At 45.2% G+C, this 228,270-nt stretch carries 208 protein-coding genes, 3 pseudogenes and 2 riboswitches; of the genes and pseudogenes, 150 read left to right on the plus strand and 61 right to left on the minus strand.

Annotated elements, in window-relative coordinates; translation table 11 throughout:
• Positions 1-276 precede the first annotated feature (276 nt).
• The 10 genes from ACQCN2_RS18850 (at position 277) to ACQCN2_RS18895 (ending at position 14,571) form a co-directional block, all read left to right on the plus strand.
• A complete protein-coding gene (locus ACQCN2_RS18850) occupies positions 277-1,149 on the plus strand; it encodes an AAA family ATPase (RefSeq protein WP_426930497.1) in 873 nt (290 codons plus the stop codon).
• A gap of 3 nt (positions 1,150-1,152) precedes the next feature.
• The gene (locus ACQCN2_RS18855) at positions 1,153-3,027 is read left to right on the plus strand and encodes a vWA domain-containing protein (protein ID WP_426930498.1); all 1,875 of its coding nucleotides are present in this window, start codon (positions 1,153-1,155) and stop codon (positions 3,025-3,027) included.
• Between the two features lie 260 nt (positions 3,028-3,287).
• Complete coding sequence (locus tag ACQCN2_RS18860) at positions 3,288-3,569, plus strand: hypothetical protein (RefSeq protein ID WP_426930499.1); 282 nt, start codon at positions 3,288-3,290, stop codon at positions 3,567-3,569.
• 151 nt (positions 3,570-3,720) lie between these two features.
• Positions 3,721-4,275, plus strand: coding sequence for a TetR/AcrR family transcriptional regulator (locus ACQCN2_RS18865; protein ID WP_426930500.1), 555 nt, complete (start codon positions 3,721-3,723; stop codon positions 4,273-4,275).
• Between the two features lie 193 nt (positions 4,276-4,468).
• Positions 4,469-5,908 (plus strand): 6-phospho-beta-glucosidase, encoded by a 1,440-nt coding sequence (locus ACQCN2_RS18870; protein WP_426930501.1) that lies wholly within the window; start codon positions 4,469-4,471, stop codon positions 5,906-5,908.
• Positions 5,909-5,941: 33 nt separating this feature from the next.
• Positions 5,942-6,772, plus strand: a complete 831-nt coding sequence (licT, locus tag ACQCN2_RS18875) for a BglG family transcription antiterminator LicT (RefSeq protein ID WP_426930502.1) — start codon at positions 5,942-5,944, stop codon at positions 6,770-6,772.
• A 190-nt stretch (positions 6,773-6,962) separates the two neighbouring features.
• A complete protein-coding gene (locus ACQCN2_RS18880; RefSeq protein WP_426930503.1) occupies positions 6,963-8,819 on the plus strand; it encodes a beta-glucoside-specific PTS transporter subunit IIABC in 1,857 nt (618 codons plus the stop codon).
• Between the two features lie 124 nt (positions 8,820-8,943).
• Entirely contained in the window at positions 8,944-10,758 is a 1,815-nt protein-coding gene (locus tag ACQCN2_RS18885; RefSeq protein ID WP_426930504.1) for a PucR family transcriptional regulator, read from the plus strand.
• A 107-nt stretch (positions 10,759-10,865) separates the two neighbouring features.
• A complete protein-coding gene (locus ACQCN2_RS18890; RefSeq protein ID WP_426930505.1) occupies positions 10,866-12,611 on the plus strand; it encodes an amidohydrolase in 1,746 nt (581 codons plus the stop codon).
• A gap of 217 nt (positions 12,612-12,828) precedes the next feature.
• On the plus strand, positions 12,829-14,571 hold the full coding sequence (locus ACQCN2_RS18895; protein WP_426930506.1) for an amidohydrolase: 1,743 nt from the start codon (positions 12,829-12,831) through the stop codon (positions 14,569-14,571).
• A gap of 70 nt (positions 14,572-14,641) precedes the next feature.
• Here ACQCN2_RS18895 and ACQCN2_RS18900 read toward each other — a convergent pair whose 3' ends face one another.
• Positions 14,642-15,289 carry a YHYH domain-containing protein gene (locus ACQCN2_RS18900; RefSeq protein ID WP_426930507.1) on the minus strand — a complete coding sequence of 216 codons (648 nt, stop codon included), beginning with the start codon at positions 15,287-15,289 and terminating at the stop codon, positions 14,642-14,644.
• A gap of 237 nt (positions 15,290-15,526) precedes the next feature.
• Here ACQCN2_RS18900 and ACQCN2_RS18905 point away from each other — a divergent pair, with 237 nt between their 5' ends.
• The 6 genes from ACQCN2_RS18905 (at position 15,527) to ACQCN2_RS18930 (ending at position 21,780) form a co-directional block, all read left to right on the plus strand.
• Entirely contained in the window at positions 15,527-17,599 is a 2,073-nt protein-coding gene (locus ACQCN2_RS18905) for a BglG family transcription antiterminator (protein WP_426930508.1), read from the plus strand.
• Positions 17,600-17,602: 3 nt separating this feature from the next.
• Positions 17,603-17,875, plus strand: a complete 273-nt coding sequence (locus ACQCN2_RS18910) for a PTS sugar transporter subunit IIB (RefSeq protein WP_426930509.1) — start codon at positions 17,603-17,605, stop codon at positions 17,873-17,875.
• A 72-nt stretch (positions 17,876-17,947) separates the two neighbouring features.
• The gene (gene ulaA / locus ACQCN2_RS18915) at positions 17,948-19,210 is read left to right on the plus strand and encodes a PTS ascorbate transporter subunit IIC (RefSeq protein ID WP_426930510.1); all 1,263 of its coding nucleotides are present in this window, start codon (positions 17,948-17,950) and stop codon (positions 19,208-19,210) included.
• A gap of 94 nt (positions 19,211-19,304) precedes the next feature.
• The gene (locus tag ACQCN2_RS18920) at positions 19,305-20,192 is read left to right on the plus strand and encodes an HAD family hydrolase (RefSeq protein ID WP_426930511.1); all 888 of its coding nucleotides are present in this window, start codon (positions 19,305-19,307) and stop codon (positions 20,190-20,192) included.
• 110 nt (positions 20,193-20,302) lie between these two features.
• Positions 20,303-20,944 (plus strand): futalosine hydrolase, encoded by a 642-nt coding sequence (locus ACQCN2_RS18925; protein ID WP_426930512.1) that lies wholly within the window; start codon positions 20,303-20,305, stop codon positions 20,942-20,944.
• On the plus strand, positions 20,941-21,780 hold the full coding sequence (locus ACQCN2_RS18930; protein ID WP_426930513.1) for a 1,4-dihydroxy-6-naphtoate synthase: 840 nt from the start codon (positions 20,941-20,943) through the stop codon (positions 21,778-21,780). Before ACQCN2_RS18925 ends, ACQCN2_RS18930 begins: the two co-directional genes overlap by 4 nt.
• A gap of 93 nt (positions 21,781-21,873) precedes the next feature.
• On the opposite strand, the gene ACQCN2_RS18935 is transcribed toward ACQCN2_RS18930, so the two are convergent.
• The 3 genes from ACQCN2_RS18935 to ACQCN2_RS18945 all read right to left on the minus strand — a co-directional run bounded on the left by ACQCN2_RS18935 (position 21,874) and on the right by ACQCN2_RS18945 (position 24,178).
• Positions 21,874-22,974: a PQQ-dependent sugar dehydrogenase gene (locus ACQCN2_RS18935; RefSeq protein WP_426930514.1), complete on the minus strand. Its 1,101-nt coding sequence runs from the start codon at positions 22,972-22,974 to the stop codon at positions 21,874-21,876.
• Between the two features lie 162 nt (positions 22,975-23,136).
• Positions 23,137-23,310: a hypothetical protein gene (locus ACQCN2_RS18940; RefSeq protein WP_426930515.1), complete on the minus strand. Its 174-nt coding sequence runs from the start codon at positions 23,308-23,310 to the stop codon at positions 23,137-23,139.
• A 145-nt stretch (positions 23,311-23,455) separates the two neighbouring features.
• A complete protein-coding gene (locus tag ACQCN2_RS18945) occupies positions 23,456-24,178 on the minus strand; it encodes a DsbA family oxidoreductase (RefSeq protein ID WP_426930516.1) in 723 nt (240 codons plus the stop codon).
• Between the two features lie 163 nt (positions 24,179-24,341).
• Here ACQCN2_RS18945 and ACQCN2_RS18950 point away from each other — a divergent pair, with 163 nt between their 5' ends.
• From ACQCN2_RS18950 to ACQCN2_RS18995, 10 genes are all read left to right on the plus strand, one after another.
• Positions 24,342-25,295 (plus strand): helix-turn-helix transcriptional regulator, encoded by a 954-nt coding sequence (locus tag ACQCN2_RS18950; protein ID WP_426930517.1) that lies wholly within the window; start codon positions 24,342-24,344, stop codon positions 25,293-25,295.
• Between the two features lie 75 nt (positions 25,296-25,370).
• Positions 25,371-25,901, plus strand: a complete 531-nt coding sequence (locus tag ACQCN2_RS18955) for a DinB family protein (protein ID WP_426930518.1) — start codon at positions 25,371-25,373, stop codon at positions 25,899-25,901.
• 80 nt (positions 25,902-25,981) lie between these two features.
• Complete coding sequence (locus ACQCN2_RS18960) at positions 25,982-26,182, plus strand: cold-shock protein (protein ID WP_426930519.1); 201 nt, start codon at positions 25,982-25,984, stop codon at positions 26,180-26,182.
• A 149-nt stretch (positions 26,183-26,331) separates the two neighbouring features.
• Complete coding sequence (locus ACQCN2_RS18965) at positions 26,332-27,333, plus strand: ABC transporter substrate-binding protein (RefSeq protein ID WP_426930520.1); 1,002 nt, start codon at positions 26,332-26,334, stop codon at positions 27,331-27,333.
• The gene (locus tag ACQCN2_RS18970) at positions 27,330-29,507 is read left to right on the plus strand and encodes a sensor histidine kinase (protein ID WP_426930521.1); all 2,178 of its coding nucleotides are present in this window, start codon (positions 27,330-27,332) and stop codon (positions 29,505-29,507) included. Before ACQCN2_RS18965 ends, ACQCN2_RS18970 begins: the two co-directional genes overlap by 4 nt.
• A complete protein-coding gene (locus tag ACQCN2_RS18975; protein ID WP_426930522.1) occupies positions 29,497-30,861 on the plus strand; it encodes a sigma-54-dependent transcriptional regulator in 1,365 nt (454 codons plus the stop codon). Before ACQCN2_RS18970 ends, ACQCN2_RS18975 begins: the two co-directional genes overlap by 11 nt.
• 169 nt (positions 30,862-31,030) lie before the next feature.
• Complete coding sequence (locus ACQCN2_RS18980; RefSeq protein ID WP_426930523.1) at positions 31,031-31,957, plus strand: c-type cytochrome; 927 nt, start codon at positions 31,031-31,033, stop codon at positions 31,955-31,957.
• A 272-nt stretch (positions 31,958-32,229) separates the two neighbouring features.
• Complete coding sequence (locus ACQCN2_RS18985; RefSeq protein WP_426930524.1) at positions 32,230-33,003, plus strand: SDR family NAD(P)-dependent oxidoreductase; 774 nt, start codon at positions 32,230-32,232, stop codon at positions 33,001-33,003.
• 299 nt (positions 33,004-33,302) lie between these two features.
• Complete coding sequence (yunB, locus tag ACQCN2_RS18990) at positions 33,303-33,989, plus strand: sporulation protein YunB (protein WP_426930693.1); 687 nt, start codon at positions 33,303-33,305, stop codon at positions 33,987-33,989.
• 114 nt (positions 33,990-34,103) lie between these two features.
• A complete protein-coding gene (locus ACQCN2_RS18995; protein ID WP_426930525.1) occupies positions 34,104-34,199 on the plus strand; it encodes a YjcZ family sporulation protein in 96 nt (31 codons plus the stop codon).
• A 310-nt stretch (positions 34,200-34,509) separates the two neighbouring features.
• On the opposite strand, the gene pdxR is transcribed toward ACQCN2_RS18995, so the two are convergent.
• Genes pdxR through ACQCN2_RS19010 form a run of 3 tightly spaced genes read right to left on the minus strand, consistent with a single transcriptional unit; the run spans position 34,510 to position 38,686 of the window.
• The gene (pdxR, locus tag ACQCN2_RS19000; protein ID WP_426930526.1) at positions 34,510-35,967 is read right to left on the minus strand and encodes a MocR-like pyridoxine biosynthesis transcription factor PdxR; all 1,458 of its coding nucleotides are present in this window, start codon (positions 35,965-35,967) and stop codon (positions 34,510-34,512) included.
• A gap of 55 nt (positions 35,968-36,022) precedes the next feature.
• On the minus strand, positions 36,023-37,573 hold the full coding sequence (locus ACQCN2_RS19005; RefSeq protein ID WP_426930527.1) for an aldehyde dehydrogenase family protein: 1,551 nt from the start codon (positions 37,571-37,573) through the stop codon (positions 36,023-36,025).
• A gap of 15 nt (positions 37,574-37,588) precedes the next feature.
• Positions 37,589-38,686: an SDR family oxidoreductase gene (locus ACQCN2_RS19010; protein ID WP_426930528.1), complete on the minus strand. Its 1,098-nt coding sequence runs from the start codon at positions 38,684-38,686 to the stop codon at positions 37,589-37,591.
• A gap of 336 nt (positions 38,687-39,022) precedes the next feature.
• Between ACQCN2_RS19010 and ACQCN2_RS19015 the strand changes: the two genes are divergently transcribed.
• Positions 39,023-41,272, plus strand: a complete 2,250-nt coding sequence (locus tag ACQCN2_RS19015) for a PAS domain S-box protein (RefSeq protein WP_426930529.1) — start codon at positions 39,023-39,025, stop codon at positions 41,270-41,272.
• Positions 41,273-41,581: 309 nt separating this feature from the next.
• Here the strand turns inward: ACQCN2_RS19015 and ACQCN2_RS19020 are convergent, their stop codons facing one another.
• Positions 41,582-42,520, minus strand: a complete 939-nt coding sequence (locus tag ACQCN2_RS19020; RefSeq protein WP_426930694.1) for a M23 family metallopeptidase — start codon at positions 42,518-42,520, stop codon at positions 41,582-41,584.
• Positions 42,521-42,739: 219 nt separating this feature from the next.
• Here ACQCN2_RS19020 and larC2 point away from each other — a divergent pair, with 219 nt between their 5' ends.
• The gene (gene larC2, locus ACQCN2_RS19025) at positions 42,740-43,708 is read left to right on the plus strand and encodes a nickel pincer cofactor biosynthesis protein LarC2 (protein ID WP_426930530.1); all 969 of its coding nucleotides are present in this window, start codon (positions 42,740-42,742) and stop codon (positions 43,706-43,708) included.
• A gap of 319 nt (positions 43,709-44,027) precedes the next feature.
• Here larC2 and larC read toward each other — a convergent pair whose 3' ends face one another.
• Positions 44,028-44,957 carry a nickel pincer cofactor biosynthesis protein LarC gene (gene larC, locus ACQCN2_RS19030; RefSeq protein ID WP_426930531.1) on the minus strand — a complete coding sequence of 310 codons (930 nt, stop codon included), beginning with the start codon at positions 44,955-44,957 and terminating at the stop codon, positions 44,028-44,030.
• A gap of 422 nt (positions 44,958-45,379) precedes the next feature.
• Here larC and ACQCN2_RS19035 point away from each other — a divergent pair, with 422 nt between their 5' ends.
• Both ACQCN2_RS19035 and ACQCN2_RS19040 read left to right on the plus strand, forming a co-directional pair.
• Positions 45,380-46,504, plus strand: coding sequence for a metallophosphoesterase family protein (locus ACQCN2_RS19035; RefSeq protein WP_426930532.1), 1,125 nt, complete (start codon positions 45,380-45,382; stop codon positions 46,502-46,504).
• Entirely contained in the window at positions 46,501-49,143 is a 2,643-nt protein-coding gene (locus ACQCN2_RS19040) for an ATP-binding protein (protein ID WP_426930533.1), read from the plus strand. The genes ACQCN2_RS19035 and ACQCN2_RS19040 overlap by 4 nt, the downstream gene beginning before the upstream one ends.
• A 325-nt stretch (positions 49,144-49,468) precedes the next feature.
• Here the strand turns inward: ACQCN2_RS19040 and ACQCN2_RS19045 are convergent, their stop codons facing one another.
• Positions 49,469-50,668 (minus strand): ornithine cyclodeaminase, nickel-pincer nucleotide-dependent, encoded by a 1,200-nt coding sequence (locus tag ACQCN2_RS19045; protein ID WP_426930534.1) that lies wholly within the window; start codon positions 50,666-50,668, stop codon positions 49,469-49,471.
• Positions 50,669-50,864: 196 nt separating this feature from the next.
• Here ACQCN2_RS19045 and lipA point away from each other — a divergent pair, with 196 nt between their 5' ends.
• Positions 50,865-51,752: a lipoyl synthase gene (lipA, locus tag ACQCN2_RS19050; protein WP_426930535.1), complete on the plus strand. Its 888-nt coding sequence runs from the start codon at positions 50,865-50,867 to the stop codon at positions 51,750-51,752.
• Positions 51,753-51,853: 101 nt separating this feature from the next.
• Here the strand turns inward: lipA and ACQCN2_RS19055 are convergent, their stop codons facing one another.
• Positions 51,854-52,708 carry a YhcN/YlaJ family sporulation lipoprotein gene (locus tag ACQCN2_RS19055; RefSeq protein ID WP_426930536.1) on the minus strand — a complete coding sequence of 285 codons (855 nt, stop codon included), beginning with the start codon at positions 52,706-52,708 and terminating at the stop codon, positions 51,854-51,856.
• A gap of 126 nt (positions 52,709-52,834) precedes the next feature.
• Between ACQCN2_RS19055 and ACQCN2_RS19060 the strand changes: the two genes are divergently transcribed.
• On the plus strand, positions 52,835-53,482 hold the full coding sequence (locus ACQCN2_RS19060) for a YutD family protein (protein WP_426930537.1): 648 nt from the start codon (positions 52,835-52,837) through the stop codon (positions 53,480-53,482).
• Positions 53,483-53,809: 327 nt separating this feature from the next.
• Here ACQCN2_RS19060 and ACQCN2_RS19065 read toward each other — a convergent pair whose 3' ends face one another.
• The 4 genes from ACQCN2_RS19065 to glpX all read right to left on the minus strand — a co-directional run bounded on the left by ACQCN2_RS19065 (position 53,810) and on the right by glpX (position 57,390).
• Entirely contained in the window at positions 53,810-54,190 is a 381-nt protein-coding gene (locus ACQCN2_RS19065) for a hypothetical protein (protein WP_426930538.1), read from the minus strand.
• A gap of 109 nt (positions 54,191-54,299) precedes the next feature.
• Positions 54,300-55,874, minus strand: coding sequence for an MDR family MFS transporter (locus ACQCN2_RS19070; RefSeq protein WP_426930695.1), 1,575 nt, complete (start codon positions 55,872-55,874; stop codon positions 54,300-54,302).
• Between the two features lie 260 nt (positions 55,875-56,134).
• On the minus strand, positions 56,135-56,404 hold the full coding sequence (locus tag ACQCN2_RS19075) for a DUF3055 domain-containing protein (protein ID WP_426930539.1): 270 nt from the start codon (positions 56,402-56,404) through the stop codon (positions 56,135-56,137).
• Positions 56,405-56,415: 11 nt separating this feature from the next.
• Positions 56,416-57,390, minus strand: a complete 975-nt coding sequence (glpX, locus tag ACQCN2_RS19080; RefSeq protein WP_426930540.1) for a class II fructose-bisphosphatase — start codon at positions 57,388-57,390, stop codon at positions 56,416-56,418.
• A gap of 259 nt (positions 57,391-57,649) precedes the next feature.
• Here glpX and ACQCN2_RS19085 point away from each other — a divergent pair, with 259 nt between their 5' ends.
• The gene (locus tag ACQCN2_RS19085; protein ID WP_426930541.1) at positions 57,650-58,993 is read left to right on the plus strand and encodes an EAL domain-containing protein; all 1,344 of its coding nucleotides are present in this window, start codon (positions 57,650-57,652) and stop codon (positions 58,991-58,993) included.
• A gap of 52 nt (positions 58,994-59,045) precedes the next feature.
• Here the strand turns inward: ACQCN2_RS19085 and ACQCN2_RS19090 are convergent, their stop codons facing one another.
• Complete coding sequence (locus tag ACQCN2_RS19090; protein ID WP_426930542.1) at positions 59,046-60,002, minus strand: DUF4349 domain-containing protein; 957 nt, start codon at positions 60,000-60,002, stop codon at positions 59,046-59,048.
• Between the two features lie 248 nt (positions 60,003-60,250).
• Between ACQCN2_RS19090 and hepT the strand changes: the two genes are divergently transcribed.
• The 4 genes from hepT (at position 60,251) to ACQCN2_RS19110 (ending at position 63,029) form a co-directional block, all read left to right on the plus strand.
• Positions 60,251-60,685 carry a type VII toxin-antitoxin system HepT family RNase toxin gene (hepT, locus tag ACQCN2_RS19095; RefSeq protein ID WP_426930543.1) on the plus strand — a complete coding sequence of 145 codons (435 nt, stop codon included), beginning with the start codon at positions 60,251-60,253 and terminating at the stop codon, positions 60,683-60,685.
• Between the two features lie 96 nt (positions 60,686-60,781).
• Entirely contained in the window at positions 60,782-61,414 is a 633-nt protein-coding gene (locus ACQCN2_RS19100) for a helix-turn-helix transcriptional regulator (RefSeq protein ID WP_426930544.1), read from the plus strand.
• A 128-nt stretch (positions 61,415-61,542) separates the two neighbouring features.
• The gene (locus ACQCN2_RS19105; RefSeq protein WP_426930545.1) at positions 61,543-62,148 is read left to right on the plus strand and encodes a pentapeptide repeat-containing protein; all 606 of its coding nucleotides are present in this window, start codon (positions 61,543-61,545) and stop codon (positions 62,146-62,148) included.
• A gap of 95 nt (positions 62,149-62,243) precedes the next feature.
• Positions 62,244-63,029: a TIGR01457 family HAD-type hydrolase gene (locus tag ACQCN2_RS19110; RefSeq protein ID WP_426930546.1), complete on the plus strand. Its 786-nt coding sequence runs from the start codon at positions 62,244-62,246 to the stop codon at positions 63,027-63,029.
• Here the strand turns inward: ACQCN2_RS19110 and ACQCN2_RS19115 are convergent.
• Positions 63,026-63,550, minus strand: coding sequence for a phosphatidylglycerophosphatase A family protein (locus ACQCN2_RS19115; RefSeq protein ID WP_426930696.1), 525 nt, complete (start codon positions 63,548-63,550; stop codon positions 63,026-63,028). The two genes, ACQCN2_RS19110 and ACQCN2_RS19115, sit on opposite strands and share 4 nt — an antisense overlap.
• A 124-nt stretch (positions 63,551-63,674) precedes the next feature.
• On the opposite strand from ACQCN2_RS19115, the gene ACQCN2_RS19120 reads away from it, so the two are divergent.
• Both ACQCN2_RS19120 and ACQCN2_RS19125 read left to right on the plus strand, forming a co-directional pair.
• Positions 63,675-64,742, plus strand: a complete 1,068-nt coding sequence (locus tag ACQCN2_RS19120; protein ID WP_426930547.1) for a hypothetical protein — start codon at positions 63,675-63,677, stop codon at positions 64,740-64,742.
• A 31-nt stretch (positions 64,743-64,773) separates the two neighbouring features.
• Positions 64,774-65,703 carry an alpha/beta hydrolase gene (locus tag ACQCN2_RS19125; RefSeq protein WP_426930548.1) on the plus strand — a complete coding sequence of 310 codons (930 nt, stop codon included), beginning with the start codon at positions 64,774-64,776 and terminating at the stop codon, positions 65,701-65,703.
• Positions 65,704-65,739: 36 nt separating this feature from the next.
• On the opposite strand, the gene ACQCN2_RS19130 is transcribed toward ACQCN2_RS19125, so the two are convergent.
• Positions 65,740-65,967 carry a NifU family protein gene (locus tag ACQCN2_RS19130; protein ID WP_425653649.1) on the minus strand — a complete coding sequence of 76 codons (228 nt, stop codon included), beginning with the start codon at positions 65,965-65,967 and terminating at the stop codon, positions 65,740-65,742.
• A gap of 215 nt (positions 65,968-66,182) precedes the next feature.
• On the opposite strand from ACQCN2_RS19130, the gene cysK reads away from it, so the two are divergent.
• The 4 genes and pseudogenes from cysK to ACQCN2_RS19150 all read left to right on the plus strand — a co-directional run bounded on the left by cysK (position 66,183) and on the right by ACQCN2_RS19150 (position 69,204).
• A complete protein-coding gene (gene cysK, locus ACQCN2_RS19135) occupies positions 66,183-67,106 on the plus strand; it encodes a cysteine synthase A (RefSeq protein ID WP_426930549.1) in 924 nt (307 codons plus the stop codon).
• 1 nt (position 67,107) lies between these two features.
• The gene (locus ACQCN2_RS19140; protein WP_426930550.1) at positions 67,108-68,241 is read left to right on the plus strand and encodes a bifunctional cystathionine gamma-lyase/homocysteine desulfhydrase; all 1,134 of its coding nucleotides are present in this window, start codon (positions 67,108-67,110) and stop codon (positions 68,239-68,241) included.
• Positions 68,242-68,412: 171 nt separating this feature from the next.
• Positions 68,413-68,786: pseudogene (locus ACQCN2_RS19145) on the plus strand (GNAT family N-acetyltransferase).
• Between the two features lie 94 nt (positions 68,787-68,880).
• Complete coding sequence (locus tag ACQCN2_RS19150) at positions 68,881-69,204, plus strand: YuzD family protein (RefSeq protein ID WP_426930551.1); 324 nt, start codon at positions 68,881-68,883, stop codon at positions 69,202-69,204.
• Between the two features lie 313 nt (positions 69,205-69,517).
• Here ACQCN2_RS19150 and ACQCN2_RS19155 read toward each other — a convergent pair whose 3' ends face one another.
• Complete coding sequence (locus tag ACQCN2_RS19155) at positions 69,518-70,585, minus strand: NAD(P)/FAD-dependent oxidoreductase (RefSeq protein WP_426930552.1); 1,068 nt, start codon at positions 70,583-70,585, stop codon at positions 69,518-69,520.
• A gap of 171 nt (positions 70,586-70,756) precedes the next feature.
• On the opposite strand from ACQCN2_RS19155, the gene ACQCN2_RS19160 reads away from it, so the two are divergent.
• Positions 70,757-71,020, plus strand: coding sequence for a YuzB family protein (locus tag ACQCN2_RS19160; RefSeq protein WP_426930697.1), 264 nt, complete (start codon positions 70,757-70,759; stop codon positions 71,018-71,020).
• Positions 71,021-71,152: 132 nt separating this feature from the next.
• Complete coding sequence (locus ACQCN2_RS19165; protein WP_426930553.1) at positions 71,153-71,362, plus strand: hypothetical protein; 210 nt, start codon at positions 71,153-71,155, stop codon at positions 71,360-71,362.
• Positions 71,363-71,425: 63 nt separating this feature from the next.
• Here ACQCN2_RS19165 and mqnE read toward each other — a convergent pair whose 3' ends face one another.
• Positions 71,426-72,532 (minus strand): aminofutalosine synthase MqnE, encoded by a 1,107-nt coding sequence (gene mqnE, locus ACQCN2_RS19170; RefSeq protein ID WP_426930554.1) that lies wholly within the window; start codon positions 72,530-72,532, stop codon positions 71,426-71,428.
• A 346-nt stretch (positions 72,533-72,878) separates the two neighbouring features.
• Between mqnE and ACQCN2_RS19175 the strand changes: the two genes are divergently transcribed.
• The 4 genes from ACQCN2_RS19175 (at position 72,879) to ACQCN2_RS19190 (ending at position 75,240) form a co-directional block, all read left to right on the plus strand.
• Positions 72,879-73,103, plus strand: a complete 225-nt coding sequence (locus ACQCN2_RS19175; RefSeq protein ID WP_426930555.1) for a Spo0E family sporulation regulatory protein-aspartic acid phosphatase — start codon at positions 72,879-72,881, stop codon at positions 73,101-73,103.
• A gap of 263 nt (positions 73,104-73,366) precedes the next feature.
• Complete coding sequence (erpA, locus tag ACQCN2_RS19180; protein WP_426930556.1) at positions 73,367-73,723, plus strand: iron-sulfur cluster insertion protein ErpA; 357 nt, start codon at positions 73,367-73,369, stop codon at positions 73,721-73,723.
• 188 nt (positions 73,724-73,911) lie between these two features.
• Positions 73,912-74,580 (plus strand): hypothetical protein, encoded by a 669-nt coding sequence (locus tag ACQCN2_RS19185; protein ID WP_426930557.1) that lies wholly within the window; start codon positions 73,912-73,914, stop codon positions 74,578-74,580.
• 132 nt (positions 74,581-74,712) lie between these two features.
• A complete protein-coding gene (locus ACQCN2_RS19190) occupies positions 74,713-75,240 on the plus strand; it encodes a hypothetical protein (protein ID WP_426930558.1) in 528 nt (175 codons plus the stop codon).
• Here ACQCN2_RS19190 and ACQCN2_RS19195 read toward each other — a convergent pair.
• Positions 75,224-75,535: a hypothetical protein gene (locus tag ACQCN2_RS19195; RefSeq protein WP_426930559.1), complete on the minus strand. Its 312-nt coding sequence runs from the start codon at positions 75,533-75,535 to the stop codon at positions 75,224-75,226. The two genes, ACQCN2_RS19190 and ACQCN2_RS19195, sit on opposite strands and share 17 nt — an antisense overlap.
• 110 nt (positions 75,536-75,645) lie before the next feature.
• Positions 75,646-76,653 (minus strand): NAD(P)/FAD-dependent oxidoreductase, encoded by a 1,008-nt coding sequence (locus ACQCN2_RS19200; RefSeq protein ID WP_426930560.1) that lies wholly within the window; start codon positions 76,651-76,653, stop codon positions 75,646-75,648.
• Positions 76,654-77,091: 438 nt separating this feature from the next.
• Between ACQCN2_RS19200 and ACQCN2_RS19205 the strand changes: the two genes are divergently transcribed.
• The 4 genes from ACQCN2_RS19205 to ACQCN2_RS19220 all read left to right on the plus strand — a co-directional run bounded on the left by ACQCN2_RS19205 (position 77,092) and on the right by ACQCN2_RS19220 (position 79,576).
• Positions 77,092-78,282 carry an NAD(P)/FAD-dependent oxidoreductase gene (locus tag ACQCN2_RS19205; RefSeq protein ID WP_426930561.1) on the plus strand — a complete coding sequence of 397 codons (1,191 nt, stop codon included), beginning with the start codon at positions 77,092-77,094 and terminating at the stop codon, positions 78,280-78,282.
• A 15-nt stretch (positions 78,283-78,297) separates the two neighbouring features.
• A complete protein-coding gene (locus tag ACQCN2_RS19210) occupies positions 78,298-78,555 on the plus strand; it encodes a hypothetical protein (RefSeq protein WP_426930562.1) in 258 nt (85 codons plus the stop codon).
• Positions 78,556-78,688: 133 nt separating this feature from the next.
• The gene (locus tag ACQCN2_RS19215) at positions 78,689-79,189 is read left to right on the plus strand and encodes an NUDIX hydrolase (RefSeq protein ID WP_426930563.1); all 501 of its coding nucleotides are present in this window, start codon (positions 78,689-78,691) and stop codon (positions 79,187-79,189) included.
• Between the two features lie 231 nt (positions 79,190-79,420).
• On the plus strand, positions 79,421-79,576 hold the full coding sequence (locus ACQCN2_RS19220) for a YuiA family protein (protein ID WP_426930564.1): 156 nt from the start codon (positions 79,421-79,423) through the stop codon (positions 79,574-79,576).
• 171 nt (positions 79,577-79,747) lie between these two features.
• Here ACQCN2_RS19220 and hemQ read toward each other — a convergent pair whose 3' ends face one another.
• On the minus strand, positions 79,748-80,494 hold the full coding sequence (gene hemQ / locus ACQCN2_RS19225; protein ID WP_426930565.1) for a hydrogen peroxide-dependent heme synthase: 747 nt from the start codon (positions 80,492-80,494) through the stop codon (positions 79,748-79,750).
• A gap of 237 nt (positions 80,495-80,731) precedes the next feature.
• On the opposite strand from hemQ, the gene ACQCN2_RS19230 reads away from it, so the two are divergent.
• Both ACQCN2_RS19230 and ACQCN2_RS19235 read left to right on the plus strand, forming a co-directional pair.
• The gene (locus ACQCN2_RS19230) at positions 80,732-80,992 is read left to right on the plus strand and encodes a YuiB family protein (protein ID WP_426930566.1); all 261 of its coding nucleotides are present in this window, start codon (positions 80,732-80,734) and stop codon (positions 80,990-80,992) included.
• Between the two features lie 93 nt (positions 80,993-81,085).
• The gene (locus ACQCN2_RS19235) at positions 81,086-81,709 is read left to right on the plus strand and encodes a 3D domain-containing protein (protein WP_426930567.1); all 624 of its coding nucleotides are present in this window, start codon (positions 81,086-81,088) and stop codon (positions 81,707-81,709) included.
• Between the two features lie 49 nt (positions 81,710-81,758).
• Here ACQCN2_RS19235 and ACQCN2_RS19240 read toward each other — a convergent pair whose 3' ends face one another.
• From ACQCN2_RS19240 to ACQCN2_RS19250, 3 genes are read right to left on the minus strand one after another with little or no spacing between them, the layout of a single operon-like run.
• Entirely contained in the window at positions 81,759-82,250 is a 492-nt protein-coding gene (locus tag ACQCN2_RS19240) for a GNAT family N-acetyltransferase (protein ID WP_426930568.1), read from the minus strand.
• Positions 82,219-83,034, minus strand: a complete 816-nt coding sequence (locus ACQCN2_RS19245; RefSeq protein ID WP_426930569.1) for a cobalamin-binding protein — start codon at positions 83,032-83,034, stop codon at positions 82,219-82,221. The genes ACQCN2_RS19240 and ACQCN2_RS19245 overlap by 32 nt, the downstream gene beginning before the upstream one ends.
• 23 nt (positions 83,035-83,057) lie before the next feature.
• The gene (locus ACQCN2_RS19250) at positions 83,058-83,534 is read right to left on the minus strand and encodes a divergent PAP2 family protein (protein ID WP_426930570.1); all 477 of its coding nucleotides are present in this window, start codon (positions 83,532-83,534) and stop codon (positions 83,058-83,060) included.
• Positions 83,535-83,700: 166 nt separating this feature from the next.
• Between ACQCN2_RS19250 and ACQCN2_RS19255 the strand changes: the two genes are divergently transcribed.
• The 5 genes from ACQCN2_RS19255 to ACQCN2_RS19275 all read left to right on the plus strand — a co-directional run bounded on the left by ACQCN2_RS19255 (position 83,701) and on the right by ACQCN2_RS19275 (position 88,676).
• On the plus strand, positions 83,701-84,072 hold the full coding sequence (locus ACQCN2_RS19255) for a DUF309 domain-containing protein (protein WP_426930571.1): 372 nt from the start codon (positions 83,701-83,703) through the stop codon (positions 84,070-84,072).
• A gap of 41 nt (positions 84,073-84,113) precedes the next feature.
• Positions 84,114-85,607, plus strand: a complete 1,494-nt coding sequence (locus tag ACQCN2_RS19260) for a leucyl aminopeptidase (protein ID WP_426930572.1) — start codon at positions 84,114-84,116, stop codon at positions 85,605-85,607.
• 22 nt (positions 85,608-85,629) lie between these two features.
• Entirely contained in the window at positions 85,630-86,070 is a 441-nt protein-coding gene (locus tag ACQCN2_RS19265) for a CoA-binding protein (RefSeq protein WP_426930573.1), read from the plus strand.
• A 105-nt stretch (positions 86,071-86,175) separates the two neighbouring features.
• Positions 86,176-87,969, plus strand: coding sequence for a methyl-accepting chemotaxis protein (locus ACQCN2_RS19270; RefSeq protein ID WP_426930574.1), 1,794 nt, complete (start codon positions 86,176-86,178; stop codon positions 87,967-87,969).
• A 119-nt stretch (positions 87,970-88,088) separates the two neighbouring features.
• Positions 88,089-88,676, plus strand: a complete 588-nt coding sequence (locus ACQCN2_RS19275; RefSeq protein WP_426930698.1) for a sulfite oxidase-like oxidoreductase — start codon at positions 88,089-88,091, stop codon at positions 88,674-88,676.
• A gap of 119 nt (positions 88,677-88,795) precedes the next feature.
• Here the strand turns inward: ACQCN2_RS19275 and ACQCN2_RS19280 are convergent, their stop codons facing one another.
• Positions 88,796-90,064 carry a hypothetical protein gene (locus tag ACQCN2_RS19280; RefSeq protein WP_426930575.1) on the minus strand — a complete coding sequence of 423 codons (1,269 nt, stop codon included), beginning with the start codon at positions 90,062-90,064 and terminating at the stop codon, positions 88,796-88,798.
• A 569-nt stretch (positions 90,065-90,633) separates the two neighbouring features.
• On the opposite strand from ACQCN2_RS19280, the gene licT (ACQCN2_RS19285) reads away from it, so the two are divergent.
• The 5 genes from licT (ACQCN2_RS19285) to ACQCN2_RS19305 all read left to right on the plus strand — a co-directional run bounded on the left by licT (ACQCN2_RS19285) (position 90,634) and on the right by ACQCN2_RS19305 (position 97,822).
• The gene (licT, locus tag ACQCN2_RS19285) at positions 90,634-91,473 is read left to right on the plus strand and encodes a BglG family transcription antiterminator LicT (RefSeq protein ID WP_426930576.1); all 840 of its coding nucleotides are present in this window, start codon (positions 90,634-90,636) and stop codon (positions 91,471-91,473) included.
• Between the two features lie 107 nt (positions 91,474-91,580).
• A complete protein-coding gene (locus ACQCN2_RS19290; RefSeq protein ID WP_426930577.1) occupies positions 91,581-93,416 on the plus strand; it encodes a beta-glucoside-specific PTS transporter subunit IIABC in 1,836 nt (611 codons plus the stop codon).
• 97 nt (positions 93,417-93,513) lie between these two features.
• Positions 93,514-94,956, plus strand: coding sequence for a glycoside hydrolase family 1 protein (locus ACQCN2_RS19295; RefSeq protein ID WP_426930578.1), 1,443 nt, complete (start codon positions 93,514-93,516; stop codon positions 94,954-94,956).
• A gap of 193 nt (positions 94,957-95,149) precedes the next feature.
• The gene (locus tag ACQCN2_RS19300) at positions 95,150-95,737 is read left to right on the plus strand and encodes a hypothetical protein (RefSeq protein ID WP_426930579.1); all 588 of its coding nucleotides are present in this window, start codon (positions 95,150-95,152) and stop codon (positions 95,735-95,737) included.
• 291 nt (positions 95,738-96,028) lie between these two features.
• On the plus strand, positions 96,029-97,822 hold the full coding sequence (locus ACQCN2_RS19305; protein WP_426930699.1) for an acyltransferase family protein: 1,794 nt from the start codon (positions 96,029-96,031) through the stop codon (positions 97,820-97,822).
• On the opposite strand, the gene ACQCN2_RS19310 is transcribed toward ACQCN2_RS19305, so the two are convergent.
• The gene (locus ACQCN2_RS19310) at positions 97,819-98,775 is read right to left on the minus strand and encodes a DMT family transporter (protein ID WP_426930580.1); all 957 of its coding nucleotides are present in this window, start codon (positions 98,773-98,775) and stop codon (positions 97,819-97,821) included. The genes ACQCN2_RS19305 and ACQCN2_RS19310 overlap by 4 nt on opposite strands.
• 338 nt (positions 98,776-99,113) lie before the next feature.
• Here ACQCN2_RS19310 and ACQCN2_RS19315 point away from each other — a divergent pair, with 338 nt between their 5' ends.
• The 4 genes from ACQCN2_RS19315 (at position 99,114) to ACQCN2_RS19330 (ending at position 101,586) form a co-directional block, all read left to right on the plus strand.
• On the plus strand, positions 99,114-99,557 hold the full coding sequence (locus tag ACQCN2_RS19315; RefSeq protein ID WP_426930581.1) for an OsmC family protein: 444 nt from the start codon (positions 99,114-99,116) through the stop codon (positions 99,555-99,557).
• 306 nt (positions 99,558-99,863) lie between these two features.
• Positions 99,864-100,295 carry a helix-turn-helix domain-containing protein gene (locus tag ACQCN2_RS19320; protein WP_426930582.1) on the plus strand — a complete coding sequence of 144 codons (432 nt, stop codon included), beginning with the start codon at positions 99,864-99,866 and terminating at the stop codon, positions 100,293-100,295.
• A gap of 59 nt (positions 100,296-100,354) precedes the next feature.
• Positions 100,355-100,771: a cytochrome-c oxidase gene (locus ACQCN2_RS19325; RefSeq protein ID WP_426930583.1), complete on the plus strand. Its 417-nt coding sequence runs from the start codon at positions 100,355-100,357 to the stop codon at positions 100,769-100,771.
• A gap of 113 nt (positions 100,772-100,884) precedes the next feature.
• On the plus strand, positions 100,885-101,586 hold the full coding sequence (locus ACQCN2_RS19330) for a hypothetical protein (RefSeq protein ID WP_426930584.1): 702 nt from the start codon (positions 100,885-100,887) through the stop codon (positions 101,584-101,586).
• Between the two features lie 81 nt (positions 101,587-101,667).
• Here ACQCN2_RS19330 and ACQCN2_RS19335 read toward each other — a convergent pair whose 3' ends face one another.
• Positions 101,668-103,707: a LuxR C-terminal-related transcriptional regulator gene (locus ACQCN2_RS19335; RefSeq protein WP_426930585.1), complete on the minus strand. Its 2,040-nt coding sequence runs from the start codon at positions 103,705-103,707 to the stop codon at positions 101,668-101,670.
• A 401-nt stretch (positions 103,708-104,108) separates the two neighbouring features.
• Here ACQCN2_RS19335 and ACQCN2_RS19340 point away from each other — a divergent pair, with 401 nt between their 5' ends.
• The 8 genes from ACQCN2_RS19340 to sleB all read left to right on the plus strand — a co-directional run bounded on the left by ACQCN2_RS19340 (position 104,109) and on the right by sleB (position 112,932).
• A complete protein-coding gene (locus ACQCN2_RS19340; RefSeq protein ID WP_426930586.1) occupies positions 104,109-104,858 on the plus strand; it encodes a hypothetical protein in 750 nt (249 codons plus the stop codon).
• Positions 104,859-104,895: 37 nt separating this feature from the next.
• The gene (locus ACQCN2_RS19345) at positions 104,896-105,846 is read left to right on the plus strand and encodes a class I SAM-dependent methyltransferase (RefSeq protein ID WP_426930587.1); all 951 of its coding nucleotides are present in this window, start codon (positions 104,896-104,898) and stop codon (positions 105,844-105,846) included.
• Positions 105,847-105,905: 59 nt separating this feature from the next.
• Entirely contained in the window at positions 105,906-107,948 is a 2,043-nt protein-coding gene (locus tag ACQCN2_RS19350; protein ID WP_426930588.1) for an RCC1 domain-containing protein, read from the plus strand.
• 101 nt (positions 107,949-108,049) lie between these two features.
• Complete coding sequence (locus ACQCN2_RS19355; RefSeq protein WP_426930589.1) at positions 108,050-108,976, plus strand: GNAT family N-acetyltransferase; 927 nt, start codon at positions 108,050-108,052, stop codon at positions 108,974-108,976.
• Between the two features lie 159 nt (positions 108,977-109,135).
• Positions 109,136-110,035: a hypothetical protein gene (locus ACQCN2_RS19360; protein WP_426930590.1), complete on the plus strand. Its 900-nt coding sequence runs from the start codon at positions 109,136-109,138 to the stop codon at positions 110,033-110,035.
• Between the two features lie 514 nt (positions 110,036-110,549).
• Complete coding sequence (locus ACQCN2_RS19365) at positions 110,550-111,044, plus strand: DinB family protein (protein ID WP_426930591.1); 495 nt, start codon at positions 110,550-110,552, stop codon at positions 111,042-111,044.
• A gap of 89 nt (positions 111,045-111,133) precedes the next feature.
• Positions 111,134-112,198, plus strand: coding sequence for a hypothetical protein (locus ACQCN2_RS19370; RefSeq protein WP_426930592.1), 1,065 nt, complete (start codon positions 111,134-111,136; stop codon positions 112,196-112,198).
• 89 nt (positions 112,199-112,287) lie between these two features.
• A complete protein-coding gene (gene sleB, locus ACQCN2_RS19375) occupies positions 112,288-112,932 on the plus strand; it encodes a spore cortex-lytic enzyme (protein ID WP_426930593.1) in 645 nt (214 codons plus the stop codon).
• Here sleB and ACQCN2_RS19380 read toward each other — a convergent pair.
• Together ACQCN2_RS19380 and ACQCN2_RS19385 are read right to left on the minus strand one after the other, a co-directional pair.
• Positions 112,922-113,701, minus strand: coding sequence for a polysaccharide deacetylase family protein (locus ACQCN2_RS19380; protein WP_426930594.1), 780 nt, complete (start codon positions 113,699-113,701; stop codon positions 112,922-112,924). The two genes, sleB and ACQCN2_RS19380, sit on opposite strands and share 11 nt — an antisense overlap.
• Before the next feature lie 57 nt (positions 113,702-113,758).
• Complete coding sequence (locus tag ACQCN2_RS19385) at positions 113,759-114,502, minus strand: polysaccharide deacetylase family protein (protein ID WP_426930595.1); 744 nt, start codon at positions 114,500-114,502, stop codon at positions 113,759-113,761.
• Between the two features lie 179 nt (positions 114,503-114,681).
• Here ACQCN2_RS19385 and ACQCN2_RS19390 point away from each other — a divergent pair, with 179 nt between their 5' ends.
• A complete protein-coding gene (locus ACQCN2_RS19390; protein ID WP_426930596.1) occupies positions 114,682-115,797 on the plus strand; it encodes a hypothetical protein in 1,116 nt (371 codons plus the stop codon).
• Between the two features lie 802 nt (positions 115,798-116,599).
• Here the strand turns inward: ACQCN2_RS19390 and ACQCN2_RS19395 are convergent.
• Complete coding sequence (locus ACQCN2_RS19395) at positions 116,600-116,971, minus strand: Na-translocating system protein MpsC family protein (protein WP_426930597.1); 372 nt, start codon at positions 116,969-116,971, stop codon at positions 116,600-116,602.
• Positions 116,972-116,979: 8 nt separating this feature from the next.
• A riboswitch (cyclic di-AMP (ydaO/yuaA leader) is annotated at positions 116,980-117,132 on the minus strand.
• A 173-nt stretch (positions 117,133-117,305) separates the two neighbouring features.
• Between ACQCN2_RS19395 and ACQCN2_RS19400 the strand changes: the two genes are divergently transcribed.
• Positions 117,306-118,166 carry an MBL fold metallo-hydrolase gene (locus ACQCN2_RS19400; RefSeq protein WP_426930598.1) on the plus strand — a complete coding sequence of 287 codons (861 nt, stop codon included), beginning with the start codon at positions 117,306-117,308 and terminating at the stop codon, positions 118,164-118,166.
• 63 nt (positions 118,167-118,229) lie between these two features.
• Here ACQCN2_RS19400 and scpC read toward each other — a convergent pair whose 3' ends face one another.
• A complete protein-coding gene (scpC, locus tag ACQCN2_RS19405) occupies positions 118,230-119,750 on the minus strand; it encodes a succinyl-CoA:acetate CoA-transferase ScpC (protein WP_426930599.1) in 1,521 nt (506 codons plus the stop codon).
• Between the two features lie 124 nt (positions 119,751-119,874).
• Positions 119,875-120,519: a LytTR family DNA-binding domain-containing protein gene (locus tag ACQCN2_RS19410; RefSeq protein ID WP_426930600.1), complete on the minus strand. Its 645-nt coding sequence runs from the start codon at positions 120,517-120,519 to the stop codon at positions 119,875-119,877.
• 125 nt (positions 120,520-120,644) lie between these two features.
• On the opposite strand from ACQCN2_RS19410, the gene ACQCN2_RS19415 reads away from it, so the two are divergent.
• Together ACQCN2_RS19415 and ACQCN2_RS19420 are read left to right on the plus strand one after the other, a co-directional pair.
• Positions 120,645-121,403 carry a TrmB family transcriptional regulator gene (locus ACQCN2_RS19415; RefSeq protein WP_426930601.1) on the plus strand — a complete coding sequence of 253 codons (759 nt, stop codon included), beginning with the start codon at positions 120,645-120,647 and terminating at the stop codon, positions 121,401-121,403.
• 19 nt (positions 121,404-121,422) lie between these two features.
• Positions 121,423-121,983 (plus strand): DUF1697 domain-containing protein, encoded by a 561-nt coding sequence (locus ACQCN2_RS19420; protein WP_426930602.1) that lies wholly within the window; start codon positions 121,423-121,425, stop codon positions 121,981-121,983.
• A 360-nt stretch (positions 121,984-122,343) separates the two neighbouring features.
• On the opposite strand, the gene deoD is transcribed toward ACQCN2_RS19420, so the two are convergent.
• Both deoD and ACQCN2_RS19430 read right to left on the minus strand, forming a co-directional pair.
• On the minus strand, positions 122,344-123,051 hold the full coding sequence (deoD, locus tag ACQCN2_RS19425) for a purine-nucleoside phosphorylase (RefSeq protein ID WP_426930603.1): 708 nt from the start codon (positions 123,049-123,051) through the stop codon (positions 122,344-122,346).
• A 94-nt stretch (positions 123,052-123,145) separates the two neighbouring features.
• Positions 123,146-124,375 (minus strand): MFS transporter, encoded by a 1,230-nt coding sequence (locus ACQCN2_RS19430; protein WP_426930700.1) that lies wholly within the window; start codon positions 124,373-124,375, stop codon positions 123,146-123,148.
• A 190-nt stretch (positions 124,376-124,565) separates the two neighbouring features.
• On the opposite strand from ACQCN2_RS19430, the gene deoR reads away from it, so the two are divergent.
• The 10 genes from deoR to ACQCN2_RS19480 all read left to right on the plus strand — a co-directional run bounded on the left by deoR (position 124,566) and on the right by ACQCN2_RS19480 (position 145,233).
• Complete coding sequence (gene deoR / locus ACQCN2_RS19435) at positions 124,566-125,516, plus strand: DNA-binding transcriptional repressor DeoR (RefSeq protein WP_426930604.1); 951 nt, start codon at positions 124,566-124,568, stop codon at positions 125,514-125,516.
• Positions 125,517-125,951: 435 nt separating this feature from the next.
• The gene (locus ACQCN2_RS19440; RefSeq protein ID WP_426930605.1) at positions 125,952-127,253 is read left to right on the plus strand and encodes a pyrimidine-nucleoside phosphorylase; all 1,302 of its coding nucleotides are present in this window, start codon (positions 125,952-125,954) and stop codon (positions 127,251-127,253) included.
• Positions 127,254-127,284: 31 nt separating this feature from the next.
• Positions 127,285-127,959: a deoxyribose-phosphate aldolase gene (deoC, locus tag ACQCN2_RS19445; protein ID WP_426930606.1), complete on the plus strand. Its 675-nt coding sequence runs from the start codon at positions 127,285-127,287 to the stop codon at positions 127,957-127,959.
• Between the two features lie 93 nt (positions 127,960-128,052).
• Complete coding sequence (locus ACQCN2_RS19450; RefSeq protein ID WP_484479034.1) at positions 128,053-128,490, plus strand: cytidine deaminase; 438 nt, start codon at positions 128,053-128,055, stop codon at positions 128,488-128,490.
• A 91-nt stretch (positions 128,491-128,581) separates the two neighbouring features.
• Complete coding sequence (locus tag ACQCN2_RS19455; protein ID WP_426930607.1) at positions 128,582-129,754, plus strand: NupC/NupG family nucleoside CNT transporter; 1,173 nt, start codon at positions 128,582-128,584, stop codon at positions 129,752-129,754.
• 133 nt (positions 129,755-129,887) lie between these two features.
• On the plus strand, positions 129,888-130,514 hold the full coding sequence (locus ACQCN2_RS19460) for an AmiS/UreI family transporter (RefSeq protein WP_426930608.1): 627 nt from the start codon (positions 129,888-129,890) through the stop codon (positions 130,512-130,514).
• Positions 130,515-130,751: 237 nt separating this feature from the next.
• Complete coding sequence (locus tag ACQCN2_RS19465; protein WP_426930609.1) at positions 130,752-136,163, plus strand: beta strand repeat-containing protein; 5,412 nt, start codon at positions 130,752-130,754, stop codon at positions 136,161-136,163.
• Between the two features lie 235 nt (positions 136,164-136,398).
• Positions 136,399-141,234 carry a beta strand repeat-containing protein gene (locus ACQCN2_RS19470; protein ID WP_426930610.1) on the plus strand — a complete coding sequence of 1,612 codons (4,836 nt, stop codon included), beginning with the start codon at positions 136,399-136,401 and terminating at the stop codon, positions 141,232-141,234.
• Positions 141,235-141,342: 108 nt separating this feature from the next.
• Positions 141,343-142,032 carry a lysoplasmalogenase gene (locus ACQCN2_RS19475; RefSeq protein WP_426930611.1) on the plus strand — a complete coding sequence of 230 codons (690 nt, stop codon included), beginning with the start codon at positions 141,343-141,345 and terminating at the stop codon, positions 142,030-142,032.
• 162 nt (positions 142,033-142,194) lie between these two features.
• Positions 142,195-145,233 (plus strand): OmpL47-type beta-barrel domain-containing protein, encoded by a 3,039-nt coding sequence (locus ACQCN2_RS19480; protein WP_426930702.1) that lies wholly within the window; start codon positions 142,195-142,197, stop codon positions 145,231-145,233.
• Positions 145,234-145,346: 113 nt separating this feature from the next.
• On the opposite strand, the pseudogene ACQCN2_RS19485 reads toward ACQCN2_RS19480, so the two are convergent.
• Both ACQCN2_RS19485 and ACQCN2_RS19490 read right to left on the minus strand, forming a co-directional pair.
• A pseudogene (locus ACQCN2_RS19485) lies at positions 145,347-145,487 on the minus strand (DinB family protein); the annotation flags it as partial.
• Between the two features lie 125 nt (positions 145,488-145,612).
• Positions 145,613-146,185 (minus strand): GNAT family N-acetyltransferase, encoded by a 573-nt coding sequence (locus ACQCN2_RS19490; RefSeq protein WP_426930612.1) that lies wholly within the window; start codon positions 146,183-146,185, stop codon positions 145,613-145,615.
• A 104-nt stretch (positions 146,186-146,289) separates the two neighbouring features.
• Here ACQCN2_RS19490 and ACQCN2_RS19495 point away from each other — a divergent pair, with 104 nt between their 5' ends.
• From ACQCN2_RS19495 to ACQCN2_RS19510, 4 genes are all read left to right on the plus strand, one after another.
• A complete protein-coding gene (locus tag ACQCN2_RS19495) occupies positions 146,290-147,108 on the plus strand; it encodes a DUF2785 domain-containing protein (protein ID WP_426930613.1) in 819 nt (272 codons plus the stop codon).
• Positions 147,109-147,126: 18 nt separating this feature from the next.
• Positions 147,127-148,827: a WG repeat-containing protein gene (locus tag ACQCN2_RS19500; protein ID WP_426930614.1), complete on the plus strand. Its 1,701-nt coding sequence runs from the start codon at positions 147,127-147,129 to the stop codon at positions 148,825-148,827.
• Between the two features lie 207 nt (positions 148,828-149,034).
• Positions 149,035-150,042 (plus strand): phosphodiester glycosidase family protein, encoded by a 1,008-nt coding sequence (locus tag ACQCN2_RS19505; RefSeq protein ID WP_426930615.1) that lies wholly within the window; start codon positions 149,035-149,037, stop codon positions 150,040-150,042.
• Complete coding sequence (locus tag ACQCN2_RS19510) at positions 150,042-150,800, plus strand: hypothetical protein (RefSeq protein ID WP_426930616.1); 759 nt, start codon at positions 150,042-150,044, stop codon at positions 150,798-150,800. Before ACQCN2_RS19505 ends, ACQCN2_RS19510 begins: the two co-directional genes overlap by 1 nt.
• Positions 150,801-151,174: 374 nt before the next feature.
• Here ACQCN2_RS19510 and ACQCN2_RS19515 read toward each other — a convergent pair whose 3' ends face one another.
• On the minus strand, positions 151,175-151,624 hold the full coding sequence (locus ACQCN2_RS19515; RefSeq protein ID WP_426930617.1) for a hypothetical protein: 450 nt from the start codon (positions 151,622-151,624) through the stop codon (positions 151,175-151,177).
• Complete coding sequence (locus ACQCN2_RS19520; RefSeq protein WP_426930618.1) at positions 151,624-151,941, minus strand: hypothetical protein; 318 nt, start codon at positions 151,939-151,941, stop codon at positions 151,624-151,626. Before ACQCN2_RS19520 ends, ACQCN2_RS19515 begins: the two co-directional genes overlap by 1 nt.
• A gap of 490 nt (positions 151,942-152,431) precedes the next feature.
• Here ACQCN2_RS19520 and ACQCN2_RS19525 point away from each other — a divergent pair, with 490 nt between their 5' ends.
• From ACQCN2_RS19525 to ACQCN2_RS19580, 12 genes are all read left to right on the plus strand, one after another.
• A complete protein-coding gene (locus ACQCN2_RS19525; RefSeq protein ID WP_426930619.1) occupies positions 152,432-153,766 on the plus strand; it encodes a right-handed parallel beta-helix repeat-containing protein in 1,335 nt (444 codons plus the stop codon).
• Complete coding sequence (locus tag ACQCN2_RS19530; protein WP_426930620.1) at positions 153,763-154,296, plus strand: nitrous oxide reductase accessory protein NosL; 534 nt, start codon at positions 153,763-153,765, stop codon at positions 154,294-154,296. Before ACQCN2_RS19525 ends, ACQCN2_RS19530 begins: the two co-directional genes overlap by 4 nt.
• A gap of 21 nt (positions 154,297-154,317) precedes the next feature.
• A complete protein-coding gene (locus ACQCN2_RS19535) occupies positions 154,318-155,139 on the plus strand; it encodes an ABC transporter permease (RefSeq protein WP_426930621.1) in 822 nt (273 codons plus the stop codon).
• Positions 155,129-155,857 (plus strand): ABC transporter ATP-binding protein, encoded by a 729-nt coding sequence (locus tag ACQCN2_RS19540; protein ID WP_426930622.1) that lies wholly within the window; start codon positions 155,129-155,131, stop codon positions 155,855-155,857. Before ACQCN2_RS19535 ends, ACQCN2_RS19540 begins: the two co-directional genes overlap by 11 nt.
• Positions 155,858-155,876: 19 nt before the next feature.
• Positions 155,877-156,254: a hypothetical protein gene (locus tag ACQCN2_RS19545; RefSeq protein ID WP_426930623.1), complete on the plus strand. Its 378-nt coding sequence runs from the start codon at positions 155,877-155,879 to the stop codon at positions 156,252-156,254.
• 75 nt (positions 156,255-156,329) lie between these two features.
• Positions 156,330-158,372 (plus strand): molybdopterin oxidoreductase family protein, encoded by a 2,043-nt coding sequence (locus ACQCN2_RS19550; RefSeq protein ID WP_426930624.1) that lies wholly within the window; start codon positions 156,330-156,332, stop codon positions 158,370-158,372.
• Between the two features lie 114 nt (positions 158,373-158,486).
• Positions 158,487-159,686 carry a cytochrome P450 gene (locus ACQCN2_RS19555; protein ID WP_426930625.1) on the plus strand — a complete coding sequence of 400 codons (1,200 nt, stop codon included), beginning with the start codon at positions 158,487-158,489 and terminating at the stop codon, positions 159,684-159,686.
• A gap of 151 nt (positions 159,687-159,837) precedes the next feature.
• Positions 159,838-161,370: a long-chain-fatty-acid--CoA ligase gene (locus ACQCN2_RS19560; protein ID WP_426930626.1), complete on the plus strand. Its 1,533-nt coding sequence runs from the start codon at positions 159,838-159,840 to the stop codon at positions 161,368-161,370.
• A 163-nt stretch (positions 161,371-161,533) separates the two neighbouring features.
• Positions 161,534-161,971: a MarR family winged helix-turn-helix transcriptional regulator gene (locus tag ACQCN2_RS19565; RefSeq protein ID WP_426930627.1), complete on the plus strand. Its 438-nt coding sequence runs from the start codon at positions 161,534-161,536 to the stop codon at positions 161,969-161,971.
• Complete coding sequence (locus ACQCN2_RS19570; RefSeq protein WP_426930628.1) at positions 161,968-162,627, plus strand: efflux RND transporter periplasmic adaptor subunit; 660 nt, start codon at positions 161,968-161,970, stop codon at positions 162,625-162,627. Before ACQCN2_RS19565 ends, ACQCN2_RS19570 begins: the two co-directional genes overlap by 4 nt.
• 13 nt (positions 162,628-162,640) lie before the next feature.
• Positions 162,641-163,882, plus strand: a complete 1,242-nt coding sequence (locus tag ACQCN2_RS19575; RefSeq protein ID WP_426930629.1) for an efflux RND transporter periplasmic adaptor subunit — start codon at positions 162,641-162,643, stop codon at positions 163,880-163,882.
• A gap of 11 nt (positions 163,883-163,893) precedes the next feature.
• Positions 163,894-165,453: a DHA2 family efflux MFS transporter permease subunit gene (locus ACQCN2_RS19580; protein WP_426930630.1), complete on the plus strand. Its 1,560-nt coding sequence runs from the start codon at positions 163,894-163,896 to the stop codon at positions 165,451-165,453.
• Between the two features lie 265 nt (positions 165,454-165,718).
• On the opposite strand, the gene ACQCN2_RS19585 is transcribed toward ACQCN2_RS19580, so the two are convergent.
• Genes ACQCN2_RS19585 through ACQCN2_RS19595 form a run of 3 tightly spaced genes read right to left on the minus strand, consistent with a single transcriptional unit; the run spans position 165,719 to position 166,487 of the window.
• Positions 165,719-165,910 carry a hypothetical protein gene (locus tag ACQCN2_RS19585; protein WP_426930631.1) on the minus strand — a complete coding sequence of 64 codons (192 nt, stop codon included), beginning with the start codon at positions 165,908-165,910 and terminating at the stop codon, positions 165,719-165,721.
• Between the two features lie 13 nt (positions 165,911-165,923).
• Entirely contained in the window at positions 165,924-166,142 is a 219-nt protein-coding gene (locus tag ACQCN2_RS19590) for a helix-turn-helix domain-containing protein (protein WP_426930632.1), read from the minus strand.
• Between the two features lie 12 nt (positions 166,143-166,154).
• On the minus strand, positions 166,155-166,487 hold the full coding sequence (locus ACQCN2_RS19595) for an RNA polymerase sigma factor (RefSeq protein WP_426930633.1): 333 nt from the start codon (positions 166,485-166,487) through the stop codon (positions 166,155-166,157).
• Between the two features lie 327 nt (positions 166,488-166,814).
• Here ACQCN2_RS19595 and ACQCN2_RS19600 point away from each other — a divergent pair, with 327 nt between their 5' ends.
• Positions 166,815-167,477, plus strand: a complete 663-nt coding sequence (locus ACQCN2_RS19600; protein ID WP_426930634.1) for a hypothetical protein — start codon at positions 166,815-166,817, stop codon at positions 167,475-167,477.
• 49 nt (positions 167,478-167,526) lie between these two features.
• Here the strand turns inward: ACQCN2_RS19600 and ACQCN2_RS19605 are convergent, their stop codons facing one another.
• On the minus strand, positions 167,527-168,498 hold the full coding sequence (locus ACQCN2_RS19605; RefSeq protein ID WP_426930635.1) for a hypothetical protein: 972 nt from the start codon (positions 168,496-168,498) through the stop codon (positions 167,527-167,529).
• Between the two features lie 265 nt (positions 168,499-168,763).
• Between ACQCN2_RS19605 and ACQCN2_RS19610 the strand changes: the two genes are divergently transcribed.
• From ACQCN2_RS19610 to ACQCN2_RS19630, 5 genes are all read left to right on the plus strand, one after another.
• Entirely contained in the window at positions 168,764-169,567 is an 804-nt protein-coding gene (locus ACQCN2_RS19610; protein ID WP_426930636.1) for a hypothetical protein, read from the plus strand.
• A 147-nt stretch (positions 169,568-169,714) separates the two neighbouring features.
• A complete protein-coding gene (locus ACQCN2_RS19615) occupies positions 169,715-170,344 on the plus strand; it encodes a DUF3298 and DUF4163 domain-containing protein (RefSeq protein ID WP_426930637.1) in 630 nt (209 codons plus the stop codon).
• A 174-nt stretch (positions 170,345-170,518) separates the two neighbouring features.
• Entirely contained in the window at positions 170,519-171,493 is a 975-nt protein-coding gene (locus ACQCN2_RS19620) for an aromatic acid exporter family protein (protein WP_426930638.1), read from the plus strand.
• 126 nt (positions 171,494-171,619) lie between these two features.
• The gene (locus ACQCN2_RS19625) at positions 171,620-172,444 is read left to right on the plus strand and encodes a DUF2935 domain-containing protein (protein ID WP_426930639.1); all 825 of its coding nucleotides are present in this window, start codon (positions 171,620-171,622) and stop codon (positions 172,442-172,444) included.
• 152 nt (positions 172,445-172,596) lie between these two features.
• The gene (locus ACQCN2_RS19630; RefSeq protein ID WP_426930640.1) at positions 172,597-173,538 is read left to right on the plus strand and encodes a DUF1259 domain-containing protein; all 942 of its coding nucleotides are present in this window, start codon (positions 172,597-172,599) and stop codon (positions 173,536-173,538) included.
• 86 nt (positions 173,539-173,624) lie between these two features.
• Here the strand turns inward: ACQCN2_RS19630 and ACQCN2_RS19635 are convergent, their stop codons facing one another.
• Positions 173,625-174,014: a YmaF family protein gene (locus tag ACQCN2_RS19635; protein ID WP_426930641.1), complete on the minus strand. Its 390-nt coding sequence runs from the start codon at positions 174,012-174,014 to the stop codon at positions 173,625-173,627.
• A 164-nt stretch (positions 174,015-174,178) separates the two neighbouring features.
• Here ACQCN2_RS19635 and ACQCN2_RS19640 point away from each other — a divergent pair, with 164 nt between their 5' ends.
• The 6 genes from ACQCN2_RS19640 to cshA all read left to right on the plus strand — a co-directional run bounded on the left by ACQCN2_RS19640 (position 174,179) and on the right by cshA (position 182,065).
• On the plus strand, positions 174,179-174,700 hold the full coding sequence (locus ACQCN2_RS19640) for an NfeD family membrane protein (RefSeq protein ID WP_426930642.1): 522 nt from the start codon (positions 174,179-174,181) through the stop codon (positions 174,698-174,700).
• A gap of 24 nt (positions 174,701-174,724) precedes the next feature.
• The gene (gene floT / locus ACQCN2_RS19645; RefSeq protein WP_426930643.1) at positions 174,725-176,275 is read left to right on the plus strand and encodes a flotillin lipid rafts scaffold protein FloT; all 1,551 of its coding nucleotides are present in this window, start codon (positions 174,725-174,727) and stop codon (positions 176,273-176,275) included.
• Positions 176,276-176,615: 340 nt separating this feature from the next.
• Complete coding sequence (locus tag ACQCN2_RS19650) at positions 176,616-178,634, plus strand: ATP-binding protein (RefSeq protein WP_426930644.1); 2,019 nt, start codon at positions 176,616-176,618, stop codon at positions 178,632-178,634.
• Positions 178,635-178,658: 24 nt separating this feature from the next.
• A complete protein-coding gene (locus ACQCN2_RS19655) occupies positions 178,659-180,050 on the plus strand; it encodes an MATE family efflux transporter (protein WP_426930645.1) in 1,392 nt (463 codons plus the stop codon).
• Positions 180,051-180,229: 179 nt separating this feature from the next.
• Positions 180,230-180,427: a cold shock domain-containing protein gene (locus ACQCN2_RS19660; protein WP_426930646.1), complete on the plus strand. Its 198-nt coding sequence runs from the start codon at positions 180,230-180,232 to the stop codon at positions 180,425-180,427.
• A 129-nt stretch (positions 180,428-180,556) separates the two neighbouring features.
• Positions 180,557-182,065 carry a degradosome RNA helicase CshA gene (gene cshA / locus ACQCN2_RS19665; protein WP_426930647.1) on the plus strand — a complete coding sequence of 503 codons (1,509 nt, stop codon included), beginning with the start codon at positions 180,557-180,559 and terminating at the stop codon, positions 182,063-182,065.
• Positions 182,066-182,198: 133 nt separating this feature from the next.
• Here cshA and ACQCN2_RS19670 read toward each other — a convergent pair whose 3' ends face one another.
• Positions 182,199-182,864 carry a DUF2642 domain-containing protein gene (locus ACQCN2_RS19670; RefSeq protein WP_426930648.1) on the minus strand — a complete coding sequence of 222 codons (666 nt, stop codon included), beginning with the start codon at positions 182,862-182,864 and terminating at the stop codon, positions 182,199-182,201.
• 118 nt (positions 182,865-182,982) lie between these two features.
• Positions 182,983-184,125: a hypothetical protein gene (locus ACQCN2_RS19675; RefSeq protein ID WP_426930649.1), complete on the minus strand. Its 1,143-nt coding sequence runs from the start codon at positions 184,123-184,125 to the stop codon at positions 182,983-182,985.
• Between the two features lie 244 nt (positions 184,126-184,369).
• Between ACQCN2_RS19675 and ACQCN2_RS19680 the strand changes: the two genes are divergently transcribed.
• Positions 184,370-185,089: a YheC/YheD family protein gene (locus tag ACQCN2_RS19680; RefSeq protein WP_426930650.1), complete on the plus strand. Its 720-nt coding sequence runs from the start codon at positions 184,370-184,372 to the stop codon at positions 185,087-185,089.
• A gap of 124 nt (positions 185,090-185,213) precedes the next feature.
• On the opposite strand, the gene ACQCN2_RS19685 is transcribed toward ACQCN2_RS19680, so the two are convergent.
• Together ACQCN2_RS19685 and ACQCN2_RS19690 are read right to left on the minus strand one after the other, a co-directional pair.
• Positions 185,214-186,107 carry a HipA family kinase gene (locus ACQCN2_RS19685; protein ID WP_426930651.1) on the minus strand — a complete coding sequence of 298 codons (894 nt, stop codon included), beginning with the start codon at positions 186,105-186,107 and terminating at the stop codon, positions 185,214-185,216.
• A 109-nt stretch (positions 186,108-186,216) separates the two neighbouring features.
• Complete coding sequence (locus tag ACQCN2_RS19690) at positions 186,217-186,780, minus strand: DUF1700 domain-containing protein (protein ID WP_426930652.1); 564 nt, start codon at positions 186,778-186,780, stop codon at positions 186,217-186,219.
• A gap of 182 nt (positions 186,781-186,962) precedes the next feature.
• Between ACQCN2_RS19690 and ACQCN2_RS19695 the strand changes: the two genes are divergently transcribed.
• The 3 genes from ACQCN2_RS19695 to ACQCN2_RS19705 all read left to right on the plus strand — a co-directional run bounded on the left by ACQCN2_RS19695 (position 186,963) and on the right by ACQCN2_RS19705 (position 189,390).
• Positions 186,963-187,490, plus strand: coding sequence for an RNA polymerase sigma factor (locus tag ACQCN2_RS19695; RefSeq protein ID WP_426930653.1), 528 nt, complete (start codon positions 186,963-186,965; stop codon positions 187,488-187,490).
• Positions 187,453-188,922, plus strand: coding sequence for a DUF4179 domain-containing protein (locus ACQCN2_RS19700; RefSeq protein WP_426930654.1), 1,470 nt, complete (start codon positions 187,453-187,455; stop codon positions 188,920-188,922). Before ACQCN2_RS19695 ends, ACQCN2_RS19700 begins: the two co-directional genes overlap by 38 nt.
• 99 nt (positions 188,923-189,021) lie before the next feature.
• Positions 189,022-189,390: a cytochrome-c oxidase gene (locus ACQCN2_RS19705; protein ID WP_426930655.1), complete on the plus strand. Its 369-nt coding sequence runs from the start codon at positions 189,022-189,024 to the stop codon at positions 189,388-189,390.
• Positions 189,391-189,436: 46 nt separating this feature from the next.
• On the opposite strand, the gene ptsG is transcribed toward ACQCN2_RS19705, so the two are convergent.
• Positions 189,437-191,491, minus strand: a complete 2,055-nt coding sequence (gene ptsG, locus ACQCN2_RS19710; protein WP_426930656.1) for a glucose-specific PTS transporter subunit IIBC — start codon at positions 191,489-191,491, stop codon at positions 189,437-189,439.
• A 138-nt stretch (positions 191,492-191,629) separates the two neighbouring features.
• On the opposite strand from ptsG, the gene ACQCN2_RS19715 reads away from it, so the two are divergent.
• The 6 genes from ACQCN2_RS19715 to ACQCN2_RS19740 all read left to right on the plus strand — a co-directional run bounded on the left by ACQCN2_RS19715 (position 191,630) and on the right by ACQCN2_RS19740 (position 198,169).
• Positions 191,630-192,559, plus strand: coding sequence for an aminoglycoside phosphotransferase family protein (locus ACQCN2_RS19715; RefSeq protein WP_426930703.1), 930 nt, complete (start codon positions 191,630-191,632; stop codon positions 192,557-192,559).
• 387 nt (positions 192,560-192,946) lie between these two features.
• Positions 192,947-193,525: a sigma-70 family RNA polymerase sigma factor gene (locus tag ACQCN2_RS19720; RefSeq protein ID WP_426930657.1), complete on the plus strand. Its 579-nt coding sequence runs from the start codon at positions 192,947-192,949 to the stop codon at positions 193,523-193,525.
• Positions 193,515-194,471 carry a DUF3600 domain-containing protein gene (locus ACQCN2_RS19725; protein ID WP_426930658.1) on the plus strand — a complete coding sequence of 319 codons (957 nt, stop codon included), beginning with the start codon at positions 193,515-193,517 and terminating at the stop codon, positions 194,469-194,471. Before ACQCN2_RS19720 ends, ACQCN2_RS19725 begins: the two co-directional genes overlap by 11 nt.
• Before the next feature lie 111 nt (positions 194,472-194,582).
• Positions 194,583-194,936, plus strand: a complete 354-nt coding sequence (locus ACQCN2_RS19730; protein ID WP_426930659.1) for a hypothetical protein — start codon at positions 194,583-194,585, stop codon at positions 194,934-194,936.
• 23 nt (positions 194,937-194,959) lie between these two features.
• On the plus strand, positions 194,960-197,086 hold the full coding sequence (gene secD, locus ACQCN2_RS19735; protein ID WP_426930660.1) for a protein translocase subunit SecD: 2,127 nt from the start codon (positions 194,960-194,962) through the stop codon (positions 197,084-197,086).
• A 276-nt stretch (positions 197,087-197,362) separates the two neighbouring features.
• Positions 197,363-198,169 (plus strand): GNAT family N-acetyltransferase, encoded by an 807-nt coding sequence (locus tag ACQCN2_RS19740; RefSeq protein WP_426930661.1) that lies wholly within the window; start codon positions 197,363-197,365, stop codon positions 198,167-198,169.
• A gap of 115 nt (positions 198,170-198,284) precedes the next feature.
• Here the strand turns inward: ACQCN2_RS19740 and ytaF are convergent, their stop codons facing one another.
• On the minus strand, positions 198,285-198,917 hold the full coding sequence (gene ytaF, locus ACQCN2_RS19745) for a sporulation membrane protein YtaF (protein WP_426930662.1): 633 nt from the start codon (positions 198,915-198,917) through the stop codon (positions 198,285-198,287).
• Between the two features lie 133 nt (positions 198,918-199,050).
• Here ytaF and ACQCN2_RS19750 point away from each other — a divergent pair, with 133 nt between their 5' ends.
• Positions 199,051-199,725, plus strand: a complete 675-nt coding sequence (locus tag ACQCN2_RS19750; RefSeq protein WP_426930663.1) for a DUF1232 domain-containing protein — start codon at positions 199,051-199,053, stop codon at positions 199,723-199,725.
• 25 nt (positions 199,726-199,750) lie between these two features.
• Here the strand turns inward: ACQCN2_RS19750 and ACQCN2_RS19755 are convergent, their stop codons facing one another.
• Positions 199,751-200,719, minus strand: a complete 969-nt coding sequence (locus ACQCN2_RS19755; protein ID WP_426930664.1) for a C39 family peptidase — start codon at positions 200,717-200,719, stop codon at positions 199,751-199,753.
• Positions 200,720-200,887: 168 nt separating this feature from the next.
• The gene (locus tag ACQCN2_RS19760) at positions 200,888-202,279 is read right to left on the minus strand and encodes a DJ-1/PfpI family protein (RefSeq protein WP_426930665.1); all 1,392 of its coding nucleotides are present in this window, start codon (positions 202,277-202,279) and stop codon (positions 200,888-200,890) included.
• 225 nt (positions 202,280-202,504) lie between these two features.
• Here ACQCN2_RS19760 and ACQCN2_RS19765 point away from each other — a divergent pair.
• A pseudogene (locus ACQCN2_RS19765) lies at positions 202,505-202,630 on the plus strand (IS3 family transposase); the annotation flags it as partial.
• Positions 202,631-202,728: 98 nt separating this feature from the next.
• Here the strand turns inward: ACQCN2_RS19765 and ACQCN2_RS19770 are convergent.
• On the minus strand, positions 202,729-203,106 hold the full coding sequence (locus ACQCN2_RS19770; RefSeq protein ID WP_426930666.1) for a transporter: 378 nt from the start codon (positions 203,104-203,106) through the stop codon (positions 202,729-202,731).
• Positions 203,107-203,279: 173 nt separating this feature from the next.
• On the opposite strand from ACQCN2_RS19770, the gene ACQCN2_RS19775 reads away from it, so the two are divergent.
• The 7 genes from ACQCN2_RS19775 to ACQCN2_RS19805 all read left to right on the plus strand — a co-directional run bounded on the left by ACQCN2_RS19775 (position 203,280) and on the right by ACQCN2_RS19805 (position 211,347).
• A complete protein-coding gene (locus tag ACQCN2_RS19775) occupies positions 203,280-203,873 on the plus strand; it encodes a TetR/AcrR family transcriptional regulator (RefSeq protein WP_426930667.1) in 594 nt (197 codons plus the stop codon).
• 50 nt (positions 203,874-203,923) lie between these two features.
• Positions 203,924-204,847 carry an MBL fold metallo-hydrolase gene (locus tag ACQCN2_RS19780; protein WP_426930668.1) on the plus strand — a complete coding sequence of 308 codons (924 nt, stop codon included), beginning with the start codon at positions 203,924-203,926 and terminating at the stop codon, positions 204,845-204,847.
• Positions 204,848-204,964: 117 nt separating this feature from the next.
• The gene (locus ACQCN2_RS19785) at positions 204,965-207,088 is read left to right on the plus strand and encodes an ATP-binding protein (protein WP_426930669.1); all 2,124 of its coding nucleotides are present in this window, start codon (positions 204,965-204,967) and stop codon (positions 207,086-207,088) included.
• Positions 207,075-207,731 (plus strand): response regulator, encoded by a 657-nt coding sequence (locus ACQCN2_RS19790; protein ID WP_426930670.1) that lies wholly within the window; start codon positions 207,075-207,077, stop codon positions 207,729-207,731. The genes ACQCN2_RS19785 and ACQCN2_RS19790 overlap by 14 nt, the downstream gene beginning before the upstream one ends.
• Before the next feature lie 504 nt (positions 207,732-208,235).
• Positions 208,236-209,393 carry an NAD(P)/FAD-dependent oxidoreductase gene (locus ACQCN2_RS19795; RefSeq protein ID WP_426930671.1) on the plus strand — a complete coding sequence of 386 codons (1,158 nt, stop codon included), beginning with the start codon at positions 208,236-208,238 and terminating at the stop codon, positions 209,391-209,393.
• 35 nt (positions 209,394-209,428) lie between these two features.
• The gene (locus ACQCN2_RS19800) at positions 209,429-210,322 is read left to right on the plus strand and encodes an RNA polymerase sigma-70 factor (protein ID WP_426930672.1); all 894 of its coding nucleotides are present in this window, start codon (positions 209,429-209,431) and stop codon (positions 210,320-210,322) included.
• Positions 210,323-210,813: 491 nt separating this feature from the next.
• The gene (locus ACQCN2_RS19805) at positions 210,814-211,347 is read left to right on the plus strand and encodes a C40 family peptidase (protein ID WP_426930673.1); all 534 of its coding nucleotides are present in this window, start codon (positions 210,814-210,816) and stop codon (positions 211,345-211,347) included.
• Between the two features lie 105 nt (positions 211,348-211,452).
• On the opposite strand, the gene ACQCN2_RS19810 is transcribed toward ACQCN2_RS19805, so the two are convergent.
• Complete coding sequence (locus tag ACQCN2_RS19810; protein ID WP_426930674.1) at positions 211,453-212,082, minus strand: pyridoxamine 5'-phosphate oxidase family protein; 630 nt, start codon at positions 212,080-212,082, stop codon at positions 211,453-211,455.
• A gap of 153 nt (positions 212,083-212,235) precedes the next feature.
• Between ACQCN2_RS19810 and ACQCN2_RS19815 the strand changes: the two genes are divergently transcribed.
• The 3 genes from ACQCN2_RS19815 to ACQCN2_RS19825 all read left to right on the plus strand — a co-directional run bounded on the left by ACQCN2_RS19815 (position 212,236) and on the right by ACQCN2_RS19825 (position 214,731).
• Positions 212,236-212,739 (plus strand): RNA polymerase sigma factor, encoded by a 504-nt coding sequence (locus ACQCN2_RS19815; protein WP_426930675.1) that lies wholly within the window; start codon positions 212,236-212,238, stop codon positions 212,737-212,739.
• Complete coding sequence (locus ACQCN2_RS19820) at positions 212,736-214,199, plus strand: DUF4179 domain-containing protein (protein ID WP_426930676.1); 1,464 nt, start codon at positions 212,736-212,738, stop codon at positions 214,197-214,199. Before ACQCN2_RS19815 ends, ACQCN2_RS19820 begins: the two co-directional genes overlap by 4 nt.
• A 79-nt stretch (positions 214,200-214,278) precedes the next feature.
• Positions 214,279-214,731: a DUF2935 domain-containing protein gene (locus ACQCN2_RS19825; protein WP_426930677.1), complete on the plus strand. Its 453-nt coding sequence runs from the start codon at positions 214,279-214,281 to the stop codon at positions 214,729-214,731.
• Between the two features lie 117 nt (positions 214,732-214,848).
• Here ACQCN2_RS19825 and ACQCN2_RS19830 read toward each other — a convergent pair whose 3' ends face one another.
• Both ACQCN2_RS19830 and ACQCN2_RS19835 read right to left on the minus strand, forming a co-directional pair.
• On the minus strand, positions 214,849-215,040 hold the full coding sequence (locus tag ACQCN2_RS19830) for a hypothetical protein (protein ID WP_426930678.1): 192 nt from the start codon (positions 215,038-215,040) through the stop codon (positions 214,849-214,851).
• A 58-nt stretch (positions 215,041-215,098) separates the two neighbouring features.
• Complete coding sequence (locus ACQCN2_RS19835; protein WP_426930679.1) at positions 215,099-215,659, minus strand: FAD-dependent oxidoreductase; 561 nt, start codon at positions 215,657-215,659, stop codon at positions 215,099-215,101.
• Between the two features lie 179 nt (positions 215,660-215,838).
• Between ACQCN2_RS19835 and ACQCN2_RS19840 the strand changes: the two genes are divergently transcribed.
• Positions 215,839-216,150, plus strand: coding sequence for an antibiotic biosynthesis monooxygenase family protein (locus tag ACQCN2_RS19840; protein ID WP_426930680.1), 312 nt, complete (start codon positions 215,839-215,841; stop codon positions 216,148-216,150).
• 40 nt (positions 216,151-216,190) lie between these two features.
• Here the strand turns inward: ACQCN2_RS19840 and ACQCN2_RS19845 are convergent, their stop codons facing one another.
• From ACQCN2_RS19845 to ACQCN2_RS19855, 3 genes are all read right to left on the minus strand, one after another.
• Positions 216,191-217,384 (minus strand): MFS transporter, encoded by a 1,194-nt coding sequence (locus tag ACQCN2_RS19845; protein ID WP_426930681.1) that lies wholly within the window; start codon positions 217,382-217,384, stop codon positions 216,191-216,193.
• 91 nt (positions 217,385-217,475) lie between these two features.
• Positions 217,476-217,766: an ArsR/SmtB family transcription factor gene (locus ACQCN2_RS19850; protein WP_426930682.1), complete on the minus strand. Its 291-nt coding sequence runs from the start codon at positions 217,764-217,766 to the stop codon at positions 217,476-217,478.
• A gap of 168 nt (positions 217,767-217,934) precedes the next feature.
• Positions 217,935-219,377: a S8 family peptidase gene (locus tag ACQCN2_RS19855; protein WP_426930683.1), complete on the minus strand. Its 1,443-nt coding sequence runs from the start codon at positions 219,375-219,377 to the stop codon at positions 217,935-217,937.
• 287 nt (positions 219,378-219,664) lie between these two features.
• On the opposite strand from ACQCN2_RS19855, the gene ACQCN2_RS19860 reads away from it, so the two are divergent.
• The 4 genes from ACQCN2_RS19860 (at position 219,665) to ACQCN2_RS19875 (ending at position 223,777) form a co-directional block, all read left to right on the plus strand.
• Entirely contained in the window at positions 219,665-220,687 is a 1,023-nt protein-coding gene (locus tag ACQCN2_RS19860; protein ID WP_426930684.1) for a S1C family serine protease, read from the plus strand.
• A 16-nt stretch (positions 220,688-220,703) separates the two neighbouring features.
• Positions 220,704-222,602 carry a stalk domain-containing protein gene (locus ACQCN2_RS19865; protein WP_426930685.1) on the plus strand — a complete coding sequence of 633 codons (1,899 nt, stop codon included), beginning with the start codon at positions 220,704-220,706 and terminating at the stop codon, positions 222,600-222,602.
• 91 nt (positions 222,603-222,693) lie between these two features.
• A complete protein-coding gene (locus ACQCN2_RS19870; RefSeq protein ID WP_426930686.1) occupies positions 222,694-222,837 on the plus strand; it encodes a hypothetical protein in 144 nt (47 codons plus the stop codon).
• A 46-nt stretch (positions 222,838-222,883) separates the two neighbouring features.
• Positions 222,884-223,777 carry a pirin family protein gene (locus ACQCN2_RS19875; protein WP_426930687.1) on the plus strand — a complete coding sequence of 298 codons (894 nt, stop codon included), beginning with the start codon at positions 222,884-222,886 and terminating at the stop codon, positions 223,775-223,777.
• 52 nt (positions 223,778-223,829) lie between these two features.
• On the opposite strand, the gene ACQCN2_RS19880 is transcribed toward ACQCN2_RS19875, so the two are convergent.
• Complete coding sequence (locus ACQCN2_RS19880) at positions 223,830-223,976, minus strand: BH0509 family protein (protein WP_426930688.1); 147 nt, start codon at positions 223,974-223,976, stop codon at positions 223,830-223,832.
• 272 nt (positions 223,977-224,248) lie between these two features.
• On the opposite strand from ACQCN2_RS19880, the gene ACQCN2_RS19885 reads away from it, so the two are divergent.
• From ACQCN2_RS19885 to ACQCN2_RS19900, 4 genes are all read left to right on the plus strand, one after another.
• The gene (locus ACQCN2_RS19885) at positions 224,249-224,593 is read left to right on the plus strand and encodes a YhjD family protein (RefSeq protein ID WP_426930689.1); all 345 of its coding nucleotides are present in this window, start codon (positions 224,249-224,251) and stop codon (positions 224,591-224,593) included.
• Between the two features lie 110 nt (positions 224,594-224,703).
• Positions 224,704-224,806, plus strand: a riboswitch (purine riboswitch).
• A gap of 224 nt (positions 224,807-225,030) precedes the next feature.
• Entirely contained in the window at positions 225,031-225,645 is a 615-nt protein-coding gene (locus ACQCN2_RS19890; protein WP_426930690.1) for a xanthine phosphoribosyltransferase, read from the plus strand.
• On the plus strand, positions 225,635-226,930 hold the full coding sequence (locus ACQCN2_RS19895; RefSeq protein WP_426930691.1) for a nucleobase:cation symporter-2 family protein: 1,296 nt from the start codon (positions 225,635-225,637) through the stop codon (positions 226,928-226,930). The genes ACQCN2_RS19890 and ACQCN2_RS19895 overlap by 11 nt, the downstream gene beginning before the upstream one ends.
• A gap of 166 nt (positions 226,931-227,096) precedes the next feature.
• Complete coding sequence (locus tag ACQCN2_RS19900) at positions 227,097-227,975, plus strand: GNAT family N-acetyltransferase (RefSeq protein WP_426930692.1); 879 nt, start codon at positions 227,097-227,099, stop codon at positions 227,973-227,975.
• Positions 227,976-228,270: the final 295 nt, after the last annotated feature.

Consider the following 228,270-nt stretch of genomic DNA (forward strand, 5'->3'; position numbering starts at 1 on the left):
CGGTGTGGAAGTGCGGTAACGCATGGAGCTGACGAATACTAATCGGTCGAGGACTTATCCACGTTTTAATCTCTTAGCATATCGAGTGTATCCAGTTTTCAGGGAATAATACAATGAAGCTCATGAAACTATCTTCTCTAGATAGCTTTCATGAGTTTTTTGTTTAGTAGATAAAACGATGAACATGTTGAAACAATGAACCACCCAGACTGAGGCTAAGTTTTCCAATTGGAATAGGCTAGAGAAATAGATAGAATATTAGAATGTAAAAGCATCATGAAGTCAAAAAGAAAAGAGGCAGCGCAATTGTTACGATCAGAGCTAGAAATTAACCAGTTGCTAGAGAATGAGAAGATATATGAAGGTGATTATATTGCTCCGAGTAAGGAGATTCTTTACGATGCCTTGGTCGCTGTTGCCATGGGAAAGAATCTGTTATTAAAAGGTGGTACCGGCAGCGGAAAAACCAAATTAGTAGAGTATATCGCTAAGCTGCTAAACAAAAGCCTTCAATCAATCAATTGCTCCGTTGACCTGGATTCGGAAGCGTTACTCGGGTTTAAGACCTTAACCCATGAAGAAGACAAGGCACATATTCAATTTATCGATGGACCTGTTATTCAGTCGATGAAGAACGGAAACTTCCTGTATATCGACGAATTGAATGTAGCCAAACCGGATGTGCTTTCAATCGTAAATGGGGTGTTGGATTATAGAAGGTCTATAACGAATCCATTTACAGCCGAGGTGATCACAGCGAAGGAAGGGTTTTCTGTGATTGCCGCGATGAATGTAGGGTACGTCGGAACGACACCGCTTAACGAGGCATTAAAAAACCGCTTTGTTGTAGTGGAAGTTCCTTACGTGCAAGGAGATCAACTAAAACGCCTGCTGGAGAATCAATCGCAATTAAAAGACGAGAAGTTGCTTCAATCCTTTGTTCAACTCTCCGCTGATTTTATTCGGATGGTCAAAACCGGACAGGTTTCAGAAGAAGTGGCTTCCATCCGGGGGTTGCTGGATGCCTGCGACCTAAGTTGTTATATGCCGCCTCTTCGTGCCGTTACCCGTGCGATCGTTGATAAATTGGATGACCAGCGAGAAAAAGACGTCGTAAAAAACATTGCCGAAACGGTGTTTGGGGTGTAGGATATGGAGCCCTTTTTCTCATTTCTTGAGACCAACCTCGATTGGATGGACTTGATGCAGCTAACCGATATCGCAAAGGTTTTAGCCGAAGATCAAGACGCGATTGTAGAATTCGATCTATACGCTCGGATCGAGAAACATGAGCACAAGTTTTATGTCAGCCGATTTTGGGATTTTTTTGACGAGGAATCAAAAAGCCTGGGCCGGAAGAGCGACGTCTATTTGAGAAGCTTCGGGAATATTCATTTTAGTGATTTATCGGTCTTTTCCTCGTTTTTGGATGCTGCCACACGTTATCGGAATCCCAAATTCGCGAAGCAGCTATTCTGCTTGTTGGAAGATTTGCGGATCGAAAAGAATTGCCTTGATCTACGGCCGGGAATGATTCGAGCTTTTACCAAAAGAAAAGAGCTGTATCAAAAAAACTTTCTGCAAAAGTTACGCTCTTCGATTAGCCATGATTATGATTTGGATAAGCTGTTTTATCGTATTTACCTCCATGCTACTAAGGCGGAACCGTTTGATTCAGCCATAACCTCCGAATCTAGAATGAGTGTAACACTTGCCAAAATCACCGAGACCGAAAGCACCCAAGATGTGATGTCCCTCTGCCAGGAGATAATGGCAGTGGTCGATCAACAGTATACAAAAGATTGCCAAGAACAGTTTTTTGGGATCTCTTCACAGACTGTCTCTTCCATCACTTTTGACGATCTTTGCCGAAAAGATGAAGTAATATCAACCGGAAAAAAGGATCAGGAAAACGACCAAAACAAAGCGGCGGAAGAAAAAATGATGACCTGGCATCAGGATACGGAAACCTCTGAACAATCGCTGCTTCAATTTGACGTGGAGGAAGGAACCAACACAGATGTTGTAGGGGATGACGTTCGAATGTCTGACGCCAACGATCAGGTATTCGCGTCGATACAGGGAAATTCTGTGCAAACCAACAAACGAAGTTACGATATTCAGAATCTGCTCGAAAAGAAAATGTCTCTGGAAAACACGGACGAAGATCGGCAAGCCGCTGAATATAAAGGGCCGGTTGCCATTCATCTGGACCCGTTCGCGCCTAATTACAAGGAATGGGGGAAGTATCAGGAGATTGCGCTATCGCTAGCCCATCACCAAATGGCATTAGTGAGAACACTGGAGAAGTACATCGAACATCAGCGCAACGAGCATCGATCCAATTTGCTAAAAGGAAGGCTGGGTAAAAAGCTGATTCCGTTGGTAACGGATGAAAATCCAAGACCTTTTATCAAGCGGCAGCAGGAGTCCAAGCAAAAAGATGCCGTATTTTCACTTCTCATTGACTGTTCTTCCTCTATGTCGACAAAGATGGACAAGGTCCAGAAAGCCGCCATCCTGTTTCATGAAACGCTTCAGGCACTCATGATTCCCCATAATGTCATCGGGTTTTGGGAGGAGTCATCCGCACTGAAGAAAGGGGTATCTAACAACTATTTTCAGCCCGTGATCACGTATGACAACTGTGACAAGCGATTGGTCGGCTGTACGATTCTTCAGATGGAGCCACAGGAGGATAATCGTGACGGTTTTGCGATTCGTGAAGGCTGTGCGATGCTTAGAAGCCGCCGGGAAAAGCAAAAATTCCTGTTGGTCTTCTCAGATGGAGAGCCCTCAGCCGCAAACTATGGCGAGGATGGTGTACTTGATACGTATAAAGCCGTGGCGGAAGCCCGAAAGCACGGGATCAATGTGATTGGCTTGTACCTGTCGAATAAGGAGTTAAATGATAAGGACTTTGCCATGATGAAAATGCTATACGGCAATTTCTATGTAGCTTTGCACGATATGGAGTATCTTGCGGAATCAGTGGCGACACTTTTAGGGAAATTACTGGTTACGTAGAAAGCGGAACGCACTGAGCTTTCTACGTAATCGGTCCTCATGCTACTCGTTTCCTTATGAAATGAAAGTAAGTAAAGAATAATAATAAGTTCTAAAATCGCTTTACAGAGGTTAGAATTCCCAAGTAAAATAAGGGTATAAATCAGCGGTTAATGATTGTTCAATTTGGTAGTAGTCTTCACATCATATTTTTTTGCCTTCAATACTTACCTACTAGTAAGTAAGAAAAATACTTAAAAATGATAGGAACGGTGATTCTCATGAATAAAATGAAAATGTTAATGGCTGGTGCTGTATTAGCAGGTTCTCTTTCCGTTAGCTCAGCAGCTTTTGCTGAAGTTGATCGTTCAACAGAGGTATACTTCGGACATTCCATGCACGAAGCAGCCAACACTATTACAACTCCTGCCGCTACTACTGAAGTGAAACCAGTAGATAACCAAACTGCTACAACTACTAAAGACGAAGTGAAACCAGTTGTAAAATCCGAGCAACCGTACACTTACACGTTGAATGGCCCTACTGACGCCAACGAGAAGTAATTTCTAATTTCATCTTTTTGTGATGTGGAGACTGCGAGACTAGTCCGTCAGTTCCAAGTTGAACGTATCACATACCGTAGTGGTCAGTCCCTATATGGGCTGACCTTTATTTATTCTTGACACTTACCTACTAGTCAATTAAGATAGCGGCATGGAAAGTCGTAAATCACAAATCGTTGACCTGACACTAAGACTGATACAGAAAAAAGGGTATGTCGCGTTTAGTTATGATGACTTGGCCAAGCAGTTGGGAGTCACCAAGGCAAGTATCCATTACCACTTTGAGAAAAAGGAGGACCTCGGACTTGCTGTATGCGAACAACTGCAGCACATCCTGTACAATTCATTTCAAACCATTGATCAGCTTCCGACAATAGAAGAGAAGTTTAACCGTTATATCGAAGGCAGACTTTCATGGTTACAGGAAAATGAAATATGTGCGATTACTTCCCTGCAATCCGATTTTCAGTCTCTACCACTAAGTCTTCAAGAGCGGCTAAAAGAACTCAGCCAAATGGAGTTGACTTTTCTATCAAAGATGCTGTCTGAGGCGAAGACGGAAGGGAAAATCCATCATTTTGAGAAATTGGATGAATTGGCGGTCACCATTATTTGTTGTTTAAAGGGAGCCTTCCAATATGATCGCGTGTTGGGGAATGGGTTCGTAACAATTGTGAAGAATCAGTTAGAACGATTATTGAGATAGGATTGACATTACTCAAAAGAACGATTAGATTTAGTATTAAATTACATAGTTTATGGGAATGTTACCATTAGGGCATAACCTGATCTGAATTGCATGCACTTGCTGCGTGCTTAATTTGGCTCAGGTTTTTTATTTGATAAATCGCAGAGGGAAGTTATTGATCGATGGTTCACGATAAAAAGGAGGGTGTATAATGTCAAATTACCAATTTCCAAAGGATTTCTTGTGGGGTGGAGCAATTGCCGCCAATCAAGCGGAAGGAGCCTATTTAGAAGATGGCAAGGGATTAACAATTGTCGATTTATTACCGTCCGGCCAAATGAGACGGAGTATGATGAAGGGGGCCGTTCCAGCTCTAACTCCTCTAGAGGGTCAGTTTTATCCTTCCCATGAAGCGATCGACTTCTATCACCGTTATCAAGAGGACATTGCCTTGTTTGCCGAGATGGGTTTCAAGGCCCTTCGTGTATCAATTGCTTGGGCGCGTATTTTTCCTACCGGAGAAGATGAGAAGCCAAACGAAGCGGGCTTGAAGTTTTATGACGATCTTTTTGATGAATTGATCTCAAAGGGGATTCAGCCAGTCGTTACGCTTGCGCATTTTGATGTACCTGTCCACTTGGTTGAAAAGTACGGCAGCTGGAGAAACCGCAAGCTTGTTTATCTATTTGAAACATACGTCAAAACAGTCTTTACCCGTTATCAAGAAAAAGTGAAATATTGGATGACATTTAACGAAATTAATATGCTTCTTCATTTGCCGTTCTTAGGTGCGGGACTTGTTTTTGAAGATGGAGAGATTAATAAACAAATTCAATATCAAGCGGCGCATCATCAGCTTGTCGCGAGTGCGTTAGCTGTAAAAGCCTGTCATGAAATCATTCCGGACGCGAGAATTGGTTGTATGCTGGCTGCCGGCACATTTTATCCTTATACGTGTAATCCTGAAGACGTTTTCAAGGCGATGGAAAAGGACCGTGAAACATACCTTTTCATTGATGTGCAGTCGCGCGGAGAATATCCGCCATATGCGAATCGCTTTTTTACAGAGCATCAGGTGAAGATTGAGATGGAGCCCGAAGATGAAGCAATTCTGAAGGATCATCCGGTAGATTTTATTGGCTTTAGCTACTATTCAAGTCGTACAATAAGTACTGACCCGGAAGTCATGAGAAATATGACAAGTGGCAACGTATTTGGTTCAGTCCCAAACCCTTATGCGACCAAATCAGAATGGGGATGGACAATTGACCCGAAAGGCTTGCGGATCACAGCAAACCAGCTCTATGACCGCTATCAAAAACCGTTGTTTATCGTTGAAAACGGCCTCGGCGCAGTCGATGAGGTAACGCCTGAAGGGCAAATCAACGACGATTACCGAATCGAGTACTTGAAACAGCATATCGCCGAGATGGGAGAAGCGATTCAAGATGGTGTCGAGCTTATTGGCTTCACAAGCTGGGGGCCGATAGACATAGTCAGTGCCTCCACAGGCGAAATGAAAAAACGCTATGGTTACATCTACGTGGATCGAGATGATGAAGGAAGAGGAACGTTCAAAAGAATCAAAAAGAAGAGCTTTCATTGGTATAAAAACGTGATTATGTCTAACGGAGAAAATTTGGACAGCTGATAAAGATCTCCTATGTCAAGGAAGGAGAAGAACATGAAGATAGCAAAGGTTATTAACAATAATGTCATCAGTGTTTTACAGGAAGATGGTACGGAGCTTGTGATCATGGGAAGAGGCATCGCTTTTCAGAAAAAATCAGGAGAAGAAGTAGACCAAGAGAAAATCGAAAAAGTGTTTGCCTTGAAAAATAAACAAACCTCCGACAATTTTAAATTGCTTCTTCGTGAATTTCCAATGGATTTGATGGTGGTTGTTGAGGATATTATTCAGTACTCCAAAAATAGTTTAGGGAAAAAATTAAACGAAAACATCTATGTTTCTTTAGCCGATCATATGAATTACGCGATGGAACGGCATCGCAAAGGGATCGAAATCAAAAATGCGCTATTGTGGGAAACCAAACAGCTTTATAAAGAAGAGTTTTCTGTTGGTTTGAAAGCCTTGGAACAAATCAAGATGAAGTTTAATATTGCCCTGCCCGAAGATGAGGCAGGCTTTATTGCCATTCACATTATTAACGCGGAAATGAATGAAGAAATTTCAAACACAATGAGCATTACGAAATTCATCCAAAAAATCATTACGATTGTGAAGTATCACTTCAATGTGGAATTTGAAGAGGATTCGTTAAGCTATTATCGCATGATTACTCATTTACGATTTTTCGCTCAGCGTGTTTTTCAAGGAAAGCATTATGAAAACAATGACGATTTTCTTTATATTATGATCAAGCAAAAACATAAAGAAGCGGCCAAATGTACCGAAAAAATCAAAGAATATATTAAAAAAGAATATAATCATACCCTTACCAATGAGGAAATGCTGTATCTAACGATTCACATCGAACGAGTAGTCAACACATAATCGTTGACAAAACGCAAAGTTTTATTATGATAGAATTATAGAACTGAAAACGCTTTACTAGAAATTAGGATTGTTACTGGTTACGCAGGCAAAACCTAAGTCGTGGAAAATGTAGGACTTTTTTAAGTCTACTATTTTCTAAGGCTTAGGTTTTTTATTTGCCCAATAATAAAAAACGGAGGTGCATGTCATGAACTACGAGAAGTTGGCAAGAGAAATTGTAGACTCAGTAGGTGGAGAGGAGAATGTTCAATCACTTGTTCACTGCGCGACACGATTACGCTTTGTGTTAAAGGACGCAACCAAAGCAAACAAAGGAAAATTGGAAAATACCCAAGGAGTTATCACTGTTAAAGAAAGCGGGGGACAATTCCAGGTTGTGATCGGGAATACCGTTCCTGAGGTATATAGCGCAATCGGGAAAATATCGAATATTTTAAGTGATTCGAATAAAAAAGGCCCTTCCAAGGAAGAGAAAAAAGGGAATATCTTAGGCCGGATTGTTGATGTGGTTTCCAGTATTTTTGCTCCGCTGCTTGGTACAATGGCCGGAGCGGGGATATTAAAAGGATTGCTGTTAATCGCACTGAATGTTGGCTGGCTACAAAAAACGGAAACTAGCTATACCATCTTATCGGCAGCGGCGGATAGTTTGTTTTATTTCCTGCCAGTACTGTTAGCGGTAACAACGGCTAGAAAATTTGAAGGAAACATATTTACTGCAGTAACAATTGCAGGAGCATTGTTATACCCTTCCATTGTAGCTCTAAAGACAGAACATGTAGCCACAACCTTCTTTGGAATCCCTGTAACGATGATGAGCTACTCATCTACTGTTATTCCGATTATCTTATCAGTCATTGTCATGAGTAAGCTTGAAAAAGTATGTAATCGTTTGATTCATGAAAGTGTAAAGAACTTCGTAACGCCTTTGATATCGCTTGTTGTCATGGTGCCCCTCACACTCATTGTATTTGGACCGCTTGGAGTCAACGCAGGTAACGGCATCGCAAGCGCAATCATTGCTGTATTCAATTTTAGTCCATTAATCGCGGGCGCCATTTTAGGTGCTAGCTGGCAGATACTCGTTATCTTTGGTGTCCACTGGGGATTGGTTCCTGTATTTATCAATAACATTGCAGTATTCGGAAGAGATGGCATTAAGCCAGCGGCAGCAGCCTCCGTATTCGCTCAAACTGGTGCCGCATTTGGGGTAATGCTGAAAACGAAAAACAAAAAGTTGAAATCATTGGCGGGATCATCTGCGCTTACTGCACTATTTGGAATTACAGAACCAGCTGTATACGGGGTAACACTCCCATTGAAACGTCCATTTATTTCCGGTATTATCGGTGGTGCTGTTGGTGGAGCGATCATTGCTCAAGCGGGCACTCAAGCGTTTGCGTCCGGTGCACCTGGTTTGTTGACACTTCCTATTTTCTATGGTCCTGGTGGTCAAGGTTTTACAGGTCTACTCATTGGTATCTCAGCAGCATTTGTGGTTTCTGCTGTACTCACTTACATTTTAGGATTTGAGGACCCAGTAGATGAGGATGAAGCCGATAAAACGACGACAGATACAAAAGTAAAGTCGGATGAAGAAGTAGTAAGCCCGATGGAAGGGGCGGTAATTCCGCTAGCGAACGTTTCAGACTCAACATTCTCCTCAGAAGCAATGGGGAAAGGAATCGCGATCGAACCGACTGCGGGAAGAGTTGTGTCACCTGTGAATGGAACCGTGACCGTCGCTTTCAAAACCAAGCATGCGATTGGACTTGTATCCGATCGTGGAGCGGAAATCTTGATTCATGTCGGCATCGATACCGTTCAATTAGAGGGTAAGTACTTCACTTCTCATGTCAATCAAGGTGACCAAGTAAAGGTTGGCGACCTTCTGGTAGAGTTTGATATCGCTAAAATCAAAGAAGCGGGTTATGAAGTAGTAACTCCTATCATTGTAACCAATACATCCAATTACACGAAGATTACACCAACCTCACAGAAGAGCGTAAACGAACGGGAAGCATTGTTAAGCCTTAGCATCTAAATTAGTAAGAAGTTGAACATTGTGAACAAAAAATGGTTTCAGCAATTTGCCGAAACCATTTTTTGTTGGTAGATATATAATAGCGGTGGATGTTCTAACAGATGATAAGAAATGGGGGATATTATTGAACAGATGGGAGTGGAGTCAGGAGGAAAATACGATTGAAGTAATCGATTTGCACTTGCGCAATACCGCAAGAAGTTTAGTCAAATTGGAAACCGTTGAAGAAGCCCTGCAATTTTTATTAGAGTCTTTTTGGTTTGAGTTTGGCTGTGACTATGTTTCGATTGTTCAAAAAGTAGAAGATGTTCTGAGTAATAAAACAAGTAGAGGAGAAGCGCAAAGCTATGAGAAGAAGCTTCCCTTTTCATGTTCGTCCTGTGTGGAATGCTGTTTATCCAAACCGCAATGTTCGATGGACGGAATCGAGGAATGGAAGCATTGCAATTTTCTAAGAGAATTTGAGAATGAAGGATTTGTTACCTGGTTTACCTTCCCGATTAAAGAAAGCGATTCTAGGAATTTTGATGTCTGTGTTGTTGGCTATCGGAAGGAAGTTCCCTTGAATGTTAAGGCGTACAAGTCATTTAGGGAATTTGGCAAGGATTTCGCCATCTTGATTGAAACGGTTCAAAATAAAGAGACAGAAAAGCAGAAATTGAAAGCCGAATTGGAAGATAAGGATCGGTTGAAAAAGCGAATCGTCCACTTTAAAGAATTAGTCACGCAAACACTGGTAGGCGACGATTACTTTGAGATTACCAAAACCCTCTCTCATTTGATTGGAAGGACCGTCATTTTATTTGATCGGTTCCTGCATCCAATCTCCAGTTTCTACATAGGAGAAAGCAACGAGGAGCTAGAGAAGATCGTAAGTCAACTGGATACGAACAGATGGAATTTGGTGAATACGCCTGATCGAGAACTTTGGCTTCAAGATGGGGAAGATAATCATTTTGGCATATGGAAGGTCATTTGCGGCAACGAGTTATTTGGTTATTTGGGCGTGATAGCAAATCCCTCAGACTTTGATCTCGAAATGAGAATGACACTGAATTACGCCTTGGATGTTTACGCCATTCAGTTCAAGAAGCAAAAACTGGTGGTCGACGCAAAAGAACAGGCCAAAGACGGTTTTATCCATCAGCTATTCCAGGAAAAGATCGAAAACAAAGAAAACATGATAGGCTATGCCAATTTGTTCAACCTCAATCTATTTCAACCCAATCGAATTGGGGTATTTGCTATCGAATGTAAACAGAGCGAGCAGGATTCGCAATCCACAAAGTTCAGAATGGGTTGGATTTGGGAACAAATCAGAACAAAATTACAATTATTTAATCGCAATATTATCGTAACGCAAAAAGAAGGACGTTATGTTCTGATCGTGCCGGATCAAAAAGAACACGAGAGTAACCTTTATTGGACACAGATATATAACCAGATAAGAGATGCCGTTTCACAGACTCTGCCAGGAATTGATGTTTTTTTAGGGATAAGCTCTAGCACCAAGTCTATGGAGGATTTTCACGTAGGTTATCGCCAAGCCCTTCAAGCTCTAAAAATTCTAAGAAACCGTTTCTCGAACAAAAAAATCCAAAACTTTGACAATCTTGGTGCTTTTTCGGTATTATTTGATCTTAAAGAGAGTTTTGCAACAAATTTATTTATCAAGAAATATTTGGATCCTTTATTGAACTATGGAAACGAAAAGGGAAAAGATCTGTTTGATACATTGCGGGTTTATTTAACCATGAACGGGAATTTGAAGGAAACGGCAGAATATCTTTTCATTCATCGAAGTTCATTGAAGTATCGATTGGAGAAGATCACCGATTTGTTACAAATCGAGCTCGATGATCCGGAAGAACGGTTCAATCTCATGTTAGCATTTAAGCTATATGATTTGTTCGAACAAAAAAACGTTGACCATGAATGAAAAAGACTTCATTTTTTCTCCATGATGTACATATTTCTCTACCTTCTGTTTCTAAAGAATTTGTCCTGAAGACATCCAACAGTAAACACGCCAGGGAAGGTGATTGTATGAAACTAAAAAAGACTCTAAAAGTCACTCTTGCATCTCTCTTAATCAGTTCAGTTTTCTCAGGATTCGCCCTTGCTGCACCCAATGGACCAACTCCCAACTCTATCAGTAACAAAGCAGATGTCATTTTGCAAAATGGGACCGTTTACACGATTGATCAAAAACGAGATGTTGCCCAAGCCATCGCGATCAAAGATGGAAAGATTGTATATGTTGGCACGAACCAAGGAGTAAAGCCTTATCAAAACTCCAAGACCAAAGTGGTTAATCTCGAAGGAAAAATGGTTCTGCCTGGTTTTATTGACAGCCACTCGCATATAACCTCAACCGTTGAAACACTCTTTGCCGTGGATTTGATTGAACAACATTCACGGGAGGAATATCTATCTACAATTAAGGGATTTATGCAAAAGAACCCTAATATTAAAGGCTTGAAGGGATTTGGATGGGTAAATCCTGTCTTCCCTGGAAAGGGTCCGAAAAAAGAGGATCTTGACCAAATCGTGAAAGATATACCTGTTGTTTTAACTTCAGGAGACCATCACTCGGTGTGGGTGAACTCTAAAGCCCTTGAAATGGCCGGTATCACCAAGGACACAAAGAATCCAGAGGGCGGCGTAATTGAGCGGGATGACGTTACGGGGGAACCTACTGGTACACTTCGTGAGACCGCTCAGGATCTGGTTCAAGCTGTTGTTCCTGATTACACTGAAGAAGAGTATAGGGAAGGAATTCTAGCATACGAGCAAATGGCGGCAGAAAAAGGAGTTACTTCTGTCCATTACGCTTTGGCTGTTCCAGGTAGTAACGCCCTGAAGGCACTTAAAGCTCTTGAAAAAGAAAACAAGCTTCATCTTAAATATCGTGTTTCCTTGGCGACTGATCCTGCCAAGGGTCCTTCTCAAGTAAAAGCGTTGGTAGAAGCGCGCGAGAAACTAAATGGACCATCCGTTCAGGTCAACTCGGTGAAGGTATTTATGGACGGGGTAATCGAAGGCGCTACGGCTGCAATGATTGATCCGTATACCGATAATCACAATGCCAAACCATTGTGGGACCCTCAAGTCTTTAACGAGACCGCCGCAGCATTGGACAAAGCAGGTTTTGCCCTGCATGTTCATTCTATCGGAGATGCAGCTACCAAGGAAACCCTGGATGGTTTGCAATATGCGCAAGATAAGAATGGAAAAAGAGATTCCCGCCATCAGATGACTCACCTGCAAATCGTTCAGCCAAGTGATTTCAAGCGTTTTAAAGATTTGGGTGTAATCGCTGTTCTTAATCCATACTGGTTCATGAAAGAGCCTGGCTATTATGACAAAATTGAAGAGGCTTATCTGGGAAAAGAAAGAGCGAGCCATGAGTATCCAATGCAAAGTTTTCTCAAAAACGGTGTGAAAGTGGCCTCCGCTAGTGACTTCCCGGTTACGTATGAGTTTAATCCGGTGTACGGAATACAAGTAGGTGTCACCAGAGAGGCTTTGGGAAATACCGATCCTAAGGGAATATTGGGACCAGATGAAAAAGCATCGGTTGATGATTTGATTGCTAGCTTCACGATTAACGGAGCGTATGCGAGCTTTACAGATAAGATCACCGGGTCGATTGAAAAAGGGAAGGCAGCAGATATTGTTGTGCTTGATCAGAATCTCTTCAAAATCCCTGCAACACAAATTGGCCACACAAAAGTATTAATGACAATGGCAGCAGGACAAGAAACTTTCCGCGATGCGACGTTAAAATAAAGAACAAAAAATAACCCCGAATAACGTAAAAGCGCCACGATCAATGATCTGGCGCTTTTTTGCAACGACATTCACCTTCGCATTTTTGGAGATATGTTCACCGTGGATGAAAAAGAGTTCATTTTTCCTCCATTATGGACATATTTGAGGCCAGTTCTATTCTATAAAATTCATTCTGAAGAAAGCGAATGAGTATGTACTCCAGGAAGGTGATTGTATGAAACTGAAAAAGATGATTAATCTTAGTATCGCAACACTCTTATTAAGTTCAGTTTTCACAGGATTTGCTCAGGCCGCACCTAATCAAACGATTGTCGACGGTAAAAAGGCAGATGTTATTTTGCAAAATGGGACCGTTTACACCGTGGACCAAAAGCGAGATTATGCAGAAGCCATCGCGATCAAAGATGGAAAAATTGTGTATGTTGGCACGAACCAGGGAGTAAAACCTTATCAGAATTCAAAGACCAAAGTGGTTAACCTCGAAGGAAAAATGGTTCTGCCTGGTTTTATTGATGGTCACTCCCATGTAACTGCAGCCGTTGAAGCAATCTTCGCCGTGAATTTGGTTGAAGAAGAATCACGGGAGGGTTATCTAAATAAAATTAAGGAATTTGTTCAGAAGAACCCTGATCTTAAAGGAGTGACGGGATTTGGATGGGTAAATCCTGTCTTCCCTGGTAAAGGTCCGAAAAAAGAGGATCTTGACCAAATCGTGAAAGATATACCTGTTGTTTTAACCTCAGGAGACCATCACTCGGTATGGGTGAACTCTAAAGCTCTTGAAATGGCCGGTATCACCAAAGATACGAAGAGTCCAGAGGGCGGCGTAATTGAGCGGGATGCCGTTACTGGAGAACCTTCAGGTACACTTCGTGAGACAGCGCAAGACCTGGTTAAAGGGGTTGTTCCTGATTACACTGTGGAACAGTACAAGGAAGGGATCTTAGCCTACGAGAAAATGGCAGCAGAAAAAGGAGTTACTTCCGTTCACCTTGCGTTAGCTGTTCCAGGTAGTAACGCCCTTAATGCACTCAAAGCTCTTGAAAAAGAAAACAAGCTTCAACTCAAATATCGTGTTTCTTTGGCGACTGATCCTACCCAAGGTCCGGCTCAAGTAAAAACCTTGGTTGAAGAACGAGACAAATTAAATGATGGACCATCCGTCAAGGTAAACTCGGTGAAGGTATTTATGGATGGTGTAATCGAGGGTGGAACTGCTGCAATGATTGAGCCATTTACCGATAACCACATTGCCAAACCGCAATGGGACCCTCAAGTCTTTAACGAGACTGCCGCAGCATTGGATAAAGCAGGTTTTGCCTTGCATGTTCATTCTGTCGGAGATGCAGCTACCAAGGAAACTTTGGATGGTTTGCAATATGCCCAAGAGAAGAATGGCAAAAGAGATTCCCGCCATCAGATGACTCACCTGCAAGTCGTTCAACCAAGTGATTACAAGCGTTTTAAAGATTTGGGTGTAGTCGCTGTTCTTAACCCATACTGGTTCATGAAATCCCCAGGCTATTACGATAAAATTGAAGTGGCGTATCTGGGAGAAGAAAGAGCGAGTCATGAGTACCCTTGGCAGAGTTTTATCAAAAACGGAGTAAAAGTGGCCTCTGCTAGTGACTTCCCAATTACGTGGGATTTTGATCCATTATACGGAATACAATTTGGTGCCACCAGAGAGATGCCGGGAAATACCGATCCTAATTTAGTACTTGGACCTGAAGAAAAAGCATCGGTTGAGGATTTGATTGCTAGCTTCACAATTAACAATGCGTATGCTAACTTTACAGATAAGATCACTGGATCGATTGAACAAGGGAAGACAGCAGATCTTGTTGTGCTTGACCACAATATCCTCAAAATCCCCGCAACAGAAATTATGAATACAAAAGTAGTAATGACGATGGCAGGTGGAAAAGAAACTTTCCACGATGCGACGGGAAAATAAACAAAAAAAAAAGCAACCCTAAATAATGTAAAAGCGCCATGATCAAATGATCTGGCGCTTTTTACTATAATTACCAAGACACTGACTTTGAAATAAATCCTTTCAGCGGATTTCCTTTATAATCCACAGTGGATACAAAGTAGAAGTTTCCATTCTCCCCAACGACATTCACCTTTGCATTTTTGGAGAATACTCCACGCACTTTTCCTTTATCACTCGGGATATTAAATAGATAACCCTTTTCACCCCGAACGGTAACCTGTTTCGCGGCAATGACTTTATACTGTGTGAGCAGATTTTTGGAGACATATCCATAAGAACCATCAGCAAAGCTTAGATAGGACCACCCTTCATAGTAGCTGCCTTGATCATAGGCAAGGGAACCATAATCCATATACCCTTTCTCGTAAACTTCCACAGCTTGTGGCTCAGAGTAAACCGTGGCATTATCTACCGCCACAATTGGTACGATGACAACGGCTGGTTTGGCAGGTTTTTTGTAGTTGGATTTGGTTTGGCCGCTTGAAGATCCTCCTGAAGAACTGCCAGATCCTCCACCGTTATGATAGTGGTATTGTCCGTAGGATAGCCCCCATTTTTCGCAGTTGGTCCGACAGGTATGACCACCATTTGAATCAGTTCTTCCAGGGTGTGCCGAAACAACGGAAGTGGTAAAAAGCAACGATAATCCAATCAGTGCTAACCAAAACTTCCTCATTAGATCATTACCTTTCTTATTTATAATGTGTGACTGAAAATTCCAAGCTGACAAAATAATTATACAAGAATTTTGCCGGCTTCCGTCATATTCCATGTACATTTTTTGAGACTGTTTAAAGATTAATGATCGCAAACAGACCATTTTTTGCACAACTGGTTGAGATGGATTCGGTCTAACTGCTGAATTCTAGCTGGTGTATAGTGAAATTGTAAATAGTTCTAAAAGGTGGCCACCATGTTAGACAAAAGATCAAATCAGTTGTTGCAGTTATTGTTGCAATCTCATCAATACGTATCGATTAAAGAACTGATGGATAAATTCAGGGTTTCCAGACGGTCGGTTTATTACGACATCGAGGAAATCAACTATTGGCTCAAGCAAATTGGGCTGCGGGAAGTTCAGTATATGTACGCCAAAGGGTTTTATCTGGATGAAACAAGCAAGCAACGGATTCGGCAGGAGTGGAAGAGAGCCGAGCCGGATGCCTTGGTGCTTCGTTCAGATGAGCGACAGATGTATCTTCTGCTCTTTTTGTTGGGTTCAAGCGAGCGAATTACCACAACCGAGTGTATCAGGCGAACTGGTTTAAGCCGCAACACGATTCTTATGGACATTAAACAACTCCGCGAAGAGATCCAATTGTATGGACTCAAGCTGCCTTATTCCCGAGTAGAAGGTTATACGATTGACGGGCATGAGTTGAACATCCGCAAGTTGCTGAGTCAGTATATTCCGGCACTGCTTCATAACGGACACGAACCCTTGTTGAACGGATTATTTCTACATCGAGGAGATGGTCGATCTATCCCGGAGTTGATCCGTCAATGGCTTGCTGTTTGTGAACAGTCGTTGGAGCTGCAATTCGCGGAAGACTACGGGAATCAATTGCGGTATCTGCTTGCGTTCTTTGTAAAACGAATCCTGGAGGGTCGGTTGGTTTCTTTTTTGCCTGAACAGACAGGGCCAATCACCGCAACCAAGCAGTATGAGATGGTGGCAGAGCTTGAGAGAGAACTCCATATCGAATTGCCTCAAGACGAAAAATGCTACATGGCCATGATGCTCCTAAGCGCCAAAGTAAACAAAATTGATGTGCCTACGGAGCAAAATGACATGCTTTTTTTAAAGCAAGCCATCCACAAAATGATTCAATTATTCGAGGTATATGCCTGTGTCGTGTTTGACCAACCAGAAGAGCTGGAGCGGAATCTATTCATCCATCTGAAGCCTGCTTACTATCGTTTTATCTATAATATTGAGCTTGCGAATCCGTTAACTGAGATGATTCAGGAGCAATACCGGGATATTTATGAACTGACCAAGAAAAGTATTGCGCCACTTGAAGAAGTAGTGGGCAAGCCCATCAGGGATGCGGAAATCTCCTATCTGACGCTGCATTTTGGCGGATGGATGCGCAAGCAAGGCATCATGCCGATTACACAGAAACGCGTCCTGCTTGTCTGTGCCAATGGTGTAGGGACTTCCCGGCTGTTGGTTCAGCAATTGGAAGGATTGTTCACCAATATTGATTTACTCGGCCCGATCACGTTGAGGGAATATGAGCAATTTCATGGAGAAGTGGAAATTGTCATCTCCACGGCGAAGATTATCAATCCTCGTCATCGGATTATCCTGGTGCAGCCTATCCTGACTGATCAGGACAGGGTACATCTGTTGAATGAGATTGAAACAATGCCAAGAGCTTCGTACACCAACACTACGGCTCAAACGATCGTGAATATCGTGAAGAAGCACGCCCGAATAGAGGATGAAGTCCTACTACTAGAAGAGATTAGACAAGCACTGCAACAATCCAAGCATTCTCTTGGAAGGGGGTACAAACCAGTGTTGAAGGAACTGTTAACGGATGAATATATCCAACTGCAAGATGAAGTCACCAATTGGCAGGAAGCGATTCGCTTAGCTGCTTTGCCTCTCGTTAAAAACCACTTGGTTACAGAAACGTATATCGAGGCGATGATTCACAATGTACAGGAGAATGGACCTTATGTGGTCATCGCTCCTAGGATTGCCTTGCCTCATGCGAGACCGGAACAAGGCGTGAACCGTGTGGGGATGGGATTCCTTCGGTTGAAGAAACCCGTCGCTTTCTCGGATCAACCTCAACATCAGGCACAGCTCATTATTGTTCTGGCTGCGGTAGATAACGAAACGCATCTGAAAGCCTTGTCACAGCTCTCCATGATGCTCTCGGAAGACGACAATGCGGATCGACTAATTGAAGCCGACGATAAAGAAGTGATCAAGCAGTATATTGCCAAATATTCAAATCAGCAGGGGGAATAAAAGATGAAAAAGATCTTGGTTGTGTGCGGAAATGGATTAGGCAGCAGCTTCATTGTGGAAATGAACGTGAAGAAAATCTTGAATGAATTAGGGATTGAAGCTGAGGTATCTCATACCGATTTGGCGACAAGCAAAACCGAGCATGCGGATATCTATCTTGGTTCGAAGGATATTGTCGGTCAATTGGAGGATGGCAAGCGCTATGTCATCGGATTGCAAAATATCCTCAGCCAACCGGAAATCAAAGAAGTTCTGCAAGGCTACTTTAAATCCTAAAAAGAATTTGGCGGATCCATAATTTTTCAGGCTTGAATCTCCAAGTTTTCTTTATGAAGGGATGATCAGGGTATGATTGATTTAATTATGAAGGATATTTTAGGGACGCCCGCGATACTCGTTGGACTGTTCGCCCTAGTAGGCTTGTTGCTTCAGAAGAAAGGTGTAGCGGAAGTGGTTTCTGGCACCTTGAAAACCATCATGGGCTTTCTGATTTTAGGGGCTGGTGCTACGATTTTGATCGGGGCATTGGGTTCCTTTGGCAAGATGTTTGATAAAGCGTTTGCGGTTCAAGGGGTTATTCCGAATAATGAAGCCATTGTTGCTCTCGCCCAAAAATCTTTCGGTGCGGAAACTGCTATGATCATGTTATTTGGGATGGTCGTGAATATCCTCTTAGCTAGATTCACTCGCTTCAAATATATTTTCTTAACCGGACATCACACCATGTTTATGGCCTGCATGATCGCCGTTATCTTGTCTACTGGCGGTGTGAAAGGAGTTTCGCTCGTCGTTATCGGTTCGATTATTCTTGGGTCATTGATGGTTTTATCTCCAGCCATGCTTCAACCGTTCATGAGAAAAATTACAGGCTCTAATGATATTGCAATGGGTCACTTTGGATCATTCGGGTATTTGGTTTCCGGCTTAATCGGAAAATGGATCGGGAATCCGGAAAAATCCACGGAAGATATTAAAGTACCGAAATCTTTGGGCTTTTTGCGAGATACTTCTGTTTCTGTCTCCATTACCATGACCATTCTGTTTCTGGTCGTCGCTATTGCCGCTGGACCTGGATTTGTCGAACAGGATTTGAGCAGTGGTCAAAACTACATCGTGTATTCCATTTTACAAGCGATTACCTTTGCGGCTGGTGTCTATATCGTGCTTGCGGGTGTGCGGATCTTGCTCGCTGAAATCATTCCGGCATTCAAAGGGATTGCGGATAAAGCAGTTCCGAATGCGATTCCTGCCCTGGACTGTCCGACCGTTTTCCCATTTGCGTCTAACGCGGTTGTGATTGGATTTTTCGCCAGTTTCGTAGCAGGCCTTATCTCCATGTTCTTGCTTCCAGTTTTTGGTCTCAAAGTCATCGTGCCTGGACTGGTTCCACACTTTTTCACAGGAGCGGCAGCGGGTGTGTTCGGTAACGCGACAGGCGGACGTCGTGGGGCTGTTATCGGTTCATTCGCCAATGGTCTCTTGATTAGCTTCTTGCCAGCCTTGTTGTTGCCAGTCCTTGGTTCCCTTGGCTTTGAAGGTACCACATTCGGGGATGCGGACTTTGGTGTAGTGGGGATCCTTTTAGGCAAAATCATGTCGATCTTTCAGTAATGGATAGAATAAACGCTCGTTGTAAATAACTGTAACGTCAAAGCCTAGGGTCTATTATGGACTGTAGGCTTTTCTTTCGTATAGGGCGTCACAGATGATGAATTCGAAATGGATGGGATGGATGAGGATGACGGTGAAGGTGAAGGCAATTGCGCTGGATATGGATGGAACGATGCTTAATGAGGATAACCAGGTGAATGACAGCCTGAGCGATTATTTGCTTGAATTAAGACGAAGAGGTTTGTTGGTATTTATCGCAACGGGAAGAACGCTATGGGAAGTGAAGGAAATTTTACCTGATGGCTTGCAAGTAGATGGAGTGGTGACGGCTAACGGGATGGGGGTGTTTGCGGGTGAACAGCAGCTTGTTCAGCATTCGCTTGCTCCGCAATTGATTGAAGAGCTGATCGGGAGAGCTCGTAGCAAACAGATCTATTATGAAGTGCATCCCGCAGATGGAGGACCCATCGCACTCAGAGAAGATGAAGCGTACTTTCCTTCACATGTCATTTCTCCACGGCCTGAATCAGTGGGAGAGAGCGAATGGATGTCACGCTTGCAGGCGATACGTGAAGAAATCAATTGGTGCGACTCGCTTGCAGGCCATAAGGTCGCCAAAATTTATTTCTTTAGCAGGGATCAGGAACAGATAACAGAGTGGAGGCGGGAATTGTCTGTTCTCCAACAGCAAAGCGACTTCGCTATGTTTCCTTCTTCTGATCATAATGTGGAGATCATGGTCGCCAATGTCTCCAAAGCGACTGGCGTCCAGTATTTGCTCCAATACTTTGGGCTAGAGCCAGCTGATGTCCTCGCGGTGGGAGATAGCGAGAATGACTTGCCGTTGTTTCAATTCGCGGGGCATGCTGTTGCGATGCGCAATGCTCCAGATCGGGTCAAACATCAAGCGGATGACGTAACCGAGTTTACTAATCAAGAAGATGGCTTAACTCGCTATCTGGTTCAAAAGTTTGGCCGGTAGCACCCTACCCCGCATGGCCTCTTTACAGACCGCCCATATACAGGTACCTTTAAAATGAGGATGAATTTCGATGATTGTCATCATCATGATGAAGAGAGAAGGAATGATGAATGCGCGTGCTTGTAATTGTATCTGTTGAAGCCGAGAAGGACGCCGTGTTGCGTGGGCTTGACGGTGACGACAGATTTGACGTGCGGGTAGGCGGAGTAGGGATTGCGGCAGCCGCAGCCAGTACGGCAACAGCCTTGGCAAGGGCTGAGTACGATCTGGTGGTGAGTATGGGAATTGGTGGAGGCTTCGTCGACCGAGCGGAAGTAGGTTCACTCGTGGTTGCAAACGAGATCGTGGCAGCCGACCTTGGCGCGCAGACCCCGGAAGGCTTTTGCAGCTTGGACGAGCTTGGCTTCGGCTCTATTCGTGTTCCGCTTGACCAACAGCTGGTGACTAAGGTCGCTTTGGCAATGCGAGACAGAGGACTTCCCGTCACTACTGGCTCCGTGCTTACAGTATCGACGGTAACAGGTACGGCTGCAACGGCATCGGAACTCGCCGGACGTGTCCCGGGGGCAACCGTCGAGGCTATGGAGGGGTATGGAGTTGCGACAGCCGCACACCAGTTTGGGGTGCCAGTCCTTGAAATCCGCTCCATCTCCAACCCGGTTGGGCCGCGCGATCGTTCCGCGTGGCGAATCCCGGAAGCGTTGCAACGTCTGGAAGCGGCTGGTTCAGTATTACTGGAGGTGTTACGATGAAGATTGCTTTTTCGCCTTGTCCGAACGACACATTTATTTTTCACGCCTGGGTTCATGGACTGGTCTCTGGTGCGCCAGAACTTGACGTGACGTATGCGGATATTGATATTACCAACAATCTCGCCATTAATGGTAATGGACCTGAAGTCATGAAGATTTCTTATGCGTCACTTCCTTGGGTTCTGTCCGAATACGCCCTGTTACCGTGTGGCGGTGCGCTGGGTCGAGGCTGTGGCCCATTGGTGCTTTCGAATGGAAAAGCATCTGGAATAACCGATGCGGCTTCACTATCCGGCCGTCGTGTGGCGGTACCGAGTGAACGTTCTACAGCTTACCTGCTGTTCAGACTCTGGGCAGCTCAGCATGTCCCGGGTGGTGTCGGGGAGATTGTGGTGATGCCATTCCATGAAATCATGCCTGCGGTACGTGACGGCAAGATTGACGCGGGTCTGGTAATCCATGAAGCTCGATTCACCTATCAGAACTTTGGGCTATCGCTCTTAGCAGACATGGGGAACTGGTGGGAATCGGATACTGGCTTGCCAATCCCGCTTGGCGCGATTATCGCCCGTCGCTCACTCGATCTGGAGGCGCTCGCCGGGTGGATTCGCTCGTCCGTTGAATACGGGTGGGCTAATCCCGAGGCTTCGCAGGAGTACGTCATGTGCCATGCGCAAGAGCTTTCAACGGATGTAGCCAAAGCGCACATCGATCTCTACGTGAACAAGTTCTCGGCCAATTTGGGTGAGGACGGATATGCTGCGGTGGAGGCCCTGCTTACCCGAGCGGCAAAGGAAGGACTTGTTCCTGAATTTGATTTGTCGTTGCTGCGGTAGAGCGTGCTCCAAACCAATAGATTAGCTGAACTGCTTAAGCCCCTTGTGTTTAAATCAAGGGGCTTTTTTAACCTTATTACGTGAGAGGAGCACTTATCTAGGCTTTAACCGAATAATCTTGTCATCCCCCGGCCGAACAGTTCCCCGCCCATCCCGATTATTGGTCAGCAGATAAAGCGAACCGTCGGGACCCTCCACGACATCGCGCAGTCTTCCGAATTGATTCCGATAGAACGCTTCAACCTTCTGGACAGCAGGTTCTTTACCGGGGACAAATTGAATTCTGAGAACTTGTTCACCCCGCAGGTTGGCTACCAACAGTTGACCTGCCCACGGGCCTTGCGTGACAAAGGACATGCCAGAAGGTGCCCAAGTCGTCTCATGGCTGTGAATCAGCGGAGTTTTCATTCCGGCACGTTGCTCATCTCCTTGGATCAGTGGCCACCCGTAATTCGCCCCAGGTTCAATTACATTGATCTCATCGTGCGCTACTGCTCCATGCTCGGAGCTGTACAGAATGCCAGTTGCTGGACTCCACGCGAGCCCCTGCGAATTCCGGTGTCCATAGCTGTAGATGGGTGAATGGGGGAACGGGTTATCGGCGGGAATGGTCCCGTCCAGGTTAATTCGCAAGATTTTGCCTGCCAGACTGCTCAGATTTTGGGCGAGGGCAGGTGTCTGGGCATCTCCTGTGGTAATATACAACCGCTGATCAGGCCCGATCTTCAATCTGCCTCCGTTATGGAACACATTTCCCGGGATTCGTTCGAGCAACACCCGGTCGATTGATGCTTGATTATTCTTTTCGCGAAGACGGAGTACGCGATTGTAGAGCAGACCTTGCTCCTCATAAGTATGGTAAACATAGAGATAATGATTTTGCGCAAATGCGGGGTCAAGGACGAGCCCTAACAATCCGCCTTCACCTCTGGCGATGAACGGAGCCGTAAATCGGATCATGGGTTGAGGCAACAAGCTGCCGTTCTGAATAACCCGAATCGTTCCAGGCCGTTCGGTAAAAAAGACGCGACCATCCGGTGAGAAAACCATTTCCCAAGGGATGTCTAAATGATCGGCGAATACCTCGGGCGTATAGGGAATCGTTTGATTCTGGGTCCCTGAAACTGGATTGGCTTGGCAACCTCCCATGAGCAGGGTAGCGAATAAAAGAACCGTTATCCACGCTTGATACATCACGAGCTACCTCCATATTCTCAAGTAACCTACGCATTCAGTATCGCCAAGACGGCAGTTCTCAACTCCATCCCTAGCCATTCCGATTACCTAATCGCTCACTCCAGACTATCAAGTGGCACACGATAAACAAAAAAGAGATTCCCATTAACCGGGGATCTCCTATTGTTTGGCAAGATATGCGATTAAAAATACGCCATTCATCAGAACGACATACAAAACAATCTGAACAATGTACAGAAAGGCGACCTCTTTGAACTTCCTTGCGAACGGCAAACAGACTAAAGCGCCGATGACAAGCTCTAAGAGTGGAAGCCATACGATTATGGATTTCATTCGTTTCCCTCAAGTATTCCAAGTTGTGTACCTCTTATTATAAAACAGATTCTACATAAAAGGTTAGCTTAATTCGGAACAATAAGTGGCAGTAAGATAAAAACCCTGCCACTAGGAAATAGAAGCAGGGTGAAATATGTTACTTTTATTTTTTCGCGGGAGGAGTACATACCCCGTCTATGCATGCCGCATCGATTGAATCATTGTTTGACGCGTGCAAAATGGTCAACGGCTGATGTTCGTCCCAGGCTTTTTGAAGGGTTTCCAGGAACGCTTCCACAGGTTGTGCGCCAGAGATGGCATATTTGCGGTCGACGACAAAGAACGGAACTCCTCGGATGCCAAGCTCAGCTGCTTGGGCCTCATCAGCGCGGACATTTTCCGCATATTCTTCTGTGTTCAGGATACCAGCCGCTTCATTAGGGTCTAGACCAGCTTCAGCGGCCAAAGCTGTCAGCGTTTCATGGTCACTCAAGTGCTTCGAGTCGGTAAAATACCCCTTCAGAAGCAACTCGGTCATCTCACGAGCTTTGCCTTTGGTGGCGGCATATTGGGCCAGGCGGTGCGCATCGAACGTATTGGTGAGAATTGTGGTATCAAACTGAAAATCAAGACCAACCGCTTTTGCCTGCAGGGCGATATTCTGATTCATTTCGAGGGCCTGTTGGCGGGTCATGCCGTACTTCGATGAAACCATATCGTGCACGTCATAGTCGACATCACGCGCCGCATATGGATCAAGCTCAAAACTGCGGTAGACTACCTCAATCGCTTCTTTGTGAGGGAATTGCTCCAATGCAGCCTCGAAGCGTCGTTTGCCAATATAGCAGAATGGGCAAGCAAAATCAGACCAGATTTCAACTTTCATCTATCATAACCTCCTGAGATTAAGTGTTTTTTTATGCTGACTTTTTTAAAGTAACTTACATTATTATAATCATTATAGTTTCAGCGGAAAGGAATGTCAAACCCTTCGTCGAATCAAGGGATGAAGCTATTATTCCTATTCTGTCAGGAGTGGATGAGTCGTCATGAACAAAACCGACCGTTTATTGGCCATCGTGCTGGAACTGCAGCGGCAGGGGAAGCTTCGGGCGGAAGATTTGGCCGCTAGGTTTGAGACGAGTGTTCGGACGATTTACCGTGATATACAAGCGCTAAGTGAAGCGGGAGTTCCCGTTGTTGGCGCACCGGGTGTCGGATATTCCTTGATGGACGGCTATTTTTTGCCACCCGTGAGCTTCACGGTGGAAGAAGCTGTGACGCTCTTGATCGGTTCAGATTTTGTTGAGCAGAAATTCGATAGAAGCTATGGCTCCCAAGCACAGGCCGCCCGAGGGAAAATCGAGGCGATTCTACCTGAAAACGTTCGTAAAGAAACATCACGAGTACGTACGACGATCAAGCTGCTTATTGCGAATGGAGGGCATAACGGACAGGAAAAGGAATTGATTGAAACCCTTCGTCACGCAATTTTAGATGGCTATAAGGTCTCGTTCCATTATGTGAAAAGCTCGCCGGAAGCCGATGGGAATCGACTAAGCAGCAGAAGCGTTGCCCCCTACGGACTGGTTCATGTGAATGGGGCATGGACACTCATCGCCCATTGTGAGCTGAGGCAAGATATTCGTCATTTTCGCCTTTCTCGCATGAGTGAACTGACCATTCTGGAAGACAGGTTTGCGCCCCCAAGTGATTTCAACCTGCAAGACTATCGCCCTTTAGATGACCGGACTACACTCGTTCGTCTCCGTGTGGAACCAAGCATCGCCGATAAAGTGAAGGAATCTAATTTCTTTTTCCTAGAAGAAACAGAGGAACATCCAGATGGCCTGCTTGTCACCCTGCGTGTCCGCAAGCCCGAAGAAGTGCTTCAGTGGGTGCTCGGATGGGGAGCCGGTCTAACTGTGCTTGAACCGGAATCTCTCAGACAACTGGTTCAGCGGGAAGCGCAAAAAATGTTAAACATTTATCAATCCGAATAAAAAAACTACTGACATAATGCTGTCAGGAGCGCTGTTGTATCATGACCTTATCCGATTTGAAAGGGGTTATCCAAGATGAATACAACCGAAACTTTACAGCGTTTTGAAGAGCTCGCGAATCACTACCTGGAGGAATTGAATCAGTTCAGTATAGAGCAGCTGCTCGAGAAGCCAACTGAAGAGGAATGGTCGCTCGGTCAAATGTACATACATCTTATTCAAACTGCGCTTTACATGCAGCTTCGCAATATAGACCAGTGCCGTACGATGAAAGAGTCCGCACAAGAACAAGCAGGAGCCAAATCTGAAGCGGGCATGGCCGTTTTTGCGCAAGGAGGGTTCCCAGCCATTCGTATTCAGGTTCCACCATCCGCGCAATATACTCCTCAGCAGCCAGAGAGTAAAGAGCAGATCATCGAGGGGCTTCAGACTGTGCTTCAACGCATGAGAGAGATCGAACCGATTCTTCATGAGATCCCTACCGAACATACCGTCGATCATCCGAGATTCGGTGGTTTGAATGCTCAGGAATGGTTTGCCCTGATCGAAATGCATTATCGTCATCATCTTCATCAAAAGAAACGTTTAACAGAAAAAAAGGTTTAGAAAAAAGATTGTTTGGCCAAAATAAGGGAGCAATCTCAATTGCAATTCCATGTAGGGTTATTTATTAGGAGGCAAAAAAATTGGAACACGGTAAAGTAAAATGGTTCAACAGTGAAAAAGGCTTCGGATTTATTGAGCGTGAAGGTGCAGATGATGTATTTGTCCATTTCTCAGCCATTCAAGGTGAAGGTTTCAAAAGCTTGGAGGAAGGGCAAGCGGTTACCTTCGACGTCGAAAATGGTCAACGCGGCCCTCAGGCGACTAACGTTCGCAAAGTATAATGGATGAACCGATAAACAGGCTCCTGCGGGGGTCTGTTTTTTTGTGCCTTTCCTATGAACATTCTTGGATAACGCATCCAAAGTGACTTTTCTCACACCATTCTGATGGTAATAATTCGGATAATGGAATTTAGGTGGTGTGTTCCGTAATGAAAAGACAACTTCACTTGCTAGGGTTCATTGGAATTTGTCTGGGAATGGTCTCAGTCATTTTCGCTTTTATTGTAATGAATAATCAAAAACAGCCCGAACCATACCGAATTGGTATCGTGATTGCGAACAAAGATCGAAATGAAAAGATAGTGGGACTCAAAGAAGGAATACAAAAGCTCGGTCTTCAGGAGAAAAAGGGACTCGAGTATTTTACGGTTGATTTGGAAGGCAGTCGGAACGAGACATACATCGAGAAGCGGTTGCTTGAATTAAAAAACCGAAAACCGGATGTAATCGTGACGACTGGCGCATGGGAGACGATTTCCACCAAAAAAGTAATAAAAAATATTCCCATCGTCTTTATCGGAATCGCGTCACCCAATGAATGGGGATTAATCCAACCGCAAGATTTGATTACGGGAATTGATAATGGACAGATGAAGCTGATCGGCAAAAGAATGGAGCTTCTCCAACACATTTGCCCCTCAACCAAACGAATTCTGGTGGTTGCCGACAAGAATGCGCCCATGACGGAGTTAGCGATTAAAGAAGCCCAGAGAGTTGCCTCAGAGCTTCATTTGCAGATTGATGTGCAACCAATCGCTTCACCAGAAGAGCTGTCCGATTTGATTCGCAAGACCAAGCCGACCCAATATCAAGCGTTATTTCCCTTGCCGAGCTTACTTTTGGAAGACGCGATCGTAGCCTCATTGCCGTTGTTCATTGAACAGAAGCTATTCGTGATTGGCGCCTATCCGGAGCAAGTGAAGCGTGGATTGTTCGCTGCTTATGGCCTATCCTTTTATGAGCAAGGGAAACAAAGCGCTACACTTGTCGCGAAAATTCTTAATGGATCTCCCGTTAAAGATTTGCCGGTGGAGCTTCCGGACAATGTGAACTTGTCGGTCAATGAACAGACATTAGAGAAGCTCGGGATTCGTCTTTCACAGCAACAGGCTGTTATTGTCCATCAACAATATGGAGTTGCTGTGCGATGAGAAACTTTATGCAAAAAGCCTTAAGCCGTTTGAGAACCAAAATTCTGTTGTTTGGCTTATTTATGTCGATCGCCCCGTTTGTCATTCTCGGTTTAATTAATATGGAAATCAGCAAAGAAAAACTGGTGGAACAGGTTCACTCCGCCAATCGAGCGTCCATTCAGAATAGTGTGGTTCAGCTGGAGAGTCAGATTTCACAGACCTTTCAATCCCTGTTCGTTTTGAGAGATTCGCTCGCTGTTAACAGGACGAATGATGTTGATTTGTACTATCTGTTTCACTCGTTTATGAAGAATGTTCCGTATGTTGAGAGTATCTCCCGCTTCACCCATACAGGAGAAGAACAATATTCCGTCAACCGCTGGAGCATTGTAGAGAAGGGAGAGCTGAATCTCGAAAAAGACAAAAACCTCCTTGAGCAAATTCGTCAGGGAAGGACGTATCTAAGCTCAGTTATCCCCAATGTGGACGGAAAAATGATCGTCACCCTTGCTGTTCCCATGAACGATATGGCTGGGGCGAGTGGCGGCATTCTGGTTCAAATCAACTTGAGACAGATGTTTGACCAGATTTTCACACATTCCCGGATCAGCAAAGAAGCTACGATGTTTCTGCTTGATGAGAAAGGGAACTTGATCGGTACTCCTCAAACAATGGAATTAATCGGAAGATCTTTTCATCAGTACAAGCAAATTTCTGTTACTAGCGGAATCCCTGTTACTGTAATGGATGAGGACAAGAATGGAGATCCGATAATTGGATACGCGTTACGGGTGCCAAGTACACGGTGGATTGTTGTTTTAGAGCAATCAGAAAAGGTCGCATTCGCATCCTTACAGCAAATCAAGTGGAATCTGGTGTTATCCACACTGCTTATTGTGTTGCTTGTGTCCGCTACCAGTATTGTTTTTGCGCTTGTTTTTAGCGGACCAATCGAGAAGATTGCTTCAGGCGTAAGGGAAATCTCCGAGGGGAACTTCTCCTTTCGCATACGTGTATCGACATCAGATGAAATTGGACGGTTGGCGGAATCCGTCAATGGCATGGCTCAAAAGCTGCAACGCAAGACGAATGAATTGTTGGAAGAAAAGCAGCGGCTTGACATGGTGGTAAGCGGAATGGGCATGGGGCTTATTTTGGTAGACGAGAATTTCCGAGTAGGATGGGTGAATCGCACCATCAAGGAATGGTTTCAGGGTGACTTTATCGTAGGGCAGCACTGCAAAGAAGCACTCGGAGGGCACTGTGATTGTTGTGAGAATTGCCCCGTACATACAGAGATCATGGTAAAAGAAAATCAAAGAGAAATGCTTTCTTCACGAGTTGATCCACAAGGGAAGCTGCGATATTTTCGTCACCAGATATTCAGACTCTATCCTGAAAAGGTCACGTCTCCTTTTCTTGAAGTCATCGAAGATATTACCGAAAAACGAGAGATGGAATCGGCGGTCGTACAAGCAGACAAACTGGCGGCAATCGGTATGCTTGCATCAGGGATTGCTCATGAAATTAACAACCCATTGGGAATCTTGTCCGTTTACAGTGAAGATTTAAAGGAGCGGATGAGTGAGGAAGATTTTATAACCTTGGCTACAAGCGGTGATGTTGAAAAGTATTTGGATACCATTCAAAAGCAAATTGTGCGTTGTAAGGGGATAACCTCAGGGTTACTTCAATTTTCAAGAAAATCCTCGATTACCTTTGAACTTATCCATACTCACAGTAGTATAGACGAAATCCTTATGCTGATTCAGTACGAAATAAGGAAAAAGCAGATTCAGATCATCAAAAATTACGAAGCAAAGGAATATTACGTGAACGCCACAGCAAGCGAACTTCAACAAGTGTTTCTCAATGTTTTGACCAATGCGCTTGACGCGATGGAGGAACATGGGGTGATTCAAGTGAACACGTACAATCCCACCGAGCAGGAATTGGTGATCGAAATGGTTGATAGCGGATCAGGAATACGTCCAGACCATCTTTCGAAAATATTTGACCCCTTCTTTACCACCAAACCAGCTGGCAAGGGAACAGGACTTGGGCTGTCCGTCTGTTATGGAATTATCAAGAGATTTGGCGGCGACATACAGATTACAAGCCAGGTGGGAACAAGTACGACGGTAACGATTCGACTTCCATGTGCGAAAGGAGAGACACAATATGAATTATAATCAACATATTTTGGTTGTTGACGACGAACCAGAGTATCGGAAGCTTCTCTCTTCCCGTTTAACACGTAAAGGATACACGGTTTATGAAGCGGGTGACGGACTAGAGGCGTTGGAGTATATTAAACAATCCTCGGTTCAATTGGTGCTTCTTGATTTGAAAATGCCCCGGATGGACGGGATGACCTTTCTTCAAATCTGCAAAGAGACGCATCCTTTTATTCAAGTGATTGTCCTGACAGCGCATGGAACAATTGAAACGGCGATTGAAGCGATCAAAATGGGGGCCTATGATTATTTGACCAAGCCGTATCAGCTGAAAGACTTGGATTCGCTTATTTTGAAGGCACTGGATCAACAACATACGGAAGAAGAGGGACAACAATCCAAACAAGAGAGCTGTGCTGAAGGAACCTTTGTAGCTGAAAGTCCTGTGATGAAAGCATTGGTTTCAACAGCGGAGCGGATCGCGCAAACTTCCTATTCTGTGCTCCTCACTGGAGAGAGCGGGACGGGGAAGGAAGTATTTGCTCATTATATCTGGGAAAAAAGTTTACGTCATGATAAGCCGTTCATCCCAATCAATATGGGGGCTATCCCAGAGTCGGTACTGGAAAGTGAATTGTTCGGTCACGAAAAGGGAGCATTTACAGGCGCCATCCAGCAGAAACAGGGGCTTGTTGAAATGGCGGATAAAGGAACGCTGTTTCTTGACGAGGTAGGCGATATGCCGTATCCGCTTCAAGTTAAGCTGTTGCGTTTCTTGGAAAGCGGAGAGTATCGCAGGGTAGGGGGGAACACCTTAAAAAGGGTGGATACCCGAATTATTGCCGCAACCAATATGAATCTGGAACAAAAGGTGGAGGACGGGAGCTTTCGATCTGATTTGTATTATCGGCTGAAGGTTGTGGATCTGGAGATACCGCCACTTCGGCAGAGACGAGAGGATATCTTGCCACTGGCGAATTTTTTCCTCCATCGTCTCCACCGTAATCATATTTCCAAGAATCTAACCAAAGAGGCAGCGGAAGCTTTGATGCAGTATCATTACCCCGGGAATGTGCGAGAGTTGGCCCATATTGTGGAACGGGGAGCTGTACTATCTTTAGGGCAGCACATTTCACCTTCAGACCTTTTTCCGAACCATTCTTTCACTAATGTAGAAGAAGTGAACCCTCCTGCACATTCAGCAATAGAGGGAGAGGAACAGATCGAGCCACTTAAAGATCTGGAAAAGCTCCACATTACTCGCGCATTGCAAATCACGGATTGGAATAAAACAAAAGCGGCTGAAAAGCTAGGGATTAGTGTGCGAAACCTTTATCGAAAAATTGAGGAGTATGCGATTAAACCATGACAAAATGTCTGATCATGACATTTTGTCATGGTTTTTTCTGACCCTATTTGTTGGCTTCTACTTACAGAGTGGAGAATTCAAAGGGAATTATCCCAAGAAAAATAGTTGGCATCATAATTGCAAATTACTAAAAGTGTGAGGAAAGAAGGTTGAAGAAGGAGAGAGGAAAATGAGACTGAGAAAACTTAGCAAAAGCCATGTCTTGATTTGCTTAGTTGCGACCGCTCTGTTTGTTGGCGGGTGTGCTTCCGACAAGGCGGCGACAACTCCGGTTTCCAAAGACGCAGCAAAGACTGAAGCAACTGCGGCAGATTCGAAAGCACAAGCACTTACAGATTATAAGCCGCCAAGCATGGATGCTGTTCCAGAAGGGCCTTTGGGCGAATCCATTAAAAAAGGCCATAAGATTATGAATGAGACAAGTGTCATGCTGCCGCAAAATGTAGGCAACAAATTGTCTTGCTCAAGCTGTCATGGAAGTGCCGGTGTAGATACTACTTCCCCATTGACTGGCGTAACAGCAGTGTATCCACAGTATAATCCAAGAGCTGGAAAAGTAATGACAATTGAGGATCGAATTAACGGCTGTTTCTCAAGAAGTATGAACGGAAAACCACTTCCTTATAACAGTGATGAAATGCGCGCAATGGTCGCTTATTTAAGTTATATCTCGAAAGACGTGCCAGTTGGCATTAAAGAAAGACCATGGGTCAAGAAGAATTCGATGAAAGACGTTCCTACGCCTAATGTTGCGAATGGCGAGAAGATGTACCAACAATCCTGCATAGCCTGCCATGGTACGGATGGATCCGGTACAGGCCCTACCACCGGACCAGCACTATGGGGAGACAATTCCTTTAATATTGGTGCCGGAATGGGCAGAATCTCTACCGCTGCAGGGTATATCCAACGGAATATGCCACTTGGTGAAATGGGTGGAATCAAGCAAGGTACGTTAACCGACCAACAGGCTGCGGATTTGGCAGCGTATATCCTTTCTCAAAAGCGTCCAGACTTTGCCAAGAAGGCAGATGACTGGCCAAATGGAGGAGCGCCAAAAGATGTGCCTTACGAATTGAAAAGCAGCAAAAAATAAGCAATAAGTAATTAAGAGGCCGATCAGCCTTAGGGATGATCGGTTTTTTTGCGTATAAAAATACTTATCTAGTGAAGTCGAGTACCCGCATAAGATTGTAGTAGGGCAGGAGGTAATTATATTAAACTTACTCGATCAGCAGTTATCTAGTTTCGATAAGCATGTAACGCCATGTTGTGCGCCGTTAGCAATTTAAGTATTGTATATAAATAACCAAATTTACTATCGACTTTTTCGCATATCATGTTCATTTAAACCAGGAGGTTGCAGCTATGGACTTAAAGTTATCTAGAAAAAAAGCACTTATTGTAGGAGGAAGCCGTGGCATTGGTAAAGCGATTGCCCGCCAAATGGCTTTGGAAGGTGTAGACTGTACGATTTGTTCAAGAAACGAATCCTCGCTAAAAATCGCTGCAGAGGAATTGGCTCAGGAAACAAAAAGAAATATCTATCCAATTGTGGCAGATACCACGAATCCTGATTCTATCCTAAATTTAGTCGAAAATTCAGCTAGGGCGATGGGGAGTATTGATATTCTAATCAACAGCGGGGCCCGTGTTGGCGGTCAAGTGCCAGAGGATTTTAACAGCATTAAAGAGGAACTAATTCTGAAAGATTTTGAAGAAAAGTATTTGGGCTATTTTCGCAGTATCCGTGCTGTAGCACCTTATATGATAAAAAATAATTGGGGACGTATCATTAATATAAGCGGCCTGGCAGCCAGAATAGGCGGTAATTATTTTAGTTCCGGTCCGCGTAATGCATCTGTCGTCCATTTAACAAAATCCGCATCAATGGAATTAGGGAAGCACGGAATTACCGTCAATGCGGTTTATCCAGGGATTGTAAGTACGGAAGCATTTAGAGAACGGGTAACTGATGAGGATGCTTTACGCCAGTTAGCGGCAATGAATTCGCTCGGTCGCTTGATTACAGCGGAGGAAATTGCTAATGTCGTTACCTTCCTGGCTTCACCTTTGTCGGCATCAATTAACGGCGATGTCATTTCGGTAACCGGCGGCATTGGCAATACCGTTTATTACTAAAAAGTTCGGATGATACGGTTAACTGTAACGCAGATTATCAATAAAACAAAAAAACGAGCCTCGCTAAAATTTGAGGTTCGTTTTTTGTTTTAATCGTTGTACTTAAATCAGAAGCGAGCTTTTCTTTTGCACGTATTTCCCCAGCCTCCCGCATAAGATTATACTATGGCAGGAGGTGGCGACGGGTGGCAGTGTTTCGCGCACGAAGGCGATTTCGCTTTCCGATGAACTTGCATTTTGGCAGACGAGTTCGACATTCGAATCATTTCTTTCGCCCACGCAGACGAGTTCGCAATCCGATGACTCGGACAAAGGCATTTTTGATCGCATTTGTCATTACGATTGTTTTATCGTTTCAATCCTTGTTCTGGCTGGAGCAACGGTTGCAGCCAACCTTGATGATCCTGGCCTCGCAAAAAGCTGAGCAGCTTGCCAAGCAAGCGATCAGCGACGCTGTCACCAAGCGGATTGCCCAGCAAGGGGTCGACTTTAACGAGATTGTCCACATGGAGAAGGATCAGAACGGGAAGATTCAGGCGGTGGACTTCAATTTCAAGGAGTATTCACGGATTGTGGGGGAAACCACCTCCCGTATCCAAAACCGACTAAAAGAGTTCGAGGAAGAAAAAGTGGAGCGCACCATTCCCTTAGGTCTGGCGACGGGGAACAGCTTCCTGGCGCAGATGGGACCTGATTTGCCGGTCACCTTCATGCCGATCGGGTCGGTCAAGACAAGACTGGAGACAGATCTCAAGGAAGCGGGCATCAACATGGTTTTGGCGACCGTTTACATATACGTTGAAGTGGATTTGCGGATCGTGATTCCGTTTAATACCGACCAAAAAACCGTTGTTACCCAGATCCCGATCACCCATTCGCTCATAGTCGGCGAAGTTCCTCAGTATCTGTACAACAATCCTGCCGGAAAGCCAGAGGTACCGAAAATGCAGGACGCGGCACCGAATGGCGATACGGGGGCGAAATAAACGATGAGGTTTTACGGAAAAACGACTTATTTAACTAGTAAGGACAAACGACCAGAGCCGGTTGATTAGAAAATGCATAAGATACAGTAAATCCTAATAAAGGAGGGGTATCCTATGAGTTCTTTTTTCAGCGGATGTTTTGAAGACGAATTTGTGTTGATTCTTGTCCTTTTCATTTTGTTGGTTATCGTCGGAGCTGGTATTAACTAATCGCTGGGCAAGAGCAAGAGGAGACCGATATGGTTCTCCTCTTTTTCATTCAAAAATGGAAAATCGGATCGCTTTACAATGGTAAAGTGATTCGACTTTCATACCATACGCGTAAGCCCGCTAAAGAAAAGACTTCGTCCGCTTGCAGTCTCCTTGGAAGTGACACCTAGCGAAGGAAAGGAGAAAGGGATAAAAGGCGCCACTCAACCCGAAGGGCGCGAAGCGTTTGGCGACTTCCTTTCGGATTGAAAGAGCGGACTTTTAGCATCCTTGCGAGCTTCCACAGAGCGAAAAGGGACGAAGTCTTTTCTCATTCAAACCAGGCCTTTGCCAACCGAAGTATGCCTTCTCTTATTTGGGTCTCAGACATTCCTCCATAGCCAAGCAATATCGTGGCAGAGATGGGGCCAGACGCGGTTGCTTCAGGCGAATCCCGCAGCCAGAGGTGAGATGTCGGATAAACTCTGACCTGTTGGTTTGCTGCTTTGGCAATTAACTTCGCTTCGGACATGCCATTTCGCACCTGCAGGAGAATATGAAGTCCGGCCTCGCTGCCAACAAGTTGGACGCGCTCATCCAAATACTCGCGGATGGCGTTGACGAGGGCGGATTGCTTTTTTTGATAGATGACCCGCATTTTTCGTATGTGACGGGCCCAATAGCCTTTTTGCATAAAAAGCTGCAAGGTACGTTGATGGAGGCGAGATACACTCTGTTCATACCCTGCAAAACGCGTGCAAAACGGTTCCAACAGTTGATGGGGCAGAATCATGTACCCCATGCGGATAGAGGGAAGAAGAGATTTGGAGAACGTCCCCAAATAGATCACCCGATCTGAGCGATCCAGCCCTTGTAAGGAGGGAATTGGCTTTTGGTAGTAACGGAACTCGCCGTCGTAGTCATCTTCTATGATGAATCCGTTGTTTGCTTGTGCCCACTGCAGGAGTTTTAGCCGTTTGACGATGGGCAACACCATGCCGCATGGGAACTGATGGGAGGGGGTTATGTAGACAAGCCGTGCCGCGCTTGCGGACAACTGCTCCAGGTCTAACCCGTCTTCTTGCAGCGACACGGGATGAAGATCACATCCATGGTTGCGAAAAATGGTCTTTGCACCCAAATAACCTGGATCTTCCACGGCAATATCGCGAAACTCTGGCCCGACCAGCAGACAGAGAATGCCCAACAGATATTGTATCCCGGCGCCAAGAACGATTTGCTCGGGGGAACAGTTCACACCTCTGGATTGATGCAAGTACTTTGCGATCTCCTGACGCAATTCCCAATCTCCTTGGAAATCTCCATAGTGAAAAAGCTCGCTTGATTCCTCCGCTAAGCTTTGATTCGAAAGTCTGCGCCAAATCTCGAGTGGGAAATGGTTGAAATCTACGTCGCCGTTGCGAAAATCGTAATGGATCATCTCAGAAGACGGTTCCCCCGAAATCGGGGCAGAAGAGCGGATAGGAGAAGTAGAGCATGAACCGCTGGAATTCTTTACAGGCATGCTTACAAATTCCTGATCGAGCATGGAGACAAAAAGTCCTTGCCGGGGGCGGCTGACAAGATACCCCTCGGCCAGTAGCTGTTGGTAGGCGGATTCAATCGTATTGCGGCTGAGGTGAAGGTTTTTGGCGCAGTCGCGAACCGAGGGCATACGAGTGCCGGGACTGAATCGGCCTGAATGGATTTCATCCCGTATATATTGATAAAGCTGCTGATAGAAGGGAATGGTCTGATTATCTGTAATGTTGGGTGTAATTTCGAGCATATCCACACTCCTCGGATCTTGGCCTCACGAAACAACAGAACAGGGGGGCAATCAATTATGACTTCCGCAGAAGCTTGAGATACGTTTTGGCAAAAGTGAACCAGTTTCTGGTTTTTCCGTAATAGCTATAGATCAGGTTGTACAGTAGATGGTATTTTCCTTTGTATGGGTACCAGTGAACTTCCGAGCGTTTGGTTCCCGGGTCAATAACGACCGCTTTTTCATGGCAAAAGATTCGCAATCCACCCTCCCCGTGATATCGCCCAATACCGCTTTGCTTCGCGCCGCCAAACGGAAGATTGTGGTTGGCAACCGTGACGAGTACATCATTAATGGCGACGGCGCCACTAACCAAGCGGGAGGAAACTCGTTTGGCTTTGGTTAAGTCACCACTCCAGACGCTTGCGTTCAACCCGTAAACAGAATCATTGGCCAGCGCAATGGCCTCCTCTTCCGTATCGAATGGGATGACAGGGAGAAGCGGTCCAAATGACTCTTCCTGTACTACCTTCATCGATTGTTTCACATTGGTTAAAACCGTAGGAGGCAGGAACAATCCTTGATCCGTCTTCCATTCGGCTGGTGCACTACCCGTCCGAAGCTCGGCCCCAAGCGCTAAAGCTTCTTCCAGCTGTTCTTTAATGATCAGCAGTTGAGCGGGGGAGGTCATCGATCCTACATCATCATCTGGGCCAAAACCCTGGTTCAACTGATTGACTTCATCTATCAGCCTGCTGACAAAACGGTCATAGATCGACCGCTCCACATACAGACGCTCCGTTGACATACAGACTTGACCGCTATTCGTAAAAGCTCCCCACAAAGCTCCTTTCACCGCGCGTTTCAAATTGGCGTCGGCGAACACAATCATCGGGTCTTTGCCGCCAAGCTCCAGGGTAGTCGGAATCAAGTCTTTGGCCGCTTGCGCTTGAATGATTTGTCCGGTGCGCACAGAGCCGGTAAAGAAGATATAATCGGGCTTGCCTTGAGTAAGAGCTGCGCCTAGCTCTTTGCCGCCGTGAGCCACTTGCACGACGCCATTGGGGAAACCGACCCGCTCAAACAATTGCTGTACAAGTAGGCCTACCAGCGGAGTGATTTCGGAAGGCTTCAAAATCACCGTGTTACCGCTCACCAAAGCACTGATGATCGGCATCATCGCCAAGTGCAGGGGATAGTTCCACGGAGAGATGACCAGGACGACGCCTCTTGGCATGTATTCAATGTAGGAGCTTTTTCCGATGAGCAGGATCGGCGTCGATTGTTTCTGCTTCATCAGGATTCGTGGCGCATGCTTTTCTATATGTTCAAGAGCGTCAAGAATGGGCAGGATGTCGGCTACCAAAGCGTCAACTTTTACTTTGCCTGTGTCATTGGAGATGGTTTGAACAATCTCTTCCATATGATCCGCCATGTATAATCGGAGTCGGCGAAGATAGTGGATGCGCTCGCGCAAGGAAAGAGCTGACCAGCTTCCAAACGCTTCACGTGCTTGAGCGAACATCTCCGGTACCGCTTCAATAGGCGTTTCCTCTATTTCCGCGATGACTTGCAGGGTGGCAGGACATGTCACTTGCCATTTATGGTTAACAGTCGGCTGTTGCATACGAACACCTCGCTATTATCGGATGTGTAATTGTTTGCTTGTATCGTGTTTGTGCGCATGAAAATAGGCAACCATCGAGGGAATTCCAACCGCAAAATCTGGACAACGAATGCCAGAGTCTCGTAAATCCTGAACGGTTTGCGAATTATCGTAGATAGACTGGCAGGTGAAGTAATCCATTGCTTCCTTTTCTACCCGAAGCCATTTACGTACTTGCGGTATGGAAAGGGCCGCCTTTGCCCAAGACAAAGGGACTCTCCCACGAGGTCTGCGTCCGGTTAACGCTTCACATAGCATAGCATACAGCTCATGAATCTGATAGGGAGCGGGGTCGGTCAAATGGTACGTTTTCCCGATACCGATTTCCGCATGACCAAGGTAGGCGGTAGCCTCAATAATATAATCCACGGGGACAAAGTTTCCTTGGGCAGATCCACTGCCGAGATAGGGAATCAACGGGAGAAATTGAAGCCGATCAAAAAAGTTCAGAATAAAATAAGGTCCGTCAAATTTTATCGTCTCGCCTGTCTGGGAATAGCCTTTGACAATTCCGGGGCGGATGATTGTTGTGGGAATTTGCGGCATGATCTCTTGCACGAGGAGCTCGGCTTCATATTTGGTCTGTTCATAATGGTTCTTAAAGGATTGATTCATCACAAGCTCAGTCTCATAGATGCGACCTTCGCGAGTACCCGAGACATAGGCTGTACTGAAGTAAACATAGCGCTTCAACTGTGTAAGTGTACCGATCCATTGATTCACATGCCTCGTTCCCTTAACATTAACCGCATAGGCAATATCCTTTGGGACAGCCAAATCGTAAATTGCGGCGAGATGAAAGACATGTGTGATGGAAGGGGCTAGGTTTGATCGGATTTCGTCACCTAGACCTAGATTGGGCTTCGTAATATCTCCTGTAAGAATGGTGAATCGATCTTGCGTAATCGCCTCATTTGAGCATATGCTGGCGACTTCCTGCTGTGCCTTGGATCGCATGGATGGAAGGACAAGCAAATAGCAATGCTCCATTGGGTAGCCGCTCCGAATAAACTGCCGAATTAAGGCGTTTGCTATAAATCCAGGAAATCCAGTGAAAAAGTAGACATTCCCCATCGCATGAACCCTCCGAATCTGTTATTAACAGGTAGAATTTTCTAACAATTATCATACCACCTATTGTTCATGCGTCAATTCTGTGGAAGATCCTATTACAATTGAGGCTATATGAGTAAACGGAATTGTTAGTTTAGACACTCCTTCTCCCCAGCGATCCAAATTATAATGAAGTGAAATTTGAAAAGTATTACGGTTTTGTGAAAAAACACTACAAATTGACTATTTTTTATTTTGAAAAATAGTATAATAGTCCTGCGTATCAAAACTATGGATCTTCTGTCACAAAAAGGCTTGGCAGTCTCCTGGTTTCGAATGAAGTGGAGGCAACACATTATGATTAAAGACTTTTTATTTAATGCTACGATATTGATTTCGATGTTTACGATATTGGGTCAACTTTTTAAAAGACACCTTGTGCGTGCCGATTCTCCAGTCAAGGTAAGAAGCTTATGGGGAGTATCGCTTGGAATACTAGGCTTAATCTTAATGACATTTTCCATTCATATTACGAACTCCACGATTGCGGACCTAAGACATATTGCGACGGTGATTGCCGCCGTTTTTGGAGGGATGGAAGCAGCGTTAATCTCTGCTTTGATCATTGCGCTGGGGAGAGTCGTCTTTTTTGGATGGAGCCAACAAGCTGTAGTGGCTGCAATTAATATGCTCCTAGCCGGGATTTTTTGCGGCTGGCTGTCCACGTTTCGCCTTGCAGACCATCAAAAAGCGTTCTGGATGAACATCGTCAGCCTGGGATGTATCTCGATCGCTTTTGCTATCAATCTACATAATTGGGATCTTTTTGTCGGCATATTGAAATACCACTACACCTTCTCCTTGATTGGCTGCGCCATCGCTTATCACGTCGCGCGATATGTGCTCCGCTCCAATGAGTCCGTGAATGAACTGAAGCATGTTACAGAAAAATATCAAACCGTTGTGCATCATGTAAAAGAAGTAATTTTTCAAATGGATATTGAGGGCAGATGGACATTTCTCAACCCGGCATGGGAAGAAATTACGGGGTTTTCTATTCAAGAAAGCATCGGGAAAAGTTGGATGTCTCAGATTCATCCCGATGAATTGGCACTCAATCAGCAAAAATGTTCGGCATTAATTAAACGGGAAATTGAGTATTGCCGCCATGAAATCAGATTGTTACATAAGGACGGAAGCTATAAATGGGTGGAAATTTACGCACAGCTAACGACTGATCACGACGGTCAAATAACTGGGGTATCTGGAACATTGATGGATATCAATGCTCGGAAGATTGCGGAGGAGGAGATGTTCGAAAGCAAACAGAAATATAAGACGCTTGCGACTCTGTCACCCGATGGTATTCTGGTTCACTCCGAGGGGAAGATCATCTTCATCAATGAGTTTGGTGTGAAATTATTTGGGGGGACTCGTCGTGAGGAGTTCATTGGCCTACCCATTGAGGAACTTGTCGTGCAGGAATCCATGCCGATTGTTCTTGAACAGAGCCATAGAATTTACGAACAGAAGGAATCGATTCATTTAGTGGAGAGGAAATATCGTCGAAGAGATGGGAAAGTCATTCATGTCGAAGCTTCTGTCTCTTATGTGCTTTATGATGGGAATCCTTCCGCGATGGTGATTTTTCGGGACATTTCCCTTCGAAAAGAAATGGAGAGCGCGCTGATTGAAAGTGAAGAAAGATTTCGCCTGATTGCGGAAAACTCATCCGATTTGATCAGTATGCATGACGAGCGCGGTTCTTATCTGTATGTTTCCCCAGTTTGTCGTGAGATTCTGCAGTATGAGCCGGAAGAACTACTGAAACACACCGTCTACGATTTTATTCATGCTGACGACGTGGACTCTGTCATGACTCACCAAACGGAGCTTTTTAAACAAGGTCACAGCGTCACAACGTATCGTGCCCGTCAACGAAATGGGGAATATATCTGGTTTGAATCCTCGATTCGATTACTCCAACATGTGAATGATAAGGCCACTAAAATCATCGCTGTGTCCAGGAATATAACTGAGCGTAAAGAGGCCGAACAAAAATTGAAAGAAGCGAATGAGCTGTTGAAGAAGCTGTCCACGATTGATGGGCTTACACAGGTGGCCAATCGTCGCTATTTTGATCATACGGTCAGTCAAGAATGGCAGAGAGCCTACCGGAACGCCTCCTCGTTATCCGTCGTCATGGTCGATATTGATCACTTCAAGGCGTACAACGATACGTACGGACACCAAAACGGAGATGATTGTTTAAAACATGTAGCACAAACGATTAAAAATACGCTACGGCGCTCTTCCGATGTGGTTTGCCGATATGGAGGAGAGGAGTTTGTGGTCATTCTTCCTGACACGAACGAAGAGGGTGGAGAGATGGTTGCCGAGCTAATCAGGCAATCGATTGATTCCTTGATGATTCCGCATGAAGGCTCAAGCGTCGCTGATCATGTAACCGTGAGTTTGGGTGTGGCAAGTATCGTCCCATCCAAAGAATCCGAATTAAGTGAACTCATTCGTTGGGCGGACAACGCGCTCTATCAGGCCAAGAACGAGGGAAGAAATAGGGTAAGGATTGGAAAAGCAACACTGTAAAATTAGAAAAGAGCCGTTACTAATCGAGTGCGGCTCTTTGTCATAATATCGGAATGTTTAATTGCTTTACAGAGGTACAGTAATTAAACATTCCTTCCTTTCGCGTAAGCCCGCTTAAGAAAAGATTTCGTCCACTTGCAGTCTCCTTGGAAGTGAAACTTAGCGAAGGAAAGGAGAAAGGGAAAAAAGTCGTCATTCAACCCGAAGGGCGCGAAGCGTTTGGCGACTTCCTTTCGGATTGAGAGAGCGGACTTTTCAACATCATTGCGAACTTCCACAGAGCGAAAAGGGACGAAGTCTTTTCTAACCTTATTTGCCGGAACTTTGACGCTCCCACTGAATCAGATAACTGTAGGGATTGAAGGACCATTCGTCAGAACCAGTGTCCCGATACATACCATAATGCAGATGTGGGGGGAATTTGCCTGAAGTGCCTGGTCTTCCATAGCCTGAGCTGCCTACATAGCCAATCACTTGCCCGGGTTCAACGATATCGCCCGACTTCAGTCCTTTTTTAAAAGAAGACAGGTGGGCAAAATAATGATAGATATTATCCAGGTCGCGAATGCCAACCCGCCATCCTCCAAAGCGGTTCCAGCCGATGATCTCAACGATTCCGTAACTGGTACTTAACACAGGGGTGCCGTAATCAGCAAAAATGTCTGTTCCCTCATGAATTCGTATTCCACCCCAACCCCGTGCTTCTCCCCAAGTATTATTGTAGCTATAGTCGTATCTTTTAGGGATAGGAAAGCTGTGCTTTACAAGGTCAAGCTCCTGATACTTGTCATATATTTTAGCGAACTGTTTGATCGTTTGAACGGCTCGATCTCGTTTATAATAATTCCAAAGCGCAATCGAGAAATCTTCAGTGGAAAATCCATAGTCTGTCAGGTAATGAATGATACTGTGCAAGGCATCAAGATCATTCGATGGATCTGCTTTGCCATCTCCAGTACCGTCTTTACCCATTCCTCCAAAGAAAAAGATGGACGACTCGTCCTGATCATCCTCTTCCGGATTGAGAGAACCTGACCACATAGCAGGCGGGATAGAGATTGCGGTGAGTCGATCACTCTTTGCTTTTGATGTTTTGCTTCCGCGCTTTTTTATTGTTCGCTCGTATTGATCAATAGCGGCAAGATAAGTCCATGGAATGCCGTACAAGGCCTCCATTTGCTGAAACAATTGAATGCGAGCTGTTAATGTAGGATTGGCTTTTTTAGCTGGTTTCACTGTCTTAGACACAGAATATGAGATCAGTTGTTGGTATGGGGTTTTGGCGGCTTCTATGATCGTCCCACTCCAAAATAACGGGAGTATGACACTGGCCAGCAACGCTATTCGTCGCAAAAAGCATCTCCTCCAAATACAGGTCAACTTTTCGTATTTTTGCCGTAGAGATTGAGTTTTACACTGGAAAGATATTGTCAGTACAAAAGTGAAGAGATTAAGGGAGGGAAAAAATTGATTTATTACATACAAGCCAATCAATCGTTCTCGTTAAGAGATATACGATCTCTTTTTCGGCAATTAACAGACGTGGATATGCCAACAGTTTGGGAGAATCCGTTTCAGGATGAAGATTTCTCTTGGGAAGACCTATCCAAATCGAAAATGCTTGATCATTGGATGAATGAGGATTGGTGGGAGGAAGAGAGGCAAGCTTTCGTTGAGCTTTCGCGGATGATTGGCGGATCGGATAAAATCTATTTGGCTCCACTTAAGGTTCCTGGGCAGTTTCCGGTAGAATGGTTGCATCTTCTGCAGGGGTTGACGATCGAGCCTTCCGCGGAGTCGTTCGTCTTGTCGCCTTTAGCCCTTATCTGGCTGAAAAAGGTGAATGCCAGCAGTTTGAATCCGTTTCCGGCAACGGTTGAAATGGTCGTCGTGGATAAAGGGATGGCCTTGATGCGGTTGACGGCAGAAGAAAAACCACAAACACTGACAAAAGAACAACATCAGCATCAAAACGAGCATCTTGATGAGTCCATGGTGCTGGTTCAAGCGAATATCGACGACTCAACGCCTGAATGGCTAGGATATGTCATGGAGAAGCTCTTCAGGATCGGTGCTAATGACGTAAACCTCCTTCCTGTGACGATGAAAAAGGGCAGACAAGCCAATATGCTGCAAGTCCTTTGTTACCAAAGCTTGTTGGACATGGTCAAGCATACGTTGTTTACGGAGACGACCACATTCGGTCTTCGTTATTTTCCCGTGACCTGTCATCGATTGGCCAGACGTTTTCATACGGCCGCAACCCCTTGGGGGGAGGTCTCCGTCAAGTTAGGTTATCTGTCGGGCGAGCGCGTACAGGTCGCACCCGAGTATGACGAATGTGCCCAGATTGCCGCAAGAGAAGGAGTTCCGCTGAAAAAGGTGTACCAGGCGGCGATTCAAGTGGCTAGCGAGGAGACGCCAGAGAGGTTGTAGAAAAGACTTCGTCACTTTACGCTCTGTTTAAGCTCACATGTAGCGTCTGCTGTCCGCTCTGTTCACTTCGGAAGGGAGTCGACAAGAAAATCACTACGTTTCTCACTGGAGTAAAGAATGCCGACTCTTTTCCTTCCTACGTTCTCTACGCTTTGTTTCGCTTAAAATGAGCTGGAGTGACGAAGTCTTTTCTTCAGCGGGCTTTCGCAAATGGAAGGAAAGTTCAATTGCTTTACTTTTGTAAAGCAATTGAACTTTCCGAAATTAAAAAACCACTTTCCGTCACATCAGTACAATTTGACGGAAAGTGGTTTTTTGATTATATCGAGCCAATCAAAATACGCAGTACATTCGGTTGATCTTCTAGGTCTCGTGTACCTGCGCCGTAACCGATTCGCTCGACGGTCATCGCCGGGAGTGGGCCAAACTGACTGACCAATGCTTTGGCGACCCCTGCTCCTGTCGGAGTGGTAAGTTCATGCTGAATCGTAGTTGTTCGAAGAGGAATATCCTTGAGGATCTCCAGGGTTGCTGGAGCCGGCACAGGATACAACCCGTGATCGCAGCGAACAAAGCCGTTGCCCGTTGGTACAGGGCCACAGTACAGTGCTTCGATGCCCAAATTCTCCAAGGCCAGGGATACCCCCACGATATCCACAATAGAATCCACAGCTCCCACCTCATGAAAGTGAACAACTTCAATCGGGATATTATGGATTTTTGATTCGGCTTTTCCGATTTCGTAAAAGATAGCGAGCGCATGTTTTTTCACTTGCTCCGATAAATCGGTTTGTTTAATCATCTCGACAATGTCGTGATAACCCCGATGGTGATGGTGGTGATCATGGTGATGTTTATGATCATGTTCGTGATGATGATCGTGATGATGATGTTCGTGATGCTGATGGTGATCATGATCATGCTTGGATTCATCGTGATGCTCTGGCAGTTGCTCACTCAAATTGTCGTCAAGCTCCGGAATCTGGTCATGGTCAGGCTCTTCCATATGCGCATGCTGGTGATTGTGGGTTTGGGATAGTTTAGCATGATCGCGTTCCAGATCGTGCACATCCAGTTTTAAAGCACTAACCCCTTTTTTCACGGTTGTGTTCCATTCCAACTCAAAAGAAACGGGCAATTTGTAAAGTTCTTGTTCAATCCAGCTAAGATCGGCTCCCGCATCCACAAGGGCTGCAAACATCATATCGCCGCTAATTCCTGAGAAACAATCTATGTATGCAATTCTCATTTGTTCACGTCCTTTTTTAAAGTATTGGAATGTTTAATTGCTTTACGAAGATAAAGTGATGAAATATTCCTTCCATCCGCGCAAGCCCATCAAGAAAAGATTTCGTCCGCTCGAAGCTCATTTTAAGCGCAACCAAGCATAGAGAACGAAGGAAGGATCAGAGTCGGCATTCTTTACACCAGACTGAGAAACGAAGTGATTTTCTTGTCGACTCCCTTCCGTAGTGAACAGAGCGGACAGTAGGTGCTACACGCAAGCTTAAACAGAGCATAGAGGGACGAAGTCTTTTCTTTTCTGGAACAATCCACTTATTTTTAGTATGATAAAAAGAGAAAGTATGTTCGCCTGACAAAAAGATTCCTTCTATGAGTTTATCATCGGATCGGCTTCCTGTCAGCGTCAGCATGAGGAGTGTAATCACGATGTTATCTTTTATCCATACAGCAGATGTTCACCTGGATGCGCCATTAGCTTCCTTAGGGGATTTATATGAAGTAAGACAGCATGATTTTCGCCTAACGATGCAAACCATTCGTGATGTGGTGAAGGACAAGCAGGTGGATTTTTGGCTAATTGCTGGAGACCTGATTGAGTATCACGGGGGCACGAGAGCTACCGCATTATTTTTAAATGAGCTGTTTACCAGTGTTGATCCGATTCCGGTTCTCATCGCTCCGGGAAATCACGATCCGTGGATGGAAGGGTCATTCTATCAGACACTGGATTGGCCGCCAAATGTATTTTTTTTCACAAACGAATGGGGAGCCTATGAATTTCCCGATAAACAAACGGTCATTTACGGGTGGGGATTTCCACACGCCCATGTGGCGGATTCGCCATTGGAGTCATTTCCCGGGAAGCTGGAAGGGTACCATCACCACTTAATGGTCCTTCACGGCACAGTGCTCACGCAGGAGGATTGGGGTCATCAACCGTATGCGCCTCTTCCCTTATCCAGACTGGAGGAGGTGGGGATGGATTACATTGCGCTTGGTCATATTCATAAAGCTCATCAATTCATTCACTCGTCTCGCTCGGTTCCGATTGCTGCTTACCCTGGATCTCCAGAGGGGTTAACCTCAAAGGAGACTGGCGAACGTCATGTGATTTACGGACAAATTGAACCACAGAAGGGACTGCAGTTATCCACCATTCCAGTCTCCACCAGACAAATTCAGCGAGTCACAGTCACGCTTGATGGCGTAGAAACAATGGAAGGCTTAATCAGCGTGATTCATCTCGCGTTAGCCCATTACAATAAGAACCATCTGTTGTATGTTACCTTGGAAGGGCAACGAGCGAGCCATCTGACTCCATCTTTGGAGCTGTTGCAGACCCAGTTTCGCGATTATTATTATCTTCAGTTTCAAGATCAGACCTATCCCGATATAGATGTGGAGCGCCTCATTCAGGATAACGGTTTAATCGGGAAGTGGCTAGTCAAACTTCGGGAGGCGCGAGATCAGGCCGCTACACCAGAGGAGCAGGATGTTGCACAGCTTGCCTTGCAAGAAGCGATCAAGCGTATAGGGGGGAGCTTGCAATGAACCTCCACGACCTTCACGTGACGGGCTTTGGCAAATGGCGAAACCGGACGTTTACTTTTACCCCTGGTTTAAACGTGTGCGCAGCGCCCAACGAATCAGGCAAGACCACGTTGCTTCAAGCGATTATCGCTTCTTTATACGGGATGAAGCGGGATTACGTCAGAGTGACTCGCTATCTAGACGAATACGAACAGTACCTTCCATGGGATCACGGCAGCTACGAAACCATCGTACGCTATACCTTGCAGAATCAGAACTTTCGGCTGCATCGTAATTTTGCCAAGGATAAGGAATTTGCCAAGCTTTATCAAGAACCAGATTTAGTGGAACTGAACACTTTATACCAAGAGGATAGACGCAAGGAGTTTAATTTTGTCGAGAAGCATCTGGGGATGACCCGAACGATTTTCACTGATGTGACATGGGTACGCTCGCAACCGTTGGCAGCCTCTGATCGTCTTGTATCTACGCTATCTGTGGATCATAAGCAAGACCCGATCATGCGGAAGCTGACAGGCGGGCTGGACACAGAGCTTACCTTGATTGGAAAAAAGGAAAACGCGGAAAATACTTTATTCGGCAAAGCCAATAAACAACTGGCAGTCGCCAAACAATCACTCGCGGATGCCGAGCAGGCGTGGCAATCCGTACAGCATCTGACGCTGGAGGTAGCTCAGTGGCAATCCCAGATCGAGTCGGCTCTCCTTCAAAAAAGACAATGGCAAGCCAAGCGGGAGCAGTTGGAACTACATAGACAACATTTGCAAGAATGGTGGCAGTTCAGTTACAAGACCAAAGAAACGAATGACATGCTCCAATGGATTAACCAAGCCCAAACGGAGGTTGAGCGATCGTTTCATCAACGGGTCTGGGAGCAGCTTCACGAAATGGACGAGATAGCCCAAAGGTATCTGGCAGTCAAAAGTAACCACGAGACGAAGGAAAAACAAACTACACAAGAGAACCCGTCGTTTTTCCTGCGATTTGCCGAGATGGAGGAAGAAGAATGGCAGTCGTGGCAAAAGAGTTGGTATGCCTACCAGACCTATGAAGGCAAACATGGGGAAGAGAACGGCAACAAGCGGGTATCTGTTCCTTCATCAATAGATTTGGACAAACTTCAAGCGGACTATCGTCAGGGACTGGACCTTCGCCGCCAAATTGAAGAGCAAAGAAAAGTCCACTCCAAGCTGGTGATGGTGGCTACAAAAGCTGAGCCAAGCCCAGGCAGAACCGCGAGAGCGCAGGGACGAGGGGTGAAGCAGCGCAGGAATCAGGGCAGATTATGGGCATTTAATGCTGTTTTGATGGTAATGGCACTCGGGTTGGAAATAGTGAATTGGAATAGCCAGTGGTTCGCTGGCTTTACGCTGCCCCTTCACGTACTGGCTGGCATACTTGTTTTCATCGTGTTGGGCCTGTCTACCAAAGCGGTTCTCCTTGGGCGTCAGCAATCTCAACATGCTCAACCGAATCAGCCAATACCTCTCGAAACTTCGAGTGATGGAGCGGCTGATTCTGCCATTCGCTCGCAGCTGGAAGCAGTTGAACAGCAAATTCAGGCGTTGGAAAGCAAATTGATCGCGATTGCCAAAGGCTGGGGAACACCCTCTTGGGAAGAATTCTTGGCTTTTCGAGAGGAGCATTTGATGCTGATTCATCAGATGCAAGTAGGCAAGCAAGCTGAGAAAGAGCAGGCCCGTTTAAAACTCAAGATGGAGCAGACGATGCTTCAGTGGGGAGTGCCGCATCACCTTTCGTTTGAGGAAGCCGCTAAGCTCGTACTGCAGGAACGTGGGGAATGGGAACGGCGGTTAAAAGACGAGCAAGACAAGCTGGAGAGTGAGCTGGCTGATGAACGATTGCGTCTTAAGGTAACGGAAGAATACGAGCAGGCGACCAAACAACGCAAAGCCATTTTGACACGTTGGGAAGAACAAGTGAGAGAGAAGCTGCAAAAAGAACAGAAACAGCTGGAGCAAGAATTCAATGAGATCGCAAGCAAACTGGATCAATCTGAAGCGCTAATTGCCAAACGACGAGAAGACATTGCGCATGCTACCGGAGAGATCGGTCAGCGTGATCAGGTATCGTGGGCGAAAGCGAAAAGCATCTATGATGAGGCGCTGGAACAAGTAAACCAGCTTCAGCAGCGAAGAGATGCCCTGACCATGGCTCAAGATCTGCTCAATCAAGCCTGGAAAGAGTGGCACCGTGAGCTGTCACCTGATCTCAACGAGGCATCTTCCGAGATTATGGGGCAAATCACCAATGGCAAATATACGGATGTACGACTCGATCCCCTTCAAAAGTACACCATTCGTGTCATTGAGCCTAGCACCCGTGAAGTCATAGGACAGCAGCAGCTTTCTTCCGGTACGCAGGATCAGCTTTATCTGGCGCAGAGATTTGCTCTTCTCCGTCATATCAGCAGGGAAAAGGAACCATTGCCGATATTTCTTGATGATCATTTTATCCATTACGATGACGAGCGGCTTGCCGAAACGCTCCAATACGTGGCTAAACTTGCTGAGGAGCATCAGGTATTTTTGTTCTCCTGCCAATCGAGGGAACAACAGCTTCTTGCATCGATTGTGTCAGGAAATGAGCGACATCAAGTGATTGTGTTGGATGCTTAAATACTAAAATGCTAAAACAACCCACCAAGGAGAGGTCTCCTTGGTGGGTTGTCATTTTAAAAATATCGGTCGGAATGTTTAATTGCTATACAGAGGTATAGTGATGAAACATTCCTTCCATCCGCGCAAGCCCACCCTAGAAAAGACTTCGTCCACTTGAAGTCTCCTTGGAAGTGATACTCAGCGAAGGAAAGGAGAAAGGGATAAAAAGGCGCCACCCAACCCGAAGGGCGCGAAGCGTTTGGCGACTCCCTTTCGGATTGAAAGAGCGGACTTTTCAACATCATTGCGAACTTCCACAGAGCGTAAAGGGACGAAGTCTTTTCTATAGTTCCCTCTCCAACATCGTCAAGAACAGACCTACATCGGTTACAACGCCGACAGTCTGGGCGGAACCGCGATCCATCAGCTTGGTCACAACAGCCGGGTTAATATCGACACAAACCGTCTTGATCCAGCTAGGCATCATATTTCCGGTACCAATTGCGTGAAGCATGGTGGAGAGCATGACCACCATATCGGCATCCGCCACTTGTTCGGCGTACTGTGCTTGAGCCTCAATCAGATCCATGATGGTGTCAGGAAGCGGGCCATCGTCGCGGATCGAACCGGCGAGGACAAAAGGAACGTTGTGTGTCACGCATTCATACATAATCCCATGGGTCAGGGTTCCGTCTGCAACAGCTTCGGCGATCGAGCCGGAACGATTCATGGCGTTAATCGCCCGCATATGGTTTTTGTGTCCGCCACGCACGACGGAGCCGGTATCGAGATTTACCCCGAGAGACGTTCCGAATAAGGCTCGCTCAATGTCGTGAACAGCTAGCGCATTACCCGAGAGAATGGCGTTCACGTAGCCTTTGCGAATCAGGTTCATAAAGGCTTCTTGACCACCGGTATGAATCACGACAGGACCTGCCACGAACACAATTTTTCCATTGCGGTTGCGGATATCTTTTATATCCTGAACCAACTTTTTCACGATAACTTCAACACGTCGCTCAGAGCTTACCTCGTTAGACATGAAGGAGAACTCGCTTCCACTCTCCTGAGTTTCTGGCAGAATCAATCGTACACCATTACTTCCACAGATGACTTGGTCGGCTTTTTTAATGTCACGCAATTTTACGCAATGCACCTCATCGCCTTTTAACACGAGACATGCGTCCATACGCTGATATTTGGCGCGAACCCATTTGCCGTTCAAGTAAACCTCAGTCGGGTGATTGGTGGTCGAGTAGAAATCGTCTGCTACGGTTTTGTCTTTTTCCGCCAGCTTGATGATGATGCTGTCTTCCGTATGCGGCGTGATGCATCCCAGATTGGTTAGTTCATTTAAAACCAGTTCAAGCTTGTCTTCTGGCAAATCCAAAGCGACTCGTGCCACAGACTCGTCGTCTACGTGGTCGCCAACCTCAAGTTGCAGGACGCGGTAACGACCATTGTACTGAACGACAGATGCGTCAATCAGCTTCAAAATATTATCGCGAATGATATGACCTCGCACTTCAATGACATGTTCCATAGATTACCTCCGGATTGTTCTTATGTAGAATGGCTAGAATAGTGGAGAAAATGTCCAAAACTGATGAGAAGCTGTCCTATCAGTATATCGCTTGACTTTGCCGCTTCCAAGTGCATTTCCGGATAACGATCTATTGCCCATACGAAAAGCTTTCCACTATAATAAATGAATCATAACAATAGGAGTGAGCCCCATAATGATTCAACGAAAACCGGAGTGGCTCAAAATTAATTTAGTTTCTGGTAAAGAGCTGACCAACTTTAAAGAAATCAAACAAACGATGCGTGGACAAACTTTACATACAGTATGTGAAGAAGCGAGATGCCCGAACATCCACGAATGTTGGGCAAACAAGACAGCCACCTTCATGATCTTGGGAGATATCTGTACGAGGGCTTGCCGATTCTGCGCAGTCAAAACAGGCTTGCCGACAGAGCTTGATCTTGCCGAACCGGAGCGTGTAGCCGAAGCAGCGGAGACAATGGGTTTGAAGCACGTCGTCGTTACATCTGTTGCCCGTGATGATTTGGAGGATGGAGGTGCGGGGATTTTTGCCGCTACCATTGAGGCGATTCGCAGTCGCTTGCCTTTCGCCACCATTGAGGTTCTGATACCGGATTTCCAAGGTAATTGGGACGCTTTGCGAGTCGTAATGGACGCGAAGCCCGATGTGCTGAATCACAACATTGAATCGGTTCGCCGACTTTCCGACCGAGTACGTGCCCGTGCCAAGTATGACCGGACCATAGAACTTCTGCGACGCGCCAAAGAAATGCAACCGACCATCCCGACCAAATCGAGCCTAATGATTGGTGTAGGTGAGAGCGTTGAAGAAATTATCGAGACCATGGATGATTTGCGCGTCGTAGACGTGAACATCATGACCATCGGACAATACCTTCAACCTACCAAGAAGCATATTGCGGTAGAAAAATACTACCATCCAGATGAGTTTCGCCAGTTGAAGGAAGAAGGAATGACACGCGGATTCAGTCACGTGGAAGCTGGACCGCTTGTGCGCAGTTCCTATCATGCGCACGAACAAGCGGATGCCGCAAAACAAACCATTGCAAACAAGCGGTAAGCTGAATTAAAAGGCAGTCCCCCAAGTCATTTTAAAGACATAGGGGACTGCCTCTTTTTAAGTCGAGAGTCGCCCCGGCTTTTACCTTGATTGCCAAAGTTTTATTTCCCAGTTGTTTTGGTACCAGACGGGTTGGCTCGTCCGCGCATTTGCTCGGTATCCGTCGACCCTCCGAAGCTGCGGATCAAATTGTCGATTTGGCGATCTTCATGAGGGGATGCTACGTTCACGTTGGAAGAACGCGAATAGACTCTTGTCATTTCATCGATCATTTGTTGATTGTCGGTTACGTATACCTTGAACCATCGGGGAGAGACAGACATCGCGTTTGTGCGAACTTTTGGATTGGCTGTTTTTGCGTTTGGGCCATCCGATTTGATTCCCACGAAGATTTCTTTATCGGTTACCAATACGGTTGAGCTCTTAACACCAGGGACACCAACCGTTACGTTACCGACAACCTGTGCCAGCACATCACGATCAACATAATAGCTATTTAAGTGATCGCTGTTCGTCCGTTGGTAGTTGGTATCTAGTTTGGAATATCCTATGCGAGGCATCGTATGACCAGAAGTCCCTGTAGTGCCAGCAGTAGTGACACCGCCAGTTTTATACATCGAATCATTCATTCGATAATTTGCGCGATCGCCTGCCCGGAGCGCATTCGTTCCGCTTGCGTTGTAGATCGTCCCGTAAGGTCCTGACCCAGAGCCCAGTGTTCCGTATTGATTGCCACGGATGGGGGTGTTGTATCGCGCGCCCCCCAGAGCAGGACCATTCGTTAGCGTGCCAGAATAGCCGCCCGTCATGTAATTGGTCTGAGTGGAGTAATTGGTGTAGGGCGCCGATTGGTAAGAAGTAGTGCCATAACGGTTGTCAGGCGCAGCCGTATTTCCACAGGCGGTAGCAAGTAAGGCAAATCCGGCAATTGTGAGGGAAAGCCACTGCTTTTTCATTGGATACACCTCCTGCCAAGTAGGTTGCCCGTCAATCGCAACGAGTTTGTGTGGGAATATTATGTCCACGACCTGAAAATGTGGTAAGATGGGGGCAGATTGTTCTCGTAAAGGAGGAAGCTTGCTTTGATTCGCACACAAGCTGGAGTATATGAACTTGTGGATGAAGGTCGTAATGGCTGGAACCCCGAAGCGTTCAAAGAGCGCTATAGTGATATTTTAGATAAGTATGATTATATTGTGGGGGATTGGGGGTACAGTCAGCTAAGGCTGCGTGGCTTCTACGAGAACACAAATAAAAAAATACCGTTTGAACAAAAAATTGTCGCTTTAGATGAATACCTTCAGGAATTTTGCAATTTTGGATGCGCCTACTTTGTTCTGAAAAAAGTTCGAACATTGGGTACTCATCCGTTTACACAGGAAGAACAAGAAGCCGTTGCGTTGCAAGAAGCCCAAGCGGCTGAAAACGTTACGCCCGAGTCTTCTTCCCGATATGATCGCAGACAAAATCCTCGTTTTGAACGAACCAAAAACCAGCGTTCACGTCAAGAACGACCTGATCGTTCCAATAAAGAACAGTCTTCGGGTGATAAAACGGATAAAAATCAGAGGCAACCACGACAAGATGGCAAGGAACGCTCTGACAAACCATTCCGAGGAGAGCGACCAAATAAAGATCGCCGGAACAACTCAAACAACCGTCCCAATCGGGATAAAGTCGTAAGTGATGCCGGTTCCCCAGCTGGTCGTCGATTTGAGGATAAAAAATAAAAAAACGAACCAGACCGTTTCAGTCTGGTTCGTTTTTTTTATTGGAAAGTTTAATCGCTTTACAGGTAAAGGTATTAAACTTTCCTTCCATTCGCGCAAGCCCGTCAAGAAAAGACTTCGTCCGCTTGCCCCCTCTCATCGGGGGGTTGAAACACAGTCTCCTTGGAAGTGATACTTAGAGAAGGAAAGGAGAAAGGGAAAAAAGGCGCCACCCAACCCGTAGGGCGCGAAGCGTTTGGCGACTCCCTTTCGGATTGAGTGAGCGGACTTTTCAACATCATTGCGAACTTCCACAGAGCGAAAAGGGACGAGGTCTTTTCTTATGCCCTAGACCATCTCATCGTGTTCCTGTTCATGATCTTCGAAATCAGCCATAACAGGTTGTGCGGACTGGTATTGTTCTGCCCCTGCGTAGGCGTACGGAGAGTACGGAGAGTATGGATAAGGGGTTGGGTACGGATATGGCGGGTATGGAGAATATGACGGATAAGGTGGATAGTAGGGTTGATAATACGGTGAATAGTACGGGTAGTAATTATAATTAGGCGCTGTCATGAATGGGAAGAAACCGCCTACACTACTCGGACTTTCAATTCTTCTTCGTCTTCCAAACCCCATGGTTGGAACTGCATCAGGTGAATATTGTTCTGGTTGACCATTTTGATAATTGACATAAGATGGTTTTGGTTGATTAGGATAAGGCATCACTAGTATCGACGCTCCTCACATTTCGCTTTATATCTGGTGCTTCGATGCTAGTATACGAAGTGGCCATTCAATAGGCGCATGTCCTGTTAAAAATGGGCAAATGAATCGTCTAAGCCGCTTTCTTATCTCTTGTGCCGGAAAGCTTGATCGGCTTGAGAAACAAGGTCAACACTGCACCTAATATGACAAAAATTAAACCAAACTGAAAAACACCGTGAAGAGACGTTACCAATGTTGATTTTAAAACTGGCACGATCATTTGCTGGATGGCTTGAGGAATCTTTTCCAATGTTTCTGGACTTAACAACATGGAGTATAAGCCCTGTGGGGATTCCTGAATCATGCGTTCAAACTGTGCCACCATGTCATGAGCCTGCGGCGGCAGCTTTTCGAGTGTAGGAATTAATTGATCGGTTAACAAAAGGGTGGAGCGATGGTTCATAACGGCTCCCAAAATCGTCATTCCGAACGTACCGCCGATTTGACGGAAAAACTGACTGGAGGAAGTGACAACACCCAGCTGGGACCTGGGGAAAGACTCTTGCAAAGCCAAGGTAAGAACAGGCATGACGAGCCCCATTCCCAAACCAAGAACAGCCATAAAGCTCATGGCGACGAGTTTCGTGGTGTCAATTGACATGGTAGAGAGTAAATAGAAACCCACTGCCATTACACACATCCCGATGACTACTTGCGTTTTCACGCCAATTTTTCGAACAAGCCGTCCCCCAATAATACTCATAAGCATCAGCGATAACATCATCGGCATCATCATGGTTCCTGATTGCGAAGGACTCATTCCAATAATCCCTTGCATGAAAAGCGGAACAAACATAATAGCCCCGAACATGCCAATGGACATCAGGAAACCAATTCCGTTAAGCACCGAGAAGGTTCTGTGTTTGAACAAGTGCATCGGAAGAATAGGCTCGCTTGTTCTGGATTCAATGACTATAAACCAGGCAAGAAACACAATAGACAAGGCGAACAAGGAGAGGATTTGCCAAGAGCCCCAAGGATAATCCTTGCCTCCGAAGGTCAATGCAAGCAGCATGCTGACAACACCGACAATCATGGTAAACATGCCGGCGATATCAAATTTAACAGGCCCCTCCAATTTTTTGTTGTGCAGACCCATACTGATCAGAACAATGGCGAGAATTCCAACGGGCATATTAATATAAAACACCCATCTCCAGTTGGCCGCATCCACAATCCATCCACCGACTTGCGGGCCTAGAATTGAAGAAAGACCAAATACGGCGCCAAATACCCCTTGCCATTTGGCCCGCTCAGCCCCTGTGAAAATATCGCCAATAATCACCATCGCCATTGGCATCATTACACCACCGCCAATCCCTTGAAGACCGCGGAAGATGATTAGTTGAGTCATATCATTGGACATGCCACATAGAGCGGAACCAATCAGGAAGATGATAATCCCGGTAACATAAACCGATTTTCTCCCTATTAAATCGGCTAATTTCCCCGCAATTGGAACGACAGAGGTTGATGAAAGCATATAAGCGGTTGTGAGCCATGTCATTAAACTAAGTCCACCTAACTCACCAACGATCCGAGGCATCGCTGTTCCGACAATGGTATTATCGAGTGAGGCGAATAGCATGGCTACCAAGAGTCCAGAGATGAGGATTCCACGATGCTTGGTACTGCTCTGGCTCAATTCGTCTTGGTTTATGATTGGTTCTGACGATGAGTTTTCCTTTACCATGTGATTCACTCCATTTCCTTTATGGTCTATATTCTTTTCCAATTGGGACATTCTGACGCACTGGACAAAAAATAAATATTTAATGTGTTTAAATATAAAACATATTAAATAAATGAGCAACCCTGATTGGTTGGTAAGTATTAGGTGGTTTGCTTGTTAAGGGAAAAATTAAAAGGGATAGCCTTTGGCTATCCCTTTTTCATATTCAATTACTACATCGTCTTTTGCAAAAAAGAAATTAACTCTTCCGCTTCCTCGGGGGACAGTTGGAAAGCGAATTCAATATAGCCCTCTTCGCCTAAATCATCGGCTCCAATAATGGCGCTTCTGCCATTTTGAATATTGACGACCAATTGTTTTCCATAGAAACGGGAGGTGGTGGTAATCGCCAGATCAAAACGGGTGGTGTTCCCGATAAAGCTAACAAAACGCGTTTTCGTCTCTTCAGACTCATCGTAAAGATAAAATACATCGTCAGACATTCAATGTTCACCTACTCCCAAACCAGATTTGGTTTATGTTCTAGATTATGCAAAGCGCGAATAAAGCGGAGGGTTTTTGTTTTGGCGCGCATGACGATCGAGTAAGTTTCCGCAGTGTCGTCTCCAAGGAATCGAACGCCCTGCAGCAGTTCACCATCGGATACGCCTGTAGCGGCAAAAATCGCATCGTCGCCTTTTACTAAGTCGGACAATTGAAGGATTTGCTCAGGGTCGGATAGGCCCATTTTAATGCAACGCGCGCGCTCTTCATCGTTTTGCGGTTTCAACTGGGCTTGCATATCGCCGCCAAGTGATTTGATCGCCGCTGCACTGATGACTCCTTCAGGGGCTCCGCCTATTCCTATGAATAAATCAATCCCGGAAGATGGCATGCAGGCTGCGATCGCCGCTCCCACATCACCGTCTCCAAACAACTTTACGCGGGCACCTTTTTCTCGGACAGCTTCGATCAGGTGCTGATGACGATCCCGTTCCTGAATAATGACGGTTACGTCCTGAATTCGCTTATTATTGGCATCCGCCACAATTTCGATCATTCGTTCTATTGGATCATTCAGATGAATGCGTCCTGCGGCACGAGGACCGACAGCCATCTTCATCATATACATATCAGGAGCATGCAGTAAGGTTCCCTTGTCACCTATTGCGAGAACCGACATTGCGTTGCTATGCCCCTTGGCGACAATCGTGGTTCCTTCCAATGGATCGACAGCCACATCAACTTCTGGCCCGTCAGAAGCTAAATCGCCTAGCTTTTCACCGATATAAAGCATTGGAGCTTCGTCTAGTTCGCCTTCACCGATGACAACCGTACCACGCATGTGAATGGTGTCGAACATCGCGCGCATCGCACTGGTTGCTGCTCCGTCTGCCTCATTTTTTTTCCCTCGACCAAGCCATTGGGCGGAAGCAAGTGCGGCAACCTCCGTTACGCGAACTACTTCCAAAGCCAATTCCCTATCCATGATTGTCCTCCCTTGTGTTCGTAAATCTGAAAGTATATAAGTTTCTGATTTACATAAGCGCAACTACGGCTCTGCTGTCGCCAAAGGCTTAGGCATAGCCTAGTTTTCTAATAACCATTCTGCAAATTCCTATCTATTGTAGCACAGTTTGTAGAATGGCGAAGATTCGTGTTGAATCTTCCTTTTATTTCTTCTAATATTAGGATAGGTTTGGTAAAAAAAATCAGCAACTAGGGAGTCACATGTTAAGGAGGCCAGCATGTATCAAAGGACGAGCAAGGGCTGGGAGAAACTGAAGCTGTGGATGCAAATGGTTTTTCCGTCCTCTGTAATGAAAATGTTTCCTCCGCATTTTATTATGAGAGACGTCGTTCAAGGACAGATTGAGAAGTGGAATCACAAAGGAAAACGTTGTATTCTCCTTTTTTTTGACGTGAAAAAGTACGGTGAAATCAAGTCCTTATACCCTCGACATGCCTTATTGCAAATTGAAGAATCCATTTTGGAAGCTTTCCGAACCATCGTCACAAAACATATTTCCGATCAGGAATTGTTAGCTGTTCAACAGTTTTACGACGATGATTTTATTATCCTATTAAAAGAAGAAGATACGAGCTATACTTCCCAAGAATTGCAACAGTTGATAGACGTAATGAAGAACGAACTGGAGCAAGAAATTGCCGTTCGGATCTCAGCGTTCACTGATAATCGGATTGAATTTCACTCCTCTTATGTCTGGATTGACGCCGGACAAGAAGATGTCCATGACGCCATTCAAAAAGCCATACAGGATGCTCGAGCCATGGCCAAAATGGAGCTCGATTCTAGTATTGGTAATTTTCGCGCGGAGATTCGCAAGATTATCGAAGAAGAGAACATTCGAGTCGTTGCGCAACCTATTATTTCATTGGGCTCCGGAGAGATAGAGGGATGGGAAATTCTGACCCGAGGCCCCGAAAATACTCCATATGCGATGCCGCTCAATTTGTTTCATTTTGCATATCAGGCAGAGATGTTGTTTAGCTTGGAACTGCTTGTGGTGAAAAAGGCACTGGTAGAAATTCAAAAGAAAAAGACAACTTGTCCGATTTTTATTAATGTGACGGTTCCGACTTTACGCAATCCTCTGTTTTTCTCGCAAGTGGCAAGTTTAATGAAATGCTATACGCATGTCAAACCGGAACAAATTATCTTTGAAATAACCGAAAGGCACTCGATTGAGGATTTTGAGGTATTCAATCATTCCATGAGTTCGTTTCGTGAAGCCGGCTTTAAGTTTGCCGTAGACGATACGGGAGCAGGTTACGCAAGTCTCAATATGATTGCCGAAATTATGCCAGATTTTATCAAGATCGACCGATCGATTATTCAAAATATAGACAAGCACGACGTTAAAAACTCCGTCCTCAAATCATTGGTTTTATTGGCCAAAAACATCGGATGTGAAGTGGTGGCTGAAGGAATTGAGACAGAGGAAGAAGCGAATGTGCTGTTGGAGAATCAAGTGGATTATGCTCAGGGCTTTTTCTTCTCGCGGCCCCAAGAGCCATTTCCTCAATTAGAGGTAAACTGGGTGAACAAGACTAAGATTCCAGCTCAATAGAAAAGTGTAAGCCTCCTAGCTACTCGTTAGGAGGCTTTCGTATTCCTTTCCTCTATTGTTGGCGCTTTTTCTTTTTCCAGAAAAGATATCCAGGTATCCCTACGATTGCCAACAGAACGAGAATCGGCAAAATCGCAGCGATAACCACTATCAAACCGTTCAAAAAGGCGAGAATACCCAACAGACTCTGGTTCAGAGCGATCCAGGCTTTGTGCCAAGTGCCTTGACCACCTACATCGTTCAGCTTCGCCGTGAATTTCTTCTCTACGATGGTCATTTCAACCGTGGAGTAGGAGATGTTCTCGTCCAGATAACGCATGCGGCCTTTGATTTTTTCGATTTCCTGCTGGGTGGCGCCTAGCTCTGTCGAAATCTTCAGTAAGTCTTCTGTTTTCTTTGCCTCAGACATGAAGTTGAGCAGTCTGGCTTCAACCACTTGAAGCGCTTTGAGTCGGGAAGTCAGGTCTACGTACTCTTCCGTAACGTCTTGACCGACGATGTTGCGGGAAGGAATTTTGATGGCGTATTGATCCAATTCGTTGAGAAACGAATGAAATCCAGACTGAGGGATCCGAACCGTCAAGTGTCCGCCTTTTTCGTTCTCGTTCTCATAATCAGAGGAAGAGAGAATGTATCCATGATTTCGTTTCACCGACGCTTCGATGTTACTTCTCGCTTCTTTATATTTCTCCACTTCCATTTGAAGGTCTGCCTGATAGATCATTTTGCGATCTTGCATGGGAGGATTTCCGATCCCAGTTTGGTTGTTGGTCGTGTTGGGGGAATTGGCGTTGGAAGCGGATCCTTCAGATTGTTCTTGTGGAAGAGCAGGTGCTTCTGCGGTTTTATCGGCCATTGACGCTGTCTGGTTCATGGAATTGGAATTTGCTCCACCATAACTCGAAGCGGAGTGATCTGTGGGCCTTGCACTTGAACACCCGAACAGGAGTAACAGCAGGACAAGCTGAATGGCCAGGAATATCATTTTCCACTTTTGGTATTTTAACACAATTAATGCCCCCTTTCTTGATGTAGACGGACTCATGAGGAGAATGTTACGATTCCTGTCCTACTTTTTTGTCAATGATTTTGTTATACTGTTTGGGAGAAAGAGGTGAAGCAGATGGGCAAAGAATACCTCATGCAGGGAATTACCATTCTTGTAGTACTCGTGCTTACCTTTGTCTTCACAATCCTTTACGCCAAAAAAACGTCGAAGAAAAATCGAAACACTTAAGTGAGATAGGGGATCAAGGTATGTACGACGTCAATACGGAACGAATTGAGGATCGGTTGGTTTATTTGGATCGAATGATCGTTTTGCTTTCTCAGTTAATCGAATTGTCTGATGAACAGATCGCGGCAGATGCCCGCAATGTAGCGGCAATAGAACGCGGCTTGCACTTGTCAATTGAAGCGATTGTAGACGTAGGCAACGCGTTGATCGACGGCTTTATCATGCGTGACCCGGGGAGTTATTCCGATATTGTAGAAATCTTGCGAGATGAGCAGGTTATTTCACAGCCTCTTGCCGAGAAACTTACCATTGTGGTTGAATTTCGCAAGCAACTCGTGAATGAATATACCCAAGTACCAGTAAATGAGCTGATACGATTGGTTCGTTCTTATACAGAAGAACTGAAGCACTATGCACCAGCCGTACGCGCATACGTGAAGAAGGAACTATTTTAAGGATAGAGGATTGCGGATTTTTGATACAATAACGTTTGTTTAGTTTACTAAATAGTTGTTTTGGGGTAAAATATGTTCAGAAGGGCGGTGATAGTATTGAATAACGAGCAAATTTCGACTAGAGATCAGATCCTCCATATGTTGAAGCTGAAGGGGTCCCTTTCTGTTAGCGACATGGCTACGGAACTCGGAATAACAGAAATGGCTGTTCGACGCCATCTGAATACCCTGGAGAGGGATAAACTGATCAAATCTTCTCTTGTTCGTCAAGCGATGGGCCGTCCAACGAATGTCTATTCATTGTCACAGGAAGCAGATGAGATGTTTCCGCGCAATTATCATGACTTAACCTTGGATTTTTTGGAAGATATCGAAGCGATTGACGGTATGGATAAAGTAGATCTTCTATTCCAAAGACGAGAGGATCGACTGGAAGAAAAATACCGACAATATATTAACGGAGAACTTGAAAATCGAGTAGCCAGACTGACCGAGATGCAAAACCAGAAAGGCTATATGGTGGATTGGGAAAAAGACGAGCAAACGGGTACCTATTATATAAAGGAATTCAATTGTCCGATTTCCCAGGTAGCCAGACAATTTACGCAGGCGTGCAGCTGCGAATTGTCGCTATTCAAACGCGTGTTGGAAGCAGATGTGGAACAGACCTCCTGCATGGCCAAAGGCGGAGACAACTGCGTGTATAAAATTAACCCAAAACGGTCATGACCGTTTCCTCCTCTCATCCCCTCTCACCGGGGGACTGAAACGCCGGGAGGGTTGAAACATCAGAGTAGCTAAGAGCCCTTCTTTGTGTGAACAGAGGAGGGCCTTTTTTGCGGAATGGAGTGAGGAACGTGGGACAGTGGATCAATCAGCAGTTTGAGGATGAGGATTTTAGTAACCAAAACTATAGCGAAGAAGAGTTCGTACATTGTACCTTTACGAGGTGCAAGTTTAAAGGAACGCAACTTGAAGAGATCATCACGACAGGATGTCAGTTTGTTGAATGTGACTTTACCAATGCCTATCTGAACGCGTCTCTTCATAAAGAATCTATTTTTACCAATTGTCAGTTTATGGGCGCTAATTTATTTGTAGCCAAATTCGTCGCGTGTAAAATGACAGGCTCTGATTTTGCAGATGCGCAGTTGGACGGCGTCACACTGGAAGGCGGAGATTGGTCGTACACGAATTTGCGACATACCCATTTGACCAAGCAAGACTTTCGAGGCGTCCTTTTTTATGAAGCGGATTTTCATGGATGCAATTTGGAAAAAGCTGATCTGCGAAATGCGGACCTGACTCGCGCTCAATTGGGACAAACTCGGTTAAAAGGCGCGGACTTGCGAGGCGCCAAAGTGGATGGGATCGACTTCAAATCTGTAGACGTTGCGGGAGTCCGAATGGATGAGTTTCAGGCTGTAGCCTTTTTAAAGTCATATGGCGCCAAAGTCCAGTAGAAAGATGAAAAAGCAGTTTGGTTACACTATAATGGTTGGTGTGTTGAACAGTCATTGTCACCGAGATAAGCTTTGCAGATAAGAAGGGAGTACATATGAAACCATACCGAGCGTACTTACTAGATCTAGATGGCACCATTTATCACGGTTCTAAGATTATCCCGGAATCGGCTCAATTCATTAGACAATTGCGAGAGGCTGAAATTCCTTTTTTATATCTCACCAATAATTCTACGGCGACACCGGAGACCTTTGCCCAACGTTTAACCGATATGGGGCTTCCTACGACGAAAGAGGAGGTTTATACGTCCAGTATGGCAACTGCCGCTTATTTGGCGGAACGCGAAGAGCCTGGTACGCCAATCTATGTCGTTGGCGAGTCGGGGCTGGAGGTTGCATTGAAAGAACGAGGCTTTGTTCTAACAGATGACAATCCCAAATATGTCGTAGTCGGACTTGATCGTGAGTTTACCTATGACAAGCTGGCGATCGCCAGTCGCGCGATTCGGAACGGGGCGATTCTGATTGCGACCAATATCGACCCTGCCTTGCCCACGGAGCGCGGATTTTTCCCTGGTGGAGGTTCATTGGTGGCGGCTGTATCAACTGCCTCGGCAACCAAAGCAATCGCGATTGGTAAACCACAGACTATTATTATCAATTACGCGCTTGAGCAGCTAGGCAAAGACAGAGACGAGACGATCATCGTCGGGGATAATCTGCACACGGATATTGAAGCTGGCGTGAAAAGCGGGATAGACAGTTTGCTTGTCCTTACGGGATATTCGACGCAAGAAGATCTAGCTGCGTCACCTTTTAAGCCGACACATGTAGAAGCGAACCTCATGACCTGGTGGGAAAAAGCAAAATCATGGCGCTAGATTTCCTGGCGCCATTTTTCTTCTTCCTCACGTCGATGCCGATGAGCAATCCGACTGGAGGCAGCCGCCGCGACAGCTCCCACGAGATCATCGAGGAAGGTGTGGACTCCGTTTCTTTTGTCGTTTAGTTTCTTTAACACTCCATGCTTCAGCTTGTCGACATAGCCGTAATTGGTAAAGCCGATACTCCCATAAATATTCACGATTCCCAGCGCCATCACCTCGTCGACGCCATATAAGGGCTCGTCTGAAGCCAGCATTTCTTGCAGTGGAAACAGAAGCTTGCCTTCCTCAGCCAATATATCTAATTGAATCCCGGTCAAGAAAACATTTTGTACTTCCCGCTTCTGAAAAACAGCTTCTACACTTTCGATGCAGGTTTCAACATCCAAATTAGAAATGTATTCGCTTTGCAGGAAGAGAACAATCTCGGCTATATCCTTGATTGATACACCTCGCTTCTCAAGCAACTCGATTACTTTGTTATAGACATCCGAGCCGTAAACCTTTTTTATTGTCATGGCCATCTCACTTGCCTCTCTTTCAAGATTTTCAAATTGTAGTATCTGTTTATATTTAGGCACCTATCCCGTATCCCCTTCATAAAATAGGGCAGAGCTTGTGAAGAAGGGTGAGGATTGGATCATGAGTGACGTGATCAATTTATTGCAGGAGGAATACGGCTTTCACGTATTTGATCAGCGTGAAGTAGGTGGACGAACGATTCTTGAGACAGATAAGGGTTTGTATAATTTGTATATATATCCAGAAGGGTACCGCGCAAAGAAGAAGTTGGTCGAGCAAGTAAAAAAGCATCTCACCAAACAGACTGATTTTTCGCTGCTCCCTGTAGAAAAAACCAAGAACAATCAAAGTTATTTGACCGTTGGGGACAAGATGCTCTATGTACAAAGAGGGATTCGCGAAGGGCACACGGCAGATTATGCGCAGGCAACAGGTGAATCCTTAGCTCAGTTTCACAAGAGCACGTCCACTTTAACAGGAGACGCGGTTTATTATCCGTTTCGTTCCCAAGGAAGCTGGCCTTCGATGTGGCGCAAGAAGATCAATAGTTTTGAGAGCATGCGCGAGAATTTGGAACGGGAAACAAGGGAGTTTACAGCGTTTGACGAATATTTATTAACGACCTACACGTATGCCCACCATATGGGGGATACAGCTGTTCAATATTTGCAAGCCAACGGATATCAGCAAGTGGTGAAGCTGACAGCAGGTTTTGGTAAAATAGCTTTTCAGAACTTTGATGATGGCTTTCTCCTGTTTCACGAGAATGGCTCAAGAAAATTAGCCGGGGAGTACTCATGGGTGCTGGACATGAGAAGTCGTGACATAGGGCAGTGGATTAAGGGAGAAATCAGACGCAACGGATATAATCCGGCAGTAATTTGCCGATTCCTGGACGGTTATAATCACACCGAACCATTGTTGAATGAGGAGTATGCCGTAATTTTTTCGCTCCTGATGTATCCGGGACGTTTCTTTCGTCAAGTTGAGATGTACGATCGAATGGATAGAGCATCATTTGAAACCATGGAACTGCAAGAGTGGACACAGGATCTTGACCAAGAGCTTTTGGCTATGGAAGACGCCATGCGCAAGTTTCCGGCGCTTGTGAAAGAAGCGTATGGGTTTGTGCTGCCGCAAGTGGATTGGTTGAGTCGGGAACATTCAGCTTTAGCTGGTTCTACGTAATGGCATTAAGGGAGGATAGCGGGAGAAAGACATGAAAACGTTCACGATCGGATTAATCGCGTTCATATTGTTTATGATGGCTGGGATTGTATCATTTTCCGTATATGTTGGGTGGAGACTCTTGCATCCTCCGCGTAAGCCAATTGACATGCTACCAGAAAACTACGGAATCTCTTCCTATAAAGAAATTGATTTTGACAGTCGGGAAGAGGGGATCAGCTTATGTGGATGGTACATGTCTGCGTCTGACAATGGCTATCCAAGCAAGCAAAGCACCATAATCTTTGCTCATGGCTATACGCAGAACAGACTGGAACCGCATCTTCCTGCACTTTCCCTGGCCGATCAACTTCTTCGGGCGGGATATGATATTCTCTTATTTGATTTTCGCAACGCAGGGGAGTCAGGGGGGCATCGCACAACGATCGGATACTATGAACAACGTGACTTGATGGGTGCGGTTGATTATGTTACCCAACATGCTCCGGGGCATTTGATTGGGCTGATTGGTTTTTCAATGGGGGCGGCCACGTCATTATTGGTTGCTGGTCAGGATCAGCGGGTCAAGGTAGTGGTAGCCGATTCGTCATTTTCTTGTCTCTATAGCTATTTGCAGGAAAAAATGACAGATTGGACAAACTTACCCCGTTTTCCATTCAACTCCATCATCCTAACCATCCTTCCGCTCTTGTCTGGGGCTAATCCTCGGAAAGTGAAACCGCTCGAGGCAATCCAACTGATTACTCCCCGACCGGTATTGCTGATTCATGGAACGGGGGATGAGACAATTCCCCATCACCATAGTCAACGGCTCCATCAAGCAGCGATGAACCCAAAAACGGAGTTATGGACGATACCTGGCACCGGTCACGTCAGGAGTTATGCGGCCAATCCCGAGCAATACACGACGAGGCTGCTGGAGTTTTTAAATCGAAATTTGGACAGACCAAAAACCCCTTAATTCTCATCACGAGAACTAAGGGGTGTTGTGGTTTTTTTAGAATACTTGTTGTACTTCTACAATTCCAGGGATTTCCTCGACTAACGCGCGCTCAATACCTGCTTTTAACGTAATGGTAGAAGAAGGGCAGCTTCCGCATGCACCCATCAAACGCAATTTAACAATGCCATCTTCAACGTCAACCAATTGCACGTCGCCACCGTCACGTTGTAAGAATGGACGTAGTTTATCGAGAACTTCTTGAACTTGTTCTTTGATTTCCATCAATCATTCACTCCTTTCGTCTTGCTACCCCTTATTATAATCTCATTTTGATCAGAAATCCATGATTCAGATCACATTCGAAACATTATCGTTTTAAAACTTCACTAACTGTAAGTTGTCCTTGAAAGGTGGACAAATTTGGGTTATCTATAGTGTAGTGTTTATTTGGGTCATGCTATAATGAATTGGCATACTACTGAAGCGAGGGATATAACGTGAACGTCTATCGTAACGTCAAAGAGCTGATCGGCAATACTCCAATCGTAGAGATTACTCAGTTTGAGTTACCCAATCAAGTACGTCTCTTTGCCAAATTAGAGTATTTCAATCCAGGTGGTAGTATCAAAGATCGTTTAGGGGTCGAGTTGATTCGATCTGCTGAAGAAAGTGGACAATTAGTGCCAGGCGGAACCATTATCGAACCAACAGCCGGTAATACGGGAATTGGTTTAGCGCTGGCAGCGGTTGGAACGGGGTACAAGGTTATTTTTTGTGTACCGGCCAAGTTTTCCGAAGAGAAGCAGGAATTGATGCGCGCGTTGGGAGCGGAAGTCGTGAATACCCCAACGGAGCAGGGGATCAAAGGGGCAATCGCCAAGGCTCAAGAGCTTGCGGCAAGTATTCCTCATTCATTCGTCCCTCAGCAGTTTGCCAACCCAGCCAATCCACTCGCTCATTATAAAACAACGGGTCCTGAGATCTGGGAGCAAATGGACGGGGCAATTGACGTGTTTGTGGCAGGCGCTGGATCCGGTGGAACATTCATGGGGGCCGCCCGTTATCTGAAAGAACAAAATTCCAACATCAAGACGGTCATCGTTGAACCGGAAGGCTCCATTCTTAATGGAGGAGAGTCTGGTCCTCACAAGACAGAGGGGATTGGCATGGAGTTTCTCCCAGGGTTCATGGATACCCAATATTTTAACGCAATTCATACAATTACGGACGTAGAAGCGTTCTCCTATGTAAAAGAACTAGCTGTACGCGAAGGCATGTTAGTAGGAAGCTCATCCGGTGCAGCGTTTGCCGCGGCACTGAAAGAAGCGAAGACAGCCAAGCCGGGAAGTCACATTGTCGCGATTTTTGCTGACAGTAGCGAACGATACCTGAGCAAGAAAATTTATCAAGGAGGAGTGTAACATGAGACTGAAAACTCGCTTAATTCACGGCGGTATTGACGGAGATCCACATACTGGGGCGGTTTCTGTACCGATTTATCAAGTTAGCACATACAAACAAGAAGCGATCGGCAAACATAAAGGATTTGAATATTCTCGTACAGGGAACCCAACCCGACATGCGCTGGAAACCTATATCGCCGAGTTGGAAGGTGGAGTGCGTGGTTTTGCCTTCGGATCCGGTATGGCGGCACTGTCTACCATTCTCTCTTTATTCAATAAGGGAGATCACTTGGTGGTAGGTGACGATGTGTACGGCGGAACTTACCGCGTCGTGACGCGCGTATTTACTCGTTTGGGTCTTGAGGCTACCTTCGTTGATACGAATGATTTGGAAGCGGTGGAGAAGGCCATTGGTCCGAACACTAGAGCGATTGTAATGGAAACGCCAACGAACCCGCTGCTTAAAGTGAGCGACATTTCAGCGATTGCGGACATCGCCAAAGCGAAGAATGTCCTACTCGTTGTAGATAATACCTTCATGACCCCATACTGGCAAAACCCGCTGGATTTGGGAGCGGACATCGTGTTCCACAGTGCGACCAAGTATCTGGGAGGCCACAGTGACGTCGTAGCGGGGTTAGTGGTTACGAAGGATGCCCAGCTGGGTGAAGAGCTTCACTATGTGCAAAATGCGATTGGCGGAATCCTCGGCCCGCAAGATTCTTGGCTGCTATTAAGAGGAATGAAAACATTAGGCGTCCGGATGGAAGAGCATGAAGCGAACGCACATGCTTTGGCTAACTGGTTGACAGAACGCAAGGACATTCAGCGCGTCATTTATCCAGGGTTACAGAGTCATCCAGGACACGAACTGGCGAAGAAGCAGGGACGTGGATTTGGCGGGATGATTTCATTTGATGTGGGTAGCGCTGAACGAGCGGATGAGGTCCTGGCTAAGGTAAAATACTTTACTTTAGCGGAATCACTCGGAGCTGTCGAATCCTTGATTAGTGTTCCAGCCCGTATGACACACGCATCCATCCCAGCAGAGCGCCGAGCAGAACTGGGCATTACCGATGGTTTGGTGCGTATCTCTGTAGGAATTGAAGATGTTGAGGATTTGATTGAAGATTTGAATCAAGCTCTCTCCTAATCCATTGACGAAAAGTCGACCCGTGTGAACGGTGTCGACTTTTTTTATTTTGAGCCAACCTGCACTTCAGGTCTCCAGAGGATTGTGATTTTGAAAAGATTAACAAATTAGAGTTTTTTTGTTACCATTTTGGATAACTGGTTATCTGACAAGTTAAAAGGAGACTACCAAATGAGTGTAAGTTCTGAAGCTACAACGAATGTTTTTATGATTGAATGTAAAGATATTATTTTACGCGAGTATCAAGTCGAGGACTTGGACGAGCTATACAATCTTACGCAACAGCCTGAAATATTAAAATTCCTGCCTGATTGGAATGCACCGAAAGAAAGACGACTCAATATACCACCCAAGCTGTAATGGGGCTGATTACGTATTTATTTGAGAATACTAATGTGGAGGAACTAAACGCAATCGCTCTGACCCATAACGTTTCCTCCAATAGGGTCATCCAAAAAAGCAAATTTGACTATCATGCCAAACTGGAGATTGAAAACCAAGAGTATCATCATTACAAAATTCATAAAAGCAAATGGGAGAGTTGATCCGGTACACTTTGGGCAACTCGTTTAATGGACAGTCCATTCGATATCCAAGTATAATACCAGTAATTAGTCGGATCACGAAGGAATGAATAACATGCGAGTAGAGCTATCAGTTTATGGAACGGAGACACTATGTGCAAGCTGTGTTAACCTGCCTTCTGCAAAAGAGACAGCTGTTTGGTTAGAAGCAGCCCTGGGAAGGAAATATGGTCAGGATAAAATTGTCGTTCGATACTGTAATTTTGAATCTCCGGAGACAGAAGAAGACAAAATCTGGGCAGATCGCATACGGAACGAAGATCTCTGGTATCCGCTTGTCGTAATTTCCGGGGAAATTGTCGGTGAGGGAAATCCGAAGTTGAAGGATATCGGAGCGAAATTGGAGGAAATTGGATTACAACCGCTCGTAGCAGACTAAAGCAAAGAAAAAGCCCGTTATCTGAAGAGATAACGAGCTTCTTTTATAATTTAGGAATGTTGAATTTCTTTACAGAGGTAAAGAAATTCAACATTCCTTCCATTCGCGCAAGCCCACTAAGAAAAGATTTCGTCCACTTGTAGTCTCATTGGAAGTGATACAAAGCGAAGGAACGGAGAAAGGGATAAGAGTCGCCACCTAACCCCTTTAGGGGCGCGAAGCGTTTGGCGACTCCCTTTCGTAGTGAAAGAGCGGACTTCCTGGCTTCAGTGCGAACTTCCACAGAGCGTAAAGGGACGAAGTCTTTTCTTACTTAGCCGAGATGTTTCTTGTACAACCACAATACTCCGCTTTTCATAACGCGAGGCATCTGTCCTACGAGTGAGAGCTTACCCATCATACCGAAGCCTTCTTTTTTACCCAGCGAGCCCAAAGTACCTTTCAGCTTAATTTGTGGAAGGGATGTTGGAAGGGCAAGTCCTTTTATTTGACTCATCAGGACCAACGCGATTTGCTCACCTTGACCTTCCGCTAACTGGGCGCTTGGAGCAAATGGTAGGCTGGCACAATCTCCAACTACGTACACATTGGGATAGTTTGGAATTTGGTGCTGGGCGTTCAACAGAACTCGACCAGACGCATCGTGCTCAACTGGCAGTTCTCTTACAACTCTGCTTGCTTGAATTCCCGCTGTCCAAACAATTGCGTCACTAGCTAGCTCTTGTTCACAGTTGTACACGACTCCTGGTTCAACGCGTTGTACATTGGCTCCGGAGATTAATTCTACATCGTGTTCAAGAAACCATTGAGACGCGTATGTTTGCAATTTTTTCGGGAATGGGCTTAGGATGCTTTCCCCACGGTCGAGGATTCGGATGTGCAGGTCAGGACGGCTCTCACGCAGCTCAGAAGCTAGTTCTACGCCACTTAATCCTCCGCCTACTACGGTAATTTGTCCGTATGGTTTTACGTTGTTTATGGCTACGTACGTGCGACGTGAGGCTTCTAATGTCTGAATGGAGTGAGTAAACTCTTCTGCTCCAGGAATTCCGTGATAGCGATCTTCACATCCAAGTGCAATCACAAGCCAGTCATACTCAAGGGTATCCCCACTGGCAAAATGAATCAGTTGGGCGTCCATATCAATTCGCTCAATTTCACCATGCTTCACATTGAGACGTGGATCTTCAGGAAATGGTGTACGAACAGCAACTTCCGGTTCCGTACCAGCAGCTAGTGCAAAGTATTCTGTTTTAAGACCGTGAAATGGCATGCGGTCAACAAGTGTTACAGTCACGTGATCAGGTAAATCTGGTGAGAGAATACGTTCAGCGATTCTTACTCCCCCGTATCCTCCACCAAGAATGACAAGTCGTTTCATAGCGGGTTATGTCCTTTCTGTGTCCTAATTAATGTACTCATTCTATTTTTGTCAATTTATTGACAAAAAGCAAGTGAAAAATGACTTCCAGCATGTTCTAGGCTAGACTTTGGGGTCGATACAGGTAAAATAATAAGGATAAGAAATAGAGAATCAGGCAGGTGAGTTCAGCTGAAAGCGTTAATTGAATTTTGCTCAAGTAATGTTTCATCCTATACGAAAGAACTGATTACTCAATTAGAGAATGATCCATCCATAGATGTAGACGTTGTGGAATATGGCTGTTTGGGGCATTGCGGGGAATGCTACATGGGCCCATTCGCATTGGTTAACGGGACATTCCTCCATGCCTCAACGACTGAGGAACTTTACGCAAAAATAAAAACGCAATTGCATAAAGATGAAGAAGCGTTGGACAAAGATCTGCCATATTAACCGCAAAGCAATGGAGAAATCATGACAAATTAGAGGAAGCTGGACCCATAAACTACCATGGGGTCTGGCTTTTTTTAATTTCATCACTGGAGAACCTAGATAATGTCTAGAAGATCGAAAGGGGGAAGCAACATGTCGTTAACCCAGGTGTTTTTTACAACCGTAAGCGCAGCCAGTGAACAAGATTTGCAAAGGGAATTGCGAAACCTCGAAAAAACGTATCATACCCGTACGGCTGGCGGCGACTTAACTTATGAAGTAATCCCGGACCCATCACAGGTGAAGTTCGTTGGACTAATACCGCAAGTATTCAATGTAACGGCTTATGCGAAGAACAAATAACACACAAAAAACGCCCCCAACCGAGAATGGCTGGGGGCGTTATATTTTTGAGACATTTCCTTATTAGTAACGTTTAATCACGTTGTAGAAGGTGTCGCGTTCAACGGCTTTTTTGCCTGCTCCTTCAACCAACCAGACCAACTCATCTACAGTCAAGCCTGCCTGGGTAAGAGCGCCAACGGCATGGCTGATGCGTTCTTCAATCAACGTTCCATGAATATCGGAAGAGCCCATTGTCAACGCCACTTGTGTCAGCTGAGTCCCGATATTGATGAAGTACGCTTTGATATGGTCAAAATTGTCCAGCATCAAACGACTGATCGCAATCGTTTTGAGGTCGTCAATGGCAGAGGTACGGCGCTTGATTCCTGCTGTAACCTTCATTGGTTGCATAGCAAGCGGAATAAAAACCATATAGCCATTGGTGCGGTCTTGCAGTTCACGAACACGGTGCATGTGAATCAAACGTTCTTCCTTTGTTTCAATGGAACCGTACAGCATGGTTGCGTGGGTTTTAAGTCCCAGTTGGTGAGCGGCTTCGTGCGCTTCCAGCCATTGGTCTGTAGAAGCTTTTTCAGGACTCATTTTTTCGCGGTAGCGCTCCGTGAGGATTTCTGCGCCGCCGCCTGGCATGGTATCAAGACCCGCTTTGATTAACTCTTGGATGACTTCACGGAAGCTTAAGCCGGAGATCCGGGAGAAGAATTCAATCTCCGCGCCGGTGTATGCTTTAATCGTTACGTTCGGATATGCCTTTTTCAAGGTACGAACGGTGTCGAGATAATAATCGAATTTCTGGTGTTGATTGTGTCCACCAACGATATGGAACTCTCGAATCCCTTCGTGGTAGCGTCCACCTACATAATGCAAAAGCTCATCCATGCTCATGGTATAGGCGCCTTCTTCACCCAAATCGCGACGGAACCCGCAGAACTTGCAATTGGCTTCGCAGACATTGGTAGGATTAATATACATGTTTTGAATAAAGTAGACGTTATCCCCGTTTTTCCGAGTATTCACCAGATTAGCCAGCTGACCAATTGTGAGCAAATCTTGAGAGTTATACAAAACAAGGCCGTCTTCTACTGAAAGGCGCTGATTATTCAATACTTTTTCGGCAACTGCCGCGAGTGATTGATCTTGCGTTTGAATCGTAAAAATGGAAGACATCGTTCCAACTCCTCTTTTATTATGAATCATAAAGTTTTCGTATAGGGTATGGTGTATAAACAGAATAGATTTAGCTGGGGGAATTGTTTTACAATCTGAAATAATCGTGCAAAAAGTCTCCGTATGGGTACTTTATAGAGCATAATCATTATAAATCTCTTTTGGACAGTGAACAACCTGTGAATGAAATGAATATGCTTCTTGCGGGATTAATTGTATGATTTGTAAATAAATGGGACGGTTGTTTGGTAGGACAAAATGGGAATTTATGTTTGCTTATATCATTATCTTCCTGTATAATCAATCTAAATCGTTGTATTTTATTTAGGCAAGGAGGAGATTGGTCATGAGGGACAAGTTACTCGAAAAAATCGAACTCCTTCGGCAGCAAATGATTGAGATTGGCTTAGAGCGTGGATTGGACCATCCAGAAGTGCTTGAATGTAGTCAGAAGATCGATCAACTTCATAACGAACTGCTGGAGTTAGACAAAAACGAAGTAAAATCAAACAAACTGAAAAGGAATTATTATTCACTTTTCTTGTATGAGAGCCGCGCTCATTTTGCATAACGTGCAGATTTAGAACCTTATAGAAATCCATGAAGAAGGACCAATGTCCTTCTTCGTTTATTTTTAAAATATAGGAAAGTTCAATTGCTTTACAATGGTAAAGTAATTGAACTTAACCATTCGTGCAAGCCCGCTGAAGAAAAGATTTCGTCTTTTCTTATATGTATATAGTGCTAACCTTGTTGGTTGAGAAATAAAACGGTATACTTTATATTAGTAAGCGACGAAGCAAGGAAGACCCAAAGGTTAGGGGAGGGCTCAACATGATTGAAGTATCGGAACAAGCAAGCCTGAGAATCAAGGAATTGATGGCTGCTGAAAATAATCCAAATCTATTTTTACGTGTAGGTGTTCAGCCGGGCGGTTGCAGTGGATTCACATATGGTATGGGACTTGATGAGGATATGCGTGAAGGGGATCAAACCTTCGAACAGCATGGAATTAAAATTGTCGTAGATGCCGCAAGCTATCCGTACATCAAAGGCACCCAAATCGACTACAAAGAATCCATGATGGGCGGCGGTTTTACGATCAACAACCCGAATGCAGTAGCATCATGCGGTTGCGGAAGCTCGTTTAGAACCGCAAAGGATGAGGGTAAAGCGGAGAAGTGCGATTAATTGTTGCAAATATCAACCTTTCCAGGCTTGTGTATGATGCGTGTACACATGTTTTGGGGAGGTTTTTTTTCGTTCAAAAATGACAACTCAATTAAGTGCAAGAAAATAATGTCTGTAATTGTAAGTTTATGGTATAGTGTTTTATTGGTAGATAAGTGAAAATAAACCAATAAAAGGAGGATGAAATAATGAAGGCTTTCCTTAAATTTACTTTGATGATTGTAATATTATTTTCGTTTACTGGAAGTGCTTTTGCAAGAAATCCACTCCCACCGGGAATAGTAATAACTTTCAAGACACTTTCTAGTAAGTGTAATCTAGGTGATACTGTCAATCTGGAACTCGAAACTACATCAGAAGAACCGATTCAAAGCGTTGATGTCAATGTTGTACTGCCAGATGGAAGCACTAAGAGTTTAAGTACAAAAACAACGAATCCTATTAAATACACGTATACAACAACTGGAACTTATAAGCCAGGGGTAGCAGGAACTCATACCATTCAGGTTACGGTAACTTCAAAAGATAAAAATGGTGAAATTATTACAGGAGAGAATTCAAAGTCCTTCACAGTAAATAACCCAGATGCATTCTCAATTGTCTCTATTACTCCCAAAAACGCTACAATCTCACTTGGTCAAGAGATCCCATTACTAATCACTTATAAATCTAAGACCTCCGTTCAATTCACGTTTAGCCAGAAAGTGGAAGAAGTTAAAACGTATAAAGATGGCGGAGTTTATAAGAAATTAATCATTCTTAAACCTACAAAAATTGGTGAAAACCCTGTAATTATTACTGGCAAGAATAAATACAACGCTGATATCAGACCACTTATAATAAACGTAGAAGAGTAATAAATCAGACAGTAGCCTACATTTCGATGTAGGCTATTTTGTTTTACTAATCTTTTACCAAACTTTTGGGCAAGGTAAAAAAGAGAACTAACTAAGGTTCCCATGAAGAGATTAGTGAAGGAGGTCAACATCATGATCAAGTGGAAGAATATCTGCATTGCCGCTTCTCTCTCGGCTGTCTTATTGGTTCCAACAATTGCATTGGCTAACGAAACATACGACCTTGGGCATTTTCATCGGGATCGCGGAGGAGATCAGATGCGTGTAAAGCATGCAAGTATCATGCTAGACCGTATCCATCGTCAAACCTACTTTACGTTGTTATCCGAGAAATACACGCCTGAAAGTACCAAGCAGTGGAGGGAAGTCTTTGCGGAGCGTGAGCGTTTGATCAAAGAAATGAAATCCCTGCAAAATGGAGCGGAAAAAACCGGACAAATCAGCAGGACAGAAGAGGAGCAACAAGAACATCAGCAAGAACATCGAGAAGAAATGAAAATGCGTCATACGGAAAAGATGGCGCTTTACGAGGAATTTACGGAAGCCGTTCGTTCACAGGATCAACTCAAAATCAAAGCCGTGATGCCTAAGATGCTGGAGCAATCCAGACAAATGAATAAACAGTTCGCCGAAAGAATTGCCGCTATGAAAAAGAAGTAGCTAAGCTTGCTTCAGTCGCCCGGCCCTCAATACGCAGAACTTCCGCCTCTGATTGCTCTGTGATGACAACGAGTTGTTGCTGCCGACAGACAGGGCACCAGGTTACATGGAGGCAGAGGTGCTGAAGTAAATCCGGATAGCCATTCGAGAGTTTCGAGTCATCAATTTCCATATAGGGACTGTAGTCGCCGAAGTAGTCAGCCAACCGTCCCGAATCATCGAGCAGATGGTTACAGGTAGGGCAGGGTGCTTGCATTCGAGTTAGTCCGTTACATACCATGCAGATGGAATTCATGGTTCATCACCTCGTAACTACTTTGCGCTTGAACCAATCGGAGTATGCAAAACCCCCCCTCGTCAGAAGACAAGGGGGGTTTCGATATGGATACACCTGTTAGTGAATCCTTATTTTTTGTCGAAATCCATGCTAGAAGAATGGTGTGGCTGAACTTTTGCATCTGGATAAATATAGGACATCGCATTGTTAACAGCAGTTGGAGCTTCACCGAAACCAACAGCGATCAGTTTAATTTTACCAGGATATGTGGCAATATCACCAGCCGCGTAGATACCAGGGATATTGGTTTCCATTTTGGAGTTAACGACAATGGAGCCTTTCTCCAATTCAAGTCCCCAGTTTTTGATTGGACCCAGGGAAGAGATGAAACCGAAGTTCACGATAACCGCGTCTACTTCAACCGTAGTTTCTTCTTTGGTCACATTGTTCACCAGAGAAACCGCTGTGATGCGATCCTCACCGTGCAATGCCGCAATTTCGTATGGAGTCAAGACGTTCACTTTGGATTTCATCAGAGTATCTACACTGTGCTCATGCGCGCGGAACTTGTCACGACGGTGTGTCAGTGTAACCTCTGTTGCGATTGGCTCGAGCATTAATGCCCAGTCTACAGCAGAGTCTCCGCCACCTACGACAAGAATTTTTTGTCCTTTGAACGCGTTCAGGTCAGTAACAAAGTAATGAAGGTTTGATTTTTCAAAATTGACTGCGTCTGGATGCTCCAGTTTGCGAGGCTCGAAAGCGCCGCATCCCGCTGTAATCATAACAGCGCGAGACAAATGAATCCCTTTATCCGTTGTAATTTCAAAAATGTTGTCCGCATTTTTGAATACGTTTTCAACTTTTTCTTCGGTGCAAATGGTTTGATCAAAGTGAGACAATTGTTGTTTCAATCCGTCAACCAATTCTTGAGCGCGAACTTTTGGGAAGCCAGCAACGTCATAAATGTATTTTTCGGGATAAAGAGCAGTAAGTTGTCCGCCAATTTGAGGCATACTTTCGAGAATTTTCACACTTGCATGTCTCATTCCACCATAAAAAGCAGTGAAAAGACCAGCTGGTCCCGCTCCGATGATTGTAAGATCCCGTACTTGTTCATCCCTGTACAAACTCACTTACTTGCACCTCCGAGCTAAAATTGGAATTCTTTTAAATACACAATGCTTATTATAAACATCCTTGTAAAAGAACAAAAGTAAAAATCCTCTTCTGGAATAAAGAGCCCCGTTGAATTTTACACGATTCGACCGGAACAGTCTGTGATAAAAATCACTTGCAAAAAGTGTTCAACGAAATTAATATAGAGTTAAAGATGTGAACGCTTTGTGACAATAAAATGGAATGTTCGTGAATTCAAGTGAGGATTAGCGATCAGCTAAGAATGACTTGAACTCGAACTTATCTTTGTGCCTTTTTTCACAAACAATTATTTACGGCAATACTTGTTATCTCTTAATTCATTCATACTTGGGAACGTTAAATGTAAACCTAAACGTGAAAAAAAACGCAAACAAGCAGAGCGTTCAAAAAAAGGGATAGGGAAGGGATACAACATGGGCACACCTAAAATTCTGGTTTTAGGCGCAGGGTACGGAGGGCTAATCACCACACTGGAATTACAGAAAAAGCTGAATTACAACGAAGCGGAAGTGACGTTGGTAAACAAGCACAACTATCACTACATTACAACATGGCTTCATGAACCGGCAGCTGGAACAGCTTCTGCTGACCACGCTCGCGTAGACTTGGAAACCATCATCGATAAAAACAAAGTAAACTTCATCAAAGGAACTGTTGGCAGTATCCAAAAAGATGAACGTACAGTAACACTTGAAGACGGTCAAGTATTGTCTTATGACTACCTGGTTATCGGTTTGGGTAGTGAACCTGAGACCTTTGGCATTGAAGGTTTGCGCGAACACGCATTCAGCATTCGAAGCATTAATGCGGTTCGTCAAATTCGTGAGCATATTGAGTATATGTTTGCCAAGTATAAAACGGAACCAACTCGCCTCGATTACTTGACGTTTGTAGTGGGTGGCGCAGGCTTTACGGGTATTGAATTTTCCGGAGAACTGGCGGATCGTATTCCAGAGCTGTGCAAGGAATTTGACGTAAATCCCGAATTGGTGAAAGTATACAACATCGAAGCAGCTCCAACCGCTTTGCCTGGCTTTGACCAAGAACTGATCGATTACGCAATGAACGTCTTGTCGCGCAAAGGCATTGAATTCCGTATTAGCACTCCAATCAAACAATGCACGCCTGATGGTGTAGTCCTTGCGACTGGCGAAGAAATCAAATCCGCTACCGTCATTTGGACAGGTGGGGTTCGCGGTAATGCCATCGTGGAGAAATCCGGATTTGAAGTAATGCGCGGCCGCGTGAAAGTTGACGAGTTCCTGCGCGCACCTCAACATGATGAAGTATTCATTGTAGGTGACTGCGCATTAATCTTTAATGATCAAGGACGCCCATACCCTCCAACTGCTCAAATCGCTGTGCAAGAAGGTACGAATTGTGGCGAGAACCTCGTCTCCCTCGTTCGTGGAGGCAATATGAAGCCATTTGTTCCTGCGCTCCAAGGTACTTTGGCATCCTTGGGTCGTGGCGAAGGTATGGGGATTGTGGGTAAGAAAAAAATATTTGGAACAAGCGCTGCTCTGATGAAAAAAGCAAGCGACCTGCGCTATCTTTACAAAATTGGCGGCGTTGGTTTAGCATTGAAGAAAGTAAAATTATAGTAAGGGGTACCACCTATGCGCCATTGCAGCGTTCAAGTTCGCGGACTTCTCACCAGAGATGAGCTGGATCGTTATCATAACCTGATGGAAGTAGGCTCCTATCTGGAAAGTCAAAAGCGTCACGACCTAGCGTATCATGTCCAAAAAGAAGTAGATCTTCTAATTCAACCCGCAATTGAACGGTTGAAGGATAAGGGCCGTGAGCGTGACCGTGAAAATCTGCGCTTCATGATCGACAATGGGTTACTGGATAAAGAGGACGAGGACGAGTAAAATCGTCCTCTTTGTAATTTCTACAAGCGAGCTTAAACAGAGCACGTTTCGGCCCCCCGACGTTTCAGTCCCCCGATGAGAGGGGATGAGAGGGGGTAGAGGGACGAAGTCTTTTCTTATTTGGAGGTGCGTTATGAAAAGATCCAACGTATGGCTTGGTGCCGCAGGAATCGTCATCAAAGAAGACAAGGTACTGGTCGTTAAGAAAAGCTATGGAGGCTTAAAAGGAAAATGGTCGTTTCCAGCGGGTTTTGTGGAGCAAGGTGAAACGGTGGATCAAGCTGCTGTTCGAGAAGTGCTGGAAGAGACCGGAATTACAGCGTCAGTGAAGCAAGTGGTGGGAATCCGCACGGGTGTCATCCGGGATGAAATTAGTGATAACATGGTCATTTTCTTAATGGATTATAGAGAAGGGGAGCCGAAGCCCCAACCGGGTGAAATCGAAGTGGCTACGTTTCTGCCAGTTGAGGAGTTGATTCATGACCCGCTCTCTACGGAATATTTACGGATTATTTTACCCAATCTTCCTGCCGATTTATCCAATGCGCTGTTGGGTGGAGAGTATCAGCCTGATCCCGTCTTTGGGTATACGAGTTACAAGGTTTTTGCACCGTCAGGGAAGAAGCATGAATAAGAATCAAACAAGAATTCAATAGTTATCAGAAAAATGAATAAATTTAATAAGAAAGGCAGAAAAACCGAGATGTGTACGCTTACATCTCGGTTTTTGCCTGATTTTTATTGGTTAAGGTAATTCACAAACAAAAATAGATTTGGTATAGTAATGCTCAAGCCAATAAAAATTAAAAATTCTGAAAATAATCAAGTTGGCTCAATTATGGGAAATGTGAAAGGAGTGTGCGCAATGACTCGTCGCCACAATGAACAGGAAGTTTGTCCGTACTGCAAGGGCCAAGGATATTTTCAACTAATCGTCGGCGGTTCTGAAAGCTGTCCAAACTGTGATGGGGCGGGAACTCCTTCACAAACGAGTATCCAACCGATTGCCTTGAAAAAATAAAACGGTCTTGACCGTTTTGACCGCTTGGCGGTCACATTTACTTTTATGAAAAACGTCGAGATGTTTTTCACAGACATAAATGACTAACGACCGAGCTGTTTAGCATCGGTCGTTTTTATTGTAATATTGGAAAATCCAGTTGCTTTTCAAAGATAAAGTGATTGGATTTTCTTACACTTCAAGCAAACGACGAATTTGATCTTTATCTGCCCAATTTCCTACATAGAAGGAACCAAATTCTCCGAAGCGAGCACTTACTTCATCAAAGCGCATTTCGTACACGATTTTCTTGAATTGAAGTGGATCATCGGACAGAAGGGTTACGCCCCACTCCCAGTCATCCAAGCCGACAGAACCAGTGATCACTTGTTTGATGGTTTCCGCGTATTTACGGCCGATCAAACCGTGACTTCTCATCATGTCACGACGTTCTTCCATGGTGAGCATGTACCAGTTATCATTGCCGGAACGTCTTTTGTTCATCGGATAGAAACAGAAGTGTTTTTTCGGCGGCAAAATTGGTTTCAAACGCGCTTGGATTGCTGGATCGGTATTAGGATCCACACCAGGTCCACCGATGTAGCCGCTTAATTCAACGACAGAAACATAAGAATATGTAGGAATTGTAAAGTCAGCGAAACGGGTTTTGTTAAAAGCGGTCTCCAATGCATTCAATTCCTCCAATGTTGGACGGAGATGCCAGAATGCCAGGTCTGCTTTTTGGCCGACAACGCTGTACAGTCCGGTGCTTCCTTCTTTGGAAGCCTCAACAGATTTCCACGCGTCAACAAATTCAAGAAGCTCATCGACTACAAGCTTACGTTCTTCAGCACTGATTTGTTTCCAAAGCGCCCAATCAATCGAACGAAAATCATGTAAAGAATACCAACCTTCAAGGGTAGCAACTGCTTCACTCATGATTGTTTCACTCCTTTACCTCATCTTATTCAATAGGATAGAAAAAACGGCATTGCCAATCATCACTATAGCACAGTTTCCAAAGCTTATCTATTTACAGGTTGAGAAAAGTGGTTAAAGTTCAATGACAAACGTCACAGTTTTTTAATCTGTACGGTATGTAGGAGAATTGCCCTTCTTTTTAATTTTGTGTACACTTGTAGGAATAATTAACCATCCGGAGGTTGAACTCTCAACATGAACATTATTCAATTTGTTATTTCGATTTTACTGTTTGGGATTCTTGGTTTTGGAATGGGCTTTATTTTGAATATGCTTTTGAGAACAACTTGGCTGCCTGTCGTTCTTGGGTTAGGCTTCGTTATCGGATATTTGCTTTATATGCAGATTGTACCGGGGATCTATGATGCGATTATTCTCGCTTTTGGGATCGTAGGATCGGTTATGAGCGGCTGGACGATCCGACTTCTTCGGAGCAAAGGATATCAGATGTTCTAGGGTTTCTATTATTTGGAAATTGTAATCTAGCAATTTTGTGTATATTTCCTCCGTTTCTGGACATTACTAGAAGCGAGAGGAGGTTTCACTAGGATGAAATGGAAGCTAACTATAAGTTTTGTGGCTGTATTACTATGCTCCATTCTGTTTCCAACGGACGGGTTCTCTTATAATTTGATAGATTCAGATGTGGTTCATCACACATTCGGAATCAAGGAAGAAAAAATCGGAAGCAAAATCATAAAGAAGAGAACTGTCTCGGCAAGCTCAATGAATCAAATGGTAAACGATAAGGAAGAAGAGGAGAAATTCAAAGGTCAGTATCCCAAAGTAAAAGTAGTCGCAACCGGCTATTATGCGGGTTATGAATCAACCAGCAAACATCCAAGTCACCCTCAATATGGAATTACCTACTCAGGTGTAAAAGTACGACGTGATACCTATTCCACAATTGCTGCAGATCTACGCGTATTTCCGTTAGGGACTGTGCTTTATATTCCGGGTTACGGATATGGAGTGGTAGCGGACAAAGGTGGAGCCATTCGTGGAAACAAAATTGATTTGTATTTTGAAACGAAGCAAGATGTTTACTCCAAATGGGGCAAGCGGACAGTGGATGTGTTTATTGTCCACAAAGGCTCAGGATCACTCGATGAATATACGATCAAAGTGTTAAATGAAAAAGGAATTGCAGCGATGGTTCAACAGAAGCAATAGGAAAAAGACGTCCGTTCAACAGAGCGGACGTCTTTTTGAGTGCAAAAACCTAAGAGAGCATTAATTGATAAAAATGAACATCATGCCAATCATCAAACTTATAGCCTACTTCTTTAAAAGTGCCGATGAATTCAAACCCAAACTTCTTGTGAAGCTTAACACTGGCTTCATTGCCGCCAGTGATTCCAGCGATGATCGTGTGGTGGCCCAGCAGGGAGGCTCGCTTGATAATCTCTGATATAAGGAGTGAAGCGATTCCTTTTCCGCGGTGCGCTTCGGATATGTAAACGGAAATTTCAGTGGTTTTGGCGTAAGCGTCCTTTTCGCGAAAAGTGGATAAGCTGCAGTATCCCGCCACTTGGCCTTCGCTTTGGGCAACAATCAGTGGATGCTTGCCTCCGTACTTCTGGAACCAAAGCTTGCGTTGCTCGAGAGATTGTTCAACCAAGTCAAAAGTGGCGACAGTGTTGCGAATGGCGTCGTTGTAAATATCCAAAATTTCAGGCAAATCAGCTTCGATCGCATCTCTGATCAGTACCATTATGTGTGCCTCCATTCTCGGGATGAATCAGTGTCATGAGATATTCCAGTCCATCGAGGATACGGGGTGAAGGTCGGCAATACATCCCTTCTTCCAACAAATGAACTTGATTGTGGATAATGGCTGGCAAATCACGCCATTCTTCTCGTTCGGTAATCATGGTCGGCTTAATCCGTTTCAATTCAATTCCACACCAGACGACGCAGATGTGGTCGGGTTTGCGCTGGGCAACCATTTCCCGCGTGGCATGAACATTATCGGTATCAACATCTCCAAAAATGTTGAGCCCGCCAGCTAATTCACTTACATCCGTAAGCCAGTTGCGACGCCCCGGGGTGAAGATAGGATTGGGCCACCATTCCCAAAACAGGCGAGGTCTGTCGTTCACCGAAGTTGTAAGAGCTCGAATCTGATTCAAGCGTTCGGTAAACTGGCGGGCTACTTCCTCCGCGCGTTGCTCGAAGCCAGTCGCGCGCCCAATCAATCGAATATCGTCCGCAATATCATAAATACTGGACGGATTCAACACGATATGGGGGATACCCCGTTCTTGTAATTGAGCGACAATCTTCTCCATTCCAGGAACGCTTAGTGAAGCAACGACCAAGTCGGGTTGAAGGGCAGCCACCTTATCCATATCAATATTCAAATCAGGTCCGACCTTAGGCAAGTGTTGCCAGTGCAAAGGCCAATCGGAGTGGTCATCTATTCCTACAACATGATCGTCAAGGCCAAGGTAATACAGGATTTCGGTATTACTGGGACATATCGAAACAATCCGCATAAACGACCCTCCATGAGACATTTTTAATAAAATGAGTTGAAAAGAATGGCAACGATAACTCCGAGCCATCCCCCGATAAATACTTCAATGGGTTGATGGCCAAGCAATTCTTTTAATTTTTGGGCTTTTTCACGATTGGGTTTTACCTTGAAGGTCTTCATGCCTTCCAGCAAGTTATTGAATTCATCTACCAGTTTATTCAGAACGACAGCTTGCATTCCGGCATGACGGCGTACACCGGCAGCATCAAACATCACGATAATTCCAATGATAGCTGAAACCGCAAACATTGAACTGCCGAAACCTTCCCGAATACCAATCGCTGTTGAAAGGGCGGTAACCGCGGAAGAATGGGAGCTTGGCATTCCTCCCGTACTAAAGAGCAAAGACCAATTCCAGGTTTTCGTCGCCAGAAAATTAAGCGGAATTTTAATAAATTGAGCAATGCCGATGGACAAGAGAGCCGCCCACAATGGAAAATTCCCAAACACTTCAGCCATATATCCAGATCGTCCTTTCTCAAGAAGGCTTGCAAGGCTTACTCTATATTTTATCAGAATAAAGCTAAGATCATCCGTGAAGTTTTCGTAAGAATTGAGAGTTGTGACATTCAATACATTCCAGTTTTTATGGTATAGTATTGAGGAAAGAAAGGAATGCGGTTGGATGGACTATCCCCAGCAGTATCTTCAATTTATTGATCAGTTTAATCAAGGAGAATACTACGAATGTCACGATCTCCTCGAAGAAATATGGATGGAACAAAAGCACAACAAGTTCCTACAGGGACTGCTGCAACTATCGGTGGGCATCTATCACTTTGAATATGGAAACATTAAAGGAGCCCGGTGGATGTTCAACAGCGCGCGTAAATACTTATCCAACTATCCTAGCGTGACATGGGGATTAGAGCTTGGACCAGTGCTCGCTTATCTTGATCACTGCTTAGAGGTCCTGCCATCCGTTGATTCCATTCCTTTTAACGAGGTGAAGTCCGTCGCGTTTCCTACTATAACATTACATCTCCATGAAGAATAATTTCTATGGTAACGTAAGACGGGGAAAGAAGGAAGAGTGAAATGATTCAAGTTGTGGATTTAACGCATGATATTACTACAATACGTTGTGACGAGCTAATCATTCCGATCTATCAGGGAGAAACCTCTTCTGACACCATGAAAGAGCTGGATCGTTGTTTGGCAGGCGGGATTAGCCAATTGATCACTGACCAAGAAATTACAGGCGATTACAAGCAAGTCGTGATTGTACACACGTTAGGAAAAGCAGCTGCCAAGAAACTGGTGTTTGTCGGTTTGGGTTCCAAAGAGGCTGGCTCTTTTGTTCGAGTTCGCGACGCTTTCGCGCGTGCCGTTAAAAGTTTGACCGCTAAAGGGGAAGCGAAACACGTTGCCGTCCTTTTAAGCGAAACAGGTGAAGTATCCGTTGATCGTTTTGCTCAAGCAATTACTGAAGCATTCTATTTGGCTAGTTATACATATGAAGGATACCGTGAAAAACCTAAAACATCCAAGGTGTTGGCGAGTGTCCAATTGCTGGCGACTCCTGCTCAAAAAGAAGCGGCTGGGACAGGAGCGACCAAGGGAATTGCCCTTTCCTCCGGTACTGTATTGGCACGTGACTTGGTGAATACGCCAGGGAACTACCTGACTCCTACCGCTCTGAAGAATGCAATCGTTGAAGTAGCAGAGCGCTACGGTATGAGCTACGAGGTGTTCGAAAAAGCTCAGCTGCAAGGAATGGGCATGGGCGGGGTGCTCTCCGTTGCTCAAGGAAGCGTGGAGCCACCGTACGTTGTAGCCGTCAAATATCAAGGCAAAGATGCCTGGGAAGATGTTATTGGTCTCATCGGAAAAGGGGTAACCTTCGATACAGGCGGGATCTCCATTAAGCCAGTCGCAGGGATGGAAGAAATGAAGTCAGACATGGGCGGTGCTGCCGCTACGCTGGGGGCGCTTGAGGCGATCGGACAATTGAAGCCAAAAGCGAATGTCCTCTTGGTCATCGGCTGTGTGGAGAATATGCCATCCGGGTCTGCTTACAAGCCAGGTGATGTCATTACGACCATGAGTGGCAAGACCGTGGAGATTATTACGACGGATGCGGAAGGACGCCTTGTGCTGGCTGATTGTATCACGTATGCCAAGGAGCAAGGTGTAAGCTGTCTGGTCGATTGCGCAACCTTAACGGGTGGTGTGGTCGTCGCGCTTGGAACCATCTCATCCGGAGCCATGAGTAACAATCAAGAGATGGCAGATGAAGTTTTGGCACAAGCGAAGCAGGCTGGAGAGCGTTTGTGGCAGTTGCCTACATTTGAAGAATACCGCGAGTTGAACAAGAGCCGCGTAGCGGACTTGAAAAACTCTGGTGGACGCCAAGGGCATGCCATTATTGCGGGCGTATTCCTTGAAACTTTTGTTGGCGACACTCCATGGGTGCATTTGGATAACGCGGGTACGGCTTACATTGGTTCCGGAACAGATTTGAACCCAGCAGGTGCAACGGGAGCAATGAGCCGCACGATTGCCGAGTTTGTGTTACACAGAGGAAAATAATTCGTTAGTCGGAGGTGTCTTTATGGCTTTCCAGAATCCAAGCGATGATGTGTTGCGTCAGCTTTTGTCAGAGGCTAAGACAATTGCGGTGGTTGGTTGCTCAGATAAAAAAGACCGAACCAGTTATATGATTGCAGAAGCGATGCAGCGGGTGGGATATCGAATTATTCCAGTCAATCCGATCATCGCCGGCCAAACGGTACTCGGTGAAAAAGTTGCCGCTTCCTTGCAGGAAATTGATGAACCGATTGATATTGTCAATGTTTTTAGACGAAGTGAGGACGTATTGCCAGTTGCGCAGGATGCCGTGAAGGTGAATCCTACACCGAAAGTTCTGTGGCTACAACAGGGTATCGTCAACCAAGAGGCAGCAGACTTGGCAAAAGAGAATGGGATGGAAGTTGTCATGGATTTGTGTATCAAGGTTATTCACGCAATTTTGAAGCCTGTCCGTTCCAGCTAATCTCACAGCGATTTTGCTGAAATGAAAGACGCCTTTTGATAAAAAGTACCCGAGTCGGTACCTGTCAAAAGGCGTTTGCTATTTTTTTATCATCAGGGGTGACATATGAAGGTTAAAAATTTCTCTCTCGGTATACGTGGAAGATTGTTATGGATGTTTGCCTTTCTGATCATTGTACCGGTCACGGTTCTTGGAATCCTCAGTTATTCGAAGACGCAGATCCTAGAGGTTTCCGTACTGCTTGGAACAAAGCAAAGCCTCTCGGAGCAATCTTCCGAATTGGCACAGAAGTTCAATCAATTTGAACAGAAGCTCCTTCAAGTTTCGCAGACTCCAGATGTTCGGATAGACAAGGTTCAGCCAGGCATCGTGTGGAATAAATACGAAAATCTCCCCAAAGTAAATCGCCCTGAGTTGACCCAGCTGTATTCTGATTACTTCAGTAGGCTGGTGAAAGAGAACGGGTACTTCCATCAAGGGTTTATCGCCACGGCCAACGGAGCCTATTATGTAGGCCCAATTTATCCGAATGAAGATTTATCCGAGTACGATCCTTCAATCAAAGGCTGGTTCAAGGATGCGACTGCCAAGCCTGACCAAATCGTCTGGTCAGAACCCGAATTCGATTCAGCTAATGGGAGCAATTATATTACAGTGGCCAAAGCGGTTGTGGACGAGCAAGGGAAGGTCGTTGGAGTTGTAGGATTCGATGTTGATCTAAAAACTCTCTCCACAACTTCACGACAAGATATTGCCTGGTCCACGATTTGGATTGGACTGATCTCGATTATCATCGGATTGGGGATCGCTTACTGGTTCTCCAGCAGAGTAACCCGCAATATCTATCAGGTAAAAGCCGGAATTGAACAGGTAGCTGCAGGTGATTACAACGCCAAATTAAATATCTCAGGAAATCATGAGCTAAGCGAGCTGGCGGCCAGCTTTAATCAAATGACAGGAGAAATTCGTCAATTGTTGAGCCATTTTGGGGGAGCTGTGGAGCAGGTACACACCAGTTCCGATCAAGTCTCCGCTCAAACCACGCTAAGCCTGCAGCAGCTTCAGGAAGGGGCTCGGGCGATCGATGAAATTGCGATTGGCGCGACCAAACAAGCGGAGGAAATTGAACAAAGTTCTCGCTTTATTATGCAGGTCTCTTCGATGATTACCCAGATGGCGCAAAATATTGAAGAGATGAACAAGCTTAGCCGCCAGACGTATGAAGCGAGCCAAACTGGTCTGACCCAGATGGATCAAATGGAGCAATCCGTGAAGACCAGTGAACAGATGGTGTGCCAAGTCGTCGAGGACACTCAGCAGTTGCATGAAAAATCAAAGCGTGTGGGAGATATTATTTCTTTAATTAACAGCATCGCTAATCAAACCAATTTACTTGCGTTAAATGCGGCGATTGAAGCGGCGCGCGCAGGTGAACACGGTCGTGGTTTTGCTGTGGTAGCGGATGAAGTACGCAAGCTTGCGGAACAGTCCGCACACTCTACACAAGAAATCACCAAGCTGTTGGATGTCATTACAGAGAATATTGACCATGCGGTAGGTACCATGAATGAGTTGCAGGCAACGATTCAAGATCAGACGGTATCATTTGATCGAGTCAATCGACAATTCCACCTCATTGCCGGATCCATCAACACGATGGAGTCCAAAGCGGATGGATTAACCGAATCGGTTCAAGCGATCGAACATAATCAATCATTGCTGACTGCCAATATGAGCAGTGTGGCCAGTGTCAGTGAAGAGACAGCGGCAAGTGCCGAGGAAGTTGCGGCGACTACTGAGGAGAGCTATAAATCCTTTGCCCAATTGGAGGACGCTGCACAGCGACTGCGGGGAGCTGCTGGAAACCTGGAGCAACAGCTTGAGAAGTTTAACGTCTAGGCGATGTTCACGCAGAGCGACAAATACTTTCTTCCCCTTACAAGCTTTTCTTAAAAAGTGATAAACTATATACAACCTAAGAAAATGAGAGAAACCTTAAAAGGAAAGGGGATTGAATGATGTTCATAAATAAAAAGGCGGATGAGAACCGTGTACCGCCTAATCAGAAGCTGACGACTGGATTCCCGGTGCTTCACTACGGAGAAGTTCCGGTTTATGAGGATTTGACGAAGTGGGATTTTCGGATTTTTGGCCTTGTGAACCAAGAGGTAACCTTGAGCTATGAGGAGATGACCAAACTCCCTACCACTCAGGCAACCAACGACATTCACTGCGTAACCGGCTGGTCCAAGCTGGACAATATATGGGAAGGCGTCCCAGTGGAGGAGCTCGTCAAGCTGGCGGGCGTGAAACCGGAAGCCAAGTATGTCCTTTTGCATGCCGAACATGGCTGGACAGCCAACATGCCATTAGAAGACTTCCTCAAGGCAGGAAATCTGTTTGCATTTAAACATAATGGCGAACTACTTACACCCGATCACGGCTATCCGTTGCGCTTTGTGATCCCGCATCTCTACTTCTGGAAAAGTGCCAAGTGGGTGCGTGGCGTTGAGTTTCTGGAGAAGGATAAGCCTGGATTCTGGGAGAAGAACGGGTATCATATGTATGGCGACCCTTGGAAAGAGCAAAGGTTTGCTTGGGATTAAAAGAAATGGAGAAGAGGCGGGAAACCGCCTCTTCATTCGTTCCAAAGGAAACATTTATTTGATGAGCTTTCACCACTTCAAGGATATCGTTTATCAATCTCAAAAGGCTGGGCTTTTCCTTACTTTTCTCCTTGATGTAAAAAATTTGTCATGTCGTAATGAGCAGCTTTGGCTTTGTCTTCACTGATGACATCGAGAACATAATCAATACGAGTCCCATCATCATCCGTATCGATCAGAACGACGTAATCGCCTTCATGCAAGTCCGCGAATGAAAGCTTCTCTCCGTTCATATTGAAGAAATGCGTATTTCCACTAGTGTAATATAATTTGCCACCGTACTTAATTTGATTTACTCCATTGATCGAACTAATTTGAGCTGTAAGAATCGAATCGAGATTCGCATTACTTAAGGAATTCTTATTAAGAATCTCAACTTTTTCAGGATCCATATCATGAGTGTTAATGATATTGACTACACTTGAAAGGACGAGTTCTTGATCAGCGTTCACTGAAAAACCGATGAAATCTCCACGTGCCATGATTTCATTGCCCTCGTTAAGTGTATGATCCAGTTTGTATTCTTTCTGGTTACCGTCATTGAGCAATGTAATATAAAAGCTACCGTTACGAAGAGAGAATTTTTGAACTGTACCGTAGTCGAGAGTGCTAGTGACGCCATCTCCTGATGTGACAAACAAATACGCGACTTCTTTACCATTTTTATCGAGAATGTAATGTACAGTAAGGTCTTGATCATCGGCTAGTTCTTTAAAAGATCCTAATTTTGCATCCTCCAGCTCATCTCGGGTACCATCGGAGACATTACCCCTCATATCAAATACAACAGTTTTATCTGTCACGTCATATGAGTTTTTACCTACATGCAGAATGTTGTCATCTTCATCTGCCGCCTTATCCCACTCTTGCCCTATTAAAGTCTGCGATGCTCCCTCAGCGGCTCTAGTATCTAACAAGGTTACTTTTGTGACAGCCCCTTTGTCATTTAACTCAATGTTGACAAAGGAAAGTTTGGCTTTATTTATATCTGGTTTAAACAGTTGAAGTATCTGGGAATGAGTTGGTATTCCATATGTAACAATTTCTTTCCCGTCTTTCTTTTGAATTTTAGGGATTCGAAAGTTCTTTTTTGCTGCACTAAGGATTACGCTTGCTCCCTGATCCGACAATAGTTTGAAACTATAGGTTTTAGTTTTGGAATCATAAACGACTTCTTTGGTTATGATTCCATTAAATGTTGAGTGACTTACAGTATTCTGACTTTCTCCGTCGAGGGCGTATATCGGTACTTGCGGGACACAGAAACCTACTACGGAAGCTAACAATATTTGTGAAATGGCTTTTTTCATGTTGAATACAGAACGCATAGGTGAACCTCCTCCTATTTTTATAGTTTTTGGTTATTTTGATTGTGGAAACCTTCATGCGTCAAGAGTTGGTCCATGAAACTTGCTGTTCACGTCGATCAGGCCTACGGATTTTCACATTCCTTATGTGAGCAATCAGTTTATTCATCCTTTCCTCCATCTTATTTTCCAGTTACAAGACTGATAAACCGAATCTAATGGATGATTATATCATAATTTGAAAAAAATTACAGAAGAACGTACCTGGGTCTGAGTATCTCTCCGTCTCAGGTTGGATATTGTGATTTCTAGTCGATGTGGGGCAAGACTATGGTTACTTAGCGATATGTATGGCGATCCTTGGAAAGAGCAGCAGTTTGCGTGGGATTAACAATATCAACAGTTAATACTGTAAGGGCAATTAATCGTTATTCGGCTAATATACAAGAGTCACCTTATTGCTATTTTAAAAGTAATATGATAGCATGAGGTAAGCGCATACAGAACGGGTTGTAACTGTTAAATCAGGCAAAACCGATTACCTTAGAAAAAGGTAGGTTTTGTCTTTTTCTATTATCGGGGGTGATAAAGTGAAAATCGAGAAAATACTTAACAATAATGCCGTTATTTCAAGAAAAGACAAACAAGAGATCATCATCATCGGACGTGGAATAGCGTTTAAAAAACAAGTTGGCGATCCAATTAGCGAAGAACAAGTAGATAAAATTTTCACTTTAGAAAACGAAGATATCATGAAAAAGTTCAAGAGCTTAATAGCTGATATGCCACTCGAGTATATGGAGATATCTGAAAAAATTATTGCTTATGCAAAAATGAAGCTGGGAAAGAAGTTGAATGATAGCATTTATATTCATTTAACGGATCATATTCACTTTGCAATTGAACGCTATAAAAACAATTTGCCAATAAAAAATGGGTTGCTTTGGGAAACGAGGCAATTATACAAAGACGAGTATGAGATTGGATTAGAAGCTTTAAATATGATATGTGAACAACTTGGTGTCATTTTACCCGAGGATGAAGCGGGGTTCCTAGCCCTGCATATTGTGAATGCTGAATTGAATGAAGAGATGCCGGTTGTACAAAACATGACGAAGGTTATGCAAGAAATATTAACGGTCGTCAGATATCATTTTAAGGTCAAGTTTAATGAAAACTCTTTAACGTTCTATCGTTTTATTACACATCTGAAGTTTTTCGCACAACGTCTGGTCAAAGGCAATCATTACAACAGTACAACAGATGATGACTTATATCATGTGATTAAGGTAAAGTATCTGGATGCATATAAGTGTTCTCAGAAAATAAAAAGGTTTATTGAGAGCACGTACACCTATGAATTAACAGACGAAGAAATGATTTATTTAACCATTCATATTGAAAGAGTCGTAAAAAATAATACCGAATGATAATAGGGTTGCAACCTAAAGGGCAAAACCTAAATCAAACTTTCATCCTTGATGGTTTGGTTTAGGTTTTTTTATTGAAGAATTTATAGCATAAAGGAGAGAGAAAAATGAGTTACCAAAACCTTGGGAAAGAAATAGTCCACTTGGTCGGCGGAGAACAAAACATCTCCAGTCTTGTCCATTGCGCGACTCGGTTGCGTTTTAAATTAAAGGATCGAGCAAAGGCTGATAAAGCAGCGCTTCAAAATTTAAATGGAATTCTCAGCGTAGTCGAGAGCGGTGGACAATTCCAGGTTGTAGTAGGAAACCATGTGGGAGAAGTCTATAAGGAAATTACAAAAATCGCAAATGTAGGTGCGGCGGCTGATTCATCAGATGAGCCAAAAGGAAGCATATGGGCCCGCATTTTCGATGTTATTTCACGCAGCTTGTCACCATTATTAGGAGCATTTGCCGGTGCAGGTATGCTAAAAGCGCTGTTAACAATTTTAACGATGGTAGGATGGTTATCAGATAAAAGTGGAACTTATGCCATTTTATCCGCTGCTGGAAACGCTGTCTTTTACTTCTTGCCAATCTTTTTGGGAATTACCCTTGCAACGAAACTAGGCGCCAATCCGTATATCGGCGGTACAATCGGTGCGGCATTACTAGAGCCTAATTTTTCAGGCTTGCTAAAGAATGCGGGTGATGTCTCTCATTTCCTTGGTATTCCTGTTCTTTTAATGAGTTATTCATCTACTGTATTCCCAGTATTTATCGCAGTTAGCATTTACGCAGTTTTTGAAAAATTCCTTAAGAAAACGATTCATAAAGATTTGCAAATATTTCTAGTTCCGATGTTATCTTTAATTATTATCGTACCGCTTACTGTTATTGCATTTGGGCCGTTTGGCGTGTATGTAGGGAATGGAATCGGATCGGCTATGGGTTTCTTAAGCGCAAAGAGCGGTATCTTAACAGGTGCCATATTGGGTGCTGGTTGGACGTTCTTAACCATCCTTGGTCTTCACTGGGGGATTGTACCAATCTGTCTGGCGAATTTGGCAGCGGGTGGAGATCCACTTATTGCAATGGCTGCTGCCGGTCCATTTGCGCAAATGGGATTGGCCTTTGGGATTTTATTGAAAACAAAGGATAAAAACTTAAAATCACTTGCTGGATCTACGTTATTGCCAGCAGTATTATCAGGTGTAACTGAACCTATTATTTACGGTTTACTGCTTCGTTACAAACGTACAATTCCATATATCATAATTGCTGGAGCTGTTGGAGGAGCGATTAACGGCTCTCTTGGGGTAAAACAAATGTCATTTGCTTTTCCAGCTTTTTTAACGATCCCGGCATTTTCACCAATAGCAACTTACACGGTTGCCGTGCTAATTGCTTTCTTCGGTGCAACACTGCTCACAGTAGTATTTGGATTTGAAGATAAACAAAAAGCAGTCGTAACCAACGAAGAAGTAGCTCCGAATCAGCCACTTTTGAAAAAGGAAACCATTGTGAGCCCATTAACTGGAGCAATCAAAACATTAAACAAAGTAGATGATCAAGTATTTTCATCAGAAGTGATGGGAAAAGGGATCGCGATTGAACCGACAGTAGGTAAAGTCTTTGCGCCTGCAGATGGGATTGTGTCTACACTTTTCCCAACAGGTCACGCAATTGGAATTACATCTGAACAAGGCGCAGAAATTCTAATTCATATCGGGATAGATACGGTTCAACTAGAAGGTAAATACTTCTCACCAAAGGTTCAGCAGGATGCTCGTGTGAAGAAGGGTGATTTACTAGTCGAGTTTGACATTGAAAAGATTAAAGAAGCTGGCTATCAGATCACCACACCCGTGATTATTACAAATACGAATCAGTATATAGATATCGTAGAAACGCATCAAGAGAAGGTTGAAGCAAATGATGGCTTACTAACGCTTGTCATTTAAATTCATGATGGAGAGGGCTTTGTGAAGAGACCTCTCCACTTATTTTGGATTTTGGTGGGACGCATTCGTGTGGTCTGCGAAAGGGAGGAACATGAAGATGACTGAGCTGAATAAACGATTTCCGGAAGGGTTTTTATGGGGAGGTGCTACGGCAGCCAACCAATTAGAAGGTGGATTTCATGAGGGGAATAAAGGATTAAACATTGCGGATGTACTACCTGGTGGAAAAGAAAGACTGAAGCTATTACTGTCACCAGGTTTCGATTTTGAAATTGATACAGAAAAATACAGGTATCCGAATCATGAGGCAATCGACTTCTATCATTACTACAAAGAAGATATCGCATTATTTGCAGAAATGGGCTTCAAAGTATACCGTATGTCCATTGCATGGACACGAATTTTCCCCAATGGTACCGAGCTGGAGCCAAACGAGGCTGGATTAGCCTTTTATGATCGTGTGTTTGATGAATTGCATAAATACGGGATCGAACCGGTTGTCACGATGTCTCACTATGAAATGCCGGTCAATCTTGTGAAAGAATACGGTGGCTGGAGAAGTCGAGAGGTTGTTACACTCTTTGAAAGATATGCGAAAGCCATTTTAAATCGTTACAAAAATAAGGTAAAGTATTGGCTGACATTTAACGAAATCAATTCTGGCCTTGAAATGCCAATTATGGGTCTTGGTTTTGCGATTCAAAAGGAAGAAGATAAATACCAGCCAACGTTCCAAGCTTTCCATCACCAATTTGTTGCAAGCAGTTTAGCGGTAAAGGCTTGTCATGAAATCATTCCTGACGCGAAAATTGGCTGTATGATTTTATACGCGCCTACGTATTCCTTCGATTGCAACCCTGAAAATGTACTGTATGCTCTTCAAGAGAGCCGTTTCTTTAATAACTTCTGCGGCGATGTTCAGGCAAGAGGTGAATATCCTGCTTTTATCCAGCGTTACTTTAAAGAACATCATATTAAGCTTGAAATGGAATCTGGTGATTTAGACCTGCTTAAACAGTATACAGTTGATTTTATTAGCTTTAGTTATTATATGTCTCGTACAGAAAAGAAGGAAAAAGCCTTGGCGGAGATAGGTCAAGGAAATATCTTAGGAGGAGTAAAAAATCCATTCCTAAAAGCGAGTGAGTGGGGATGGGAAATTGATCCGACCGGATTAAGAATTACCCTAAACGAGTTATATGACAGATACCAAAAACCACTTTTTATTGTGGAGAACGGATTAGGAGCCAAAGATAAAGTAGAAGATGATGGTACGATTGGTGATGATTATCGAATTGAATACCTCCGCGATCATATTCAACAGATGCGTGAAGCCATTGAGGATGGGGTAGAACTGATGGGATATACCCCTTGGGGCTGTATTGATTTGGTCAGTGCTTCAACAGGGGAAATGTCCAAACGTTATGGCTTCATTTATGTCGATAAACAGGATGATGGTAGCGGGACATTAGAACGCAAAAAGAAAAAGTCTTTCTTTTGGTATAAAGACGTAATAGCAACCAATGGGGAAAGCATATAAATTTAATTTCATATCTATTTTGAACGGAATGAAGAAGAGGCGGAAAAACGCCTCTTCTTTTGTATTGATCCAAAGAGCGATTCACCAGGATGTATTTTTTGAGAGGTCCATCATTTCTGTAACCTTTCTGTAACCCATCTCTTTTTCAACCAGGATAAACTTAAGCCATCAAGAGAACATGGAGGCTTAGAAAATGAAAAATCTACACGGAAAGAAAGTTACTTTTTTAGTTTTGGCAGGGCTCATTGGTGCAGTAGGAGTCGTGACACCCCTAGTTGTTTCAGCAAAACAGACAACCTCAGTCCCAACAGTCGCAACTCAGCAAACCCCAAAAGCATCATCAAAAGTGGTTATTGGTCAAAAATTTGTAGCTCCCCAACTTAAACTTAAGGACAACACGTATACACTTGATTACAAAATCTCCGATGTTAACGGCGATTCAGTTCAGGACAAAGTAATTTTGGTAGGTACAAAAGAAATGATTGATGGAACATTGGATGCTTATGCCAGCGATTTATCTGTCGTCGTGCAAGATGGAAAAACTCATGGGTATGTAAAATATGATTGGGTGTACAAAGGAACAGATGGAAAAATGTATGGGGAAATTGGAAGAGAACCAAACCTAATTATTGGTGATTATACAGGCGACAAAGTGGACGATATTATTGTAACGGCCCCTCAAGGAGGCAACGGTGGATACGTGGATCATCTTATCCTAGCTTGGGAAGAAAATAAACTCAAAGCCATTTTTGCGGATAACCAAGATACTGTAAAACAATAAAACATTTCGTCCTTCATTTTTCGCAGTGCTTACCAAAAACTCGATTTCCTATAGGGACATCGAGTTTCTTAATGAATCCAAACTCTTAACGATAAAAATTCGCATTCCGCTAGAGGAATAAATTATTTACACAAATCAGCTTAGAAGAAATTGATCATCATTGAAATCGAAAGGGCAGTATACAGATGCATTGCATGACAAACGAACGATTCTTACCATTCGCAATAAGCGCTGACATAGATGAGGAGGCGGAACGGTATGCCTAAGCCACTGAATGGCAGTAGCCGCTACATGGCCGGGCTTGACGGACTGAGAGCCCTCGCTGTGTTTGCCGTCATCCTCTATCACCTCAATGTCGACTGGGCACCCGGGGGTTTGCTAGGTGTCGGCGTTTTCTTCGTATTATCCGGGTACCTGATCACGGACATCCTCATAGGCCAATGGAACAGAAACGGAAGGATTGATTGGAAAGACTTCTGGTTCAGAAGGATACGGCGTCTGATGCCTGCGATGCTCGTCATGCTTGCGGTCGTCTTGACATGGATTACGCTATTTGATCGTTCTCAACTGGCATCGGTGCGTGGGGATGTGCTGTCGACGCTGTTGTATGTCAACAACTGGTGGCGTATCTTTCACGAGGTTTCGTATTTCTCGAGTTTCGGTCCGCCTTCCCCGTTCGGCCATTTGTGGTCGCTTGCGGTGGAAGAGCAGTTCTACCTGCTGTGGCCGCTTATTCTCGTCATTGGACTTCGCTTCTCGCCGCGGCGATGGCGGCTTCTCAGGTTGACTCTCGTACTCGCGCTTGTTTCGGCGCTAGAGATGGCACTGCTGTACGAACCAGGTACTGACCCGAGCCGAGTTTACTACGGTACGGATACAAGAGCGTTCGCTCTTCTTATCGGCGCCGCGCTTGCCATGATCTGGCCGAGCCGCAAGCTCTCCGTAAATGTTGCTCCCAAAGCACGCCTATTCCTTGATTTCATTGGGAGCGCTGGTCTGGTGACCATTGTGGCGATGATCTGGTTGACCGATCAGTTTGACAGCTTTCTTTATCGAGGAGGATTTCTGCTGCTTTCGGTCGCTACGGCAGTGGTTGTGGCTACACTCGCTCACCCGGTTAGCTGGCTGGGTAAAGCGTTGGGCTGGAAACCACTGAGGTGGCTAGGTGTTCGCTCATACGGAATTTATCTTTGGCATTATCCGGTTATCGTACTCACTAGTCCAGCAGTCAACACCAGCGGGACTGACATAGTGCGCAGCATATTACAGGTTGGTGCCAGTGTTGTGCTTGCCGAGTTATCGTGGAGGTTTATCGAGGAGCCAATTCGTAACGGCGGTTTGAGTAAAGTATGGAAGCAGATGCGTGCTCGAGAAAAGCAGAGAAACCGAATCGGCCGCAAAATGGCTTCGGTGTGTATGGTGTTCTTACTTGTGATACCTTTAGTCGGCCTGACGAGCTGTACCTCCAGTACGACGACGGCCTCGGTTTCTCATGACGGCACATTGCAGTCGAACCAGACATCCAGGCCTGCTGACTCAAGTATGCCGAAGCCAAACAGTTCGAAACCGAACAGTTCGAAACAGCCCGTTGGGACTCCGAAGCCGATTACGGGGCAGGGAGTGACCGTGATCGGGGACTCGATCAGCCTCGACATCGCATCTTCTCTGCATAATCTTCTTCCTGGAATTACAGTGGACGGCAAAGTCGGCCGACAGCTGTCTCAGGCGAAGGATCTAATCGATGAGCTCAAGACGAAGGGCGAGCTAGGCGACGTTGTCATTATCGAGCTCGGCACAAACGGAACGTTCTCCGAGAAGACCCTCGACACACTACTAAATTCGCTCAAAAACGCTCAGCAAATTGTGCTTGTAAACACACGGGTTCCGCGTCCGTGGGAACACGACGTCAACTTAAGCTTAGCTAGGGCGTCGAAACAGTTCTCCAACGTGACGCTTGTCGACTGGTACACCGCCAGCACCGACAAAGATTCGTATTTCTCACGGGACGGCGTCCATCTTACCGAGGAAGGGGCGAAGGTATATGCTTCTCTTGTAGCGGAAGCGATCAAGCCTCAAGCTACCTAAGTCGAAAGACTTGGTAGCTTTTTCTTTTTCATATTGGAATGTTGATTTCCTCCAATCAGGATCATGCCGAGGATAACCAGAATTCCGCCTGACCATTGCTGCCATCCGGTTTGTTCACCTAACACGATGACTGACAATAATAATGAACTAAAAGGCATCATGCCTGATAAGGCGGCCGCTGTTGAAACCTGACATCTTTTGATTCCCGCATACCAAAATATGAATGCCAGGGCTGTGACAAAGGGGCCGTACCAAACCAGTGCCAGCCAGTCCTTCCACCCAATCACAGAGAGGGCGGACAGTGGATGCTCAAAGAGTGAAGGAATCAAACAAAGGACCAAAGCCATGGCGGATACCAGTGTGGTTTGAGTAATCGGATGAAGCGGTTCTCTGTGTGAAAGGTGGGTTTTTATAGCTGCGTTGCGTGAAAAAATATTAAACAGAGATTCGCTCACAGCAGCACAGATCACCAGAATATTGCCTATAAAATGATTCGTTGAAAATGTGACAACACGTTCGGGTATGAGTATCCCTTGTAATAGGAGGATCCCCCCAATTGTACTGAGAATGCCAAGAAGTGCTGTTCGATTTATTGATTCTTTCAACAGTAACAAGGCGAGAATAAGGGTGACAGCAGGTGTCGCTCCAGTTAATATCCCAGCCTCTCCAGCGCTTGTATGGGCAAGACCGTACAATAAAAACATACGAAACAAAAAAACGCCAAATAGCGATTGAGTTAATAGAAGCATCCAGTCTTGCAAAGACAGACGGAGGACAGTCTGGACGAGTCTTCTACCGCCCAATGGGACCAAGCAAAGTAAAGCCAAGAACAAACTAACTGCTGTAATTGTAAATGTTCCCACATGGTCATCAATAAACCGAGCGGCAATGACTGAGGTACCTGCAAGTGAAAAAGCGCAAACTAAGTAGAACATTCCTTTCAAACGTTCCAAATCATCACAACCTCCGTTACAGTCGTATATAGGGAATTATTCCATAATAGTAATAATTCGGTGTATTTAAGTAAAGAACTATGTACTTACATGTCATTTGATTCCTCAGCTTGGATGATTCCGCAAAGACATAAAATATTCCAATATGCGCAATTAGACATGCTTGAATCGGATGTATAATAGGAGTGACCAAAAACACAGTGATCCATATGCGATAGGAAGGAATTCAACTGTTGGTTCCTGCCTTTGAAATGAATTTACATAATTCATATAATACAAATCGGAAAACTGTGTTATAGTTTGATAATCAGTTAATTATGCTAAAGGGAGTGAGCAGAATGCCTGTTGAAACATTCAAAGCAACCGCACATCTACAGGAGGGCTTGGTTGTTAAGGCCAATTCCAGAAATTTTGAGATAACAATTGATGAACCAAAAAGCCTGGGCGGATCAGATACTGGAATGAACCCCGTTGAACTGGTTCTCTCGGCATTAGGTGCATGCCAGTCAATCGTTGCCAGAGTATATGCCAAGAAGTTTCATGTTCGCCTCGACGATTTTTGGGTAGAAGTAGAGGGCGATCTCGATACGGATGGCTTCATGAACAAATCTGATGTTAGACGCGGGTATTCCGATATCCGATACACATTTCATATCAAAACCGATGCACCAAGAGAACAAGTCGAGTCCTTTGTGCATTTCTTGGAAAAGACTTGTCCAGTAGGAGACACGATCGCGAATACGGTCAATCTCAAATTAAACGGAATCGTGATTGAAAATTAATTACAGAAGAGCTGTAGGACGAAAAGAGGCGGAATTCCGCCTCTTTTTATTTTGGAGCAAATTTAATCTGAAAAGTATACTTTTGGATAATATCGGCTGCTGAAGCGACCGTGATACACTACAGCGTAGCATGATCAATTCAGTTTCCAAGAAGTCATTTAGCCATGGATTCATCCGCACCAAACGAAGTGGAGCCAATAAAACGAGAGGAGAGTGAATATTCTGGTTTAACTGAACGTAATTGACGCGAAAAGGGAGAAGCACGTTCATTGACGGAATGCTTCCATGAAATTGGGAGGACTGTTTATGAACCCGGATAACAAAAGAGAGGTCATTCGATTAATTCGCGAGGTGTCCCGACTGTTGAATGAAGGGGAACTGACCCCGGATCAGATCTTGCAAGTCGTCCTGCAAGCGCTTGACCAGGAGATGGGCTTTCGCAACTCCATGATTGTGCTTCGAAACGCCGTTCTGCTGCAGAAATATATGGAGTCATTGTCGAATGTATTGCCGGTGGATGAGACGATTTCAAAGGTCGAAGCAACTGGCGTAAGGTTAACAAAGCGGGAGACAGAGGTAGCGAACCTTGTTTCTGTTGGTTTAAGCAATGATGAGATCGCTGAAAAACTGTTTGTCAGCAGCAGAACGGTGACGACACATCTGGATCGAATCTATAAAAAGTTGGAGATACACTCTCGCACAGCTCTTGCGCATTACATGGCCCATCAAATGAAATAAGTAAATGGCTTAATTTTTTACACTTTATTTTGCGAGTGAATAAATATTTTGGAGGAGTAATGAAAATGGGAATTAAATTTATCAAGATCTCTGTTGTCTACTTTTTAATTGGCATTATTATGGGGATGTTTATGTCCATCACTCACAAATTTCAGTTTGCTCCGTCCCATGCGCACATTAACCTTTTGGGATGGACTTCTCTAGCTCTGGCCGGTGTCATTTACACGTTGTTCCCGCGGCTTGGATTAACCGGGCTGGGAAAATGGCACTTTTGGCTGCACAATCTGGGTCTTCCCGTGATGATGATTGGGTTGCTTGTGCTTGAAGCGGGCAATCCTGCGGTTGAACCGGTGATTGCCATCGGTGCTAGCACTTTAAGTCTTGGTGTAGTTCTGTTTGTCATCAATGTGATCGGTAATCTCAAGAGTTCTGTAGTCACCGGAGCGGATTCGAATAAGGAGCAATATAAAGCGTAATAGTACGGCACTTCCAGAGATCCTGAGGATACTTTCTTCCTCAGGATTTTTATTTTATGCTGTCCATCATTTCATCCGGAACGGGGTACCTTATCCGTAAAGGGGGATTATTTGTGAACATGCTCATTACGCTTGCCTTGCTATTCTCATGCGAGGCTTCCACTGTCCTGTCTCCAACTTCCGCCTCTGAAATCCTACAAGAAAAATCGGATCGGATTTCATTGTCATATAAACTAGCGCAAGTGTTGCCGGAACCTATTCATGTGAAGGTTCTGGAACAAAAGTTGATCAGAACAATCATCCAGAAACAACAAACGGAGTTGGGTGAGTTTTTCCTTTTTCAAAAGCCATGGGATGTTGAGAATGTCTTCGCTGGATTTAAGGGGAAACCAACATTATACGATCTGGGAGTGGTGTCTCATTCCACGAAAGAGGTGAGCCTCACACCAGTTGAATTGTTTGGCAAAAAGCTATTGGAGATAAAGGGCCTTGGCGGCGCAAAGTGGTCTTACCATAATTATTACGACGTGGAAAATGGAGTGCCTAGAATTGTTGGTGGTTTCCCGGCGCTTAAATTATTGATTGTAGGACAAGGCAAGAAGCAGTATGCAATCGTTACAAACCTACTTGGAGTAGTCCCGACCGTTTGGATTTACAAGCTGGAGAACAACCAGGTAGTGCGGGCTGATCTTGCTGAAGCACTCCATGCCCAGGCTGTACAATACGTGCCGGAACGTAATGAATTTCGCGCTGACTTTGGGCAAAACCGGGTGAAATACTACACCCTCTTAGACGATACACTTATTTCAAAATAATAATATTGATCGAGGAAGTGTGCACTGTCCACAAACACCCCATGGAAGTTTCCATGGGGTGTTTGACAGAAACCTTGGCGTTTAGAGATTTCCTTTGATCAATAGCGTAATCAGTTGACTTCTTTTTTTCACACCCAGCTTTCCAAAAATAGCGGAGAGGTGCTTTTTTACAGTCACTTCGCTAATAAACAGCTTCTCGGCAATTTCCACATTCGAACATCCCGCACAAACCAACTCAGCTACTTCCTGCTCCCTTTTGGTTAACAAGTTCCAGTGTAAAGATAATTCCTTCGAGCCAAATTGAATTCGTTTATGATCGCCAAGTTCTTCATTGAATCCTGATTGAAGCAGCAGGCGTGATAAAAATTTTCGCAGCTTGTCACCACGCGTATCAATGATGAAGAAAGGGGTAGGTGTTACCCCATCGTAATGGCAATGTGTGACGTCTGGTACGATTTCAAAGCCTAAGAATAGAAATACGTTCTCTACATATTTATTCGGCTGAGGAGAGATGACCAAAATACCACCGTTGCACATATAGGAGTTGATCAGTTTGATTCCCTCCGTCGACAATGACGGGTCTGTTTGATCCAGGTAATCCAGGGCCCGCATAAACCAGCCAGCCGGTTTATCTGGAGGAACATTGAACGTACTTCGCTCAGATGAGGATAGGTGTGCGAGATAGGGACCCAAAATGGGATCTCTCTCCAGAAACGGCAGGGTCCCTCCATGCAAGGGGACAACCACGGTCAATCCTTGTGCAGTTCCAGCTTCATCGCGGAGCAGCATCACACTTCGGGCATCGAGATCATAAAAGGCGTGAAGATCCAGATCCTGAATCAGGTAGGAGGTTTCTTCAAGGCGTAATTTCATCTGAAATTCAGAACCAGTATGCGGATCTATTATAGTGTGGGTAAAGCTTTTTCTGTTGCGCATCCTGTATTCTATGAAAGATTCCGCTTCGGCCAAATTAGAATCGGTCAAGGTGTCCCAATAATATGTGCCACTGGCCTGGTTGGTCAGTGCGCGAATGGATGAGTGCTCCACATAATGATAGAATTCTACCACTTCCCAGGAGACGCTGCTTTTCCCGGACTTTTCAAGGATGATCTCAGCATAATAACAGGCGGCTCGACCGAGTAGGTGGTGGTAGTAACGCGGTTTACGTTGTTTCAGTTGGGAACATGTGGCTTCCCGCATAAGATCATGAAACATCCAGCCCCGATCGGTTTTTTGCACAAACGAAAAACGGGTCAATTGCTCAAAAATATCTGGCTTAATTTCCTCTTCCAAGAGGTAGGAAAGCACCTCTTCGTTAAAGTGGCGGAGTACAGCGGCTGCCTCAACCCATTTTCGCTGCTCTTTTTCCGGCACTTCCTTCAACCACAGCGCTGCCAAATCACCAAACCAGTCGGACTCTATCCCGGAAGCAGCGTCCTCTTCATTTATTTGAGCCGCAACCGCCAACGAAAGGGTAAGCGGATGCCCTTTGGAGCGAAGCCAGATACGCTCCATTCGTTCCGCTTCGCTTATGTCGAAGCGTTGAAGATAGTCCAGCGTTTCCTCACGGGTCAGGTGTTTAACAGGCATGAGCAGGATTTTGGAGCGCCAGGCGGGAGAATAAAACCATGAATCCGTCAGTCGTTGGCGCCCGGCGATGAGAACAAGCACACGGGATGGAAGCCATTTTAGAAAATGCTCCCGCAGCCATGTTTCAAGCTCCATCATTTCTTCAAACGTATCAAACGCGATAATTACCTTTCTGTACGCTGATATCTCACGGATTGTGGCCACCGTGGATTCTAGAAGCTTCGAGAGGTCCGTTTCCTTTGGCGCGGTCTCCGTCAACTGCTGAAGCAATGCCTTGCATAAATCATATCCCGTATGGCTGAAATCCCTGCTCCCCAGTTGGATATAAAGAGCACCTTTCTGTATCGCCAGGAGACGAAATCCCTGCAGGAGGGTGCTCTTTCCGATGCCGCCTGTTCCGTACAGATTCCAGATATGCTTGTTGGTGGACGAATCACTTTCCAAAAAGTCAGAAAATAAGGAAAGCTCTTGTTGTCGGCCAACAATGTAGCGATTTTCCCACATGTCAAAATCATTAATTATCGTCTGCAACAGTATCAGCCCTTTATACAGGAAGAATCAAAATGGATGATAACACTTCGGGTTTTCGACGAGCTGGATCATTTTTCCTGCTGTAAGGTTTAACTCCTGAACCATTAGCGCTTAAAAGGTATCCATTTATTATCCGAAAGTATAATTTCTGACAACCCCAAATCTTGGTAAGGTAATAACAGCGAATCAAGCCATCCAGTATAAGGGAGTGTAAAAGATGAGTTCACTGGATTAGAAAAAAGTGATGAAGCCGAAATATTTTAGTTTCATCAAAAAATGCGTATAGGTGAAGCGGGAAAATACGTAATTCATCCGATACCAGTTCCTGTTGCTACGATCTATACTGATACTTGTTTTTAATTGTAAGGAAAAATTATCAAATAAAGGGAGTAATGTGAAGAATGAAAAAGATCGTGTCAGTACTTGTAGGGACTTCGCTGTTGATGTCAGGAGGTATCGTGTCAGCGCATGGAGTACAGCCGCATCCTGTTCAACCGGTGGTGGCAGATGTGGCGAAACAGTCGCAGGAGGCACCGAAAGCCAACGAGGAGCTGACTGTTTTGGTCAATGGTGTAAAAGTGGTCTCAGAGGCCAATCATATCGCTTCCGACAAGAAAGTGTACGTGTCCGTCAAAGCGTTCGCTGACCTGTTCGGCAAAACCTACACGGTTGCCCAAAATAAACATACAGTCACATTAAATGGCAAGACGATTGACGGAATCAGCATGAAGTCTGGTGAACCGACAGCATGGGTGGAGGATCTGGCCAAGGCGGTCGGGGCGCAAAAAGTAAGCTGGGATGAAACGAACAAAGAAGCGTATGTCCTCGCTCTCCCGGAAGGTACCATTCAGGTGACTGAAGTCGTTCCCGCGATGGGCGAACACTGGGGGAATCCGCAGGAGCTGCCGCTCGGTCCAATCTATGGAGTGTATAAAGGAAAGCTTGTTTTTCTAGAATACATGATTTCTCAAGCGGATTTGGCCCAAGGAAAAAGTCTGGCGAACGTGCCTGGCATGAAGGGTCTTCCGATGCCTGGCGTTGTTCAGGTGGATTGGGATTTTGAACCGAATGGACATCCGGGATTTGAAGTCCCGCATTATGATATCCATAACTACTTCATATCAGACGAAGAGCAGCAGAAGATTCAGTAAAGACGAGAAGTGGGAAAGGGAATAGGGAGTGGATGAAATGAGTGTTAGCAGCTTGGATTTGGCCTCGGTTCTCGATGAGATGGTGATCGAATGCGGGAATCAAAAGGCGGACTATGATAATACCCTCCGCTCCTTTTGCAAGCAGCTGCAGGAAATCAAAAAAAGCCTGCCTTTTGACAAATGGAAGGATGAGGTCGCCCGCACTTCTTTGACCCATCCGTTGCAGAAGTTTCTGTTAAAGGATCCTTTTACTCGTCGGGCGTTGACGAAGCCCCGTGGATATGCTGGAGACGCCATCATGATGGATATGCTCTATGCGGGGGATGGTACGATTGCCGCTCCGTTCGACGGGACGATTACAAAGGAAGGCAAGAGATTGTTCGAGTCTGTATTGAGGCTTTCGACCGCTGAAGGAGTAAGGAATCGCAAGTACATGATTGCGAACAGACTGGATGAGTTTGCTGAAACGAACAAAGATACGGGCGTTCTCGCGGTGGCTAGCGGACATTTGAGAGAGGCCCGACATTCCACTGCCCTGTATAACGGGAAGATAGGAAAATACGTCGCGTTGGATAACGATCCGCTGTCGATCGAGCAAGTACGTCAGGAAGTAGAGAAGCTTGGTGTTACGGCGGTGGAAGGCTCCGTGCTCGATCTGATTCGGGAACGCATGCAATTTTCATCCTTTGATTTCATCTATTCGGCGGGACTCTATGATTATCTGCAGGAAAAAGTGGCAAAACGTCTCACCGGGAAGTTATTCCGCATGCTTAGACCAGGCGGTGTTCTATTGATCGCCAACTTCCATCCCGACCACCTCTGCTCAGCCTACATTGAGGCTTGTTGTGACTGGTGGCTCGTCTATCGGGATGAAGCGGCCATGAAAGATTTGCTGACGGATATTCCTCAAGGCAAGATCGGTACCGTCAAACTGTACAGGGATCCGACGAAGTCAATTTTGTTTCTGGAAGTAACACGTATAGCGTAAGGGTGCTCAAGAGTGAAGCTTGTGCATCATGCGATTAATATCGAAAGGAAAGTGTTCATATGTCTCGATTAGGTAAATGGTTTCTTAGTTTAACAATGGTTTCCAGCATCTTGCCGTTGAGCGTGGTCGGAGCCGAAACAAACGGCGATCTTGACACTAGCTACAGTGCCAGCGCCAATTACAGCGTCTGCAACGATCTTCCGACTATCAAAGCGGGATTTGATTATAATATTGCGCTCAAGACCGATGGAACGGTATGGGCTTGGGGGAGAAACAAGGAAGGGCAGCTGGGAGACGGTTCGGGCGGCTCATCATCGACTGTGAGTAAAATTGATGCTCTTTCGAATATTGAGGGGATTGCAGCCGGTTATGCTCACGCGCTAGCGGTGGATGAAAACCACCATGTCTATGCGTGGGGAATCAATGATGCCGGACAGCTGGGTGATGGCTCAACCAGCCAAGGCAATACACCGAAGGAAGTCAAAGGCTTGGATGACGTCTATACCGTTGCGGCAGGAAAAAAGCATTCCCTCGCAATAGATAAAAAAGGGAATGTCTGGGCCTGGGGAGACAATAGCTACGGTCAGTTAGGAGACGGTTCAGATAAAAGCAGAACCTCTCCCGCTAAGCTCAAAAGTATATCCGAAGTAAAGGCTATCTCAGCAAGTGAAATGTTCTCTGCGGCTGTAAAAGAGGATGGCAGTGTCTGGACTTGGGGCTTCAACGGCGAGGGAACGCTCGGAACAGGCAAGGACAGCGACAGCTTGGTGCCAGTGAAGGTAAAAGGCTTGGAAAATGCAGTCGACATCGCCACCGGATGGAGACATACCATTGCGCTGAGAAGTAATGGAACTGTCTGGGCCTGGGGTCGCAATACGGAAGGACAGTTGGGCAATGGCACCAATACCTCGTCCAACGTTCCAGTACAGGTACAGGGATTGACCAACGTGGTGGCAATCGCGGCTGGGAACAGCAGCAGCTATGCTGTCAAGAATGATGGCACCGTGTGGGCGTGGGGGCAGAACCTGAATGGCAAGCTGGGTGACGGAACAGAATCCAAACAAAATACGCCGGTGAAGGTGCTAGGTCCCAATGGAAGCAGTGCGTTAGATCATATCTTCTCCATCACATCAGGGAACGATCATGCTATTGCGGTAGATGAAGATGGTGTAGCTTGGGCGTGGGGCGGCAACGGAGTAGGTCAGCTGGGTGACGGTTCGACGAGCAACGCGCCGACTCCGATTAAGGTGAACCATGATTTTGTGATAAAGCATCATTTGAAATCTCTGACCCTGTCCGCCGGAATTTTAACTCCCGCTTTTTGCGGCAAGGTCAAGCAATATGAAGCGCGTGTTCGCAATGAAGTGGATAGCTTGACATTGAAACCAAAAGCAGTTGATTCCAATGCGGCCATCATCATCAGCATCAATGACAAACCGGCCGGCAGCGTGGCAAGCACAGAGACAAGTGAACCACTGCCGCTTGTGGTAGGCGAGAACCGAATTGAGATCAAAGTGCAGATGTTGGACGGCGCGACAATCTACAAACTCAAGGTGACACGCGATAAGGAAGGCAAGCCAAGTGAAGGAAACAACCTCACCGTATCCGAAAAGAATTTGCTCCTCCAGGTGAAGAAGACAGCCAATCTGAAGGTGTATGTCACCGAAAAAAGTGGCAATCTGCTCGACGTCACCAATGATAAGAAAACCAGCTTCGAGGTAAGCGATCCACAAATCGTGACCGTCGCCAAAGGCAAGGTGAAAGCAGGTACTCAGGAAGGGGAAGCGACCATTACCGTTACGTATAAGAATGACAAACTGGTAGTGCCGGTGAAAGTGTCCAATATCGGAGTAAGCAAACTGATTATTGCCGACAAGAATATAGAAATGAAAAAAGAAGAGACAAAACAGCTCGAGCTGTCCGCCCGGATGACCAACAAGGAGACCAATCAAGTAACCGAGTTAGCCACCTGGACTAGCGACAATCCCAAAGTGGTGGCTGTAGAAGATGGCAAATTGAAGGCGTTGAAAGAAGGAAAAGCGAAGATTAAAGTGATTTACGGCGGCAAAAGCGTCACGATTATGGTCACAGTGAAGAAGTAAAGACTAGTTAAACCAAAGCACCCACTGCGAAAATCATTCAGAAGTGGGTGCTTTGATTTTGATAGAAAATAACGACTACCTATCGAATGGAGTTGAGCAAGATGACCAGTCAATCGACGACCTTCACGATCAGGCATGCTCGAATAAACGATGCGCAAGAGATTACGAACCTGATCGTATTATGTGATATCAACGATCATGGAGTTCCTGATATTACGCAAGAAGACCTCCTGAATATGTGGAATTCCATCCACATTGAGACCGATACCTGGGTAGCGTGCTCCCCGAATCATACGATCATCGGATACGCTTTCTTGGAGCGGCACATAGAGAGTCGAATGGATACCTGTGTCTTCGTGCATCCCGAGTATGAGAATAACGGAATTGGCTCTGTGCTGCTATTGAAGGTGGAAGAAAGAGCAAATGAGCTAGCCGAAGGGAGTACAACCGATCAAAAACTTATGAACCATATCCCTTTTACCAATCGTGCGGCAAGAAACCTTGTGGAAAATAGAGGATTCACATGCTGCCGGTTGTATAAACGGATGCAAATTGAACTGACAGAGCAGCCAGCAAAGCCCTCGTTCCCTGCGGGGATTACCGTACGTTCTTTTCAACCAGACCACGATGAAAAAACGATTTATGAACTCTACGATCAAACCTTCTGCGATTCCTGGGGGTATTCCAAGACGGATTATTCGCAGTGGATTCACAAGCAAAAGGGGGAGCAATACGATGCTAGCCTCTGGTTTATTGTCAGGGATGATCAGGAGCCTGCAGCCTTTATGATGTGCAGGTGTCAGGAAGATGGGTTATATATCGAATTATTAGGGGTAAAACGCGCATGGCGTAAACAAGGAATTGGACATTCCTTGCTTCTTCACGCGTTTCAAACCGCATATCAAAGAGGCCAGAATACGGTATTCCTGAACGTCGATTCCGAAAGCTTGACCAACGCCCACTCCTTATACGAGCGTGTCGGAATGCGCGCAGTCTTCCAAAGCGCACTTTATCAGAAAAAGCTTTGAGTTCCCAATAAGTTAGTAAGACGGTCGCTAAACGCATGCTTGCTTGGTCGTATGCGATCGGTGGCCGTTTTGTTAATTCAATAAACTGGAAATAAGAATAGGAATCAGGGAATGATGAGGCGAAGTAATCAATGTCAGGAGTTACGACAGGGGGGGAGTATGAGCGAGTATACTTACGCTACATTAGTTAAAAGTAAAAGCCAAGACAATATTTTAAGTTGTTTAAAAGAAATGAAAACAGAAGGATATTTTTTGGAAGCAAACGAAGACTGGTTTGCCGTTGTCATAAATAATGATGTGACAAAAGGCAATGAAGTAGCCAGGTTCTTCTCTGATAAATTAGACACTTTTTCATTCTTTTTCTGGAACTGTGAAGATCATGGTTGGGGATATTCGCTATTCTATAGAGGAGAAAAGGTAGGATCATTGCGTATTGATTATGAACAGATAAATGAATCTGATGTGAGCGAAGCTAATGTGGGTGCTTTAAAAGAGATTGTCAAAAGAGAGAAAGAGTTTAATTTATTGAAAGACTGGATGCTAAAAGTGCCTACCGATATCTTAGAAGGCATTCAATATTATAAAAATGCTTTTGCTTTTGAAAAAATAGAATGGGTTTCCTATGACTATTTTTCCTCTCTCGGTGATGATGCTTTAGAACAAATGGGGATCATGAACGCCAATGTGGAAGGAAACCCAAAGCTTCAGGTAAGTAAAATCATCTTGGATGTATTGGAATGGCCATTGGGGAAATTAGGATATACATGGCGAAAAGATAAAAAATATGGTGTATATCGAGGGGAATATGTATTTCTTAAAACGATTGATCGATTTGAGTATGGATTGGTCATTAGTACGAGCCAAAAAAATTTGGTGGAAGCAAACATTTTTTCTCCGGTTATGCGTGGAGTAGACATGTTTCGGGTAATCGAAAGAGATAATCCACCGACTTTTCACTATAAGACAGAACGAGAATTACGTTTAGTGTTAGGCCAAATCCTCCAATATTTTTTGCTAAAAGGGGACAAGTGGCTAAGTAATCATGTAGTGAAAGCTTAATGCAAATGAGATATATGATGAACTAGTTGATCCGTATCTGGAAAAGCGGCACTTTAACAGAGCATATACGAAAGAGAATGTATTTGATGGTGGGGAAATAATATACGTCAAGAATGATACCAAAATTGTTTTTCGTCACTTCAATCCGTTTACTAGTTTACAAGTAAACATTTTCGAAGGAAATCGGGAAGTTCCATTAAGTCAGTTCATTATCCATAACAGAGAGAAGCTAGGGATCGATTTAACTCAAATGAAGATGTGGTTTCGAGATCGACCTGATTTTAAGGAATTGTTAGAAACAGTACTTAAAGTGATTGGAATCTATTTTGATCAGAAAAACACTCGGGAATCATAAGCTTTCAAACAATCGATAGGGTAGCCATTTCTGTTACTGTAAAACCATAGACACCATCCGTTAACTGACCCCATTAGAGCTGGATAAACTGGTTCTAACAATAGGGGTCATTTCTTTATACATTGGTCATAGACCAAATGAAGCAGTAGGAGGAATTAAATGACAAAGGAAGTACGTGAACTCCAAATTCAGAAGATCGCCGAGTTTCCGGCCAAGCTTAGGCAAATCGTCGGGAGGTTTACGCCAGCACTATTACAATTGAACTGTCCACCCAGTCATCCCACTCTTGATGGCGATTGGACATTGGCCCAAACGATTCATCACATCGCCGATTCTCATATTAATAGTTACACCCGTATGAAATTTATACTGACAGAGAATCGCCCTACGATTAAAACGTGGGCCCAGCAATCATGGGCAGAGCTGCCAGATGCAAAAGAGTTAGATGTTGAGGATTCGGTCGCCATACTTGTTGCGTTGCACAAGCGTTGGGTAAACCTGTTGACAAACCTGCAGGATAGCGACTTCGACCGTGTCGGGAATCATCCAGTGACCGGGGAAATCACGATTGCGGACTTGCTCGAGACCTATTCCAGACATGGCGAGGATCATTTGGAGCAGATCGAACTGCTTTTGGCACAAAATCAGAATTAATGATTGTAACCATTTTGTAACCCTATCACTTTGTGGATTGTTTACGATAAAGGAGAAATGATACCACATAGTTGAGAGGGGAACCATCCATGAATAACTGGAACAAACTCGTAAAGGGAATGATCCTTACATCTGTACTTTTCATTGGACAAGGAGTAGAAGCTCAAGCGGTAAGCAATGCCTCATCCGATAAAAACATGCAAGTGCTGGAGACACAACAAGCAGACGTAACGGGAGACAAAACAGCCGATACTGTCGTTTTATATGGTAAAAAACTGGATAATTCAAGTCCATACCTTGACGAGCTCGTAGTGAAGGTAACTGATGGGAAGAGCAAAAAGGTAATGACCATCAATTTGAACGATGGCGGTTACAGTCCCAAAATGTCGCTGCAAGATTTCACCGGTGACAAAGCGGCCGAGATTATGGTATCAGCGGATACAGGAGGAAGTGGCGGCTATACAACCACCCACATTTATTCCGTGAAGAACGGGGTAACCCAAGACCTTGGCTGTCCGGGATTGGGAGAAAATAAGGCAGGAGTTCTAGGAAACGGTTTTGTTGCGTTGAAGCCAATCACTTTAAGCCAAAGCAAACTGAATGTGTTGCAGGGTACAGAGCGTCTGATCGGTTCTACGAATGCGGATACACGAGGCTATCTTAACTCCCGATGGCAATGGAACCATACTAAATGGGAATTGATCAATGCAGATTTTCAAGCAGCTTCTCAACCATTGACTGTCTATGAAGACAAGTTCACCAGCAGTGATTCCGACTTCGCTTTCATGGCGCCTAAATCATGGAATGGAAACGTTCTAGTTCAAGAGCTGACTGGATCCAAGGCTGACGAAGCCATGCCAAAAGCCAAAAGTGTCACCAGCTTTTTGTTTAACACCGATAACATGCAGGATCGTATGCCGATAATCGAGATCTATGCGTTTGATAAAGCAGATTGGAATAAAATGAATCACCCGGAACAAGAGCCGCCTGTCGGCATTGAGATCGCGGAAAACGCGGCAACTCATACCGTTTACGTAGCAGCCTTGCTGCAAAGCAATCCGTACGATACGGCAACTCTACAAGGGAAACAGTATGATTCTCTCTATAAGTCACTTGGTGATGTCAAGAAAGCATTTGTTTTACTGAAACGCTAAACCATTCAATTTCAATTTCCAGTGATCCTCTATTGAACCCCCTTTTCCTCCCAGGTAACATGTAATACCTGAGAGGAGGGGGTTTTACCATGAAAAAATGGAGTATTGTGGCTTGCCTCTTGATGTTGTTTGCCGGTATGGCATTGCAACCTATCCAAACAGCCGAGGCATCGCCACTTCTCACTTGGGGAAGCAATAGCGGAGATGTATGGGATCTGCAATATAGACTTCAATTGCTCGGTTTTTATGACAGTCCATTAGATGGGCAATACGGATATCAAACACAACAGGCTGTAAGAGACTTCCAGAGCGAATATGGACTTGCAGTCGATGGCATCGCAGGTTCTAAGACCTGGACCAGCTTAAAACAACATTCCGTTAATGCCGCTGAATTGGACATGCTGGCCCATCTTATCTACGGAGAGGCGCGTGGCGAATCTTATACAGGACAGGTTGCCGTTGGAGCGGTTGTGCTGAATCGTGTGCATTCGGGAATGTTTCCTTCGACGGTAGCAGGCACCATCTTTCAGTCAGGTGCGTTTACCGCTGTAGATGACGGCCAATACTGGTTAACTCCTAATGAAACAGCTTATAAGGCTGCTTGGGATGCCGCACGCGGGTGGGACCCTAGTGGCGGTGCGTTGTATTATTTTAATCCTGACACGGCAACCTCCGCATGGATATGGAGTCGTCCACAAATTAAAAGAATCGGTCAACATATTTTTATGGATTAAATGTGGAAAACGATTGACTTTGGAAAACGCGTAACCGTTTTAACGTGTAACGGCCCTGTGATGGATGAGTCATACGGTTTTTCGTGGTAAACGCAGCTTTATATCCGACAGATGCAAGTGCGGAAATGGCGCTCTCTGTATAACCACCGTAGGGATAGGCAAAAATGGTAATGCTTTTATGCAAGTGTTCTTCAAGGACTTGTTTGGAAGAGGCTAGCTCATGAACAAGTTGTTTGCTTGTTAGCTTTCGAATATCGGGGTGAGTAACGGTATGAGACTCGATGTCAATCAGACCGCTATTCTCCATTTCCATTAGTTGATCCCAGTTAGCGTAATTGGATTTTCCTACAGCTCCGGTGATGATGAATAAGGTGGCCTTCGCCTGATATTTCTTTAAGATTGGAAAGGCATGTGTGTAGTTATCCTTATATCCATCGTCAAATGTAAGAACAATTGGCCGAGTCGGCAGCTCTGATCCATTTTCCCAAGCCGAAATTAACTCACTTGCGGTAATCGGTGTATATCCATGTTTGAGTAAATTACTAAGCTGCCTTTCAAACTGTTCGGGAGCTATACACAGCGAGTTATTCTGGCGTGAAATAGAGTGGTACATCAACACGGGAACAGAACCCTCAGGATGGGCAGCATTCGTTGTTTCTGTGGAGACGCTTGCTATTGCTTGAGCCACGAAAGAACTAGCCATGAATTGAATCGTATACAATAAACCTGCGAGAAGCAGGTATCTTCTAAAGTTTCGAATCAACTTCATCCACGTCTCCTTTCATACCGCTTTGTCCGACAAGAGGAGAACATTCTGTATGCTCATTTATTTTTGGTTCCGTTTCAGTAAATCGCTGACTGTAACAAATTGATATCCTTTCTGATGCAATTCGGGAAGGATTTTTTTTATTGCCTCTACGGTTTGACGTCCTCCATTATCGTGAAACAAGACAATATCTCCATTTCGAGCGTTGGTAAGCACCTTGTTGACTATTTTTTTTACACCAGGATTACTCCAGTCTCGCGTATCCTGATGCCAAGACCACATGATCACCAAGTTGTCCATTTTCTTGGCAACATGAACAAGCGATTCACTGTAATATCCACCCGGTGGACGAAAAAGGCTAGGCGTATTTCCGGTAACAGTACGAATGGTCTGGTTTGCCTTAGAAATCTCTTCCTCTAATTTAATGGAAGAAATCCTTCGAAGGTCTGGATGGTTTTGGGTATGATTACCGATTTCGTGTCCATCCTTGGATAAAGCCCGTACAATATTAGGAAATTTTTTTACGCGTGATCCTACAACGAAAAAAGTGGCTTTGGCGTTATATTGCTTAAGTAAGGCTGCTAATTGTGGGGTGTAGTGCGGATCAGGTCCGTCATCAAATGTTAAAGCAATGACTTTATCTTTGGTGGGGACCTCCCAAACAATTTCTTTTCGTGATTCATAATATTTTCGGCCTTTTTTTGCTGCCAATAATGGATCGGCATTTTGTGCAATAGCTGAACCACATAGGGATGTAACCACCAAAGCAACAGTTACAAGTACAAGAGCAACGGGTTTCATCATGGATTCGCCTCCATAACAAGGGTACACAGTCCCAAGGTAAGCAATACAGAAGTATGTAAACTTGTCTTAGCTTTATAATTCGAGGCGAGATACATGCAAGGAAGAATTTGAGAGGGCCAATTGGTCAATAATATTCGGGGGCGTGATTAATCAAATTCACATTAAATAGGGTGAACCATTTGAAACGGTGTCTGTTATGGTTATTGTATTTGCTAATTCTTTTCCTACCGCTTGAACATACGGATGCCAAAGAGCGACTTGTTCTTACCGTGACAACTTCTCCTAACTCCAGTTATTATTCAGAAATGACCATTGAAGACAGGAACAATTTGGCTGGTAAAATCCTGAAAAGCGCAGCCGTTAATGCAGCTGAAGGACCTGATTTGCCTAGAGCCAAAATTGGGATTGGAAGTCGTGTATTCCTCTTAGATTCGTACCATCGACTGTATGAGCCAACACGTGGGAAGAGAATTCTTATTTCCTCCTGGATACAAAATCAGTTAGACGGTTATGTGAACAAATTAGAAAAAGCCCATTTCGGTAACCCTCTGGATTGGGACAAAGTGAGAGAACAATTCGGCAGGATGAAGTATGCGGAAGTGATCGACATGGAGACGGGTGAGAAGTTCCGTGTGCAACGAAGGGCGGGGAGTCGTCACGCGGACGTTCAGCCTTTGACAAAGCAAGATACGGCTGTTTTTAAACGAATTTATCAAGGGAAATGGAGCTGGAGAAGAAGGGCCATTCTCGTTTCCATTAACGGGGAACGCTTTGCGGCGTCTATGAATGGTATGCCGCACGGGGCCGGAGCTATTCGGGGGAACAATTTTCCAGGGCATTTCTGTATTCACTTTCAAGGTAGCTCCACCCATAAACGTACGGAGCCTGACCCAGCCCATCACCTCATGATTACCAAAGCGTCGGGGGATCTTAAGAAATTAATTCTTGAGGCAAGTTTACAAAAGCTAGTGGAAATTTACTTGCTCTCTCTTCAACAAAATGATCTTTCCACTCTTGAAATGACCACTGATGGTTTTACCCCGTCATTTTCATTAAAAGAGATTGATTTAACCAAATACGTCATTTTGAATCTGAAAGATGATAGGGCAGAGCTTCTTGCCTCAGAGGTTCATGTTACTGCCTCTTATATTGAAAATGGCACGAAGAAAAAGAAAGCGGGATGGGTATTCCATCTAAAACGTCACTCGCCTTTGGAGCGTTGGAAGATTTGCGGTTTAGAACAAGAGAAAAAAACAATGGAAAGCCCCCAGAAGGGAGCTTCCATTCAACGGTGAGTGTGCATCATCATTCGATGGTGGTGAGCTTTCATTCTATGATAGTGCTCTCTTTCTGCATACGCGTGGTGCATTCTACGATCATGAGCGTGGGCAGTTTTTAATGTTCGGAAGTGCTCAGCCATCCTCAAATGTTCATTCATTCGTTGACGATGATATTGAATCGGATCCATTAGGAGACCTCCTTTTTCCATGGTATTTCATGGTATGGAGAATAGATCCTCATTGCTTGTTCGATTGTCCATTGGAACTTAAGAATAGGCAATTTTTTTGAAAACAGCCGTTGATTGCACGTAAAGAATTCAACTTCTTTAAGTGATTTTCCACGGCTTTTCTTATTTATCTGAAGCGACGACCAAAAAACGGTGATTCACGAAAGAAAAACGGGGATTCACGGAAGAAAAATGGAGATTCGCGGAAGAAAAACGGGGATTCAAACCCTCTGGTTCTAAAACCGTCTCGAAAGCCTCTTTCTCCTCGAAAACCTCCTCCAAAACCTCTTCCTCCTCGAAAACCTCCTCCAAAACCTCCTCGAATCGGTGGATCGTCTTGCATTGCACAGGAGTCATACATCATAGAACCCATGGATGAGTCGCAGGAGCATCGGCAACGTTTACGTGACAAGTAAATCCCTCCTTTTGGATATGTTTATACATATGTGTTTGAACCATGAAGCGTATGGACGAATGGAATGGTGGTTTTCGTCTAAATATTTCAGCGTATTTTTGTATGAAGAAAAAAAGGTCATCCTCCGCCAGTTGTATCTCTTGGCAGGTGATAACCTTTTGGGGGTGATTGGAGCTTAGTTTTGCAATTGCCGCTCCACATCACGATCCATAATGAAAACTTCAATCCGTTCGCCCATTTTGGTACTGATATCGCTATGACTGGAAAGAACCTTACATCCTGTCATCTGTTCCACAATGCCTTCATATTCCTTGCTGTACATCTCTCTTAGGACTTGGCGCATTTTTTTGACCAGCTTTTTGCCGGTTTCGTTGTTGACCAGATGCTTTTCTTCAACGGTAAGGACACCCTTAAAGCGTATGATCACCATGTCGCAAACGATGTAGGCTTTCGCTTCCTGTGGCCCCCGTCCAATCAGTTCACGCTGGAATTTGATAAAGGCTTCACTTAAATCAGCTTCCAGCTTTTTTTGAGATGGTGCTTTCATAAGACAAGTTCTCCTCTCTGCACGCTTACGAGGTTAGCTGACGGATTCGGGCGTGAGAGTCGCCCTACTCAGACTTCTGAGATTCACCCCAAGGACATGTTGTTTGGCCTCCATTTGGTTCCCCCGTTCTTCTTTTTAGGAAGACTAAGCGTTCAAAAAAATATTGTGTAATGATGAATAACGTATTGTATCTTACTCTCGATCAGATGTGTTTGTAAAGAACAATTTACCAATTTTTTATAGCAAGTAGTTGTACTTGTAGTAATGGATCAATTAAAACTAAGAGGGTTGATATGTAGATATCACGAATAAGAAGGGGACTGGAGGTGTTTGGGTGTCAGCTATTGAACGGATCAGTGAGCATATCTGGATCATGCATGCGGAACATAAAACGGATCGTCCGATATTGGCAGCGATCTGTGGTACGAAACGAACACTTCTGATGGATGCAGGGAACTCTCCTGTGCATGCCACCTTATTTCGTGAAGAGCTTGCCAAACATGGCGTACGTTTACCGGATCTGCTCGTTTTGACGCATTGGCATTGGGATCATACCTTTGGCATGTCGGAGTGGGAGCTTCCCACGATTGCCCAGGAGGAGACGGCAACGGGACTGCGCAGACTGAAAGGGCTGGACGGGTCGGATGAGATATTGGAGCGGCTTGTTCAGGAGAAGATTTTAAGCGAAGAGACTGTTGGTCACATCAAGCTTGAATATGGCACTGAGCGGAACATTACCATTATGGAACCTGATATCATTTTCAAAGATTCGATTACCATTGAGCTTGGCAGAGTGACTTGCGAAGTAAAATGGGTAGGTGGCGATCATACCTCGGATGCCTGTTATGTCTATGTGCAACAAGACCAGGTGTTATTTCTGGGGGATGCGTTGGGACCCAGTGTCTATGGCGGTCCTCGCTCTTATACGGCCCCAGCGTTCCTTCGTCTTCTGGGAGAGGCGTATTCTTATGAAGCCAAGGTATTCGTGGAATCTCACGGGCGACCAATGGAACGAGAAGCTTTTATACAAGATTTGAATGAATGGGAACAACTTGCTAGACTTGTGGAAAAATACGGTGGCGATAGAGAACGAATTGCAGAGGAATTAACTGCATGGTTGAAGGTAGAGGAGCTTTCCAAAGATTTGAAGAGAGGTCTCGAATATTTCATGGCTGGTTTGGGGCGTGGAGAATAGAAAGGGTACTCACTCTCGGATTGCTCGAGTGTAAGTACCCAATTGGTTTTTCTTTACGATTACTTAAGACCGAATCGACCCAACAGGCTGGAGCATCGTGCCCTCGTTGGCATAACGAATGTGCCAGGAGAATGCTTTGGCAAGATCGTGTGGGGTTTGGCCACCCTTTTGCAGTGCTTCTTCGTAATATTCCAGCAATTGCTCACGATACATTGGATGAGCGCAGCGCTGGATAATGAGAGGTGCCCTTTCTTTTGGAGCCAAACCGCGCAAATCAGCGTAGCCTTGTTCTGTCACAATGACGTCCACATCATGCTCGGTATGGTCTACATGAGACACAAATGGAACGATGCTGGAGATTTTTCCGTCTTTGGCAATCGATTTGGTCACGAAAATTCCGAGTCGTGAATTGCGTGCGAAGTCACCTGATCCACCAATGCCGTTCATCATATGGGTCCCGGAAACATGTGTGGAGTTGACATTGCCATAGATGTCCACTTCCAAAGCTGTATTGATGGAGATCAGCCCCATACGACGAATCAGCTCAGGATGGTTGGAGATTTCTTGTGGGCGAAGAACAAGCTGATCACGGTAGCGGTCGAACTCGGAAAAGACCTGCTTCATTTTATCGACGGAAAGGGTAATGGAGCACCCGGAGGCGAATCGAACCTTGCCCGCATCAATCAAATCAAATACAGAATCCTGCAACACTTCCGAATACACCTCTAGATCATGGAAATCGGAGGTCAACAGACCATGAAACACGGCGTTGGCAACCGAACCAATACCCGATTGCAGCGGTGCCAGTGTGTGCGAAAGACGACCCTGAGCCACTTCCCGGTGCAAAAATTCAATCAAATGCTTCGCCATGATGGACGTTTCTTCATCCGGTGGAACAATGGTGGATGGAGAGTCGGCGGAATTGGTGATGACAATGCCTTTGATTTTCTTGGGATCAACAGGAATTCCGAGAGTACCAATACGCTCGTCCACTTCTTTTAACGGGATTGGGTTGCGATTTCCTTGGGCGCCCGCTTCATAAATGTCATGAATACCTTCTAGGCTGAGTGGTTGAGCGAGATTCAGCTCTACGATGACTGCTTTTGCTTTTTCGACAAAGATAGAGGAATTGCCAACAGAGGTTGTCGGGATAATCATACCGTCCTCTGTAATTGAAACCGCTTCCACGATTGCGTAATCAATAGGAGTTAGTACGTCTGCGCGAATCCACTCGGCTGTGTGCGACAAATGCTGGTCGACAAACAGCATCTCACCTTGATTGATTTTTTTGCGCATGGTGGAGTCTGCTTGAAACGGAAGGCGTTTGTTTATAATTCCAGCTTCTGCCATTACTTTGTCAATGTCGGAACCTAATGAGGCGCCAGTATACACATTGACTTTGAGCGGGTTTTCCTTCGCTCTGGCAACGAGAGCCAACGGAACGGCCTTAGCGTCACCCGCACGTGTAAAACCGCTTAATCCTAAGGTCATGTTATCTTCTATCCAAGAGGCTGCTTCTTCTGCTGTCACGATTCGGTCAAGTAAACGGGAGTCACGCAAACGATCGGATAAATGTTTTTCCACAGGAATTCTCCTCTTCACTGTTTTTTCACATTTTACCAGCGATTCGTTCTTGACTCATCGGTTTATGTATGAAAGGCCTTCATTTTGATGCAAGCCAGAAAATTCACGACATTAGCAAGGAAGATTAAAAGTTAAGGACCTTTCGGAAGTAACTGGAAAAGGACTGGCTGACTGGAATCTTGGTCTGATCCTTCATAATCAACAAAAAAGTAGAATGAGAGTCTGGTTGGATTTCGTGGATGTAGTTGATATTAACGATGTAGGAGCGATGCACGCGAATAAACTCATCGGGCGGAAGAATCAATTCCAACTCGCTGAGATTGCATTTGTGATAGCCTTCGATCCGTTGCGATTTGACTTTTGTTTTGCGGTTCTGAGCTTCGAGATACAGGACTTGCTCATTGGGAACGGGAATCCAGCGATCATCGGTCTTTACTGTCAAAAAGGCAGGCTGAGACGGCTTGTAAGGCAAAATTGCCGTAATACAAGCTTGGGGCTGACCTTCCTCGAAAATAGGGACTGACATCCCAAAATAGGAGGTTCCAAATACGCTGGAGTCGATATATTCTGACAGTCGATGCTGAACGGACAGCGCTTTGGAGGTAAGAGATCCTTCTTTGATCCTATCCCCAGGTTGAATAGACAAATCGATGGATTTGCTTGGCTTGTAGTAAATATATTGGTGTCGATCCGAGATGGCGATTGACGTATGCTTCGGGAGCAGCTCACTGATGACTCCCATGATTGAGGTAATTGTTTGAGTATCCACTGTTTTCACCTTGCCATTACTAAATAATCTTTATTATAAAGGCAAACGGTTTCAATTCGCAGTTTTTTTTGACGATCTGATATAATCTTTACTATATAATTCAAGGACGTATTTGAGGTGGAACAATGCTTACGAAGTTCGGGTTTACCCAGTCAGAAAGCAAGGTTTACGAGATTCTGCTGTCCAGCGAAGAGCCTTTGGACGCAACCCAAATTGTGAAATATTCGGGTGTGCCAAAAGCCAAGATTTATGAAGTATTGACACGCATGATCGAAAAAGGGATTCTTCTGGACTCTGTGTCTGATAAAAAGAAATTCTATTCCGCATTGCCTTTGAACCTCGTGATTGATAAGCTGTCAGCTGAGTTCAAGGATAGCATTGAGCAACTCAAAACGAAGACGCCGAAAAAAACGATTTCAGACGATCGGGTATGGAGCTTGAAAGCTGATTCGTCCATCCGCGTGCAATCGCGGGAGCTCTTGCAGGAAGCGAAGAAATCTATTCGAATCTCTGTTTGGAAGGAAGATTTTACGGAGTATGTTCCGATCCTGGAAGAGAAAGAACGAAACGGTGTCAAAGTCGAGGCCCTTGTCGTAGGAGATGTGAAGACGAGCCTATCCAACCTCTATATCCTGTCGCCAAATGAAGAACATCGATCGTTGGAACGGATTCGCTTGATGATTATCGACGATGAAGAGATTCTGTTTGCTGGTGTGGAGAATGACTCCTGGCAAGCGATGAAAACGAAGTCGAAGCCATTCGTAAAGTTTTTTACCGAATTCTATTACCACGATGTGGCTTTAACCAAAATCACCAAGAAATACGAGGATATCTTGATGCAGGACGAGGAAGTGCGAAGCATCCTGATGCAGCTTCGCTATTAATAGCGGGAGGGCGATTCCAATGACGATTTACATAGCGCTGTTGCGTGGGATTAATGTGGGCGGGAAGAACAAGATCAAGATGGCTGACTTGAAGCGCATGTTTGAAGAGATGGGATTGAGCCGTGTGCAGACCTATATTCAAAGCGGCAATGTCCTATTTGAGTCAAATGAAGGAGAAGAAGCGCTGAGCAAGCGACTTGAGCAGGAGATCAAACATGTCTTCGGATTATCGATCTCGGTTATTTTACGTGCAGCTACAGAGCTGGAACAAATTGTTGTGAATTGCCCTTTCACGGAGGCTGAGATCGCGGAAGCGGAAGCATCTGGAGAAGGAGAAAGCCTTTACGTTGCCTTACTGCCTCAATCCCCTTCAGAGGAAGGAATCCAACGGTTGAGCACTTATCAAAACGAAAACGAACAGTTTCGGATCAATGGACGGGACATCTATCTGTTATTTCAAAACAGCGTCCGAGATTCCAAGCTTGCCGCACAAGTTGCGAAGCTAAATGTACCCGCAACCGTACGCAATTGGAAAACGACGAATAAGCTCGTCACGCTGTCAAAAGCGATGGAGGAGTAATCAAAAAAGGCTAATCCTTTGTTCAAAAGGATTAGCCTTTGATCTGACCGACGCCAGTGGGTTGGCAATCGGAGAGTTAAAATTTTTATTTTTGGAAAGTATAGTTGCTTTACATAGTAAAGTAATTATACTTTCCTTCCATTCGCGTAAGCCCGCTGAAGAAAAGATTTCGTCCGCTCGCCGCTCATTTTAAGCGAAACCCAGCGGAGGGAACGAAGGAAGGAAAAGAGTCGGCATTCTTTACTTCAATGAGAAGCGAAGTGATTTTCTTGTCGACTCCCTTCCGTAGAGAGCGGAGCGAACAGTAGAAGCTACAAGCGAGCTTAAACAGAGCATAGAGGGACGAAGTCTTTTCTTCCCTTATTCCCCAATCAACGCATCCAACGCCATGATAATCATATCGTTGAAAGTGGTTTGACGCTCTTGTGCGGTGGTTTCTTCACCAGTAAAGATGTGATCGCTTACTGTGAGGATGGCAAGCGCATTCACGCCGTATTTAGCTGCGGTCGTATACAAGCCGGTCGCTTCCATTTCCACAGCGAGAACCCCATAGTTCCCCAGTTTCTCTACCATCTCCATGCTGTCACGATAGAACATGTCAGCAGATAATACATTACCGACGCGAATCGGCATGCCTTTTTCTTTACCTACTTGGTATGCCTTTTGCAGCAAATCGAAGTTCGCGCAAGGAGCGAAATCGAATCCTGGGAAGATCAGGCGGTTGGCGTTGGAATCTGTGCAGGCGGTCATGGCTAGAATTACGTCACGGACCTTGATATCCTTCTGAATGGCCCCGCAGGAACCTACACGAACCAAATTCTTAACTCCGTAATCGCGAATCAATTCGTTCACATAGATGGAGATGGAAGGGATGCCCATTCCAGTTCCTTGAACCGAAATCCGCTTACCTTTGTACGTCCCCGTGAAACCGAGCATTCCGCGAACTTCGTTATAGCAAACAGCATTCTCCAAAAAATTCTCCGCGATATATTTCGCGCGTAATGGATCACCAGGTAATAGGATGCTTTCTGCAATATCCCCTTGCTTTGCGTTGATATGAACACTCATCGACCTATGGCCGCCCTACCTATTGATAGGACGACCATCTTCACCTCCATATAAGTTCGTTGGTTTATAGGATTCCCGAATACGGGAGAGTTACCTATTCTGAGATTTGGGCTTGGCGCTGGCTCACTGAAGTTCTAGTGATGGAGAACCAGGCACAGAGGAAAGCTACGATGGTAAAAATTCCCCCGATAAAAGCATTGTACACTACGGAGTATTGATTGATAACCATTCCGCCAATCATTGAGCCTAACGCGATACCAAAATGCAAGGCTGAATTGTTCAAACCCTGTTGAATCTCTGATGATTCAGGGGCGGATTCAATCAGATAGCTTTGTTGTGCAGGGGTAATCGCCCAGCTTAGCGCACTCCAGATGACCATGACTGCGATAAACAAAGGGATAGAGAAGGTAACCGTCGGAATGAGGAAGAGCGCAATGGTAAACAGGAAAATGATGAGCAGGATGCTTCGTTGTGCCCCCCATTTGTCGGCAACCCAGCCGCCGATTCCGCCGCCAAATACAGCCGATATCCCAAAAATAAAGTAAAACACGCTAATCCAGGTCGCATCCAGATGCAAAGTCGACTGCAAGAACGGTGTCAAATACGCGTAAAGCGTTAGATGTCCAGTTAAAAAGAGCATCGAGGTGAGCTGTGCGGACATCGTTTTGCTGTTTTTCAATGTGCGAAGCTGCTGTCGCAAAGGAATCAAAGGCTTGGGCTCGATTTTGGTAAGGAACAGGGCGACCCCTGTCATAGAAATGATCGTTAAGACCGAAATCAGCAAGAAGATCATCCGCCAACCGAAATTCGACCCGATGACAAGACCAATTGGAATTCCCAACACCAACGATCCGCTGATCCCCATGTAAATCACACCGATGGCGCGAGCGCGAAACTCTTCCTTGGCTATGCTTGAGGCGATGGTCATGCATAGCACAATAAGAAGCGAGCCACTGGCGGCAGAGATGATCCGAGACATAAGCAGAATCAAGAAGGTGGGGCTAAAGAACGCGATGAGATTCCCCAAGAAAAAGATCATGAGGGTCCACAGGCACAAGACTTTCCGTTCCAGTTTTGCCGTCAGGGTGAGGAGTACAGGTGCGGCAATGGCAAACACGAGCGAAAAGACGGTAATCAATTCCCCAGCCGTAGTGACAGAAATGCCAAAATCACGTGCCACCTGATCCAGAATTCCCCCGATAATCAACTCCACCATGCCTACGACAAAAGAGACGAGGGCCAAGATATAAATACGAAAATCCACAGATGAACTCCTTTCTGCGTTGTTATTCTGAGTGGTTACTACTGATATAGTAACCTGAATCAGAACGAAATCTCAAGACTAATTTTTAGCATTATGAGGAATCAGTTTTTTGGATTTCACAGAAATTCCAATGTTATTTTACAAAAATTCTTTTATTACTTTACAAAATTTCATAAGATAGAATTGTAATCATGCCAGACAATTTTGTTAAAATAAAACCAATCCGATAATGAATCGTGAGGAGTTACTAATGGAACGGGATAAATTGAGCAAGGTAATTGAGGCAGCAAAGCTTTATTATTTACTGGATTATAATCAAAATGATATTGCCAAAAAATTAGGAGTTTCACGCCCGACTGTTTCACGACTTCTGCAAATCGCCAAAAGCGAAGGAATTGTTCAAATCAAAATCATGGATTCCACCGAGGATATAAAAAACTTGTCGGAAGAGCTTGAACAAAAGTTCAATCTAAAAAAAGCGGTCGTCGTGTCCATCCCACAGTATGAAGAGTCGATTATCAAAAGTTATCTGGGTGAGAAGGCGGCAGGCTACCTGGGTGAGATCGTCAAGGATGGCGATATTATCGGGGTTACTTGGGGAACCACACTATATCATGTGGCATTGGAATTAAAACAGAAATTTATGAATAACGTGAAAGTGGTTCAATTAAAGGGCGGAGTTAGTCACTCCGAGACACATACCTATTCATCTGAGATTTTGTACCTTTTTGGAAAGGCTTTCAATTCGACTCCTTTGAATTTGCCGCTCCCGGCCATCGTGGATCACATCGTGGTGAAACAGGCCATGGAAGCCGATCGACATATTCGCAAGGTGCTCGAGATGGGCAAAGAAGCCAATATTGCCATGTTTACAGTTGGCCCGATTAAATCAGAATCTTTGCTTTTTCAGTTGGGATACTTTACGGATAAGGATTTGGAAATGATTTTTTCCAAGGCCGTAGGGGATATTTGCTCCCGCTTTTTTGATCGGGAAGGCAAGGTTTGCAACGAAAGCCTGGATGAGAGGACGCTCGGGATTAATCTGGATGAATTCAAGAAAAAAGAATATTCGATTCTCGTCGCCGGAGGAGCGAAGAAGATCGACGGCATTTACGGCGCGCTTAAGGGCGGGTATGCCAACGTCCTCATCACGGATCAATTCACCGCGCGTTTCCTTTTGGATAAGGATCAAGACGAGTAGGGTAAGAATCAGCATGAACCAGCATGAGTAGTACGAGAATTAGGAGTAGACAACTAGGAAATTATAAGAAGAATAGGGATAAGTAATGTAATACTCCTGCAAGTTTGCAGGAGTTTTCTTTCCTTCGGCATTCTTTACTCCAGTGAGAAGCGGAGTGATTTTCTTGTCGACTCCCTTCCGAAGTGAATGGAGCGGACAGCAGAGGCTTCATGCGAGCTTAAACAGAGCTTAGAGGGACGAAGTCTTTTCTTCCTTCACACTTTAGACAAACACTTTAACAAATGTTCATAACGCGATTTACATATGTTCAGGAACTATGCTATATTTACGTTGTAATCATTACTGCCCATACCACAATGAATGAACGGGAACGTTTTTGAAAAATGTAAGCGTTATCGACAATGAATCAACTTTGGAAAATATGGGGGCCTTAACATGAGAATGGTCGACGTAATTGAAAAGAAACGAAATGGTGAAGAGCTTAGCCAATCAGAAATTCAATTCTTGATTGAGGGCTATACCAAAGGTGATATTCCAGATTACCAAATGTCCGCTTTCGCGATGGCTGTCTTTTTTAAAGGGATGACCCAAGAAGAACGTGTCTATTTAACGGAAGCCATGGTGAAATCAGGAGATCAAATCGATCTGTCCCGTATTGAAGGGATCAAGGTGGATAAACATAGTACTGGTGGCGTAGGTGACACCACGACGTTAGTTTTAGCTCCGCTTGTTGCTTCCGTCGGAGTTCCGGTAGCCAAAATGTCTGGTAGAGGACTTGGCCACACAGGCGGAACCATCGACAAGCTGGAATCCGTACCTGGTTTTCACGTAGAGATCACCAATGATGAGTTCATCAACCTGGTGAATACCAATAAAATCGCGGTAATTGGTCAAAGCGCTAATTTGACCCCTGCCGACAAGAAATTATATGCCCTTCGTGACGTAACAGCAACCGTAGACTCCATCCCACTCATCGCAAGCTCGATCATGAGTAAAAAAATTGCCGCAGGAGCGGACGCGATCGTGCTGGATGTGAAGACAGGTAGCGGTGCGTTTATGAAAAGCCTTGATGACGCCGAAGAACTGGCCAAAGCAATGGTTCAGATCGGAAACGGCGTAGGGCGCAACACTAAAGCGATTATTTCGGATATGAGCCAACCGCTTGGATTCGCAGTCGGCAATGCCCTGGAAGTAATCGAAGCCATCAACACGCTCAAAGGTGAAGGTCCAGCTGATCTGCACGAATTGTGTTTGACACTGGGCAGTCATATGGTGACGCTGGCAGGCAAGGCGTCCAGTCTGAGCGAAGCCCGCGAGATGTTGGAAGAAGTAATGCGCAATGGTAAGGCGCTGGAGGCCTTCAAGGTGTTCCTTGCGTCCCAAGGCGGAGATGCTTCTGTAGTCGATGATGTCTCCAAACTTCCAACAGCAAGCTACAAGATTGAGGTTCCTGCCAAAGAATCTGGTTACATCGCAGAGATCACGGCCGAAGAAATCGGAATTGCAGCCATGATGCTTGGCGCTGGCCGACTCACCAAGGAATCCTCCATTGATTTGGCCGTAGGGGTCATTCTTCACAAAAAAGTGGGTGACTCTGTTCAAGCGGGAGAATCGCTCGTAACCATTCACAGCAACACCCAGGATGTAACTGAAGTGATGGACAAAATCTACGGAGCTTATCGAATTGTGGGCGAAAAAGTAGAGGCTCCAACATTGATTTATAAAGAAATCCATTAAGATCAAGCTTGGAAGGGAAGATACGAAGACAATGACTACTCAATTAGCAGGAATGATCGACCATACTTTGTTAAAAGCGAATGCCACCAAAGCTGAGATTTCTAAGCTGGCGGAAGAAGCGAAAACTCATAAATTTGCCTCTGTATGCGTCAACCCGACATGGGTCAAGCTGGCTGCTGAGATTTTAAAAGATACTCCTGAAGTAAAAGTTTGTACGGTTATCGGGTTCCCTCTTGGGGCTACAACTTCTGAGGTAAAAGCGTTTGAGACAACCAATGCGATTTCCAACGGAGCAACCGAAGTTGACATGGTGATCAACATTGGAGCACTCAAAGACAAGGATTACGATCTGGTCAAGAGTGACATTCAAGCGGTTGTTCAAGCTGCCAAGGGCAAAGCGTTGACCAAAGTCATCCTTGAAACTTGTTTGTTGACAAAAGAAGAAATCGAGAAAGCGTCTCAGCTGTCTGTAGAAGCTGGCGCTGATTTTGTCAAAACCTCTACAGGCTTCTCAACAGGTGGCGCGACAGTAGAAGACGTCGCTTTAATGAGAAAAACAGTGGGAGCAGGCGTTGGAGTCAAAGCTTCCGGTGGAGTTAGAAGTTTGGAAGATGCTGAAGCAATGATCAAAGCTGGGGCCAATCGCATCGGGGCAAGTTCTGGCGTGTCCATTGTAAAGGGTCAAACCTCTACAAGCGATTATTAATTGGTGAAGGAACAGTAGGGGAATAGGCGATTGATTCAGTAGGTTGGTTCTACTAATTGGTAGAACCAATCAGGGTCGCCAAACAGTGAAATAATGGCCAAGCATTCCAGAGAGATGGAGATGAAGGTTATGGATAGACAAGCATTAATCAACGAAGCGATTGAAGCTCGCAAACAAGCGTATACGCCTTATTCCAAATTTCAAGTTGGAGCGGCTGTCCTAACGGAGAACAATCAGATTTTTCGTGGATGCAACGTAGAGAACGCGTCTTATGGATTGACTAATTGTGCGGAGAGAACGGCCATTTTCAAAGCGGTTTCAGAAGGTGAACAGGAAATCAAGGCCATTGCGATTGTTGGGGATACGGACGGTCCGATCTCACCCTGCGGAGCTTGCCGACAAGTGATTGCGGAGTTTGCCACGGACGAAACGAAGATCATTTTAGCCAACCTAAAAGGTGATGTCGTGGAGACAACCATTCACGAGATATTGCCTGGATTTTTCTCTGCGAAGGATTTAACTGCTAAATAGGCACTTGATTCGCGTGGTCACTTTGTAAGCGTATACAGGATTTGCTTGCTTTTCCATCTAAGAGTTTTTATTACAACAAGTGGAGGACAACATGAAATATCTGATATCCATTTTAGGGTTACTCGTCGTTTTTGGTCTCGCCTACCTTGCTAGTAACAATCGTAAAGACGTCAAGTATAGACCAATTGTCATCATGATCGTCATCCAGCTATTATTGGCTAGTTTATTGTTAAACACCCAATTTGGTTTAGTCCTCATTCAAGGAATCGCCAAGATTTTTGAGACGCTGTTAAAGTACGCTGGTGAAGGTGTCAACTTCGTTTTTGGAGGCTTGGCAAAAGACTTTACATTCTTCATGAATGTACTGCTTCCCATCATATTTATCTCTGTGCTGATCGGTATTTTCCGATACTTGAAGATTCTCCCTTTTATCATGAAAGGTATTGGACTCTTGTTAAGCAAGGTTAACGGTATGGGGAAATTGGAATCCTATAATGCGGTTGCGTCCGCGATGGTCGGTCAATCGGAAGTATTCATTACCGTTAAGAAAGAGTTAGGCAAGTTGCCAGCTCATCGGATGTATACACTTTGTGCATCTGCAATGTCCACTGTATCCATGTCTGTTGTCGGTGCTTACATGACGATGATTGATCCCAAATACGTCGTAACCGCACTGGTCATCAACTTGTTCGGGGGCTTCATTATCTCCTCCATCGTCAATCCTTACACGGTTGACCCGGCTGAAGATATTCTGGTCATCCAGGAAGAGAAGCAATCCTTCTTCGAGATGCTCGGCGAATATATCATGGACGGATTTAAAGTTGCGATTATCGTAGGCGCCATGTTGATCGGTTTCATAGCGCTGATGGCAGCAATTAACAACACATTTGAACTATTGTTCGGCATCTCCTTCCAACACATCTTGGGTTATGTCTTTGCTCCAGTCTCCCTCATCATGGGTGTTCCGCTTGCGGAAGCAGTACAAGCGGGTGGAATCATGGCAACCAAATTGATTACTAACGAGTTCGTAGCCATGACGGACCTGGGCAAAATCGCGTCAAGCTTCAGCCCTCGTACATTGGGAATCATCTCTGTGTTCCTTGTCTCCTTCGCTAACTTTTCCTCCATCGGGATTATTGCCGGAGCAGTAAAAGGTCTTAATGAAAAACAAGGAAATACCGTCGCTCGTTTCGGACTCAAGCTTCTTTACGGAGCGACATTGGTGAGTGTGTTGTCCGGTATTATCGTAAGTATCGTCTTGTAATCGTTCAAAAGAAAAAGCAATTCCTCTGCTTCCAAGCAGGAACTGCTTTTTTCTTTTTTGGTAGATAACTGATTGGATAAAAGGAGGGAGGTCGTGAAAGCTTCGAAGCCCCTTCGAATTCACGACCGTTAGAATGGGTTACGTAGGATTATTGCTATCAGGTGCTACGTTGTTTTTGAACAGTTTGATGCTGCAAGGCAAGGCGGAAGGAAAAAGCGTGGCCGTTTTCAATTTGTTTGTCGGTGCTTTGCAGGTGATTTTTCCTTTTTATATGATCGTTACTTCCGATATGAGCAACTGGGTGCTGTATCAGGATGCGGCCGTCTTTTTGTTCGGACTAACCTATTTATATGTAGGTGTAACGTTTGGCAAAGGGTTAAATGGAACAGGCTTGGGATGGTTCTCGCTGTGGGTCTCGATCATCGCCATTGTCTATACCGTCGTGTCCATCGTTCATTTTCATAATATCGTGGATGCTCTGACGTGGCTGATGTGGGCATACCTTTGGTTCTTGTTTTATTTGCTTAATGTGCCGGAGATGGACATTGCCCGCTATGTAGGGAAGGTTGCCATGGTTCAATCGTGGGTAACCCTGACGATTCCAGCCTTGTTTTATTTGACAGGTGTAGGGGGAACTCCGATGGTGAATCAGATGTGGATCGCGGTATGTTCGTTCTCGCTGCTTTATTTTGTGGTAAGTGCCATTCAATTAAAAGTGTGGCGGAAAGATGAAGCATTCACCAAGCGGAAAATTGTTTAGTATTCAGTTCAGAGAGAAGCAGGAGCAGGAGGATAATCCTTTGTTCCTGCTTTTTTCTACCCATTCTAATTGGATGATTTACGAAAACCTAACTTAAGTTAGGTTATTTTTGTTTAGAAAATTGGTACAATTCTTAAATTCCATAAAGGAGAAGATACAGCAAGATTCTAGGTGAACTTGATAGATTGTTTGTAGTCTTATAAAAATGATGAACCATGATAGGAGGGAACTAAGCAATTGGGTAGCTTTATGTCAAGATACAACCGAACTTTTATTATTCTTGTTTTTAGCCTGATCATGCTATTCGCCAACGGATTCGTGAGTAGTGGGAATCAAGCATTGGCTGCCGGAACTTGGACGGCGAACTATGCACCTGGGGTGACAAGTAACTTCTGGGGTGTTGCTTACGGAGGCGGGCAATTTATTGCGGTCAGTGATTCTGCAACAATTGCCACATCACCAGATGGAGTAGGATGGACTGCCCAATCTGTCCCATTCTACACATCTGGTTCAACAATTACATACTCCAGCGGGGGATGGCTAGCAGCCGGAGATAACGGGAATATCTACACTTTAACTAATGGGACAAGTTGGACGATCAAAAAGTCTTTTTCAGGCTTTACCCCATATTCTGCTGCATCATACGGCGGCACTGTTGTGTTCGTTGGATTTCAAGGAACTAAAGCGGCTATCCTTAGCACTTCAGACGGTATTAATTGGAATAATACCCCTGTTTCTGCTTTGAAACTATATGGTGTCACATACGGTGGAGGACAATTTATTGCAGTAGGAGAGCAAGGAGCAATCTATTCTTCGCCTGATGGAGTAGCGTGGACTCAACGTACATCGGGAACTACCACTTTATTGAATGGAATCAGCTTTGGCCAAGGCATGTATGTTGCGGTAGGTAATTCTGGACAGATTTTGACTTCAACGGATGGAGTCGCATGGGCCAAACGAGATTATCCAACAACGACCCCTGTTAAAGACTTATACGGAATCACTTATGGAGCCAATAAATTCATTGCAACTGGAGATGGAGGCACGATCATCACTTCTCCTAATGGTATCACTTGGGAAAGTGAAAAAACTCCTGCGATAACCAATAATATAAATGCTGTTACCTTTGGGAATGGTAGATTTGTAGTGGTGGGCGATTCAGGCATTACAGCCAATCAGGATGTATCTACCGATGCCAATCTGAGTAATTTGACGGTTAGCGCTGGAACGCTCTCTCCCGCTTTTTCTTCGGGAGGAAACAGTTATACCGCAAGTGTGTCGTCCTTAACGAGTTACGTACATGTTACTCCAACACCAGCCAATAGTTATGCCACTGTAAAAGTAAATGGAAACCCTATAATCTATCAAGAGAGTGGTTATGTTACATTGAACTACGGTTCGAATACGATCTCCGTCAATGTGACTGCTCAGGATGGAGTGACGACCAAAACCTTCAATTTGATCGTAACCCGTGCGGCACCGCTTTCTTCCAATGCAAATTTGAGTAATTTGGCACTGAATGCGGGGACGCTCTCGCCTACATTTGCGCAGGGCACGCTTTCCTACACCACGAATGTAAACAACGCAGTGGCGAATATATCCGTGACACCAACTGTAGCCGACAGCACGGCCACAGTAAAAGTGAACGGAAATGCGGCAGTTAGTGGAAGTCCCTCAACGTTCCAGTTGAACGTCGGACCCAACACGATTACTGTCGATGTGTCCGCACAGGATGGAACAACGAGCAAAAAATATACTGTGGTGGTAAATCGTGCAGATTCACTTCCTACTATATCCAGTCAGAATTTTGATTCTATTCCGGCTGGAACGCGTAGTTCTATAAATGGTTCATTAACTTTCGATGGGATGACTTATTCAACAGATGCAACAGGTGACCAATTAGTAGTCGATACAATTGCCAATATTGCTGGGGGATTTTCTAGTCTTGGTAGTGGTAATGGCTTGTCTGCCATATGGGCAGGGACAAATACAGGAACTTTCTTTCAATTTGCTGCAGCCAATAGCGCTGACAATTTTAAGTTACTATCTTTTAATGCAGAAGTTATGGGGCATATTTCAAATAACAGCCAAAGTTACACATTGATTGGCTACGATAACAATTTGCAAAAAGCAACGGCAACCGTCAATTTTGCTTTTGGCGGCACTTATGGCACAGGTAATTCGACTGTCAGCTATACCCGATTATCAACTCCAGATGAAACGTCAACTGGAGGAAATTGCGGCACACTAACCTTTAGCGGAAGTGATTGGGATAATATTGATCAAGTTAAAATGATAGTTGCCGATGCGCTTCCCAATACTATTCTTTTTGTAGCGATCGATGATCTTAAAGTGGATGTCCCAGTGGTAGTATCAACGTATACATTGAATTATACGGCTGGAGCGAATGGAACAATTACTGGAACCACATCGCAGACAGTGAATAGTGGAGGAAACGGAACGACGGTGACAGCTGTCCCGAATGAGGGTTTTCACTTTGTAAGCTGGAGCGACGGGAAAACCACGGCGAGCCGAACAGACAGGAATGTTACGTCGAACCTGAATGTTACCGCAACTTTCGCTATGGATACGTATACTTTGACGTATGCGGCAGGAGCTAATGGAACAATTAGCGGAACAGCCTCGCAGACAGTGAACAGTGGAGGAAATGGAACACCAGTGACAGCCGTTCCTGATATAGGGTATCACTTTGTAAGCTGGAGTGACGGGAAAACCACTGCGAGCCGAACAGACAGGAATGTTACGTCGAACCTGAATGTGACTGCGAATTTCGCTATGGATACGTATACTTTGACGTATGCGGCAGGAGCCAATGGAACGATTAACGGAACTGCCTCGCAGACGGTGAACAGCGGTGGAAACGCAACGACGGTAACAGCCGTTCCAGATACGGGTTATCACTTTGTAAGCTGGAGTGACGGGGTCACGACGGCAAGCCGCACGGATAAGAATGTAACTGCAGACCTGAATGTAACTGCGAACTTCGCTATTAATACGTACACATTAGATTACGTAGCAGGAGCGAATGGGACGATCAGCGGAACAGCCTCGCAGACAGTGAACAGTGGAGGAAATGGAACGACTGTAACAGCCGTTCCAGATGCGGGTTATCACTTTGTAAGCTGGAGCGACGGGGTCACGACGGCAAGCCGTACGGATAAGAATGTAACGGAAAACTTGAATGTGACCGCGAACTTCGCCATCAATACGTACACTTTGAATTACGCGGCAGATGCTAACGGAACAATTAGCGGAACAACATCGCAAACGGTGAATAGTGGACAAAGTGGAACGACTGTAACAGCCGTTCCTAATACGGGTTATTACTTTGTAAGCTGGAGCGATGGGGTCACGACGGCAAGCCGTACGGATAAGAATGTAACGGCAGACCTGAATGTAACCGCGAACTTCGCCATCAATACGTACACTTTGAATTATGCGGCAGATGCTAACGGAACAATTAGCGGAACAACATCGCAAACGGTGAATAGTGGACAAAGTGGAACGACTGTAACAGCCGTTCCAAATACAGGTTATTACTTTGTAAGCTGGAGCGATGGGGTCACGACGGCAAGCCGTACGGATAAGAATATAACGGCAGACCTGAATGTAACCGCGAACTTCGCTATTAATACGTACACTTTGAATTACGCGGCAGATGCTAACGGAACAATTAGCGGAACAACATCGCAAACGGTGAATAGTGGACAAAGTGGAACGACGGTAACAGCCGTTCCCGATACAGGCTATTACTTTGTAGGGTGGAGTGACGGGGTCACCACGGCGACTCGAACTGACAAGAATGTAACGACAAACCTGAATGTAACCGCGAACTTCGCCATCAATACGTATAATTTGAATTATGCGGCAGATGCTAACGGAACAATTAGCGGAACAACATCGCAAACGGTGAATAGTGGACAAAGTGGAACGACGGTAACAGCCGTTCCAGATGCGGGGTATCACTTTGTGAGCTGGAGCGACGGGGTCACGACAGCAAGCCGTACGGATAAGAATATAACGGCAGACCTGAATGTAACCGCGAACTTCGCTATCAATACGTATACCTTGAACTACGTAGCAGGAAGCAACGGAACAATCACTGGAACAACCTTGCAAACAGTGAACAGAGGAGAAAATGGAACGACAGTGACAGCTGAACCGAATACGGGGTATCACTTTGAAAGCTGGAGTGACGGGGTTACGACGGCGACTCGAACTGACAAGAATGTAACCGCAAACCTGAATGTAACCGCGAACTTCGCCATCAATACGTATACCGCGGATTTAAGCAATCTGACGATAAGTCAGGGAACACTCACTCCTGCTTTTGCAAAAGGAACAACGAAATACACAGCAGAAGTGTCCAACGCCGTGACAAGTACGGATGTAACGCCAACAACCGCAGACGGTTCGGCAACCCTAACCATCAATGGCTCTCCGTCAACAAGTGGAAACGCAAAGACTATCTCATTACGTGTAGGCACGAATCTAATTACAATGCTTGTCACAACTCCAGATGGGAAAACAAAAACCTACACTATCACAGTGGAACGCAAAGGGGCAACTCCACCTCCGTATTATCCGCCACCTGTGGTTTCAGTTACGGGAGTTAGTCTAGACCAGAATCACTTGACACTGCAAGTTGGTACTTCAAGCACTGAAATACACGCAACCATTACCCCTGCCAACGCAACAAACCAACAAGTAAGATGGAGCAGCAGTGATACAGGAGTAGCTACCGTTGACCAGAATGGAGTCATTTCGGCGCTAGCCGCAGGAGAAACAACCATCTCCGTATCGACGATAGACGGTAACTATTCGGCTTCTTGCTCTGTGAAAGTAGGGGAAGAGAAGCAGTTCGAACTGAAGGCTTCAGAACAACATGTAAGGTTGAAACCCAATAAATCAATGAAGTTCGACGTGTACGCAGTCTACCCAGACGGCAAAGAAGTAGACATCACTTCAGATAAAAATACCACCTATTCTAGCAGTTCATCGGTCGTTACAGTTAAGCCGGGAACCATTAAGGCGGGGAAAAAAGAAGGCGTAGCCACTGTAACCGTCAGCTTCGAGGGGAAAACGACAGAAATTGCGGTCAAAGTATCCAAAGCAGAAGTGAAGGAGCTGGTTCTTCCAACAGATCATCTCACACTGGAAGTTGAGGCTACCAAACAATTGGAGGCAACAGCCAAGCTCACCAATGGTACGACAGAAGAGGTGACGCAGGATGCCCAATGGTCATCGGACGATACCGATATTGTTCAAGTGGACGCAGGAAAACTAACTGCAGTTGCTCCTGGTAAAGCAACCGTCAGGGTGTCGTATGCTGGCAAGGAAGCTAAGCTGAAGGTAGACGTAATAGAAGAAAAAGCGTTGAAACGACTAACCGTCAACCGAACATCGGTGAAGCTTGCACCAAGTAAACAGTATCAGATTAAACTGACTGCTTACTACCAGGACAACTCCAAAACTGTGATTACAGACCAAGCGGATTGGACGACAAGCGATGAACAGATTGCTACCGTTGAAAAGGGTGTAATCACTGCAATTGGGCCTGGCAAAGCGACAATTCAGGCAAGCTACAAAGGGAAGAAGGTCTTAATTAAAGTCACCGTAGTGAAATGATGAATCCCATATGTTGTCCAAAAAACTAACCTAGGTAAGTCTTTTTGGTGGAGCATGAAGTGGTCCCGGTAATATTTTTCGACCAACCCCTAACTTTAGTTAGGGGCTTTTTTATTTCAATCTCGCTATGATTTTTATGAAACGTATAGTTATGTCCTATTTTGCCGGATGCGGGGAAAGGTTCTGTATAGCATCTAAAGTTATTAAATAATCTAACCTGTAAAGGAGGATAAGGATGAATCCGTTCAGGAGTTTTGAAGAGAAACGAGGGAAGATTTTGAAAGTGTTAATAAAAAAATGTATTTCATTTGTTGCTTTATTCATGATCCTATTTGCTTACTTGGTCCCCTATGTGAAAGCTGATCAAGTCATCCAAGACTTTGAGTCTGGTACTTCTAGTCAGAATAATTTCATTTTTTTGGATGGAACAATGTATTCTAGTGATATCACAGGTCAATTAATAGTCGATACATTTGCCAATGGTGCCCAGTTGTTTTGGAGTTCCAGTGCGTGTAAAAACAAATGCTTGATAATCGATTCCTTACTGTACGGGAATGGATATGGAACTACCTTTAGATTTAATAAATCTAATTCTAGCAATTTTAAACTCACTTCATTTAATGCGGAAGTTTTGGGCCATCAATTAGAATATAGCCAGATATATAAATTGATTGGTTATGATGATCAAGGTGTGCCAAAAGCAACTGCCACTGTCGATTTTACTAATGGCACGAAGGATTTTGGAGAGGGTAATTCAACTGTAAGTTATACCCGATTATCCACTTCGGATGAAACGAATAATGGCGGAAATGGCGGTTCACTAACCTTTACCGGAAGTAATTGGAGCAATATTAATGTATTTGAAATGAGGGTTGACGATCCAGATAATAATAGAAAACTTTTTGTAGCGATCGATGATCTAATAATGGATGATCCTGTGGTACCGAAGTACACCTTGAATTACGTAGCCGGAGCAAATGGAACGATCACAGGAACCGCATCGCAGACGGTGAACAGCGGAGGAAACGGAACGACGGTAATCGCTGTACCGAATCCGGGGTATCAGTTTGTGAAATGGAGCGATGATGTTACGACGGCAAGCCGGACGGATACGAATGTGACGGCAAATAAGATTGTGACGGCGAGCTTCGCTATCAACAAGTATACCTTGGACTATGCAGCCGGAGCCAACGGAACAATCACTGGTACGGCATCGCAGACGGTGAACCACGGAGGAAACGGAACGACGGTAACCGCCGTGCCTAACGCGGGGTATCGCTTTGACGGCTGGAGCGACGGGGTGACGACGGCAAGCCGGACGGATACGAATGTGACGGCAAACAAGATTGTGACGGCGAACTTCGCTGTTAATACGTACACCTTGAGCTATGCAGCCGGAGCCAATGGAACAATCACCGGAATCGCTTCGCAGACGGTGAACCCAGGAGGAAGCGGAACGACGGTAACCGCCGTACCCAATGTGGGGTATCACTTCGACGGCTGGAGCGATGGAGTGACGACGGCAAACCGGACGGATACGAATGTGACGGCAAACAAGAGTGTGACGGCGAACTTCGCTATTAATACGTACACCTTGAATTATCAAGCCAGACCCAATGGAAAGATTACCGGAGCAGAGGGCCAGATAGTGAACCACGGAGGAAGTGGAACGACGGTAACCGCCGTGCCAAATCCGGGGTATCATTTTGAGAGCTGGAGCGATGGTTCCACAACGGCCAGCCGAACAGAAACGAATGTAACGACAGACCTGTTCTACTTCGCGACCTTCGCTATTAATGAGTACACCTTGAACTATGCAGCCGGAGCCAATGGAACCATTACCGGAACCGCAGCTCAGACGGTGAACTACGGAGGAAGCGGAACGACGGTAACCGCCGTACCCAATGCGGGTTATCACTTTGTAAACTGGAGCGACGGAGTCACAACGGCAAGCCGGACGGACGCAAATATCGCGGCAAACCTGAGTGTGACGGCGAACTTCGCTATCAAAACTTACACCTTGAATTATCAAGCCAGACCCAATGGAAAGATTACCGGAGCAGAGGGCCAGATCGTGAACCACGGAGGAAGCGGAACGACGGTAACCGCCGTGCCAAATGCGGGGTATCATTTTGAGAGCTGGAGCGATGGTTCCACGACGGCAAGCCGAACAGAAACGAATGTAACGACAGACCTGTTTTACTTCGCGACCTTCGCTATTAATGAGTACACCTTGAACTATGCATCCGGAGCCAATGGAACTATTACCGGAACCGCAGATCAGATGGTGAACTACGGAGGAAGTGGAACAGAGGTAACCGCCGTGCCCGATGCTGGGTATCACTTTGTGAGTTGGAACGACGGGGTTACGACAGCCAGCCGAACGGATGCAAATGTCACGACAAACCTAAGTGCAACAGCAAACTTTGCAATGAATACTTATACCTTGGATTATACAGCCGGAGCGAATGGAACCATTACCGGAACAGCATCGCAGACGGTGAATCACGGGGAAAGCGGAACAGAGGTAACCGCTGAACCGAATCCTGGATATCACTTTGTAAGCTGGAGTGATGGACTTACCACAGCAAGCCGAACAGACAAGAATGTAACAGCAAATCTGAGTGTAACGGCAATCTTAGCCATTAATGAGTACACCTTGGATTATGTAGCCGCATCCAATGGAACCATTACCGGAACCGCATCGCAGGCGGTGAACCATGGGGAAAGCGGAACAGAGGTAACAGCGACCCCTGATACAGGGTATCACTTTGTGAGTTGGAGCGACGGGGTTACGACAGCCAGCCGAACGGATGCAAATGTCACGACAAACCTGAGTGTAACGGCAACCTTCGCAATGAATACTTATACCTTGGAATATGCAGCCGGAGCCAATGGAACCATTACCGGGATCGCACCGCAGACAGTGAACCACGGGGAAAGCGGAACAGAGGTCACAGCGGTCCCGGATACAGGGTATCATTTTGTGAGTTGGAACGATGGAGTTAAGACAGCCAGTCGAACGGACAAGAATGTAGCATCAAACCTGAGTGTGACGGCGAACTTTGCAATGAATACTTATACCTTGGATTATGCAGCCGGAGCCAACGGAAGGATTACCGGAACCGCATCGCAGAAGGTGAACCACGGAGAAAGCGGAACAGAAGTAACAGCGATCCCGGATACAGAGTATCATTTTGTGAGCTGGAGCGACGGGGTCACCACAGCGAGCCGCACGGATAAGGATGTAACGTCTGACCTGAATGTAACGGCGAAATTCGCCATTAATGAGCACACCTTGGATTACGTAGCCGGAGCCAACGGAACGATTACCGGAACCGCATCGCAGACGGTGAACCACGGAGAAAGCGGAACAGAGGTAACAGCGACCCCGAATACAGGGTATCACTTTGAGGGCTGGAGCGACGGGGTTACGACAGCAAGTCGAAAGGACTCGAACGTAACGGCAAACCTGAGTGTGACGGCGAATTTTGCAAAGAATACTTATACTTTGGATTATTCTGCAGGCGACAATGGAGCAATCACTGGAACCGCATCGCAGACGGTGAACCACGGGGAAAGCGGAACAGAGGTAACAGCGATCCCGGATACAGGGTATCATTTTGTAAGCTGGAGTGACGGGGTCACCACGGCAAGCCGAACAGACAAGAATGTAGCAGCAAACCTGAATGTAACAGCGAACTTCGCTATTAATACGTATACCGCCGACTTAAACAATTTGACGCTAAGTCAAGGAACGCTCACTCCTGCTTTTGTGAAAGGAACAACGACTTACACAGCCACCGTGCCCAACGCCGTGACTAGTACAGATGTAACGCCAACAACCGAAGAAGGCTCGGCAACCTTAACCATGAATGGCTCCCCGGTAACAAGCGGTAAGTCGGAGACGATATCCTTACGTGTAGGCAGTAATCCTATTACAATGGTTGTTACAGCCCCAGACGGAAAAATAAAAACCTACACCATTACCGTGGAACGAAGAGCGGCAACTCCGCCTCCGTATTATCCGCCACAGGTGATTCCGGTTACGGGAGTTAGTCTAGACCAAAATAACGTGACACTACAAGTTGGCGCTACTGGTGTTGGATTACATGCAACCATTACCCCTGCCAACGCGACAAACCGACAAGTGAAATGGAGCAGCGGTGATTCAGGAGTAGCTACCGTAGACCAGAACGGAGTTATTACGGCGGTTGCCGCAGGAGAAACAACCATCTCCGTATCGACGCTAGACGGCAACTATTCGGCTTCTTGCTCTGTGAAAGTAGGGGAAGAGAAACAGTTCGAACTGAAGGCTTCAGAGCGACGTGTACGATTGAAACCCAATAAATCAATGAAGTTCGAAGTGTACGCGGTATACTCAGATGGTAAAGAAGTAAACATCACTTCAGATAAGAATACCACCTATTCCAGCAGTTCATCGGTTGTTACGGTTAAGCCAGGAACCATTAAGGCGGGGAAAAAAGAAGGAGCAGCCACTGTAACCGTCAGCTTCGAGGGACAAACAACAGAAATTGCAGTCAAGGTTTCCAAAGCTGAAGTGAAGGAACTGGTTCTTCCAACGGATCATCTTACGCTGGTTGTTCAGGCTACCAAACAATTACAGGCTACTGCCAAGCTTTCCAATGGGACGACAGAAGAGGTAACGCAGGATGCCCTATGGTCTTCCGACGATCCTGATGTGGTTCGCATAGAAGCTGGAAAACTAACGGCCGTCACTCCCGGCAAAGCGACCATCACCGTCTCATATAGCGGCAAGGAAGCCAAGCTGAAGGTAGACGTAACAGATGAAAAAGAGTTAAAACGTCTTGCGGTCAACCGATCACAGGTAAAGCTTGCCCCAGGTAAACAGCAGCAGATTAAACTGACTGCTTACTACCAAGACCAAACCAAAGCGGTGGTTACAGACAAAGCAGAGTGGACGACAAGTGATGAACAGATCGCGACGGTAAAAGAAGGTATGATCACTGCCGTTGCCCCTGGCACAGCGACGATTCAAGCAAGCTACAAGGGGAAGAAAGTTACGATTAAAGTTACGGTATTAAAATGATAGAAAAACAATACCAGTCCAAAAAAACCTAACCTTGGTTGGGTTTTTTTTGCGATAAGGAATAGTAAAATCATATAAGAACATTTTTATCTAGGAGGGGGAATGAGCTTGAATCGAAAATGGTTAGTAGCCGCGATTATTCTATCAGGTCTTGGATATCTGTTCGCATTGGGCTTTGATCAGCTGTTATTCCGTTGGATTCTTAAGCCGTTAACCATGCTTTTCATCATTTGGTTTGCAGCAAAGGTAGGTAGCGGTAGTGATTCTCCCAAATATAAACGCTTAATTATCATTGGGCTGATATGCTCAATCGTGGGAGATATCATGTTGTTGAGTAAGGGCAACCAGCCGTTTATCGTTGGTTTGTTTTCGTTTCTCATGGCCCATGTCGTTTACTTTTTTGCGTTTATGACGCAATGGAAGTTTAAGCCTGCTCAATTGTTTGTTCTGATCCCTATCGTAATTTATGCTGTCTTTTTCTTGAACGAGCTACATACCAGCATGTTTGCTGACAATGGGAAGGCTTACGACAAGCTATGGATACCAGTGGTTCTCTATGTTGTCGTGATATCCAGTATGATCTTCAGCTCAGTTATCAGCAGGAACAAATTAGCCATCGCAGGTGCCGTACTCTTTTTCATTTCTGATTCGCTGCTTGCCTGGAATATGTTTGTGACCCCGATGCCGTGGTTAGGGGGATATGGTGTCATGATCACCTACTATACGGCTCAATTCCTCATTGCCAACAGCATCACGGTTCGTGAGCGAACTTCTTCTAGTAAACTCTATAAACTGTAAATGGATTGAGAATAGAATGTTTCCTACATATTTACTAGAAAACCTAACTTTGGTTAGGTTTTTTTATTTGTCGATTTTGCTAGGATTGTGAAGAGAAAAGTGGCGGATCAGTTGAAAATCTATTAAAAAAGAAAACAAAGCGAGGTGCACTTCGTGAAAAGAATGAAAATTGCGGAAATGCGCATCTGCCTTCTCCTGTTATTGCTAATAAGCCTAAGCGTAACAGGCAAAGCTTCAGCTTTTACTGTGAATGAAGTAAATCATGATCCAGTGATCTCGATTACGGATGCTACCCTTGACCAATTCGCTTCAGCAGTAATTGACCACACCACCATCTCCATCACCGGAATGGTATCAGATGAGGATGGTGATGACGTCACGGTAAGCGCGACAATCGGCGGGGTCACGAAAAAGATGGTTGTGCATCAAGCACCCCCAATTGCCGAATCGGATAATTTTTTCCTATCGTGGGACGTCGTTAATGACAACTTGACAGAAGGTGAAATTCCGGGGTTATCTATCGTAGCGGATGATGGGAAATCGGGAAGATCAAGCGCAACGTATGTCGGGGTTATAAGCGTGGACAAGACCGCGCCAGGTATACCGACGATTCAATTCAGATCTCCGGAGGGCTTCGTCTCAGGGAGCAGCACTAAGCAGCCTGTTTCTTTTGATGTGGTAGATGGTTCTGATCATTCATCCGGTACACTGAGAAGTCAATATAGACTCAAAACAGACAATGAACCCTGGGGAGACTGGATTGGCTTTGAAAAAAAAGTCACCATCAGAACAGCAGGAACCACGCAGATTGAAGCGATCACGATCGATCAAGCGGGGAACGAATCAACTGCGGCAAACGCTGAAGTGATTATTACGCCTTCATCGCTACCGACGATCACACTCACCAATCCTAATGCCGATTTGTATGCAGGTGGATGGATGGGCCACAATACTGTAACCATCACCGGAAAAGTATCCCATCCTGACGGAGCCCCTGTTTTGATCACAGCGAAAATTGGCGGTGTAGAGAAATCGGTTATCGTTTCCTCGCCACCAACTTCTTTGCCTGATTCCGATAACTTTACCATGAGTTGGGATGTGTATGACGCCCCTATTCGTCCTCAACAAGGATTGAACAAGGACGTAGCGTTTGTTGCTACTGATTCCAATGGCGGCGAGAGTCAGGCAATATATGCCGGTGAAATTTGGTTCGATGTCACATCGCCAACGAAACCTACTATCCAGTTCACTTCACCCCCAGGCTATACATCCGGCAAACAAACGGATCAGAATGTCACTTTCACTATCGAGGGTGGAACGGATGATGACTCTGGTGTGAAGGGATATGCCTATCAAATTGGAGGGCCGGATTTTACATGGGGGCCGTGGATCAATTATACGGGCCCGGTAACCATTAAAGATATTGGCTTTACATTCATTCGGGCTGCAACGAGAGACAAAGCAGAGAATATGTCAGACTGGGTCGAAGCAACGGTTTACATAAACCATGCGACCAATTTTTCGTTCCCGAACGCACATGATCAAATTGTCTCCGATCGAGAAGGCAACCGCACGATCACGATTTCAGGGAAAGCATGGGACGTAGATGGAGATCCGTTTAGAGGTTATATGGAATTTAGTGGAAATAGCTATCAGGATTTTTCTATTCCACGAGGGGAATTCACAACAGAGCCAGAGACGGACAACTTCACGCTGACTTGGGATGTCGTGGATAACAAACTGCCTGAGGGCGTCTATCCGAGCTTAGCAGTTTACAACGGCAGCGCTTTTGGGAAAGTACAGGTCACTCATTACCCGGCAAAGATCATCATCGACAAGACTCCGCCAACAGCTCCAACCTTGCAGTTCACCTCGCCAGCTGGTTACACATCAGGTACCGAAACGAGTCAAGCGGTTACCTTCCGCATTATAGACGGAACGGATGCCACCTCAGGAGTCTTGAAATCGCAATACCGGACCCGACAAGGAAGTGGAACGTGGGGGCCGTGGACGGATTATTCGACATCAGTCACGATTCGTGCTCCTGGATCCACTCAGATCGAAGCGAAAACACAGGATCGAGCTGGGTACGAATCAACCACAACAACTGCCCAGGTTGTCATAATCAACTCGCCACCTCCATACTACCCGCCGTCTCCGTCCAATCCGGTGACAGGAATTCGATTGAATCTGGAGAGCTTATCCCTTAATGTTGGTGATTCCGGCGCGCGATTGCAGGTCATGATTACACCGAGCAACGCTACCAACCAGCAAGTAAAATGGACCAGCAGCAATCCGGAAGTGGCGACCGTTGATCAGAATGGGGAAGTAAAACCGGTTGCCCCAGGTCAAACCACGATCACCGTAACGACGATAGATGGAAGCTACACCGCTAGTTGCACCCTATACGTTGCGGCAAAGGGCGACAGGCTAATCAAATTAAAAACAGTCAAGCACGTCAGATTGAAACCAAAAGCCTCCGAGAAGTTCTCTGTCTACGCTGTCTATGAGGGCGGACGGGAACAAGAAATCACGAAGGATCCAAACATCCAATACTCAAGTAGCTCTTCAGAAATCGCTACAGTAAAATCAGGTTCAATCAAGGCGGGCAAAAAAGAGGGAAAAGCGACCATTAAGGTCAAGTATGGCGGCCAAACGGCGAATATCCTCGCCACCGTCTCCAAATGGGAAGTAAAGGAACTGCTGCTCCCTGCGAATAAGCTGACATTGGAAGTAGCGGAGACGAAGGACCTGGTGGCAAAAGCCAAGCTGTCTAACAGAACCACAGAAGACGTCACCCAAGAAGCAACCTGGACGTCGGACAACACAGACGTACTGACAGTCGAAGATGGAAAATTACAGGCAATTGCGCCAGGAAAAACGACGATCACCGTTTCATACGGTGGGAAAGATGCGAAGCTGAACGTGGAAGTAACCGATGCCAAGAAAGTAACACGATTGGCCGTTAACAAACGAAACGTTAACCTGGCGGTGGGCAAAACACAGGAAATCAAGCTGACGGCCTTTTACCAGGACAGAAGCAAAGCAATTGTTACTGACAAAGCGGAGTGGCAGACAAGTAATGAGCAGATCGCAACCGTGAAAAATGGAGTGATTACCGCAGTAGCCCCTGGCACAGCCACCATCCAGGCGAAGTATCAAGAGAAGACTATTTTCATTACCGTAACGGTTAAGCAATAAGCAATAATCAAAGAGGCCACCTTCTGATGCTGCTGAGGCAACGTTCAGAGAGTGGCCTGTTTCCTATCGAGATCGGAAATCCGAAGCTCTACCAAGCCCACGTCATGCTGTGATCAGTCTTTTGGAAGAGTGTGAATGAGGCCTTTTCTGATTAAATTGGCTGAAACGGGCTGCTTTCCCACTTCTCTAGCCCAGATGGATAATTGTCCAATATGATGGTTTTCATGTGCAATCACGTGGCGAATGACTTCACCCCCAAGCGTGTGTAACGATGCTTCCATTAGCGGGACGTCCTCACACCATTGGAACCACTCTTCTCGAACCATCCAATTATGTTCTCATAGAGATCACTCCAGGACGTTTTTTTTCCCTGATAACCCTAATCTCGGGAGTATTGCAAAAGCGCCTGAAAACGATTTTTGACATCCTGCCATTCTTCATCAATGATACTGTACACGACATAATCCGATTCATCGTATTTTTTCCTGAGAATGCCTTCCTTTTTGGCTCCCAGCCGCTCAATCGCTCTTTGTGATCGGATGTTCGTCAATGCGGCAATTATTTCAACACGAACGGCTCCCCATACCTCAAACGCATGCTGCAGCAACAAATATTTGCATTCCGTGTTGACGGATGTTCGCCAAACCTGGGGGGTATACCATGTCCAGCCAATATTCAAATTTTTATGGACAGGCGAAATCCTTAAATAACGAGTCGTCCCAACGATTTGGTTCCGTTCGTTATCAAATACGGCATAGGGAAATTCTTCTCCGGTGTCCCTTGCTGAAATCGCTGTCTGAATGAAGCTTTGCATTTCGGCAACCGTTTGGGGCTTTGATGGGAGGTGTTCCCAAATTTCAGGGAATTCTGAGCATTGTAATAATGATTCGGCGTGTGCAATTTCTAAAGGAATTAAAGAGATTCGCTTTCCATGTAATGGAGTGAAATTCATCGTTCTAACGTCCTTTCAAGTGATGGTGGAAGCCATCATTTATCTGGTTTATTTCTATTATATGGAATATAGTGGAGGTATTAAAGCAAAAGGAGAAATGCAGAATGACCAGTCTCAAGGAGCAGTTGATCTCGATCCAACAGAATAATTATCAAGCCCCTCCACATATATTTGAATGGGTTATCCAGATGGTGGCGCAAATCGGTTCACTTGATGACGAGCTTCGCGATGATCTGATCTATTCCATCCTATCTCAGTGGATTCAGGATGGGGTGCTTACTGATGAGGAATTATCCAGGCTGGTCTCAATCATTCTGGACGATCAGCATCTTTTCTATCAAATAGGGGAGAATGGGACCGATTCGGTGTTTACACGCTCTTTTTCCGTGCTGCAGATTCCCGTCCTGCTCATTCGCCACAGAAACCAGCCATTCCTGACGAAGGAACAGGTTCATGAAATCAAGACGAAGGTATTCAACTATCTCCAAGCCGAAAAAGATTTGCGTGGTTATGTGGAGGGCAAGGGATGGGCGCATGCTGTTGCTCATGGAGCCGATGCGTTAGCTGAACTTGCTCAAGCGAATGAACTGGAAAAGGAAGACTTGCATACGATCCTCAAACTTGTTCGCTCCACGGTAACCACACCGCAAAGCATGTATACCGATGAAGAAGATGAACGAATGGTTAAAGTGGCAATTCGTGTGTGGCAAAGAAACCTTGTAACCCCCGAAGAAATGAACGCATGGGTTCGCAGTTTAGCGGACCTGGAAGGCAGCGGTTATACACTTCGGATCAGACAAGTGAACACGAAAAGCTTCCTGAGAAGCCTCTATTTCCGAGTCAAGCTCGTTGGAGTAGATGGGTTGTATGAACTGCCAATTGAAGAGGTCTTGCGATCACAGGGAAGATGGTTGACTGTTTAATGAAGGAGGCTTGTTCGTATGTTGCGAATGCGTAGTTTTTTGAGAATGTTCCTGTTTTTACTGTTATTTGTTATGGTTGGTGGAATTGCTCATGCGCAATCTGCAGAGCGCCTCCTGCCTTTCGATCGAATCCAATTGGATGGCGATCAATTATGGGGTTATTTGGATCAGGATGGCAAGGAAAAGATCAAACCAGCGTATACCACGGCTGAGCCATTTGATGAGAAAGGTACTGCCATCGTAGGAGTTTCTGAGGGTGAGGAAGTCAAGTACGGATTGATTGACGTGACCGGTCACTATGTCTGGAAACCGGAGTACAGCTATCTGAAAAAATGGACACCTGATGTTTTTATTGTGCAGACAGCGCATGAGACCAAATTGGTAACCAGAAATGGTCAAACACTTCTCCAAACGCAAGGATTACCGGAAGAACCAGCAGAAGACATGGCCGTTTTTCAAAAGAACGATCATTACGGCTATCTCGATTCCAAGGGGCGCGTCATGATTCAACCGCAGTATTCGTTTGCGACTTCTTTTAGCAAAGGGGAAGCAATCGTGACTTTGTCCGATAAGCGGTATGTGGTCATTAACAAGCAGGGCAAGGTGTTAAGAACGCTGCCTTACACAGCTGGTCAGGTATACATCGGAGAAATTCAAGATGGATTGGCTGTTGTGACATACACAGATCAACCGAATCATACCGGACTGATCAATTTCCAAGGAAAAATGGTTGTTCCCGCCACCTACACCTCTATCAACAGCTTGCATAATGGAAGGTGGGCCGTGGGCAAAGGGGACGAATCCTTAGATTATCCTCCAGGTGGTCCTGAGCATTACGCTATTGTGAATTCTCAAGGTCAATTCCTAACTGGTTTTGTGTATGACAGCATGGAGCCATTTGAAGGAGAGTATGCGGTTGCCTCGACAGGAACCTCTACATTTTTCATCGATCAGCATGGCAAAAAGGTAGAGAATCTCCCCACAATTGCTGGAATCGGATCAGTCTCTATTCAAGGGAACGTGATTACGGCGACGATTGATAACAGACTTCAATATTTGCGACGAGATGGCTCGATCATTTGGAAAGACACTCGTTCGTATGACCTCGGTTCAGGCTTGAAGGTTGCTGAAGCGAAAGTTCGCCCTCACCGTAACTATTTGGCTTATTATCCCGTTCTCCAAGGGATGAAAGACCAGCGCGTACAACAAAAAATCAACGACATGATGAAACACCAGAGTGCTGTGACTGATAGTGATTTTAACAGTGAGGACATCAGCTTCGATTTCTCAGTGGAAATGTACAAGAAGAATTTACTGGTGATCAGCACGACCTCCTATGTTTATCCGTTTGGAGCGGCACACGGGATGCCAGGACTCGAATACACGCATATCAATCTGAGAACAGGAGAGAAATTTAAGCTTGACGACCTTTTTCGATCAGGAAGTTCCTATAAGAAGAAGCTTAACGAAATGATTCGGGAGCAAATAAAAACCAAGGGAGAGGGCATGGGAGTATTCCCGGAAGTTTTACAGAATTTTGAACAGACCGAATTTGAAAATCACTTTTATATAGACGGAAATACACTCAACATTTATTTCTATCCATATGAAATTGGCCCTTACGCCGCAGGATTCATCACGTTCACCATTCCTTTGGATTCCTTAAAAGATGAAGTCAATGTGAACGGGGAGTTTTGGCAATCCATTTTTAACCCTTGACTAGAACGTAATTTCAGTTACAATAACCGATGGAGAGAATTTTTTGGTTGATTCATTTCAATTGGGAAGAAATTTGGAATATTCTAGCAAACTTGTAAAGTTATAGAAATTAAAACGAAAGAGGCGGAGGACTGCCTCTTTTCTTACATTTTGTACCCTCAGATCAATATCGACAGATGTGGTTGTAAAAGGAGTTGATTCAGGAAAATGTTATCTCGGGAACAAGAGTTTACTCGATCAGCGATGCATCACACCAAAAAAAGATCGCTCCGCTGGGTTCGCGCATTATGGATCATTGGGGCTTTACTTGTATACACTTTTATATCAACTGCTGCATTGGTATTATACGGTCCGTTCGAAAATCTTCGAAGCACCGTCATTGGCGCTATCCTTACCAGTCAGCATCCGTTTCTTATTGAACCGTTTTACTCTGCCGAAACTTTGGCCAAGTATCGACCTGTCGGATTGGACTCGATGGGCAAGGGGAGTATGTCTGCGGGTAACTTCTCGGCAATTAATGATACAGGGATTGAGGTTGTTCCGATCAAAACAGCCAAATACTCGGGAAGTCTCCTTATTATTAACGATCCCAAACGGGTTCATGTCGCTGTTACCAAAGAGATTAACAGCGTAGGTCAAACCGTAAGTGAGATGGTGAAGGACGCGAATGCGGTCGCTGGGATCAATGGTGGCGGGTTCTTTGATATCAAAGGACGTGGGACAGGCGGGTCGCCGCTTGGAATAACCATCTCACGCGGGAAATACGTTAGTGGAGATCAGCAGTCGGAACAACCAGTGATTGGGATGACCAAGGAAGGCGCACTGGTGATTGGCAAATACACCTATTCGGAATTGCAGCAATTGGGTATCACGGACGCGATTTCATTTGGTCCGGAACTGATTCGTGACGGTCAACCGTATCTGAAGGAATCAGACGGTTCATGGGGAGTTGCCCCTCGTTCCGCAATTGGACAGCGAAAAGACGGCGCCATCCTTTTATTGGCGCTCTCAGGTCGCGGAAATCAAGGAATCGGTGCTTCCCTGCTGGATTGTGAAGAGGTGCTGCTGCAAAACGGAGCAGACGTTGCAGCCAACCTGGACGGGGGCTATAGCTCGGAATTGTACTACAAAGGAGAATTCCTCGTGACACCGTCGAATCCTCTGGGAGAGCGTTATGTTGCCACGAGCTTCGTAGTAGATGGGGTGAAGCCATAATGAGGGGACAGAAAAAGACAACACGATCTTCTAAGAAGATAGTAAAGAGATGGATGACACTTTTTGTTTGCCTTACTTTGGTTCAGTTGCTAGTCCTGTTCGGGATTGATCAATTCTTGAAAGCTCCTGCGTTAGAAGCGCTTGCCTCGGTCAAGTCGGGACAAGAATCAACGGTGACTCGGCCGGAAGTACCGGCGGAGGCCGTTCAAACGGAATATAGCGGAGATAATAAGTACGCGGCCTACACGACAGCGGACAACGAGTTGGTCGTTTTAAAAGGAAACGAAGAAAGCTTCCGCAAAAAAGTTGGCGAAGTGAAATATATGAAGTGGCTTGGTGAATCCAACGCGTTAGTCTATTTCGTTGAAGGTAAAAATCTCACCGGATATTTGCTTCACGCGGACGGAGACAAACCGGCCAAAATATCAACTTGGAGCGCGTCGAATCGAGAGGTTGAGAAGACGTTCTTCTCTCCTTATATGGAGTTCCTGTATATCCAGTTCCACAATGGTGAGCGAACAGAAGTCTACAAGTTTGATGCCGCATACGGAATCAGCCAGATCCCGCTTGGGAATTTGAAGGTTGACGACATCCAGTATGATGACAAGAAAGACATCATGACGTTTACGACGCCTGAGGGCGAGGTTTGGCGTTATGAGGAAGACCGCTTGTATCGCCCGGATGGTTCTGAAGTGAAGCAAGCCAAGCCTGTTCATCATCGCAAGCCGAGTGAACAGGAATACTCCAATAAAAAATAGTAAGAAAAGACTTCGTCCCCTTACGCTCTGTTTAAGCTCGCATGTAGCATCTGCTGTCCGCTGCGTTCACTACGGAAGGGAGTCGACAAGAAAATCACTTCGTTTCTCAGTCTGATGTAAAGAATGCCGACTCTTTTCCTTCTTATGCTCTCTACGCTAGGTTTCGCTTAAAATGAGACGAGAGTGGACGATGTCTTTTCTTTAGCGGGCTTTCGCGAATGGAAGGAACATTCCAATATTATGAAAAAAGGGTACCCACTCGAAGTGGGTACCCTTTTTCTCACTCTATTAGATTGTCGTTCCAGTTCAAAAGTCGACTCCTACGAAAAAAGGTTACAATCGGCGTCAGGGTGTACCGATTGTAACCTTTTCGACTATTGAATGGAGATGCCCATTTCCTTAGAGGCTTGCTTCAGACTCTCTCTATTCACTTTGATGGCTTTCAAGATTTTGTCTTTATCTTTACTTCCAATCGCATCATCTAATGAGTCAAACTTCGTATGCATATCCTCCGATAATTTTGCGTTTTTCTCTTTGATCGGGGGAAGAACACTCGCGTGATATTCTTCATGAATTGTTTCGAACGTTTTACTTGCGCTGTCGATGTCACCTTTCGCAATATCGGATTCAATGCTGGCAAGACCATTCAATTCATCTTGAATCGCCTTTCCAAATTGGCTGCTACTTGGTATATTTGACTGATTGGATTGCTCTTGATGCTCAGGAGATGCTTGCGGGGTGCTAGGTTGTTGTGATCCACAACCTGCTTGTCCCAACCCCAAAAGCAAGATGAGTGAAACACTGAGAAGGCGATTCATTTTCATTATTCATTTCTCCTTTTCATACCTTTTATCATCGTGGATCCCGGAGCAGGCTTGCTTTTAAACCATATGAAAATACCTGTTAAACTGAGGACGATCATACAAATCGCCCCGATGTCCGTTATCCAAATCACAGAAAGATTACCGATTGTCCCAGAATGGATACCGAAGATTACCTTCTGCAGCTTCATCGATGTTTCTGAGCTGTAGCCAATGATGGATCGATGGTTCAATAGAATTCCCGTGAGCGCCATCACTAAAACAATGACAGAACCAATCATTCCGGTGATTCGGTGGATTACCCGTATAGTTCGATTCATAAATTCCCCTAATAAAATTCTTGTGTTAACTATAGTATAAGATTACATGAATCAATCAATACCGCTATAGCCTAGATGGGCTATTTGAAAAGAGACGCAGTCGGAATGTTTAATCTCTTTACAGAGGTAAAGTGATTAAACATTCCTTCCTTTCGCGTAAGCCCGCTGAGAAAAGACTTCGTCCACTTTTAGTCTCCTTGGAAGTGATTCCTAGGGAACTAACGGAGAAAGGGATCCGAACGGCCACCCAACCCCGTAGGGGTGCGAAGCGTTTGGCGGTTCCCCTTTCGGAGGTAGTGAGCGGACTATTTAACATCCATGCGAACTTCCACAGAGCGTAAAGGGACGAAGTCTTTTCGTGTTTGTGTCGTTTTGTTCACAGATTTACCCATGATATAGCCCAAATGGGTCATATTTTTCATTTAAAACACTTTGTTATAATGCCATAAGTTAAAAGTAAACGGTTTTGTGAGAGGGGTAAAAATCAGGTATGCGCAAGCCGCTCCTATATGTACTTCTGCTCGTTGTGTTCATACTTGCCAGCTTCCATGAAACAGCCTTGGCGAAGGGGCAATCTTCTAATAATCTGCAGCAGCTGATCGACCGAACGCCATCGGGTGGTACGCTGAACATACCGCCAGGAATCTACCAGGCTCCCATAATGATTACCAAACCGATCAAGCTTAAAGGCGAACGCGCAACTATTGCGCATGACGGCAAGGGGCCCGCTCTAACAGTCAAATCCGACCAAGTCTATTTGGAAGGAATACACATACAGGCTGCTCATCTCTCTAAAAAAGATCCGACGATTCTCATCCAAGGAAAGCACAACACACTTCAACAAATCACGATCGAGACGTCGGGGAGTGGGATTTTCTTGAGGCAGTCCCAGGATAATCAGATCAAACAGGTGGTCATCCGAGGATTATGGGACGGTACGAATGAGCAGAGTCGATTATCACAGAGAGGGAATGGGATCGATTTGCTTGAATCTCATCGCAACGAGATCAGCAACTGCCAAATATCCAGTATGCACGACGGAATCTACCTCGAAAGCAGTGATGACAATCGTGTGGTAGATAATCAGGTCAATCGCTCCCGATATGGCTACCACTTCATGTATTCAGCTCGTCCGATCCTTGAGGGCAACAGGGGAGATCAGAATGTGACCGGAGCGATGGTAATGGGTGCTGATAACGCGACTGTTGTGCACAATCAATTTCGCAAACAAAGCGAGAACGTCAATTCACAGGGTCTTCTTCTGTTCGAAGTGAATCATTCACTCATTCGGGACAATGTGATGGACGGGAACCGCGTGGGTATTTATGTGGAAAAATCATCGGACAACAAACTGGTCAAAAATCAGGTGGTTCGTAACTTCATTGGACTGCAAATGAAAGGCTCGGCAAATAACCAGATCGTACAAAACGATTGGCTTGCGAATGTCACACAGGTGGAGTCCATGGATAGTTCGAGCAATCAGGTCAACCACAATTATTGGGATGATTTTCAAGGGCTTTCGCTGTCTGGCACCAACGAAAGCGATCTTCCTTATCACATTAGTCCGTTTTTCCTGAAGCTTGCAACGCGCAATCCTGCGTACCAAATGTTTTTTCATGCACCCGGCACAGTTTTTCTGGAAGGGTTGCTTTATACAGACCAAAGCCAGGGGATGACAGACCCGGCTCCGCTAATGAAACCATCTACTGCGGGGATGACCGACAACGACAAGGGACAAACCGTTACCTATAGCGTATTCGTCAGTATGCTTCTGTTTGTATCAAGCTGCGTACTCTATCTACTTTTTGGGAGGAAAACAAGATGAAAAAAGGATTAGTAGTATTCGCCACGATCATGATGCTAGGCTTGACAGGCTGCGGGAAACAAGCTGCAGCTCCTGTAGATATCAATGAAGAAGCGGATAAATGTCAGGAATGCAACATGCAAGTAGCGAACAATTCAAGCGCCACAGAGATGATTTTAAAGAACGGGCAAGTCTATAAGTTTGACGATATTGGCTGCATGAATGAATGGAAGAAACAGCATGCATCTGAAGAAGTTGATGTCATGTACGTAAGAGATTATTATTCGAATCAATGGTTGAAGGAAGAAGAAGCGACCTATGCGTATGATCCTACATTCCCAACACCAATGGCTTATGGCATTTACTCGTTCAAAGATAGTCAAGAAGCGCAGAAGTTTGTAGACGAGCAGAAAAAAGGCAAGATCATGACGGCTGCTGATTTGGAAAAGCATATGTGGGACCGAAACAAAGATTCCATGGGCAATATGAATATGAATAACAATAATATGAATATGGGTCAACAACCGGCAAATCATTCGAGCCATAAATAATCGGAGGGGGAGTGAACGACCATGTATCTATGGAGTGTGGCCAAACGAGAAATGAGACTGGGATTCCGTAATCCATGGTCTTATTCATTTCTTGCTCTGTTTTCTTTTTTTACGCTGGCCTTGTTGGTCATTCAATCACAGGTTCAGATCACGGGCTATACCAGTACGACTGGAACCATGTTGAATCTTATCTTATATCTGGTTCCTCTTTTAACTCTATTGCTCGGTTCATTTTCTGTAACGGCTGAGAAGGAGGACGGTAACTGGCGGCTCTTGTCCACGTATGCCTTAAGCAGCTCCTCTTTTTTATGGGGGAAATACATCGGCTTGTGCGGGGTGCTTGTTTCCATAGTCAGCTTCGGCTACGGATTGGCTGGTGTCATCGGCGCTCTGATCGGGAAAGCATTTACGAGTGATATGCTGCTGCTCTTTTTCGTATTTACGGTGTGCCTCGTCCTCTTATTTCTCGGGCTGGCCATTCTGATCGGGTCTTTGTCCAAAAATAGATGGCAGGCGTTAACCATAGGGGTAGGCGTGTGGTTTCTCCTGATTCTGGGCTGGCAAACCCTGCTGATCTCCACATTATCTATTGCGCCATACCTTTGGATCAAACCGATACTGGTCATGGTTACTTTTCTCAATCCGGCGGAATTAATCCGTTTGTTTATGGTCGTAAAATTGGGAGGCGGCTCCGTACTTGGTCCCGAATACTATCAGTGGGTGGAATGGATCAAAGCTCCGATGGGAACGCCTGTCTTTTTACTGGTTTGCGTTAGCTGGATTGGCGTGTATGTAGGAAGTTCCATTTTACGCTGGGAGAGGAGCCGTTACCGTGACGAATGAAGTCCTGCATGTTGAGGATATTTCCAAACAGATTCAGAAACAGACCATCCTAGAAACCGTCAGCTTCTCTTTACAGAAGGGACAGGTCATGGCTTTGTGCGGAGGAAATGGCGCGGGTAAAAGTACGATGCTCCAAATGATTGTCGGAATCACTCAGCCTTCCTCGGGACACATTCTGGTAGACGGCCTGGAGCGTAAAAAAAATCGCAAGCTGTACGCTAATAAGATCGGGTATATGCCTGATGATTTTCAGTTTGGAAGCGCGCTTTCCGCACAGGAGACGTTGATGTTCTATGCGTCACTTCGCGGAGTTTCCAAAGACAAGGTGATACAGACTTTGCATGATGTAGGTTTGTACAACGTAAGAAATAAGAATGTGTCTACATTTTCCAAAGGAATGCGACAACGTCTCTTGTTTGCCCAATCCAATTTGTCTACGCCTTCTTTGCTCGTGCTTGATGAGCCGACGAATGGACTTGATCCCTACTGGATGGATGAATTGGCCGCTCAAATTCTTCAGTTGAAAAAAGCTGGGCAAACAATCATCTTCTCCACTCATCACTTGCAATTAGCAGAAACAGTAGCCGATCACGTCATTTTTCTTGATCGCGGTAAGATTTTGGATCACAATACACTTGAGTATTTTATGGATAAATATGCTTCGGGCGGGTTGAACAGCGCATTTACCGATTTGCGAAAAAGTAAACAAAATCAATAAAGGAAGAAGGAGCGCTTGTATGCAACGATCAATTCTACTTGTCGTCATGATGATTTTACTCGGCACTTTCATGGCTGGTTGCGGCCTAGGAACGAAACCGATAGAACTCTCTGACCAGAACGTGGTATTAACGAGCGATCCCGCAGAGCCAAAAGCGAAGGAAGATTGCACGTTGAGCGTTTCGTTTAAAGGGATTGAACCAATTAAGGACGGAATGGTACAAGTGGAAATCTCCAAGAAAGACTCAAAGAGAAAGCTGATGGACGCTATCATGCAATTGGATGGGACGTTCACGGTCAGCCCAACTTTTGCGGAAGCGGGCACGTATAATATCACCATTCATGTGACCACCCCAGAGATCCATCAAATTTTTGAACGGAAGCTTGAAGTAAAATAATAAGAAAAGCAATTGACGAACATTCGGCAAGGTGCTATTAATGGGAATCATCCGATGAGTCGAAAGGAGTTCCCTATGTCATCCTTTACGAAACAGGAAACAGGTGTTTTTCCGGCAGTCTGTCCGCTGGATTGTCCGGATCAGTGCGGTCTGTTGCTTCATAAGCAAGACGGTAAGATTGTCAGAGTACAGGGCGATCAGTCCCACCCCATCACCAAGGGAGCTATCTGCAATAAGGTTCGTCATATGGCAGAACGAGTGCATAGTCCAAAGCGCCTGCAATATCCGATGAAACGAGTAGGAGCCAAGGGTGAAGGGCGATTTGAACGCATCAGCTGGGAGGAAGCCATTGAAACCATTACCTCCAAGTGGAAGCAGTTAATCGCCGAGCATGGTCCTGAAGCCATCCTGCCTTACAGCTTTTATGGCAATATGGGGTTGGTTGGGACGGAAGGAATGGATCGCCGTTTCTTTCATCGCATGGGAGCAAGCAGGCTGGAGCGGACGATTTGTCAATCAGCCGGAACAACCGGTTATAAGTTTACGATGGGGGCCAATCTCGGGATAGACCCGGAAGAGACGGTTCACACGAAGTTGTTTATTTTCTGGGGAATTAATGCAGTCAGTACCAATATGCATCAGGTGGTACTGGCGGAGCAGGCTCGCAAAAACGGCGCCAAGATTATCGTCATTGACGTTCATAAGAACCAGACAGGACGCTGGGCAGACTGGTTCATCCCAATTCTGCCAGGAACAGACGGGGCGCTGGCACTTGGCTTGATGCATATCTTGTTTGCCGAGAATTTAGTGGATGAGGTGTTTCTGCAAGAGTATACGGTGGGACATGAAGAATTACGGGAACATGTCAAACCGTATACCCCCGAGCGAGTCTCCAGAATTACGGGAGTCCCGGTCGAGGATTTGCTTCGTTTGGCGCGGATGTACGCCAATACGACACCAGCTTTTATCCGTATCGGAAACGGCTTGCAGCATCATGACAACGGCGGGATGTCTACTCGCGCGATTAGCTGTCTGCCTGCGCTTACAGGTCAGTGGTCGCTAAAGGGCGGCGGAGCGATCAAATCAAACGGCAGCTATTTGGAGTGCAATTCCGAGGCGGCTCAACGTCCTGATCTGCTCGAAAACCCAAACACGCGAAGTATTAACATGATTCAGCTTGGCAAGGCATTGTTGGAGCTGGAAGAGCCAATCCGATCTCTCTATGTGTATAACACGAATCCTGCGGTTGTAGCGCCTCGTGCCAATAAGGTTAGACAAGGGCTTGCGCGGGAAGATTTGTTTACGGTCGTACATGATCTCTTTTTGACCGAGACGGCCGTTTACGCGGATATTGTGTTGCCTGCCACTTCTTCATTTGAAAACATGGACTTCTATCGTTCTTATTGGCATCAATACGCGCAAATACAACTGCCAGTACTTCCGCCTTATGCAGAGTCCAAGTCCAATACGGAAGTATTTCGCTTATTGGCGCAAGCGATGGGATATACGGAACAGGCCCTGCGCGATTCAGAAGAAGAGCTGATTCGGCAGGCGCTGGATCATCCGCGTAATCCCCGTCTGGAAGGAATTACGTTCGAAGGACTTGTCGAGAACAAGTTCCAGAAGGCCAAAGCGATTCCGCTTCTTCCAGGCAAACTGCCCACTCCAAGCGGCAAAATCGAGCTGTACAGCGAGACCATGGCGCAGAAGGGATATCATCCGCTGCCAATCTATTTACCGCTTGTACAAGACGAGCAGCATGAATTCTGGTTCATTCCGGCACCGAATCATAATTTCCTAAACTCCACCTTCTCTAATACCGACAAGCACGTCCAGATGGAAAAGGTACCGAAAATTCACATGAATCGTACAGACGCGGCAAGACTTGGAATCGTCGACAAAGAGCTGGTCAGAGTCTGGAATGATCGGGGAGAATGCGAGATGACCGTGGTGATCGGGGAAGATGTCTTGCCGGGAGTTGCTGTCAGCCAAGGATTGTGGGCGGACAAACCGGGAGCCAAGTGGCTGCTTAATTCGCTGACCCCTGACCGAATCGCCGACATGGGCGGAGGGGCGGTCTTCTTCTCGGGAAAGGTCAATATTGCCAAGTGTGAATAACGATGAAAAGGGCTATCCGTGAAGGATGGTCCTTTTCTTTTCGATAAAAAAACAGACTCTCGGTTAAGATAAGCTGGAATTTGTTACTTGGTCAAAATAGGGGGAGAATGGCTGATGGCACAACAGGCGCCACAACGTTACGCAAACATTATCCCAATGAAAGAGCTGGATACGGTTGAAAAGCGGCTTTCTCCGTTCCAGGTTATGGAGCAGCTGAGGCGCGCGACTCCCGTTCGATACGACCCAGACCGGGATTGCTGGGATGTGTTTCACTATGAGGATGTTCACTCCATCTTAAAAAATACCACGGTTTTCTCTTCAAAACGAGCGATAGCGGAGAAAGTAGAAAGCTTATTAACAATGGATCCGCCAAAGCACAGCCAAATGCGTAGCCTCGTAAACAAGGCGTTCACTCCTAAAAAAGTAAATGACCTCACTCCACGAATCATAGACATCACCAATGAACTCTTGGAAGATGTAAAAGCAAGCAATCAACTGGATATCGTCCGCGATCTGGCTGGACCGCTCCCGGTGATCGTCATTGCGGAGATGCTTGGCATTCCTTCCAACGATCGGATGTTGTTTAAGGAATGGTCTGATGTACTGGTCAAAGGACCTGAAGTGAACACGGACGAAGCGTATGAAGCGATTCTCAAGGAACGGGAGCAAACCATTGGCAAGCTGGCAGCCTATTTCCAAAACATTATACGAGAGCGCGGGAATAAACAGCAGGACGACTTGATCTCTTTGCTGCTGCAGGCAGAAGTGGATGGGCAGAAACTGCGGGAAGAGGAAGTGCTTAGCTTTTGCATTTTGCTGCTGGTGGCGGGAAATGAAACAACTACCAACTTGATAGCGAATTCCGTTCGATATATGACGGAGGATATCCAGCTGCAAGATTTATTGCGCAAGCATCCTGATAAACTTACGGATGCGGTCGAAGAATTCCTCCGATTCTATCCGCCAATCCAAGCGATTGGACGCGTAACGACTCAGGATACGGTCATTCGAGAACAGCAGATTCAAGAGGGAGCTCAGGTGATCAACTGGGTGATCTCGGCTAATCGGGATGAAGATAAATTTGAGAATCCGGGTGTGTTTAACCCGGATCGGAAGCCGAATCCCCATATTTCTTTTGGTTTCGGGATTCATTTTTGCCTGGGAGCTCCGCTTGCTCGTTTGGAGGGAAAGATTGCGCTGGAGATTTTACTCTCTCGCTATCAACAGATTGCCCTGAAGGAAGGGGAAGCCTTGATTCCGATTCCAAGCCCATTTGTGTTTGGCGTTAAGAAGCTTCCGGTTACTGTTCAATAAGCTCAGGCTGGTGTCGTGGTGACATCAGCTTTTTTGTTCGTAACGGTTTTGCGTAAAGAGAGTTCCTAATATTCTAAATTATATAGAAGGTGAATGAGGAATTCAGGTCGAATTTCTCTGGTACATAAGGATCTTACAAGGGGGAATGGCCATGAGCTGGAATTTGAATGAAAATTTAAAACGAAGCGCAACCATGTATCCAGATCGGGACGCGATTATCTATAATCAGGAGAAAATAACCTATGCCCAGTTGAATCATCATGTTGACAAGTTAGCGGCTGGACTCATCTCCCGTGGAATTCGCAAAGGGGACCGGGTCGCTCTTGTGCTTGGAAATAGCCTTGAATTTGTAAGCGCTTACTATGGGATTCTGCGAACAGGTGCGGTCGTTGTTCCGATTAATCCAATCTTTTCGGCACGTGAAATTGAATATATCCTGTCCAATTGCGAAGCTCAGGCGGTCGTAGCCCTTGGCGCCTTGGAACAGGTGATTGCTCCGATGCAAGAACGATTACCTCATGTACAATTCGTCGTTTATACAGGGGAGGTTGAAGGTCCAACCAGCTTTGCAAGTCTTCTGGAAGCTTCCCATGGTGAAACGACTTCCATGCCAGATACGACACCGGACGATTTGGCTGTAATTCTTTACACCTCAGGAACGACAGGCAATCCAAAAGGGGCGATGCTCACTCATCAGAACATGGCCTCCAATGCGGAAGCATTGCATCCGTTGTTTCAACTGACCAAGGAGGACCGTGTAGTCGCTGTGCTCCCGATCTTCCACGTCTTTTGCATGACGGTATGCCTTAATTCGCCAATCGCGCTCGGAGCTGCCGTGATCATCATACCGAAGTTCAGTCCGGCACACGTTCTGGAGATCATTCGGGAAGAGAAAGCCACCTTGTTTGCGGGTGTGCCCACGATGTACAACTTCTTGCTTCAATACCCGGAAGGACGGGCGCAAGATTTCGAAAGTATCCGGTTGTGCGTATCTGGCGGTTCGTCCATGCCGGTGGAATTGTTGTACCGATTTGAAGAGAAGTATCAAACGATCGTTCTTGAAGGCTACGGACTCTCGGAGGCGGCTCCGGTTACCACCTTTAATCCACTGGGTGGAACAAGAAAATCAGGTTCAGTCGGAGTAGAAATTGCCGGGGTCAGCAACAAGATTGTCGATGACGAAGGAAACGAGGTTCCCAGAGGGGAAGTCGGGGAACTGGCAGTCAAAGGCCCCAACGTGATGAAAGGCTACCTCGGCATGCCGGAAGCAACGGCCCAAGTGCTGAAAAACGGCTGGTTGTTCACAGGGGACATGGCGATGATGGATGATGAAGGGTACGTCTACATCGTCGACCGCAAAAAAGACCTGATCCTGGTGGGCGGCTACAACGTTTACCCGCGAGAAGTGGAAGAAGTGCTGTATCAGCATCCGTCGGTGATTGAAGTAGCCGTGATTGGGGTTCCGGACCAAGAGTATGGAGAAGCGGTCAAAGCCTTTGTCGCCCGCAAGTCAGAAGAGACCACTTCAGAAGAGTTGATTCAATTCTGCGAGGAGAAGATGGCCAAATACAAAGTGCCTAGAATGATAGAGTTTGTTTCCGATTTACCGAAGAATACAACGGGCAAAATTCTCAGAAAAGCTTTGCGAGAACATCTTACAGCAGAAGCTAAGGAGAATGTCTAGTAACCAAAGACGACCAGTAGGATTTCCTACTGCGTCGTCTTTTTTATGTCTCTATTAGAGACTTTTTTTATGGGATAAAAAAGTTCTTGCCGCTGTAAATTTAATGAGTATAATATTTCGTATGAGAAATTTTCTGGTACGAAATGAAATGGAGGGAGCGTGAATGGACAAATCAATCCTGCTCGGTGATTATCTGCGACGATTAAATAAAGTGGTTTCTTGTATTACGACGCGGGAGTTTGAGCAGCAAGGGATTACAATGCCACAGGTTCTGGTATTGCGGACCATTTTCCATGAGCCAAAGACAATTGGCCAGATTAGCAGTGCCGTACAACTTTCTTACAGTACCGTATCAGGAATCATTGATCGGTTAGAACGTGACCAACTTGTTCATCGCACGCGAGATGAGGAAGATCGGCGTGTGGTCTGGATTCATCGCACAGACAAGATTGAGGAAATAAAGAAACAGGTTCCATTTTTTCAAGAAGAGCTTACAGCTCGTCTGTTTCAGGATCTAACGGAAGAGCAAATAGACAATATCGTTTCAGCTCTGGAATTACTCATTCATCAATTAGAGAAGAAAGTTGAGGAGAAACCATGAAAAGAAAGCTTGTTCTATACTTGATTCTCACCGCTATGGTAGTGGCGGGTGGAGGAATCGGTTATTACTACTGGTACGAAGGAGCTCACTATGTGAAGACAGAGGATGCCCGGATTACGGGGGATATCTATCGGGTGATGCCTAGAATCGCAGGCAAGCTGACCTCTTTATCCATGGAAGAGGGAGATACCGTTCTGGCCGATCAAATTGTGGGTCAGCAAGATAACAGCAACATTCCAGGGAATCTCCTGGAGAATGCTTCCTTACGTTCCCCGATTAACGGAACGGTGATCAAAACTATGGCCAAGGTGGGCGAAGTGGTATCACCGGGGCAAGCGGTTGCGATGGTGATGGACGAGAACAATCTGTATATCTCCGCCAACATCGAGGAAACCGATTTATACAAGATTCATGTAGGCGAAGTGGTTGATTTCACTGTAGATTCTTTCCCGGGACAACAATTCTCTGGAAAAGTAAAAGAGATTGGTCAAGCAACCAATTCGACGTTCTCCTTACTTCCTGCGACCAATACAAGCGGGAATTTCACCAAGGTGACCCAGCGGATTCCGATTAAAATCTCCATCGATTCCTCGAATGGGGCGCACTTGCTTGGTGGAATGAACGCTGTGATCAAAATTCATTTGAAAGGAAACTAAGGTGATCATGCAGATGAAAAATATTGCTAGTCATAAATACATTCAGTCGTTTGTTGTTTTTACACTTCTTGCCACGTCGGTCTCTCTAGCTGGTTGCAGTTCGGATCCGGTCAGCGGGCAGGCACAAAGTCTCCCATCCGTTAAAGTGTTCAAAGTAGCGGATGGCGGTGCTGCGGGTGTCATGGCCAATGGGAAAGTGGCTGCCGCTCAAGAGATCCAAGTCGTTTCCAAATTGCCAGGCAAAGTAGCCAGTGTCTCTGTTGATGAAGGGACCAAAGTGAAAAAAGGCCAGGTGCTGGTTCAGTTGGAAGCAGATGATTATGTTCAGCAGGTGAATCAGGCTCAAGCTGGAATTGCCGGAGCCGAAGCGCGACTGAACGATCTAAAAGCGGGTGCGCGCTCCCAGCAGATTGACCAATTGAAAAGCACAGTGGACCAGGCCAAAGCTGGATACGACACTGCGCAAAAAGCCTACAACCGCATCAAGTCCTTATACGATGCCGGGGCAGTCTCGCAATCTGATCTGGATAAAGTACAATTAGACTTGGATAAAGGCAGAACGGGTTATGAAGCAGCCAAAGCAGCGCTTGATCTGGCTCAAGCTGGGGCAACGAGCAACAGCATTGCCGCCTCCGCTTCTGATGTGGAGCGCATGCGTTCCAGTCTGGCAATGGCTCAAACCACTCTCGGCAACACCGTAATTAAATCGCCAATCGATGGCGTTGTGTCCCGTCGTTCCATTGATCCGGGCGAGATGGCTTCACCAGCTGCACCTCTTCTCACTATTGTCAACATGGATACAGTGAAAGTGGAAGCGAGTGTCTCACAAGATCAGATCGATCAAGTGAAGCAAGGCTCCAAAGTAACTATCCAGGTGAACGGATTGCCGAATAAAACATTTACTGGAACCGTCGAATTTATCAGTCCGGTCTCAGATCCCAACAGTAGCACCTTCCCTGTGAAGATCGTTGTGCAGAATACGGAAGGCCTGCTTCGCGCGGGGATGATCGCACAGGTTTCCTTCTCTAATCAGCCGGTTAGTCGCTTAGAGCTACCTGCATCCGCGCTTGTAAAGAAAGATAATAAAACTTTTATCTATAAAGTAGATGGCGATACGATTCATCAAGTGGAAGTGAAGACAGAATCCAAAAATGCTGATTGGGTATATGTCCAAAGTGGCGTGCAAGCCAAAGATCAGATTGTACTCAATCCGAGCGACAAGCTTTCTGATGGAAGTCGCGTCCAAGTTGAATAGGGGGCGATACCGTGTCCCAAGCCAATGAACATTCACAACATGGTGAATCGTATAAATGGTTCGCTCTGGTTGCCATCGTTATCGGGACCTTCGCCGCTGTACTCAATTCAAGCTTGCTGAACGTAGCATTGCCCAGCCTGGTTTCCGTGTTCGGTTCAACGACACAGACCATGCAATGGGTATTGACAGGGTATATGCTGGCCTCCGCAGTGGTCATTCCGATGAGCGGTTTTTTGGGAGATCGTTTTGGATACAAAAAAATCCTGATCATCTCCTTGGCAGGTTTTACGGCAGGCTCTCTACTGTGCGGTTTTGCCTGGAGTGAAGAAAGCATTATCGCGTTCCGTGTCATCCAGGGGATCGCAGGTGGTCTGATCATGCCGATCGGGATGTCGATGATTTACATGATTATCCCGCGTCAACAGATTGGAATGGCGCTGGGGATATGGGGGATTGCTTCCATGTCTGCCCCAGCGATCGGTCCTACATTAAGCGGATATATTATCGAGATTTTTAATTGGCGGATGTTGTTTTTCATGACGGTTCCGATCGGGATCCTTGCCGTTTTCATGTGCATGATTCTGCTGCGAGAAACACCCGTCAAGAAAGAAGCCACGTTTGACAAGGTTGGAGCAATCTTCTCCGTTATTGCCTTTGGATCCATCCTGTTAGCTTTAAGTAAAGGGCAGCAGGAAGGCTGGACCTCCTTGTTTATTGTCAGCCTGTTCTTCATCGGGATTTTCAGTTTAGCACTTTTGATCTGGGTAGAAACGGGTCAAGAGCAGCCGCTCATGGATTTGCGGATGTTTAAGATTCCGGCGTTTTCTCTCAGTGTCATCACATCTAGTCTGGTTACGATGGGAATGTACGGGGGGATCTTTTTGACCCCGATTTATCTGCAAAACATTCAAGGTCTAACTCCTGTCGATACAGGGTTGGTGTTAATGCCACAATCTATCGCGATGGCACTGATGATGCCGATAAGCGGCAGGCTGTTTGATAAATTCGGTGTCATTCCTCTGGGATTAGTCGGGCTGACCCTTATTGGAGTCACGACCTATGAACTGCATCTATTGGAAATTGATACGCCTAACCACTGGCTTGATACCGTGTTGACGATTCGGGGAATAGGAATTGGTCTGAGCATGATGCCGCTCTCAACTGTCGGGATGAACGCTGTTCCAAGGCATCTGGTTGGGCGGGCTTCGTCTTTGTCCAACGTGATTCGGCAGGTGCTGGGCTCCTTGGCCATTGCTATCTTTACGGCGATCATGACACAACGCGGGACGTGGCATGGCAGCCAAATCGCCGAGAATGTGCAGGTTACTTCGGATATGGCCAATCAAACGCTGAAAATGATCACAGGGGCCTATACTCAAGGCGGAGTGGATACAGGAACGGCAACTGCAGCCGCTTATCAGGTTTTGGGTGGAGTGATTCAAAAAGAAGCGCTCGTCCGATCGATCGGCGATACCTTCCTGGTGTCATCTATTCCGATCTTTATCTGTATCCCGTTGATTTTCCTCTTTTTACGAAAGAAAAAGGCGGAAGCACCTGTTTCCAAGAGTTAAAATTGATCGAGAATAAAAAGACTTCGTTCGAATTGGGACGAAGTCTTTTTATTACAATTTAGATCGCTAGTAAAAACTCTTTGGCTTGCAGTCTTATTCACTATTTTTTTATCGCGTGTAAGCACTTAACGAGCATTTGCTGACTAGCCAATACTCCGATTAAAGCGCTCCCTGATACAATCATCAATACTTCAACCATTCCTATCTCTCCTTTTCTTTTGGTATAATGGGGAAGAGAGAAGCTAGTCCCTTCTCTCTCGAAAGTTTAGTTTTTTTCGTTAGGGGAATCCGATTGTAAATCGGGTTCTTCTTTTTGTTCCTCAACGTCTTTGTTTGCCTTCAGGGTTACATTCACAAGGTCTTTAATCTTGACACTTAACTCAAGGTGTTGGTAAACCACGATAAGAGATAAAGCAACGATCACGATGGCGATAATACTGACAATACTTTCGTTCATTCCTTTTCCCCCTTCATTTTATCGATATATTACCTTGAATCATTTGCAAGAGTTCAAGGCGCATGTACTGCTTACTATCTTCTCGGGGCATTCGAATGAACCAAGATAGCTTTTCCATGTTTGGCTCAAACAGTTCCAGTAAAGTTTCGATAGCTTGATTGTTTCCTCTCTGAGCATCATGAACCAATGTACAAAACTCTTGTTCGGGTATTTCGGCTAGACGTGTCATCATGCAATCTCTCCTTTAGGCAGAAATAAGTTTTTGGCGGAGTGCTTGCAAATACTTCATTTTACATACATGTACACGCTTTTGTGAAATCTGCAGGTACTCTGCTACTTCTTTTTCCGGTATTCCTTCGATCACAACTTTTTTGATAATATATCGCCCACGGTCAGGAAGCGTAAGAAGTAATTCTTCCACAAACAAATTAGAATCTACATTGTTCATTTCGTCCTTTGACCACACATCTTCTAACATACTTTCGTGACGATACGTCTTTTTTGCTTCGTATTGTAGACGCCATGCAATTCGTTGTAAGTGCTTCAAATAGACTTTTTTTAAAGTTTGACTTTCCATTGAATCCCTCCTTGATCTAGGTAATTTTTCAGAAAAATATCCCTCCTTTTCTTCTTAGCAAATAGAAACATACGTTCGAGAACGTATGTTTCTATTTTACCAAATATTAGGGCTATGTGGGCGGTTTTTTCATTGATTTTAAAATTAATTGTTTACTATCCAAGTATCTTTTTTATATTCCACACTTTCCTAGGGTTGTGGTGAATCCTTCTGCTATAACAATGCTTTGGTTTGTTAATATCAATCCAATTTCTAGGGTATTATTGGAACTTTTTACCTCCCGCAACGTCTAATATATGAAGTGAAAAATGTCTGGAGGTTTTTAATTTGAAACGGATTCGGTTAATCATATCTTTTGTGATGACTCTTGCGCTTGGTTGGAATGGATTAAGCCCATCTTCTGCTTATGCGAATAACAATTCCACAACCAATAATGTACAGTCTCAATCTTCTGTAGAACATATGCAAACATTGGTGATTGACCCTAAAGATGGTCTGGATAATACAATTGATGAATGGTATGACTCCACTACCGGCGATACACGAATAGATCGGTATTCCTTATCTAATAATGGATTGGCTTCTTATGAGAGAACGATTCATCACGAAGGTCACTATTATTTAATTAGCTTAAAAGCTGGAAAATTAGAGGGCACTTCACTGAGCGTGAAGCAATCCAAACCATACAAATCTTTGTTTGAGGATACTATTAGTACGTATAAACAAGAGTGGTGGAAACCCATTGGGACTGTACAGCTTGACGGAAAAAAAGTAAACAAATTGAGATCAGATGTTAATCCCAAGCCACAAACTAAAACCTATAGAATCGCGTATATTGATGCCTCAACCTCTTTGCCTATCAAGGTGGAAGAGTACGGTGGTGATAATCAAATGAGCATGACTTACGTGTATTATTTTAACCGTGTAAATGATCCAAATGGCCAGATTTTTAAAGACTTTGCAGGTGTTTCTATAAAAAAGAAAAAATAAGAGAACAGCAAAAAAGCGAAGTGATATTACTTCGCTTTTTGCTTGCTGATTAGTAATTCCAGAAGGCAGTGATTAAGTCTCGTAATTTGGATACGTTGGAAATATTATCGGGAGTTCCAGCATACCAAGCAATTGGAATAGTACGGTCCATAACCAATGGATTAAGCTCTTTTCGACATTCTTCATAGATAGCATTTTTACTTTTGCCTGGGATTCCATCATTATCGACTTCCATAATCACACCAATCTTTGCCGTTGCATAAGATGCGCGTCCACCTGCAACAGGATTACCGTTTATATCCACTACAGCCTTATCCTTTGCACTTGTTCGTACCCTGCTAAGGTTTATTTTATGTTGTTCAGTTGGATTGAAATAGTAGGATGGTTGAATCAATACAAAGTCAAAGATATTGGTTCGATTAGTAATAACCCCAACATTGTGAATAACGTTTTCAGCTAAAGTACCAGTTCCATAGTACGGGTTCCACATGAATTGTCTGCTTACAGTATTACGAACATAATAAGCCATGTTGTTCATTAAACGAACCATTTGGTTTGAAACTGGATTAGAAGCATCAATTTTTTGATAGTTAGGGTGAGCAGCTTCAGTCCGGAAGTTAAATCCTTGAAAATCTCTATTATAGAGATTGATATCTTTTTTCATCACCAGTTCTACGGCTCTAGACATAAAGTCCTCCATATTGCGCTGGAAGTCTATGGCGTTCGCAAATGATTCAGGATCAATATGTGGGGTGCTAATCCAGATATTATCGTTATTGTTTTGGAAGAGTGGCGATTTGATATGCATATCAAGAAACTTATCTAAGTCAGAAATTGATTGATTGATAATGTTTGTTCTTTCGCTTGCACTTTGGCTAGATTTCAAAGTTGATTTAGTATGGTACCCCAAGTGGATGATAAAATCAGTGAAACAAAGTCCATCCAGTCTATTGATATAATCTTGCGTGACTGTGTAACCTTGTCCTGTATACAAGTGTAGAAATCGTCTTTGTGCTGGCATTTAACATCTCTCCATTCTATTAATATCTGATAAACGACTATCTTGAGCGCTCAACTTGTCGTTTTCACTTACTAGGAAAAAAAAAGAGGGATTTAATACCCCCATTTTGAAAAAAATTTTATTTGTGGAATAACCCGTAGCCAAGCTTGGGTTATTTTTTCATTTAATTGAGGGATATAGAGTAGAAAATAGCTTAAAACATTTTTCTTACATACTCTTCTTTCCTTGGGTAATACTAACACTAAAAAAGGAGATTCTACCCAAGATGAAGAACTGGTTGCGCATTTGGCTACTCGCCACGATCACATGTCTGCTCACATTAGGGGGGATTGCTTACGGCAGTGAAGGAACACCTACCCCTATAACAGGAGATTACAGCAAATTCAATCTCCCTCCTGGATCTATGGTCATTGCAAAGCAAAGCATTGATGTAACAGGAGATGGCACGCCGGACATTGTCTCACTCGTTGGGAAGAAGCTGCGAGAAGACAGCCCCTACTACGATCAACTCTATATCACCGTCGCCAATCCAAAGGATCAAAAGTACATCACGATCCCGCTTCAAGGCGGTTATAACCCCAAAATGAAGTTCTGCGATTTTAACAAGGATAAAGTACAGGATATTTATGTGTCGGTGGAGACAGGCGGCAGCGGCGGGTTCACCAACACCTACTTGTATACCGTAAAGAACAACCAATCTACAGAGTTGCCTGTGCCCAATCCGCTACAAGTGACCGGAGCCTATCAGGACAATTATCAAGTGAAGTTCACCATTGTGAACACTGGCCGAGAGTTTGTCCTTTCGCTGGAGGATCGCAAAAAAGAGTATGACCAAGCGGGAATCTACAAAAATGGCAAGCTGATTAAGCCGCCTACTATTACGGTTAACCCGTACAGTTTGCTCCTGCCGGTGGACGTGAACCATGACGGAACCTGCGAATTGCAGGGCGTGCAGCGGATTACTGGGATTTCCAATGCGGACACGATCGCTTATGCGGTATCCATCTGGCGCTGGACAGACAATCAATGGAGTCTGGCAGAGGCGAACATTCGCAAGACCTATCCGTAAAAAGCAGACAAACACAATGAACGATGCAATCCCAAAACAAACCTCGTGAGCAGATTCACGAGGTTTGTTTTTCGGATTTGAGTTGAAGCGGAACCTGACCTTTCTGAATAGGCTATGATATCGAATGCCTACGAAAGGGAAAGGGAGATGAAGATGGCTTTTCAGTTGCCAGTGAGGATTGAAACCCGAGTCATTACTGCACCGCAAACGACGATATACGTTCCGCAGGTGAGCGGCTTGTCTAATCCGCAGGTGGAGCAATCGCTTAACGCTGCAATAGTTGGTCAGGTGCGCGCCTTGATGGATGGACAGCGCAAGTACCAGCCGACCAAGCTAATGGAGATGATTGGCCATTACGAAATCAAAACCAACGAGAGAGGAATCCTGAGCCTGACGTTAAGCAACTACGCGTACTCCGAGCATATGGCCCATGGCTTTACTCTGCTTGCTTCCTTAACGTTTGATGTCCTTACCGGAAAACAGTATCAGCTCCCTGACTTGTTTGCGCCCGGAGCCAATTATGTTCAGGTGATCTCTGCTAACATTGCCGCTCAGATCAAACAACGCAACCTCCCGCTGCTTAACCCTCCGTTTCAGTCCATTGCTCCCAATCAGGCCTATTATCTGGCGGATAAAGCTCTGGTCGTTTACTTTGCGCTCTACGAGATTACTCCTTATTATGTAGGGTTCCCGATGTTTCCCATTTCAGTATATGATCTGCAATCTCTTGTCACAGATCAAAGTCCAATCAGCATCATGGCAGCAGATATTTCATGAGATGGACAGTATCTCCTCATTCAAGATTTCATGTCTGGATCCGGTTCAATGGTTCAGACATTTTTCATTCATTGTGAACCTGATTGGGTTTTTATGCTAAGGAGTGGTAAACTGGTAGGAGAGACATGAACCTTTGCAAGTGAGGGTAAACAGAGTGAAAAGGAATGAAGGTTTGTGAAAATAGGATATCGAACAATCAAAACCGCAGTGGGAACCGGACTGTCCGTATTTCTTGCCCATCAGTTAGGTCTTCAGTTTTATGCGTCAGCGGGAATCATCACCATTCTGTGTATACAGGTTACGCGGAAACAGTCGTTATTAATCTCTTTTGAACGGTTGGGCGCTTGTTTGCTGGGGATATTGTTTAGTGCAGTTTTCTTCGAGGGATTTGGCTATACGCCGCTCACGATTATGGTGATGCTGCTCTTTTTAATTCCGGCGGTGGTGCGCCTTAAAGTGAAAGAAGGGTTTGTCACCAGCTCGGTTATTATTCTGCACATTTATACGCTCCAAAAGGTTAACTTCGGGATCATCCTGAATGAGTTGGAGCTGATTGCTGTTGGGATTGGCGTTGCGCTCCTGATGAATCTGCACATGCCAAGAGCCGACAAGGAACTAAAAGCACTACAGGAAGCGATCGAAGAGAATTTTGCCAAAATCTTAAGAGAGTTTTCCATCTATATGCGAGTAGGAGAAAGCGCTTGGAGCGGAAAGGAAATGATCGATACAGCCGTACTCTTACACAGAGCCAAGAGTTTGGCTTTGCAGGATGTCGAGAATCAGTTTTTGCGGCAGGAGCAAGTCTTCTATCATTATTTTGATATACGAGACAAGCAGTTTGCCCTGCTGGAGAGTATATTGCCGATTGTCTCATCGCTTAATCTTCAGGTACCACAAGGGGAACACATTGCGGATTTTCTGGAGAAATTAAGCGCGAACGTCCATCCAGGCAATACAGCCCATCTATTCTTAGCGGAATTAAGCGAAATGCGAGAGCAAATCAAACAAACTCCTCTCCCGCAAACGAGGGAAGAATTTGAAACACGCGCATCACTTTTTTTTCTCTTAAATGAGATTGAACGTTATCTGATGATCAAGTACGAGTATTATCGTCCAAGCAGTTTGCAAATTGAGCGAGCAAGTGAGTAGACCAAGACCATCGTCGGTAAAGAGCCGGAGATGGTTTTTTTTATCCCCGTAGGCTTTTGCCCATTCATGAATTTGGGTAGGAGCATAGAAATACACAGAAGATATATAGGGGGAGTGAGGAGCTTCGTGGCGGATGCATTTGTTGAACGGTCGTTATATGAAATTCGGTTTTGGTCCCGAATAATGAAGGAACACTCATTATTCTTGCGCTTAGGCTTTTACTGTGAGGATGAGCAATTAATTAACGAGGCTAATCAATTCTACAGGGTCTTTGAACAAATTGAAAATCAATCACATGCCTTTACTGAAAACGCTGATCCGGGAACCATCTATGAATTTAACAAGACGGTTCATAACGCTGTTTGTCTCATTTACGCGTTTAAACGGAGAGTGCTTGGGCTAATCTTACGTTGCCAAATTGGGGGTAATAATTTCCCTTTACTTGTTGATCATGTAAGTAGAGAAGCAAATTATTTTATGCGGAGATTGGAACAGTTAAACACGGGTACACTGGACCCTTTACCTGATGCCGTGATTAATGAAAATGTGTTCTTCCTCCGTATTATGGCGGATCATGCTAAGTTTATTAACCATTTACTTGATCCTTCAGAACGTAAACTCGTAGAACAAGCACGAGATTTTAGCCATGATTTCGACCAACTTCTTTTTCAGGCTCAGGATCTTGATTCGATGCGGCCACAGTCACAAACAGTGCCATTACTTGAACAAATGGTAGATGTAAATCGGGTTTCTGTTCGTCAACTACGTGATTTCAAAAAGACCGCTCGTGATCTGATCGAAGCATGCAAAATTAAGAGTATTATTCCTCCACTTCTTGCAGATCACGTATTTAGAGAGGCATCCCATTTTCTTGAGATTTTAGATGCGTTTGAACGTGTGTTGTCAGGAACTCAATCAATGCGAGAAGCGATTAGCTCTACTTTAACATAATTGATAGTACATCCTGTGATTATAAAAAAGGGAAGCGTCTCCTCTAGGCGATTCTCTTTTTTACATAATCCGCATCTCGTTGGCGGTGGCCTATGTATAAGGAAAAACATCTTGGGAAAACAAATGGATGAAGTACTTTACAGGAGGCCGAAATGAAGAAATCACGATTGTTTATATCCATTCTTGCAGGACTAATGGTTGCGATAGTTGGATTCTTGGACGTAAGTAGCTTCGTTCAAACAGGATCCGTCACCCAAACCCTTCCTGAAGTAACGCAAGAGCAAGGTCCGAATTGGGAGTCAGTCAAGAAAGTGTTTAACAAGGGTGAAATTCAAGCGGGTGTCTTTCGAATAACATTTCCTCGTTCCGATTTGCATGTCAAAGTAGGGAGTGTTCCAATCGATCCGAACCTTGCTTTAACAACTTATTTGGCTTTCCAACAGGTGGATAGCCAATCGATGATGATGGGCGATCTTGTTCTTCTTGAAAAAGAAGTTAAGCCGGTTGAAACGAAGCTAGCTGAGCTTGGAATTGACATAACTGCCTTACACAACCATATCATCGAAGAAAACCCAAAAATCATGTATTTACATGTTGCTGGACACGGAGATCCAGTTGCTCTGGCTCAAAAAATGAAGGATGCTCTTGCCCTGACAAGCACCCCATTAACTTCTCCACCGCCTGAAAAACCTTTGTCTGCCTTTAACTGGTCGAAAGTGGAAGACATCATCGGATATAAAGGTCAACAAAAAGGAAAAGTGTTTCAATTCTCAATCCCAAGACCGGAAAAAATTACGGCAAAAGGTGTAGAGATACCACCTGCAATGGGGATCGCCATGCCGATTAATTTACAAGTCGTTGGTGATAAAGTAGCAACAACTGGCGATTTAGTCCTGCTTTCAAGCGAAGTAAATCCGGTTGTTCGTGAATTAACGAAAAACGGAATTACCGTAACAGCCATACACAATCACATGTTGGATGAAACTCCTCGATTATTCTTCCTGCACTTCTATGCGTTGGATGAACCAACCAAATTGGCTCGTGGTATCCGCTCAGCACTGAATCAAACCAGTGTTGTAACAAAAACGAAATAGCCACAGCATGAATAGCCGGTATCCTTGGACACAGGGGTACCGGCTTTTTCGTTCAAACAGGGAGTAGTGTACGAAAACAGCGAAGGTTAATAGGCGCCTTGCTGATTTCCCGTATTTCCACTATACATGTGTGAATGTGGGTGCATGCCATTCACGGTTGTGTAGCCCTCAAAACGATGATAATGTCCGCCAGTTGGCAACGAGATAGCAGGGCCAGTTGTTCCTTGAATAACGTGCGTGTGTCCGTCTTTTACAGCTGTCACGGTATAGTAGTTATGAACGTGTGGTACTCCAGTTTGTGCTGGCTCTGTCATTCCTGAATAGTAGTGGGAGTGTCCATCATCACAAGTAGTACACCCTGAGAAGGCATGTGTGTGAACAGGTTTTCCATCCCAACTCGTGATATAAAGAGTGTGGGAATGTTGGGAATCAAACTCATTGGAATCAATGACAAAGCCAGTTACCGCTATTTTCATTCAGATCCCCCTATCTTTTCAAAGATTCTACATCGTATGTAAAGGGGGAGATGGAGGTATCTAAATTTCTAGAGGGAATTTCTGAACTTTTGCAACATATTTCGATTTCATTCGTATATGGAATATAATGGTTGAATTTCCATGACGGAAGAGAGGAGGTGATGATGGAAGTGAGTACCCTGGAGAGTCTTTTTATGGCTTGTCTTGCATTCGGTGTACTCTACGCTCTGCTTGCTTTAGTGTTTGGGGAAGCGATCGGTCACTGGCTCGCTGGACTTGATCTTCCTCTTTTACAGCCGCTCAGTATTGTCTCGGCGATCACAGGTTTTGGCGGTTGTGGTTTAATCATGACGTATTCGACCCAACTGGGGGCACTTTCTATTCTGGTTGTATCTGCGGTCGTTGGAATTATTTTGTGTGTCCTGTTCTATTTTCTATGGGTGAAGCCTATGGCCAAGGCGGAGAGTACCACGGCGTTCTCCATTCAAGAACTGGAAGGCAGTGTCGGTGAGGTTTACACAACAGTGCCCGCCCGAGGGTTTGGAGAGGTTGTGATCATTTGCTCCAGTGGTCGTTCCAATTACATAGCGACGAGCTTCGATCAGGTCGATATCCCCAGAGGCTCCAAGGTGGTCGTCGTAAGGGTAGACAAGAAGGTATTAGCCGTTTCTTTACTTAAGCTGTAAGTTAAATGGAGGGGAATGATGTTGATGTTGTCGTTGCCGATTTATGTAGCGATTGCGGTTCTTGCCGTGGTTGTGGTGCTTGGACTTGTCTTTGCCGCCCGATATAAGACGGTTGGTGCGGATAAAGCGATGATTGTGACAGGAAGTTTCCTTGGTTCCCGCATTGTGAAGACAGATGAGCATGGCGCCAGAGTGAAGATTGTGCGCGGCGGCGGTTCGTTTATTCTGCCGATTTTTCAACAGGCGAATTTCCTCAGCTTGCATTCTCATACCTTGGAAATCTCGACTCCGGAAGTATATGACTCGAATGGGGTTCCAGTGATGGCCGATTCCGTCACCATTATCAAGATTGGCGGAACAATTGAAGACATTGCTACAGCCGCAGAGCAATTCATGGGCAAATCGGATGAAGAATTGCGCGGGCAAGCCAAGGAGGTGCTGGAAGGTCATTTGCGCTCCATCGTAGGTAGTATGGCGATTAAGGATTTGAACCGTGATAAGGAAAAATTCGCACAGGAGATTCAGACAGTCGCTGCGCAGGACCTGCAAAAGATGGGGCTGGTCATTGTCAGTCTCACGATCCGCGATTTGCGCGACAAGAACGACTATTTGAAATCGCTAGGTCTTCCAGAGATTGCAGCCGTAAAAAGAGACGCGATCATTGCGCAGGCTGAAGCTGATAAGGAAGCGCGAATCCGTCGTGCCAGAGCGGAAGAGGAAGCACAAAAGGCGGAATTGTTAAAAGAAACGAACATCGCCGAAGCCGAAAAAGAAAAAGAGCTGAAGGTAGCCTCTTTCAAACAGGAACAGGATAGAGCCAAGGCGGAAGCGGACCAGGCGTATCGATTGCAGGAAGCGGTCACTCGTCAAAAAGTAACGGAAGAAGAGATGAAGGTTACCCTCGTCCAAAAAGAAAAAGAGATCGAGTTGGAAGAAAAAGAAATCCAACGTCGCGAGAAACAATACGATGCGGAAGTGAAGAAGAAAGCGGATGCCGATCGTTATGCCGTGGAGCAAGCGGCCGAAGCAGACAAGATTCGCTTGATTCGGGAAGCGGAAGCACATGCCGAGCAGAAACGCGTGGAAGGACTCGCGCAGGCCGAAGCGGAGAAAGCGAAAGGGATCGCGCAAGCTGAGGCTGAAAAGGCAAAAGGGATGGCGGAAGCCGAAGTTACCCGCTTGAAGCTGGAAGCCGAAGCGGAAGGGAAGCAGAAGCTGGCGGAGGCGTACGAGAAGTTTGGTCAGGCAGCGGTGCTGGAGCTGGTTCTCAAGACGATGCCAGAGCTTGCTAGCAAGATCGCCGAGCCAATCCGTTCGATTGATAAAGTCACCGTGATTGACAACGGGAATGGCCAAGGAGACGGCATCAATCGATTCAGCAACAACGTAACCAAGCTGATGACACAACTCCCGGAGATGCTCAAGGATACAACGGGACTTGACTTGAACAGCATGATCTCCACGATGATTAAACCTACGACAGAACCATCCATCCCTGTTCCGGCGGCCAATGAAATCATGGATAAAAGCATGAGTGAAGTAGCGGTTGCCAACAAGGAGACACTAGAAAAATAAGTGAATACCAATAAACGGCGATTCTATAGGTCAAGTAAATGACCTGTGGGATCGTCGTTTTATATAATTAGAACGTGCAACTACTTTATGGTGATAAAGTAGTTGCACGTTCTTTCCATTTTCGTTAGCCCGCTTAAGACAAGACTTCGTCCACTTTTTCTTGTCGACTCCCTTCCGTAGTGAACGGAGCGGACAGTAGAAGCTTCACGAGAGCTTAAACAGAGAGCCGATGGACGAAGTCTTGTCTCTACCCAATTCTTCACATGACAAATTTTGAATAATATGCAAAAATATTCTGATAAACTAGTTTAGGTCACCGAATTAGCTGTGGAGGGTAGCCATGAGATTTTCTAGGTATTTGGCCTTCGCGTTCATCGTTCTCTATATTGTTCTTTACTATGGATGGCTTCTCATTTTCAATCAGAATTCTCAGATAAAATTGCTAGGCGGGAACACCTTGCAGCTTTTGGCGGCAATGGTTACTACCTATTGGTTAATGAAGACGTACCGATCAGCCTCCGCAAAAGACAAGGGCTTTTGGTTCCTGCTCACAGGCGGATCGCTTAGTTTTGTCATTGCGCAAATGATCTGGAATTACCAGGAGCTTTACTTGCAATTGAAACCTCCTGTGCCTGGATGGGCAGATTTGTTCTGGGTTTTGCAATGTCTGTGTTTCCTGGCGGGAGTGATTTATAAGCTCATCCGCACCCCAAAAAATCATGCCGTTATACGAACCTTTATCGACATCCTTACGTTTGCGATCGCTTCGTTCACCTTGAGCTGGGCATATGTTATTGAGCCGGTTCTATCCAATGCGGTGCGCTTCGAATGCAAGGGTTACCTTATTTTATATTTGATTTATATATCAGCGAATATGCTCCTTTTCTTGGGGATGGTGATCATATCCCTTGTTTCGTCTGAACAGGTATCGCGAATGCCTTTTATGCTGATTACTTGCGGATTTTTAATCAAGGCGGCGTCGAACTTTGCCAATTTTCTGTTGATCGGTCAGGAAGAACCGAGCAGTTATTATGGCGGGATGATCGATCCGCTATACTCACTTGGACTTTTGCTTATCGGAATTGCCGGCTATTGTCAGGAGGATACAAGTTCGCGTTCCAAGCTGCTTCAAGAACGCTTTCCAGCCAAGGATAATCAGGGCTTCGTCGGTTTCATCCCATTTATTAGCGCCATGCTTTTATTTTTCGTCTCTATTGACAAGGCGCAGATGACACCTATGATTACAGTAGGCTGTATTCTTGCGCTCAGCCTTGTTATGCTAAGACAGATCATTTATATGCAGGAGAAAAGGGCGAACCAAGCGGCCTTAATCGAAGCGGAGGCCCGCTATCGAGGGCTGGTCGAGGAGTCGCCTGTGGGTGTGTTTATTCTTCAAAATGAAAAGCTCGTCTATGTAAATCCGCGATTTGCCGAAATATTTGGCTATACCGTCGAAGAGATGGAGTTGACCCAGTTTGAAACGTACATTCGCTCAAGTTCCCGTGCAAAGATCAGTGAAGTGATGCGTAGAAGCCTGGAAGGAGAGCATGTTCCACGTCTGGAAACGCAAGGCTATCACAAGGATAAGTCCACGCTTTATCTGGAGACCCACTTCTCCTTGACGATATTTGGCGGCAAGCTGGCGATAACCGGCACTCTGCTGGATATTACCGATCGCAAACAGGCCGAAGAACTTCTGAGAAAATCAGATAAGCTGACGGTAGCGGGAGAGCTGGCAGCCGGGATCGCTCATGAGATTCGCAATCCGCTTACGTCCCTTAAAGGCTTTGTTCAATTACTAGAATCCGAGACTGCGACCAAACAGGAATATTATCAAATCATGCATGGCGAGATTGATCGGATCAATCGTATCGTGAACGATTTTTTGACCTTGGCGAAACCGCAGATGACTCAAGTGGTGCGAATGAGTGTTCAACCGATTCTACAGAACGTCATCTCTTTGTTAGAACCCCAGCTATTGCTGCTCAACATGCAAGTAAAAGTAAGGGTTTCGGCAGATTTGCCTCTCATCGTGTGTGAAGAAAGTCAATTGAAGCAGCTTTTTATCAATATCATCAAGAATTCGATGGAAGCGATGCCTCATGGGGGAAGTATCCGGATACGCGTAAAACGGAAGAATGAAAGAGAAGTTGTCATCCGTTTTCTTGACCATGGCAGCGGGATCCCAAAAGAACGGATGGAGAGACTGGGGGAACCCTTCTACACCACTAAGGAAAAGGGGACGGGTCTTGGCTTGATGATGTGCTATAAAATCGTGGAAGCGCACAACGGACGTATAGAAATGATCAGCGAGCTTGGCAAAGGTACGAACGTCGATATTCTCTTGCCGTTTGATTAGGAGGTAAAGGAGTGGATACATATAATGGAACAAACAGCAGAACGGGGAAAAGCAACCCTGACAGAAGGCCCTATCGCCAAAACACTTTTCTTCTTTGCGCTTCCCATTCTGTTCGGCAATGTCCTGCAATCGTTGAATGGATCGATTAATTCGATATGGGTCGGGAAATTTCTGGGGGAGACCGCTCTGGCCGCCACCTCCAATGCGAATATCATCATGTTTTTTCTCTTAAGCTCGATCTTTGGAATCGGAATGGCCTCGACCATTTTGATCGGTCAGAGCATTGGAGCCAAGGATATGGAACAAGCCAAGCGAGTGGTAGGCAGCAGCGCTTTGTTCTTTTTCACCCTGGCTATAATCATTGCCGCGGCGGGTTATATTCTCTCGCCGCATATTCTATCGTGGATGCATACGCCAGCTGATGTCTTGCCACTTGCGATGGCCTACACGCGCATTCTGTTTGTCGGGATTCCTTTCATGTATGGATATAACTTCATCATGATGATTCTAAGAGGATCTGGGGATTCCAAGACTCCGTTTTACTTTTTGCTGCTGTCTGTTGGTTTAGACATATTGTTCAACCCCTTGTTGATTTTTGGGATTGGTCCGTTTCCGAAGTTGGGGATTGCGGGCTCGGCGCTTTCAACTTTTATTGCCCAGGTAGTCAGCCTTATCTGTCTGACGATCTATTTGTATCGAAAAGAATATTTCCTGCGGATTACCCGTACCGAGCTCCATTATCTGAGATTCGACAGCCAAATCATCGGATCGCTGATTAAAAAAGGCATTCCGATGGGCTTTCAGATGATGGTTGTCTCGTCCAGCGCGATCGCTTTGGTCAATTTGGTCAACCGCTTCGGCTCCGATGCGACGGCCGCTTATGGTGCGGCCACACAGCTGTCCAATTACATCCAAATGCCTGCGATGGCGATCGGGGCTGCTGTCTCCTCCGTCACTGCACAGAACGTAGGGGCGGGGAAGTGGGATCGCGTGCATAGAACGACGTTGATCGGGGTGTTGTTCAACTTTCTGATGTCCGGAGTATTGGCGGCCTTGCTGTACGTGTATAATCGGGAGGCACTGTCTCTGTTTCTGCCGGCACAAGGAAATGCCATCAACATAGGCATGCATATCAATTCGCTGACATTGTGGGCGTTTGTTTTGTTTGGAATTAACTTCGTTTTGGCTGGTGTGATCCGTTCGACCGGTGCTGTGGTTGTTCCGTTGATGGTGACGTTCATCGCGCTTTGGATTATCCGCATACCGCTCGCTTATTATTTGGCGGGTGCCTATGGCTTGGACAGCATCTGGTGGAGTTTTCCTATCAGCTTCTCCATCGCGGTCTGTCTCTCCCTTCTTTATTATTTGTTCGGCAATTGGAAACAGGCCAAAATGCTTGAGGCGAAAAAAATTTAGACTTTCGACATGTTTGGACACGTCAATGATTTGACCTAATGCGGGGAAAGATGGTATTCTTAGATGCAGTTAAATGTGTTGAAGATCATAAAGCTGTTTGGCCTCTTGTTAAACATTAGGGCGAAGGATGTTTAGGATTTTCAACTTTTTACCAAAATGTTAATTGGGAGGCTACAAACATGACAGGAAAAGTTAAATGGTTTAATGCAGAAAAAGGTTTCGGTTTCATCGAGCGTGAAGATGGTGACGACGTATTCGTTCACTTCTCCGCAATCCAAGGTAATGGTTTCAAAAGCTTGAACGAAGGCGAATCTGTTGAGTTCGACATTGTGGATGGCAACCGTGGTCCACAAGCTGCAAACGTAGTTCGTCTGTAATTTGTCTAATAACGTTTAAAAATAAACGAGCAAAGAGGGCAGATTCCATTCCAAAGGAATACTGCCCTCTTTTTCAGGGAATAAATCAATAGTGAACAATTTTTTTAGCTTAAAGGAGAATGACCAGAATTGGCGACTTTTTATGAATTTGGACTTCATCACTCGATCACTCGAGCATTGAATGATATGGGCTTTGAAGAGGCTACACCAGTACAAACGCAAACCATCCCGCTTGCCTTGGAAGGTAAGGATTTAATCGGACAGGCACAAACGGGAACAGGTAAAACAGCGGCTTTCGGTATTCCGTTGATCGAACGACTGAATGTAGACGAAGAAGCGATTCAGGGCCTGGTATTGGCTCCGACTCGTGAGTTGGCAGTACAGGTAGCAGAAGAAGTAAACAAGATCGGGAATGTCAAAGGCATCCGTGCCCTGCCAATCTATGGTGGGCAAGATATTACCCGTCAAATCAAGGCATTAAAGAAAAAACCTCAACTCATCGTGGCTACACCTGGACGTTTCATGGATCACATGAGAAGAAAGACCATTCGTCTTAACTCGATCCGCATGGTTGTCCTGGACGAAGCGGATGAAATGTTGAACATGGGCTTTATCGATGATATTACAGAGATTCTTTCGGAGATTCCGGAAGAACGCCAAACCTTGCTGTTCTCAGCTACGATGCCGAAACAAATCAAGGATCTTGCGGTTAAGTTCATGAAAGATCCAGAGTTGATCGCCGTCAAAGCGAAAGAGCTGACGATCTCCAGCATTGCTCAACAGTACATTGAGCTGCCAGAGAAACAAAAATTCGATGCGCTTACCCGTTTGTTGGACCTGCATACACCGGAATTAGCCATCGTTTTCGGAAGAACGAAGCGAAGAGTAGACGAGCTGTCTGAGGCGTTAAACAAACGCGGCTATTCCGCAGAGGGTATCCACGGCGACTTGAACCAAGCGAAGCGTGACAGCGTACTGCGTCGTTTCAAGGAAGGCTCTATTGAAGTTCTTGTCGCAACAGATGTGGCCGCACGCGGTCTGGACATTAGCGGAGTTACCCATGTGTTCAACTTCGACATTCCACAAGACCCGGAAAGCTATGTACACCGAATTGGCCGAACAGGCCGCGCGGGTAAAACAGGCTTAGCCATTACATTTGTGACACCGCGTGAAATCGAGCATATCCGCACGATTGAACGAATCACCAACCGCAAAATGGAGCGCCGTTCTGTTCCGACAATGGCTGAAGCGATTGAAGGACAACAGCGCATGGTGATTGAGAAGCTGCTCGATATTGTGCAAGAAGGACAGCTTCATAATTATCACGCTGCGGCAGAAGAACTGTTGGAAGAAACCGACTCTATCACCTTGGTATCAGCCGCATTGAAAATGCTGACCAAAGAGCCTGACACAACACCAGTTCGTTTGACAGAAGAAGGACCACTACGCGTTAAACAAAAGCCAGCGGGTGGCAAATTCAGATCGGACAGACGAGGCCCAGGCAAAGGCTTTAACAAGGGTGGCAACTTCAGCAAAGGTGCCGGAGAAAACAAAGGGTCTTATGGCAAAGGCGGCGGAGCGCCAAGAGGCAAAAAGGGAAATCCGCGTCCGAACCGCAAACCGGTAACGACAACCTAACTTAATTGGCAATACGTAGATTTAAAAAAGCCGGGGAAACTCGGCTTTTTTGTTTTTAAATCGTCGCCAAAGACTCGGCAATCGCCGATGATTCCTAATCGCGCGGCTTTGCCTCAATTAGTCGGGAAGACGGTCACGGAGTATGGACAGTTTTAAGATGCTGAAGGTTCCAATATGTTTCATCCCCATCCCCATCTACGATGATGACTGAATTGCTTGCCACTTTTTTAAGCAATCCGATTTTATAGGGATGGTCACCTATATCGAACACAACGATACTGCCTTCCAATCGTTTGAGTTGTTCCTCAAATGTTCGCGAGGTACTGGGGAGCATCGAAGAAAACGGGATGTTTTGGTTGTTAAGGGTGTATGGCGTAACATTTTGGGTATAGGGAACCAACCATTTTAGATGATGCATGGCGATCGACATGGTTTTATAAACCGGGGAATTGAATAAGAAGTAGTCATTGAGCACATTCAGGACATAGCCATGTATCGTTTGATTGCCTGTCACATAAATCTTGACGAACATGCCTTTTGCGTTTAACAGGATCTTGCGAAAAGAGATTCGATCCTGATCATTGCTGGGAGTGCTATTATCAGGTAACACAAGCTTTGGGTCGGGGGTTCGATTAAGATTGAGATTTTGCACTTGCATGAGAGGAAAATAGAAATAATCTTGCCCATTGAACAGTACAAGGATGTCATTGCCGTAATCAATGAGAATGCCTGTATGCTTGGTCTTCCCCGATAACTCCAGGAACACCTGCTTGTAGAGAAACTGATCCAAGAAATTCATCTTCCTACCTCCTCCTCCTACTGGCCCCGTGGGTGCACTGGCTTCAGACCTAACCAGCGCATCCCGCACAGATAAAAGAATGTTGTAGGGGCTCTCACATGAAGCTCCGTATACACACTTATTTTGTTCGACGAATTGAAGCTCCCTTTTGTATGAAAAGCCCTTGAATTCCTCCGCGTCTATTCATGGAGATCGTAAGGATGGGGGGTGCTGCATGATTTATCCAAATGGATTTTCTACTTTGGATGGCGTCAAGTCTGCTTCGTTGGGTGGCGACAAGTTGCCTTTGTTGTTTACGGGAAACTTTTGCCTTTTGGATATTCCTGCGACCCAGTGAGGGAGTTCTTACCTGTTTCCTTTGCTTTCTGGAGGTTACGATCTGAATGACACTGCGACGGGAGTAGCGAAGTCGATTAATCGTTGTTTTGGTGCCGCGTTTAATTCTGTTTTTTCTGCCACTCTTCGAACTTTTAGAAGAAATACGTTTAGCTCTTCGAATCGTTACCCAGTTTTTTTTTTCATTTAAGCTGTTACCCTGATTTACTTGGTTTTGTGATAAATCTTCTTCGTTTATCGCTTCGCTATTTTGATTAACCGCTACGCTGTTCGTGTAGCTAATATTGCGGATATGGTCGACCGCGATCCTATATATTTCTTTGTTGTGAATGACTACGACATAGTCTTCCCAATTGTCTGTAAGAATGCCTTCCACCATTTCTGGGCCGCCACGATTAATTTTGACCCAACGATTATGCAGATTGGTCAGGAGATTGCTGAGATTAGGGGCATCAACATAGTTCGGATATTGACTGAGCACTTTTTCGTTTCCAGGCTCTTCAGTGATGCTTCGAATGTGATGGGACGTGTAGTAGAGTATGCCATCTTCTTTCGTTGAGAGGACAAAGAAGTCTGGAGCTACACCAAGTAAGCGGCCAACTCTTGATTCGGGACCGCCACGGTCAACTCGGACGAGACTGTACTTCATGCTTTCTAATACTTCATTCAAGGTAGGTAAAGAACTAAAACGAACAAAGTAGTCATCGGGGCGATAGATGGCTGGCGCGTAGGTAACGTTCAGATCTTCTGACATACTTTTGATGTGCTCCAAGTTGTAGAAAATAACGCCTTCGTTCAACGTGTCTAGAAGGATATACGACTCGGTGACGGAAATGAGTCTACCGATTTTGCTTTCAGGGCCTCCCTTATACACGCGTACGATCTTTCCAAGCGACGATAAAAGCGAAGCGGAATTGAACGCCATTCAAACTGACCCCTTTCAAATATCTTTAAGGTTGATTTGTAATGTATGTATATGAGACTAGAAATGAGCTGATATAAACGTTTCCCTAGATTTTGTAAAATAGTCGTCCATCTATCGACGAGTAACTAGGAGACATTCGTTTAGGAAATCTTTCTCAAAAGTGACGAACAACTATAGGTGAATAGCTTATCCCTTTCCTTACGGGATGAATAGGATAACAAGTGAGCGGAAGGAGGGGGAGAAAGTGAGCAGCATACAGACAGGGAAGTGGCAGAAATACATCTTTCTGCGGCAGGATTATTCTTTAGTTCCATATCTTCCAAAGACGGCCGTCTTATCGGAACGCTCGTTAGCTAATCTGCTTCGGAAATATCAGAAGGTTGTTCTGAAACCCAATGATGGGGCGCGCGGGCGGGGGATTATGGTTGCACAGGTAAAAAGCTCAGGTGGCTATGAGCTTCAGTCTTTATGGAAGAAACGAACCTTTACGAATTGTTCACGGCTGTTTCGTTACCTGAAGCATACCATTCGAATCAATCGTTACATCCTTCAGCAATGTGTTCCACTAGCCAAAGTGAATGATAGACTATTTGATTTGCGTGTTATGGTACAACGAGTTAAGAGTAAACGTTGGAAAATCACAGGGGGTCTAGCGAAAATTGCTTATCGAGGCATGGCGGTCACCAATCCAGAAGAGTATGTAAGGCCGATGAATCGAGTGCTTCGAGATTCGGGATTCTCCTATCTACTTGGTAAAATCAATGCGGTATGTATTCGGGCTTCCGATCAACTGAGCAAAAAATATCCTTGGATAACCATTATTGGATTTGATATTGGGGTGGATGTAAATGGACAGGTATGGATTATTGAACCGAACTTTCATCCGGCAATCTATTGGTTTAAGCAATTGCCAGAGAGAAAAACCTACAACCGAATCATCTCTTACAAAAGTAAATATGGATAAAAGCTTCTTCATCAACGTACGCCGATGAACAGGAAGAGCATGATCTGTATCATTAGAAAATAATAATCCGCCTTCAATTGGGCGGATTATCTTTTGGTATTTGATTCCCTTTTTGTGGAAGATACTACTCGTAATAGTAATAATAATCGTAATCATATTCACTCGTATGATCCGGGGCAGGAGATTCTTTTTTAATTTGTTCGTTGGAAGTGAGTTCGTTGGAAGCCTGTTCTTCACGGGGAGGATGTCCTCGGTATTTACGTTGACAGATGCACCATCTCCGAACAATGGAGCGGAGAGATTTACGCCGGGAGAGCAGCATATTTTTGATGATCGTTTTTTGATGAAGAGAAAGGAGGTTAGAGGGAACCTGATCCACGATTGACTCGATGCAGGATTCAGGGAGATTCTCAATCTCCACAATATAGGGTAAAAGCTGATGATAGGAACGTATATAGCCTCGTAAGCCTTTCGGATACTTGACGTTATAACGATTGACATGGGTCCAGTAGTTAGAATTCCATTGTCTGCCCTTCCACTTGAGGGCTCCGAGAAGAGATAATCCATGATCAATCGCATAGAAATTATTGGTCGAACCATCAGTAGTGACGATGAGATTTGCGCTATGGCGATCCACATTACAAATCCATATATCAAAGATAAACGTACGCAAAATCTGCTCAGGGTGCTTTAGCTGGTTGAATGGGGACCACTTGTGTTTTTTACTAAATTGATACCAGGAGTAATGAGCCGTAGCAGGCTTGACCAGCGATACAATTCCCCGAATCCCCATAACCTCAGTTAAGTCCACTTCAGCGACATTCACCCCTAGTTTTTTTGCCAGTTCGTAGGCTATCAGCTCATTGGCCAACATGCTGTCTACTCGGCGGAGGTTTGACTTGCAGGGGAACTTGAAATAGCCTGTTTGCTGAACTCCGCCTACATATCGAGCGACTTGCCATACTGGCCCCAATTTGCGACTCCTTTTACCAATCACGCGCCAATCGCTTGTATCCATGTTCTAGGTATCCCTCCCTCCTCTTTTATCTTATTGGTCTAATGACAAACAAGAAACGGCAGATACCCCGAAAGAGAAAAGAATATAGGAAAGCCTCACTACAAATGAGTTAAGGAAGAGTAGAGCTCTTCGCCTGGGGGGTGAGGTGACGATACCCACGCATGATTAAGCGGAAGTAGAGGCCAAGCAGTTTTTTGCACAGATACGTGAGCAATCCAAATACCAGTCCCAATCCTAACGTACTGAGAAGCACCCACTCACTCCCTTCATGCCCGAATGTATAGAGAGAAATATGCGTATTATTCGGATAAAAGATTTTGAACAGGCCAACCAGTGGACAGATAATCGTGGATACTCCGAAGCCAATCATCAAGGAACCTAGCGTGGGGACAACAATCAAACTAATGAAACCGGTGCCAGCGAAAAAACCAGCCATGACAAAAAAGCGGGTCAGACTTGGCGGAGATTGATAGAGGTACTGAGCGATATAGCCTTTCGCAAGCGTTTGGGGTGATCCTAGTTCGCCGATAATCTCGTCAACATCGCGGCCAGTGGCCATTTCTTTATGAATGTGGTTCTCAATCGAGGATACAATATCGCGTCGATTCCCTTTCGGAAGACGTATCAGTTCACGATCCAGGTTATTTATAAAAAGCGTGATGCGGTCATTCATGGTTTCCCCTCCAACTACTTGAACTTTGTTCTTCACACAACTTGTTTGATTTGATTTCCATGAAATGGTTCGTTAAAAATTATAGAATATTTGGAGAAGGATAGCAAAAGTAGACTCGAAATGGAACCAAAGGCAATGTATCTGCATAGTACAAGTGAAATAAAAGCGGGGGAGGTGTTGAGGTGTTACCACAACTTCTGGAAGAATGGGTGGACAGTTATGCAGAGCGGTTGAGACGGATTGCGTATACATATGTCCGGGATTGGGGAATGGCTGAGGATTGTGTGCAAAATGCCTTTATCAAAGCCTATCACGCCACCAATCCATACGAAAAGTCACGGGGGCACGTGTTCGCTTGGCTAGCCAGGATCGTGATCAACGAATGCAAAATGGTGAGGCGCAGAAGTTGGCGTGAGATCTTGATGGAATGGCTGCCAGACAGAATGGTGAAAAGTTCTGAAGAGAATTTCTTGAGCCGTGATTCACAACAAACTGTCCATGAGGCGATCCTGCAATTACCCGTTATTCATCGGGAACCGATTGTCCTGTTTTATTTTGAGGAGTTAAGTGTAGATGAAATCTCGGAAATACTGGGAGTTCCAACTGGAACAATCAAGTCAAGATTATCACGAGGAAGAGAACGCCTCAAGCATTTCATAAGGGAGGATGACGATGGTCAATCAGTTACCAAATGCAAAGCAACCGTCTAACGAGCCAACATTTGATGTTCACCAGTTTAAAGCAAAATTACAGAATAAACTGGCGAATTCTGCTCCTCTTGTTTCTTCCCGTTCAATTCCCAGATTGAAAATAGCACTGCTTGCAACCACGGCAATCGTGGTGATCGGTGGTTCTGTTGTTTCCTATGTTTCGCCTACGTTTGCACAATGGGTATCTTCTTTTCTCAATTATCGGATTTCGGATCAAGGACTCGAGGAAGCTGTGAAAATGGGCTACAATCAGCCCAAAGAAATCAGGGTAACCGATCAGGGGATCACGTTGGTCATCCCTGAAGTACTGGCCGATACAAACCGTCTCATCCTCTCCTACTATGTTGAAAGAGAAGACGGGACAAGGTCGGTAGACTACCTGGATTCTCATGGCAAGCTATATGTGACGAGCGAAACGGGAGAACTACTTGCTAAAAATATCACATCCTTTAGCCGTGGATATGATTTTGGTTATTTTCAGTTCAATTTGTCGAAGGTAACGGATCAAGTCGTCATCCATGTGGAGATTCCTGAAATTGATTCCATTGACTACCCCGATAAAAAGGGAAAATGGAATGTTACAGTCCCTGTCGACATGAAAGAGGCGATTTCGGCAACGAAGCAAATTCCGATAAACAAGCAGTTAACGACGAAACAAGGGGTAATGGTTGACTTAAAGGATATCGTGTACTCACCTAGTGCTGTCCGATTAAATCTTACGACAACCAGGACACCAGAGGCCAGACAACGGATTCAAGATGATCTTAAACGTATTCACGCAAACAAGTATGATAAACAGAGTTTGGAGAGTAGTTATTATTACTATAAGATTGTTGATCAAAAAGGGAATGTTCTCGTGAAGACGGGAGATGTTGAAGAATCCGTTAATGCGCTTCCATCTTCCCATACAATCGACCCGAAGGATCCCTATAGCACTACAGACCAGGAAGTATTTGTTCCTGTAAAGGGGGAGAAACTTCGATTTATATTGGATCAACTTGTCATTGTGGAAACGGCTGATTTGCAGTTTGAGCTCACTCAACAGAACCTGAAAACAGGGGAAATGACCAAAGAGTATGAAGGTAATACTTTCACGGTTAAGAACCTAACCATGCAGAAGACCAAGAATCAAACCATGATGCCCATGATAGAGGTAACCGGCAAAATGAAGGGTGGCTATAATTGTCAATGGACTTTAGTGGATGAACATGGCAAGCAATATGAATCGGTCATTCAAACGCAGGATGATGAGGATATCTCACTAGTAAAAGTAGGGGGAGTTTATGTGGACCGTGACAAGCGTTGGGATCTTCGCCAAAGACTAAGTTTCCCTGATTTGAAAACCATAACAGGAAACTACACGTTAAAGTTAAAGACGATCCCAAGATGGTATCCGATGAATTGGGAGGTTCCGCTCCCATCCGAATCATAAAAAAACATACCAAAGTACGAAATACAGTCATACTCAGGGCGAGTTGGCTGTATTTTTAGTTAAGGCACATGATCCTAAGCTATGAAAGGAGCTGAAAGAATGAAAGGGTATATCTGGTTACGTATCGCAGTGGCTTATTTTGTTTTTGGTGTTCTCTTTGGTATGTATATTGGAATTGTTCAATTATTTCAACTGGCCACTGTTCACGCGCACGTCAACCTTCTGGGCTGGGTTTCGCTCGCCTTGGCAGGACTTATCTACACGTTGTACCCTGCCGCGGCCACCAACGCGTTAGGAAAATGGCACTTCTGGCTGCACAATATCGGGCTGCCAATTATGGTTGTTGGCTTGTATTTGGAGATTATGCAGATCGCTTCGCTTCCGCTCATCCCGTTAGGAGGAACGATTGCCATTATTGGAATCCTCTGTTTTTTCTTGAATGTGTTCGTGAATGTAAAAGAAAGCTAGTAATGTAAAGGCCCCCGTCTATTTAGACAGGGGCGAACATCCAGACTCACTTGGAACCGTGAATAGTGACAACGCCAGCTTCTCCACGCGCTACTTCGCCTTGCTTATTCACTTTGATCGATTCATCATCACTCAAATTGGTAAAGACGACAGGTGTAATAATCGAAGGCACCTTATCTTTGATCGCGTCAAGGTCAACTCGTAACAGCGGTTGGCCTTTTTTTACATCTGCTCCTTGCTCCACCAATGCCTCGAATCCTTGTCCCTCTAGCTTCACGGTATCAATTCCTACGTGGATGAGAATTTCTCTGCCGTTAGCGGATTCCAAGCCAAGGGCATGCTTGGTTGGGAAAAGCGTCACTACTTTGCCGTCTACAGGAGATACGACGGTTCCGTCTGTAGGATGAATGGCAAATCCGTCTCCCATCATTTTTTGTGAAAACACAGGGTCCGGTACTTCCGATAGAGGGAGAATGCTTCCTTGCATAGGAGCGACAAACTCTTCTGGCCCTGCAATGTTGCATGCTGGAGCCGCTTGGTTGACAGGGACAACTGTTGTCGTAGCTTGTGCTTGCGGGGCACGACCTTCCATGATGTCCTTCATCTGACCTTTGATGATGTCCGATTTGGGACCAAAGATCGCCTGAATGTTATTGCCAACCTCTAGCACCCCGGAAGCGCCAAGCCGTTTGAGGCGATCCTTGTCCACCTGCTTACTGTCGTTTACCGAGACACGCAGACGTGTGATGCAGGCATCCAGATGGGCAATGTTTTCTTTTCCACCCATCGCGTCCAGAATGTCGGCCGCCAAATGATTGGAGCCTCCTTGTGTGGAGACTGCTCCAGGAGGTGTGACATCGGTGTCTTCACGTCCCGGAGTCTTGAGATCAAAGGTTTTAATGGCGAAGCGGAACCCGAAGTAGTAAATCAAGGCAAATACCAAGCCTACGGGAATGACCAGCCACCAGGGAGTTCGGTTCGGCAAGACCCCAAACAGCAGATAGTCAATGACACCGCCGGAGAAGGTCATCCCGATTTTGACACCTAGAATGTGCATGATCATAAAGGAAAGACCGGCAAAAATCGCATGAATAGCAAACAGGACCGGTGCCACGAACAGGAAAGAGAACTCAATCGGCTCCGTAATCCCTGTGAGGAATGACGTTAAGGCTGCGGAAGCCATGATGCCGCCAACCACTTTTTTCTGTTCAGGGCGCGCGCAGTGATAAATCGCCAAAGCCGCCGCCGGCAAGCCGAACATCATGAAAGGGAACTTCCCTGTCATGAACGTGCCAGCTGTCAACGGTACACCATCTTTGATTTGGGCGAAGAAGATTTTTTGGTCCCCGTGAATCACTTCGCCAGACTTATTGACGTACTCCCCGAATTCAAACCAGAATGGCGCATAGAAAATATGATGCAGTCCAAAGGGAATCAGCGAACGTTCGATCACCCCGAAAATAAACGCGGACAAGGTGAGATTGGCTCCGACCATATTGTGGGAGAAGGCATTTAACCCATGTTGAATCGGCGGCCAAACAAAAATCATGACAATACCCAGGATGAGAGCGGACGCCGCCGTGATGATCGGAACGAAGCGTTTGCCTGCAAAGAATCCCAGATAAGAGGGTAATTCAATATTAAAATATTTATTATACATCGTGGCTGCCATGACCCCAACGATAATCCCGCCAAAGACACCCGTCTGCAAGGTAGGAATACCTAATACGTTGGCTAAGGAGGGATCGGGTCCAATCTGTTCAGGTTTCACTCCAAGGATGACACTCATCGTGATGTTCATGACGAGGAATCCGATAATCGCCGCCAAACCGGCAACACCGTCACCACCAGCAAGACCAATGGCCACCCCGACAGCGAACAGGAGGGCGAGGTTACTAAATATAATATTCCCGGCATTCTCCATCACTTGGGCAATAAGCTGTACCCAGGATGATCCTAATCCAGGGATGACATCTAATAACGCTTGATTGTGCAAAGCATTACCAAAAGCAAGCAGAATCCCGGCGGCAGGCAGGATAGCAACCGGCATCATTAACGCCTTCCCAACTTTTTGCAGTACCCCAAAGATTGACTTAAACATAGGCATACCTCCTGCTTGTAGTATTTGCCGGATCTGAAAAAAACATCACAAAAATGTATTTATTTCTTGGCTTGGTCATTTATAATTGTAAAAAAACGGAACGAGGCACAAGAAGGAGGCTCTATGACATTACTTTCAATGGAAGTTGTTTCTCGGCTGATTCCGAAGCTGCGCGCAATGAAACGAATGGAGCCGTTGGATAAAGGATTTTCAACCGATAAGAAGTATCTGATCGAACTAAAGGATGGGACCACCTATCTTCTGCGAACCGCAAGTCTGGACCAATTAAATCGGAAGAAAGAAGAGTTTGGAGTCCTGCAAACTTTGCAACAATATGAGGTTCGCACCTCTGAACCAATCGAAGTGGGGGCTTGGGGGGAGTTAGGGCTCTGCTACTGCCTGCTGTCTTATATCGAGGGGTATGAAGCGAGTGAACGTTTGCCTCATTACCTGGACAAGGAACAATACCTGATCGGCGTCGAAGCAGGGAGAGAGCTTAAGAAGATGCACTGTTACGAGGCCCCGCAAACTGCGGATTCTTGGTATCCTCGTGTAATAGAGAAGCATAAACGTTATGTGGCTGCCTATCAGACAATTGGAATTCATATTCCGAGGGCGGATGATGTCGTGCGATTTGTGGAGGAAAATGAAGCTTGGTTAACGAATCGCCCCAACCGATTTCAGCACGATGATTTTCATCTGGGCAATATTATCGTCAAGGACAGGAAATATGCGGGGATGATTGACGTCAACCGTTTTGACTGGGGAGATCCCTTGCATGATTTCTACAAGCTTGCTTTATTTAGCCGAGAGGTCAGTGTTCCTTTTTGTCTGGGGCAGCTGAACGGATATTTTGGAGAGGAAGGAATCCCGGAGAATTTCTGGCGGCTTTATTCGGTTTATGTGGCAATGAGTATTTTTTCAGCGGTTGTCTGGTCGTATCGTTTCACGCCCGAATTGGTCGATGAGATGCTGGGGCGAGTCAAACAAATTCTGGAGGATCATCAATATTTTGAAGAGGTTATTCCACGCTGGTATTGCGAGAGTGACCACCTGAGTTACATATAAGCGATGGAAACGTCTTTCGATTGGAGAGAGAAAGGCGTTTTTTCTTTTGGAAAATTGGACTGTTTAAATGCTTTACTCAGGTGAAGCGATTAAACAGTCCTTCCATTCGCGTAAGCCCACCCGAGAAAAGACTTCGTCCGCTCGTCGCTCATTTTAAGCGAAACCCAGCGCAGGGAACGTAGGAAGGAAAAGAGTCGGCATTCTTTACATCAGACTGAGAAGCGAAGTGATTTTCTTGTCGACTCCCTTCCGTAGAGAACGGAGCGGACAGTAGATGCTTCAAGCGAGCTTAAACAGAGCACAGAGGGACGAAGTCTTTTCTCTACTGAACCTTTTGGGAACTAACAGCCAATATAGTGTGTAAAGAACGTTTAGGAGGGCCCCCTGATGACAGATATGGAGCTATACACGTGGATTAAGCGGGTGATGAACAAGGATCAGGCCGCATTTGAAATCCTCTATGAATATACGCGCGATGATATATTCCGCACTGTCACGTTCTTGATGAACAATCAATCAGATGTACAGGACATTGTGAATGAGGTTTACATCCAGTTGTGGAGATCTTTGCCCAACTACGATCCCAGACGCCCTTTTCATCTCTGGCTGCATGGTTTGGTGATCAGGCAAGTGAGCAATTGGAGACGAAAAGTCTGGCGGATGTTTCGCTTGCTGGAGCGTAGCCGTTTGGAGGAGCGAGAGACCGAGCTTCCCGCCACCGAGCACCGAATTGTGATGAAAGAGACCAACCAAGAATTGTTGCAAGCCATCGCAAGGCTCTCGTATAAACTGCGTGTTGTGATCGTCTATCGTTACTTTCATGACTACACGCTGGAACAGATTGCCGCGTTGCTCAATATTCCCGTAGGAACGGTGAAATCACGTCATCATCTCGCTCTCAAAGAAATGCGCAAACAGTATACGACGCAAGGGATCGGAAAGGTGGAAGCCCAGGATGTCTATTGAAGACCAAATTCGCGCCGCTTTCAAAGAACAAGCGCATCAAATCAAGATTCCGCAAGAACTGGATGACGAAGTACGTGAATCGTACAGAAAATTTGAGTTTGGAGATACCCGAAAGGAGCGTTTTGTGATGAAAAAGAAATGGTTGGCTGGCATGGTTGCCGCTGTCTTATTGATTCCGACCGGTGTGTGGGCTGGGTCCTATTTAAGTAATCAGATTTATGGCTCTAAAGAAATTGTGTTCCAACATGGCGGAACACAAGCTGACTTCGATCATATGGAGAGCAAGCTACAGCTAGCCAAATCACAGCTGTCGGAAGAAGAATATGCCCAATTCTCAGCCAAACTGAAAGAGCTGACACAATACCAGCTGAAGATGACAGACGAAAAAGGAATTACTCATCCTGACCGCCTCACTGCCGCTGAACAAAAACAACAAGAGCAGATCGTCAAGGAATTGGAGCCCTATTTCGCCAAGCTTAAAGATCCAAAGGTGATAACCGATGATCAACTGGTGACTTACTCCATTGAGGAAGCGCAAAAACTTGTTGCCTTTCCTATACGCTACCCAAGCTACCTACCGAGCGGGTATAGTCTCAATCAAGCAGCGGGAGTAAACTGGAAAGATATGAAGGGCAGAGCTCATCCTCCGACAATCAATCTGTCTTACAAACATGCCGAAGATCAACTCTTCATCATCGAGGAGCAAGTGGAAGAAAACAAAGCCAGTGATATGATGGCACAGGAATATGAGCAAGTGACACCGTACCAACTGGAGGGCTATCAAGCGCATTTCGGGGAAAAAGGAACCCATGGACGCAAGGGAGTACAGCTCTTTGTACCAAAGTCTGGGAAGCAGGAAGCCTATCAGATTTACGTATCATCCGAGAAGCTGGAGAAATCAGAGCTGGAGAAAATCGTGCTGTCTATCCTGCATGGGGACAAATAACGGAGCAACGAAGCGTAAACCGCCTGTCAAAGGGCGGTTTTTTATATTTTTGAAACTTTTTCCTTACACTTCTCGTAATACCTATTATTCCACACGAGAGGGGGTGGTAAAGTGTATAAAATCCTGAGAGTCCATCTTGCTCTCCTTATGCTTCTGATGTTGTGTGTACCGTTCATACAGGCGCATTCTACCCCTGTATTTCAGATAGATCAGCAGATCGACGCTTCCTATCAAGCGACCGATCAACCGTTTATTGATAGGCAATCGAATTGGAATGCGGTTACGATGTTGGTTGGTTTCCTGTTTTGTTTGTTCATCAAGCAATTGATGTTGACTGTACCGATCCGTAATATTAAGCGCTTTGTCTATTCGTTTATTCCCCTATTAAAACAGGCTGATCATCTCCTGCCCGTCAAATGTAAGTCGTTTTACATGGCAGAGCTCCTTTTCATCTCGCGAATGTAAAGATGGAAAGGGGTAATGAATCAATGTTGAAATGGGCTAGGCTTGGATTATTTGTGATTGTGATTGCATTACTGGGAACTCTCATGCTGACAACCACTCCATCGGTGACCAGTCAAGTGAAGCTAGGGCTTGATCTGCAAGGCGGATTCGAGATTCTGTACCAGGTGGAGCCGCTCGATCAGAAACAGCAGGTTACACCCGAGCTTTTAAAAGCGATGGAACAGATGATTGACAAGCGGGTGAACATCGGCAAGGTTACCGAGCCAGAGATTACGATTGAAGGATCAAATCGAATCAGGGTCAAGCTGGCAGGGATCAAGAGCGAGGAAAAGCTGCGCGAACAGTTAGCGAGACCAGCCAATCTGACCTTTCAGGATGAATCAGGTGCAGTCGTCCTGGACGGTCGGGAGCTTGCCCCCAACGGTGCCAGTGTCCAGTATGATGAGTTGCACAGACCATACGTAGCCCTGAAGTTTATGGATAAAGAAAAAGTCCGCCGCATCACAGAGACCAATCTCCACAAGAGAATGAGTATCCATCTGGATGAACAAACTATCTCGGCGCCCGAGATTCAGAATGTGATCTCCGACGGCAATGCCTCTATTCAAGGCGGCTTCACGGTGGAAAAAGCGACAGAAATGGCTGCACTTCTGAATGCAGGAGCGCTTCCCGCCAAATTAATTGAGATTCAAGCCACGTCTGTGGGGGCGAGTTTGGGTGAATCCGCTTTAACGAAAACGCTGGAAGCGGGAGTGGTTGCGGCGGTTTTCATTCTGTTGTTTATGTTGATCGTTTATCGGCTGCCAGGAATGATCGCGAATATTACGCTCGCCGTATTCGTCTACCTGTGTCTGGTCGTATTTCACTGGATGAACGCCACTTTGACGCTTCCCGGGATCGCAGGTTTCATCTTAGCCATCGGGATGGCGGTTGACGCCAACATCATTACCTATGAACGAATCCAGGAGGAGCTCAAAAAAGGAAAGACGGTTCTCTCGGCTTTTCGCATCGGGCAGCGGGAATCGTTTATCACGATCATGGATGCTCATATTACGACGTGCATCGCCGGAGTCGTTCTGTTGCAGGTAGGAACGAGTGCGGTTCAGGGATTTGCGGTCATCCTGATCATGACCATTATTATCAGTCTGTTGACCAATGTGTTTGGCTCGCGCATTCTGCTGTGGCTGGTGATTCGCAGCAACCTGTTTAATCAACAAAAGTGGTTCGGCAGTCGAAGAGCATTGACGCGTGACTGGATGCCGTTCGATATCGTGAGGATTCGCAAGTATTTCTTTGCGTTTTCCGGGATTGTGATGATGGCTGGACTCGTGACGATTTTGACACTGGGGCTTAATGCGGGTGTCGACTTTAAGGCCGGAACCAGACTGGATGTATTTATCGGCAAAGAGTTTCAAGTAAGCGAAGTCGATCGGATCATCCACAAACAAGTGCCGGATATTGCGATGAAGCCCGTGGTGAAGTTCGGTGACCATGCTTTTTACGCGACCACTACCTTCGATCGTCCTGTTGATTCGAACCAGTTACAGGCAATTGAGCATCAACTTCAACAGGCATATGGAGAGCAGGTCAGCAAGCAAGAGACCACGGTGAATCCAATGGTGGCCAATGAAATGGTCACAAAAGCCGCTATTGCCATCCTCATCGCCACAGTTTGCATCGTGATCTATATCGCGTTTCGCTTTCAGTTTTACTTTGGGATTGCTTGCATTATTGCGCTTTTGCATGATGTGCTTATTCCTATCGCACTGTTCTCCCTGCTTCGATTGGAGATTGACCTGACGTTTATTGCGGCCATCCTGACGATCGTCGGCTATTCGATTAATGACACCATCGTGATATTTGACCGCATCCGTACGAATAATCGCCTGACGAAGCCTGTGTCCATTCAAGAACTGGAAGAGATGGTGAACACAAGTCTGTGGCAAACGATGAGAAGATCCATTTTTACGGTCGTCACAGTCTTCATCTCGGCAGCCGCCTTGTTCTGGCTGGGAGGAGAAGGCATCCGCCATTTTTCGCTGGCTTTGATTTTCGGGTTGGTGAGCGGCACGTACTCGTCCATTTTCATCGCGGCGCAGGTGTGGTTTGTGCTGAAGAAGCGGGCAACCAAAGTGCAACCACTTGCATAATCATTGAGGTTCGTGTAGGGAAGATCCGTTTCGTTCGATTAATTTCACATTGTACACAATGGCTGTATGAATCGTATGTTGATGCAGGCACCGGTATATTTTCCGGTGCCTTTTTTGTTCTATCGGGCAGTTTCTTGAGGAGCGATACCAGTTAATCCTCAAGCGATTGAGGGAGTTAAAGTGGGGATAGATCAGCTTTTGCTTGACGGAAGAAGTCGTTTAGATAATAATCTAATTAGATTATTATCTAAACTAACGATCTGCAGGAGGTCTCTCATGTATTTGCTAGAGAAAACAGCATATTCAGCACTTCTTCCTTTTCTTCAAGATCATCTGCTGACCCCTACATTTGCTTATTCAGTAGTGCATCAGGTAATCGAGGGGGAGATTTTCGTCAATCAGCGGAAGTCGCCCACCTCCATGGTGATTCGAACCCAATCGGGGATTTACGCCGTCATTGGGCTTCCAGACGAACAGATGGCCCAATGGCTTCGGGAGCATTATGAAGGGCATATTCAAGGGTTAAAGAAGCGCTTCACTCTATTCTCCCCGTCGATGGAGTGGAATCAATTACTGGAGGAGCGGTTTAAAGAGACGCATCAGCAAGTGAAGCGCCTGTCCTTTTCATTCGATCCAGAGCGCTTTCTGACCCAAACAGAGCGGCGATCTCAAAGTCAGGATAGAGGGATTCCCAAAGGCTATCGATGCTATCCAATCGACGAAGCCGAGATTTTACAAAGCCAGGAGTTTGGAATGGAGTATTACCAGACATACTGGGGAGGGATTACCGCCTTTCTGAAGCAGGGGCTGGGATTTTGTGTGGTACATGACGGTCAGGTTGTCAGCGAGTGTACCTCGATTTTTGCCAATCCGGTTCAAGCCGAAATCGACATTGTGACCCACGAACAATTCCAAGGGCTGGGGCTTGGTTCTAGCGTCGCTCGAGTCTTTATTGAGGCGTGCCTTGAGAGGGGAATCACTCCTCGCTGGGATTGCACAGACTCAAACATCGCCTCACGTCAAATGGCGGAGCGGTTGGGATTTGTGCAACCCAAGGAGCATACCATTTTTGCTATTCGATGAACGAATGCCTACTTTGTAGAGAAAAGTCGCCATTCACAGCTTATAACGCTTTGGATTGGCGAAGATGTTGTCATATCAACTTTCAACTCCATGTAAACTATAAAGACAAGGTACTTTAAATCAGACTCTTAATCGCGATGACCAGAAGAATCACTCCACTTAAGATTGTGCCGAATTGTCCTACTGAGAAGGAACCAATCCGGACTTTGCCTGCTTTGCGGCCTAAGGCGACTCCAGCCCAAACTGTGATGAAACTGCCTAATGCGGCGGTAAGAGAAATCGCATGTGGTGACAAACCTAGTAAACCGGCTCCCAGTCCGTTCGTCACGGCATTGGCCGCAAGTGCAACGCCCAGGATACATGCCTCACCCAAACCAATTTCTCCTGATTTGTCGAAGTCGACAATTTCCGGGTTTTGCAATATTCCCTGGATGTTTTTGGCCTGAGCTGCGTTGTTCTTGGGTTCCAAATCGGGCTGTTTTTTTCGCGGGGACGCCAATAAGATAATCCGGATGCCGATCACGAATAACAGCAAGGCTCCAATCAAAAGGGGAAATATCCCGGGGAGGATTCTCGAGAGCAGCTGCCCGAAGAAAATCCCCGTTTCACTTAAGAAAAAACAAATAACCGCCATCACCAAATTAGAGAGTAAGCCGATTCGAATCCCTCGAATGCCATAGGATATACCTACGCCCAAATTATCAATACTTGATGAAATCGCAAAGCCTATAATAATAAGCCAAGTCATGTTCGAACTCACTCCTCAGCACTTTTTATGTCATTGTATTTACAATGTTGAAAAAAAGTGCTTTTCCCCATTCAAACTGTTGAGAAAATTTCAACACTCAGATCATCATTATGTTACAAGGAGTGAACTGGTTATGAGCGTAAACGAGAAGGACTCCAATCTTGGTTTACTCGTCAAATCTTTATTGAAGGAACGGTCGTTATCGATGCGGAAAATGAGTGAGTTGACTAGAATCGATACAGCGACGATTTCTCGTATTGTGAACGGAAAGCAACAAGCCAAGCCCGATCACATTCAGCGTATCGCGTACTGCCTGGGTGTTCCAACTGAAACACTGTTTAAAGCTGCGGGTTATGACATCACGGGGAAAAGGGAGAAGGAGCAAGCCGATATTTACGCGACCATTGACACGATTCAGGAAGTGTTGGAATCCTCCAATTTTTTTGATCGGAGGTTCACAACCGAAAGAGTGCAGCAGGAGTTAACGAAGTATGAAAAATATGCGTTGACCGTGGAAGGACAGCGACTCATTGTGGAGAACTTTCCGGGGAAAGTGGAACAAGTAAGCGGCACCGGGCCATTCATTGAACAACTGAAGGATATGTACGTTCTATTTTGTAAAGACAGCATTACGACAGAGGCGCGCGCTCTTTTGGGGAGTGCTTTATTGTACTTTATTTTATCTACTGACATTATCCCTGATTATATTTTTCCTATCGGGTATTTAGACGATGCCATTGCCGTACAGCTCGTATTGAATCGATTGGCCCAAATCGAGCCAGTTCAAACGGATGAGGGAATTGTGTAAGGCCGGATCTGGCTCGTTCTCAGGATTACTTCAGGATCGTAATGGCCTGTTTCCCCATTTGCTCCCAGCTTTCTTGAAATGGACGGGTCAATCGTTTTCGATTCTTTCCGTCTGGATCTAAAGGATCATTCATATACACATACTTGTCATCGACCCCTGTTAGTAAAACCGAGTGTTCATTTCGAGTCGTATGAATGGGACCATCAGCTGTCATCCAGTCAATATTATGCGTATCATCGTAAGAAAAAGTGGTTGTCACAATCACCCAAACAGGATTTCCGTTTCGAACGACGTTCAAGACATCGCTAAAATCCATTCCTGTAAGATTAATGACCCGATCTCCAGCGTACTTGCGCGCTAATCCCTCAATCGGCTTATTAAAGACACCAAAACTGGGTTTGGTCCCATCTAACATTTCACCCACGTATCCTTTGTGAGGATTTCCCCACCACATGTTTTTATTGCTGTCATACGTGAGCGGAGTAGGGTCTTTATCAATTTTTTTCGCTAATTCTAATTTGTTTACCTGATATCCAGAGTATTGAAGAAGCATAGCCAGAGTGGTCACTTCACACCCCGTTCGCAAATCCGGCAACTGACTAATATAAGGAGCATTGATGAGCGTCACGGCATTAGCCTTGGATTGGGGCTTTACCGTGCTCCAGAGAATACGGTTGTTCGCAGACAGTACCACACTGCTTGGATAGGACAATTTCTTGGCGAACAAAATTGCCTCCGTAGCATCATTAAAACTAGCACTCGTTTGATCCCCATGATAGATTGCGTATTTTTTAACGGGAACGGGTTGGGCCTTCTTCGGTTTATCGGAGCTCGATTTCGGAATCATTCCTTGTACGGCTTGAAGCAGAGTGTGAACAGAATAATGTTTATAGTTCAGATAGGATGGAAGGAAAAAAGAGAATTCAATCAAGATCACAAACAACATGATCAAAAGTGACATCTTCCAAATTTTTTTCTTCAACAGTGTTTTCATAGTCGGAAACCCTCGTTTGTGGAATCAAGCGCGATCATTAGAAATATCATTCATTGTAGCACAAGAAAAACGGATGAACCGCCAAAACTGGACAAATACTCAAGGTCCATAACAGTTCCTCTCCGTCATGTACAACATCCTGATAGAATACAAGTACATTTGTGTTTATTATACAAAGAGAACGGATAGTAATTGATTGTCTTGTTTATATGGTTTGAAAATTGCTTTCTTCATAATAACTTTTCTGTCAATACAGAAGGCTACCAGTAATGCCAGTAAACTAGTTAAGAGAAGATGGCTGTAGGTTTCAAGGGGAATCGGTTTGCCTTCAAGATGGATGTCATTCCCGCGAAATTCGAGTCGTTTCACCGCATGTTTTGCCGTGAGGAGGTCTTCTTGCTTGGCTAAATCTTCAAACTCAACTTCTACTATATATTTATCTGGGGAATCACTATGAATGAATAGAATCTCCTTGGTATTCTCCTTCTCGTTCCAGTTTTTTATTTCCTCCGCAGCCAATATTTTCGCTTCTCTTCCTGGTACAATCAGTCTATCTAGCTTTGGGGCATTTGATAGTGAGTATCTAGAAATCAGGTTCAAACCGTGTTTTGTCACGATGGGCTGCCCCGAGTTTGAGATGGAGAGAACCTTTGTCGTCCCCGTGTTTGAATAGATATCGAACACGGAAGTCAATGCAAATTCCTCCATACCGTTATACAACAAGGCACCTACCGGTTTCTTGTTCCAGTGATAGGCGTGATTCAATACATAGGTACCTATTTCGAAATTAAATGGGTCCATTTTCGGATTTTTAACGAAGTGGTAGGAAGGATAATTCATTTCCTTTGCTATTTTTGCCGCCACGGGTTCGCCTAGTTTTTGTGAAATCACATAGAGAGAGGCATCGATTCCTGATGAAACACCCGCCGAGGATATAACGTTTCCATCAACAACGTACCGCTGGTCGCTTATCCAGTTTGTCTCAGGATATTTCTTTTGAAACTCCCCAATGTTTAGCCAATGAGACGCTGCTGACTTTCCTCTCAATAAACCTGTAGCTGCAAGGTTTCCCGATCCCCCACAAATGCTTAATAAAGTAGTTTTGGAATGTTGATGTATCCACTTGCGGATCGGATCAAACTTCTTTTCGTCGCTGATTCTCATAAAAGGAATGGCGATAATGTCAGGACTATTCCTTAATAATTGATCCAATTCTTTTAAAGAGTAGTCCGGTAGTACTTCAAGACCGCCTGTTAATGTCTTCACCTTATGGTCCGAAGCCACTGCATATACGTTGTATGCCCCCGTCCTAGAGAACAACTCGTAAGGAATGATAAAATCGGAGCCATACGTGGTTTCATTGCCTAACAGCACAGCAACCGTAGGTTTATTCGGATTATATTCGGGTTTCTTCACTCCTTGCAAAGAAGGAATGGGCTCTTGGCGAGCAGCTACGTAAAAAGCTTCCCATGAACGAAGAAATCCGAACAACCCAATTCCTCCCACAAACAACACGAAACTGAATACGTAAACAGCAACACGCAGCATAAACTTCTTCATTTCGTTATTCTTCCTTCCTTGGTAAACACTTCAAATTATCTTACACAAGGAACACAATAGATCAGCTTTGTGAACTAGGTATGAACTGAACCATCGTTATAAAATGGCCGACGCGAGATCTGCGTCGGCCTTGTTCTTTCAGGGCATTGGAAACCGAACATTGTGAATTGGCAAGCCAATCCATATCAGCTCCCTGCAAGGGATCAAAAGAGTAGATAGCATGCTGAAAGTATAGAGCACTTTAAAAAGGAACTTATAAAGTACATTCATTATTACAATAACAATCGAATCAAGACAAAACTAAAAGGCATGAGCTCAGTACAATACCGAGCCCATGCCCAAGTAGCCTAACGAAATAACCTTGTCTAACTTTTTGGGGTCACTTCAAAATAGGGAGTTTTCTCATATAGAAGAGGTGGATGAAAGGAGATTTTCTTAAAGAGGAATCTTTAAAAGCATACAAAAGACTGAATACGACGCAAATCAGTAGCATAATACAGCCATGTGAATCCGTTCCAACGATACCCTGCTGTAGTCGTGCGGCTTACAAACACGGGATAGAACCAGAAATTGCTGCCGTTGCGAAGCCAGACGTAGACATACCGGAACCGGCAAGGCCGCAAGGAGCCGGAATCAACCCGATATTGTCGGTTTGTTGCGGTGAAGGGGGAGACTCCTACAGGGGGAGGGCTGGATGGGGGCGGAGGGAAATTGCCTGAAGGGCCACCCGGAGGAAACTGACCACCTGGAGGGAATCCACCACCTGGAGGAAATCCGCCTCCGCCTGGAGGAAACCCACCTCCGCCTGGAGGGAATGGGAATGTCATTTCTTCATCACCTCTTTTACACGTTTACTTATAGGATAGGTTTGTGATGAGCAAAATGATTGTGCGCTTGTTCCCGTCTGTTCAACTAAATTGGTTCATAGTTGACACAACCTGGAAAATTGGATATAACTAACTCGTGAGTTATATCTATAGGATAATTGGAGGTTCGGTTCATGGAACGACATATCTCCACAAAAGGTCAAGCCAGCCGCGCGAGACTGCTGGAATCTGCCAAGCATTTGTTTGCAAATAAAGGGTATCAACAGACAAAGGTAAGCGATATTGTGAAAGCAGCGGGCCTGACGCAAGCCGCTTTTTATTTGTATTTTACGAGTAAAGATGCGATTTTCGCGGAGTTGGTGGATGAGTTTCGGCAACAGACGAAGCTACTTGCGAACAATTTTCGCCAGTTAGCCAAGCTGTCACCACCCGAGATTCCAGCGCAAATTGTAAGTAATTTGAAGGGGATTTTCACCTATCTAAGCTCGAATCCCGAGCTTACCCGGATCGCTTGGTTTGAGTCACCTGAAGCAGAGACCATCAAAAATGAGATTATTCAGCTCGTTACGGGAAACCTTGCCGGCAATCAAGCGGCTGGTCACATTCGCCAGCGGATCAAGCCTGCCTTCGTAGCTGAATTCGTGATCGGGGCAGTGGATCGATTGACCAACAAGTGGCTTTTGACTGGTGAGAAGACACCAGATGAGCTGGCGGAAGAGATGGCCGATCTAGTCATGAACGGAATTTTGGTTCGTCCGAATCTGTAATAGCTCGATGGATGACAGAACGTGAAGAGGAAGAAGCGGAGGGGTTCACTTTGTTTACACCGAAAAAACGGTATGCCAATCTCGATGACGTGTCCGTCACCAAGACCTTCGCGGAAGTCAGGAAATGGCGCAAGGAACGGAAAGCTAAGCCCAAAGACCTCTCCTACACGGTTCCCAGCGAGGACGGAATTGACTATGCGTGGATACGCAATAATCGTGAGCAAACGTCGGTGATCTGGATTGGTCACGCGACTTTTTTCATTCAGGTGAACGGACTCAATATTCTCATTGATCCTGTTTGGGCATCCCGGATGGGGTTTGAGAAGCGATTGAGTCCGCCGGGTCTTCCTCTGGAGGAACTGCCCGCAATCGATGTGGTTCTGATCTCCCATGGACATTACGATCACCTGAATTTCTCCACGTTGCGCAAGCTTCCAGGATCGCCAACCTATCTTGTCCCAGCCGGATTGGCCCGATTGTTCTCGCGCAAGGGATTAACCAAGGTGCAGGAATACAACTGGTGGGAGCAAGAAGAGAGAAGTGAGGTCACGTTCACCTTTGTTCCCGCGCAGCATTGGGTTAGACGAACACTTTGGGATACCAATACCTCTCATTGGGGTGGCTGGGTCATCGAGCATCAAGGAAAAACCATTTATTATGCAGGAGACAGCGGATATTTTCGCGGGTTTCGGGAGATTGGAGAGCGATTCGCGATCGATATTGCCTTGCTTCCGATTGGCGCCTATGAACCGGAGTGGTTTATGTCTTCGCAGCATATGACACCGGAAGAAGCCATACGATTGTTTGGCGAGCTTCGGGCAAAACTATTTATTCCCATGCATTACGGAGCGTTCCGTTTGGCCGACGACACACCGAAGGAAGCGTTAGATCGCTTAACGGCAGAATGGGATCGTCAGCGATTAGCGGATGAGCAACTGCGAATTCTGCGCTTGGGCGAGGTTATGAAGCTATAAGCGAAACCCTGGTCATTTGTGAAGTGGCTGGGGTTTTTGCTATTTTTAGTAAATTGTCCCATGCAAATATGCTAGAATAATAGAGATAATAATAATGATCGAGCAGGGGTTTTTTACATGAAAAGATTTCATGTGGTTGTATGCCTGTTGGCTTTTTTGCTGCTCCAATCCTTGGGAGTCAAAGCGGCAGAGGGACCAGCCTTCTCAGCCGTCAAGGGCGTTCTTTATGTGTCACAGGCTCAATTAAACGAGAATCCAATGATCCCCTTGAACGGAGAGTGGGAATTCTATTGGAAGCAACTGCTTGACCCGCAAGAGCTGCATTCCCGAGAACACTTCTCTCAGACTCCAAGCTACTCCCAAGTCCCAGCTGAGTGGAAGAACCTTCAACAACAAGGTCAGGCGCTAACCAACCAAGGCTATGGGACGTACCGCCTCGTTATTCAGCTCGATAAATCCCATCACAATCAATCTACAGCACTTTATCTGCATAGTGTTGCCACGGCCTACAAACTATGGGTGAATGGTGAACTACTGGCTTCGAATGGAACCGTAGGACGAAGCCAGGATGAAATGGTGCCCAAAAATTACCCAAAGGTCGTTAATATCCCCCAAGAAAGCAACCAGATCGAGATTGTCCTTCAGGTTTCCAATTTTGTTCAACGCAAGGGCGGTTTGTGGCAGACCATTCACTTTGGGCTGGCGGAACCCGTTATGCTAGAGCGTGAAAAGCGTATCATCTATGAAAGTTTTATCGCGGCAAGCTTGCTGATTATGGGGCTATACAATCTAGGCTTGTCCTTTGTCAGATGGTCGAACAAGTCTCCCCTCTATTTTGGACTTCTCTCCTTCACGATTGCTATAAGAACGTTATTATTAGGCGAAACGATAGGAGTCCGGTTGTTCCCAGAGCTGGATTGGACCTACTTAGTCAAGGCCGAATACCTGACGGGGATGTTGGGAATGGCATTCATCTTGTTGTTTGTGGCGGCGCAATATCCACAAGAGGTGAACCGATTCATTCGGAAGCTGATCCTGACAGGCTGCGTGCTTGGCTCCTCCTGGATTGTCTTGACTACACCGCTTACCTTCACGTCATCTTTATTGTTTTTTCAATTTTTTATCTTAACGAGTATGGTCGTGATCATTGGGATCTATCTTCTGGCTGCCCTTCGCAAAAGAGAAGGCTCGATTCTGAATGGGATTGGACTCTTTTTCTTTTTTCTGACCTGCCTAAACGATACCCTCTACTATTTGAATTTGGGAACCTATGAAAATTTGGTGCCACTTGGACTGCTCATGTTTTTGCTCACCCAAATGTTAAATCTGGCTTACAAGTTCTCTCGCACGTTCACATCTGTAGAGAGGCTGTCGGAAGAATTACAGGAGATTAATCTGACCTTGGAAGAGAAGGTCAAGGATCGCACAATGGCCTTGGTGCAATCCAACAAGGATCTGGAGCGGATCAATGATGAACTCTCGACCATGGAGAAATCGAGAAGGTATTTGCTTACGAATATTTCTCATGAGCTGGGAACTCCATTAACCTCTATTCAAGGATTTATCAAAGCCATGATTGATGGGGTTGTGCGAAGTGATGATCCGAAATATCTCCATCTGATCTATGATAAAACCATCTATCTCAATCGGATAATTCGAGATTTGTACGAGTTGACCAAGATGGAGTCTGGACAAGTGAGCTTTTATTTTAAACCCACTTCCTTGGTCGCGTATATGGAGCAGATTTATGAGAAGCATGCCGAGGAAATGAAGAAAAAGGGATTGAGGTTTGAATTCGTGAATAAACATGTTCAGTACTCTCAAATGTCTGTTACAGCAACCATTGACCCGACGCGCATCGAACAGGTGCTGGTCAACCTTCTGACAAATGCGGCCAAATATACGCCAGAAGGAGGTCTCATCCGCCTGGGGCTAGAGGTAAAAGCGGAAACGACCACGCAGGGTTTGGCGACAATCAGCGTAACGGATACAGGAAGTGGTATTGCGGAAGAAGAACTTCCCTTTCTCTTTGACCGATTCTATAAAAGTTCTCAGTCACGCGTCAGAGGAGGCGAAGGGGTAGGTCTCGGATTGGCGATTTCCAAGGAGATTGTCCAATGCCATCAAGGTAAGATTGAAGTGATGAGTCATCCTGGTCAAGGAAGCGAGTTTTTCTTTACATTACCCGTTACATTTGTTGAAAATCAGCATAGGGAGAGGTTAAGTGATGCTAGAGCCTAACATTCTCTTGGTAGAAGATGATCCGGATATTCGTGAGCTTGTTCGTCTCTATTTGAACAAAGAAGGTTTCCACGTCCTAGAGGCGGCAACAGGAGAGGAAGCCATTCGATTGGCGAAACAGGAATGTCCGGCTCTCATGATTCTGGATATTCTGTTGCCAGGTTTAGATGGGATGACCGTTTGTAAAGAAGTGAGGAAACAATCCGATCTGCCAATTATCTTTTTAAGTTGCAAAATGGACTCGTCTGACATCATCAAAGGCTTGGACATTGGCGCAGATGATTATGTAACCAAACCATTCGATCCCAGTATTCTGGTGAGCAGAGTCAAAGCCCAAATGAGAAGGTACCAAAATCGCTCAATGCCTGTATCAGAACTGACCTCGCCAATTCCTTTGCCTCAACTGGAGACCAACCATGAACCTTTAACCAAACGGGAGAGTGAAGTGCTCTCATTAATTGCCAGGGGATATACCAATCAGGAAATCGCCGCTTATTTTCACATCTCACTGGGTACGGTCAAAGGCTACAATAACCAACTGTACAGTAAATTGCAGGTGAAGAACCGGACTCAAGCGATTATGCAGGCGAGACAACTCGGAATATTAACAGACGAGGCCGAGAATCAACAAACCTTTAGATAAAACTAACTTTAGTTAGGGTTCATTTTAATAAATATTTGCTACCATTTACAAAAGAGATTGAATTGTAAAGAGGTGTGAAAAAGCAAATGGAATTATCGGCGAAACTTGTCTATTGTATCAAGTGCCGGATGCTGTTAAAGCCACAGAAAGGGATGAAAATTTTTAAGACAGGGTTTTATAATTACGAGTTTCCTTTAGCACAATGTAGTGAATGCACATCTAAAGAAACAGACTGATCTTATGGGAGGTAACATGTTTATTCAGAAGTGTCCTAACTGCAGTCACAAGTCCTACGGAAGCTCAAACAAGGGCGAATGGATTTGCCCTTATTGTTTAACGGAAATTACACGGACTCAATCCTCTGATCAAGAGAAAGGGTCCTTGCAGAAATAAGTGGTCAATCCATTCACCCTCTTGTTCCCCGGAATAAGAGGGTTTTTTGCTATGTCACAAAACGGGATGGCTTCTCGTTTTAAGAGTAAAACCAATAAGGGAGGAATCATTATGGAACCCAAAACAATCGTCGTAGTCGGTGGAGGGTATGCGGGAATTCACGTCATACACCATATGAAAAAAATATTCAAACACGAACTGGGCAAAACAATCCGACTTCTACTCATCGACAAGAACACGTACCACCTGCGTAAAGTGCTGCTATTTAAGCCTGTAGTGGAGAAGGCGGACATACACATTCCGTTGAAATCGTATTGTGGGAGTCAAGTAGAACTGCTTCAGGGAGAGGTTCTTACGATCGATTCAACTATAAACTCCCTTCAACTAGCGAGCACTCAGGGATTTCAACAAATTCACTACGATTATCTTGTTTTGGCGGTGGGAAGTGTAGTTCGGGAGGTTGATCTGGGGAAGGGTGGAGTAGCGCTTGATGGTATACCGAGTGCGGAGTCTATTCGCAAGCAAGTAATGGATCGGTTGGCGGACTTGCAAAGAGCAAGCGAAAAAAAGCTCAGGATTGCTGTTGTCGGTGGTGGAATTACAGGAATTGAAACCGCTGCGGAAATGGCTGTCTGGTTGAATCGCGAAACAAAAAATTCTCCAATCGAGGTACAGATGTCCTTATTCAATACGAGCCAACGGTTACTCCCACATACACCTGATAAGGTCGGACGCAGGCTTGAACAGGAGTTAACGCAATTGGGTGTTAAAGTGATCCATGGGACACGAGTGGATCGCTTCCACGAAGGCATTCTTCATTTCACGGATCAGTCACGTCAGCAAGCGGATGTATGTATCTGGACAACTGGACTAGAAGCTAACCCAATCCTTCGCCAGTTTGGTTTGCCACTAGCAACGGATGGACGTTTATTAGTAGAATCGGATTATCGTGTAACAGGAACTTCCAGAATATACGCGCTTGGCGATGCGGCCCATCTATCAGACCCCACAACTGGTCAGGTTGCCACCATGACCTGCAAGGAAGCGATACCCCAGGCTGAGAGAGTATGCAAGAATATCCGAGCTTCCTTGGAGGGAGGACGCCCTGTCTTGCATGAGCAATATCCACCTCTCTACTGTATAGGACTGGGGCCGGACAAAGGATTGGTCTGGTCGCAAAAATGGGGAATTGATTTTATTGTGACCGGCAGGCTTGGTGAAAAAATCCGTCGATATACGTGGGATCAGGCCAGCTTGGTTCAGAACTAGACAAGAGGGGCATCAACCGAAAAGAAGGGATGGCCATGGAAAAGAAACGATGGAAAGAGTTTTATTTGGAGTACCGAGCGTTGCTTTTTTCGCTCGCCTATCGGATGTTGGGGAGTGTGGCTGATGCCGAGGATCTGGTTCAAGACGTCTTCCTTCAGTTGAATGAGCGGGAACTTGTCCATGAGCAAAATATCAAATCCTTGCTGTGCACCATGGTGACGCATCGTTCGATCGATTTGCTCCGATCGGCTCGAAAAAAGCGTGAATACTACGTCGGCCCATGGCTGCCAGAGCCACTCGTGACAACTGATGCCGACCCTCTGCAAGAGGTGATTCAGGAGGAATATATCTCTTTGGCCATGTTAGTCGTCATGGAGCGGCTAAATCCTGTCGAAAGAGCCGTTTTTATCCTGCGAGAGGTACTGGATTTTGACTACGGGGCCATTGCTCATATGATCGGAAAAGAAGAATCAAATTGCCGCAAGATTTTTAGCCGGGCCAAGAAGAAAATTAACCTGTCCCCTGAAGACATCCACAAGCAAAAAGAGAGTCAGGAAGCCCTTGTCCGTACCTTTATCGCCGCGTTGGGTAGCGGCAATGTCTCGGCGCTCATGGACGTTCTGGCAGCAGATGTCACCTATCTGGCGGACGGAGGTGGAATCGTAACGGCCGCAGCTCATCCGATACACGCAAGAGAGCCTGTTTCCGCTTTATTGCTGGCGCTTGTCAAGAAATTCATCGAGACAACGTCGGATTCTTTTATCGTTACCAATGTGAACGGTGAGGCTGGAATTATGATCGTTCTAGACGGCAAGGTTCAAGGGGTTATCGGAATTGACGAACATAGAGGAAAGATCCAAACGATTTATATGATTCTCAATCCTGAGAAGTTGGGTCATGTGGTTGAATCGGAGCGTTTATCATCTTGATGGGCGCTCATCTATAATCAAAAATTCAAGTGCTTTTCAGTTGAAAAGTACTTGAATTTTTTCCGTTTTTTCTAGCCCGCAGAAGAAAAGAGCTTCGTCCGCTTGTAGTTCATTTTAAGCGAAACAAAGCGCAGAGAACGTAGGAAGGAAAAGAGTCGGCATTCTTTACATCAGAGTGGGAAGCGAAGTGATTTTCTTGTCGACTCCCTTCCGCAGTGAACGGAGCGGACAGCAACTGCTACATGAGAGCTTAAACAGAACGTAAAGGGACGAAGCTCTTTTCTTACCCCAGTATTTACTAACTCAAATAGGACCATTGCCCCTGTTATTGCCGTCTAAAGTCATTTAAGAGATTTTCCATAAAAATAGGACAATCACCTCAAAATCCCAATTGGAAAATCTTTGCCACTTATCATCCGTTATAACCTCCGTTACCATGGGAAAGTAGCCATTTGCTAGGTGAAACCCAGAAGATCAGGAGGGAAAAAGAAATGACGAAGAGAAACTGGTTAACAAAGTCATCACTTGCCATCTTATTGAGTACATCCTTACTGCTGATTGGTGTTAATGGACAAGCTTTGGCTAGCACAAGCAATACGGTAAGTACTCAATCGACAAGTGTAGGCGCCAAAATTATCAAGGCGGGAGAGAAATATCTCGGAACCCCGTACAAGTATGCATCCAGCCGTTATGACAAATCCACAATGGATTGTTCTGAATTTACGATGTGGGCATACAAGGAAGGGTCAGGCATTAACCTTGGAAGAGGCGGAGCCAGATCCCAGTTCAAACAGGGAACCAAGATTAAACGCAGCGACCTGCGCGTAGGGGACCTTGTGTTCTTCTCAACTCCGGCGACAATGAAATACCCGAAAGACTCAATCAATCGCATTGGGCATGTTGGGATTTATGCTGGAAACAATAAGGTTCTGCATACATATGGCGCTGGTGGAGTCCGCTACAGCAACATGGCTAGTGGTTGGTGGAATGACCATTACGTAACAGCTGTACGCATCACCAAATAAGTTAGCATCAGAATATTAAGGTTATTCAATTTTTAAGACCGTTGCCTTTGATAAGGCAGCGGTCTTTTCTTTTGTTACAAACATTTTTCAGGGAGAAAAGGTTGATTAATAGAGTCGATTCTTATACCCGTCCTGCCACGATTCCTTCACCTGTTTAGCATCTAATCCCTCTATTTTTGCGTGGTCGACCATCATTTGAGGCATGCAGGGCAGCTCATCCTTTGGCAGCCACGTTTCCGGATTCCACAGACTGGAGCGAATCATAGCTTTTCCACAGTGCAGAAAGACTTGCTCTACTTCAACTCCGATGGCGATTTGCGGAGTTTTGCCGTTTACGGCCATTTGCGCCAGAATGTCTTGATCACGGATTAGGCAAGCTTTTCCGTTGATTCGCAAAGTCTCTTGCAAACCGGGAATCACGAAAAGAAGACCTACATTCGGATTGGACAAGATGTTGAGCATGGTATCAACTCGTTTGTTTCCTGGTCGATCAGGGATAACCAGGTGCTTGTCATCAAGAATCTTCACGAAACCCGATTGATCCCCTCGTGGCGAGGCGTCACAAAGACCGTTTTCGTCTGCTGTACTCAGGATCACCAGGGGAGTTTTGGCAATATAATTTCGGCAATGTTCATCTAAATAATGGATGACTTTTCTTTGGGCTCTCTGTGATGATTCTCCCATCATTGCGCGAAGCTCTTCTGAGGTAGACACGATATCGTTAAATGGATACATACAAATCGACACCTTTACTAGTGGATAGAACAATCATAACAAATTTTTCCGGAATTATGTGAAAGGATCGGATCGTCAGTCTTTTCTAACGTGAACCTTTTGGGAAGGAAAATTGTTACATATACAGAAGACGGGAAGAGAGGAGGCGAAAGCTTGAACGCCAGGGAATTTTTTGAAACCTATCAGATGGATGTATTTCGTACGTGTTACTATATGCTGCATGATTATCAGGATGCGGAGGATCTGTGTCAGGATGTATTTGTTAAAGCGCTGCAACAAGACTTTGATCGAATTGAAAAACCGAAGCCTTGGATTTTAAGCATTACCATGAACATGTGCCGGAATTACCTGAAACGGAAGAAACGGGTGCTGATCATGGAACGGCTGAAGCAATTAATCGACCCTCGGCACATTGAGGGACAGTACGAAGAGAAGGAATTGAAGGGTGAGATCCAACAGCTCTTGACTGAATTGCCTGAGCCGATCCGCTCTGTCATCCTGCTCAAGTATCTGCATCAGTTAAAGAATGAAGAAGTGGCGACCATACTGAAAATCCCGCTTGGAACCGTCAAATCCCGTTGCAATAAAGGGCTTCAGCAATTACGTCGAAAGACAGAGTCAACATTACACGAGATTGTAAAGGAGGGCCTGCTGTGAAGCGAGAGGAAGAAACTAGGGTAACGGCTTGGTTTGAAGAAGAAGGAATCGAGAAACCAGACTTCAATCGGATGTGGGAGCAAATCGACCAGCGCCTTTCCGAACAACGTCCGAGTGTACCTCTGGCTAAGAGGAAAAGCTGGAGAAAGCTGCAATGGATCGTCTCCTCCACAGCGGTTGCTTGCATGCTGAGTGTTGCGGTGGGAGCGTATGTGTCGCCTGCATTTGCTGCTTACCTGAAATCTTTTTTTGAGCGAAACGATGTGGATATGGGGCTGCAGGCGGGTGCGAAGCAAGGCTTTGCCGAGGAGAGTCAGCTGCATACGACAGATCAAGGGATTACGTTGAAAGTGTTGGAAGTATTGGCTGACCCGAGTCGAGTGGTGATGACGGTTGGACTGGAGCAAGGTGGGAAGCAGTTGGATGCCTCCAAGCTGTTGACGAATAAAATCTTGTATAGCGGATACAGTCAATCGGGATTCTATCTCAAAAATAATCAGGGCTGGTTTGGCAGTGGCGGAATTCATCAGGTATACCGCCATTCGCCTTATATTGATTTAGAATTTCTAGTGAATGAACGAGTAGATTTAAAGCAATTAGCCCTCAATATGAACCTCAAACAAATTGGCGAAGTAAAAGGGAACTGGAAACTGGAAGTACCAATTGATATGCAGAAGAGTTTAGCGGCAACCCAAACCATTCAAGTGAATCAGGACATCCAAACTCCACAAGGTTTAATCATTACATGGAAGGATATCATTCAGACTCCCACAACGACGAGAATCAATCTGGATACACATTGGACGTCCGAAGCTTTGAAAAAGATCAAAAATAGATCACTGCCTTACGAGATGGTGGATGAAATCATGTTTCATCTAGAAGACGAACAAGGCAAGATCGTAGCGACATCTGATTTTGCCAATGCCTCCCAAGGACCGATTTTACAGAATCATGATTCAGAGAGCAGCAGAAACATGGAACGATCTTTTCAATACAGCTTTGTTCCACTCGACAAGAACCACCAGTATACGCTTGTGCTGGATGGAGTCAATATGCTGGAGAGGGCAGATGTCTCTTATCCACTTGATTTAACCAAGCTGGCCAGTCAATCTCAAAGCTTCGACTATAAAGGATGCAAGCTTACATTCAGCAAGTTTCGCACAGAGCGGTCCAAAGATGGAGAGGAGACTGGAAGAATCGAGATCGATGGCTCGGTAACAGGTAGTATCCCCTTTGCCTGGACGACGATTGATCAGTCGGGAAAAAGCTACTCCATAGACGAAAAAGAGTACTCCAATGAAATTTGGAATAATCGAACTCTCACGAACAAAGAAGGCTTCCACAGTTATCTCAAGATTTCAGGACTTACGAAATCGATCAAACAAGTGAATCTCTCTTTTGACCATATCAATATCAAATACAGAAATTTTAATGATAGAATCCCCTTCCCCAAACCATAAACAGGCATAGTTAGGCACACTTTTTTCCCCGTGACAATAGACTATAGGGCATTGAATTATTTGGAAAAGGGGAAGAAATATGCAGTTTTATTACGGAGACATGATGCCACTGCGCATATTGGATGAAGGGGAGTTCTGGAAGCACCAAGAGAGCGAGCATACGGATGTGATTCAAGCGTTGGTTCCCAATCTGGAGCCACAATTCGTGGACGCGCTGAAAAAATGGGGGCAGGCTTTTGCCCAAACACAAGCGCTATTTGTTCGCTATATCGAAACGGTAGTACGTTCGGGGAATCAGGTAAGCCCAGAGGTTGTCGGACAGATTCTCCAATTGGTTAAGTTCTCTATGGCGCAAAGCGAACAGTTTATCGCCTTTTTAAATCAGCTGGCCGAACAGAGTGTTCCGTTAAAAAGCAATCCAACGGCCATAACCGTCCTGAACCACATTCGACGCGAATCCGAATACTTCATTGGCATTACACAGGCGCTGCTATCACAGCCCCAGGCAGCTTTCCATATGGGAGCGGAATAAATAGGGTTACATCTACTCGGGGTGATCACCAGCAATGGAAGAATGAGGCTGTTTACAAGGAGCGTCGAACGATAGGAAAAAGAGGACTTTGCTTTCGGCAACGTCTTCTTTTTCCTATCATTTATTAAGTTCTGCCAGAATATTCGCTACACGCTCTTTTTTAAAGACAAACTCGAAGGATTGATTATCTTTTAGTGTAACTTGAATGGCTCCGTTCAACACACCACTTACTTCCTCGCATCCTGTTATATCGGAACGTTGAATCCCGATGGCGAGTTGTATGTCATTATTTCCTTCTTTGTCTATCAAAAAAGCTCAACTACTTTCCAAAGGGAGAGTAGTTGAGCTTTCCAATTGAACCCGCTAATTACTTCAGAACATCATGATCGACGTAGCGCTCACCATTCAGCTGACTGATGATATTAATCGCTACCTTAGCCCCGTCGCCAGCAGTGATGACAGCATGCAAGCTGCATCCCGCAACAGCACCCGCAGCCCAAATGCCTTCCAGGCTGGTTCGACCGTCACGATCCACATCAATGATGGTTTTGACTCGCGGTTCAGTTCCCGGCTTGGTGTGGAGGCCCGCTTTTTCAGCTAAATCAACCATGAGACCAGTCGCAAAAATCACATGCTGCGCTTCAAACTGCTCATTCTCCAGCTCTAGGCGATAGCCAGAGTCCGCTTTGGCGATATTTTCAACTTTTCCTTGAATGTACTCCGCACCGAAATGGGTCGCTTGCTTGATACCTGTTTCCACCAACTCAGGGCCAGTGATTTCTTCAATCCCATAGTAGTTCTTGTACAAGCCTCGTTTGGTAATGCTCTGATCACTGTCGATCAATAAGGTTTTCTTGCCGGCTTTTGCTGCGAGTAGGGCTGCGCTTGCACCAGTTGGGCCTGCTCCGATAATTGCAATGTCGAACATATGTAGCACTCCTTTTCAATGGGTTTTGAAAACTTTTCTAATAATTATTTTTAGTTACTAATCTAATTATAGCAAAATAGACTTAGACAGTGATCGCTAAAATTTTTCGGTCAAGTGAAGGTTTTTTCAAAAGTTTACAGAAGCAGAGGGAGTATAAAAGGTCAGAGGGGGTAATCGGGATGAGCAGTTTCGCCAGAACACCACAGCCGCCATACTATGCGGTAATTTTCACGTCTTTGCGGACTGAAGCGGATAATGGATATGCGGAAATGGCGGAGAAAATGGTCAGGATGGCCTCCGAGCAACCAGGCTTCTTAGGAGTCGAAAGCGTACGGGATGACTCGGGATTCGGAATCACGGTATCCTATTGGGAATCAGAAGAGGCGATACGTAACTGGAAAGCCAACACAGAACATCGGATTGCGCAGGCCAAAGGCAAATCAGAATGGTATGAGCAATTTATGACGAGAGTTGCAAAGGTTGAACGGTAAACGAGATAAGACTTCGTTCCTGTACTAAAAATCCGACTCCCTAAACGGAGCCGGATTTTGCTTTTGTCGGAATGGGGGACAGAGAAGAGGAGGCCAGAATTCCGCTTTTGACAAACAAAAGCAACGAGAAAAAGAAACAGGCTGCAGTAAAAAGACTGATCGAATGAAACCCTGAGAATTTTGCGTACAAGATTCCAGCCAAAGCGGATCCTACCGTTGTCCCAGCGTACATGATGGAGTTGGAAAGACTGGCTATCGTCCCTCGTGAAGCTGGATCAATCGCCTGCAAACCGCTCATCATAATGGGAAAAAGCAGGCCTCCAGAGAAAAAAGCAAGGAAAAACAGCCCTTGTACAGTTAATAGATGAGCAGATAACGGAAGCGTCAGATAAACAACGACCAGCATGCCTACTGACAGGACAAAGGTTCGAAAACGCCCCAATTGTTGAACGATATACCCTCCCGTCAAGCTTCCAACCAAATTACCGGTACCGAGTAAAATCATGACACCACCAATCCCGGCAAGACTGAGTGAGAAGTAGTCAGCCAGAAATGTGCCAATAAAGGTGAACGCCGAGAAATTCCCGATCTGAAACAAGAAGTACCCGAGAAAGGCCTGTTTGGAGCTGGACATGAACAGAATCTGGCGATATCTGGCCACAATCGACAGTTGATGGGCTCCGGTTTGGGCTGGCATTGTCGGAATCCATTTATGTATGAAAAAGAGCAGCAATACACTAAGTCCGCCCACCAAATAAAACGGAACCGACCAGTCGAGCGTCCCCACAAGGCTGCCCAACGGAACCCCAAGCAATTGCGCGACAGAAAGTCCTGCGGTCACAATCCCCATTGCCTTAATAATTCTTTCTTGTGGAACAAGGAAGGGGATCGCTGCCCAGATTTGTGGAGACACAATGGCCGCACTGATCCCGGCGAGCAACCGGAATACGATCATCGAGGCAAATCCTGTGGCTAAACCGCATAAAGCAGTGGATATAGCGAATGCGAGAAAGCCAACGATCATCACCGATTTTCGATTCAAGCGGTCAGAAATCGGCCCGACGACCAAAGCGAACAGCGCGTATCCAAGGGCATAAGCCCCGACCATCCAGCCGGAAATCTCCTTGGGAACCTGAAATTGCTGTTGAAGCGTAGGGAGAAGCGGAGAAAGCAGGAAGGTATCGGTTCCAATGAAAAAAATCATCAAGAATAAAATCAATAACGGTCTGGACATCAGTTCTTAACACCTCATCTGGATTTATTTTTAAAGTTCATTAGTTAAACAACTTTTGAAATATAGTCTAAAAAAAGAGGATCCGGGATGATTAAAGCGTATCCAGAAATCCTGGCAAATAACGATCAAATGTCTCTTGATCAATTTTCATGAACCTCATTTGAGAATCCCTTCGCACCTTAATCAAGCCGGCTTCACGAAGCGTGCGAAAGTGATAAGAGGCATTCGATTTGGAGGATTCGCATTGTTCACCTACCTCTCCACAGTTCATTTCTTGTTTGTTTTGGTGCAACGTCCTGATGATTTCGATCCTGGTTGGGTCCGCAAGCGCTTTGAAAATCTTGACTCGTTGTTCGTCGGCAGTTTGTTGTTCAATATTCATAGAACTACTTTATAATAAGCTATCCAATTTTTCAACTGCATTCTGGCGAAAAGACAGGATGCACCTACCCGCATCATCACGCCTAACCCCGGTGGATCCAGTAAGCAATCCCCCAAAGAAAAAGAACCGCTGAGCATAATCTCAACGGTTCTTTTACACGAACTCCTCTTATTTTAACGCGTTGTAAGCGTTGGCTTCACCAGAACCGAAATACTGATCGGTTCCTTTTTTGCCTAAATCAATCGCAGTCTTTTTGATAAGTGCTGTTACCTGTGCTGGATTAAGGGAAGGATTCTGCGCTTTGATCACACCAGCGATCCCTGCAACCTTCGGAGAGGCCATGGATGTACCATGCAAGAGGGCATAGCCGTGCAGATTAGATGTGAAATAGGAAGGCAGGTAAGTTGGCCAAGTGCTAAGTGTACGGTAATGGAAATCGCGTTGCATCAGATCTCTTGTCTGTGCGTAAACTGGGCCGTTATCGCCGCCAGGAGCCGCTACATCAATGCTCTTAGTGCCGTAGTTGGAATAGAAAGCAATCTCATCTTTGGACCACTTGTTGGAAGAGGAGACGGTGATAACGCCTGGGATTTGTCCTGGAACCTCCATGGCGGCACCTTTGTAGTCCACACCGTATTCATTGCGCATGTAGTCGGCGATTTCTGTTGGGTTGTTCAAATTAAGGGATTCGTTACCAGCCGCGACGACGACAGTTACATTATTTTTCACCGCGTATTGGATCGCCCGTTTCCAAAGCAAAACGTCAGCGATATCATTATAGGAACCGCCTTGGAAGTTGTAGCGAGCGATCGCATCGAAACCGCCGATGGACATGTTGATGACATCAACGTGATCATTCGTAGCTTGAACAACCGCGTCAACAATCCAAGCGGTTGGAGCATTGCCGTTTTCAGGGAACACGCGATAAGAGCGAATGCCGAGGTTAGGACCTACACCCTTCACTTTGCCATTCCCTGCAATGGAGCCAGCTACATGTGTTCCATGTCCATCGCGGTCGAGGACATCGTTAGGATCTCCTGTTTCGGAATCATCCACACCTGCTGGAACGAAGTTTTGGCCACCGAGGAAATTTCCTTTCAAGTCAGGATGGTTGAAGTCAATTCCAGAATCGATGACGCCAACAACCGCTTTATGTTTACCGTCATCCGTTCCGCCAGACTCAATATCGTATGATTTTCCTTCATTGGTAAGGCGTTGCATGTCCCACTGATAATCCCAGTAGCTATCTGTATCTTCTGGTTGCGGAATGTCGGTTACAGGTTGGCCATCTGCGGCTTGTTGGTCGATTTTCTTGTAGTCCAGCTTGTGCACGAATTCTGCGTTGGCAGCCGTTACCCCAGAGGATTTCTTAAGATTCTTTAAGAAAGATGGATCGCTTGTTTCAACTTCTACGCCGCCAATTTCCGGAATCGCACGCAGAACCTTTCCGCCCGCTTTCTTAATTTGCGATTCATAGTCACTTGGAAGGTTCTTTTGAAAAGCAAGCAGGTACTGACTCTTTGAAGCCCCGGCGTAAGATGGATTGACACCGACAAAAAGACTGGTCGTTAACAATGCGGTTAAAGCAGTAAATCCAAGAATCCGTTTCATAACGTATATATTCCCCCTTTACAAAGATTAGGGAATGAATTCTTGGATTTGGAAGTAAATTCCTTGGAAGAATATTGTCGAGCTAATTTTTTTTATCGTCATCTGTTCCCAGGATTTTTATGAAGTGGTCTAAATTGAAATTTCTGGTGTGATTCTGTCGAATGTTGTCGACTATATAAGATTGTAAATTATAGTAATATTTTCTAAAATTCAATAGGATGAAGAACTGGTTGCGCAATAAACTTTTTCTTCAATCAATTTGAAAAAAGATAGAAAGAAGGAATTGAATGGTGGGAGAGAAAAACCGAGGATTGTTACGATTTTTTTTCATTGTCATGGCACTTATTATTATCCAGCCAAGCGGAGCTTTCGGAGCCGTTAAGGTAGTCAACCCAACTGTGTATACCGTTCCTGAGGTCATTAAGAAGATTTCTCCAGCTGTTGTTGGGATTATTGGCAAACCGGATGAAGGAAACCTTCCACAAAAAAACGATCGTTTTAATCTTATGCATGGAACCGGACTCATAATTAAACCAGATGGATGGATCGTGACGAACGCACACGTTGTAAAAGAGATGAAACAAATTATTGTCGTAACGGCAAATGGGGTGCAGTACCCGGGAAAGGCGACTCATATTGATGAAGAGAGCGACCTTGCTTTAGTCAAAATAAATGCCAAGGCTCTTCCGACCGCAACGATTGCGTCCAAACCGGATCTCCAAGTGGGAGAGACGGTAGTAGCGATCGGTACTCCGATTTCGTTCACACTTCGGAATTCGGCGACCGTAGGGGTAATCAGTGGAGTAGATCGTTCAGTTAATTCTACCTATCGTTTACTGCAAACGGACGCCTCCATAAATCCAGGAAACAGCGGGGGGCCACTTGTCAATTTGAAGGGGGAAGTCATCGGAATTAATTCGATGAAATTTGTCTCTCTTGGAATTGATAACCTAAGCTTCGCTATTCCAGCCGATACCGTTCAGTATGTTTTAAAACATTTTTTTACATATGGAAAAGTAAAACGAGCCTACTTAGGTGCTGAATTGGAAGAAAGTTGGGCTGCAGTTGTTGGTTTGCCAAGTAACGAACCGCTAACCGTTATTTCAGTTGATCCTAATTCGCCTGCGGAAAAAGCGGGAATAAAGCCGGGAGACTCGATTTACTCAGTGGATAAAATTAACGTGAATACGATTGTTGATTTTAACGAGCAAATAAAGAATTATCTTCCAGGGCAAAAGGCAGTGTTGATGCTTCAGTCCGGTGGGGATCTTATCCAGCGAAGCGTGACTTTCGGAGAGTATATCAAATAGATAGGGGAGTAAATTCATGAAGAAGTTGGTTAGTTTTCTGATAGTTATGCTCCTAGCAGTTTCTTTGAATGCTAGTGCTATTTTTGCAGATTCCAATTCTCAGGTGGTCATTAAGTTAAAGGTTGGCAGCAGTGATGTTTCGATCAATGGCGCGCCAGCCACAATTGAAAAGCCGTATCTGTTGAATAACATGACAATGGTTCCTTTGAGTGTGGTGACCAAAGCGTTTGAGGCATCCTTATCATTTGACTCAAAAACCCAGACAGTTGGTCTCATCTACGGCAATAAATCCATCCAGTTTAAAGCTGGAAGCAACAAAGCCAAGGTAAATGGCAAAGAAGTGTTATTACCCGTTTCCCCACAATTAAAAAACAATACGATGATGGTGCCGCTTAAATTTGTCGCGGATTCATTAGGCGCTTCGATTGCTTATGACAAGAAAACCGGGGACATCGTGATCACAGGGACGAGCGGAACCCAATCCATTCCGGCTAACTCCTTCAATGAAGATACGGGTAAAACCAAAATTGGTGATAGCTATAACAGCTGGTCAATGAAATATCCATCCGGTCTAGTGAAGGAGGATCAGAGCTTCAAGGGCAATTGGGTGAGCTTCAAAGACGCGAAAAATGAATATTCTCTGCGAATTTATGTTGAAGAGGATCAACCGGAAGGCTTCTCTAATGATGGACTCGTGCAAAAATTGACGGAAGACTTAGAAGATACGATTTTGTCGAAGGGATTCGTCAAAGAAGGGAAATTGCAATACGCGAGAGCCATAACCAAAGCGTATGATAATTCCATTACGGAACAAAGAGCCTATCAGCAAAAGGATAAAATTTATTACGTCATGCTTACTTTTGAAAAAGAAGAGCTCTATAAAAACCAATTGAAATATCGTGTCTTTAAGGATTTGTTGGATAGTTTTACTCCTTCTTTTGATCAGAACGACAAAACGATCAAAGATATATCAGGTGTCAAGGATAATGTCCGTTCTTACCTGGATGAGAACTTTGGTGTATCCCTCAAGCTCCCGGCAAGCTGGGATAAAAATGATCGGGTAGACTATTTGTATTTTGGAAATAAAGACCTTTCTGAAGTAGTAAAAATCAAGATTACATCCATTACTGAAAAAGATACGCTTGACAATTGGGTTGCCAGACATGAGCAGATGTATCGGGATGAATTAACAGAAGGTTCGATAGAGGCTGACAAGGAGATTCAACAAACGACTGTGGCGGGCGTTCCAGCCAGAGAACGTAATTATAAGACGGCTTTTGGGGACAAGTGGTATTTAGAGCATGATTTCTTTTTATTCAAAGGCAATTACAAATACTATGTTGAAGTTGGGTATATGAAGGATTCAGACGCCAAAGAAATAGATGCACTTATTCGTTCCGTAAAAAATTCGCTTGTGATTGATCCGAGTAAGATGAATCCTTCCCTTGGCTTTATTCAAGATGAGGATATGATCGACAAATCCAAAACAATCACCATCAAGAATGAAAAATTCAACTACTCAATTGAAATTCCCGAGTATTGGAAGAAAGGTGATGCAGGCGTTGAGGGAGGTCTTTCCTATAGTTTTTTTGGTGGAGATTTTAACCTCGTCATCTTGCCAATGCCTCAAGACGTCGCATCTAAAGAATTTGAAAAGTATTTTGAACAAAAAAAACAACTTAATGCCAATTTTCAAGTAACAGAGAGAACGACACTAAATAAATTTGGTGTGACCGTCAATAAGTATATGTACAAAATCGAAAGTAACGGCTTTAAATGGCAGACGGTTTCCTACCTATTTAGTAAAGGCGAATTTACTTATGCGTTTGACATGTCAATGAAGGATGAAAATCGTTCCAAGGCTAATCTAGAAAGAATTGATAAGGCATTTGAATCCTTTAAGTTTTTAAAATAACGAAGCTACCAAGAAATACAATGATACTGTGTATGGTTCCTTCCCATTCTTCGCAGACTACCTCATAGCCTAGGGAAGGAGGCGTAAACGAATGCATAAGCAAATCAAGGGCAAGGCGGACAAGTACAGTGCTCAACATGGTGGAGACGCCCATCACAGCGGCCAAAATGCGAAGCAACAAAATACCTCCAAGCCAGTGCAAGGTTTTAGTCAAGCTCCCAAAGGTCTGCAATAAAAGGTTTGGCAAAACTCCTGATTTTTCGAATCAGGAGTTTTTTTCTATGGGAAACACTTATTTTTATATTTACTTTACAAAAGTAAGTTACTTTGGTATGATGTTCTTACAAACAAGCGCTTGTAGTGTCATGATCCACAATGAGTTTCTAACCATTAAATTAACTGAGGTGAAAGACATGAACATTCAAGTATATACTCCCGATCAGCAAGCGGTAGGCGAATTTGACGGCGGCAAAATTACAGAACAAAAACCAATTGGATTTCCTGGTGAAGGATCGGCGGTGAAACGTTTGGGACCTTTGTTTTACTGGGCATGGATGAAATCTCCAGTAGAGGGGTACATTCCACCACACCCACACCAAGGATTTGAGATCATGACCTACATGGTATCGGGTAAAGCTGGACATGGCGATTCACTAGGCACAAGAAGTGTCGTAGAGGCTGGAGGAATCCAGTTGATGCAGACGGGATCAGGGGTGTATCACGAAGAACGAATTATCGGCCCAGATGCGGAAGGCTTCCAGATTTGGTTTGAACCATACTTGGAAAAGGCTTTTCATGAAGCACCTACGTATCGCCAGTTTGAGCATAACGAGTTTCCCATTGAAGAGAATGAAGGTCAACGCGTCAAAACTATCATTGGGGACGGCTCAGTGGTTGATATCGTGACAGACATCAAGATGTGGGACGTTTTCGTGAAGTCTGGTGGCAGCTACCAGTTTGAACTGCCTGAAGGATATGCGTTAGCAGTACTTGCTTTCCGTGGGGATGGGGAAGTCGAGGCTACTGCCTTTCACGATAAGGATTTTGTCGTGATCCAAAACGATGGTCAATCAACCCAAACCGTTCATTTTCAACCGAAAGACCACAATGAATTGCATCTGATGGTGATTCAAACACCAATTGCGGTTGACTATCCACTTTATCCGCATCGCTGATAGGAACTGTATAGAGGGAAGAAAAAAGCCATGCAGGCAGCAGCTGCATGGCTTAACATTTATACTCGAATTCACAGTATGTTTGATCGTAGTAATACTCCACGTCGTCATCTGTCATAAAGATGAACTTCTCGATCTCCCACCCCAAACGCTTCGCAATGTGCTCAATCATATTCTTGCGTTCCTGCCGTGAAATCATGTCTCTTCCTCCTCTAACCGTATTTGCATCATCTGTTTTGATACAAATATCATTTTCTTAGTTGTATTATATAACAGTTCTATGTGGTTTGTTAATGTTTTATACAGATTTTTCTGAAAAAAACTCTGTTATCGTTGTCCAGAATTTGTTTAACGAGTACCCACTTTTTCTGCATGAGGCAGAGAGGTGGGTATTTTCACTATTATTTCAAGTGGATAATTCCTGTTTTTCGCATATAATACAAACATACGTTCTTATATGTGGTGATGACAGTGGAAGAGGAAATCCTTATCAAAAGCTGGCTCGTTTGGCGTGAAACGCATGTACATTTGCAAGCGGATAAAGAAGTGATTGTGGGTTCAGCTGTTCGATTTCCCAGCGGATATGAGTCCATGCTTCAGTATCTGATCAGCGGAAGCAGCTTTATGATGAATGCCAGCTATCGCAAGTTGCGTAAGCAGGGGATACTAATCTTGGGTGAATATCGTGAGCGTGATGAGCATTTTATCATGTGGAGGTATCGTCAACAGACGAGGATGGTTCGAATGACATTTCGTGAGCTTAAAGGAGAGATGCAACAGAAGATGGAGAGTTTACTTATTAAAGCCGAACTTTAAATGTTTGTTTGTGATTGAATATATGTGTTTTGTTGAAATTTGCACAATAAATAAGTCGAACGTTCGGAATTTACCCTTGTCGAGTCGCCCGCTTTATGTTACATTGGATGCACACAAGGTAATACGGTACTCGTATAATTGTTGGGAATATGGCCCAAAAGTCTCTACCAGACGACCGTAAATTGTCTGACTACGAGTGAAAGAGCCCCTAGGGTTCCGTTCTTTTCTCTGTTCATCTTGGATAAGGTGCACAGGGACAGGGAGTCTGGTCCGAGCGGGGTTGGCACATTCGTTTTTTGTGCTACACCTAAGGGAGAAAAGCCCAGAGGGACAGGTTTCACTTGAATTGCGTTTTTTACGTGATCGGTGATCTGTCCGTCTGGGCTTCTTTTTATGTATTGAAGCCAATTGAATTTACAACGAAGGAGTAGAGAATCTTGAAGGCATTGCAAGAACGCATCGTCCAAGATGGACAAGTATTATCCAGCCAGGTGTTGAAGGTTGATTCATTTCTAAATCATCAGGTTGATCCCATGCTAGTTACAGAGATTGGACAGGAGTTTGCCCGAATTTTTGCGGATGAAAGAATTACAAAAGTACTGACCATTGAAGCGAGTGGGATTCACTTTGCGTTTGCGACAGCGTTTGCCTTGGGAGTACCGTTCATCTACGCCAAGAAGAAAAAAGCCGTTACCCAGACAGAAGATGTGTATTCGGCACCCGTTTATTCTTTTACCAAACAAGAGACGTATCAAATCAGCGTATCCAAACGCTACCTCAATGCACAAGATCGCGTATTGGTCGTCGATGATTTTCTGGCAACCGGCGCAGCTTTAATTGGGTTAAAAGAGATCATTCAAGAGTCAGGCGCGCATCTGGTAGGCATAGGGGCTGTTATCGAAAAAAGCTTCCAGGAAGGCAGAGCGAAGCTGGAGGAAGCGGGGGTACGCATCCATTCGTTGGCTCGGATTCAATCGATGTCACCAGAAGGCATCCAGTTTATAGAAGAAACAAACCTCAGAACGAAGGAGAGTTATACGAATGCTAAGTAAGCAAAAGGTCTTCACACTTGGATTTCAACACGTTTTGGCGATGTATGCGGGAGCGGTTGTCGTTCCGTTGATTATTGGTAGCCAGCTAAACCTATCTCCAGAACAGTTGGCTTACCTGATTGCAGCTGACCTGTTTACCTGCGGGATCGCTACACTGTTGCAAGTCATTGGCACCAAGTATGTAGGGGTTCGCTTGCCGGTTGTCCTTGGCTGTACGTTTACCGCAGTAGGTCCGATCATCGCGATCGCGCAGTCCTCCAATTTGGCTACGGCTTATGGTTCCATTATCGTGGCTGGGATTTTTGTCTTGTTGGCTGCGCCGCTTTTTGGTAAGTTGTTGAGATTTTTTCCGACTGTCGTGACGGGTTCAGTCGTTACCATCATTGGGTTGTCGCTGATTCCTGTTGCGATGAATAACGCTGCGGGTGGACAAGGCATGCCGGACTTTGGCCAGCCCCGTAACCTTTTGTTGGCTCTTGGTACGTTAGTAATTATTTTATTGATTAATCGTTTTTCCAAAGGCTTTGTTCGCTCCATCTCCGTTCTTCTTGGGCTTATCGTAGGTACAGTGATTGCTTATTTCATGGGCATGGTCAGCTTTGAGAATGTCGAGAAAAGCTCACTAGTGAATATTGTGCATCCGTTTTACTTTGGTGTTCCCCAGTTTAATATTGGGGCGATTCTGACGATGATTCTGGTTTGTATCATCAGCATGGTCGAGTCTACGGGTGTCTACTTCGCGCTTGGAAAAGTCACAGAGACAGAAGTTGGCGAACAAGATGTGGTAAAAGGACTGCGCGCCGAGGGGATTGCCATTCTGTTAGGCGGTATTTTTAACGCGTTCCCGTATACCACCTATTCGCAAAATGTCGGCCTGGTCTCCCTTACTCGCGTCAAAACTCGTGACGTGATTATCGCCGCAGGATGTATCCTAGTGGTTCTCGGGATGCTACCGAAGATTGCAGCCATGGCAACCGTGATTCCGAACCCGGTTTTGGGTGGGGCGATGATCGCGATGTTTGGGATGGTGGTCGCATCAGGGATCAATATTTTGTCCAGCGTGGACTTGCGCCAAAATGAAAATCTTCTGATCGCCGCATGCAGTATCGCTGTTGGACTGGGCTCTGCCGCTGTTCCTCAAATGTTCAACCAGCTTCCTGATATGGCCAAGATGCTTTTGCAAAACGGAATCGTAACTGGCTCAGTAACTGCTGTCGTCCTGAATATTTTGCTCATGCACAACAGAAAAGCCGCATCCATTCCGGCGCAAACCTCTGTGAATTAAAGACTCATATAGTGAAGGACCTTCCGACGGCTGGGGAAGGTCCTTTTTTCTATCCAAAAATTTCATGCATCGCTTATTGATGTGTGCTAGAATAAGATCAATACAAATTATTTTATAATTAAAAATATTTTGAATGGTAGTAATCACATTCTAGGGAGGTATGAAGATGTTGACGATTAAGCGGCTGAGTGAGTGCACGTTTCTAGAAGCGGTGAAGGTGTGGAACCGAGGGTTTGAAGGTTATTTCTTCCCTGTAAATTTAGATTTAACCGCCTTTATCCAGCGTATGGCCAACGAGGGTCTATCTCCCGAGCATTCGGTGGTTGCTTTTGATAAGGAGCAGGCGGTTGGTTTCGTACTCAATGGAATTCGGACCTCGGGTGATCAAAAAATCGCTTGGAACGGTGGGACTGGAGTCATTCCAGAGTACCGTCATCAAGGTGTGGGTCGTCAATTGATGCAGGCAACCTTAGATGTGTATCGCGAGGAACAGGTGAATGTGGCTACACTGGAGGCGATTAAAGCCAACGAAAAGGCCATTCAGCTGTATCAGAAAATGGGATACAAGATTGTTGATGAATTGGTTTTTTATACGCATACGGGAGTATTGCCGATGGAGGGAGGGCAGCTTCTTGATGGAGTTACCGTTCAAAAAGGGGTTCCGCAAGATGTGCGATCACTTGGCTTTTATCGGGAGCGGGTTGCATGGCAGACTCAATGGGCGAGTGTTCGAGATGGAGAGTCTCTTATTCTAATGAATCAATCAGGTGAGCAACTCGCCTATGCTTTGTTTAAGAGGACCTTTGATCCGGAGGGAAAACAAACCGGAATTGTTCTTTTCCAAGCTGAAGTGAATCCTAGTTGTCTTGATGCTCAATCCATCATGAGATGCTTATTATCCGAAGTCTATGTACCGCTTGACCAATCGTATCAGCGGAGTACTGTGAACACCCCTGCGTCTAATGAGCTACTCACAGCAGTCCTGTGTAATTGGGGATTTACGAAGCGGGCAGAGCAAGTATGGATGACAAGAGGTATGGATTAAATTACCTGTTGATTTTGCTTTGTAAGACGTGATAAGATGCATTTTGTCGCTTCACGAAAGAGATACGTTGATTTAAACGATTTGCGAATCGATAAAAAAACCGTTGACTTTCGGAAGACAACCTGATAGAATCTATAAATGTCGCCACGATGTTGAAAAATGTCGAACGGCGCGAGATGAAGTCGGTTATACGACAAAATGCTCTTTGAAAACTGAACAATAAACGTTTAGTGAAACAAACACTAGCCAAGCAAAACTGTTTTGAAGTTTAGAATCAACTCAACTTTATTGGAGA

Source organism: Brevibacillus ginsengisoli, assembly GCF_050113715.1.
GTDB lineage: Bacteria > Bacillota > Bacilli > Brevibacillales > Brevibacillaceae > Brevibacillus_H > Brevibacillus_H ginsengisoli.

What these genes read in the sequence shown, in the direction of transcription:
- ACQCN2_RS18850 (WP_426930497.1), top strand. Translation starts at nt 277, where the DNA reads ATGAAGTCAAAAAGAAAAGAGGCAGCGCAATTGTTACGATCAGAGCTA.
- ACQCN2_RS18855 (WP_426930498.1), top strand. Translation starts at nt 1,153, where the DNA reads ATGGAGCCCTTTTTCTCATTTCTTGAGACCAACCTCGATTGGATGGAC.
- ACQCN2_RS18860 (WP_426930499.1), top strand. Translation starts at nt 3,288, where the DNA reads ATGAATAAAATGAAAATGTTAATGGCTGGTGCTGTATTAGCAGGTTCT.
- ACQCN2_RS18865 (WP_426930500.1), top strand. Translation starts at nt 3,721, where the DNA reads ATGGAAAGTCGTAAATCACAAATCGTTGACCTGACACTAAGACTGATA.
- ACQCN2_RS18870 (WP_426930501.1), top strand. Translation starts at nt 4,469, where the DNA reads ATGTCAAATTACCAATTTCCAAAGGATTTCTTGTGGGGTGGAGCAATT.
- licT (WP_426930502.1), top strand. Translation starts at nt 5,942, where the DNA reads ATGAAGATAGCAAAGGTTATTAACAATAATGTCATCAGTGTTTTACAG.
- ACQCN2_RS18880 (WP_426930503.1), top strand. Translation starts at nt 6,963, where the DNA reads ATGAACTACGAGAAGTTGGCAAGAGAAATTGTAGACTCAGTAGGTGGA.
- ACQCN2_RS18890 (WP_426930505.1), top strand. Translation starts at nt 10,866, where the DNA reads ATGAAACTAAAAAAGACTCTAAAAGTCACTCTTGCATCTCTCTTAATC.
- ACQCN2_RS18895 (WP_426930506.1), top strand. Translation starts at nt 12,829, where the DNA reads ATGAAACTGAAAAAGATGATTAATCTTAGTATCGCAACACTCTTATTA.
- ACQCN2_RS18900 (WP_426930507.1), bottom strand. Translation starts at nt 15,289, where the DNA reads ATGAGGAAGTTTTGGTTAGCACTGATTGGATTATCGTTGCTTTTTACC.
- ACQCN2_RS18905 (WP_426930508.1), top strand. Translation starts at nt 15,527, where the DNA reads ATGTTAGACAAAAGATCAAATCAGTTGTTGCAGTTATTGTTGCAATCT.
- ACQCN2_RS18910 (WP_426930509.1), top strand. Translation starts at nt 17,603, where the DNA reads ATGAAAAAGATCTTGGTTGTGTGCGGAAATGGATTAGGCAGCAGCTTC.
- ulaA (WP_426930510.1), top strand. Translation starts at nt 17,948, where the DNA reads ATGATTGATTTAATTATGAAGGATATTTTAGGGACGCCCGCGATACTC.
- ACQCN2_RS18920 (WP_426930511.1), top strand. Translation starts at nt 19,305, where the DNA reads ATGATGAATTCGAAATGGATGGGATGGATGAGGATGACGGTGAAGGTG.
- ACQCN2_RS18925 (WP_426930512.1), top strand. Translation starts at nt 20,303, where the DNA reads ATGCGCGTGCTTGTAATTGTATCTGTTGAAGCCGAGAAGGACGCCGTG.
- ACQCN2_RS18930 (WP_426930513.1), top strand. Translation starts at nt 20,941, where the DNA reads ATGAAGATTGCTTTTTCGCCTTGTCCGAACGACACATTTATTTTTCAC.
- ACQCN2_RS18935 (WP_426930514.1), bottom strand. Translation starts at nt 22,974, where the DNA reads ATGTATCAAGCGTGGATAACGGTTCTTTTATTCGCTACCCTGCTCATG.
- ACQCN2_RS18940 (WP_426930515.1), bottom strand. Translation starts at nt 23,310, where the DNA reads ATGAAATCCATAATCGTATGGCTTCCACTCTTAGAGCTTGTCATCGGC.
- ACQCN2_RS18945 (WP_426930516.1), bottom strand. Translation starts at nt 24,178, where the DNA reads ATGAAAGTTGAAATCTGGTCTGATTTTGCTTGCCCATTCTGCTATATT.
- ACQCN2_RS18950 (WP_426930517.1), top strand. Translation starts at nt 24,342, where the DNA reads ATGAACAAAACCGACCGTTTATTGGCCATCGTGCTGGAACTGCAGCGG.
- ACQCN2_RS18955 (WP_426930518.1), top strand. Translation starts at nt 25,371, where the DNA reads ATGAATACAACCGAAACTTTACAGCGTTTTGAAGAGCTCGCGAATCAC.
- ACQCN2_RS18965 (WP_426930520.1), top strand. Translation starts at nt 26,332, where the DNA reads ATGAAAAGACAACTTCACTTGCTAGGGTTCATTGGAATTTGTCTGGGA.
- ACQCN2_RS18970 (WP_426930521.1), top strand. Translation starts at nt 27,330, where the DNA reads ATGAGAAACTTTATGCAAAAAGCCTTAAGCCGTTTGAGAACCAAAATT.
- ACQCN2_RS18975 (WP_426930522.1), top strand. Translation starts at nt 29,497, where the DNA reads ATGAATTATAATCAACATATTTTGGTTGTTGACGACGAACCAGAGTAT.
- ACQCN2_RS18980 (WP_426930523.1), top strand. Translation starts at nt 31,031, where the DNA reads ATGAGACTGAGAAAACTTAGCAAAAGCCATGTCTTGATTTGCTTAGTT.
- ACQCN2_RS18985 (WP_426930524.1), top strand. Translation starts at nt 32,230, where the DNA reads ATGGACTTAAAGTTATCTAGAAAAAAAGCACTTATTGTAGGAGGAAGC.
- yunB (WP_426930693.1), top strand. Translation starts at nt 33,303, where the DNA reads ATGACTCGGACAAAGGCATTTTTGATCGCATTTGTCATTACGATTGTT.
- ACQCN2_RS18995 (WP_426930525.1), top strand. Translation starts at nt 34,104, where the DNA reads ATGAGTTCTTTTTTCAGCGGATGTTTTGAAGACGAATTTGTGTTGATT.
- pdxR (WP_426930526.1), bottom strand. Translation starts at nt 35,967, where the DNA reads ATGCTCGAAATTACACCCAACATTACAGATAATCAGACCATTCCCTTC.
- ACQCN2_RS19005 (WP_426930527.1), bottom strand. Translation starts at nt 37,573, where the DNA reads ATGCAACAGCCGACTGTTAACCATAAATGGCAAGTGACATGTCCTGCC.
- ACQCN2_RS19010 (WP_426930528.1), bottom strand. Translation starts at nt 38,686, where the DNA reads ATGGGGAATGTCTACTTTTTCACTGGATTTCCTGGATTTATAGCAAAC.
- ACQCN2_RS19015 (WP_426930529.1), top strand. Translation starts at nt 39,023, where the DNA reads ATGATTAAAGACTTTTTATTTAATGCTACGATATTGATTTCGATGTTT.
- larC (WP_426930531.1), bottom strand. Translation starts at nt 44,957, where the DNA reads ATGAGAATTGCATACATAGATTGTTTCTCAGGAATTAGCGGCGATATG.
- ACQCN2_RS19035 (WP_426930532.1), top strand. Translation starts at nt 45,380, where the DNA reads ATGTTATCTTTTATCCATACAGCAGATGTTCACCTGGATGCGCCATTA.
- ACQCN2_RS19040 (WP_426930533.1), top strand. Translation starts at nt 46,501, where the DNA reads ATGAACCTCCACGACCTTCACGTGACGGGCTTTGGCAAATGGCGAAAC.
- ACQCN2_RS19045 (WP_426930534.1), bottom strand. Translation starts at nt 50,668, where the DNA reads ATGGAACATGTCATTGAAGTGCGAGGTCATATCATTCGCGATAATATT.
- lipA (WP_426930535.1), top strand. Translation starts at nt 50,865, where the DNA reads ATGATTCAACGAAAACCGGAGTGGCTCAAAATTAATTTAGTTTCTGGT.
- ACQCN2_RS19055 (WP_426930536.1), bottom strand. Translation starts at nt 52,708, where the DNA reads ATGAAAAAGCAGTGGCTTTCCCTCACAATTGCCGGATTTGCCTTACTT.
- ACQCN2_RS19075 (WP_426930539.1), bottom strand. Translation starts at nt 56,404, where the DNA reads ATGTCTGACGATGTATTTTATCTTTACGATGAGTCTGAAGAGACGAAA.
- glpX (WP_426930540.1), bottom strand. Translation starts at nt 57,390, where the DNA reads ATGGATAGGGAATTGGCTTTGGAAGTAGTTCGCGTAACGGAGGTTGCC.
- ACQCN2_RS19085 (WP_426930541.1), top strand. Translation starts at nt 57,650, where the DNA reads ATGTATCAAAGGACGAGCAAGGGCTGGGAGAAACTGAAGCTGTGGATG.
- hepT (WP_426930543.1), top strand. Translation starts at nt 60,251, where the DNA reads ATGTACGACGTCAATACGGAACGAATTGAGGATCGGTTGGTTTATTTG.
- ACQCN2_RS19110 (WP_426930546.1), top strand. Translation starts at nt 62,244, where the DNA reads ATGAAACCATACCGAGCGTACTTACTAGATCTAGATGGCACCATTTAT.
- ACQCN2_RS19115 (WP_426930696.1), bottom strand. Translation starts at nt 63,550, where the DNA reads ATGACAATAAAAAAGGTTTACGGCTCGGATGTCTATAACAAAGTAATC.
- ACQCN2_RS19120 (WP_426930547.1), top strand. Translation starts at nt 63,675, where the DNA reads ATGAGTGACGTGATCAATTTATTGCAGGAGGAATACGGCTTTCACGTA.
- ACQCN2_RS19125 (WP_426930548.1), top strand. Translation starts at nt 64,774, where the DNA reads ATGAAAACGTTCACGATCGGATTAATCGCGTTCATATTGTTTATGATG.
- ACQCN2_RS19130 (WP_425653649.1), bottom strand. Translation starts at nt 65,967, where the DNA reads ATGGAAATCAAAGAACAAGTTCAAGAAGTTCTCGATAAACTACGTCCA.
- ACQCN2_RS19140 (WP_426930550.1), top strand. Translation starts at nt 67,108, where the DNA reads ATGAGACTGAAAACTCGCTTAATTCACGGCGGTATTGACGGAGATCCA.
- ACQCN2_RS19150 (WP_426930551.1), top strand. Translation starts at nt 68,881, where the DNA reads ATGCGAGTAGAGCTATCAGTTTATGGAACGGAGACACTATGTGCAAGC.
- ACQCN2_RS19155 (WP_426930552.1), bottom strand. Translation starts at nt 70,585, where the DNA reads ATGAAACGACTTGTCATTCTTGGTGGAGGATACGGGGGAGTAAGAATC.
- ACQCN2_RS19165 (WP_426930553.1), top strand. Translation starts at nt 71,153, where the DNA reads ATGTCGTTAACCCAGGTGTTTTTTACAACCGTAAGCGCAGCCAGTGAA.
- mqnE (WP_426930554.1), bottom strand. Translation starts at nt 72,532, where the DNA reads ATGTCTTCCATTTTTACGATTCAAACGCAAGATCAATCACTCGCGGCA.
- ACQCN2_RS19175 (WP_426930555.1), top strand. Translation starts at nt 72,879, where the DNA reads ATGAGGGACAAGTTACTCGAAAAAATCGAACTCCTTCGGCAGCAAATG.
- erpA (WP_426930556.1), top strand. Translation starts at nt 73,367, where the DNA reads ATGATTGAAGTATCGGAACAAGCAAGCCTGAGAATCAAGGAATTGATG.
- ACQCN2_RS19185 (WP_426930557.1), top strand. Translation starts at nt 73,912, where the DNA reads ATGAAGGCTTTCCTTAAATTTACTTTGATGATTGTAATATTATTTTCG.
- ACQCN2_RS19190 (WP_426930558.1), top strand. Translation starts at nt 74,713, where the DNA reads ATGATCAAGTGGAAGAATATCTGCATTGCCGCTTCTCTCTCGGCTGTC.
- ACQCN2_RS19195 (WP_426930559.1), bottom strand. Translation starts at nt 75,535, where the DNA reads ATGAATTCCATCTGCATGGTATGTAACGGACTAACTCGAATGCAAGCA.
- ACQCN2_RS19205 (WP_426930561.1), top strand. Translation starts at nt 77,092, where the DNA reads ATGGGCACACCTAAAATTCTGGTTTTAGGCGCAGGGTACGGAGGGCTA.
- ACQCN2_RS19210 (WP_426930562.1), top strand. Translation starts at nt 78,298, where the DNA reads ATGCGCCATTGCAGCGTTCAAGTTCGCGGACTTCTCACCAGAGATGAG.
- ACQCN2_RS19215 (WP_426930563.1), top strand. Translation starts at nt 78,689, where the DNA reads ATGAAAAGATCCAACGTATGGCTTGGTGCCGCAGGAATCGTCATCAAA.
- ACQCN2_RS19220 (WP_426930564.1), top strand. Translation starts at nt 79,421, where the DNA reads ATGACTCGTCGCCACAATGAACAGGAAGTTTGTCCGTACTGCAAGGGC.
- hemQ (WP_426930565.1), bottom strand. Translation starts at nt 80,494, where the DNA reads ATGAGTGAAGCAGTTGCTACCCTTGAAGGTTGGTATTCTTTACATGAT.
- ACQCN2_RS19230 (WP_426930566.1), top strand. Translation starts at nt 80,732, where the DNA reads ATGAACATTATTCAATTTGTTATTTCGATTTTACTGTTTGGGATTCTT.
- ACQCN2_RS19235 (WP_426930567.1), top strand. Translation starts at nt 81,086, where the DNA reads ATGAAATGGAAGCTAACTATAAGTTTTGTGGCTGTATTACTATGCTCC.
- ACQCN2_RS19240 (WP_426930568.1), bottom strand. Translation starts at nt 82,250, where the DNA reads ATGGTACTGATCAGAGATGCGATCGAAGCTGATTTGCCTGAAATTTTG.
- ACQCN2_RS19245 (WP_426930569.1), bottom strand. Translation starts at nt 83,034, where the DNA reads ATGCGGATTGTTTCGATATGTCCCAGTAATACCGAAATCCTGTATTAC.
- ACQCN2_RS19250 (WP_426930570.1), bottom strand. Translation starts at nt 83,534, where the DNA reads ATGGCTGAAGTGTTTGGGAATTTTCCATTGTGGGCGGCTCTCTTGTCC.
- ACQCN2_RS19255 (WP_426930571.1), top strand. Translation starts at nt 83,701, where the DNA reads ATGGACTATCCCCAGCAGTATCTTCAATTTATTGATCAGTTTAATCAA.
- ACQCN2_RS19260 (WP_426930572.1), top strand. Translation starts at nt 84,114, where the DNA reads ATGATTCAAGTTGTGGATTTAACGCATGATATTACTACAATACGTTGT.
- ACQCN2_RS19265 (WP_426930573.1), top strand. Translation starts at nt 85,630, where the DNA reads ATGGCTTTCCAGAATCCAAGCGATGATGTGTTGCGTCAGCTTTTGTCA.
- ACQCN2_RS19270 (WP_426930574.1), top strand. Translation starts at nt 86,176, where the DNA reads ATGAAGGTTAAAAATTTCTCTCTCGGTATACGTGGAAGATTGTTATGG.
- ACQCN2_RS19275 (WP_426930698.1), top strand. Translation starts at nt 88,089, where the DNA reads ATGTTCATAAATAAAAAGGCGGATGAGAACCGTGTACCGCCTAATCAG.
- ACQCN2_RS19280 (WP_426930575.1), bottom strand. Translation starts at nt 90,064, where the DNA reads ATGCGTTCTGTATTCAACATGAAAAAAGCCATTTCACAAATATTGTTA.
- ACQCN2_RS19290 (WP_426930577.1), top strand. Translation starts at nt 91,581, where the DNA reads ATGAGTTACCAAAACCTTGGGAAAGAAATAGTCCACTTGGTCGGCGGA.
- ACQCN2_RS19295 (WP_426930578.1), top strand. Translation starts at nt 93,514, where the DNA reads ATGACTGAGCTGAATAAACGATTTCCGGAAGGGTTTTTATGGGGAGGT.
- ACQCN2_RS19300 (WP_426930579.1), top strand. Translation starts at nt 95,150, where the DNA reads ATGAAAAATCTACACGGAAAGAAAGTTACTTTTTTAGTTTTGGCAGGG.
- ACQCN2_RS19305 (WP_426930699.1), top strand. Translation starts at nt 96,029, where the DNA reads ATGGCCGGGCTTGACGGACTGAGAGCCCTCGCTGTGTTTGCCGTCATC.
- ACQCN2_RS19315 (WP_426930581.1), top strand. Translation starts at nt 99,114, where the DNA reads ATGCCTGTTGAAACATTCAAAGCAACCGCACATCTACAGGAGGGCTTG.
- ACQCN2_RS19320 (WP_426930582.1), top strand. Translation starts at nt 99,864, where the DNA reads ATGAACCCGGATAACAAAAGAGAGGTCATTCGATTAATTCGCGAGGTG.
- ACQCN2_RS19325 (WP_426930583.1), top strand. Translation starts at nt 100,355, where the DNA reads ATGAAAATGGGAATTAAATTTATCAAGATCTCTGTTGTCTACTTTTTA.
- ACQCN2_RS19340 (WP_426930586.1), top strand. Translation starts at nt 104,109, where the DNA reads ATGAAAAAGATCGTGTCAGTACTTGTAGGGACTTCGCTGTTGATGTCA.
- ACQCN2_RS19345 (WP_426930587.1), top strand. Translation starts at nt 104,896, where the DNA reads ATGAGTGTTAGCAGCTTGGATTTGGCCTCGGTTCTCGATGAGATGGTG.
- ACQCN2_RS19350 (WP_426930588.1), top strand. Translation starts at nt 105,906, where the DNA reads ATGTCTCGATTAGGTAAATGGTTTCTTAGTTTAACAATGGTTTCCAGC.
- ACQCN2_RS19355 (WP_426930589.1), top strand. Translation starts at nt 108,050, where the DNA reads ATGACCAGTCAATCGACGACCTTCACGATCAGGCATGCTCGAATAAAC.
- ACQCN2_RS19360 (WP_426930590.1), top strand. Translation starts at nt 109,136, where the DNA reads ATGAGCGAGTATACTTACGCTACATTAGTTAAAAGTAAAAGCCAAGAC.
- ACQCN2_RS19365 (WP_426930591.1), top strand. Translation starts at nt 110,550, where the DNA reads ATGACAAAGGAAGTACGTGAACTCCAAATTCAGAAGATCGCCGAGTTT.
- ACQCN2_RS19370 (WP_426930592.1), top strand. Translation starts at nt 111,134, where the DNA reads ATGAATAACTGGAACAAACTCGTAAAGGGAATGATCCTTACATCTGTA.
- sleB (WP_426930593.1), top strand. Translation starts at nt 112,288, where the DNA reads ATGAAAAAATGGAGTATTGTGGCTTGCCTCTTGATGTTGTTTGCCGGT.
- ACQCN2_RS19380 (WP_426930594.1), bottom strand. Translation starts at nt 113,701, where the DNA reads ATGAAGTTGATTCGAAACTTTAGAAGATACCTGCTTCTCGCAGGTTTA.
- ACQCN2_RS19385 (WP_426930595.1), bottom strand. Translation starts at nt 114,502, where the DNA reads ATGATGAAACCCGTTGCTCTTGTACTTGTAACTGTTGCTTTGGTGGTT.
- ACQCN2_RS19395 (WP_426930597.1), bottom strand. Translation starts at nt 116,971, where the DNA reads ATGAAAGCACCATCTCAAAAAAAGCTGGAAGCTGATTTAAGTGAAGCC.
- ACQCN2_RS19415 (WP_426930601.1), top strand. Translation starts at nt 120,645, where the DNA reads ATGCTTACGAAGTTCGGGTTTACCCAGTCAGAAAGCAAGGTTTACGAG.
- ACQCN2_RS19420 (WP_426930602.1), top strand. Translation starts at nt 121,423, where the DNA reads ATGACGATTTACATAGCGCTGTTGCGTGGGATTAATGTGGGCGGGAAG.
- deoD (WP_426930603.1), bottom strand. Translation starts at nt 123,051, where the DNA reads ATGAGTGTTCATATCAACGCAAAGCAAGGGGATATTGCAGAAAGCATC.
- deoR (WP_426930604.1), top strand. Translation starts at nt 124,566, where the DNA reads ATGGAACGGGATAAATTGAGCAAGGTAATTGAGGCAGCAAAGCTTTAT.
- ACQCN2_RS19440 (WP_426930605.1), top strand. Translation starts at nt 125,952, where the DNA reads ATGAGAATGGTCGACGTAATTGAAAAGAAACGAAATGGTGAAGAGCTT.
- deoC (WP_426930606.1), top strand. Translation starts at nt 127,285, where the DNA reads ATGACTACTCAATTAGCAGGAATGATCGACCATACTTTGTTAAAAGCG.
- ACQCN2_RS19450 (WP_484479034.1), top strand. Translation starts at nt 128,053, where the DNA reads ATGGCCAAGCATTCCAGAGAGATGGAGATGAAGGTTATGGATAGACAA.
- ACQCN2_RS19455 (WP_426930607.1), top strand. Translation starts at nt 128,582, where the DNA reads ATGAAATATCTGATATCCATTTTAGGGTTACTCGTCGTTTTTGGTCTC.
- ACQCN2_RS19460 (WP_426930608.1), top strand. Translation starts at nt 129,888, where the DNA reads ATGGGTTACGTAGGATTATTGCTATCAGGTGCTACGTTGTTTTTGAAC.
- ACQCN2_RS19470 (WP_426930610.1), top strand. Translation starts at nt 136,399, where the DNA reads ATGAATCCGTTCAGGAGTTTTGAAGAGAAACGAGGGAAGATTTTGAAA.
- ACQCN2_RS19480 (WP_426930702.1), top strand. Translation starts at nt 142,195, where the DNA reads ATGAAAATTGCGGAAATGCGCATCTGCCTTCTCCTGTTATTGCTAATA.
- ACQCN2_RS19490 (WP_426930612.1), bottom strand. Translation starts at nt 146,185, where the DNA reads ATGAATTTCACTCCATTACATGGAAAGCGAATCTCTTTAATTCCTTTA.
- ACQCN2_RS19495 (WP_426930613.1), top strand. Translation starts at nt 146,290, where the DNA reads ATGACCAGTCTCAAGGAGCAGTTGATCTCGATCCAACAGAATAATTAT.
- ACQCN2_RS19500 (WP_426930614.1), top strand. Translation starts at nt 147,127, where the DNA reads ATGTTGCGAATGCGTAGTTTTTTGAGAATGTTCCTGTTTTTACTGTTA.
- ACQCN2_RS19505 (WP_426930615.1), top strand. Translation starts at nt 149,035, where the DNA reads ATGTTATCTCGGGAACAAGAGTTTACTCGATCAGCGATGCATCACACC.
- ACQCN2_RS19510 (WP_426930616.1), top strand. Translation starts at nt 150,042, where the DNA reads ATGAGGGGACAGAAAAAGACAACACGATCTTCTAAGAAGATAGTAAAG.
- ACQCN2_RS19515 (WP_426930617.1), bottom strand. Translation starts at nt 151,624, where the DNA reads ATGAAAATGAATCGCCTTCTCAGTGTTTCACTCATCTTGCTTTTGGGG.
- ACQCN2_RS19520 (WP_426930618.1), bottom strand. Translation starts at nt 151,941, where the DNA reads ATGAATCGAACTATACGGGTAATCCACCGAATCACCGGAATGATTGGT.
- ACQCN2_RS19525 (WP_426930619.1), top strand. Translation starts at nt 152,432, where the DNA reads ATGCGCAAGCCGCTCCTATATGTACTTCTGCTCGTTGTGTTCATACTT.
- ACQCN2_RS19530 (WP_426930620.1), top strand. Translation starts at nt 153,763, where the DNA reads ATGAAAAAAGGATTAGTAGTATTCGCCACGATCATGATGCTAGGCTTG.
- ACQCN2_RS19535 (WP_426930621.1), top strand. Translation starts at nt 154,318, where the DNA reads ATGTATCTATGGAGTGTGGCCAAACGAGAAATGAGACTGGGATTCCGT.
- ACQCN2_RS19545 (WP_426930623.1), top strand. Translation starts at nt 155,877, where the DNA reads ATGCAACGATCAATTCTACTTGTCGTCATGATGATTTTACTCGGCACT.
- ACQCN2_RS19550 (WP_426930624.1), top strand. Translation starts at nt 156,330, where the DNA reads ATGTCATCCTTTACGAAACAGGAAACAGGTGTTTTTCCGGCAGTCTGT.
- ACQCN2_RS19555 (WP_426930625.1), top strand. Translation starts at nt 158,487, where the DNA reads ATGGCACAACAGGCGCCACAACGTTACGCAAACATTATCCCAATGAAA.
- ACQCN2_RS19560 (WP_426930626.1), top strand. Translation starts at nt 159,838, where the DNA reads ATGAGCTGGAATTTGAATGAAAATTTAAAACGAAGCGCAACCATGTAT.
- ACQCN2_RS19565 (WP_426930627.1), top strand. Translation starts at nt 161,534, where the DNA reads ATGGACAAATCAATCCTGCTCGGTGATTATCTGCGACGATTAAATAAA.
- ACQCN2_RS19570 (WP_426930628.1), top strand. Translation starts at nt 161,968, where the DNA reads ATGAAAAGAAAGCTTGTTCTATACTTGATTCTCACCGCTATGGTAGTG.
- ACQCN2_RS19575 (WP_426930629.1), top strand. Translation starts at nt 162,641, where the DNA reads ATGAAAAATATTGCTAGTCATAAATACATTCAGTCGTTTGTTGTTTTT.
- ACQCN2_RS19585 (WP_426930631.1), bottom strand. Translation starts at nt 165,910, where the DNA reads ATGAACGAAAGTATTGTCAGTATTATCGCCATCGTGATCGTTGCTTTA.
- ACQCN2_RS19590 (WP_426930632.1), bottom strand. Translation starts at nt 166,142, where the DNA reads ATGATGACACGTCTAGCCGAAATACCCGAACAAGAGTTTTGTACATTG.
- ACQCN2_RS19595 (WP_426930633.1), bottom strand. Translation starts at nt 166,487, where the DNA reads ATGGAAAGTCAAACTTTAAAAAAAGTCTATTTGAAGCACTTACAACGA.
- ACQCN2_RS19605 (WP_426930635.1), bottom strand. Translation starts at nt 168,498, where the DNA reads ATGCCAGCACAAAGACGATTTCTACACTTGTATACAGGACAAGGTTAC.
- ACQCN2_RS19610 (WP_426930636.1), top strand. Translation starts at nt 168,764, where the DNA reads ATGAAGAACTGGTTGCGCATTTGGCTACTCGCCACGATCACATGTCTG.
- ACQCN2_RS19615 (WP_426930637.1), top strand. Translation starts at nt 169,715, where the DNA reads ATGAAGATGGCTTTTCAGTTGCCAGTGAGGATTGAAACCCGAGTCATT.
- ACQCN2_RS19630 (WP_426930640.1), top strand. Translation starts at nt 172,597, where the DNA reads ATGAAGAAATCACGATTGTTTATATCCATTCTTGCAGGACTAATGGTT.
- ACQCN2_RS19635 (WP_426930641.1), bottom strand. Translation starts at nt 174,014, where the DNA reads ATGAAAATAGCGGTAACTGGCTTTGTCATTGATTCCAATGAGTTTGAT.
- ACQCN2_RS19640 (WP_426930642.1), top strand. Translation starts at nt 174,179, where the DNA reads ATGGAAGTGAGTACCCTGGAGAGTCTTTTTATGGCTTGTCTTGCATTC.
- floT (WP_426930643.1), top strand. Translation starts at nt 174,725, where the DNA reads ATGTTGTCGTTGCCGATTTATGTAGCGATTGCGGTTCTTGCCGTGGTT.
- ACQCN2_RS19650 (WP_426930644.1), top strand. Translation starts at nt 176,616, where the DNA reads ATGAGATTTTCTAGGTATTTGGCCTTCGCGTTCATCGTTCTCTATATT.
- ACQCN2_RS19655 (WP_426930645.1), top strand. Translation starts at nt 178,659, where the DNA reads ATGGAACAAACAGCAGAACGGGGAAAAGCAACCCTGACAGAAGGCCCT.
- ACQCN2_RS19660 (WP_426930646.1), top strand. Translation starts at nt 180,230, where the DNA reads ATGACAGGAAAAGTTAAATGGTTTAATGCAGAAAAAGGTTTCGGTTTC.
- ACQCN2_RS19670 (WP_426930648.1), bottom strand. Translation starts at nt 182,864, where the DNA reads ATGAATTTCTTGGATCAGTTTCTCTACAAGCAGGTGTTCCTGGAGTTA.
- ACQCN2_RS19675 (WP_426930649.1), bottom strand. Translation starts at nt 184,125, where the DNA reads ATGGCGTTCAATTCCGCTTCGCTTTTATCGTCGCTTGGAAAGATCGTA.
- ACQCN2_RS19685 (WP_426930651.1), bottom strand. Translation starts at nt 186,107, where the DNA reads ATGGATACAAGCGATTGGCGCGTGATTGGTAAAAGGAGTCGCAAATTG.
- ACQCN2_RS19690 (WP_426930652.1), bottom strand. Translation starts at nt 186,780, where the DNA reads ATGAATGACCGCATCACGCTTTTTATAAATAACCTGGATCGTGAACTG.
- ACQCN2_RS19700 (WP_426930654.1), top strand. Translation starts at nt 187,453, where the DNA reads ATGGTCAATCAGTTACCAAATGCAAAGCAACCGTCTAACGAGCCAACA.
- ACQCN2_RS19705 (WP_426930655.1), top strand. Translation starts at nt 189,022, where the DNA reads ATGAAAGGGTATATCTGGTTACGTATCGCAGTGGCTTATTTTGTTTTT.
- ptsG (WP_426930656.1), bottom strand. Translation starts at nt 191,491, where the DNA reads ATGTTTAAGTCAATCTTTGGGGTACTGCAAAAAGTTGGGAAGGCGTTA.
- ACQCN2_RS19715 (WP_426930703.1), top strand. Translation starts at nt 191,630, where the DNA reads ATGGAAGTTGTTTCTCGGCTGATTCCGAAGCTGCGCGCAATGAAACGA.
- ACQCN2_RS19720 (WP_426930657.1), top strand. Translation starts at nt 192,947, where the DNA reads ATGACAGATATGGAGCTATACACGTGGATTAAGCGGGTGATGAACAAG.
- ACQCN2_RS19725 (WP_426930658.1), top strand. Translation starts at nt 193,515, where the DNA reads ATGTCTATTGAAGACCAAATTCGCGCCGCTTTCAAAGAACAAGCGCAT.
- secD (WP_426930660.1), top strand. Translation starts at nt 194,960, where the DNA reads ATGTTGAAATGGGCTAGGCTTGGATTATTTGTGATTGTGATTGCATTA.
- ACQCN2_RS19740 (WP_426930661.1), top strand. Translation starts at nt 197,363, where the DNA reads ATGTATTTGCTAGAGAAAACAGCATATTCAGCACTTCTTCCTTTTCTT.
- ytaF (WP_426930662.1), bottom strand. Translation starts at nt 198,917, where the DNA reads ATGACTTGGCTTATTATTATAGGCTTTGCGATTTCATCAAGTATTGAT.
- ACQCN2_RS19750 (WP_426930663.1), top strand. Translation starts at nt 199,051, where the DNA reads ATGAGCGTAAACGAGAAGGACTCCAATCTTGGTTTACTCGTCAAATCT.
- ACQCN2_RS19755 (WP_426930664.1), bottom strand. Translation starts at nt 200,719, where the DNA reads ATGAAAACACTGTTGAAGAAAAAAATTTGGAAGATGTCACTTTTGATC.
- ACQCN2_RS19760 (WP_426930665.1), bottom strand. Translation starts at nt 202,279, where the DNA reads ATGAAGAAGTTTATGCTGCGTGTTGCTGTTTACGTATTCAGTTTCGTG.
- ACQCN2_RS19770 (WP_426930666.1), bottom strand. Translation starts at nt 203,106, where the DNA reads ATGACATTCCCATTCCCTCCAGGCGGAGGTGGGTTTCCTCCAGGCGGA.
- ACQCN2_RS19775 (WP_426930667.1), top strand. Translation starts at nt 203,280, where the DNA reads ATGGAACGACATATCTCCACAAAAGGTCAAGCCAGCCGCGCGAGACTG.
- ACQCN2_RS19785 (WP_426930669.1), top strand. Translation starts at nt 204,965, where the DNA reads ATGAAAAGATTTCATGTGGTTGTATGCCTGTTGGCTTTTTTGCTGCTC.
- ACQCN2_RS19790 (WP_426930670.1), top strand. Translation starts at nt 207,075, where the DNA reads ATGCTAGAGCCTAACATTCTCTTGGTAGAAGATGATCCGGATATTCGT.
- ACQCN2_RS19795 (WP_426930671.1), top strand. Translation starts at nt 208,236, where the DNA reads ATGGAACCCAAAACAATCGTCGTAGTCGGTGGAGGGTATGCGGGAATT.
- ACQCN2_RS19800 (WP_426930672.1), top strand. Translation starts at nt 209,429, where the DNA reads ATGGAAAAGAAACGATGGAAAGAGTTTTATTTGGAGTACCGAGCGTTG.
- ACQCN2_RS19805 (WP_426930673.1), top strand. Translation starts at nt 210,814, where the DNA reads ATGACGAAGAGAAACTGGTTAACAAAGTCATCACTTGCCATCTTATTG.
- ACQCN2_RS19810 (WP_426930674.1), bottom strand. Translation starts at nt 212,082, where the DNA reads ATGTATCCATTTAACGATATCGTGTCTACCTCAGAAGAGCTTCGCGCA.
- ACQCN2_RS19825 (WP_426930677.1), top strand. Translation starts at nt 214,279, where the DNA reads ATGCAGTTTTATTACGGAGACATGATGCCACTGCGCATATTGGATGAA.
- ACQCN2_RS19835 (WP_426930679.1), bottom strand. Translation starts at nt 215,659, where the DNA reads ATGTTCGACATTGCAATTATCGGAGCAGGCCCAACTGGTGCAAGCGCA.
- ACQCN2_RS19840 (WP_426930680.1), top strand. Translation starts at nt 215,839, where the DNA reads ATGAGCAGTTTCGCCAGAACACCACAGCCGCCATACTATGCGGTAATT.
- ACQCN2_RS19845 (WP_426930681.1), bottom strand. Translation starts at nt 217,384, where the DNA reads ATGTCCAGACCGTTATTGATTTTATTCTTGATGATTTTTTTCATTGGA.
- ACQCN2_RS19850 (WP_426930682.1), bottom strand. Translation starts at nt 217,766, where the DNA reads ATGAATATTGAACAACAAACTGCCGACGAACAACGAGTCAAGATTTTC.
- ACQCN2_RS19855 (WP_426930683.1), bottom strand. Translation starts at nt 219,377, where the DNA reads ATGAAACGGATTCTTGGATTTACTGCTTTAACCGCATTGTTAACGACC.
- ACQCN2_RS19860 (WP_426930684.1), top strand. Translation starts at nt 219,665, where the DNA reads ATGGTGGGAGAGAAAAACCGAGGATTGTTACGATTTTTTTTCATTGTC.
- ACQCN2_RS19865 (WP_426930685.1), top strand. Translation starts at nt 220,704, where the DNA reads ATGAAGAAGTTGGTTAGTTTTCTGATAGTTATGCTCCTAGCAGTTTCT.
- ACQCN2_RS19870 (WP_426930686.1), top strand. Translation starts at nt 222,694, where the DNA reads ATGCATAAGCAAATCAAGGGCAAGGCGGACAAGTACAGTGCTCAACAT.
- ACQCN2_RS19875 (WP_426930687.1), top strand. Translation starts at nt 222,884, where the DNA reads ATGGGAAACACTTATTTTTATATTTACTTTACAAAAGTAAGTTACTTT.
- ACQCN2_RS19880 (WP_426930688.1), bottom strand. Translation starts at nt 223,976, where the DNA reads ATGATTTCACGGCAGGAACGCAAGAATATGATTGAGCACATTGCGAAG.
- ACQCN2_RS19895 (WP_426930691.1), top strand. Translation starts at nt 225,635, where the DNA reads ATGCTAAGTAAGCAAAAGGTCTTCACACTTGGATTTCAACACGTTTTG.
- ACQCN2_RS19900 (WP_426930692.1), top strand. Translation starts at nt 227,097, where the DNA reads ATGTTGACGATTAAGCGGCTGAGTGAGTGCACGTTTCTAGAAGCGGTG.